The sequence below is a fragment of the Bacteroidota bacterium genome (genome assembly GCA_016699695.1).
GTDB lineage: Bacteria > Bacteroidota > Bacteroidia > Bacteroidales > UBA10428 > UBA10428.
This window is the reverse complement of the sequence record CP065006.1, coordinates 230686-461371: the sequence shown is the minus strand read 5'-3', so window position 1 is coordinate 461371 and position 230686 is coordinate 230686. Positions and strand designations below refer to the sequence as shown.

Here is a 230686-nt window from a genome sequence, read left to right as displayed (position 1 = left end):
ATATTACGAGCTTATAATTACAGGAAAGATCTCGCTTTTTTCAGTCATCTTTCAACCCCACGGTTTATCGACTTTTATTGATATGCCTGTTCAGGAATTGTACAATCAAAATGTTCCACTGCGGTTGATTTTTAAAAATGAAGTGGACGAGATAGAAACCAAAATCGCTGAAGCCAAAAGCTTTAAAGAAAGAATAGCGCTTGTGGAAGGTTACTTTTATAGAATTCTGAAAAAGAAAGAACTAAAATATTCCTTCGAAAGAATTAATAAATGCGTTTATAAGATTAATCAATCGAAAGGGCAGATAGGAATTAGTGAATTAGCTTATGAAGCCTGCTACAGCCGTAAACAGTTCGAAAGAAATTTTCTAAATAGCATTGGAACATCTCCCAAGCAATTCTTAAGAATTATTCGGTTTCAACATGCAATTGATTTAAAATCGAAAAATAAAGGCATTAGTTTAACCGATTTAACCTACCAATGTGGTTATTATGACCAGGCGCACATGATCAATGATTTTCAGAAACTATCAGGCCTGACCCCTCAGCAATATTTTAACGATTGCGAGCCATTTTCTGATTATTTTAATTAAGCCCGGCAGAACGCATACTATTCATTCAGAGGCAAGCATATAAATTTGGGTTTCTGCAACTGGAGTGATTGTAAACTATGAGGCTTATTTTGCTAAATCTATTTTTATTGGATCAATAAAATTGACACGAACATAAGTCTTAGACCGTTTTTCATATCTTTATGCGGCAATGGCATGCATAGAATTGGCGATTGTTCTCAATTAAAAAATTGAAGCAAAAAAAATGAAAAGCAAAAAAGCAGTTAACTCCGTTTACGATACTACCATTAGATTGTTCATTGTCCTTTTAATTATTAGTTGGTGTTTACTCCTCATGTTTCCGTTTGTGAGTATAATACTTTGGAGCCTTATACTTTCTATGGCATTGTTTCCAATGCACAATAAACTCTCCATTAAAATGGGAGGCAGGCCCAAACTAGCATCGGCTATAATCATTACATCCATTTTAGCCATTGTAGTTATTCCCAGCTACTTTTTAACCAGTGCACTCATCGATGAAATTAAAATACTAAAGGAAAGCTTTGACAGTGGCAGTTTAACCATTCCACCACCTACCGAAAAAGTGAAGGAATGGCCTATAATCGGAGAAAAACTTTATGAGAGATGGCTATCAGCTTCGGAGAACATTGAACAAACATTAATAAAATACCAGGATCAGTTATTGAAATTCGGAAGCCATTTGGCAAAGGGAATTTTGAGTACAACCAGTGGGGCACTGCAAATCATAATCTCATTAATCATTGCAGGATTTTTATTGGTCTACAATGGTGCTGGCGAAGAAATCAAAAAACTCTTCAGAAAAGTTGCCGGTGACAGAGGCGATGAATTTGCCGATTTAATTTTAAAAACCGTAGGCAATGTTGTGAAGGGGATTATCGGCGTGGCTCTTATTTTGGCTATTTTAGATGGAATATTGCTAGTGGCTGCCGATATTCCTTATGCCGGAATATTGACCTTGTTCATATTTGTACTGGCTATCCTTCAAATACCTTTGTTTATTATCACCGTACCGATAATCATTTACATTTTTGCCGTAAAAGACACAGGTCCAGCAATTGTTTGGACAATATTATTGTTGATAGTAGGAACTTCGGACAATATTTTAAGGCCTATATTGCTTGGCAAAGGAGCCCCTGTGCCCATGCTGGTAATTTTTATTGGTGTAATTGGCGGCTTTATTATATCCGGTTTTATTGGTTTGTTTACCGGGGCTATTGTAATGTCTTTGGGATATAAGTTATATATTGAATGGGTTAATACCGACAATGAAAAGAGTATTGAAGTTAAAACGGAATAAAGGATAGCAGCAGATAATATAAATTGATGTTTGAATCTGGCTATGAATGGCTATTTCTCATCCTTTTTTAACAGATCGTTGATGAAACCGGATATTTTAGGCATAATAATTTCCTTGCCAATGGCATAAAATGCATTTGAAAGCGAGAAAAAATTACGGATTTTTAAATAGGTAAAATTCAGGTTCATTTCGATAATTTTACTCTGGAGCATCAGGCGCTCTTTTTCAATCCGAAAGTCCTCGAAAGATGTAATATCGGAATAGCGTGGGTCAACTCTTCTTTTCATGGTCGGTAAAAATTGGAAAAAACAATTGAATCATAGCCTTAATGATTGGGCGCTCAATAAAATGTTTCTTTAGAATTATAAATGCAACAAGCACAAACACATAAAAAAGAGCCACACTTAAAAATCCAAGTTCATAAGAATCCAGCCGGGTTGAAATATAAAAACCTGCCGCCATCGATAAAAAAAGGAAAATAAAAAATAATAAATACCCTATAACAGCCAGGCTTGCAGCTGTACTAAATATTTTCGATAAATTTTCGGCCGTGTGAAGCCGTATCAAATCCAATTTGATTTCGACGTACTCCTGAAGATTTTTTTTGAGGCTTTCGATATCTTCGAACATGATGCAATTTATTAGATTAATGGCTGTTGGAAAATGCTTCCAGGTCTCTGCGCAACTCAGCTAGTTTGGCCTCAATATCTTTTCGTATTTGATCCGATTTGCCTGTAGCTTTTTCTTTTAGAGTATTAAATTCTGCTTCAAGGTCAGCTAGCTTTGTTTTAATCTGTTCGCGGGTTTCTTTTCCGCTTTTAGGAGCGTAAAGCAAGGCAATTACCCCACCTATTGCCGCACCGGCCAACAATCCGGTAAGGAATGAATTTCCTGGTTTCATGGACAATTTTTTTAAAGTTTTTTGTAAGTCGAATTTAAAGTTAATCCAAAAAGGATTCAGAAAAAGAAATTATGAAAGGAAATCGAGATTGTAATTAAAAATATTGGATTAAGAGAGTCTTTTACACCTTTTTCTGACATAGCTTAACGAATTACCTTACAAAAAAACACTGCCGGCAGAATTTCGTTCATACCGGCAGTTCAATTCCATTAATCTGTTCCTATTGTTTTTCTTTGCAACACTTTTTCTTTTCAGGACACTTTGTTTTATTGCAATCGCTCAATCCCAGCACTTTCGTGCCTTGTTCGAAAACAATATCAACCGGTATATTTTGTTGGTTAATTTTATCCAGGTCCTGTTGTAATTCAGACGAAACCTGGCCATATTTTTCCACCAGATTTACTGCAGCCGCATAGTCGCCATCGCCTTGAATTTTTAAAATTATTTCTGTGAGGCCATTGATAGCTGCTTCCATTTTTACTGCATCGATGGTATATATTCCTTCGGCTGAGCGGCTCATGGCATTTTGTTCGAGAAAATAGTTGTATCGTATTAGGTTCGAAACTCCATGGGCACTTGATGCACCAAAGCGAATCGACCGAAAAAGTCCGGCAGTGAATGTAACGTAATTGTTCATGATATCAGTTTCCAGTTCACCCATTTCTATGAGTTCTTTTACAAGAAATACCCCCAGAATATCTGCCTTTCCTTCTTCGAGCGCAGTCGATTTATCCTTCATCGCTGTGCGCACCTCTTCGCCTGTAGTAAGGGTATAACTTATGCCTATTCCATGAGCCACTTCGTGCAACATGGTGTTTTCGAAAAAGGCATCAAAGGTCAAATGCTTTTGCTGATCGGGGTTAATGAGTGTTTGAGCTATTGGCACCATTATTTTTTCGTACTTGGCCTGCATGGCATTTTTAAGCTGCAGCCTGCGGCTACCTTTTTCTTTGTGCACAATGGGGTCGTTGGGCAGGTTGATGGCAATGGTTTTGCTTCCTGCATTGCAATCGCCTGCATAATACACCACATCGTAAGCGCCTAGGTCGGAATTGGTGCCGGGAGTTTCGGCTTTGTAGCGGTCTTCCACAGGCAATTTTTTCTGAAGAGCAGGTAGCAGGGCTGCAAAACGATCGAGTTTTTTCGACCATTCCATGTCTTTTATCAGCACATAGGCTTCGAAAGCTGCTTTGTAGTTATACAATTGATCTTCGTAGTTTTCGATTGGACCTACCACAAAATCGAGGCGGTTGGTTTTCATATCCATCCAAGCAAGGTCACTAGCCAGGTAATTGCTTGTAATAAGTGCCTCGCTTCGCAGTTCGAGATAGATTTTCAGACCCGGATCCTCGGCTAGTGCAGCTGCTTTTTTTAGCAATTGAGAAGCTTTGGTTAATTCAACCTTGTAGGCTTTATGATATGGTATGCTTATCAACCTATTAGCAGAATCGCGGCGGATAATGGTATACAACGAGGCCTTATCTTCTGACTGAAATGCCTCAAATTCTTCTTTGGTCATATCGCTGGGGTAGAATTGAGCACCAAGAGGTTTTTCGCCTATTCCTTCAATAAAGGGCATGTTGCCGTTCAGTCGCTCCCAGGGTCCATAATTTATCAGGATGAATTTCTGTGCAACAGAATCGTTTGTAAGTTCCAGTGCTTGCTGCTTTTCGCCAAAAGCCTGCTGCCAGAATAAATTATCCATAATTTCGGCTGCTTCAATTAAAATACGAAGCATCTCTTTTTCGTTTTCCGACAAATCTGAGATATCGGATGTAAGCGTAAAGCCTACAAATTGGTCTACTTTTTTCTGCATTTCCGAAATCTGTTTCGTTTCAGATTGCTTGCACGACATAAGGAAAGCCGCACTGGTTAAGGCCAAAAAGAAAATTCTCATCTTAAATATATTTTATTTTTTAGTACTGGGAAATAATAAAAGGAAATTGAATCTTATACTGATAAAATTCATACATTTAGAAACCTAATAATTAAAATCTAAATTATGAAAATCAGTAAATTAATTTTGACCCTTTCGTTTGCGCTTTTCACCTTGGCTTTTTTTGCCTGCAAACAAGCTCCTGAGCAAACATCTTCGTTGGATAGCGAACTGGTTATTTCAAAAGGAATGCAAACAGATAAATGTGGCGAAGCCAAATGCGGTGAGGCTAAATGTGGCGAAGCTAAATGTGGCGAAGGTGCTGCCGAAAAAGACACCACAGCTAAATGCGAAAAAGCTGCTACAACTGAAGAACCAGCTGCAGAAGCAAAATGCGGCGATGCTTCAAAAGAAGCAGAAAGCACTGACAAGTGTGGTGAATAATTGATATTTTAATTTTTGTTGAGATAAAAAAGCCTCCCCGCAAAGGAGGTTTTTTTTATAGTTGTTCCTTGATTTTATCGGCTACTCTGAAAGAATTGGCATAAATGGTGAATGTATGGGTTACACTGCCTCCGGTGGGCATAAAACTGCCGTCGGTTACAAAAACATTGGGTGCATCGTGTATACGGCAATTGGCATCGAGCACCGATTCTTTGATGTCATTTCCAAAACGACAACCACCTGCCATGAGGTTTGCAGGAGGGAGACCCGAAATATTCGATACGATGTTTCTCCCTCCCATTTCTTTTAATAATATTTTAGCTTTTTCAGCAAGGTACTCCCCAACTTTAATGTCATGTGGGTGATTGGCCAGGCGTATTCGTGCCACCGGGGTTTGCCAGCGATCTGTATAAGTTTCGTCCAGACTCACAAAGCAATTCTCCGTAGGAAGCCAATCGCAAAAAACTTCAAATTCGAGACGGCGGGTATCATGAAAACTATACTCGAGTTTTTCCTTTAAGCTTTCACCCCATAAAAGCTTTCCATTTTCCCGCTTTTGTCTTATGGCCCGGCGAATCGGGTTGGCATGTCCCATGAGAAAATCGATGGTGCCTCCCTTTATGGGATTCATAAACTCAGGATAATCGTGAATTACATACCAATCTTGCAAGGCACGATTTACAAAGCTGTTCAGGTCAAGTATGCTTTCAAATGCATTCTTTTCAAAATCGCTTCGGTGAAATTCTGCACTACCAATACCACCGGCCGAAAAAAGAAGGTTTTTACCAACCTGCTGGTGATTGTTACCCAATCCATTTGGGTGTTTTTTACCTTTCGACAATAAAAGCAGACGACTGGTTTCTACAGCCTGGCAAGCGACTACAACAATTCTTGCTTGCACATTTTGCATCTTTCCTTCCAAATCATAATAGTGCACCTTGTTTACCATTCCATCCGAATCACTTTCGAGGAAATATACTTTCGAGTTAGGGCGTATCTCGCAATTGCCTGTTTTAAGAGCAGGATCGAGAAGTGCAGCACGCGAACTGCCTTTGGCTTTTGAAGTGCATCCATAACTTCCGCAATAACCGCTGTAAATGCAGGCCGAACGCTCATTCAGCGAATTGGTTAAAATAGCCCTTGCCAGAGGAATGGGTTGATAACTTAATTTTGCCCCTGCCTGTTCTACTAGTTTTGCGAAATGGTGTTCGCGACTTGGTGGGAAAGGGTAATCGGGTGTAGATCTGGGTTCGAGAAAGGGATGGTCAACAACCCTGCCCGATACACCCACAATGCGTTCTGTTTTTTCGTAATAGGGCTCCAGGTCTTTGTATTCGATTGGCCAATCAACCACATTAGCTCTTTCAATAGTGCCGAATTCACTCAGCAATCTGAAATCAATAGGTTTCATGCGATGAAAGAACCCACTCATCAGGTTCGACGAACCACCTACCATATTACCATTCCAAAAACTCCACCCACTGCTTGCATTGGAACGGATTTTCCATTCTCCGTTTATTAATTGTTCGATGGCATGAGGTTCATCCTTTAATTCAGGAGTGTAGGTGTTTCTGCGGCAACAGGCTATTTCGTCTTTGGTAAAATCTTTTTCAGTAAGCCAGGGTCCTTTTTCAAGTACCAACACCCTATATCCGGCATGTGCCAGTTCATAAGCGACAGGACCTGCTCCTGCGCCACTTCCGACAATGCATACATCATATTCTTGTTTCACAGGTATTGGTATTTGGTTCTATTGTCGGGCCGCGGATAACCGGTTTGGTGCTTTAACCAACTCCAGCCTATTTCATTCGGGTTACTGCCATAAACAGGGTCGGAGAGGAGCGCCTCTAAAATATAGGTTAGGTTATTGGAAATCCATTGCTCTCCATTTTCGTAACTGACTAAATCGAGAAGAACTTTTTCTTTTTCTTCGCTGGTAAGCGAAAGTAATTCTTTCCCAAACAGAGTTTGCGAAGTCTCGCTGGTCCATTGAATACCGAATAGCAGTAAACGCTTGTCGTAGTCTTTTACCTGAGGGTCGGAAAGCATTTTTTTTACATAAGCTGCCGAATGTATTTCTTTTGCACCCGGTTTATTTGGGCCAGAAGGAAAAAGATGCTCATGAATGCTTTCCAGCAATTGAAACTGATCAGGAGTGAGCCCATAACTTGCCGGAACAGACAAACTTCGCTTGCATGCATTCAGGGCAATGGTCAGCATCATTCCAATAAACCCGAAAATGAATACAAATCTTCTGCGTGAAATCATGGTTCAGACAAGCATTAAAAACGCTTAAAATACATCTTTTTTCATAAACCCCTCATAAAATCAATAAAACAAAACTCCAGGGTTGTCATTATTCAACCCTATTAGCGCAAAAAAAAAACGCCGGATGAGATTTCCGGCGTTTGATTGAAGAAAATATGATTTAATATGCTCGTGCAAAAACTACCCTTCGGGCTGAGGGCTTTCCGGATAATATACATTTACCAGGTCCTTCCTCTGAAGGTTCTAGTGGAATGCACCGAATGGTTGCCTTTGTTTTATCTTTTATAGTTACTTCAGTTTCGGTGGTACCATCCCAATGAGCTAATACAAAGCCACCTTTATTTTCAATGAGGTCTACAAACTCATCCCAGGTGTCTGCTTTGCGTGTATTTTCTGTGCGAAAATCAAAGGCTTTTTTGTAGATATTCTCCTGAATGGCTTCCAACAAATCGGGCACATAATTGACAATATTCTCAAGTGCTACAATTTCTTTTTCCAGGGTGTCGCGGCGGGCTATTTCGGCAGTGCTGTTTTCAAGGTCGCGCGGCCCAATGGCAATTCGAACCGGAAAGCCTTTTAATTCGTATTCGGCAAATTTCCAGCCGGGTTTATGTGTATCGCGGTCGTCGTATTTTACAGTGATACCTTTGGCTTCGAGGTTCTTTTTTAGCTGAAGCGCTTGTTCAGAAATTGCGGCAAGTTGTTCGGGTGTTTTATAAATCGGTACAATAACTACATGGTAAGGAGCCAGTTTTGGTGGCAGCACAAGTCCATTGTCGTCGGAATGCGCCATAATAAGTGCACCCATCAGGCGGGTAGAAACTCCCCAGGAAGTAGCCCATACGTATTCCAGTTTGCTTTCTTTGCTAAGGTATTTTACATCAAATGCTTTAGCAAAATTCTGTCCGAGGAAGTGAGATGTACCCGACTGTAGGGCTTTCCCATCCTGCATCAAAGCTTCGATACAATAAGTGTCCTGTGCACCTGCAAAGCGTTCGTTGGCCGATTTAAGGCCTTTCAAAACAGGCAAAGCCATAAAGTTCTCTGCAAAATGCGCATATACTTCGAGCATTTTTTTTGTTTCTTCCACAGCTTCGTCCTGCGTTGCATGTGCCGTATGGCCTTCTTGCCAAAGAAATTCAGCGGTGCGTAAAAACAAACGGGTACGCATTTCCCAGCGAACCACGTTGGCCCATTGATTACACAAGATAGGAAGGTCGCGGTACGATTGAATCCAGTTTTTATAAGTGTGCCAGATTATGGTTTCGGAAGTGGGCCGTACGATGAGTTCTTCCTCCAGTTTTGCATTTTCATCTACTACAATTCCTTTTCCATCGTCCGAAGTTTTTAAACGGTAATGTGTTACCACGGCACATTCTTTGGCAAAACCTTCAACGTGGGCAGCTTCTTTACTGAAAAAGGATTTGGGAATGAATAGAGGAAAATACGCATTCACGTGCCCAGTATCTTTGAACATTTTATCGAGAGCGGCTTGCATTTTTTCCCAGATGGCATAGCCATAGGGTTTAATCACCATGCAGCCTCTTACGGCTGAGTTTTCGGCCAAATCGGCCTTCATCACAAGGTCGTTGTACCACTGCGAATAATTCTCTTTTCTACTTGTTAATTCTTTTGCCATAACAGCTTTTTGGTATGGTATTTGAAATATTAAAACGAAATTTGTGCAAAGTAAACAAATATTCTTTATAAATACACAACCAAAAGACGGAGGGATGGCCATGAAACGCACCTTAATTTACCTCACTTTTATTATGCTGGTTCTTACTTCCTGTTCCAGTCTGAAACATTCGTCCTACAACGAAAATGATGACCTTTATTATAACCCAAAAAAGGACGAGAAAGCCAAAGCAGAGGCCGAACTAAAAGAGAAAGAAGCTCGTATCCAGGAGCTCGAAGCTCAACTTGCTGCAAAAGAATTGGCAGAACAGGATAACAGCCAGAACGGGGCATTGACTGCTGCCGGAACTACCGAACAGGTTATTCCTGAAGAACAGCAAGAAAACTACGATTATGTTGATAATTATTATGTTGATACCGATTATGAATCAGAAATCAACCGCTTTAACGACGATTGTATCTCATGTGGGTATTACGAGCCGGTTGTCAGCAGTCCTTCTATACGTTACAGCGTGAGCGTATACTCAGGTTATCCTTATTATGGTTGGGGCGTTTCTTACGGATACCCCAGTTATTATTATTCGACCTATTACGATCCCTGGTATTCTCCTTACTATTATTACAGACCTTATCCTTATTATAGTGCCTATTCGGTCAGTTACTACCACCATTCATATCCTTCGTATTATTACCCTGAGACCTATTATAAAACTACTTCGTCGGTAAATGGAAGACGATATTCGGCTTCAAATACCTCCACTACCAATGTAAGGGGTACTTCGGTAAGTGCAAATACTCGCAGGCCGGTAGTATATAGTACTTCGGGTTCAGCTTCTCAATCGAACAACAACGTATCAACCAGGTCTTATGGAGGAAGTGTTAGTTCAGGAGCAGCTTCTACTCAAACAAGGACCTCCGCTGGAACAAGCACTCCTGTGCGGACTACCCCGTCTGGTTCACAACAATCTACCGGTAACTACAAATCAACCGGAGCTGAAGGTGGAAATACTGGTGGCTATACACGTCCTTCAGGAAACAGCAGTTCCGGATACACCCGTCCGACAAATACTTACAACCGGCCAAGCGATAATACCCGTAGTTCAACCTACACTGCTCCTGCAAATACCCGCCCGACACAAAGTTCTGGGGATGGGAACAGCACTTACCAGCGGCCAACTAATTCGGGAAGTTCAAACAATACTCGCACGGCGCCAGCTAACAACAACACTAGTCCGCAACGCACTTATACTGCACCGTCTACCACACGACCTGCGCAAAGTTCTGGTTCCGGAACGGGTAACAGTACCTATCAGCGGCCTACCAACTCTGGTAGTTCCACCAATACACGCACCGCGCCTTCCAACAGCAGCAGTTCCTCACCACAACGCACTTATACTGCACCTTCTAACAATTCTTCCAGAAGCAGCAGCACTCCTTCGAATTCATCTGTTTCAACGCCTTCAAGAAGTTCGTCAGGCAGTTCAGGTTCCAGCTCCGGAAGCAGTTCGGGAGGAGGTACTACAAGACGTAAATAATTAATATCCTTCAATCTACCAGTCATGAAACTATATTTCACACTCTTACTTTTCTTTGCAGGTTTGCTAAACAGCATGGCACAAAGTCATGTCGATGCGCTACGCTATTCGCAACATACAATTGGCGGAACAGCCCGGTCGGTTGCCATGGGTGGTGCTTTTGGTGCACTCGGCGGCGATTTTTCCACCCTGAGCAATAACCCCGCTGGGCTTGGAGTTTACCGGGCTTCTGAATTTACCTTTACACCCGAACTGTACTTCAAGAACACCACCTCACGGTATTTCGGAAGTACCGTGGAAGAAAGTAAAACCAATTTCAACATCAGCAACCTGGGTTATGTGGCGAATATACCGGGGAAAAATGATGTGCTGAAGGCAATCAACCTGGGCATAGGCTTTAACAGGTTGGCCAACTTTCATCGCAATTCGGTAATCGATGGCGATAACCCCAGCACCTCTTTTGGCCATTACCAGGCTGGTATGGCAAATCCTCCAAATGGTTTGGACCCCTTTGGTTCGGAATTATTCAGGGATGCCGGAGTAATTTTATTTGATAGTGTATATGGCTATGTACTGAACGATGACCCTGAGTATGGTTATTATGAGAATGGTAGATTCAGAGAAACAGAACAGCGCATAATAAACAACGAAACTGGTCGTATCAACGAGTGGACTTTTAGTGCGGGATTTAATTTTGGCGATTTTTTCTATGTAGGTGGTACCCTGGGTTGGCACATTGTGCGGTATACCATGGATAGAACATTTAAGGAGTACGATGCCAACGATCGCGACTACAATTATTTTAATTACAACGAGTCGCTCGATGTAACCGGAAATGGTTTTGCCGCCAAATTCGGGTTTATACTGAAACCGGTAAACATACTTCGAATCGGAGCTTCCATCCATGCGCCTGTTTATTACTACCTGAATGAACAATACAGAACTAATATTTCTTCGGTGTTTTTAAATGGTAATACTGAAATATTGTATCCGATCGATGAATATGGTTACAACATTGAATACCTCGAGAATGAATATGAGGTATATACACCTGCCAAGCTCACAGCCAGTGCAGCCGTGGTTCTTGGTAAACTGTTTATTGTAAGTGCCGACATGGATTACATCAATTATGCCTCGATGCGAATGGGTCCCACTGCTGATTTTGATTTAGAGAATGAAAATATTGCGGTGATTTACAAGGATGCCCTTAATATTAAGAGTGGAACTGAATTACGGTTGGGCAAAACATATTTAAGAGGTGGAATAGGTTTTTATGGAAGCCCTTATGCCGAAACCGAAGAAAACTGGGATGCTTACCGGATAAGCTATTCGGGTGGGCTGGGTATTCGCGATGAGGTGTTCTTTTTTGATATTGCCTACCAGTATACCAATTACGACGAACGCGAAATATTGTATCAGGTGAACCTAGACAATGTTGAATATGCACCTGCAGCCAACCTCGATATGAAAGCACATAGGATAATGGCTACCATGGGATGGCGTTTTTAGCAAGAATTGTTTGCAACTTTAATAAAAAAGGCTCCGGAAAATATACGGGAGCCTTTTTATTAATTATGAAAAGTACAGCTATTATTTTTGTTTTATCAAGTCTTCAATTTCGTAAAGGTGCAATTCGAAATGAACCAGGTAGCCCTCCATCATTTCCCGTAACGATACCTGCACACCATCGGCATCAGTCCAGCTATTGGCAAGGCAGTTTTCATCTACATTTAAAAAAAGGTGGCAGAGATGGAGGTTATAGTATTTCCATAGGTTAATCATCAGGCTCCAGTCTTCGGTCTGATAGTGTTGTACTTTTATCCAGATGTCGTTTTGTGGACGGTAATCCGGAAATTCGAGTGTTTCGTTATATTGAAGCCTTACGATACGTTGGTGGTTGTTGCACGCCGAATCAATCATGTGCCCAATTATCTGTTTAATACTCCTGTTTTGCTGATTGAAGCGCTCGGTACGCGCCTCCATGGGAAGTTGAAGTAATCTAACTTCCCAACCTGAAATCAGTTTTTCTATTCTGTCAGCGATGTCGCTAAAGTCCGAACCATTTCGCATATATTTCTTCGATTTATTGGTTTTGCTGCCATCAATGGCGTTAATATGTTTTGGTTTCAACCTAAGAAAAAAAGTAATTTTTTGTTTTTACTCCTTCTAACTGATTGGTTAAATGCTGCAGTAATTTAAAAAAGGCATAAGACCTGAATGCAGATAATTAAAAAAACCATAGCAATAGGATATACTGTAGCGTATGCCACTGAAGGAGCGTTTGTGTCCGTCATCGGATCTACCGCAGCCAGACCAGGAGTACTGGTCATGGCGCCTGTAAGAGCACCAAGCATTGTAAGCACATTCATTTTATAAAATACTCTGGCAGCAATGGCTGCTACAATCATTGGAAAAATAGTTAAAACTACGCCTATAAAAAAGAGCATGATACCATAGGTTGTAAAAGTTTCAACAATGGTTTTTCCGGCATTCGTACCAACCGAGGCAAGAAAGAACATAAGTCCAAGTTGGCGTAGCAATTGATTGGCACTGGCTGACATGGTCCATAATACTTTACCTGTTTTTCCGATGCGACCCAAAAGCAAGGAAATGATTAGAATACCTCCTGTAAGTCCTAAATTGAAGGTGAACGAATCGCCAAACGAAATGGAAAGCTGCCCCAACAAAATGCCAAGTACAATGCCTGCAGCAATAGGAAAGAAATCGGTGTCGGAGAGTTTTTTGTCGTTATTCCCAAAAAGGCTCATAACCTGTTTCATGTTATCGCGGCTGCAGGCTACCATCAGTTTATCGCCCATTAGAAGTCGCAACTGCGGATTGGGTGTAATGTCAATTCCACTGCGTCTTACACGGGTGATGGTGGCATGATAATTACCCCAAAGGTTAAATTCTCCAAGCGATTTATTTACTACTTCCTTATTCGTTACCAATACCGATTGAAGTTCAAAGTTTTTTCCCATAGGGATCTCTTTCTCGGTAGATTGACCAATTAGCAGTTCGATTCGGCGTAAGGCTTCCTCTGAGCCCACCGCCCTGATCAAATCTCCCTTTTGAAGTATAGTATCCGGTGAAGGCGGGAATGCTTCACCGTCTTTTGAAATCCTTGATATCACCGCTTGCGTAATGGTACGGATTCGTAATTCAGCAAGCGATTTTCCGATGACCTTTTCATTTTCCACCGTAAAGTTGCGTGGATAAAGCTCATCAAAATGAGATTGTGTATTTGCCTCATAGGCTTCTTCTTCCTTTGCAATATTCACCTTAAACAAGCGGGGGTAAAGCCTCACAAACAAAATTACACCAATAACACCAAACGGATAAGCGATACCATAACCAATGGATGCCAAAGAAGATTGGGTACTCACAATCGCTGCTGCCAAACCGGGAGTACTAGTAAGTGCCCCGGAAAGCAAACCAATGGCTATATTTTTATCAATATTCAGGAACCAAATACTGGCTAAAGTTAAAATCGAGGCCGAAATTGTAACAATCACAGCCAATACAACAAGCTTTCTCCCATGGGTTTTAAAGGAATCAAAAAAACCCGGTCCGGCTTGCATGCCTATGGTATAAATAAATAATATCAAACCTATAGTGCCTAGTATATCGGGCAATTCAACACCCAGGTGACCAAACAGGAGTGAAACAAAAATAATGGCTGAAACATCGAGCGAAATCCCTTTTATTTTAATGTTCCCGAGTATAAAACCCAGGCAAATGATTAAAAAGAGGGCGAAATAGTCGGAGAAAAACAGTTCCATTCGGTTTTGTATTGCTGAAATATCAAAGATACTTGAAATGGCATTTCCTCCTTACTATTCTTGCATTTATTCGTGAGACTTAAATTTCATGAGTTCACGAAATGAAATTTTATAGTCGAATCCCGATTTACCCTAAAATCCGCATGTGAATGAAAGAACGTCAATTAGAGTGCGTCATTGCGAATGAAAGGAAGCAATCTTTTATTAGAGCAGATTGCCGCACTACCGCTTGCATTGACAGCAGACCTGCGGATTTTAGGTTACATCGGGACTGAAAGCGGGTGCGCGGGTAAATACCCCGCCTCTTGAAGCGAATAAAATAAAGTCCTTTGTTGATACTCCGTCAGATTGCTGCGGGGAGCTTCATTCTTTAGAGGGATAGTTTTCATGTCATCTTTAATAATAACTTTTTAAACTGTGTTTCTTAAGCTGTAAACAAAAAAAGTGGCTGCTTTTTAAAACAACCACTTTCTTGAGATAAAAAACCAGTACTATCCAATATAATGAAAGTGCGGACCAAATCGTTCAAAAGCTGCTTTGTCCAGTGCTTCGCGGTGGTCGGGGTGGGCGATAGAGATAATGAGTTTAGCCCTTTCTTGCAGGGTTTTTCCATACAGGTTCACAGCACCATGTTCGGTTACCAACCAGTGCATATTGGCGCGGGTTGTTACCACTCCCGAGCCTTCGAGAAGGGTAGGGGTAATTTTCGATACACCTTTAGCAGTCACTGATGGTATGGCAATAATGGGTTTTCCTCCTTCGGAATAGCCAGCACCGCGAATAAAGTCAATTTGACCACCAACACCTGAATAGTGTTTTATGCCGATAGAGTCGGCACATACCTGTCCGGTAATATCCACGGAAAGTGCCGAGTTGATAGCGGTTACTTTGTGGTTCAGACGTATACTGGGCACCGAATTGGTATGCTTCACATCCATCATGGCAACCATAGGGTTGTCGTCGACAAATTCATACAATTTTTCGGTTCCCATGATAAAGGAAGCTACAATCTTGCCATTGTCAATTTGTTTACGTTTTCCGTTCACAACTCCCTTTTCAATGAGCGGCAGAAGCCCGTCGGAGAACATTTCGGAATGTACCCCCAGGTCTTTATGGTTTCCTAATTGTGCCAATACTGCATTAGGTATTCCACCAATACCCATCTGAAGGCAGGCTCCATCTTCTACCAAAGCAGCAACATTTCTGCCGATGGCTGCTTCTATTTCCGTAATTGGGGGGTTGTGATGTAAATAAAGTGGTTCGTCGTGTTCTACAAATAAATCGATATCGCGAATATTAATTTGTGCATCGCCCCATGTGCGGGGAACATATTTGTTAACCTGGGCAATTACCACACCAGCGGTTTCGATGGCAGCGAGCGTAGCATCGACCGAAGTGCCAAGCGATACATAACCATGTTTATCGGGAGGTGAAACCTGCACCATGACTACATTGATAGGTAGGTAACCCTGACGAATCAGTTTTTGTGTTTCGCAAAGAAATACCGGAATGTAATCGGCATAACCTGCCTGGGTTGCTTTGCGTACGTTGCCACCAACAAAAAACGATTCGAGTTGAAATACACCTTCAAATTCAGCATCGGCATAAGGAGCAGGGCCTTCCGTATGTATATGATGTATTTTTACATTTTTCAGCTCTTTTTTTCGTCCTCTTTCCACCATGGCCTTAATAAGGGCATGTGGTGTTACTGCCACACTGCTTAAGTGAACACGATCGCCTGATTTGATGCTTTTTACAGCCTCCTCAGCCGAAACTACTTTATAATTCATGCTATTCTAGATTTATTGATTCGCTGTGAAAATAGGACGCGAATTTAACTATTTTCTTCTTTTCCAATGCAGTCGGAAAGAAAATTACAATTTAACAAGTAGCAAGTTAGATTGAGATTAATGGTTGTAAAATAAACAGTGAAGAGAATAAGATTTATTCACCTGAAGGTTTGTTGCTAAAAAATACGACCAGGATATTGCTTAGGCTACGTTAGGTTCTTGCTCGAGTGGAAACACGTTTTTCAGATGCCAGATGCTGTATTGTTTCACCATTTTAATTAAGTCCATCAGGTTAGGTTCCACATCAATCAGACTAAAGGTTGAATTGGATCTCTCTGCTACACTTGATAACAGGTTTAAACAATCGAAACCCTTGCTGTCGATAAACCGGATGTTTCGCACACTGAGGTATAAATTGGTATTGGGTTGCGCAACCATGCTTAGCAGCATGGGTACGAAAGTTTCGGTGTTTTGAATGGTCAAACAGCTTAACCCACTGATCGACACTTCGATAGATTGGGCCTCTTGCCTATCCAGTCTTGTATGAATTTGAAGATGTTTCATAACTTTTGGTTTTGTGGCTATTTGCTCGTTGCAAATTCAATTAAAGGTAGTGATTTTGATTCCCGGCTTCAATTGTTTTTACATGGGCAGCCTTTATCTGGTGATAAGCAACAATCTTGCCATACCTAATCGGATTTGGTATAGATAAAGCTTGTTTTTTTATTGACGAACGGAAATGGAGTTGGGAGTGCCTTTTAGGAGGCATGATCAATTTGGTTGTGAGATAAATGACGGGATTCTTTCAAACTAAATTATTCAATTTGCTGGTAAGAATTTTTACAGATAGCGATAGTTTGTGGGCCTTCATTGAGCATCAGGTCTAGAAAACTCAGGTTAGGCACAAAGCCAAATTTTGCACCAAATACCTGATAATAAGGAATAGGTTTATAGTGTGGGTCGGGTTTTTGTTTACTTTCTTTCGGATGTATAGAGTTTCTGAAGTCAAATATTCCTTTGTCTTTACCGGGGAATTCGGTCGAAAAATTTATACTTACATCAGAATCCAGGGAAGACATTAATTGCAGCAATACTTTCTGGTTAAAATCGATCAAAAATTTTTCTTTCTTCTCGTAAAGATGTGCCAGTTCCTGCTCAAAAATTTCGAAGAAGGGCGATTGGTTGTACGAAGAGAGGATAGCCCTCCAATGCACTAGCATCCAGTTTGTTTCGTATTCAATCAGAATATCCCTGGTAGCAGAGCGGTTGCCAGAGGGCTTTATAACCGGAATACTCAATTCGAGTGTGCCGTTGGACCCAAGTATCTGGCACCTATTCCGAAAAGACTGTTTCTGATAAGTCTCGTGGATATCAATCACTGAACCAGGATGCCAAAGAAGTTTCGAAATGTATTGCACATTTGGCAGGTAGGCTGTTGAAAGATAAGCTGGTTCTTTGAATTGTAGCATGATTTAAACCCGTAGGAAGTTCAGGAGTGCTAAAGCTTGTTAATCATGCTTGCAAGGTAACCTGCGCCAAAACCATTGTCGATATTTACTACTGAAACCCCGCTGGCACATGAAGTGAGCATGCCTAACAAGGCAGCCAAACCATGAAAGGCTGCGCCGTAACCCACAGAAGTTGGAACAGCTATAACGGGTTTATCCACTGCACCGCCAACAATGCTTGGCAGGGCACCTTCCATGCCAGCCACTACAATAATTACCTTTGCTTCCCTGATTTCGTTTATATGACTATAGAACCGGTGGACACCGGCAACACCCACATCGTAATAGCGTTTAATGGTGTTTCCAAAAATCTCGGCAGTTATTGCAGCTTCTTCTGCTACCGCTAAATCGCTGGTGCCTGCAGCAATCAGTGCAATATGAGTTTTTGTTGGTGTTTGGGCAACTTTTTTCAAGGTAATGGTGCGTGCCAGTTTGTGGTATTCGGCCTCATTGCATTGTGCTTTTACCGCATCGAAAATATCCTGGTTTGCCCTTGTGCCCAAAATGTTCTGATCGCCCTGGTTCATATAATGAAAGATTTCTGCAACCTGGGCAGGCGTTTTACCTTCGCAGAATATTACTTCCGGATATCCAGTTCGCAATGGCCGGTGATTATCGATTTTGGCGAAACCAAGGTCTTTATAACCGAAATCCTTTAATTGTGCCATGGCAGAGGCCACATCCAACTCGCCGCAACTTACTGCTTCGAGAATTTTATTTATGGAGGCTTCGTTCATAATTCAATTTTCTGTATTTCTTTCTGAACCTCTTTAATAACAAGGTTTAATGGTACTTTGTGTTGTTGAGCGGCTGCCCGACACTGGTCGAATTCGGGCTTTGTTTTTAAAAGTTTGTTTCCCATCCATCCGAGTTTTACATCGATGTTACCATAAATGGTGCTTACCCTTACCACCTGACGCCGAAGCATACTTTTTTCTACCCGGTAGCTGCGTATTCCAAGTGAACTGCTTTCTGTAAGAAGTATCCGGCCCAGTTCTTCCTGCTCGCCGGCAGCACACAAAACGCTAATTTTTGTTGCAGGCCGCGATTTTTTCATAATCACCGGGGTTAAATAAACATCCTGTGCCCCGGCTGCCATTAATAAATCGATAAGATATTCAAAATGCTCGGCGGGCATGTCGTCGATGTTGGTTTCGATAATTATTGCCGAAGCCATCTGCAGATCATCATTTTCGGTGCTTTCGGCAAGATGAACCCTTAGAACATTAGGGATTTTCATCTTTCGGTGGCCAATACCATAAGCCGTTTTCGATAACCGAAATTCGATTTGGTCGGTATATTCAACTACCAGGCTTGCAAGAATAGCAGCACCGGTAGGTGTAGTGGTTTCAACCTGCACAGTTCCAAGCCGAACAGGTTTTTCAGCAAGAATTTCAGCCGTAGCAGGAGCGGGTACAGGGAATGTTCCGTGGGCACAATTTACCATGCCACCTCCCAGCTCTATGGTGGAACAAAGCACTTTGTCTGGGGCAATAAAATGGTAACAAATGGCTGCCCCAACCACATCGATAATTGAATCGATAGCACCAACTTCATGAAAATGAATGATGTCCACTGGTTTGTTGTGGATTTTAGCTTCCGCAACAGCTATTTTCTCAAAAATTTGTAAGCTTGTTTGTTTTACTTTCCCATCGAGTTCCGATTCGGAGATCAATTTTTTTATATCAGCATAGTTACGATGCTCATGATGTTGCTGTGAAAGTATAGTATGATTTTTTTTAGGTGTGAGGTTAATCACTACCTTGGTTCCGGATATCCCCATCCTTTCATCTTGAGAAGTAAGAATGGTATAGCCATCTAGCTTTATCTTTTTAAGCTCAGTTATTAAATATTCCAGTGGCACACCCAGATCCATCATAGCTGCCAGGTTCATATCTCCGCTAATTCCAGCAAAACAATGATAATATAGAATCCTCATGAAGGTGGAGTGGTTATATCATTACCAAAAGCAAAAAGGGCTGCCCTAAAACAAATTATTTCGAACCGTTATTCTTATTGTTTCTTTTTACTGCTTTGTAAATAAGATAGGCAATAAATCCAGCGCCTAAAATAATAAAACCATAGGTTATTTCTCTGAAATAAACTTCCCATTTATCGATTAGGAAATAGCTCATTAGAGCCAGTGTAGTATTCCAGATAGCGGAACCTGCAAAGGTATACAGAATAAAATTCTTTACATTCATTTTCGAAAGACCTGCCGGAATGGAAATCAGATGCCGTATACCAGGTATTAGTCGACCAATAAAAGTGGAAGTATTACCATTTTTGTTGAAATAGGCTTCGGCATTTTCGAGCTTATGCTGATTAATAAAAAAAACTCGTGCCCACTTTGAATTTGCCAGCGCATAGATCACTTTCCGTCCAACAGTGATAGACAAAATATAATTAAACATTGCACCAATTACACAACCAATGGTCGAAAAAAGTATTATTAACGACATACTTAATTTGCCCTGATGTGCCAGATATGCTGCTGGTGGAATTACCAATTCTGAAGGAAGAGGAACAAATGAACTTTCGACTGCCATGAGCAATGTGATGGTGCCGTAGTTAAGATTTTCTTTGTACCAGTCAATTACGAGGTTAAATAAGTCGTGCATAGTAAAAATTTTGGGCAAAAATAGTATAATGAGTTACATTACCCAGCATTACCTATTAATTAATGATACATATCGATTTTTTAAATACGAACTCAAGCGTTTTACACTTCTACAAGATTTGTGCGACGAACCAGTTGGAACACCAAGAAAGGAGCACACAGCTTATATTTTTAAGTATGTATCCATAGCTTTGGCTGCCTTACGGCCATCGCCCATTGCAAGTATCACCGTGGCGCCACCCCGAACAATATCACCTCCCGCAAAAATACCGGGCAGGTTCGATTTCATGGTGGCATTGTCTACCTCAATGGTTCCCCACTTCGAAACTTTCAGTTCTGGTGTGCTCTGCGCGATTATTGGATTTGGCGATACTCCCACACTTACAATTACCAGGTCCACATCAATGCTGTATTCCGATCCGGCTATGGCGACAGGTTTTCTACGTCCTGAGCTGTCGGGTTCGCCCAGTTCCATTTTTTGTACAATCATCCTGTTAACACGTCCTTGCGAATCGGCCAGATATTCCACAGGATTAGTGAGCGTATGTATTTCAACACCTTCTTCGATGGCATGAGTAATTTCTTCTTTACGGGCGGGCATTTCATCGAGCGAACGACGGTAAATTATCATGGCTCTTTTAGCTCCCATTCTACGGGCGGTACGTACCGAATCCATTGCTGTATTTCCGCCTCCGATAACTGCTACATTGGTGCCTTTTAATACTGGGGTATCATATCCAGGCTGATTGGCTCCCATGAGGTTAACACGGGTTAGGTATTCGTTGGCTGATAGTATACCATTGTAGTTTTCTCCCGGGATATTCATAAAGTTAGGTAAGCCGGCTCCGCTTCCCACAAAGAATCCACGATATCCTTCCTCCTTTAAATCGTCGAAAGAGGCTGTTTTGCCTACAATGAAATTCTTTTCAAATTTCACTCCCATCTGTTTAAGCAGGTTTACTTCTCTGTCGATAATATAGTTGGGCAGTCTGAATTCGGGTATCCCATAACGAAGCACACCACCAAAATCGTGCAGTGCTTCAAATACTGTTACATCGTATCCGTTTTTTGCCAGGTCACTTGCAGCCGCCATTCCGGCTGGCCCTGATCCTACCACCGCAACTTTTATGTTATTGGCTGGTTTTATCCGTGGTAAAAATGTGCTGCAGCTTTCTATCTCGAAATCGGCAATGTAGCGTTCAAGGTAACCTATTGCTACGGGTGGTTTTTTTATTTTAACATAAGTGCATTTTGCCTCGCATTGTACTTCCTGCGGACAAACACGGCCGCATACTGCCGGAAAAGTATTGGTTCTTTTCATAGTGCGAACAGCCTCTTCCATGTTGCCAGCTTCGATGTGTTTGATAAAACCAGGTATGTCAATACCAACAGGGCAACCATCGATACAAGTTGGAGTAGCACAATCGAGGCAGCGCTTGGCCTCTTGCTGAGCCTGTTGGCGCGAAATACCGCTATTCACTTCCACATTGCTTTTTATGCGGGTGAGTGCTTCTGCTTCGGGCATTTTTACTCTTTCGATAGCACTGCGTTCTTTTGCTTTGATATTTTCGCGTAATTCAACTCTCCAGTGTTCATTGCGACCAGAATTCGAGTTTTGGACCACTGTCATATTTTTAATTATTCAGTTTCGAATAAGAATCTAAGGCCTTCATCTCATCTTCCTGGTATCCACCCAAACGCATAAGTAGTTCGTCGAAATCGATCTGGTGTGCATCAAATTCAGGCCCATCGACACATACAAATTTTGTTTTATTACTTACCGACACCCTGCAGGCACCGCACATTCCGGTGCCATCGACCATAATGCTGTTTAAACTAGCCAGGGTTGGAATGATATATTTTTTAGTTAGAAGGCTTGTGAACTTCATCATAATGGCAGGGCCAATGGTAATGGCAAGGTCTATTTTTTGGTTCAATATTACTTCTTCCATACCATTAGTAACCAGACCTTTTTTGCCATAGCTTCCATCGTCGGTCATGATAATTACCTGATCGGAAGAGGCGCGTATTTCTTTTTCAAGTATTACAAGGTCTTTTGATCGGGCTGCGAGCACGGTGATAACTCTGTTGCCTTTTTTCTTCAACTCCTCCACAATGGGCAATAAAGGAGCTACACCCACACCGCCCCCTGCACATAGCACAGTGCCAAAATTCTCTATGTGTGTTGGTTGCCCAAGGGGACCTACTATATCGGTAATGTAATCGTCTATTTCGAGCATAGCCAGCTTATGGCTGGTGACTCCAACTTTTTGAACAATCAGTGTAATGGTGCCCGTATTTAAATTGGCCGACGATATGGTTAGCGGAATCCTTTCACCTTTTTGGCCAATCTTCACAATAACAAAATGACCGGCCATGCGTTTTTTAGCTATTTGTGGTGCTAAGATTTCGAATTTCACTACCTTTTCAGAAAGGTATTCTTTGTGTAAAATCTGGTGCATCTGTTGTGTATTTGTTTTGGCAAAAAGCGCCTGAAAGTAAGTATATTTCGTTTACAGCTTAGATGATAAAAGTTGTTTTTTTTTACTAGGTCATCTATTTTCAACACTCTGTACTATTTACCATTTGCTTCTTAAAAATCATTAAAGCACAAATATTTTATAGTTGTGAAGTATGCGAATGAAAAACCCGGGAGGTACCTCCCCCGGGTATTATTCTTAATTCTTAGTTTGAAACTAATATATTTCGTTTAATTAATGAATTGGTCTAAACATACGCTTAATCTGGATGTTGGCAGGGAAATTCTTCTCTTTGTGCACCGATAACCAAATAAATCGCGGACGGCCAATGATATGGTCCTCCGGCACAAAACCCCAATAGCGCGAATCGAGACTGTTGTTGCGGTTATCTCCCATCATCCAGTAATAGTCCATTTTAAAAGTATAGCTGGTAGCAGGTTGGCCGTTGATATAAATGGTGCTGTCAGTTACAGTCAGATCATTCTTTTCGTATTGCCTGATAACCCAATCGTACAAGGGTAGGTTTTGTAGGTTTAGTTCAACGGTAGAACCTTTGGCTGGTATATAAAGCGGACCAAAGTTGTCGAGTGTCCAGTTATATTGCGGGTTCTGTGGAAAGATGTTGTAATTCGGAAAGAAGTCTTGCGAATTAAAGCGTTCAACAGCTACAACATTACGGTAAGTTTCTACTTCAGCTTTCATTTTATCTGTCAGGGGAACATGATAATACACTTCGTTATTTTGTCGGCTAAGGTCTTCGGAATATACTCCCAATTTATTGAGCGTTCTTTTATTGAGCGGCTTTCCATTGGTGTAAATGTTATAAGCAAATTGTCGGCCTTCGGTATCTGGTTCTTTATCTCCGTTGATATAAACTACTCCGTCGATAATTTGCAGGGTATCGCCTGCGATTGCCACACACCTTTTAATATAGTTATCTTTTTTGTCAACCGGACGCACTACAATGGTAAAGTGTTTCCATACTTCGCTTCGGGCCTGGGCATAATATTGCTGGTCGGTTTTGGCAGGTTGATTGTTTTGAGCATCGCTCGATTTCAACTCAACCATCCGATCACGTACAATGGAATAGTAACTTACGTTTTGTTGCTCGATGCAAACTGTATCTCCGGCAGGAAAATTAAATACTACCGGATCAAAGCGCTTTACCTTCGAAAATCCTTTTAGTCGTTTATAGTCCCACGAGGGCCAATCGATGTAAGATTTTTTCTGGGTACCCGGAATGGTATGCTGCATAAAAGGAAGCGCAATGGGTGTATTAGGAATTCTTGGCCCGTAAGCCACTTTACTTACATAGAGATGATCACCAATCTGCAGCGATTTTTCCATGGAGCCGGTTGGGATCTTATAATTCTGAAACAGGAAAATGTTAATAATCGTTACAGCAATTACTGCAAAAATGAGAGCATCAAGCCATTCTACAAGGGCCGGATTTTTGCCTTCGCGTTTTTTCCAGGGGCTCCAGTTTACTTTTTTCGTGAAATACATGTCAAAAACTACTGCAAGTCCTACAAGGAAAAAGTAGTTACCCAGCCATATTACCCATAGTAAATATACCAGGATAGCAAAACCACCTCTGATTTTTGTTTTTCGATCGAATTGGTTAAAAAAATCTTTCATTCTATCTTGAGTGTATTAAATAATTTGTTGTTTTGAAATGAGCATTCAGTTGCAGGTAATTTTAATTCTTCATGGTGTACTATTCAATCCATTTCAACAATCTGTAGCGCTGAATATTTTTTGGGAAGGGTTTATTTTGATCTACTGACAACCAGATCATGGCAGCCTTTCCAATAATATGATCCTCAGGCACAAATCCCCAAAATCTCGAATCGTTCGAATTATGGCGGTTGTCGCCCATCACAAAATAATAATTGAGCTTAAAGGTATAGGTTTGTTTTACATGACCATTCAGGTAAATTAAATTATTTTGTTCCTGAACGGTATTTTTCTCATATACCTCTATAATTCGCCGGTAGAGAGCAAGATTATCTTCATCCAGAAAAACGGTCATTCCTTTGTAGGGTACGAATAAAGGACCAAAATTATCTTCGGTCCAGCGAAAGCTATTCTGAGACGGAAAAATATGCTTTGCGGTTTCTCCGGGATTAATAGTTTCTCTCCTTGTGATGGCTTTAAAATAGGTCGAATCGATCAGAGTTTGATACATTTTTTGCGTCAAGGGGAATTCATATACTCCATTGTACTCGTTCAGGCTGATATCGTAATTCGAGATGCCCAGCAAACTGAAAATAGCTTCGACATTTGCATTTTTTGGAGGTTTAGCCTGGTAATTAAACTGGTAACTGGGATGCTTTCTTTCCCTTACCTGGTTCACAAACGCATAGCCATGATGAATTCGTAAAGTATCACCCGGAAGGGCGATTACCCGTTTGATATAGTTCTTGCGTTTATCTATTGGAATAGATTCTGTTACCGATTCAGTCTGGGTGGCTTTTTTTCTAAAAATTCTTTTGGGGTTTGTGCTTAAAGCAGAATCAGCAATAGGGTAATTAAAAACAATAATATCCTCATGTTGAATTTTCGAAAAGCCCTTTAATCGCTTATAGGGGAGTTGAATTTTTTTGCAATAAATGCTGTGGTCTTCTTTCGAGGAGATTCTATTGATAAAACCTGGCAAAGCTATTGGGGTTATAGGCATTCGTGGTCCATAGCTTAATTTGTTCACTAAAATATAATCGCCCACCTGCAAGGTTTTTTCCATCGATGAAGTTGGAATGGAATAGATTTCAATAAAAAACAACTTAAAAAGAAGCGTTACAAAAAGTGCCAGCACAATCACATCAATTAACTCACCTAAAGTTTTGTATCGTCCGTTCTCTTGCTTTTTTCGCCAAAATCGCCAATGCACAAAATGTGTGATATGAATATCTACTAAAATGATTATTCCGAAGAGTAACCATAAGTTTTCAATCCAAAGTACCCAAAGAGTATATATAATAGAACTTACAAGCAGTTTCAGGAATGCTTTTAATGTAAATTTTTTTTTCTCTAAGCTTAGGAGTCGGGGCATTCGGATTTTTCAGTTATGTGAAGAATCAGTAACCTAAACGAAGAAGGTTATCCATGGTGTGGTAACCAGTTTTGCCTATTATATATTCTGCTGCCATCACAGCTCCCATGGCAAAGCCTTCTCTGCTGTGGGCAACGTGCTGAATTTGAATAAAATCTACCTCTGAATGGTAGTTTACACTATGAGTACCTGGAACTTCACCTTTGCGTATGGCCTTTATGCCTACAGTTTTTTTTGAAGAGGGTTCATTTAACACCCATTTTTCTTTGTATTCGATTTGGTCAATGATATCTTCGGCCAGGCTTAAGGCTGTACCGCTGGGAGCATCGAGTTTGTGTATATGATGAATTTCTTCCATGCTTACTTCATAGCCTTGCACCTTATTCATCAGCGAAGCCAGATACTTGTTTAACTGAAAGAAGACATTAACGCCGATACTATAATTTGAAGCGTAGAAAAATGTTTTTCTTTCTTTATTCGCTTGCTCAATAACCTCTTGTTTCTTTTCGAGCCATCCGGTAGTACCGCACACTACGGGTACATCAGCAGAAAAACAGGTGAGTATATTGTTGTAGGCACTGGATGGTAATGAAAAGTCGATAGCTACATCAGCCTTTTTGAGATTTTCTGAGTTTAAATCCGAAGCATTGTTTTCGTCGATAATTAAAACAATTTTATGCTTTCTTTCCAGAGCAATACGTTCGATGGTTTTCCCCATCTTGCCATATCCAATAAGCGCAATATTCATGAGTAGTTTATTTATTTGCTAATTGCAGATCCGATTTAATTTTTTGTAAAAATAAAAAAGGGAAGCAAGTAATTGCTTCCCTTTATGATATATTAACAGGTTTACTATTTCACTGCTTTCACCACAGCCTCGAAAGCTGCTGGATGATTCATCGCCAAATCGGCTAACACTTTGCGGTTTAGCTCAATTCCGGCGTTATTGAGTTTTCCGATGAATACAGAATAAGACATATCGTATTGTCTTACGCCAGCATTGATACGCTGAATCCATAAACCACGGAAAAGACGTTTTTTACTTCTTCTGTCTCTGTAGGCATATTGTTGACCTTTCTCCCAGGAGTTTTTGGCAACCGTCCATACATTTTTTCTTCTTCCAAACTGACCTCTGGTGCGGCTTAAGATTTTCTTTCTTCTGGCTCTTGAGGCTACTGCATTTACTGACCTTGGCATTTTTCTACTTTTTTGGAATGTCTAGCGTTTCGTTCGTTTTACCGAAGAACTCTTTGGAGCTAAAACACTCAGTTAATACTAATTATTGCTTACTTAAGCGCTAACAAAAGTTTCACGTTTTTCTCATCGGCTTTGTGCACCTGACCATCGTAGGTAAGGTTACGCTTGCGCTTTGTCGATTTCTTGGTTAAAATGTGACTTTTGAAAGCATGCTTTCTTTTAATTTTTCCAGAACCGGTAAGCGAAAAACGCTTTTTAGCCCCGGAATTTGTTTTCATTTTCGGCATAGCTACTATTTAAAAAAATTAATTCTTCTTTTTTACTTGTTTGGCCGAGAGCATAATGGTCATCCTTTTTCCTTCGAGTTTTGGGAGTTGCTCTACTTTGCCATATTCTTCGAGGTCTTGCGCGAACCTCAATAACAATATTTCACCATCTTCTTTGTACACTATCGTGCGGCCTTTAAAAAACACATAGGCCTTTACTTTTGCACCTTCTTGTAAAAATTTGATGGCATGTTTTACTTTAAAGTTGTAATCGTGTTCATCAGTATGAGGGCCGAAGCGAATCTCTTTTACAACAATTTTTACAGCATTTGACTTCATTTCCTTCTGTTTCTTTTTCTGCTGATAAAGAAACTTCTGGTAGTCAACTACCTTGCACACGGGGGGATCTGCATTGGGCGATATTTCCACCAAATCAAGTTCATAAGTATCGGCCAGTTTTAATGCTTCCTCAATGGAATAAACGCCTGGCTCTTTAAGGTTGTCGCCTACTACCCTTACTGTTTTCGCCCTGATTTTATCGTTGATCTTGTGTAGTGGCTCTTGTTTTTGGCGTAATGGGGGTCTCTGTGGCCCTCTGTTGTATGGTCCCGCTATGGTCAATTCCTCCTAATGTTATGTTTAAACTATTCTATTTCTGCTGTTTGCTGTTTGATTTCACCCGAAACCAATTCGATAAAATCAGAAAGTGTCATCGATCCTTTGTCGCCTTCACCCTGTCTGCGCACCGAAATTGTGTTGTTTTCAGCTTCCTTTTCACCAACAATGATAAGGTATGGAATGCGCTTTAGCTCTGCATCGCGTATTTTTCTACCTATCTTTTCAGCCCTTTCGTCAATCAGGGTGCGAATATCGGAATTATTTAGAAATTTTAAAACATTTTCTGCATAATCCTGATATTTTTCGCTGATGGGTAAAACAATGGCCTGATCGGGTGTAAGCCACAAGGGAAATTTACCTGCAGTATGCTCAATGAGTACGGCTACAAATCGTTCCATGGATCCAAATGGAGCGCGGTGAATCATCACCGGTCTGTGTCGTTGGTCGTCGCTTCCAATGTATTCAAGTTCAAAACGTTCTGGCAGATTATAATCTACCTGTATGGTGCCAAGCTGCCAGGTACGTCCGATGGCATCTTTTACCATAAAATCGAGTTTAGGTCCATAGAAAGCGGCTTCGCCATATTCTACTACTGTTTTTAATCCCTTTTCATTGGCGGCCTCAATGATGGCCTTTTCGGCTTTGTCCCAATTCTCATCCGATCCGATATATTTTTCGCGATTCACCTTATCACGTAACGATACTTGAGTAACAAAGTCAGCAAAATCAAGTGTTTTGAATATATACAGAATGATGTCGATTACTTTTTTAAACTCGTCTTTGAGTTGATCAGGCCGGCAGAAAATATGTGCATCGTCCTGAGTAAAGCCACGAACCCGGGTAAGACCATGTAATTCGCCACTTTGTTCGTATCTGTATACTGTACCGAATTCGGCATATCGAATGGGCAGGTCTTTGTATGAGTGAGGTTTGCTTCTGTAAATTTCGCAGTGATGGGGACAGTTCATGGGTTTGAGTAAAAACTCTTCTCCTTCCTGTGGTGTTGTAATAGGTTTGAAAGAGTCTTTTCCATATTTCTCATAATGGCCCGATATCACATACAATTCTTTTTGACCTATATGCGGGGTCATCACAAGATCGTATCCATGTTTCTTTTGTACTCTTTTTAAAAACTCCTGTAGACGTTCTCTCAGGGCTGCACCTTTTGGCAACCATAATGGCAATCCCTGTCCTACACGTGCTGAAAAAGTGAATAATTCGAGTTCTTTTCCTAGTTTTCTATGATCTCTGGCTTTGGCTTGTTCCAGTTTTTCGAGGTATTCGTCGAGCATGGCTTGTTTCGGGAAGGTAATGCCATAAATCCGGGTCAATTGGGGACGTTTTTCATCGCCACGCCAATAAGCACCTGCTACACTTAATAGTTTTATAGCTTTAATAAAACCAGTGTCGGGCAGGTGAGGGCCACGACATAAATCGGTGAAACTACCTTGCGAATACAGTGTGATGGTTCCATCTTCCAGTTCTTCAATTAATTCGCACTTGTAGTAATCGCCCTTTTTCTTGAACAAATCCAATACTTCTGCTTTTCCTATTTCGCGCCTGTTGTAAACATTTTTTTGAGAGGCTAATTCTTTCATTTTTGCCTCAATCTCTGTCAGATCAGCCTCAGTAATTACTTTTCCATTCGCGGGTTCGATGTCGTAATAAAAGCCATTTTCAATGGCTGGGCCAATACCAAATTTTGTGCCTGGATAGAGGATTTCAATTGCCTCGGCCATCAGGTGGGCCGATGAATGCCAGAAAGCATGTTTACCCTCAGGGGTATCAAATTTATGTAATTTTATATGTGCATTTTTATTGATAGGGCGGGTGGTATCCCAAATTTCTTCGTCTACACTTACCGCCACTACTTCTTTTGCAAGGCTGTTACTTAGGCTTTTGGCAATATCGAGGCCATTCACCCCTTCAGAGAATTCTCGGATACTGCTATCTGGAAATGTAATTTGTATCATTGTAATTGAGTTCATTTTTTCGGAAGGCAAAGATAGAAATATTACTGTATTTCTGGTTTCAAAAAGTTTGATCTTCTGTTTGCTTTTTAAGGTAATGTATTAGCAACAAAAGGTAAATGATAATCGTAAGAGCAGGTATTGTATTTAACTTCATGTAACTATTTTGTAGGAATAATACATTTTATATCGATTTAAAAACCAACGATTTGACCTTCTTTATTAGAAGAATAATCAATACAATATTATTTTTGGCACATGTTTTGAAAAAAAACCATACATAACGATTAAATCATAAAGCCATGAAAAGAATATTACTCATAATAGCCGCCGCAGTACTCCTTCTAAATAGCTGCGTAATCGATTCAAGTATAGAAAATCCCTATGCTGCATTTCAGGTTAACTACGATTTAGTAATACCCGGTGAGTCGGTATACTTTTCGAATTATTCAACAAATGCCAGCAGGTATGAATGGGACTTTGGTGATGGAACTTTTTCCTCACTGCCTTCTCCTTCGCACTATTATTTAAACGAAGGACTTTACGAGGTAAGACTCGCTGCCTATTATGGTAATCGTGTCGATTATGCCTATATGACCATTGAAGTTTACGAAACAACGCTTGAAGTTGAGGTTGTTGAGTACTATTCAGGAAATCTGATTCCCAATGCCAATGTTGTGGTTTATGCCAGTGAATTCGATTATAATAATTTTTACCAACCTGTTGCAAGAGGTTATTCCGATTCTTACGGTGCGGTGATTTTTAAAGGTATGCGCTCAGAGATTTTTTACATCGATGTTGTCAATAATTATTACAACAACTACACATTAGCTGCTGAAGATATAAACTTCATAAAAACTTTGCCCCTGGAACATGCTAAACATAACATTTTCACCGCGTATGTCGATTACGATCCACAATACTTTAAATCGGCTAATGAGAAAATAACAGTTCGCGAGGTGAAGCAAACAAGTCAAAAGAGAACACTAAAAGAAAAACAAGAAGCTGTAAAGAAATAGGTTTTAGGTTTGCATAGATTAATTGCCATAGGGCAGTCTTTATAGGCTGCCCTTTTCTTTATTAAAAAAAATCGTGTGCCAGATATATTTTTAAAGAATATTTATAAATTTGCACCCCCACTGAACAGGCAACTGAGACGTGCAAGCCAAGAAGGCGAAACCGAGAACACTTTTTGTTCGAGCTCTCGCCAACCGTGATAGGCTCAAAAAGAGTTGGAATATTTGAAAACCACTTTGTTTGAGAAATGAAATAAGCCCAGATGGCGAAACCGAGAACACTTTTTGTTCGAGCTCTCGCCAACCGTGATAGGCTCAAAAAGAGTTGGAATATTTGAAAACCACTTTGTTTGAGAAATGAAATAAGCCCAGATGGCGAAATTGGTAGACGCGCTAGTTTCAGGGACTAGTGATCGCAAGATTGTGCAGGTTCGAGTCCTGTTCTGGGCACGCGATTATGTTCAAGTTCAAGTTCAAGGTTCAAAGTTTAAAGTTTTCGGGTTGAATAAAAACATTTAACTTTGAACTTTGAACTAATTAAAAAGCCCAGGTGGCGAAATTGGTAGACGCACCAGCTTGAGGGGCTGGCGACCGCAAGGTTGTGCAGGTTCAAATCCTGTCCTGGGCACAAAGCTGAATCCATATTGGGTTCAGCTTTTTTTATGAATTGTTGTTCGAAAGTTTTTCTTTAAGAAAACAACCCAATTCTCAATTCTAATTCTTTATTAAATAAATTAGCCTATTACCCAAGGTATTACTCAAAGAAGCCATATACTATGAATAGTGTAGTGCAGTTTCCAGATCCCCGAAAGGCAGATGATGAAGGTTTAATTGCGGTGGGGGGAGAGTTGTCAGCCGATTTTTTGATATCGGCTTATTCGCAGGGAGTATTTCCGTGGTTTAACGAAAATGATCCTATTCTTTGGTGGAGTCCAAATCCACGGATGGTATTGGTTCCAGATGAATTACGACTCACTAAAAGTTTAAAGCAAATTGTAGTGGGCGAAAAATTCGAAATAAGAATCGATACTTGCTTTAGAGATGTCATAGAACATTGCAGAATAAAGGACAGGCCTGGACAAGGTGGAACCTGGATTACCATTGAAATGAGAAACGCCTATGTCGAATTACACCGGATGGGGCTGGCACATTCTTTCGAAGCCTTTTATAATGGAGAACTGGCGGGTGGCCTGTATGGCGTTTCGCTCGGTAAGGCATTTTTTGGCGAATCGATGTTTTTCCTCGAACCCAACAGTAGCAAGTTTGCTTTTTACCATTTGGTAAGCTGGTGCAGGTATTTTGGTTATCATTTTATCGATGCCCAGCAACCAACCAGTCATTTGCGCAGTTTGGGTGCAAAAGAAATGCCTCGAAACGAATTTTTAGACAAGCTTTCGGAGGCAATAAAATGCCCGACAATGAAGGGAAAATGGAAAGTGGAAGAAATGAAATTGTAACAAGAATTAATATCCAACTACCCAGAGGATTCTTTCCTCATCGGCACATTTTTCGGTAATGGTAATAAGCTCGATATTAAGTTTAACTAAAGAATCGCGATAAGCGCTCCAGTTTTTTGTATAATCAGGCAAGTTTTTTTGAAGCTCCTCAAGAAACTCCCTTCCAAGAAAATGTTCAGATACCATGGCATCAAATTCCTTCACCGAGGCGAGAGCTTTTAGTTTGTCGCGAAAAGTAATAAGTTCGTTACGGAGAGGAATTATTTTGCGGGCATTGTATTTAGTAGGCCCATAGTACTCATAGAGTTTATTGGCATTTTCAAAGCAAGGAGTAAACACATTAAAAACCACACTGTCTATAAATTTCGATTCCTTGTCGCAACGAATAAGTGTATCATTGCCACCTGTAATATTTAATTCTACAAAATTCAGATCCTTGGAATCATAGATTTCTAATCTCATGGTTGAAATGGATTTGCATTAAATTTATTAATTAAAGTTGTTACTGCAATGCTTTGTTAAGAATTTCATTTCCAACTTCGATGTAATAGTAATAATTTTTGTTCGAAAATAGCAATAAACTCATGAACAAGCTCGATGATTTTACCAAAGCAGGACATTCAATGATAGAATGGTTGCAACGTTACTTTACTGATATTGAGCAATTCCCGGTTAAGCCGAATATTAGTCCAGGTTCCATTGAGGCTCTTCTGCCTAAAAGTGCTCCAAAAGCCGGAGAAACATTTGAGAGCATCGTTAGCGATTTTGAGCGTATAATCATGCCAGGAATTACACATTGGCAGCACCCTGGTTTTCATGCCTATTTTCCGGCTAACAACAGTTATCCATCGGTACTGGCCGAACTGCTCACGGCAGGATTGGGAGTGCAGGGGATGAAATGGATAACTTCTCCGGCTGCCACCGAACTCGAGCGGATCATGATGGTGTGGTTACGCGAATTAATTGGCTTGCCCAATGAATACAAAGGTGTAATAATGGATACAGCCTCCGTTTCTACACTTTGTGCCCTATTAGCTGCAAGAGAAAAGGTAACAGGTTATTCGGTAAATGAAAACGGACACGACGGGCGTAAGTATCGGGTTTATTGTTCTTCCGAAGCTCACTCTTCGATAGAAAAGGCTGTTCGCATTGCGGGTTTAGGAAGTAAGAACCTGGTTAGGATAGAGGTTGACAATGATTTTAGAATGATAACCCAAAAACTGGAAGAGGCAATTCAATCCGACCTGCGCATGGGTTATGTACCCACCTGTATAGTAGGCGCACTTGGTACCACAGGCAGCGGTTCCATAGACAAGCTGGACGAAATTGGTCGCATCGCCCAAGTTTACAATATCTGGTATCATATCGATGCGGCCTATTCGGGGAATGCACTGATTTTGCCCGAATTCAGAGAAAGCATTATAGGATTGGAAATGGCGGATAGTCTTGTTTTTAATCCGCATAAATGGCTGTTTACGAATTTCGATTGCTCGGCATTTTTTGTAAAAAACCACGAAGATCTTACCCGAACATTTAGCCTTGTACCTGCTTATTTGCAAACTGCTGAGAGCAGCGACTTGGATTACAGCAATTGGGGGATTCAGTTAGGGCGACGATTCCGGTCGTTGAAACTATGGTTCGTGATCCGCTCGTTTGGTGTGGAGGGATTACAGTCAATGCTACGGAACCATATTGAACTGGGTAAAATGTTTGAGACTCTGGTGAAGAGCGCTCCAGACTTTGAATTGTTGTTGCCTCGTAACCTGAATGTAGTTTGTTTCCGTTATTGCAAAGGGAAAGCCTCGGAACTAAATTCAATCAACCATGCATTGTTGGAAAAAATTAATGCATCGGGAAAAATATTTCTTTCGCATACGCTTATCAATGATACCTTTGCGCTGCGATTTGTATGTGGACAAACCAGGGTTACTGAATGGCATATTCAAGAAGCCTGGAAAATAATCAGTATATCGGCAGAAGGATTAAACCAGAATTGATGAATATTCAGGAATTGAACGAGCTTTTTTTTGGTGCTTACGAAAGTGTGAAAAAGGTAAAAGCCTCTTCGGTTACCCGCTTACCATTGTCGGGTTCGAACCGGATGTATTTTCGAATTGAGGGACCGGCAGGAAAAGTGATAGGTACATACAACGACGATAAGCCTGAAAACTACGCTTTTCATTATTTGGCTTCCCACCTCAGAAATCATGGCGTGAATGTACCCGAAGTTTATTTTAAGGATACTGAGAAAGGAATCTATCTGCAACAGGATTTAGGCAATATGTCACTTTTCGAATTCGTGAGCAACTCCAACACGAATGAGGCACAATTGCTTGCGAAGTATAAAAAAGTGGTGGATCAGATGCCTGTACTTCAGTATAAGTCGGCCGCCAATCTTGATTTTTCTGTTTGCTACCCGCGCGAGTCTTTTGGCCGCCAGTCGATGCAATGGGATTTGAATTACTTCAAGTATTTTTTTCTTAAGACTACTTATGTTTCTTTTCATGAGCAACAACTTGAAGATGAATTTCAAAAATTAATTGAATTCTTACTCCAGGCACCTTCAGATTATTTTCTTTTTCGCGATTTTCAGTCGCGCAATATTATGTGGTATGATGATGAGCCCTGGTTTATCGATTTTCAAGGAGGACGTCGGGGAGCATTGCAATACGACCTCGCTTCGCTTTTGTTTGAATCGAAAACAAATCTTTCAAATTCTTTCCGCAACGAAATTCTCGATTATTATCTGGAAGTGTTTGGTCAACACAGCTTTTTTAAGCGCGAAGAATTTTTGTTTTATTACCCTGCCTTTGTTCTGATTCGCTTGCTGCAGGCTTTTGGGGCTTATGGTTACAGAGGCATTTTCGAAAAGAAAGCCTTTTTTGTGCAAAGCATTAATCCGGCCATCGACAACTTGCAATGGGTTGCAGCACAGGAAATCATTCAGGATCGTTTCCCCTATATCTGCTCAATAATTGAATCCATTGCTTCCATTCGCGATAGGTTTCACCATCCAAAGGAAGTTGAGAAGCTTACCATAAGCATTACCAGTTTCTCCTACCGGAAGGGGATTCCCGACGATTGGTCTGGAAATGGCGGTGGATATGTGTTCGATTGCCGGAATTTGAATAATCCCGGAATGCATGAGGAGTATAAACTTCTTACTGGAAGGGATCATGAAGTAAAGAGATTTCTTGAAGAAGAGCGTGAAACAAGCGAATTTCTCAGCTCTGTTTCTTCGATAATTGACGCTACCATCAGAAAGTACCAACAAAGGAATTTTAATCATTTGGCAGTTAATTTCGGATGTACAGGAGGCAGGCATCGTTCGGTTTATTGTGCAGAGAGATTGTTTTTGCATTTAAAAATGAACTTTGATGTGCACCTGCGGTTATTTCATCGCGAATTAAATATCCGGGAGCAGTATGACCAAGACCATGTGTAAAAAAGAGCCTGAGAAGAAAAGGGCTATGCTGAAAAAAGAAGGTAAATATGAGTGCAAGAAATGCAAATCGACCGCTACGGATAAAAAGCATCTTTGCAAACCAGAAAAAATTTAGTTTTAACATGGCCTAATTTCAAATTTCATCTACTCACCCCAATACAAAAAGAACTCAATGAAAGGCATGATATTGGCTGCAGGAATCGGCACCAGGCTTAGGCCTTTAACCGATCATATGCCAAAAGCCCTGGTAAGTCTGGGTGATTATTCGATGATGGACCTTGCCATTGCTTTTTTACTCAAACATGGCATTGACGAGATTGTGATCAATGCGCATCATTTTGCGCAGCAGCTAATAGATTATGCCAATTTAAAAAACAGCCAGGGTTATAAGATTTCCATTTCCGACGAAAGTAATCTACTGCTCGATACCGGAGGAGGACTCAAAAATGCAGCACCTTTTTTTCAAGGGGAGCATGATTTTGTGCTCATGGCAGTGGATATTCTTTCTGACCTGGATCTGACCGCTATGATTGCCCAACACAACAGGAATAAATCCCTGGCTACCCTGGCAGTGCGGACGCGCGAAACCAGCCGTAGCCTATTGTTCGATCAACAAGGAAATCTGGCCGGGTGGAGAAACAACCAAAGCGGGCAACAGAAAAACGTTCAAGGCCGCACCCCGGAACAAGCTTATGGATTTAGTGGAATACATCTGCTTAACACCAGAATTTTTTCACTAATGAAAGAGACAGGCGCCTTTTCTATTATCGATCTTTATTTGCGTTTGGCAGAAATGGAGAACATTAAGATGTTTGATCATACTGATGGTTTGTGGCTTGAGTTTGGCCGTGCTGAGAAACTACCCTCAATTCTTGCATCGGATGAATATAAATCGATATTAAAAGGTATTTTTACATAGAAAAAAATAAGGACAACCAACAGTTACAAGCTTCCTGTTCATTTGTAGTGATTATAACCAAAACCTAATTTCATGAATAAAATATTTACTATTATCTTCTCATTCTTATTAAGCCTTCCCATTTTTGCTGTTTATCCCGATTCATTTGAAGCTGTTGCAGCTGATAATTATACCATAGACGGTATGAGCGATGAAGCCTATTGGGATGAGGCAATCTGGTACGATTTGCAATATGTCTGGCTTCCTTATGGGACTACAGTATCGACTTCTGATTTCTCAGGCAGGGTAAAGCTTGCATGGACTTCTGACAGGTTATTGGTTTTTGCTGAAATTAACGACAATATTTTTTCCGATGATCACACAAATGCTACCGACCAATATTGGGAAGATGATTGCCTGGAGGTTTTTGTTGATGAAGATAAATCAGGTGGTGATCATCAGAATAACTACAATGCTTTTGCTTACCATGTAAGCATGTTTTACGATGTTGTTGATTTAAACCTGTCGGGAAGTCCGATGCTTTATAACGGCCATGTAGAAACTTTTATACGCTCCAGTGGCAATACCCATTACTGGGAAATGGCAATAAAAATTTTTGACGATAGTTACAACCAGTCTGGCAGCAATACCCCTATAAGTCTTGAAGGGGATAAGGAAATGGGTTTTTCCATGGCCTATTGCGATAACGACGAGACAAACGGAAGAGAGAATTTTATCGGACTAGTCAATCTCTCATCAGCCGATCAGAACCGTGCTTGGCAAAATGCCGATGTATTTGGAACTTTAACACTTAAAAGTGCCGGCGGGACATCTTTTAATTCTCCTATCTCTGATAATTTAATCAGCGTTTTTCCGAGTGTAGCAAAAGATATTATTACTATAAGATTTACAGAGAAGTATGATCACCCTGTTCAGATTCAACTGTTCGATATCAATGGGCGAAAAGTATATTCTCAGGTTCAAAACAATGCGGTAGGGGAAACTCAACTCGATATTGCTCATTTGGCGCCTGGAGCTTATATTTTGCATATATCAGGCAATAGCATCAATTTTGTTCAGAAAGTGTATAAGCAATAGCACTTAGTTCGAACTCAAATTAGAAAAGGCTGATTCAGGAGTACTGATTCAGCCTTTTTTATATTGCTTCTTTGGTATTATAATGTTTTTCGTTTCACGCTGCAGCCAATGGCTTTGGTAAATTCGGGGTTTGGATTTTCATTTTTTAACAAGGCATCTATTGCATTACTTAGGTAGGGTTGGTTCACTGCCGATTCATCCTGGTAATTGTCGTCGATGGCACCAATGTAGCGCACTATTAGTTTATCTTTTTCTTTTTTCAGCAGATACACATGAGGTGTGCGCTGCGCTCCATAGGCGTTAGCAATTTCCTGTGTTTCATCTCTCAGATATGGAAAGGTGAATGCCTTTTCTTTTGCCCTCACAACCATGCCTTCGAATGAATCTCCTGGCACAATGCTGGTATCGTTCGGATTAATAGCAATTACCGGATAGCCTAACTGTTTGTATTTTTTATCAAGTTCAATTATTCGATCCTGGTATGCAATTGAATAGGGGCAATGGTTGCAAGTAAAGATTACAACAAAACCCTGTGCATTGGGGTAATCTTTAAGACTTACCATTTTACCGTCTACATTCTTTAAGCTAAAATCGATAGCTTGATCGCCAACTTTGTATCCTTCCTGCGCGTTCAAAAAGTTAAAAAAGAGCAATGCTAAAATTGTGGTGGTTGCTTTCATAATTCTTTAATATTAGTGGATATAATCTGATTTAGTTCTTCATACTCAAAACTTTGTTCGTAGAAGTTGCGGTGCTTTTGTGAATAAAAGAGCGTGGCCGGAATTCCACCTCCCCAATCGGTACTTACCTTATCAATCCAACTATTGAAATCAGGATCATTCAACAACACTACGTTGGATTTAATCTGGTATTTGTCGATAAAGGGTATAAGTCTTGTTTCCAATTGGTTGGGCATGTCAAGGCTAACCAATAGGATACTTAATTTCAAGTGGGCGTGTTCATTTGCCACCTTTTGTATGACAGGCATTTCCTTCACACAAGGTACACACCAGGTAGCCCAAAAGTGAATCATGAAAAGCGAATCAGATTGCCTGTGCAGGTAGGGTTCCAGTTCATCGAAACTCATGGTAGTTATTTTCTGGCTTTTGAGAGGAGTTAGAAGCGAGATGCAAAGGAAAAGGAGAAATATAAACTGTTTCATACCAAATGGTTTTACTGGTTAACAAACCCGTCGAACAGAAGTTTTCGAGACAGGTGTTAATGATTTCATAAACATAAACCAGGAAAAAGTGTTAATTTGTTTCATAATCGAAGAGAAAATGAGCTACAAAGAAATTGAAAGCACACTCGATATCAATTCGGAACAGTATAAAAGTAATTACTTCCATTTTAATCAGGTGCTTGATGATTACAGGGCCAGACTGCAAGCTGCTGTGAATCATTCGAATACTGATTCCATTGAAAAGCACGTTCAACGTGGTAAGCTATTGGCCCGCGAACGAATTAGTCTTTTAATCGATCCACAAACTCCATTTTTTGAATTGTCCGCGCTGGCAGCGATTGATCAATACGACAATAGTTTTCCTTCGGCAGGTATTGTTACGGGAATAGGCGTGATTGCTGGCAAGCCCGCAGTAATTGTAGCCAATGATGCCACAGTGAAGGGAGGAACATACATTCGTGAAACCATTAAAAAACACATACGCGCCCAGGAAATAGCCTGGCAGAATCAATTGCCCTGTGTGTATTTGGTAGATTCTGGAGGTATCTTTTTGCCCCAGCAGGCCGAAGTATTTCCCGACCGCTTTGATTTTGGACGCATTTTTTTTAACCAGGCCCGTTTATCTGCTGCAGGGGTTCCGCAGATATCGGTGGTAATGGGTTCTTGCACAGCTGGGGGAGCCTACATACCAGCCATGAGCGATGAAACTATTATTGTGCGTAACCAGGGTACCATTTTTATTGGTGGTCCGCCACTAGTAAAAGCCGCTACCGGCGAGGAGGTTACTGCTGAGGAGCTTGGCGGTGGTGAAGTTCATACCAAGGTGTCAGGGGTAGCAGATTACCTGGCAGAAAGCGATACGGATGCCTTACGTATATGCCGTAATATTTTTGAAACACTGCATATCCGAAAGCTTGAAGAATTGCAAGTTGTTTCAGAAGAACCTGTGTACCCCCTTCATGAGCTTTATGGCCTGATTACTTCCGATTTAAAAAAATCCATCAATCCTTATGAGCTAATTGCCCGGGTGGTCGATGGAAGTCGCTTTCATGAGTTTAAGAGTGAATACGGTAAGACCCTGGTGACTGGTTTTGCACATTTGTATGGGAAGAATGTGGGTATTATTGCTAACAATGGCTTTCTAAATTCTGAGAGTGCTCTGAAAGGTGCTCATTTTATCGAACTATGCGAGTTTAGAAACATTCCCCTTTTGTTTCTTCAAAATATCACAGGTTTTATAGTCGGAAAATCGCATGAACACAAAGGAATTGCCCGTGATGGAGCAAAGCTGATTCATGCTGTGGCCAATGCCAGGGTACCAAAGATTACACTGGTATTCGGTGGATCCTACGGTGCCGGAAATTATGCCATGGCAGGCAGAGCATTCGATCCCGATTTTTTGCTGATGTGGCCCAATTCTAAAATCTCAGTGATGGGAGGTATTCAGGCGCAGCAAGTGCTTGAATCCATAGGTGCAAAAGGCAACGACCTTGTAAAGCAATTCGAAAAAGAGAGTACTGTTTATTATAGCACATCAAGGCTTTGGGACGATGGCATTGTCGACCCCAAGGATACCCGTAAGGTGCTTGGCTTATTGTTTTCGGTGGTTTACAGAAAGGAAGAACAGAAAAATAATTTCGGTATCTTTAGAATGTAAGCAGTTTTAGTAGACCATTAAAAACATAATATTTTCCAATGAAAACAAATTTCCAGACCCTTGAGATATTTAACAACGGACCGCTTGTTATACTGAAGCTCAACAGACCAGAAAAGCGAAATGCACTCAATCCACTTATGATTGCCGAATTGCAGGAGGCATTTGCTGAGTTAGCCTTGAATTCCGAAGTAGTAATTTTAAATATTGTGGGCAAAGGACAAAGCTTTTGCGCAGGGGCCGATTTAAACTGGATTCAAAGCATGAGCCTTTTGTCAGAAGAAAAAATAAGTGATGAATTTTCTGAGTTGGGCAAAATGCTAAGTATGCTTTACCATTTACCCCAAATTACTATTGCCATGGTGCATGGAACTGTTTATGGGGGAGGAATAGGCCTTTTTTCGGCTTGCGATTATGTAATGAGTGCTCCCGGAACTACCTTTTCCTTCAGTGAAATTAAGCTTGGCTTGGTGCCAGCTACAATAGCACCCTATGCAATACAGCGCATTGGACCCTCGAAAGCGAAGAAGCTTTTTCTAACCGGTGAGCGCTTTGATGAAAATTATGCTGCCTCCATTTCGCTGGTCGATGAGGTAGTAAAAGCTGACACACAAGCCCTGAATTACCAAACTCTTACAGAATTGTTGCTTACCCAGCCAAGGCCTGCAATACGGAGTATAAAAAACCTGTTTCGCATGGTGGAGCAAGGCACCATATCGTCGGAAAAGTTCAGCGAAGCAAGCAAGCTTATAGCTTCGCTCATTAAGAGTAAGGAGTCGCAGAACCTGCTTTCGAGGTTTTTTGGAAAAGATTAAACAAAACCACAGCTAATAGTTGAACAAAGTAGTGATTACGCCTGTTAAATGTGCTATATTTCTAAACATGAAGGCACTTTCAAATCGTATATGAAAAGAGTATTAGTTGCAAACCGGGGAACCATAGCAAGGCGAATCATAAAAACACTTTCGAGCTTAGGCATTGAAAGTGTTGCGGTTTACCATGCTGATGAAAAAGATGTTTCTTATGTGCGCGAAGCTAATTTCTCGTTTGATTTAGGTTCTGGGCCACTTTCCGACAATTTTTTAAACATTCAAAAACTTGTACAGGTGGCTCTCGATTTGCGTTGCGATGCCATTCATCCGGGATACGGGTTTTTATCCGAAAACCATTTGTTTGCTCTAGCCTGTGAAGAAAACAAGATTAAGTTCATTGGTCCGTCGAGTGCCGTTATTCGTCTGATGGGGTTGAAATCGAAAGCCAAACAAGTAGCCCGCGAAGCCCTTGTGCCAGTGTTGGAAGGTGAAAGCCTCAATAATTTAGCCCTGCCAAACCCCGAATCGATTTCTTTTCCTGTGTTAATTAAAGCTGTGGCAGGTGGTGGGGGAAAGGGTTTAAAAATTGCACGCGATGCCCAATCTTTTCATTTACTCATCGAATCGGCCAGGCGCGAAGCTTTGCAATATTTTGGCAACGATGAGCTGATGCTTGAACCTTACCTCGAGAATGCCCGCCACATCGAAGTACAAATTCTCGGAAATGAGCATGGCGAAATCGTTCATCTCTTCGAGCGTGAATGCAGCCTGCAACGTAATCACCAGAAAGTAATTGAAGAGGCACCTGCGCCAGGGATATCTTCTGAATTAAGAGAAAAATTACATGCAGCAGCAGTTCGTTTTGCTGCCCAACTGAATTATACAGGAGCTGGTACCGTTGAATTTCTGGTGAGTGGCGAAAATTTCTGGTTTCTCGAGATGAATACGCGTATACAGGTAGAACATGCCGTAACCGAAATGATTACAGGTGTAGATATTGTGGAGGAGCAGATCAACATAGCCAATGGAAAAGCATTTTCGAAAGCTATTAAACAACTATCCGTCAAAGGTCACTCCATCGAAGCACGCATTTATGCCGAAGATCCCTGGAATAATTTCAGACCTTCGGCAGGGAAGATTAGTTTCTTAAAGGTGCCCACAAATGTGCGCTTTGATACTTACATCGAACAGAATACACCTGTTACTCCCCACTTCGATTCCTTACTCGGAAAACTGGTGGTGCATGGAGCCAACCGCTACGAAGCGATTGATTTGTTGAGCCAGAAACTTTCGGAATTGGTTATGCTAGGGATTACTTCAAATATCAGTTACTTGCAGCAAATAGTTCAGGATAAGCATTATCGGAAGAATAATGTTTCTACAGTATTTCTTGAAAATCAACATCCTGTTTTTCAAGGTCAGGATGAAAAAAGACTAGAAGAAATAGAGATTTATCCAATTGTTGCTGCTTTTATGTACAGGCATTTCACAAAAAACTCAGAGAAAGGCAATTTATGGGAAAGGTTAGGTCCTGATAATTTGCTGCGAAAGCTTAAAATAAAAATAGACGAAGAAGAATATACCCTTTCACTCTTAAGTTCTAAGGGATACAATTTTAAATTTGAATGCCATAATCGTAGATTTGAGGTAAACATAGTTAAGCTTGCTGAGAACACATTGGTGTTGATTTTAAACGGCGCTCTATACACAGTTTTTCATGCAAAGTCCAATAAAGATGATTTTGAATGGTATTTTTACAATGGGCATGTTTGGAAATTACAGACAGAGAGTGTGCTGAGCATGGCACATACAAATAGATTGCTCGATGGAAAAACTGAAATTATTCCTGCGAACCAGGTTTTATCCCCCTTATTTGGTAAAATACTTTCGATAAAAGTGCAACCGGAGGATGAAGTGCGTAAGGGCGATTTGCTCATGACTATCGAATCGATGAAAACTGAAAACAATATTCTGGCACCCACCGAGGGCAGAATTGAACAGATATTTGTAGAAGAAGGCCATCAGGTTGCAGAAAACATGCGCCTTATACTTATTAATACAACCGTATAATTATATGAACATTCTGATTAACGACGAGCATCTTAAATTAAAGAATTTAGTTCGTGAATTTGCCGAGCAGGAAGTAAAACCTGTAATTTCAAAGTACGACGAAGCCGAAGAATTCCCGGTTGATATCATCAGGAAGCTTGGAGAGCTAAAGGTATTTGGTATGCAGGTGCCTAAGCAATATGGTGGACAGGGAAAAGATACCCTTTCGTATATTATGGTGGTAGAAGAGCTTGCCAAAGTCGACAGTTCGGTGGCAGCCTGCCTTACTGCGCACAATTCTTTGGGTGTTGGCCCCATACTTGAATTTGGCAATGAAAAACAAAAAGCCAGCCGGTTGCCCGATTTATGCACAGGACAAAATCTGTGGGCTTTTGGTTTAACAGAGCGCAATGCAGGTTCAGATGCCCTTGGAGTGGAGACAATTGCTGATAATAAGGATGGAAAATATACGGTTAACGGGCACAAAATTTTTATTACCAATGGATATTCCGAAATAACCAATGGAATTACCATACTGGCAATTACAGATACTTTCAACGATAAAAAAGAACTTTCGGCAATATTGGTCGATCGTAATACCTCTGGTTTTACTGGAGACACTATGCATGGCAAGCTCTTATGGCGAGCGGTAAATAATGCAGAACTTAAATTTAAAAATTGCGAGGTGCCCGAAGAAAATCTTTTGGGAGTTCGTGGGCAGGGAAGCAAGATTATGCTCAAGACCCTCGATTCAGGCCGCCTTTCGGTGGCTGCCATGGGACTTGGTTTGGCCGAAGGTGCTTATGCTATGGCTAAAGCCTATTCGAAAAAAAGAGTACAGTTTGGTAAACCTATTAGTCATTTTCAAACTATTTCCTTCAAACTGGCCGATATGGCTATGAAAATTGAGCATGCCCGCAATTCGCTCTATAACGCATGCTGGCTAAAAGACACAGGAAAGGAGTATGGCAAGCAGGCTGCCATGTCCAAGCTTTATTGTTCTGAAATTGCTCGTGACGTGGTGAATGAGGCTATGCAGATTTTTGGTGGTTATGGATTTTTAAAAGAAAACCATATCGAACGCTTTTACCGCGACCAGAAATTATTGGAAATTGGAGAAGGTACATCAGAAATTCTTCGTCTTGTGATTTCCCGTAAGATCATGAAAGACAGCGAGTGATAGTGTGAACACAATCAATTTTTAGTTGATTGCCTTATACTTAATATTATAATCAACTTCGTGCTATAAACCAAAGCTATTCATGGAAGATCGCAAAAAGGACCATATCGAACTGGCATTTAAATCGCAAACCAACGAGCTTGAGCACGACAGGCGTTTTTTTTATGAGCCTTTACTTTCTCCACATCCTTCTAAAGAGAAAGAGATCTTTTCATTTCTTGGAAAGAGTTTAAATACTCCAATATGGGTTTCTTCTATGACGGGAGGTACTTCTCTTGCTCGCACCATTAACGAGAACATTGCCCGCGTGTGTAAGGATTTTGGCATGGGCATGGGGCTGGGTTCATGCAGAGTTCTATTGGACGACGATACTTTCCTGAAAGATTTTAATGTACGTGCTTTTATAGGAGACCATTTGCCTTTTTACGCCAATCTGGGTATTGCCCAGGTCGATTTTTTGCTCCAAAGAAATGAAAGTGAAAAGATAGATCGACTCATCGATAAGCTTAAAGCCGATGGACTTATAGTGCATGTAAATCCTCTTCAGGAGTGGTTTCAGCCCGAAGGCAACAAAATTGAACGTGCACCCATTGATATAATCGAACAATTGCTCAAGGTAGCGAAATACCCTATTATAGTAAAAGAAGTAGGCCAGGGCATGGGCCCCAAAAGTCTGGAGCGTTTGTTGCAATTGCCATTGCAGGCTCTTGAATTCGGAGCTTATGGAGGCACCAATTTTTCATTACTGGAACTTTTCCGTGCCGATGCACAAGTGTTGGATACTTTCAAACCCATGGCATACATCGGACAGTCGGCTTTACAAATGGTAGACTCGATTAATCAGTTGGCCTTAAAAGGTGATTTACGCTGCAATGAAATTATTCTTTCCGGAGGCATTAAAACTTTTCTGGATGGTTACTACCTCATGGAAAAAAGTAAGTTGCCAGCTATCTATGGCATGGCCTCTTCAGTTTTAAAACATGCCAAAGAAAGCTACGAACAGCTCTATCATTTTATTGAGCTACAGCAAAGGGGTCTGCAACTTGCCAAGGCCTATTTGCGATTAAACCCCGATTATCATGATTAAAGGTTTTTCGCGCTTGTCGAAAGAAGAAAAGCAAGCCCTAATTCTTAATCAAATTAAAAAACAGGGTGCATTTAACTTATTTCAGCAAAGCAATCTGGCTGACAAAGATATGCATCAGCTTATTGAGCAGTTCAGCGAAAACGTCATCAGCATCTTTCCATTTCCCTATAGCATCGTACCCAATTTCCTGATCGATAACAAAGATTATCTGGTTCCTTTTGTAACCGAAGAAAGTTCGGTGGTGGCAGCCGCTGCAAAAAGTGCCGGATTTTGGTACACTCATGGAGGATTTCGTTGCGAGATAATTGGTAACCAAAAAAAAGGACATGTGCATTTTAAAACATCTGTTCCTGCTAAGTTGCTTTTTAGAAAAATTGAAAGCTGGACTCCACAAATTCTTACCTCGGTAGAGGCAATTAACCAGAAGATGGCGAGTCGGGGAGGTGGAATTCAGGCTATAAATCTGGTCGATAAAACCAGCCAGATTGAAAATTATTTTCAGATAGAAGTTGGCTTCAACACTTGCAATGCCATGGGAGCCAACTACATGAATTCTTGTTTGGAAAATATTGCCCATGAGCTCACCCTGCAAATGGCCGATGATAAGGATTTACGAGGATTTACCTTTGAGGTGATTATGTCTATTCTATCGAACTATTCTCCAGACAATGCGGTAAAGGTTTGGGTTGAATGTCCTGTGGAGGCTTTGAGCGAAGACAAATTAGAACAAAGCGCCAAAGCTTTTGCCAATCGTTTTGTCGAGGCGGTTGAGATTGCACAGGCTGATGTAAGCCGTGCGGTGACCCACAACAAAGGTATTTTTAATGGCATCGATTCGGTAGCGCTGGCCACCGGAAACGACTGGAGGGCTATCGAAGCCAACGGACATGCCTATGCCTCGCGTTCTGGTCAATACCGAAGCCTTTCGCAGGCCTGGATTTCGGATAGTATGTTTCGTTTCGAGGCTGTTTTTCCCATGCAGGTTGGAACGGTGGGAGGCATTACTTCCCTACATCCGCTGGCAAAACTTTCTCTTGAGATTTTGGATAATCCAACAGCAGAAGAATTAATGAAAGTGATGGCGGCAGCCGGTTTGGCATCGAATTATGCCGCTGTGAGGGCATTGGTTACTTCCGGCATTCAGAAAGGACACATGAAAATGCACCTTTCGAACTTGTTGGCTTCGCTGCAGGCCAGCAATGAAGAACGACAGAAAGCAGAAGAATTTTTTAAGGAGAAAACAATAAGTTACTCAGTCGTAAATGATTTCATCTTTGAATTGCGTAAAGGAGTTAATTCAAATTAAGAGCTATTGTTCTGAAAGTAAGGGTATGCCATGAATTATTCTTAAATCGTTTATATTTGAATATTAATTGATTTTATGCTTGATGCAAATACCATATTGAACTATTTAGAGGATAATAAGAAAAGATTATTAAAGGAATATCATATTACCACAATAGGATTATTTGGCTCAATGTCTCGCGGAGAGCAAGACAACACAAGCGATATAGATCTAGTGATTGAATTCGAACCCAATACTGAAGATTTGTTTTCGCTCAAGTTAAAACTTAAGAATGAGATTCAATCGAAATTCAACAGGCCTGTCGACATCTGTCGATTAAAGTACATTAAGCCAATTTTCAAAAATCAAATTCAGTCGGAGATTAGGTATGTCTAAAGCTTCACATAAAGATTTCGCCTGTGTACTTAATATTATTGATTCGATTGGGAAAATCAAACAATATTCAAGTGCCTTCAGAAACGCAGATGAACTATACCATGACAATAAATCATTTGATGCTGTAATGATGAACTTTATTGTTATTGGGGAGATGGCAGACAAGTTAAGCGATGATTTTAAATCCACAGAATCTCACATAGATTGGTTTAAAATTCGTGGATTTCGGAATATTATTGCCCATAATTACTTTGGTATAGATGCTGAAGAAGTTTGGCAGATAATTGAAAACAACCTTTATGAGCTTGAAATAAAACTTAAAAGGATTATTGTAAGTTAAAAATATACCTTCAGCAGATGGTATTTTGCAGGCTTGTATTTGGTTTTGCCCAGCTGCAAGAAGTAGAGTTTTTTTTCGGAAGTATTTGGTTGTAAACTTTCAAATTGAAACCAGAAAAAACTTTACTATGCTATCAGATGTTTAAGGAAAGTTTAAAACAAAGTATTGAAAAATATTTTTTGTTTTTGATAAAAAGCAAATTCAGTAAAGTGACCCCTTTTTACCATCGTTCTAACGGAAAAATTCTCTTTACAGGCGAATACCTGGTGATGCATGGTGCACAGGCACTTGCTTTGCCTGTTCGATATGGACAGACACTGGAAGCAAAGCAAGGAAGCAAACCGGGTATACTTATCTGGAAAGCTTCCGATTCCGAAGGCCTTTGGTTTGAAGCAGAGTTGAACTGCTCCGATTGGAGTATTCTGGAAACCTCCTCCATGGAAAAGGCACAATTTTTAATTCGCATATTGCAAGCGGCTCGGATACTGAACCCTTTGTTTCTGAAGAATAGTAGAGGGATTGAAGTTTCTACTATGGCCGATTTTCCAGTTAGCTGGGGACTTGGAACCAGTTCAACATTAATTCATAACATTGCCACATGGGCTGGTATCGATTCTTTTTCGTTGCATCAGAAAGTGTCAAAAGGTTCGGGTTACGACATTGCCTGCGCACAGGAGCCGTGCCCCTTGCTTTACAAAAAAATATCTGCAACCGACCGCCTGATTATCCCTGTAAGGTTTAAGAAAGATTTTTTGGATAAGCTGTATTTTGTGTATTCTGGAGAAAAAATAAGCACAGAAATGCACCTGTCTGATTTTGTTTCTGTTGGGGAAGATATTCAGCACGAAGTGGAAGCAATGGATAAGCTCACACAAAAAATACTTTGTTCCACATCGCTCGACGAATTTATGCTACATCTTTCAGCACACGAAAAACTTGTTTCGAGATTTCTGAAAACACCACCTATCGCCGAAAGCAGGTTTACCGGCTTCGATGGAACAATAAAGTCCCTTGGGGCCTGGGGAGGAGATTTTTTGCTGGCCGCAACACAGCAAGACAGGCAATATGTGGAGAGGTATTTTGAACAATTTTCGCTTTCAGTGATTATCCCTTTTAGCAAAATGATACTTTAAAAAATTTACAGTGAAAGAAATTGCACAAGTTTCCTGGAAGAGTCCGGCGAACATTGCCTTTATAAAATACTGGGGAAAGCATGGGAACCAGCTTCCTCAAAATCCTTCACTTAGCATGGCACTCGATAAGTGTTTTACAGAAACAAAAGTTGTGCTCTATGAAAAAGTGACAGGTGCAGCCGTAGATTTCGACTTTTTTTTCGAGGGAAAGAAAAATGAAAAATTCTCTCTTCGAATAGCTGATTTCTTAAATAAACTCACCGATAGATTGAGTGTTCTGGATAGGTACAAGCTACATATCGAGAGCCACAACAGTTTTCCGCACTCAGCAGGAATTGCCTCTTCAGCCAGTGCTCTGAGTGCCCTGGCCCTTTGTATGGGAAGTATCGAAATAAGATTGGGTACCAAAGGTGAAGAGAATTTTTACCAATGGATATCGGAATTAGCGCGCATAGGTTCTGGTAGTGCCAGCAGGTCGGTATATGGAGGTTTTTCGGTGTGGGGGCAATACGATAGTTTAAAAGGTACTTCTGACCTATATGCTACCGAATTTACATCACCCGTGCACAAGCATTTTCAATGTCTGCGTGATGTGATTTTGATAGTCGATAAACGGCAAAAGGAAGTATCGAGTAGTTTAGGCCATAGCCTGATGAATGGACACCCGTATGCTGCAGCACGCTTTGAGAGTGCCCGAAAGAATCTTACAGAATTGGTAAATGCTATGCAAAGGGGCGATTTCGATCAATTTGCCTTCATCCTAGAACACGAAGCCCTCAGCCTGCATGCAATGATGATGACAGCCAACCCCTGGTTTACGCTTTTGGCTCCCGATTCGCTGCTTATTATTCAAAAAATCAGGGAATTTAGAAGAAACACCGAGGCAAAAATTACCTTTACTATCGATGCAGGCCCCAATATTCATGTAATCTTTCCTGCCGAAGAGGACGAAATCGTCAGGCCTTTTATTGAGAATGAATTGGCCGCACATTGCATTAATAATCAATTTATTGTCGATAACATTGGTAATGGTCCGGAGCTGCTGCTGGATGAATTTAATTAATACTGCTTAATGGCAATAACACGGCGAAAATATCCTTCTAAAATCTTGCTTTTTGGCGAGTACGGAGTGCTTATGGGGCTCGATGCCCTGGCTGTTCCTTATTTTCCATTTTACGGAAAATTGAGTCTGAAACCAGCAGGAGACAGCTCGGTATGGAATGGTTTTTTAGCTCATCTTCAATCGCTCGAAGGTGTTTTACCCTTTGTGTTTAAATTTTCGCAACTCGAGAAAGACATTAAAAGAGGTTTGTGGTTTAACAGCAATATCCCATACAATTATGGTTTGGGCAGTTCGGGAGCTCTTGTGGCGGCTGTTTTCGATTCCTACTTCACGGTGAAAGGCCGGAATACCAAAGTAGATTTGCGGGCGCTTAAAACGAGCCTTGCCCTTATGGAGTCTTATTTTCACGGACGCAGCTCTGGTATTGATCCCTTGGTGTCGCTCATTCAAAATCCGGTGCTTGTGCAGAAAAGCGGGCGCGTGGTTTTGCCGGAAGAACGTATTCTGCCATCGCGCCGGAAATTGCAATTATTTCTGGTCGATAGTCAGGTGCCGGGTAAAACAGGCGATCTTGTCACTCAGTTTATGGACAAGATTAACGACCTTGAGTTTGCCTCTACTTTTCGCCAGGCCTATCAGAAGCACTCCAACGGGGCAATACAGCACTTGCTTCACAAGCGCATTGAGGCATTTATGGAGTCGTTCCGAAATCTATCCACCTTTCAGTACGAGAATATGAAAGAATTGATACCTCCCACGGTATCGCCGTTATTCGAAAGAGGCCTGTCGTCTGGATTGTATGCACTTAAAATTTGCGGCTCGGGGGGAGGAGGCTATTTTCTGGGGGTAACCAAATACAAAGAATCGGTTGAGGACCAGCTTGGTTTGCCGGTTCATTTTATATAGTATTTATGAAGTTCAACCTTCGATGTCATTATAATAAAATGGGTTGAACCAAAATTACAGACATTTACAGAATGAAAAAAATACTGGTTTTTGCTGGCAGCAACAGCAAGCAATCGATCAACAAAGAACTTGCTACATATGCAGCTGGCTTTTTAGCTGATGTTCAGATTCAACTTCTTGACCTGAACGATTTCCCGCTTCCCCTGTATTCTGTTGATCTGGAGCGTGAGCAGGGATTTCCCATGCCTGCATTAGATTTTTTACGAATAATTAAAGAAAGCGATGGTATTCTGCTTTCACTGGCAGAACATAACAGCAGTTATACTGCCGTATTTAAAAACCTGTTCGATTGGCTATCGCGAATAGAATCCGAATGTTTTCAGAACAAGCCTATGTTATTGCTAGCAACTTCTCCGGGTGAAAGAGGAGCATTGGGGGTGTTAACATCAGCCATCGAACGTTTCCCGCGGCATGGAGCACAGATTATCGAAACCTTTACCCTGCCTAATTTTCGCCATAATTTTATTAGCGGAAAAATTGTAAACGACAGCATGCAACAACAACTTCTTCTTGTGCTGAGGCGTTTTGAGAGCAGCCTCCACAAACCAGAGTAAGCGTAAAATCCGGTTCTTGACCTTCTAGCTTAAACTCACAGCAGCTTTTGAAAATACATCTTCGAAAGCTTTATCGACATGTTCACTTATGCCATAGTGATTCACCGGAAAGGGTACCTCGTGCGAGTATTCAAAATCGAAATCGATAAAATCTATAGATTTCTTCGGGAAAGTATTCTTAAGCGACAGAGGACTTACAATCTCGTCTTTTTGAAGAGCCAACAAAACAATATTTTTATCCATACGGTTTTTTTCTTCCACAGTAAGCTTACTAAATTGTTCGAGCGAACAAATGTGCCGGAACGCATAACCAAAAGCAGTGTCATTTAAAAGCTTCGATAGCAACGTACTTCGACGGAGTTCAATGTCGAGTTCTTCTACATAAAAGTAGCGTATACGCTCAAACGCCCTTTGGTCGAGAATGTATTTCGAAGTGCCGTTGAACTCTGAAAATACGCAACCGCCGCAGAAGAAGAAAAACTTCGAATTGGTGAAATATCCTTCCGGGTTGGCAATGGCTAAAATTTCTTCCAGAAAAGCTCCAAAGGAATAACCGAAAAAGTCGATGGTAGCAGTGGAATTAAAGAGTTTATGATTGCCCTGCTTAATCTCTTTAGCCAGAAAATAAATGTCTTTGGCCGACTGGTATCCCGAGAGGAAAAATTGTTCAGGGGCATAAGTAAGGCGCTCGCTGATGGCAATGTTGGCAAAACTCAGGTTCTCGTTGTTTGAGTTACTTTTCTTTCTGGCTTCTACAAAGCGGCTCATTTGGCGCGCATCATGCCAGGCTTCGGGCGATCGGTTCATGTGGAAGGCAATAGGAAAAAGTATAACCGATTTGCCTGTTTTACTGGCCAGGGCATAAGCCCAGGAAAGGTACTTTTCCCATGAACGCTCGTTTAGCCCGTGGAGAAGTATAATGGCTGCATCTTTTTCTTTTCCTGAATCAGGCTGAAAGATGTAATAATTGAAATTAAGGTTTCTATAGGCTAGTGAGTTATAACCTATAAAAGTATCAAGCCCTTTCAGACCACCAAACTCGGGGATATCGTCCTCGATTGAGGGCGACTGAAACTTGTATTTATGTATGGTAAGGTTTAGCTCCTTAAGCTCTGTTAATTCGTTTTCGGGTTTAAAAGCCCGTGCAAGTTTTTGTTGTATTTCTGTATATTTCATAGGATTCAGATTTTTTCTCAAAGCAATAATAAAAATAACTATCCAACAAAAAAAAGGGGTAGAGGTTGAAATAGCAGGTAAGTTTGGTTTGGCAATGTGGTGAGCTTCGTTATTCAGGGGTGAAATTTTTGTTTTTTCTGATAGAATTGCATTTGGGTGCTTGGTTGGCCCCTCATGTTTTGTTAATTTCTCTGGTGTAGCGATACACCAGGGAGTGTCAGTTTAGGCAATGAAAAATGGTAATCTTCTTCAAAATAATGTTCCTAAGTATACTATTTGTTTTTTTCTTAACCCTTTCTGCCCCTAAAGTTTTTTTAAGCAATGGTTTCTAAACAATTTAAGATAGAATATTGTTATGTCTACTAATAAGGTTTAAAAGAATCGATTTTTCCAATAGTTATGTTCAATATAAAAGACTATGATGAGTGCGAATAAAAACAATATTGCCGATGAATTTCTTAATCCTTTTCAGCGCTTTTTTAAGATTGAAGCATCAGGAGGGATAGTTCTTCTTTTCTTTACATTAATAGCCCTATTCTGGGCTAATTCGCCCTGGGGCGAGAGTTACTTCAGGTTTTGGGAGTATAAATTTACTATTGGGGTTGTAGGTCAGTTCAGCCTAACGAAAGAAATTATTCTTTGGATTAACGATGGGCTAATGGCGATATTCTTTTTTGTAGTAGGCCTTGAAATCAAACGCGAACTTATTGCAGGCGAATTGTCTTCGTTGAAAAAAGCATCGCTCCCTTTTGCGGCAGCATTGGGTGGAATGATATTGCCGGCAATCTTCTATCTTACAGTCAACAATAATCCGGAGGCAAATAGTGGTTGGGGAATCCCTATGGCAACTGATATTGCCTTTTCACTTGGTATATTGAGCTTGCTTGGAAAAAGAGTGCCCATCTCTTTAAAAATATTTCTTATGGCGTTTGCCATTATCGACGATTTAGGGGCCATTGTAATTATAGCCTTGTTTTACAGCGAACAGGTATATTGGAATTATCTGCTTATAGGCATTGCGCTCTTTGCTTTATTGGTTGTTTTTAACAGACTCAAAATAAAAAGTATACACCCTTACATGGCAGTTGGTTGGGTAATCTGGTATATGTTTTTAAAATCGGGTATACACCCAACTATAGCCGGCGTAATGATTGCCTTCACAATACCCGTTAAACGCACCATCAGGTTGAAAGATTTTAGCGATAACATGCAACGCTACCTAAACAATTTCTGCCAACCCCATGATCAAAATAGCCGTATCACCCTTAACCACGAACAACTAGAAGCCATAGACAGCATGGAAAACGATATTTTCGATGTACAAAGTCCTGTTCAGCGCCTCGAACATGCTTTGCACCGCTTTGTGACCTATGTGGTGATGCCGGTTTTTGCTCTTGCAAATGCAGGCGTGGTTTTACATGGTGCAAGCATTCAAAACATATTTACTGGCCTGAGTGGTGTCATTGAAATAAGCATGGTTTTAGGTAAAGTATTGGGTATTTTTATTTTCTCCTGGCTGGCTGTCAAACTGGGCTTGGCAGTGCTGCCTGAAAAGGTTAAATGGAATAATATTATAGGTATTGGATTTTTAGGTGGCATGGGCTTTACCATGTCTTTGTTTATTTCCAATCTGGCATTTAATAGTGAGGTTTTGCTAAATCCGGCAAAGATTGGTATTTTGGTCGGCTCATTGATAGCCGGGACTATTGGTTATTTTCTGCTTAAACATACACTACGCACAAACGAAAACGAATGATAGAGTTAGCACAAAAACTGAACGAAGAATTAAAAGATAAGTCCGCAGAAGAGATTCTCACTTTTTTTATTAAACAGTACGATGGCAGGGTGGGTTTAGCAACAAGCCTTGGTGCCGAAGATCAGGTATTGACCGATATGATTGCAGCGATTGATCCGGCTACTAAGATATTCACACTCGACACAGGCCGTGTATTCCCCGAAACCTATCAGACGCTCGAAGAAACCAACAAACGTTATGGCATACACATTGAGGTTTATTTCCCTAAAAGTGATAGGGTAGAAGAGATGGTGAATGCCAAGGGGATAAACCTATTTTACGAGAGTATCGAAAACCGCAAACTTTGTTGCCAGATACGTAAGATTGAGCCTTTAAAGAGGGCTCTTGCCGATATCGATGTATGGGTCACAGGGCTGCGCAAAGACCAATCGGTTACCCGGTTTTTTACCCCTCTGGTAGAATATGACGAAGGCAACCAGGTTTTAAAGGTAAATCCATTACTGGCATGGAGCGAAAAAGATGTGTGGCGCTACATTAAAGAAAAGAATGTGCCTTACAATGTTTTACACGACAAAGGATTTCCGAGCATAGGTTGCCAGCCATGCACCCGGGCTATTGAAAAAGGAGAAGATGTGCGAGCCGGGCGCTGGTGGTGGGAGTTGCCCGAGCATAAGGAGTGTGGGTTGCATGTGAAGGAATAACTTCTAAACCCTGTCAATTAGCATACCCTCAATTATTACAAGCAACGAAATTTTTACACTTAGCTTTCACAGCCAGCTGTTTGAAAGTCGAGAATGTGAATAGATTGAACCTGATCGCGGTAAAAATCCAATTCTTTCAGTATTTGTGCAGGGTTCGTTAAAAGTTGACCGGCAGAACCTGAGAACAATTCAATATAGTAGTCTATACCCAGGTTCAAATTCTCCTGAAATCCCTGGTAATATTTTACTTGCGATTTTGAAGCTTGTTCTGTTAACTCTTCCACTTTTACTTTCAAATAGTCCACATACATTTTCAGTTCCTGTATAAACATATTCGGGCGATCGGTTCTGCGAACAATGTTTGTTCTGCCATAAATATGATCGACCATAGTCTGAAGTGATACCTGCTTCTCGAAATAGGCCATATTCGGCCCTGGGCAAATCGAAACGCCTTTTATACCAGCCGGCATGTGAATATCGTTATCAATCAGAGTTGAATTTCCAAGACTAAGGCACAAACACACCTTATCGGTTATAATATCAAGTTCTTTCTTGTGGTTTGCTGTGTCGAGTTTTTTTTCGTCCAGTTCTGCAATTTTTAACTTTTGGTATTGTGTTGATGCAGTGCATATGGGTCTTTTGGTAAATTCGGTATTAAAGGTTAACAGTCTTTTACCACAAGGTGCCCCTGATTTTCCGTTATTGGTTCGTTTTTGTTTTTCAATTTCCCCTGTAGTTCCTCTCACCGTATTAAATGGAATACCCAATGGGGATATGGCACTCAGATAAAAACCAGTCTCGTCACTCCTGGCAATTAGTTCCAAACTATCGGCATCGATGTTAACCGCCTCAGGAACCAATAGAAAAGGAGAACCCCAGCCAACGGAATTAATTTCAAAATGGTCAAGTAAAAACTTGTGTTCTTCATAAGTTCCTACTCCTCCCTGGGCGGTAATTCCAATTGTTGGAGGAACAGGCGGAACTTCTTTTTCGAGCTGGTTCAAGGCTTTTGCATAGAGTTCAAACAGCTCGTCGATAAGTTTCGATTTGTTTACCTTGAATTCATTCAAGATAGGCCCTAGTAAATAGCCTTCGGTAGCAAAAGCATGCCCTCCGCAGTTAAGTCCCGATTCTATTCTGAATTCCGAAACCCACAATCCTTTTTTAACCAGCATTTTACCCTGAACCAGGGCCGAACGGTAATCGCTTACCTTTAGTATTATTTTCTTATGCAGCTGACCAGCTTTATCCGGAAAGAAGCAATCGAAATTGGCCATATACGAATAGAGTCGTGGATTTAATCCGGCAGATAATACCAGGGACGAATCGAAATTGCAATTGGCAAAACCTCTTAAAGCTGAATGTGCATCGTTGTATTCGACAGGGAGAGGTTCGTTGTATTTCGAATAGGTTACACTATCCACTTTAGTCATGATGTTGACATGTATCTCGCCGGGCATCATTTTATCCTTTAGTTGCTCCTGACTGGCTTTTCTGTTTTCAGGTTCGCAATGAAGCATTTGTCTGTATTCTTCCTTCAGGTCAGAATCTTCCGGTAATAGTTCGAAATATTTTGTCAGTTCACTATCGGGTTCAAATACACCTTTTTTGAGTCGGTTAAAATTACCATCGACCAGTTTTTTCATCAGGTTCAGGTAGGAACTTATCCTCTTTGCCCTACAATCCTGTTCTTCTTCCGGAATCGGAATAAAAGGCAGTTCGTTTTGCTTGCAATGGTATTCGCGCATCTGTTCAATAATCTGGTGGTCGATAATTGACACAACCGAGTCGATGCCAAAATGTGCAACTTTAACGGGCGAATCTATGGTATATCCTGTACCCATCACCGGGATGTGAAAAGTATGTGGAGCGATACGATTATTCATAATTCCTTTCTGAATCTTTAATACGAAGTTAATATCGTTTACGGTGATATAGCATTTGTGTCGATAAAAGCCTTGATTTTAGTGGTTAAAAGGACAATCTTGGGCTTAGTGAGAAAAATGCGGGGCAGACGTCATTCGCCCCGAATGGAGCAGAAAGACTTGTTTACAAGCAAATTGTGTGATGCGAAATCCTTCTTTTAACTTGCGCGCTTTTAGCTTCGCAGAGGTACCTTCGGTCGGTTGTAGCTCGTAAAAAAAAGTAGGTGGTAAACTGATAGGAAACCAGCCTCGTAATCCCGCACGAAACTCTATCATCAAATGTCACAACCCATTCCGATGTGCATCGTAAGAGTATAGCAAATCTAAAGCAGTGGAGTTTGTTCTTTTACAACGGAGGTTCGAGCTGCAAGCTCGAACAAGCCTGCTACAAGCCTGGACTACAGGGGGAATATTAGAGGCTAATCATTAATCAAAACAACAAGATTCGTTTACGATTCTACGAAATTAAAGGATCTAAATAAAAAAGAGAATAAAGCCAATTTAATGGAGGGCTAGCTTATTGGGTTAATCAATTACCCCGGAACCGATCATTTCTTCGTCCATATACCAGGCAGCAAACTGACCGGGAGTCATGCCTCTCTGGGCCTGTTCGAATAGAATGTAAAGGCCGCTTTCGGTAGAGTAGAGGCAGGCCTTCTGAAGTGCCTGTCGGTAGCGGATTCGAACAAGCATTTCGCATTTTTGGTTTGGTGCTAGTGCCAAATCGGGTCGAATCCAATGCAAGTCGGTTGCAGGAATAAAAAGTCCATACCTATTTAAACCCGGATGGTCGTGTCCTTGGCCTACATAAATGGTATTGGTTTTTGTATCTGTAGCTAAAACAAACAAAGGCTCTTTCCGGCCACCAATGTTAAGCCCTTTTCTCTGGCCGATGGTATAGAAATGTGCGCCATTATGCGTGCCAGCTTCAAAGCCCATGTCTGGTTTGTAGCTAACCTCCTTAGCAAATTCTTTCAGTTCTGATTCGGTATAAATTTTACCCAGAACAGGTTTATTAAATACAGGGTTGTATTCAGAGTTTTTTGAAATTTCGATTGTAATCCCCTTTTTAGCTTCGAGCTTTTGCTGCAGAAAGGTTGGCAAATCGACTTTACCAACAAAGCAAATGCCTTGGCTATCTTTTTTTTCGGCGGTAGGCAATTCTAACCTTGTGGCAATCCGGCGGATTTCTGATTTATACAAGTGCCCGATAGGGAAAAGGGCTTTAGCCAGTTGTTGTTGGCTTACCTGACATAAAAAGTAGCTTTGTTCCTTCGAGGGATCAGTACCTGCAAGTAAGCGATGAATGATCTTTCCATCCATTTCGATGGTTTCTTTACGGCAATAATGGCCGGTAGCAATGAAGTCGGCGCCCAGTTCACTGGCTGCATCGGCAAACAGGTCGAATTTCACCTCACGGTTGCACAATACATCTGGATTTGGTGTGCGCCCACGTTGGTATTCATCAAACATATAATCTACCACTCTCTGCCTGTATTGTTCACTAAAGTCGATAGTATGAAAGGGAATTTCCAGTTTGCGGGCTACCAGTTCGGCAAAGATCAGGTCGTCGTTCCAGGGGCAGTCTCCCGAAAGTGTACCTGCCGTATCGTGCCAGTTAATCATAAACATGCCAATTACCTCATGCCCTTGTTCCTTCAGCAGGTAAGCGGCTACGCTTGAATCGACACCGCCTGAAAGGCCAACCACTACCTTCGCCATGGCAGGTTATTGTACACGTTTTATTAAATCCACCATTTTAATGGCGGTATAGGCGGCTTCATCTCCTTTGTTGCCGTGCTTTCCTCCAGCGCGGTCAATGGCCTGCTGCTGATTGTCAGTAGTTAGCACACCAAAAATAAAAGGCATATCAAAGTTTAGGTTCAGTTGAGTGATGCCTTGAGTAACACCCTGGCAGATAAAATCGAAATGTCGTGTCTCGCCCTGGATCACACAGCCAAGAACAATAACTGCATCGAACCTGCCGGTTTGGGCAAGCGCTTTGGCTCCTGCGGTGAGTTCGAATGTTCCGGGTACATGTTCAACTGCAATATCGTCTGGTTTAACACCGTGCTTAAGGAGTGTATTCACTGCTCCATCGCGGAGCGCAAAAGTAATGGCTTCGTTCCATTCTGCTACCACTATGGCTATTTTCATGCCTGATGCATCTGGCATCAGCTGGGGATTGAAGTCGGAAAGATTTTTTAAAGCTGTAGCCATATTCGTAATATTTTACTTTAGATAATGTCAGCGACGGTTTTATTGCTACTTCAAAAATAACTGATTTACAGCTAAATTCTCTAATAAAATATGGGCATTGCCCTTTCTTGATTGATGATGGGTTCGGTGGAAAAAAAAAGTACCAGCACAATAAATTGCTGATACTTTGTTTATGTGGGATTTTTATTTTACAGTTTCAGCTTTACAGCAGCAATGTATTTATCAATTTCGCGGGCTTCTTCCGATGCAGGAAATTCTTTTTTTATGGTTTCGTAAGCAGCAAGGGCTTTTTTTGCCTGCCCCATTTCTTCGTATACTATTCCGGCTTTTTTCAGATAAATGGCCGAAGTCAGTTCGTTGGGTACTTTAGCTGCTGCTTTTTCGTAATACGAAACACCTTTTTTAAGGTCTTCAAGTTCCACATAAGCATCGCCGATGGCTCCAAGAGCAATGGTAGAAACCAAGCGGTCGTTGGCATCGAACTTATTAAGATTTTCAATAGCCTCTTCGTATTGCTCCATTTGCAAATAGGAAATTCCGGCATAATATCTGGCCAGGTTAGCCGATTTTGTACCTCTGTATTCGTCGATAATTTCCAAAAAGCCATAATAGGTACCATCACCTTCGAGGGCTATCTGAAACGAATCTAACTCGAAATAGCGCTCGGCAACAAACATTTGCCCCTGGGCTTCTACTTCTTTAGGTGCGATATAAAAACGCTGATAACTCAGGTATCCACCAACTACAATGGCTATTGCAACAATAATGATAGTAAGGCTTTTGCGGTTATCTTCAATGTATTGTTCGGTTTTCGAAAGTACATTTTCAACCGTTTCGAAACCATCTGGTTCGTGCTTGATATCTTTACTCATTGGGTTTTATTTAATCCGTTTTAAACGGTTGCAAATGTATATTATTTACAAGCAATCGCAAAAATAATTGTGTTATTCTGTCTATTTTTAAGCCGATATTTAAGGCTGCATGTACATCGAGAAACTTTCGCTCATTAATTTTAAAAATTACGAAGAAGCCAGCATCCAGTTGCATGCCCGTGTAAATTGCTTTGTGGGGAACAATGGTGTTGGCAAAACAAACCTACTCGATGCCGTGTATTACCTGTGTATGTGTAAGAGTTATTTCAGCACAAGCGACCAATATACCATCCGACAGGGACAGGATTTTATGGTTCTTCAGGGAAATTTCTGTCACAACCAACAATCCGACGAGTTGTATTGTGGATTAAAAGAAACCAAAGCAAAGCAGTTCAGAAAAAACAAAAAAGAATATCAGCGTTTGACTGATCATATTGGAAATTACCCTGTGGTGATGGTTTCGCCAGCCGATTCGGCGCTTATTACAGAAGGAAGTGAAGAGCGTCGGCGCTATATGAATGCGGTAATTGCACAATACAACCGCGAGTACCTCGAACAAACCATTCGGTACAATAAGATACTGGCCCAGCGTAATCGGTTACTCAAAGAGATGAAGGGGTATGGTGGGTCTGATGAACTATTGGAAGTTTACGATATGCAATTGGTGCCTCTCGGCCGGAGTATTGCGCAAGTGCGAATGCGTTTTGTTCAGGAACTTTCGCTAGTGTTTAAGCGCTATTATGAACTAATTTCCGGTGGTCTTGAAACAGTTGAAATAGCCTACCAGTCGCAATTGCTGCAAGATGATTTTGAAGAATTGTTGAAAAGCAATCTTTTGAGAGACCGTAGTGCGCAGTTTAGTACCGTGGGTATTCATAAAGACGATTTGGAATTAACCATGAATGGTAACTCTATTCGTAAAGTCGGTTCGCAGGGGCAGCAGAAAACATTTCTGGTAGCCCTCAAATTGGCCCAATTCGAGTTTTTAAAACAGATTAAAGGCATAAAACCCATATTACTCCTCGACGATATTTTTGATAAGTTTGATGTAGAAAGAGTTTCGCACATTTTAAGTCTGGTAACAGACGAATCTTTTGGTCAGATTTTGATTACCCACACCAACGAAACGCGGATGCGCGATTTGCTGAAGGCTTACCATGGTTCGTATGCCCTTTTTAAGGTCGAAGATGGAAAACCAACACAGGTAAATGTATGAGAAAGAGCAGCACGCAGCCCCTGAAGGGCATTATACGCGAGTACATTGCCGCATTGGGCCATCAGCAAAAGTTAAAGGAAGTAAACCTGATAGTGAGTTGGGAGGCTATTGCCGGAAGAATGGTGGCCAGGCATACTCAGAAAATCTATGTAAAGAACAAGGTACTTTACGTGTACTTAAATTCGGCAGTTTTGCGCAACGAACTTTTAATGATGCGCGATGATTTTATTCATAAAATAAATGAGCATGCAGGTTCGGAGACTATTCAAAAAATTGTGTTCCGTTAATTCCATTCCAGCATCTTTGCCTTGTTTTCTGGGTTCAGTTTTTGTCACGGTTTTTGCAAAAAAGCAAAAACACGCGCCAAAAACCGTTTAAGAAAGCAATTTTTTACATTAGAATTAAAAATGCATTTTATCATAAATCGAATAGCGTTCGCTGAGCGAGAAAAAGAAATCGCTTTCGAGGCTGGCATTTGCATCGCTATCGGAGCCATGTACCGCATTGCGCTCTACCGATTCAGCAAACATGCGGCGAATGGTTCCGGGTTCAGCTTTATGTGGATCGGTGTGACCGATAAGTTTGCGATAGTCAGTCACGGCATTTTCTTTTTCCAGAATGGCAACAACCACCGGGCCAGAAATCATAAAATCAATCAGGCTATTGTAAAATGATTTCTCCATATGCACTGCATAAAAATTTTCTGCCTGCTTACGGGTTAATCTTAACATGCGCATGGCTGAAATATGAAATCCCGATTCGTTGATAATGGCCAGGATAGGCCCGATAAATTCGTGACTAACCGCACCTGGTTTAATAATGGTAAATGTTTTTGTTCCGGCCATGGCAAATCAGTTAAAAGGTTAATAGGTTGAATATATAAAATATTTCGCTTGTTCTGAATTTGATTATATAATTATATTTGACAATTAATCAGCAATAGAATCTTTGAAACTCTCAAAACGTTTTGATACCAGTGCGCTAAGTGCGCTGCTTAGCAGGCAAAAACAGCATATAGTAATTGTTTCGCACCGCAATCCAGATGGAGATGCCATGGGGTCTTCGCTGGCTTTATACAACACCTTTATTAAATTGGGACACCAGGTGAATGTGGTGGTACCCAATATGTTTGCCGGATTTCTGCGATGGATGCCCGGAGCCTCGCAGGCTATGGTGTACGAATATACTCCCGTAAAATGCGACGAAATTTTTAAGCAATGCACAATATTGATAGCGGTCGATTTTAACGATTTGTCGCGTATCAGAGAATTTTCCAAAAGCCTTATGCCTGGCAATTCATTTAAAGTGCTCATAGACCATCATCCTGATCCGGCCGATTTTGCCAACCTGTCGATATCCGATACATCGGTAAGTTCTACCTGCGAGTTGGTTTTTTTGTTTTTGCGAAGCCTGGGTTTAGACCATCTCATCGACAAGCAAGTGGCAGAATGCATCTATACAGGCATAATGACCGATACGGGATGCTTCAGTTTTAACTCATCGAACAGGCAAACCTTTGATGTCGCTGGCCGGCTTCTTGAACTGGGAATTGAAAAAGATAAGATTTACGACCGCATTTACGATAATTTTTCTTTCGACCGTATGAAGCTTTTTGGTTATTCACTTCACGAAAAGATGATTTATCTGCCGGAGTTTCGTACGGCGTATATTAGTCTCAGCCAGGAAGAGATCAAGAAATATAACTTTAAAGTGGGCGATTCTGAAGGTTTTGTAAATGTGCCCCTGTCAATCAAAGATGTTATTTTTTCTGTGCTTTTTACCGAACGCGACGATGTGGTGAAGCTATCACTGCGCTCCAAGGGAGATTTTGCTGTGAATGCAATTGCCCAGCAATTTTTCGAAGGAGGTGGACACATAAATGCAGCCGGTGGCGAATCGAAGAAAAACCTGGCCGATACGATAAAAGCATTTATCGATTTATTACCAGCCTATAAGGAGGCATTGCATGCCTGTTAAAAACAAATATATGCGAAGCTATTTTGCTTTTCTTCTTCTTCTTTTAGCCTGTGGAAGAGAACAGAAATTGCCCGACCAACAAAAAAATTCTTTCGGTCAGGAAGAGCTGGTTGAAGTGAATCGTATTTTGCTTAAAAAAGACCAACAGCGCATTGCGGCGCATATAAAACGCATGAATTGGAACATGCAGGAAACAGAAACAGGCCTTTGGTACGAAATCCTTCAAAAAGGAAGCGGTAGCCTTGTGGCTTCAGGCGATGAGATTACACTAAAATATTCACTTTCGATGCTCGATGGTACAATGCTTTATTCATCTGCTGAAAAGGGAGCGAAAACTTTAATTGCCGGAAAGGGTGGAGTGGAAAGTGGATTGGAACAGGGAGTTTTGTTATGCAACCTGGGTACAAAGGCTCGTTTTATTCTTCCTCCGCACCTGGCTCATGGTCTTACTGGCGATGGAGAAAGAATACCGGCAAGGGCCATATTGGTATATGAAATTGAAATTATAGAATTGAGAAAAAACTTCAACCCATGAAGAATAAATTGTTTTTGATTTTAGCGATTATAATGCTAACAGCATGCAGCCAGTCACCATTCGAAGGTTATAAAAAATCGCCGAAAGGTTTTTATTATCAATTAAAAGGACTGGGGGAGTCGCAGGATGAGGTTGTGGTAGGCGATTTTATTACCATTGACATTTCCTATTCAACTATTTCCGATTCGGTATTTTTCTCGGGTCGCCGAAAGTTAAGAATTGAAGAGCCTGCCTACAAAGGTGCTATCGAAGATTGTTTTATGAGTTTGCATCCGGGCGAGAGCGCCTCGTTTATTTTGCTGGCCGAACCCTTTTTTAAGCAAACTCTTGAAACTGATCTTCCTGGTTTTTTTGCTCCCGAAGCATTTATGAAAGTGTTGGTTACTATAATTGAAGTACAAAAAATATCGGATTACGAAAATGAAAAGCAGGCATTTCTGAACTGGACCGAAGATTTTGGAGAATACGAAAGGGTGATTCTACAGCAATACATGGCTGAGGAAAAGTTAAACACACAACCAACTGCTTCCGGACTGGTATATGTTCCCATTGTGCAGGGTGCAGGTAAGAAAATTGAAATTGGCGATACCATTACCATCGATTATGAAGGGATATTTCTTAATGGTAAATATTTCGATTCCACCAAACGCAGGCGTCAGCCTTTTCAATTTGTTTATGGTACCGAATGGCAGGTTATAAAAGGCTTGGAAGAGGGACTTTCTTTTATGCGCGAAGGCGACCGGGCGATGTTTATTGTACCCTCGGAACTTGCATTTGGTGCTACGGGCAGTTCTACAGGCATTGTGCCTCCCTTTACTTCTTTGATTTTTGAGGTGGAGGTTAGGTCGGTAAAGGAGGGTGCCAAAGAGAAAATTTAAAAATCCCGACATGCCAAAGCAACCTTTATTGAGTTTTAACATCCTATAGTAATTAAACAGTAATTCAGATATACATTCACTTATTATTTAATCTTATGCGTGTAATAGTCTATAGCCTTTTATCAGCCTTGCTTTTAAGCTCTTGTTTGAACGATCTTACCGATCAGGAAGCAGAAGAAGCACAAGCCAAATACGAATCTTATCTTCAAAGAAATAATTATACAGCCGATGAGCAGATAGGTTATGGTGTATATGTGCGTCTGGCCGCAGGTGCTGATGCCACTAACCCTAAACCCAAAACAGGTCAAACCGTTCTGCTTCAGTACGACGGGTATTATACCAATAACACTTTGTTCGAAACTACCGATTCGGCCAAATCAATTGCTATTTCATACAGAGATGTAGTTATTTTTGGCCCTAAGAGGCACAAAGTAGGTACCCTTATCTGGGGTTTTGATACTGCTATTCGTACGGTGCCTGAGGGTGCTGCAGCCCAGATAGTGATCCCATACCAATATGCCTTTGGAAATTACGAGCCTGTGGTTTACGATGTGGAATTACTGGAAATTATTGAAAATGACTCAGCATGGGAATCTGAGACCTTTCTCGAATTTGCACAAGCCAATGGCTTTGATACTTCGAGGTATATCTCTACAGCAAAGGGCTTGCTTTATAAAACATTTGGTGACGATAGTCTTCGTACCGACCCTGTTCTAAAACTGAACGATGCTGTGTACATCAAGCTAACTGCCCGTTATGCAGAAACATATTACGACAACAATTTGGGCCGTGTGTTTTACCCACGTAAAATTGAAGCCGATACAATTACTTACCTGTATGGTTCCACTACCAAATATCCTATAACCGATGCAATTGATTCTGCAGTAAAATACATGAGAAAAGGCCAGGTTCTCGAAATAGCATTCCTTTCAGGGGCAGAAGCTCCTACGGGTTATCAATGGGGATATGGGGCAAATGGGGTAATTGACAATAATTATAACATTACTATTATCTCGCCTTATACATCGCTCCATTACCGGATTGAACTGGATTCTACTGCACGAGAGAAATAAGCGAAACAACATCGAAATGTTTTAATTTTGCAAATGATCAGACCCGCTGTATTAAAAATATAGCGGGTTTTTTATGCAGTTCTGGCTTGTGTTTTTTCCATCCGGCAGGAGTAAGTGTTTTGATAAATTCACTGGAAGTGGTAAGATTACAGGCCACACAAATGAGTGTAGTAGGGGTGCAGTTGGCGATCAGGTCGTCGAGCATTTGGTTGTTGCGGTAGGGTGCTTCGATAAATATTTGTGTCTGTTTCTGGCTGAACGACAGGCTTTCCAGATTTTTTATAGCTTTAATCCTTTCAGGACCTTTCACCGGCAGATAGCCCTGAAATGCAAAGCATTGTCCGTTTAGTCCCGAAGCCATTAATGCCAGTAATATAGAAGAAGGGCCTACCAGCGGAACCACCTTAATATTTTTGCTGTGTGCCAGCGCTACAATCTCGCTGCCCGGGTCAGCCACGGCAGGCACACCTGCCTCGGAGAGTAGTCCAATATCGAATTCTTCGCAGGGTTTAAGGAAATCATCCAAACGCGTTTTGTCGGTATGTTCGTCGAGTACAAAAAACTCAAGCTGATTAATCAAAGTCTTAATTCCCATTTTAATTAGCTGCCTTCGGGCTGTGCGCTCGTTCTCAACAATATAATACTTTATGTTATTAATAATCTCAACCACCTGCTGAGGGATTACATTCTGTACGGGCGTTTCGCCGATGGTAGAGGGTATGAGATAGAGTTTTCCTTTCATTGTATTTACATTTAAAGCGCAAAGATAATTTATATGCAGCACCAAGCTGCCTTTTAGTTAACTTAGCAAAGCTTAAAAAGTTTTTTATTTCATGTTTCAGTCGTTAAAAGTTACATTTCTGGGCACCGGTACTTCGCAGGGTGTGCCGGTAATTGGATGTCATTGTAAAGTTTGCACTTCGGATGATGCACGAGACAAGCGCCTTCGCTCTTCAGTGTTGATCGAAAGCGGTGATAAGAAGATAGTGATTGATACAGGGCCCGATTTCAGGCAGCAAATGCTTACTCAAAAAGTCGATAATATTACAGCAGTGCTATTTACGCACGAGCATAAAGACCATGTGGCAGGATTGGATGATATACGACCCTACAACTACATTCATAAAAAAGCCATCGATGTGTATGCCGAAGAACGGGTGCAGGAAGCATTGCGACGGGAGTATGCGTATATCTTCAGCCAGAACCCTTATCCGGGTATACCCAAAATACACATGCATTTAATTGGTGCTGATCCCTTTCAGGCTGCCGGTTTAGAAATTATTCCAATCAGAGGTTTTCATCATCGTTTGCCTGTGTTGGGTTTCAGAGTTGGAAAATTTGCCTACTTAACCGACATAAAAACTTTACCGGAAAGTGAAATTGTTAAACTAAGTGGTTTGGAGTTATTTGTCATTAATGCACTGCAAAAAGAGGGACATTCTACACACCTTAACCTTAGCGAAGCTTTGGCTATAATTCAGCAAGTGAAACCTCAAAAAACCTTCCTGACCCATCTAAGTCATCGTTTCGGGCTTCATGCCGAAGAGGAAATTCTTTTACCTTCCAATATTTTTATTGCCTACGACAACCTGAGTGTTCAATTAGTTTAATTTCTGATGCTGTTTTTAATCAGAAAAAAGAAAAGTGCAGAAGGTATTGTTACCGTAATTCCGCATAATAGAATAGCCATTTGAAGGCTAATATTTTCTGATACCACACCAAGCAAAGGACCCATCATCAAAAACAGGAGTCTTATAAAAAGACTGCGCACCGATAGCACGGTAGCTCGCTGTTCGGAAGTGGTAAGTTGGTTGATCAAGTTTTTTAACACCGGGTGGGCAGTACCTCTTATAAAAAAGAAAATAGCAAGTGGAATCATTACTGCAATTTTCGTGTTTAAAATAATAGCGAAAAATAACAACGAAAGTGGGATTCCTGTAAATAGAATACTTTGGATAATTTTCATGCGCTTCACCAACCAGAATGCCGATAAACTGCCCAAAGCGACTAATGTATTAAATGCTGCCCACCAATATCCAAAGTGGTTTTTTTCAATCTCAATATGCTCCAAAATGGGCTGGGCAATCCAGGCCATTGTAAGGCTCGAAAACCCGATAATGGACGAAAACAGGATCAGGTTGCGCAAAACTTTATTGCCATGCAAAACGGCTTTTACTATTGCAATTACCTCTTTAAAATTACCAAGCAATTTAATTTGATGCGATTTTGGTTCGACTAAAAAGAATGCAGCAATCAAACCTACAAGAGTAACCAATGTCTGAAGATAATAATATTGCCTGTAAGTGCTCAGGATGAACACCGAGACAAACAGAGCTGCCGAGACCTCGGCCACATTGCCAAGGGCACTGATATAGCCTTCATGCAGGAGGTATTTTTTTTCTTGTTTTCTCTCGAGCAGAGTATCATAGAGCAAGGCTGAATCTGCTCCTGAGATTAAACTCTGGCCGATACCAAGGAGAATTTCTGCTATTAAAAAATAGGCGAATTCGCCAGAAATACTGTAAACCGCGAATCCTATAACCCCCATCAGGCAGCCCCAAACAAGGGCTTTTTTTCTTCCCCATACATCGGCTACATAGCCCGATGGTACTTCGAATAGCGCAATTACTCCAGAATAGATGGCATGCAGTGTGAGGTATTCGAACTGAGAAAAATCGTTCTCGAGGAAGTACAAATAGCCAATAGGCATGTAAAGCATAAACCATTTCGAGAGCTTAATGATATAAAGCAGGGAGAGGTTTCGAAATGGCATTTCAATTTTATTGTGTTGCAAATATACTACATCTTTTTTAGCCAGAATTATTGCTAAATTGCCGGCAGCAAACCCATAGGATGAATAAGTTTTATTTATTTGAATGATTTTTTTTGCTAAATTGACAAAAATTGAGGAGCCACTTTAGTAAGGATAGAAAATAGCACAGCGATGGTAATAGATTACAAGTCTCTGTTTAAAAAACTAAGCATATATAACTGGAAACTCGGCATTAAGCTTAACGTGCTTGTGTATGTCTTGTTAATAGTTTGTTTCACAGTTATTACTGCGGTTGGGATTAATTTTTTCAGGAAACAGGTAGAAAAAAGCACTTTCCAGAAACTTGAACAATTGGCGTATCATAAAAAAGTCACGTTCGAAAAGGATTATTCAGCATTCTTGCAAGACGCCGAGAGAGTATTTTCCATCGATCTGCTGGGTACAATTGTGCAATTGAAACAATCGTATATCGATTATTTCAACGAAGATTACGATGCCTTTAGTCCAGACACGCTTGCTCAGAGTTCAATGCTTCTTAGAGATTATTACGAATCGGAGATTCTGGGTAAAATAAACTGGAATCGTCCTCCAACTGAACAGATACTTCCGGTAAGGGATATAGAAATAGTTTTGCAGCGCACCTACCTGATCGACAATAAATGGCCTTCAGGAGAAAAAGATAAGCTCTTTACCGCAAAAACAGGCACCAGCTACGATTTCAATCATCAGAGTATACAAGCAGTTTTTCGATCTTTTGCCCGCAACTATGCGGTAAATAACATATATCTGGTCGACGAGAAAACGGGCGATGTGTATTACAACCTTAACAAGAACATTGCCTTGGGTACAAATCTGTTTACAGGACCTTATAAGAATTCAACCATGGCTCAGCTTTATCAGCAGGCCATTGCGTCCACCAACGAAGCTGGCGAAATCATTTTCTCTGATTTTACACATTTCGTACCCGAGTTAAATCAAGCCGCAGCTTATATAGTAAAACCGCTGTTTCTTTATGGCGATAAAGTTTCTGTGGCTATCATTGAATTGCAATCGGATTTTTTTGAAAGTATGGTTTACGATAAATGGATGTTGCAAAATGCCTCTACGATAAAGCTCAATATTTTAGGTGCAGATCAGCTTTTCCGTTTGCACGATCTTGAACAAATCAATGGTAATTCAGAATACCTTGCTCGTCTTGAAAAACTGGGACTTCGTAACGAAGAATTGCTGAAAGCTTCTCAGCTAGGAGGAGGGGCTTTGGTTTTGGGTTTAACAGAATCAGTTGATCATGGTACCTTGGGTATGAAAAAGGTTAGTGACTTTTTTGGCGATCAGTACTACACTATTTCTTTGCCCCTCGAAATAGAAGGATTCGAATGGTATGTAGTTACTCAAATGTCGCTTGTCTACCAGAAGAAAATGATTAAGGCAGCGCAATCCAAGGTGATACTTGTTTATCTTTTATTATTGCTTATGTCTACTCTGGCATTGCAAGGAGTTATTAAGTCCATCATTAGCAGGCTTAATATTTTAAGCAATGCTTTTATCAATTTGTCAAAAGGGCAAAACAACAAAGCTCTCTCCAGTCGATGGCACGACGAACTGGGCAATACTATGGAGGTGTTCAATAAGCTCAACGACCGTATAAAAACTGCCGGAGAATTTGCAGTGAGTCTGGGTGAAAATAAATTGGAAACTCCCTTTGCATCCGATTCAGATAACGACTCATTAGCACTTGCACTTAATACCTTACGCGAAAAACTCATCACTAACAAATCAGAACTTGAACAACGTATTCGTGAAGATGCAAAGCATAACTGGATGAATCAGGGAATTGCAAAATTCAACGATCTGTTGCGTCAGAGCAATAACGATATCAATAACCTGGCCTATATTGTTATTGAAAACCTGGTGGAATATCTGGGGGCCAATCAGGGAGGCGTATTTCTTGTGGAGGGCGATTCAGAATCATCGCGTTATATTGCACAAATTGCAGCCTATGCTTACGACCGGCGTAAATATTTAGATCAACGCATAGAGGTTGGAGAGGGATTGATCGGTAATTGCTACCTCGAAAAAAAATCTATTCATTTAAAGCAACTGCCAGATGATTATATCGAAGTTAGGTCTGGCTTAGGAGGTGCAGTTCCCCGAACACTTTATATTGCTCCCTTGATGAAAGATAAGGACGTATTAGGTTTTGTCGAAATAGCCTCATTTTCCGATTTTGAAGATTATCAGGTGGAGTTTATCGAGAAACTATGCGAGAGTATTGCTGCTACTTTCTCTACAGTAAAGCTGAACACACGCACTGCTGAGCTTTTAGAAGAATCGAAACGACGGGCACATGAAATTGCTCAACAGGAAGAAGAAATGAGGCAAAATCTGGAGGAGATGCAGGCAACCCAGGAAGAACTTGCCCGTTTGCGCGAAGAAGACGAGCGTAAGCAACAAAAGCTTCTAAGTCAGGTTGATATGGCGAACGAAATGGTTCAATCGCTTGTGGATTCGATAGCAGGTGAAGTAATTCTTAAAGACAGTCATGGCGTTGTAGTTCTTGCCAACGCAGAAGCATGCAAGAGATACAACACAAGCGTTGATAGGGTAAAAGGAATCAGCGATTCGGAACTTATCGATATCAGCCTGCAGGATAGTGAACATGAACTTGATAGAATTGCACTTCTCGAAGGTGTTTACATTGGTTACCGGTCGGAGAATGTGAACGGACAGCTTGTTGAATACATTATTGAGAAGAAACCATTTCTACTGAAACAAAAGACAGAGACGGGCATTCTTACTATCTGGAAAAAAGCTGAACGCGATTCGGAATAGGCACAGTTAGGAGTCTTCATTAATTTTTTATTTCGTTAGGTATTCGCCTAAAAAATTTTAACTTTGCACGCGATTTGAATAAGTGCTGTTGCTTTACTTATTTTTGTGCAGATCACTTATAATCAGCGGTTTAATAAATATTAGCAACGCCATCGTAAAGAATTTCAGATTCGGTCTCGTAGCTCAGTTGGATAGAGCAACAGCCTTCTAAGCTGTGGGTCGCGCGTTCGAATCGCGCCGAGATCACAAGGAATGAGAAAGATTAAGATTTTCGGTTGCAACATGGTTGCAGCTGATTTTTTTTAATTCCGGCATATAACGTGTTTTTTAATGACTACACGTGCATAACACCAATAGGGCGGTGCGAGGTCTTCTCACTGTTTTTCTTTCTGTTTTTTACTAAATCAAATATTAAACACTTGATTATCAATACAAATGGTTTATAATTTTTATTTTCAAGTGAATTTTAAAGTATATATTGCCTACACAAGCCTTTAGGTTAAAGGTGCAATGCATATAGAAGAAATAAAAAAAGGCACGCCTAAGCATACCTTTATTAATATTCTTAAATAAATTGTATTTAAAATTTTACTGAAGTCAATGCCTTTATGCATTCATTAATATTTTCGGGATTTGCTCTGCAAAATGCATTTGCAGATTCTAAATCCGAATAATTGTTGACAGGTTTATTTAGTACATCTGAATTATAGATACTATCTATAATTGAACTATTAAGCTGGTTTGTTCTTTTATTATAATTAGCTTCTACAAACTCAACCAGATCATCAAAATAATTGTGTCCGGTTACATCAATTATTTTTTCACCAGGGTTTGAATTGATTTCAATTGCATAAATCTTTGCTTTGCCCTCGCTGTCGAGTATTTTCATTACATCGCACCCTGCAAAATTTAAACCCGGAATAGATTGAGCCATTTTTACACAAATGTCTTTTGTTTCGTTGTCGGCATCGATTTTTTTACCAATACCGCTTAAACTTACATTTGCCCTGATATCTGATTTAGGTGCCTGTCTTTCCATACTGCAAACAACTTTATCACCGACAACAATATGACGTTCATCTTTTCCACCATTGCTAATGAACTCTTGAAGTATTATTTTAACACCTTTTCGATAATAACTTTCAAGGGTCATATTAGTTTGCAAAGGGCTTTCCAGTATTATTATTCCTGCACCTTTTGAGCCTGTAATTTCTTTTAGAATGACGGGTAATTTACCAAGCTTTTCAATCATAAACTTTATGTTTCCGGGACTGAAGGCATACCATTGCTTCGGGACTTTAATCCCATTTTGTGAAAACTTTTGTGCTGCCTTAAATTTATCAGCACAATTGTTTATAGCTGTACCACTTTGAACGCAAAAAATACCGAGGTTCATTTGCAGGTGTTCAATTATGTTTGTTGCATATTCACGATTACTTCCAATTCTTGTAATACAGGCATCGATATCTTTTATTTTTACCCGATTCCCTTCAACGTCATCGTATATAGCATCAAAGCCGTTTACACTATCAGAAATGTATAGATTAAAATCAGTAGGATTTTTAAGTATTGGATTGTGCCCTCTTTTACGGCAAGTTTCAATTAGTTTCTCCTGGTTGGTTCCGGATAAGATAAGAATGTTTAAACTTTGTTTCATAATTTTATGGCTTTAATTATTTATAATTAATTTTCACTAATAGTTCCTTTGATAACTCTCTAAAAAATTGACTTTTAGAAATATTCCTTTCCAAACAATAATGATTTAATTGTTTTTTATCCTTTTCATCAAGTCGAAAAGATATTGTTTTATTTAGGGCTTGCAGATTCATCTTGTTTTTCCTGTAAACATAATTTTTCAATGAAGAAAACCAAAGGACAAGATTGTATACATCAGAATATCAATTATTTATTTGTTTAATTGAATTTATTTTGTATATTTGAATCAGAAATAAGATGCCCTCGATATCGTGCGAACGGTTCGGGGGTATTTCTTTTAAAAGGTCGAAATAAGATGACCGCTTTTTTTAATGGTGTAGAGTTTTTCTTTAGTTTTCTGATCATAAATATTCATAAAAACCCAGTCTGGAAATTTCTTTGATATAAAATCTCTGAATCGGTCTATTCTTTGCACCTTCCTATATTTAATGAATCCACAATTTCCGATGGTCTTATTGCCTGTAAATACGATTATATTATAAATTCTTTGGGTCATCTTATTTCGACTTTTTAATATTTAATTTTTGATTTTAAAAAATAAGTTACCTTCCTACCGAAACCCTTTAAATCACTTACTATATAAGCCTTATAAGTAGGAAAGTAAATTGCTTATGTTTTCTTACCCTTTTAAAATATTATTTAATTTAATTATCAACGGTAGCTAAATGGAAACTTAAATATTATTTATCTTACCGATTTATATAACAGTATATCAATTAATTATATGTTTCCGGTAACTTAGGTAAGTACTAACTGGTCAATTATAAAATATCCATACCTATCATTTTTATCTTTTCCTTTGGGATATTTTAACATGCTTAACGCTTTTCCTATCTGAACATTATTTAGTTTATTTTTAAACTCACCTTCAGTGAGGGTATTAATGCGCATAATAATTTCGGTTGCAGTCTTAAAATTTGCGGGATGTCTTTTCTCGTCGGGTTTAAAGTGCATTTCAATAAGTTCCCGCTCCATGGTTATTGCTTGATATTTTTTATTTCTTCTCTCGTTTTCAATAATTTCTTCAGGACTAAGTTGACAATCAAATTCTTCCGGGTTTGATTTGTATGTTTTATATAGCGCCATTGATTGAGAATACAAACTATCAATTGATATTTTCTTACTGTAATCCTTATTAATTTTTTTAATCTCGAAACAAACCCATCTTACACTCCCAGATTCATCAGTCAAAAAATCGGTTTTATTTGTTGAACCTATAAAGGAACATCTACGGGGTAGAATACTGTTCTTTCTATCATAAGGCAAGCGTTCATTAATTTGTTGTTTTGAAAATAAAGCTTTTAAACTGTCAATATCCTTTTTACTCATTACTGCTAATTCATCAATATTAATAAGCAGATTTTTTGTCAATAATATGCGGCTGTCCTTATCTGTACTAATATCTTCGGCTATATAATCAGAAAGTTTCGGGGGACAAGTCCAACGACAAAAGTATGTTTTGCCTGTATTTTGTTCAAAGCTTATAATTATAAACGCTTGTTTATTAACAAATTTGGAGTCTTTTGCGCAGGCGATAACTCGCACAAAATGTTTTTTAAGATGCTTTTTGAATATTGGCTTTTCATTTTCATTTTCCAATTCAAAATAATCTGCTAATTCAGAAATATAATCTCGGCCATCCCAATTTGGCAGCTTATCAAAATATTCATCAATAGGATCATAGTTTTTTATAAAACTTGACTTTAAAAGAGAAATGAGTTTGTCCTTCGTGATATTTACCCCGTTCTTTATAAGAAAAACAAAGAGATCGTCAATATTTAATGTACTATAATTATCATCGCTGTTTATAATCCTACTTTCAAAATCAAGTGATACTTTGTTATATCGTATCTCATAACAGGATTCAATTACAATTTCAGTCTTTGACATTATATCAATTCCAGTATTTTTTTGAGCTTTTAAGCTAATTACTGGAGTATCAGAAATAAGATTTTCTTTTGGTGTCATTTCTTATTCAATTGTCTCATAAATACTCGGAATACTACCCTTATTTAGATAGGTATATAAATCGCTTTTCTTAAAATATACCCTTCGCCCTCGTTTACTTTTTGGAATTAAGTTTTTGCTTGACAAGGCGTAAAGGGTGCCCCTGGGCATATCTCTAAGAATTTTTTGTGCCTCTTTAAAGTTTACCCATTCATTTTCTGTTTCATCGGGTCTTTTGAAATTAGCCTTTAAAGCTTTATCAATACTCTCGCTTATGATAGGTGTCATAACCTCTTTAAGCAAGTCTTTTAATTCTGACTTGTTTATCATAATAGTTGTTTATTAAAAATTGGGAGTAATGACTTTAGCGAATATCTTACTAAGTCGGTCTGATTGATTTTATGCTTTAAGCAAAACTTTTTTAATTCTGCCTGTTCAGTTTTAGAAATCTTAATTGCCAAAATCTTATCCTTGTTTTCTGATGCTGGTAGTTTAATCGTTGTTTTCATGTTTGTATAAATATTTGTTTAACGCACCAAATCTAAAGCCTTCAAAAGGCAAATTAAAAGACATATAAATAAATGTATATAATATTGATATTCAGTAACATGATAATTTTAAGAGATAAAAAAAACGATACATATAATTGAATATGTATCGTTATCATTAATTTAAATTATTGTTTTACAGGTATTTATATATTCGTATTACAAATATTACAACAAATTACAAAAAGGACAAAACACTGTTTTTTTTCAGATGTTATATTCGTCCTATTTATAAAATATTTTTATTTGCTTCGTCCAAAACTTCATTTTCAAACGAATCCAAATATACCTGAGTGGTTCTTTCGCTGTCGTGCCCTAAGTCGGCGCTGATAATTGAAGTAGAAACGCCGCTTTTTTTCATTATGGTTGCCCATGAATGGCGGGCAACATAGGTTGTTAAATTCAGGTTTGGTTCATTCAATCCAGGCAGTTCTTTAAGGTTTTTATTTACTTGCCCTATAATTTTGTGAATCCGGTTTCTTATACTCGTTTCAGTTTTATGATCCTCGCTAAGTATTGGAAAAATATATCCGTTATTACCCTGGTAATACTTTTCTTTATAGTAATCTAATACCTTTAAAGCTGGCTCTAAAATCTTTATTCCGTATATTTTAGCAGTTTTAGCCCTCTGGTATTGCAGTCTGCCATCAACTATATTGGACCATTTTAGCCGGGCAAGGTCCGTAAAGTTTAACCCCATATTATAATAACTAAACAAAAAGTAATTACGGGCATGTATATATTTTTCTTCAGTAAGCTTTAATGCTGCAATTTTTTGAATAATATCTTTACTTAATGCTCTCTTAGCCGTTTTAGTATTTAAGTCCGAAATTTTATATTCAATAAAAGGGTAATTTTCTTTTTTGCAATATCCTTCTTTTAATGCCGTATTATAAACAGCTCTAAGGGTGCGCATATAATATGAGATAGCTGTTTCCTTAGCTTCGTGTTCCCTAAAATATCTTTCGTATCGCTTAAGAAATGAATAAGTAATATCAGAAAAATAGAAATCTTTATCGTTATTGAATTTTTTTAATGAACGTTTTGAATCATTATATACCCTGGCGTTTCCCAGCTTGTTAGTTTTATTAAAGCGTTCTATTAATTCATCGTGAAATTTTAAGACTGTGATTGTCGTTTTCCGGTTGGTTAGTATTCTTGCAATTTCTTCAAGTGTGTAATCCCTTTTTTCTTCTTCATATTGTAGTATTAACCTTTCAGCATCGTTTATTTTGCTTCTGATTAATAGATTTATTCTTTTAGAATTTGGATGTTCCTTTTTGACTTTATTATCCTTGTTGTTATCGTCCCAAAGTTCTTCTGAACACGAATGCCCTATTGATATTAATTTGCGCTTTCTGTCCTTTATTATCCTTAAAGCTATTGGATTTTCTCCATTATTTAATTTTTTCCAGGAAAGCAGCATGACTTTAACGCTTGCCATTGCCTAAGACTTTAAATAATTATTATTCCGTAATTTCTCTAAACCACCTAATAAAAAAGATTTTTCTGGCAATTCTATATTACTGCTTTGAATAAGACGTTTTGCCCTATCAATGAAGTTCATTAACTCCATATTAGTATTGAATATTAAAAGCTGTTGAACCTGGTTGCCAATATTCTCAAATTGGTTATTGTTCCCACAAACATTAATATTAATTTGAATTATTTTTTCCATTTGTTATTTCATTAATGTTGCAATCGGGTGCAACATGGTTGCAACAAATTTAATAAATTATCACAAATTTCAATAAACATTCACAAACTAAATGCCATTAAAATATTGATATATAACACATTCAAAATTGTTCGGAAATACCCATAAAATGTAAAAAACAGCCTTCTAAGCTGTGGGTCGCGCGTTCGAATCGCGCCGAGATCACATCGAAACCCCTTCGTATGAGGGGTTTTTTTATTCGTGAGACTTTAATTTCATGAGTTCACGAAATGAATTTTTATAGTCGAATCCCGTTTACAATGGGACAGAAAGCGGGTGCGCGGGTAAATACCCCGCCTCTTGAGGCGAATAAAATAAAATCCTTTGCAGATACCCCGCCAGCTTGCTGCGGGGAGCTTCATTAAAGGGGTAAGCTAAAGTAGAAGGTATTTCCTTTGTTGTTCTGGTTGTTTCTAATCCCTACCTCTCCGCCGGATTTGGCCACAATTCGCTTTACAATGGGCAATCCCAATCCGTGCCCTTTTATGGTATCTTTTTGAGGGTGCACTCTGCTGAACTCGTTGAAAATTTCTTTTTGCTCGTTAAGGTTTAAAGCCAGTCCATTGTCTGTCACACTCCAAACAGCCATGTTGTTTTCGATTGTGCCATCAATTTGTATCGAAGGTGGGCTTCCTCCGTATTTAATGGCATTGCTAAGAAGATTAAACCATACTTCTTCAATCCATAAACTATTGCCTTTTGAACTTATCCAATGAGTAGGCTGATTAATTACCACCTCGAACTTGTTGATTTTGTCAGTAAGCCTCACAATGGCCGACTGTACAATCTTTTCCATATTTAAGGACGATACTTCCATGCTTTCGATATTTCGCAACTTAGCAAGCATAAGCAGTCCATCGATAATATCTTTTGCTTTTTCTCCAGTACCTAAAAGATTGGAAAGGTAATCGTCTTTTTCGGAGTCCGGTATAAGTCCTTCTTTCAGCAGTTTTGCAATACCTATCATTTGTCCAAGTGGACTTTTTAAATCGTGAGCAACAGTGCGTGCGTAGGCATCAAGTTCGGACAAAGCTTGTTTCTGTTCGGTTATGTCCCATAACACAATTACCAGTCCATAGGGATTATTCGATTTATCTCGGAATGGGGTAATCTTAACCTCATAGGTTCGGTTGTCATCGCCTAATCCAATTTCTGCATTTACTTCTGGAGTATTAAACGCAGGGTCAATCATTTTTTTGAGAAAAGGTAGAATAGAAAACAGGTGAGCACCCAGCAATTCTTTGTCTTGTTTATTCAGGATTATTTTTACGGCCGGATTTGTTTCGATTACCGACAGGCGGGAGTCGGTGATGATAACCCCGCTTTTCATATTTTTAAAAACCAATTCGTGCGCTACAGGGGCTACATCGAGAAATTTGTGATAAAAAATGGATGTCAGAAATAGTATTCCGACAACCACCAGCGCAAGGGGGGTAGGGTCGAAAGGTTCGATGGGGTTGTTATCGACAATAAAAAAGATATTCGGAAAAATGATGATAAGTATAGCCGATACCAGAAAATACAACTGACGGTGCATAGCTTTCGGCATTCTAACAATGCGTAAAACCAGAAATAAAATTCCGGTAAGCATCATCAGGTAGGAATGTGCTGTCCATAGATAAAACCCACCGGTGAAGTTTTTTTTAAAAGTGAGTATTCCTTTTACTTCTTCAATAATGTATGCTTCGTGAATTAAAGTATCGTTTGGTGCCTGAAGAATATTATAAATAGTGAACAACGGAATAATGCCAATACTGATCAGTACCCAGGGTTTAAGAAGAAAATCGTACTGAGTATAGATGGCTACAAATACCAGCCAGAGGTAAACGGCTCCTGCCATGCCAAGGTATTCGAGCTTCAACATAAGAATTTTAAACTCGAAATTTGTAGAAAATGTGCCCAGGGAGTAGGACAATACCCAGATAGTCACTAGCATCATCATAACACTGAACAAACGGGCTCCCCGCACAGGATGCATGCGCCAGGCGGCGATGCTTACAAAGATCGAAATTCCTGATGCCAGAAAGTAAACGATTGCTACCGGTGTGAAGTACCAAAAATCCATGGGACATGTTTTTGAAAGGGTGAAGATAATAAATTTAAAACGTAGTCGGATATTTGGTATAGTCTGCAAAAATTCTGGCAAAGTTCTTTTTTTTTCGCTGTGGTTCTGCAATGCATAAAGAAATGCATAAAGATTCTGTAAAAATATTCCTATATTCAAACATGATTATTGCGAAGCATATTTAGTATGAGTACAAAGAAAAACAATATCGATATCAACAGCGATTTGCATGAAAAACTCTCGATGCTTAGTAAAATGCTCATTAAGTCTTTTGGTTATGCAGATGCCGATCCTGATACCTTTTTGTTAAACGCCAGAAAAACTACTGAAACCATTTGCAAGTTTATATACAACAAAGAAATTGGCGAAGAAGACGGGCGAAAAATGATGTTGAACGACTTTGGCAGGGCCTTGGTTTCGAAACGCATCATTCCTGAAAGAATCGGGATACTTATTGGGACCATTCAAACCTACGGTAATTATGGTGCTCATGCCCAGGATGACTTAACCGAAACTCCGCGCGAATGGATTGCTCCCTGCCAAACTGCCTTGGCTAACCTTTCGAACTGGTTTTTTCTTGAATACCTCAAAGGAGAAATTCCAGGTGAATTGACCAATTCGTTAAGGAATATTACCGATAAAAAAACAGAAGTGCTTCGCAGCAAGAAGGGAAAAATAAAAAAACTTTTGTTGGCAGGTCTTGTGCTGATGTTCCTTATTGCAATTGTTTTCGTAATAAAGACTGTTCAATATCCGGCACAGGAAAATACCGAAGCACAAAATAGTACGAACGAAATGATGAATGAGCAATTGCCCGTTCTGACTCAGGCCGGTTTGGAATCTGAAGAAAAATTACTTACCAAATCTCCGGATGCCATCAGGTTAATGGTGTTGTATTTCCAAAACAGTTCGAACGACGTCTCTTTATCAGGATTGTCGAAAGGACTTGCAGATATGTTGATTACAGACCTTTCGAAGTTTTATATGCTGCAGGTTGTAGAGCGCGATCGATTGGAGAGTATTTTAAATGAACAGGATATATCGAATACAAGCAGATTTGATGCAGCTACTGCAGTAAAAATCGGAAAAATATTAGGTGCTGAGGTTTTACTAACAGGTTCTTATTTTGAGATGGCCGGTAACCTTAGAATCGATGCCCGCATCATAGATGTGGAAACCAGTGCTGTTGTTAAATCGGAGGGAGTTACCGGAAAATCGGAAACATTTTTCGAACTTGAAAAAGCATTGGCAAAAAAGATTCTTTCAGGTTTATCGGTAGAATTAAAAGAAGGTGAAGATCAATATCTTCGCACAACTCCTGCTAATGAATACGGACTTCAGACAGGTCTTCGCTATTCACAAGCACTCGATATGCTAGATAAGGGTAATGTCAATGAGGCTCGTTCACTTTTAAAATTAATCGTAGAGGAAGCTCCTCAGTTTGAAGCTGCACAAACTGCCCTGAAACAAATTGAGATATGAGCCCCAAGCGGATTTTTTTAAGCATCATAATTGGTATTGCAGCAATTACCAGCCAGGCAAAAACTATTGCTGTATCCTATTTTGACAATACCAGCAACGATGTCCGCTACCAGGCACTTTCGAAAGGTATAGCAGACATGCTAATTACCGATTTGTGGAGGGTTAAAGGTATTACTATTGTCGAAAGGGAAAGGCTTGAAGCCCTTCTTGCAGAGATCAAGCTTGGAGAAACCAAGTATATAAATCCGCAAACTGCCCAGCAATTAGGGAAGGGGCTGGGTGCAGATGCTGTGCTTACTGGTGCATTTATGGTTTTAGGCAACCAGTTGCGTATCGATGCCAGGCTGGTGGATGTTGAATCGTCTGAAATTCTTGTGGCTGAACAAGTAACAGGTTCTGTTTCAAATTTCTTCGAGGTGCATCGTGGTCTTGTATTGCTTTTAAGTGAATCGCTTAAACTTAGTAAGGAACAAATAAACCAGGCAGACATCAGATATCAGCCCGTAAGTTTATCTGCCGTCGTTCAATATTCCAATGCAATAGACTATTCTGACCAAGGTCTGGATACAGAGGCAGCCAATTCTTTGGAATATGCATTAAAAGAAAATCCCGGGTTTTTGCAGGCATCGGATAAACTTGGCATTGTCCGGCAAAACCTGATAGTAATCGATAAACAACGCGAAGCAATACTGAACCAGCAAATCGAAAGCATTCTTGCCAACATCGATGTTACAGTGCCAAATTATGGAACAACTGTTAATAATAGCTGGTCTGCACTGGTAGCATCCTTTTCATACCAAGCTTTGCTGGAATTTAATAAACGCTTAATTCAAAAAGGTGTCGATAGAAATGCTCTTCTGTTCGGCGAAACCATACCTCTCACTCTTGGCGAAATGATGGATATGTATACTATATTAGCTTATACCATGCTGAAAGAGCATCGCCAGGTAATTGACCGGTCGCAGGTTTTTATGCAAGAGTATCCTACCAGCAATTATTTTATCAGCATACGTTCTTATTTAAACATGTCGCTTTCGGAGTTGGAAGAGAGGGAGCGGGGAGCTCAGCAAATAGAGATGGCACTGGCTCAGAACAGAATGCTTCAGCATGTGGAATATCTCGATCGGTTTGAATGGGACACGAAATTTTTAAGTAATGCAGATAAGGATCAGTTTAGTGACATCATTGCATCGCAGGTTATTGCCTATTTTAATTCTTACCACCAGTATTTCGCTGATTTTGAAGCCGATGATTTGGAAGATTTATTCGAGATTTGTTTGGAACTTAAAATGCCTGATCAGGCAGAGGCATTGATTTCATTAGCCAATGAATTGAATCAATCAATCGAAAACGATGAACTCATCTTCGAAATGCAGGAAAGTCTTGACGAATTCTATGAAGAAGAGGATGATAAACGTGCTACTCAGGAAAGCTTTCAGGCTGAATATTCCGCGTCCAATCCGAACGAATTATACAGTTTTGTTACGAAAGCCTATGCTATGCTCAGATGCGAAGCATATGCGTTAGTGGAAGAGATCTCGCTCCGATACTTATCTGCTAATGATCAGCGCAGTTCTGAGCAGGTAGCAATAACCAAGGCAAAGGCAATGGATAACCTATTCTCGGTTTATGAGGAAACTGGTGAAGTTGGCAGATACGAAAAACTCCTTGACGATTTTGAGAAGCAAGGACCAAAGCTTTTCGATAATTCTACCGAGTTCGAGGAGATAAAGAAAGATTATCAGAAAAACCTTCGATCCTTAAAATCTGCTCAACGATTGTATATTGAACGCTTACTGAATTACCCTTTGCAACAAAAAATAGTGGCAAGCGAGGCCGATATTTGTCGCGATAATAAGCAATATCTTCTTGAGATTAAGCTGCGCAACCAGCTTTTGCGCCAATTTGAATTATCTCCCCAGGAAATTGTTTTACAGCGATACGGCATATTTAATTCAAGCACTGCCTTGGGCCATTTCGACGAGGCCCGAAAACAGGCCGGTTACATCATTCAGTTGGATACTGAAGGCATATACAGCCAGGCAGTTAACGCTACTCTTGGTGTTTTACCCCGATAAAAATGAACCAGGAAAAAGAAAAACAATATCAACAAATTGACAGACGCAACAAGGCGATTTGGGAAAGACGCTACAGCCATGGACGTGAAGCTTTGGTTGAGGGGCAGGAAGTGTTGCGGCAAGCCGAAGCACTGGGCTATATTGAAGGCAAAGCCGAAGCCCTCGTCTATACCGGGTTGTTACGATACTGGTTTGATGAAGACGCCAATTACCTTTCCGATCTGTTGTTTGCCAACGATCTTTTGAATAATTCCTCAAATAAAGTGCTATTATCGCGCTTAAATTCGATTTTGGCCGGAGTTTATGACCAATTTGGCGACTATGAAAAGGCCTTGGATTTAGCCAATAAGGCTATTTGTTTTGCGCGCGAAATGGATGCAAAAAGTGAATTGTCGGATGCAATCACTATGCAGGGTCAGGTTTTTTTACGCCTTGAGGATCATGTTCAGGCTACCTTATCTTTTCAGCAAGCACTGGATTTGCGCCGTGAGTTAAACGATCGCAAAGCACAAGCCTCATCCCTAAACCTTTTGGCCAGATGCCAGGCTCTTAGAAAGGATTTTTTATCTGCGCTGGAATATTATCATCAAGCCCTGGAAGTGCGTGAAAAAGATGGAGACAGATTTGGATTGCCATGGACATATCTTGGACTTGCCGATGTAGCCTTTCAGCAAGGTGATTTTGAACTTGCTAAAAATTATTATTTAAAGGGACTTGAACTAAACTTATCCATCTCTGACCTGCGCTACGAAGTGTTGTGCCGGAAAGGTCTGGGCGAGATTTACCAACAAACAAAGGAAACAGAAAAGTCAGAAGCGGAATTGCTTTCGGCATTGGAAAAAGCAGAACAAATAAAGATAAAGCCATTACAAGCCGATTTAAATAAATTACTTGCCGGCTTATACGAGATAAGAGGAAATTTTTCGAAAGCCTATCCGCACCTGAAACTATACAGCCAACTTAAGGAAGAAATATTGAACAACGAGTCGGCAAACCGAATCCGCAATCAGCAAATTGCTTTTTCGGTGGAAGAGACACGACAAAAGGCTGAAATTTATCAACTTCGCAACGTAGAGCTTAAGAACGCCATTGATATAGTCGAAGAAAAGAACAGACAAATTACCGATAGCATTAACTATGCCCGGCGCATTCAGGCTGCAGTTTTTCCACCGGATAGTCTAATTAAATCGGCATTACCCAAAAGCTTTATTGTATTTCTGCCAAAAGATATTGTAAGTGGCGATTTTTATTGGATTAACAGCAAATCTGATAAATTATTTTTTGCCAACGCCGATTGCACTGGGCATGGTGTGCCAGGTGCCTTTATGAGTTTAATAAGTAAGATAAGCCTCGACAGGGCTCTGCATGAATTTAATCTTGATACGCCTTCTGATATTCTTACGAAATTGGGTTATTTGTTGGCCGATGCATTTAAACAGTCCGAAACCGATGTGAAGGACGGAATGGATATTGCTCTTTGTTCGTTCGATAAAAAAAGCTCGTTGCTTAGTTTTGCCGGAGCCAGGCATCCATTGTACCTTTTACGTGGTGAAGAATTAATTATGTTTAAAGGAGATAGAAATAGCATAGAGGGTAACTGGCAGGAAATATCTTATACCAACCACCAAATTCAATTACGACCCGGTGATCGCTTGTACATTTTTTCTGATGGTTACATTGATCAGTTTGGGGGCGAGGAGAATCGAAAATTCCTGCAAAAGAATTTCCGCGAGCTATTGCTCGAAACCCGCCAAATGGGTATAGAGGAACAAGGGTTAATTGTACTCGATCGTTTCAACAAATGGAAGGGTAGCTACGAGCAAATTGATGATGTAAGTGTAATAGGAATCGAAATTTAGTTTTTTTCTAGCTTTAAAACTAAAGTTTGTCATATTCTTATCGCAGAAGAATACTCATTTTTAAGTCAATATTGACAGGTTTAAAGAGTTTGTTGGTTCATCAGAGTTAAATCTATATACATAATGAAACGAAGCGATTATTTTGCTCTTCTTTTTGTAGCAGCTGTGCTGATAATTTTTATTATACCATCGAGCCGTTTGGCATATAACCAGGCTTATGCAGCAATGCCTGTGATATTGTCCTTTGTAAAATTTGCTGTTTTAGCAACCTTTGGCGAGATGTTAATTTTGCGTCTTTTTAGGGGCAGATACAATCAACCAGGGTTCGGTTTGTTTCCAAAAGCCATGGTATGGGGTGTGTTAGGCATTTCGCTTTACTTGGCATTTACAATATTCTATGGTGGAGTAAGCTGGTTGTTGTTTAAAGGGGGTGAGCCAGGGAGCAATTTCATGAAGCTTGTGCATTCCTTCTCAATTTCATTCTTCATGAACATTTTCTATGCACCAGTTTTAATGACTGCCCATCATATCAGCGACCGTTTTATTGCAAATAATGGTGGAAAATTCCCTCTTTCTAAATTCAGACTTTTGCCGCTTCTTCAGCAAATCGACTGGGAAAAATTATGGGGTTTTGTAATAAAGAAAACCATTCCTTTATTCTGGATTCCAATCCATACAATCACTTTTTTATTGCCCGAGCAATATCGAATACTCATTGCAGCCTTGCTGTCCATTGTGCTGGGCTTGTTTCTGGCCACTACAAAAAAAGCATCAAAGTCCTAATTTAAATTTAATTTGAACGACAGCTAATTCCAGAAATGCCGGATTACTTTTTCAGGTATTGTTTAAATTTATCACTCATTTTAAAATAGGTATACCTGTCGGCATGCTCGCCCATGGCTGTTACCGAATCCCCATCGACCAGGTAGGTGCTTTGCTCCCCATGAATCCGCGAGAAGTAAATATCAAAAGTTTTTTCGTTTTCGAGGAGAATCAGGTGAGAAAGTCGATTATCGAAATCGGAGGCTAAGCTGGCATGACACAGAGGGCAGAAAAAATCTACCTCTTCGTCAATCGCAAGCGCAAACGAAGGATGTTTAATGCTGGTGTAATTACCCACTTCGGGATGCAGCAATATCAGGCCACGTTGTTTGTGTTGATTACTCCCTAAAAGCACGATATTATCACCCACCTTCACATGGCCTGAGCAATGCGGACAACGATATTGTTTTTCCATGGTTGCAGAGTATTGAATGTATAGGTAAGTTACCAAATTCTAAGAGCAAAGTAAAGAGTAGCTCATTGAACATACTTGCTTTAATGCCATTTAATAAAACTTTAATCCAAAGAATATCCGCATCGGTCAAAGGCTTGAAACTTTCACCCTACCAAGGCATGTATACGTTTAAGATTATACAACTACCTACACTAAATGACCCAAGTAACCCCGTTTTTCAAAAATCAGCTTTTTCCTGTCTGTATATTTACTTTATGTTACGAAAAGAATTGTTTATTAACAGTTAATAAATTATTAGTTCACAGATTATTAATATTGTTTATATTCACGCTCTATATTGCAGAGATACTGTATGATGCAATAGTTGGCCTGAAAGCCACAAACCCTAACCAATTGATGAGAATTAACTTTGGCCAGTCAAACAGCCAGTTTTGCAAAGCAAAATGGTATTATTATAATGACTCTTGCCTCAGCAAGAAGTTCTCTTTGTATACAATTGCATTGAGTATTCTTTCAATTCAACCCATTCCGCTTGTTATTCGGAAACCGGTCTCCTATTTTTCCTTCTAACTCTATGAACGCAAATCAAATTAACCCCAACTTTTATATGAAAGCTTTTACCCATCTAATTACTTCATCTATAGCCAGCAAGGGTATGTTGAAGAAAATTGTATTCGTAACGGGTATTTTATTTCTATCATCGAATTTATTCTCGCAGGTATTTTATTCCTATCAGTCCGGAAACTGGGATCAGGTAGGAACCTGGACTCATGACCCGGGCGGTTCAACTCATACGGCAACAGGTATACCGGCCGATAACGATACGGTTGTAATTCTCACTTCGCGTACGGTAACACTACCGGCTGATGTGACGAATGTAAATCTTCGGATTATCATACGCAATGGTGCATTTCTGGATATGGCTACTTTCCGGTTTACGAATGCACTCGATTATCTCGATGGACAAGGAACACTTAGGCTGGCAACGGTTAATTTTCCTGTAGCTACTACCAATTATTTTGTGAATGCCGACAGAGGTACTACTGAATACTACAATGGAAGTGATTTTACTTTACCAGCTACTCAGGCTGTGTATAATAATTTGAGAATTAATGCTGCGGGTTTTGTTGCTACACAACTTAGTAATCTTACAATTAATGGAAACCTGAGCATCGTAAATGGTACTTTTCGTATAAACGATAATGTAAGTCCAACCCGATTAATTCTTACTATCAACGGCAATGTGAGTGTTTCTGCCACGGGCTCCATTCGTGTAGGTGAAGGCTCTACAAACACAACAACTACCGATCCTTTACACTGGAGTAACAATGGTGGCACGGCTCCCTATTTGAACTATTATCTGAAATTCCATACAGTAAATGTCCATGGTAATTTTGTGAACGACGGCAACGTGAGGTTTACGAATTTAACTTACCCATTGTACAACTCTTTCCCACCTTCCGCATCAGGAGCAACCTCAGGAGCAGCCTCGGTTTATTTTTTAGGTGCTTCAGACAATAATCTTACCTGTAATGGTATCACTGATTTTTACAACCTTATAATCGACAAAGGAATTGATCAGTCTTTCAAGTTTACGATCTATTCTTCAGCATATCAAAATTTCAGACTCTTTGGTGCGAACAATCATTATTTCGAAAACCCCGGGAGCAATCCCGATATCCGTAAAGCATTGTGGATTCGTACCGGTACCCTGGTATTGGATGGATTAACCGTAATCCCTTCACTTGCCGAAGCCGGACCTGTACCTGCCAATGAAACCTCAAATTTTGTAATTCCGTCTAATGCCGCCTTGCAAATCGACGGACCCAATGTGGCTGTTTTTGGATCTGCCGACGATTATCGTGAGATTAATGCCGCTTATGGTTTGGCTGCTCCTAATAATGCTACTATCGGAATTACTGGTGGACTTTACAGTGCTGTATCGGTTTATGGTAAAGTTATCATGAACGATGGATACTTTTCTACCAAAGAATCATCAGGTATTGTCGTGTTCGATTTTGTTTCAGGCGAGTTTGAACTGAACGGTGGTATTGTGGATGCGAAACAATACCGTGCCTCAACAGGTGCTACCGGATTGGCATCCTACATTCAAACCGGTGGTTTGTTTGTACTTCGTGGTCGTTTTCAACGCACTCCTTCGACCTACACCAGCGTAAATGATTTGATTAATGCTCCTATAAACGTTAACAGAGCAGAAAATGGTATTAACCCAGGAATTGCTCCTTTCAATATCAATAGTGCCGACAATGTTTTTAATATGTCTGGTGGTGAAGTGCGTATCTATGATGTTGCAGGTGGAGCAAGTGGAGAGGTAATTCGGATTAATTCCTCCCAGGCTAATTATAATGTTACAGGAGGGATGTTTATTCTGATCCCCACTACCGGAAATATTTTACCCGATGCTGCATTCCATGCTGTTACTTCAACAGCTCCACTTGGGAACCTCATAATTAACCGAGCAAGCAGCGCCACTGAGGTAAGGCTTACCAGGGCATTGTATGTGTATAACGATTTGCTTCTGAACAGCGGCGTGCTGAATGCTAATAATTTCGACCTTAGTATAGGAGGAAATTATACCATCAATACTGGAACTACTTATACAACCGGAACCAATAGAACCATTTTCATGGGCGATGGCGATCAGCTGTTTAATGTAAACCTGGCTGCTCCCTTATCCATTCACAAATTGCGTATTGATAAAAATGCCGAAGACGATGTGGTGCAAATGGGAGGTACACAAACAACCCTCAATGTAGCTGACTCTTTAATTATACTTGAAGGTATTTTCAACGATGGCGGACAAACCATTAACCTGGCAGGCAATGTATATACAACTGGCACCCACGAAGGTACCGGTCGTTTGGTTTTTAACGGAGATGGAAATCATGCCTTAGGTGGTGCCGATACGCTCTTGTTTGGCAACATTGAATTAACCCGCACTACGAATGGAACTTCTACTGTAACTGCTGGAAGCCATGTCAGGTTAATTGGAAATCTGATTTTTTCTGGTCCGGCCACAGGTTACAAGTTACTAAACATTCAGCGCTTTAATCTTTCGCTTGCTGCGAATTCCACAGTGGTTGGCACCGATGCCAACCGGTATGTGGTAACCAATGGACAAGCTGGTGGTGGCAGCATAACCAAGACCTATTCTGCAGCTTTTCCCGCGTTTACCTTTCCTTTGGGTGTGAGTGCCTATACTCCTGCAAGCATTAGTTTAACCAATACCCCTGCAACATATGGCAACATCACGGTTGCTATCGGGGCATTCGAACATCCTGCGGTAAGCACCACCGGACAGAGCTTAACTTATTTCTGGAGGGTGAAGGAATCTGGTTTTACCGGCCTCCCTGCCAACTCTGTAACGCATGTTTACAATTACAATGAGGCCAATGTAATGGGCACAGAAGCCAACTACATTCCTGCCCGATACGATTGGACCAATTATACATGGACATCGGGTACTGCTGCCAGTGTTGACGAAACAAACAATACCATTGGCGATCCGTGGCTAACCAACACCAGCAACATTTTTGGCGATTATACAGTAGGCGATGCAGCTTTTGGAGCTGTTACAACCTATTATAGTAGGGGGAGCGGTCTTTGGAGCGATGTAAATAATTGGTCGACAGTAGGTCATGCAGGCCCTGTAGCCGGAACAATACCGGGAGTGCGCGATGCTGTAGTTATTGGAGGCAATGATTCAATTTATTTAGCAAATACAAATCCGGTGGTTGCTAATGAAGATCCACGAAGTTGTGCCAGTCTTCAGATTGAAGTGGGTGCAGCTTTAGATATAACCTACAACCCAGCCTCCAATTTTGGGATGGTAATAAGCCACCCGAATGGAAATGGAAATTTTCGATTTACCTGTGATCGGGGTCCTCTTGCTGGATCTACAGTTAGAACATTTGTGTTTCCATCAGGCGACTTCTCTGATTTTAATTTTAACCTTGGTACTACAGAATTATATACAACCAACCCGGTGGCGGGAACAACATTTTATCTTCCAAACGGGGTTTTTGAATATGGACATCTGATTCTTTCGCCACTTGGCGGCTCCAACATTATTTTTGGAAATAACGACCTGACCATCTATGGAAACCTCGAAACCCGCGGACAAAATGCCGATTCATGGTTCTGTCCAACATGGGTAAACCTTACTCCTTATCCTACTGCTCCAACTGTACCGGTAGCAAAAACAATTACTATTCTTGGAAACATGAATATTAAGGGCGGTGGATTGATTTGGATTGGTAATGGCAATCTTCGCCAGGATATTGTGGTACATGGTGATGTAATTGTAGCTCCATGGGCTGCTATTTCTGGGTGGACTGGTTGGGGCGGAGCTACTAACCAGAGCCTGGCTATTGGAGGCAGCCTGATAAATAATACTAACAATGCCATTGGAGGTGGAGCTACTCAGACACCTGCTAGAGTGAATTTTAACAATGGAACAAGCATTATACCGGTTACTTTCTTCGGGCCAAACGATGCATTTGTAACCAACACCGCCGGTACTCCGGGCACTTATTTTAACCGGGTTACCATTGACAAAGGAAACTCTCAGGTTACAACTCTTACTGTGAATATTGGAGGTACTTTAACAACTCCCGCAGATAATTGGCTCACCTTAAAGAATGGCATGCTAAATTATGCCCGCACAGGAAACCTGAATATTTCCACGGTAACTCCATTGACCATACCCGCCTCTTCCAGCCTAACTATCAACACCCCTTCTACCGTTTACATTGCCAACGGTGGTGTGAATAGTAACGATTTGTATTTGCAGGGTAATTTTACACTTATCAACGGAACCGTGTATGTGGGTCCTGCAGCTGGAACAGCCTTCAATAACGATATTGAATATTCAGGAAGTGGTTCCTCTGAACTCGATATCTGGGCTGGAAACCTGATTGTCAATGGACAAATTCGTCGCAATGTTTCTACTACCACAGGTATTTTGAACTATAGCCAAAGCGGAGGTACAGTAACGATCAACGGTAATGCAGCAGTTAGCTCACGTGCCAAACTCGAGGTTTTAAATGCCGGAAGCGATTTTACCATGTCTGGTGGTACACTTACAATAGTACGCGGCGGAGGCGGAAATGCCTATGGCGACTTGTATTTGCGCCCGGCCACCTCCAACGTAACCGGTGGAGAAATAGTTTTTTCACAAGGTACTTTGTCTGCTGTTCAGAATTACCTGCTTGATGCTGATATTATGTTAAATAACATCACTGTCAATGCCACAAACACTCAGAATGCAACAGTTCAATTGCTCATTAGCCCCCTTCAATTAAACGGTAACCTCACGCTTTCGAATGCCAATAGTATTTTCGATGCCAATGCAACTTACAACATCGATGTAACGCTTGAAGGTAATCTTGTGAATAATGGAACATACAATGCCCGCAACAACCTAACTACCTTTAACGGAGGTACTCAAACTATTTCCGGAACATCTGTCACTACTTTTTATGATCTTACAATAAACCCATCGGCCAGTTTAAGTCTTAATAATTCGGCTTTAGTGAGCAACGATTTGCGCATTCAGAGTGGAAATTTATTTTGCAACACCAACACCTTGAATCTATCTGGCGATTTGATTAACAATTCTGCTTACCTGGCCAACGGAACGGGTGGAGTAATTCTGTCAGGTTCAAATCAACAATTTATTTCGGGTACCGGAACATATGGAAGACTTGAATTAAACAATGGACAAGGTGCCAGGTTGTTGAACAATGCAAGCATGCTACAGGATCTTGCGCTCACACAAGGTATATTCGATGCCAACCGCTATATTATTACACTCAGCGATACCAGTGATATTCTTGGTGCACCCTTCAGCAGTACCAAAATGATTACTACCGATGGTGTGTATAGTAACGTAGGGTTGCAGAAACAATTTGCACCCGGAGCTACAACATTTACATATCCTATTGGAACAGAAGGTAAGTATACTCCTGCCATACTTACAATTACAGCCAATAGCAACAGTGGCTATATTCGGGTTAACAACATTAACAGTACGCACCCCACATCGATCGATCCTGCCAATGCACTTAATTATTATTGGGAGGTGACTAGCGGAGGTATTGCAAGCTTTGATGGTAACCTTGTTTTTAGTTACCTCGAAGAAGATGTTACTGGGCCCGATGAAATAAATTATGTAGCAGCAAGGCTTTTGATACCTGGCTCAAGCTGGAGCGAATCCTTAACTGTGAATCCTGCAGCCAATACCGCCACATTCAATTATGCGGGTGTAAACAATGTCAGTGGCGAATACACAGCAGGTGTTTCCGGAGCTTTTCCACCTAATATACCTGAGTTTACTACAATATCCAGTGGAAACTGGACAGATTGCAGCATCTGGACACAAACAGGTGGTACACCTATTACCTGTCCTGCCGGTGGCCCCAATGGATTTATTCTTACCATCAACGATACTGTTGCCACCAGTGCAAATTACAACACAGCCTATCGCACCATTATCAATGGCAGGTTAGAAAATACAGGTGGTTTCTATGGTCATAATTTGGGCACTGTTTCAGGTACCGGAACTCTTTACCTCGAAAGTGCCTTGATTCCTGCCGGTCGCTATTCGGAGTTTTTAAGTTGCGGAAGCAATGGAACCCTTGAATATGGTGGCACAGGAAGCTATACCCTGATAGCCGATTTATACGATACTATCTCTGGTTTGTCATTCACTGGTACTGGAACCCGTATCTTGCCCGACAAAGATCTTACCATCTGTAATCAACTGGTTATCGATGGACCCAACCTCGATAACAGTGTGAACAATCGTGGTTTGAATATTATGGGAAGCATGGAACGGTATAATGCCGGTACCTTTACTGCAGGAACAGGCAGCAATGCGACGGTTCGCTTTACCGGATATGCCCCTCAAAGTCTTGGTGGTGCATGGGGAGATTTTACCGGTGCTAATGCTTTTAATAACCTTGAGATCAATAATGGATCACGACTCACATTAAATACAGGTGCAGCAATAGAGGTAGAAGGAAATCTTTTACTTACCGATGGTATTATCGAAACTGCAGCAACGGATGTGCTCACCATTACCAACACTGCAGTGAATGCTGTAATACCCGATGGTGGAAGTTCAGCAAGCTACATAAGCGGACCGCTTGTGAAACGCATTAATCAGGGAGACCAGTTTATTTTTCCGATAGGAATTGACAATTATCTTGGTAACAACCTGAGCGTTCGTTCTACTCAAACCGGCACATTGCTTTGGACAGCTGAATACTTCAGGCCAAATCCTGATGTTTCATTTCAACCTGACCTCACACTGGTAAACCCTGATGAGTATTGGACTGTAGCATCCACTCCAGGAAGCGAAGCGGTAGTGCGGATTAGCTGGACCCCCACAAGCGGATTAACCCCTGCTATCACTACCAACGGACCATCGGATATGCGAGTGGCAGTTTACGATGGAGCTGACTGGAACGAAATTTTTTCAATTTCTGCCGGCACAAACGATAATGGCAGAGTACAAACATTTGGCCGACATACATTTGCTACCGGAACCGACGATTTTACAACTTCTTGTATTAACACTACTGTGCCATTGGCACGTTTTGCTCCTACTGGTCCTGTTTGTGGCAATGCTGGCATACCGGTATTATTTACAAGCTCATTTGCCATCAACTTTGATTACGAATTGGAATACACAATCAATGGTGTTCCACAACCTGCGGTTACTGTATCGGCCCTACCTTATGTATTGCCAACTCCTGTAGCAGGTACCTACCAACTCACTGGGTTTACATACAACAATGGTGGAGGAACAGGAATTGTTTCGTCGGTTACAGTGAATGTATTTGCTGAACCTACCCCTTCGATTGCAGGACCTGACCAGGTTTTGTGTGGGGCTAATCAGACTACCATGGCAGCCAATGCTCCTGCAATTGGTACAGGTCGTTGGTATTTTGTAAGTGGAACAGGTGCAAGTCTAACTAATCCACTTTCCAATACAAGCACACTCAATGGAACAAGTAGTTTTAGCTATCAATTACAATGGGTAATTACCAACGGAACTTGCGTTTCGCGTGATACAGTGGCCATTAGCTTTCCACGATACCCGGATTTGAGTACCCTTACTTCTCCAGAAATTTGCAGTGGTACCTCTTATAATCTTACCAATGTAATCATTGCCGATGCCAACAATACTGCATCGACTTATACCTATCATTCTGCCTCACCAGCAATACCTGCCAATCAACTGGCCGGTACCGTTGTTTCGCCTATGGCTACAACCAATTATTATATTTTGGCGACCAGTCCGTTTGGATGCACCGATGAATTGGAGGTACAGGTTATTGTTAACGCTACTCCTGACATCGATGATCTGGCTGATACCAGCGGTTGTGATAGTTTTATACTTCCGGCCATTACAGGTACAAACCTTACGGGCAATGAAGCTTACTATAACGCAACGGGTGGATTAGGAACGCAATACAATGCAGGTGATGTAATTAATGCCAGTGATACAATTTACATCTACGATATAACCTCCACGACACCCGCCTGTATTAGCGAAGAATTCTTTGCATTGACAATAAATCTTACACCCCAAATAAATGATCTGGCTGATACCAGCGGATGCGAAAGTTTTGTGCTTCCAGCCATTACAGGTACAAACCTCACTGGAAATGAAGGATTTTACATCTTAAGTGGAGGGAAAGGTACACGCTATAATGCTGCCGATGTGCTGAGTGCCAGTAGTACAATTTACATTTACGATTCGACAACGACCGCACCAGCCTGTATCAGCGAAGAAAGCTTTGTGCTGACAATCAATACAACACCCCAGGTTAACGACCTTGCTGATACCAGTGGATGCGAGAGCTTTGTACTTCCTGCCATTACAGGTACAAACCTCACCGGCAATGAAGGATACTACACCTTAAGTGGAGGGAAAGGTACACGCTATAATGCTGCCGATGTGCTGAGTGCCGGTGGTACAATTTACATTTACGATTCGACAACGACCGCACCAGCCTGTATCAGCGAAGAAAGCTTTGTGCTGACAATCAATACAACACCCCAGGTAAACGACCTTGCTGATACCAGCGGATGCGAAAGTTTTGTACTTCCAGCCATTACAGGTACAAACCTCACCGGCAATGAAGGATACTACACCTTAAGTGGAGGGAAAGGTACACGCTATAATGCTGCCGATGTGCTGAGTGCCAGTGGTACAATTTACATTTACGATTCGACAACGACCGCACCAGCCTGTATCAGCGAAGAAAGCTTTGTTCTGACAATCAACACCACACCGCAGGTAAACGACCTTGCTGATACCAGCGGATGCGAGAACTTTGTACTTCCAGCCATTACAGGTACAAACCTCACCGGCAATGAAGGATACTACACATTAAGTGGAGGGAAAGGTACACGCTATAATGCTGCCGATGTGCTGAGTGCCAGTGGTACAATTTACATTTACGATTCGACAACGACTGCACCAGCCTGTATCAGCGAAGAAAGCTTTGTTCTGACAATCAACACCACACCGCAGGTAAACGATTTAGCCGATACCAATGCCTGCGATTCATACACACTTCCTGCAATTACCGGACTAAATCTCACCGGAGATGAAGCATATTATACTCTTTCCGGTGGAAATGGCACACGGTTTAATCCAGGTGATGTAATTACAGTGGCAACTAATTTATATATTTTTGATTCAACCGCAACAATACCAAGTTGTTCGAGTGAAGAAAGCTTTGCGATTGGAATAGTAATTTCACCGGTAGTAAGCGACATTGCCAACCAGACAGCATGCGTACAATACACCTTGCCAGCCATTACAGGCAGCAGCCTTACCGGCAGCGAAGCTTACTTCACCCTTTCTGGTGCCTTAGGCACAGAGTACAATACTGGTGATGTCATCAGCGCCACAACTACGCTGTACATTTATGACAACAATGGCAGCTGTAGTTCGGAAGAGCAGTTTACGATCACCATCGTAGGCAGTGGCCCGGTAGTGAACGACATTGCCAACCAGACAGCTTGCGTACAATATACCTTGCCAGCCATTACAGGCAGCAGCCTTACCGGCAACGAAGCCTACTTCACCCTTTCGGGTGGCTTAGGTACCCAGTACAATGCCGGTGATGTCATCAGCGCCACAACTACGCTGTACATTTATGACAACAATGGCAGCTGTAGTTCGGAAGAGCAGTTTACGATCACCATCGTAGGCAGTGGCCCGGTAGTGAACGACATTGCCAACCAGACAGCCTGCGTACAATATACCTTGCCAGCCATTACAGGCAGCAGCCTTACCGGCAACGAAGCCTACTTCACCCTTTCGGGTGGCTTAGGTACCCAGTACAATGCCGGTGATGTCATCAGCGCTACAACTACGCTGTACATTTATGACAACAATGGCAGCTGTAGTTCGGAAGAGCAGTTTACGATCACCATCCTAGGCAGTGGCCCGGTAGTGAACGACATTGCCAACCAGACAGCTTGCGTACAATATACCTTGCCAGCCATTACAGGCAGCAGCCTTACCGGCAGCGAAGCCTACTTCACCCTTTCGGGTGGCTTAGGTACCCAGTACAATGCCGGTGATGTCATCAGCGCCACAACTACGCTGTACATTTATGACAACAATGGCAGCTGTAGTTCGGAAGAGCAGTTTACGATCACCATCGTAGGCAGTGGCCCGGTAGTGAACGACATTGCCAACCAGACAGCCTGCGTACAATATACCTTGCCAGCCATTACAGGCAGCAGCCTTACCGGCAACGAAGCCTACTTCACCCTTTCGGGTGGCTTAGGCACAGAGTACAATGCCGGTGATGTCATCAGCGCTACAACTACGCTGTACATTTATGACAACAATGGCAGCTGTAGTTCGGAAGAGCAGTTTACGATCACCATCCTAGGCAGTGGCCCGGTAGTGAACGACATTGCCAACCAGACAGCTTGCGTACAATATACCTTGCCAGCCATTACAGGCAGCAGCCTTACCGGCAGCGAAGCCTACTTCACCCTTTCGGGTGGCTTAGGTACCAGTACAATGCCGGTGATGTCATCAGCGCCACAACTACGCTGTACATTTATGACAACAACGGCAGCTGTAGTTCGGAAGAGCAGTTTACGATCACCATCGTAGGCAGTGGCCCGGTTGTAAGCGACATTGCCAACCAGACAGCTTGCGTACAATACACCTTGCCAGCCATTACAGGCAGCAGCCTTACCGGCAACGAAGCCTACTTCACCCTTTCGGGTGGCTTAGGTACCCAGTACAATGCCGGTGATGTCATCAGTGCCAGCACTACGCTGTACATATATGATAACAACGGAAGTTGTAGTTCTGAAGAGCAGTTTACGATTACCATTATAGGCAGTGGCCCGGTAGTGAACGACATAGCCGACCAGACAGCATGCGTACAATACACCTTGCCAGCCATTACAGGCAGCAGCCTTACCGGCAGCGAAGCTTACTTCACCCTTTCGGGTGGCTTAGGTACCCAGTACAATGCTGGTGATGTCATCAGCGCCACAACTACGCTGTACATTTATGACAACAACGGCAGCTGTAGTTCGGAAGAGCAGTTTACGATCACCATCGTAGGCAGTGGCCCGGTTGTAAGCGACATTGCCAACCAGACAGCTTGCGTACAATACACCTTGCCAGCCATTACAGGCAGCAGCCTTACCGGCAGCGAAGCTTACTTCACCCTTTCGGGTGGCTTAGGTACCCAGTACAATGCCGGTGATATCATCAGCGCTACAACTACGCTGTACATTTATGACAACAACGGCAGCTGTAGTTCGGAAGAGCAGTTTACGATCACCATCGTAGGCAGTGGCCCGGTAGTGAACGACATCGCTGACCAGACAGCTTGCGTACAATACACCTTGCCAGCCATTACAGGCAGCAGCCTTACCGGCAACGAAGCCTACTTTACCCTTTCGGGTGGCTTAGGTACCCAGTACAATGCTGGTGATGTCATCAGCGCCACAACTACGCTGTACATATATGATAACAACGGAAGCTGTAGTTCGGAAGAGCAGTTTACCATCACCATCGTGGGCAGTGGTCCGGTAGTAAGCGACATTGCCAACCAGACAGCCTGCGTACAATACACCTTGCCAGCCATTACAGGCAGCAGCCTTACCGGCAACGAAGCTTACTTCACTTTATCCGGTGGCTTAGGAACGCAATACAATGCAGGTGATGTCATCAGCGCCACAACTACGCTGTACATATATGATAACAACGGAAGTTGTAGTTCTGAAGAGCAGTTTACGATTACCATTATAGGCAGTGGCCCGGTAGTGAACGACATAGCCGACCAGACAGCTTGCGTACAATATACCTTGCCAGCCATTACAGGCAGCAGCCTTACTGGCAACGAAGCTTACTTCACTTTATCCGGTGGCTTAGGAACGCAATACAATGCAGGTGATGTCATCAGCGCCACAACTACGCTGTACATTTATGACAACAACGGAAGCTGTAGTTCGGAAGAGCAGTTTACGATTACCATTATAGGCAGTGGCCCGGTAGTGAACGACATAGCCGACCAGACAGCCTGTGTACAATACGTTTTACCTGCTATTACAGGAACTAACCTTACCGGCAGCGAAGCGTACTTCACCCTTTCTGGTGGCTTAGGTACCCAGTACAATGCCGGTGATGTCATCAGCGCTACAACTGCGCTGTACATTTATGACAACAACGGCAGCTGTAGTTCGGAAGAGCAGTTTACGATCACCATCGTAGGCAGTGGCCCGGTAGTAAGCGACATTGCCAACCAGACAGCCTGCGTACAATACACCTTGCCAGCCATTACAGGCAGCAGCCTTACCGGCAGCGAAGCTTACTTCACCCTTTCGGGTGGCTTAGGTACCCAGTACAATGCCGGTGATATCATCAGCGCTACAACTACGCTGTACATTTATGACAACAACGGCAGCTGTAGTTCGGAAGAGCAGTTTACGATCACCATCGTAGGCAGTGGTCCGGTAGTGAACGACATTGCTGATCAAGTAGTTTGTTCTGGTTTTACATTACCTGTGATAACAGGAACCAATTTAACCGGCAACGAAGCCTACTTCACCCTTTCGGGTGGCTTAGGTACCCAGTACAATGCCGGTGATGTCATCAGCGCTACAACTACGCTGTACATTTATGACAACAATGGCAGCTGTAGTTCGGAAGAGCAGTTTACGATCACCATCGTGGGCAGTGGTCCGGTAGTGAACGACATTGCCAACCAGACAGCCTGTGTACAATACGTTTTACCTGCTATTACAGGAACTAACCTTACCGGCAGCGAAGCTTACTTCACCCTTTCGGGTGGCTTAGGTACCCAGTACAATGCCGGTGATATCATCAGCGCTACAACTACGCTGTACATTTATGACAACAACGGCAGCTGTAGTTCGGAAGAGCAGTTTACGATCACCATCGTAGGCAGTGGTCCGGTAGTGAACGACATTGCTGATCAAGTAGTTTGTTCTGGTTTTACATTACCTGTGATAACAGGAACCAATTTAACCGGCAACGAAGCCTATTACAGTGCTACCGGAGGAACTGGTACGCAATATGCTGCAGGAGATTTTATTAGTTCGAACAGTTTATTGTATATATACGACTACAACGGAAGTTGCAGTTCAGAAGAAAGCTTTACTGTAAGTTTATCTGGTGTTACGCCGGAAGCTGCAGGAACCATTAGCGGGGATACACTCGTGTGTTTGTCTACTAATGGAGTGGTTTATAGCGTAATTCCAATCAATGGAGCAAACACGTATACTTGGAACTATACCGGAACCGGGGCCATTATCCAGGGAACTGGAAATACAATCAGTATTGATTTTGCTTCCAATGCTACTTCAGGCATTCTAACCGTATTTGGTACCAACGATTGTGGTAATGGAACACCTTCTGCAGGTTTTAGTATTAGTGTTGATAACGTTCCAGCTGCTTCTGGACTAATTAGCGGCGACACTTTGGTTTGTGCCGGAAGTTCAAATAATATCTATTCCATTCCGGCAGTAGCAGGTGCAACTTCATACATTTGGAACTATGATGGAGATGGAGAAACTATTCAAGGCACATCAAATTCTGTTACCCTTGATTTTGCTGCCGGGGCAACCTCCGGAAGTCTTATCGCTTGGGCAGTAAACCATTGTGGCGACGGCATTCCTTCTGCACCTCATGCAATTACCGTATCTGATTTGCCAGCAGATGTCACATTAATAGTAGGCCCTGAAGAAGTATGCCAGGGCGAAGTAGGAGTCCTTTACCTTACAGCGCCAGTAGAAGGTGCCGACACCTATGTATGGGAATACAGCAGAACTGGTGCTACTTTTGAGAGTGATTCCGCATCTGTTCTTATCGATTTTGACCTGAATGCACAGAGTGGTGCTCTTACGGTATACGCTGTAAATTCATGCGGAAATGGCACCATTTCTCCTGATTTAGATATCACAATGCGTTTGCCAGAGGAGTGTGCCGAAGAGTACATTGGAATGATTACCAATGTGTTCACACCCAACAACGATGGCCAGAACGAAACATGGGAAATCAATAACATTGAACTTTTCCCCAATGCGCAGATCCAAGTGTTTGACAGATGGGGTAGAAGAGTTTTCCATAAACAAGGTGGCTATTCGAATGCAGATGGTTGGGATGGAACCTTCAATGGAAAGAAACTGCCCTATGATAACTATTTCTATGTAATTGACCTTTATAACGATGGAAAAGTTGTACTCAAAGGCAACTTAACCATTGTAAAATAGCCTAAACGAAAACCGGAAATCTAAGAATGACGATGAAAAGAATAACCCTGCCTACAATGATCCTGCTTACTGTTCTTCAGTTTGCAGGTGCTCAGCAGTATCCATATTTCACGCAGTATACCCTCAATAAGTTTGTTTCGAATCCGGCAGCTGCGGGTATTGATGGCTATACTACTTTAAATTTTATAGCCCGCGAACAATGGGTGGGCCATGGTGGCACACCCAAAACCCACGCCCTTATTATGGATTCCCGAATTTTAGGCGATAGTTATATTTTGCGTAAAATACCCATTCGCAAAAATGAAAAGCCGAAAACTCGTTCAGGTAACACTGCATGGGGTGCTTTTCTGATTAATGATATCAATGGCCCTATCAGTAAGACATACATTAACGGAACCTATGCCTATCACCTCGATTTAGGAGAGAAACAGTTATCCTTTGGTTTATCAATGTTGCTCTTTCAGAATCGCTTAAAGGCTGAACAATTTGTGTTGTCTGACAATGCAAGTGCAAACGATCCATTGCTTGTCGCCCAGTCGTATTGGATTGTGGATGCAAATTTTGGAGCCTACCTTACAGGTCGCGACTACTATGCAGGGTATTCTACGGTTCAATTATTCAATTCAAGTGTAAGGTTTGGAATCGATGGAGCAGGAGAATATAGACTGAACCGTCAGCACAACCTGATTGGTGGATACAGGTTTTTTCTGAATAACCGCATGGATGTGGAGCCTTCCATGCTCGTTAAGTTGCAGGAAAACATGACTGCCCAAATGGATTTATCTGCCAAGTTTATTTTCGATAAAACCTACTGGGGAGGTATTAATCTAAGAACAGGAAAGGCTTTTGCATTATTTGGTGGTATGAACTACCTGAATTATTATTTTGGTTATGCCTTTGAATACAATTTTAATGCCTTTGCCAAATTAACCTTTGCTACGCACGAATTAACAGTAATTGCAAGGTTTGGCGATGCTGCCCGCCGTTATAAATGGCTGAATTCTTACTAAAAGCATAAAGTTTTGAGCATAAAAGCCTCCAATTTCAGGAGGCTTTTTTTGTGTTCTTGAAAAAGTAAAGACTACTTATTTTATATTTGCCCAACAAACGAACCTATGAAGAAACCACGAAATATTACACGTCGGAATTGGAGTTTTCTTATCCCGCAGATTTCAGTTATTTTACTTATTACCTTCGTATTTAGGTGGCTCAGAGTCGACAATAGTTTTTTATTGGGCCTGTCGATTTATTTATTGCTTGCAGGGTATTTAAAAATTACTATTCCCCGATGGCATCGCAAAGCACTTTATTATTTAAGAAAAGGTGAAATGGAAGGGGCAGCATTTGCCTTTGAAAAGAGCTACCAATATTTTAAGAAGCATGAATGGCTCGATAAATACAGAGCCTTCTTATTATTAAGTATGTCTGGCTATTCCTATTGCGAAATGGCTACAATGAATTCGATCTATTGCTACCAGCAACTGGGCAACAAATCAAAAATGAATGAATTGCATAAGCGCTTGTCAAAAGAGTTTCCTTACAATCCTTATTCTAACCCTTCAAGGTAGTACTTTCCTTAAAGTATAAGGGTTATAATGAAGGAAAGAACCAGCATACTTTACTCAAATAATTCGGCATGGATATTTTATTGATTGCAATTGTAAGCTTTATTGGTGCAGGATTGACCTTGTTTTCTGGTTTTGGTTTGGGTACCCTTCTGATGCCTGTTTTTGGTCTGTTTTTTCCAATCGATCTGGCCATCGCTTTAACCGCCATAGTGCACCTTGCCAATAACCTGATTAAATTTGGTTTTTTTCATAAAACCATCAACTGGGCCATTGTTCTTCGATTTGGTATTCCCTCTATTGCTGCAGCTTTCTTAGGCGCATTTCTCCTTGGTTTTATCAGTAACCAGGAAGCTTTTTTTGCTTATTCGATGTTTGATCATACTTTTTCTATAAGCCCTGTTAACATTACCATTGCCTTACTTTTATTGGTGTTTTCATTGTTGGAGCTTATTCCCAGGTTTACCCGATTGGAGTTTGATAAAAAGTACATGCCACTCGGCGGATTGCTCAGCGGTTTTTTTGGAGGAATTTCAGGTAACCAGGGAGCTTTGCGTGCAGCATTTCTGATACGGGCAGGAATGAATAAAGAATTCTTCATTGGCACCAGTGTAGTGATAGCCTGTTTGGTAGATTTTGCACGTTTATCGATATATTCAAAGAACATTTTAAGCCACATTGATCAATCGAAAATACTTTTGTTGGCTGTGGCTGTGCTGGCAGCCTTTTCAGGTGTGTTTATTGGAACGCGTTTGCTTAAAAAGATCACTATTGCCAGCCTTCAAATGATTGTGGCTATTATGCTGTTAGTTTTTGCCCTGTTTCTTGGAGCGGGAATAGTTTAAAGCGATCATTTGATCAAAATTTAGCAGTTTCCTAATTTTTTGTCAGCCAATTTTGGATGTTGATTACAATTCCATCGACCAGTTCATTTCTCGATTCTTCGCTTATCCAGGCAATGTGAGGAGCAATAAAAATCTTTTCCGGATTATTCAGGTGTAATAGGGGATTATTGGCTTTGATAGGTTCGAACTCCAGCACATCGAGACCAGCACCGGCAATCAGGTTTTCGTTAAGTGCCCTGGCCAGATCGGCTTCGTGTACGATTTTACCACGGCCGGCATTTAATAGTATTGCGTTCGGCTTCATTTTCTGAAACTGGGCATACCCAAATAAGTTAAGGGTATTTTCGTTCAAGGGGCAATGAATAGAAATGATATCAGAGCTTTTCAATATATCTTCGAATGCAAGCTGAGGGTAGGGGCTATTGGTATTTTTTCCACTGGTGCTGAAGTAGACTACCCTGGCACCAAAGGCAGAGGCTATTTCTGCCACTCGTTTCCCAATGTTACCCATACCAATAATTCCAAATTGTTTTCCTTTCAGCTCCCAGAAAGAGCGGCCATGGTGGGTAAAAATAGGGCTTTTTGAATAACTGCCCGATTTTACATAAGTATCGAAATAGGCTGGTTTTGTGAGCAGGTAAAACAACATGGAAAAGGTCATTTGAGCTACACTTTCTGTCGAATAGCCAGCTACATTTCTTACTTCAATTCCCTTTAACCGTGCATATTCCAAATCTACATTATTCATACCGGTGGCCGAAATGCAAACAAGTTTTAGTTCCGGACAGGCATCCATTACTTCTTTGTCGATGATTACCTTGTTTGTAATCGCAATTTGATGGCCTTTTATGCGCTCAATTCTTTCGTGTGGTGCCGTGAGTTCGTATGAAGTATAAAGCCCTAATTTGGCTATTTTTTCAATCGATTTAACATACCCTAGTGTGGAGGCATCGAGAAAAACAATATTGAGCGGTGTATTCATTGGCGTATGATTAAACAAGATTCACGAAATTCAGTATTAAAAATTACTGTTGTGCTGTAAAAATTTCGACAGTTGGGCTAAAGCCCTTAATCAGGGCGACATCAATTACCCCTGGCTTAACTTAGCGCAGCGTCTTCACGAACGGAGTGAGTAACCCAGGGGCATTAGAATAAAACAAAAAAAAATTATTTTTATCTTAATTATAACTTATTTATCTTCAGTCAGTAAGATTCAACATCATAAAACATTTCATCATTTTTGACAATTTACCTTACAATAGTGATTAAAAATTGATTTCCACCTGGTTATGTAAAAGATCCTCTATGGTTTCGCGCTTGCGAATTAGGTAATCTTTTCCTTCGTGTATCATCACTTCGGCCGGTCTGTAGCGCGAGTTGTAATTCGAAGCCATGGCAAAGCAATAGGCTCCTGCATTGGCAAAAGCGAGTATATCCCCTTCACGTATTTCGTTTATTTTTCGGTTCCATCCAAAAGTATCGGTTTCGCAGATATAGCCCACTACAGTATAAATCCGTTGTTTGGCCCCTGGGTTGGAAACATTGACAATGTGGTGGTACGAATCATAAAACATAGGCCTGATCAGGTGATTCAACCCGCTGTCTACACCAGCAAATACTGTGGCCAGGGTTTGTTTGAGTACATTCACACGTACAAAGAAATTTCCGGCTTCGCTCACCAGGTATTTCCCCGGCTCAAACATAATGGTAACCTTCCTTCCGTATTCGGTATAAAAATCGTGAATGCGACTGCTCAATTGTTTTCCAAAATCGCTGATATTGGTCGATATGTCGTCGTGCTTATAGGGTACTTTAAAACCACTACCAAAATCAATGTAGCGCAGGTCTTTAAAATTTTTGGCAGTATCGAGCAAAATGTTCGCTGCGCGAAGGAATACTTCGACATCCAGAATGTCGCTTCCGGTGTGCATGTGAATTCCATCGATAACCATGTTGTTGGTCTGAATTACCCTCAGCAGGTGGGGCATTTGGTAAATCGAGATCCCAAATTTCGAATCAATATGTCCGGTCGATATTTTGGCGTTGCCACCACCCATGATGTGTGGGTTAATTCGAATTCCTACCGGTACTTTGTCGCCGTATTTATCGCCGAATTGTTCCAAGATACTCAGGTTGTCGATGTTAATGTGCACCCCTAATTTAACGCCTTGTTCAAGCTCTTCGAGCGAAACACAATTTGGGGTAAAAATGATGTCCTTTGGATTGAACCCCGCTTTTAATCCCAGCATTACTTCCTGAATTGAAACAGCATCGAGTCCTGAACCCTGGTTCTTAAAGAACTTCAGCACTGAAATGTTGGTAAGGGCTTTGCACGCGAAATTAATGCGCATATCGATACCCTTGAAAGCCTGGGCCAGTTTTTTATATTGGGCTTTCATTTTGGCTGTGTTGTACACATAAAGTGGCGAATCGTATTTGCGAATCAATTCGTCTACCGAAATGCCATCGATTTGATACTGGTTGTTTACGAGTTCCATTTTTACAGGATAGGCTTAGTTTCTGTTTGTATTAATTTGAACTTTTGTTTATGTTCTTTGCTTTTTTACTTCAGAAGCATGCAAAGTGATTGGCTGCAAATATAAAGAAAAATCCCCGGTGGATGCTTTTAACAGTTACCAACAGGGGATTTCGGAATATCGATAAGCATTTCTGCTTCTATTTACGTTTTTTTGCCTGCTGTTGCTGCATTTTTTGCATCTCTTCGAGTTTTAACTGCCACCTCGATTTCTTTCGTGGATTGGCCTTCTTGGCTTGCAATTTCTTAAGCACTTCTTCTTCGTTCACAAAGGCTTTGAAAAGGAAATTCTGCCCGAAAGTAATGACATTGGCCAGAAAATAGTAATAAGTTAAACCCGACGAAAAATCGTTTAGGAAGAACAGAAATGTTACGGGCATAATGTACATCATGGTTTTCATGCCGGGCATAGACGATTCCTGCATTTGCGCACCACTCGTTTTCATGGTCATAATGGTGGTAATGGTCATGAGCACAGTAAAAATGCTCAGGTGATTTCCCAAAAGGGGAATAGAGGTTCCCCACCGGATTAAATCATCGTAAGTCGATAGGTCAGTGGCCCATAAAAAGGCCTCCTGGCGTAGTTCAATCGAACCTGGGAAAAAGCGGAACATGGCAAACAGAATAGGCATTTGAAGAACCATAGGCAGACAGCCTCCAAATGGGCTCACGCCTACTTTACGGTAGATTGCCATGGTAGCTTGCTGCCTTTCCATAGCCTTTTCTTTCGGAATTTTACTGGTAGCCTCATCGACCATGGGTTTTACAACCCGCATCTTCGCTGTCGAAATGTAAGAACGGAAAGTAAGAGGCAACAACAACAATTTAATGATAATGGTTAACAATAAAATGATAATGCCATAATTTCCAATGCTCTTTTCCAGAAAGTTAAATATGTTGATGATTACTCCCTGGTTAATCCATTTGATGATACCGCGGCCAACCGAAACAAGGTCATGTAGTCGCTTGTCGGCATAATTCTTTTTTAGGTATTTATACTTGTTGGGGCCAAAATAAAACGAAAAAGGAATGCTTTCGTTGTTGGCATTGGCAATGCTAATTCCAGCCACGGATTTAAATTGTTTGATATACCCACTGTTTTCATCCATGGGTATTGATTGCATGGTGGCACTCGAAAAAGCTTTTCCGGGCATCAGTACCGAACTAAAGAACTGATCTTTGTATGCTATCCAATCGACCTGAGTAAGGATCGATTCCTCCTGCACACCTTTCTTCTGACGCATAGGCATAAAATCCACATCATCGCTCAAAGGTTTGTAGTATACAGTGGAATAAAGCACTTCATTCTTAAAGCTTCTTTCTTGTTTGGGCGAATAAATCTCCCAGCGTAAATCGATTTCGCTACCGTTTACTGGCGAAAGGTTTTGCAGACCTGTCATTTTTATTTCCATGTCCAGCTGGTAGCTGTTTGGAGCGAGTGTATAAATAAAATCGAGGTATTCACCTGCACCATAAGTGTAGCGCAATGTAAGTGAACGGGGAGTTTCTGAAGCAGTCAGAAGCTTCGCACTGTCCATGGCGGTGAAATTCAATAAGCTGGTTTTCTCTGAACGGCCGTTGTAATAATAATTAAGTTCAAATACAGTGGAGTCGCCATTAAATAGAATGAGTGGAAGCGAATCCCAAGTTTGATATTCCTTTAATTGCACACTGTAAGGGCGGCCCCCCAGACTGGCTATTTTGGCCGAAATGAGTTCGTTTTCGAGTGTGTAAAATTCTTTTTTTGTATTTACTGCACTGTCACCAACCTGAGTGTTACTGGTTGTGTCAATTTGAGCTTTTATTTCAGCCTGTTTTTGTTCCAGCGCCAGTTGTTGCACCAGGGCAATCGAATCGTTGTAGCGACGGGTTCTTTCAAGCTGTTCCTGATCGGGTTTGTTGAGTACCCCCCAAAGTATGAAAATGGCTACAATAAGGAGTATTCCAATAATCGAATTTCTATCCATTAGTAAAAGTTTCTCTGTTTATGAAATGGTTGCTTTAATAAAATCGACAAAAAGCGGATGGGGAGAAACCACGGTGCTTCTGTACTCGGGGTGAAATTGCACACCGACAAACCATTTATGGTCTGGAATTTCCATAATTTCTACCAGGTTATTGTCGGGATTTATTCCAACGGGTATCATACCGGCTTTTGTAAAACTGTCGAGGTATTGGTTGTTGAATTCGTATCGATGCCGATGGCGCTCCATCAATTCAACGGATTTATAGGCTTTGAATGCATTGGTACCTTTTTTTACACGACAGGCATAAGATCCCAGTCGCATGGTGCCACCTTTTTCGGTAATTCCTTTTTGTTCTTCCATTAAGTCAATTACCGGATGCGGTGTTTTCATGAACATCTCGGTGGAATGGGCCTTTTCGAGATTCAGCACGTTGCGGGCAAATTCAATTACTGCGCACTGCAAGCCCAGGCATATGCCAAAAAAAGGAATATTATTTTCGCGTGTATACTTCGATGCCAGTATTTTACCTTCTATTCCCCTATCGCCAAAACCAGGAGCTATTAAGATACCTTTTAAGTCTTTTAAAAGTTCATTTACGTTATCAGCCTCAATAGTTTCGGAGTGAATGTATTTGACATCGACACGGCATTCGTTTACAGCACCTGCATGAATAAATGCTTCGTTGATGGACTTATAGGCGTCGGGCAATTCTACATACTTACCAACAAGACCAATGGTAACGGTATGTTTGGGATTTTTATGCTTGTTCAGAAAATCGATCCAGGTTCCGAGTTCAGGTTCTGTTTTTTTCTCCAGACGTAGCTTGCGAAGCACTGTTTCATCGAGGTTTTCTTCTTGCATGCGCATGGGCACTTCATAGATTGTAGAAACGTCAATGGATTGCACTACTGCATCGCGGTCGACGTTGCAAAACAGAGCTACCTTTTTACGAAGTTCATCGGAGAGTTCGCGTTCGGTGCGCAGTACAAGTATATCGGGCTGAATACCATTTTCAAGTAGTTCTTTTACCGAGTGCTGTGTGGGTTTGGTTTTTAACTCACCAGAAGCTGATAAATAGGGCACCAATGTTAAATGAATTACCAGGGTATTATTCGGCCCTAATTCCCATTTAAGCTGGCGAACCGCTTCAATATAAGGAAGAGATTCTATATCGCCTACGGTGCCTCCTATCTCAGTAATCACTACATCAAACTTGTGCTTATTGCCAAGCAGAAGAACACATCGCTTAATTTCGTCGGTTATGTGAGGTATAACCTGTACTGTTTTTCCCAGGTAATCGCCACGACGTTCTTTGTTGATAACCGATTGATAAATACGACCGGTAGTTACATTGTTCGCTTGCGATGTGGGAACATTTAAGAAACGCTCGTAGTGCCCCAGATCAAGGTCCGTTTCTGCTCCATCTTCAGTAACATAACATTCGCCATGTTCATAGGGGTTTAAAGTGCCCGGGTCGACATTGATGTAAGGGTCGAGTTTCTGAATAGTCACAGAGTAGCCTCTGGCTTGAAGGAGTTTGGCTAACGATGCCGAAATAATTCCTTTACCAAGTGAAGAGGTTACACCTCCTGTTACAAATATGTATTTGGTTAATGGCACTAAGAATCAATTTTTAACAGGTTAAAAAATAAACACCTGCCGGTTTATAAACAATAAACCTAAAGCAGGCTAAAGCGCAAAAGTATAATAATAAATTGAAAAGCATGAAAGATTTGTTCTCAAAATAGTTCAGCTATTATAGTATAAAGGTATTTATCATCAGAGCGCAACTTATCTAAAATGAGGGGGTTGGTTTAAAAGATTAAAACAGAAAAGCATTTAATTCTGGCACTACTCTGCTGGCAACTATTTTATACCTCTTTGGTTTTTAATCGATTCGTAGGCATCGTTTATTTTTTTGAATTTTTCCTCGGCAGACTTTTTAATATCATCGCCCAGATAGCTTACCTTGTCGGGGTGATATTCTTTAGCCAGTGTGCGATAGGCTTTTTTCACTTCTTCATCACTTGCTTTTGGATCGAGGCCTAATATTTTGTAGGCACTTTCAGAACTTTTTACAAACATGCTCTTAATCGACTGCTGATCGGCAGATGTAATGCCAAGGTACCACGATATTTCATCGATAACTCTTCGTTCGGCTTCACTGATTAAGGCATCGGCGCTGGCAAGTCCGTATAACAAATGCACCAGTTCTAACCTCGAAGGGTAATCGAGTTGAGATTTAATCTGGTAGCATATATCTTTGAGAGGGATGTTTTGTTTCAGAAGGTGACGTAACATTCTGAGGGCTTCGTTGGCGGAAGCCGTTCCAAATTTCTGGTTTAGAAAAGACTTAACATAGTTCAATTCAGATTGCATCACTTTGCCATCTGCTTTCATTACTGCGGCAAGCAATACCAGCAGGCTTACTGCAAAATCGCCGGTAGTAGTGCTAGTATATCCACGATCCACATCCTGTTGACTGGCACTGTCAAACATCCATCCTAAGCCAAGACCAATAATACCACCAATTGGACCACCAAAAGCCCAGCCAAGGCCGGCACCTATCCATTTACCAAATTTTGCCATAAGGCCTGTATTGTTTTATCTATTTTAATAATTTGAGGCAAAAGTAATTTTTTGTTGTCGTTCACGATAATAAAATCGGCCAATGTTTCAATTTTTTCGGCAGGCCATTGGAATTGCATTCGTCGTTCAATTTCTTCTCTTGAAAAACCATTCCGGTTCATTGTCCTTTCTATGCGGAGTTCAATAGGCGCTGAGACTACAATCGTTTTATCGAGCATTTTGTATGCTCCCGATTCAAATAAAATGGCCGCTTCGTTGATTACATATTGATGTTGATTCTGTTGAAGGCACCAATGTTGAAAGTCTTTTTCCACAGCCGGGTGGATTATTGAGTTTATTTCTTGAAGCAGCGCGGAATTTTGAAACACCATCGATGCAACGTAAGGACGGTTGAGGTAGCCGTTTTGATAGGCCTCTGCACCCAGAATTTTTTCAATTGCTTTTTTTACATCAGCTTGCTTGTCGGTAATTTGCCTGGCAGCAATATCCGATTCATACACAGGCACGCCAATTTTCCGGAAAATTTCGCAGATATAGCTTTTACCGCTACCGATTCCCCCCGTTATTCCAATTCGTAACATGTTTCCTTTCATTGATGTATTCAACCCGGGTAGGGTATATTCTGGTTGCACTGGCGTATTCAGGTAGGGAATCTATTTTTACGGTAAGGTAGGAAGTCGTTTTAAGATTATCTTTTAGCTCACTGTAATCGACAAATGGTTTAAAATCGCTCTCCGAAGTAAAGGGTATCTGGCTGTGGGTAACATTAAAATAGAGTGTAGCTTCTCTGGGAAACAGCTTGATCGATAAGCTATCCGGAACGTTTCTGGGTCTTATTACCACTCTGTAGCTCAATTCCGTATACCGGTCAACTGGAATCACAACGTTTACCTTTTCCTTTTCAATTGCAATATTGTTCCAGCCTAAAATGTTTGCCTTTTGCCTGAAAGTATCATCCAGTTCTGTTGGGTTTATGCTTTGCGTATAGAGTTGATTAATTGTATCGATAAGGTTAGCTGGACCAGTAATCTCAAGACTGTCGGGTATAGTATATACTTTACCGTTTAGTTTATGTTGTCTGGAATAAATATTTTTCTGATTGCCCAGAACAGCAACTACTGGCACTTTTTTTACAAGAGTGCGCGTAAAGCTAAAGAAGATGGTGTCAGGCGAAATACTTACAATTTCAAGATTGGTTCTTTTTCTGGTTAATTCTTGCGAGAGTGCCTCCTGGGCATATCGTGTTAGTATATAAACACTCATCGAATCTTTCGATTGCGAATAGAGCGAAAAGTTATTGATACTGAAATTGAGAGGAGTTTTATACCGTAGTTTGTTGCTCAATAAGCTGTAGCCGCTGCCCCGAACCGATAATTTGAGTTTGTTAGGGGTATCTCCGGAAAGTATTTTGTTGGCTGGAAAATCGAGGTAACGTACGGGGTAGTTGATGGTTGAAACATAGCTATCTTCGAGCACTCGAAACAACCAAAGAATGGACGAAAGCAGGACGAAAACAGAAAATACCAAAACCCTTTTCTGAACAGTCTTGTAATACCTGGCAGTAGTCTTAAAGAAACTAAGTATAACCAAATCAAATCGCTGGTTGTACTTGTTGGGGGATGTCATTTAGAAAATATTTACAGTTTAGGGTAATGCAAATATACCCTAAACTGTAAATTATGCAATTACTTTTGTTGGTTCTGTAAATCCGCAGGATCTTTCAGAACGGCATTTTTGTCAATTTTAATTATCACATTGTCACTGATTTCAAGGCTGATGGTATCTTCGTTCATGGCAGTGATTTTACCATAGATGCCTCCGGTAGTAATTACCTTGTCGCCTTTGGCCAGCGAATTGCGAAAGTTTCTGAGTTCTTTCTGACGCTTTACCTGTGGACGGATCATAAAAAAGTAAAATACTACAATGATTAACACTAAAGGTAGAAATGTTGATAATGGATTGGCACTTTCGCCCTGGGGCTGCATCATGCCTACAAAACTGATTAATTGATTCATCTTATTTTTCTGTTTTAATAATTTTTAAAATTCGAGTTGGCAAAGTAATTACAAATTCTTGTCGAAACCAAGAATAAAAATAAAGAAGCGCATATTTTTACAACGATTTCCATTGCCAATACGCGCTTCTATTTCTTACAGAATAATCACTAAACCTCTAAATCATCCAGCATGTTAAGGCGTTCGCGTAGGCCTTGCATGCGTTCTTTTGCCTGTTGAATTTTATTTTCGATATCGGCAATCATCGATGCGGCATTTTTGCTTTGCGAAAAGAACCCTATGTTATTTTCCCAAAGAGCAATGTCGCTTTCCATTTGTTTGAGGCGGGTATAGCATTTTTCCCTTTCCATATCCAAACGCTTGTCGGAGTTGGGTTTGTTGGCAATACTATCTATTTTACTGCGGAATTTGAGAATAGCTTTACTTTCGTCGTCGAGTTTCAGGTCGTCGAATTTGGCATTAATGGCAGCCCGGTATTTTTCCTGTATGTTGTCTTTTTCTTTTATAGGAACAAAGCCTATTTCCGACCATCGGCGTTGGAATTCTTTCAGTTTTTCAAGGTTCTGGTTCACCTCCTTGGTAGGTTGAAAGCTTTCAATTTCCTTTAATAGTTCTTCTTTTTGTTTAAGGTTTTCGAGGTAAATACTATCGATATTCGAAAAGTATTCATTCTTTCTGTTAAAGAAAGTATCGCAGGCTGTGCGGAATCTCTTCCAAATTTTATCGGAATGCTTCACAGGAACACTGCCGATGGTTTTCCATCGTTTCTGAAGCCTGATCAGATCGTCGGAAGTTTTTTTCCAATCGGTGCTTTGGGTCATTGCCTCTGCCTGCATGCAGAGTTCGGTTTTCAGTTGCAGGTTATTCTCCTGTTCTTCACGATTTCCGGCGAAGAAATCACGTTTTTTCGTAAAAAATGAATCGCAAGCCTTTCGGAACCGCTCATAGACATCTGCGTTATACTTTTTTGGTGCAAAGCCTATGGTTTTCCATATTTTTTGCAACTCTATCAGTGCCTTCGATTTTTCTTCCCATTCTTTGGCGTCCTGCGGTGTAGCGTTAGCAATTTCTTCAGCCTTTTCGCATAAGTGGGTTTTTTCCTGCAAGTTTTTCTTTTGGTCGTCTTTCAGCGAAACAAAATATTCCTGGTGTTTGTGGTTGATTTTAGAAGTTGCCTCCTTAAAGCGTTCCCATAACTCGTTTCGTTTTTCAGCGGGCACCGGGCCAACCTCGCGCCACTGGTCGTGTAAAAACTGAAGTTGTTTAAAGGCTTCTACAACGGATGGTTCGAGCAGTAATTCTTCTGCTTTTTCGCAGAGTATGAGTTTTGCATCGAGATTTTTCTTAAAATCGAGGTCGCGAAGTTCTTTGTTTATTTTAATATAATCGTAAAAGGCCTCTACATGATAATGGTATTGCTCCCAAAGGTCTTTGACATTGGCTTGGGGCACAGGGCCTGTTTCTCGCCATCTATCCTGCAACACTCTAAACTCATGAAAGGTTTTATTGAGCGACTCCTGACTGTTTACAAGCTCTTTAATGGCTTCAATTATGTCGTATTTGGTTTTTAGGTTTCCTACTTTTTCATCTTCCGCCTTCTTCGATAAATCCATTCGCTTCTTGCGATAATCGTCCAGAAGTTCCTTTAGGGTGATTTCTATTGGCGATTCTTCGGTTTTAATATCTTCAAGAGTTCCACCGTCTGCAACGAATTTTGTTCTTAGTTCTTCTATTTCGGCATTGTGGAGCCTGTAAAAGTTTGATTTTATGGCTTCTACCTGCTTCCTGATTTGCTCCACAGGATGGTTGTTTAAATACCCTTTCAGCAGGTCTAATAGTTGCTCTTTGGTTTTTTGTGTGAAATCTTCCTCGTCTTTTAAGATCACCTCATTTTCTGCTGAAGGTTTCTGCTCTTCAACAATGGAAACATCAGCTATGCTTGACTCTGAGGTTGATTCACGATTTTCTGCTTGGGTTTCCATTGCAGCAGCAGGTTCCTTTTCGGGTGGCTCTTCTATCGGTACTTTTTCTTTTTTTACCTTCTTTACGGCTTGTTTTTTCGGTTCCTTCTCCGATGACTCGGTGGGAGCGGGGTCTTCGGTAGTATTCATATTCTCGGGTTCGGCTGGTATGGCCGTACTTTCTGAAGTGTTCATTTTCAGATCGTTGATTGCTGATTCTGCTGATTCGGTATTACCGGATTTTTCGGTTTGTTCGTCCTGAACAGAGTTTTTTAAATCATTTTCAGTCATAATGTACTGATTTAAGTGGTAGCCTGCTTTGAAAGGTACGAAAATAACTATTAACTGATAACCTAACAATGTTTTGAGATCAAAATTCGAAAAGCTATGCCAATTGATTAAGATGTCTTAGAAATTATGTCAGTACTTTTAACCATAGCATTGCTTCTCATAAGCTTTCTTATTCTTTCTATATTTGCACAAAAAAAGGAAAAATGCGTATAGATATTCTCACCGTGTTGCCGGAGTTGCTGGAAAGTCCATTTAGTCATTCAATTTTAAAAAGGGCTGTTTCTAAAGGACTTGTAGAGATTGTTGTACACAATATCCGAGAATTTGCCAGCGGAAAACACCGACAGGTTGATGATTACGCTTTTGGTGGCGGGGCTGGCATGGTAATGATGATTGAACCTATTGAAAAAGCTATGTTGTCTCTGAAGGCAGAACGTGAATACAGCGAAATTATTTATATGTCACCCGATGGAAAACGATTTGATCAGCGCGAAGCGAACCGATTATCGATGCAGGAAAATCTGCTCATTCTTTGCGGACATTACAAAGGAGTCGATCAGCGCATTCGCGACCATTACATTACATCGGAGATATCGGTAGGCGATTATGTGCTCACGGGCGGTGAATTGGCGGCAGCTATTGTAACCGATGCGGTGGTGCGTTTGTTGCCGGGCGTTTTGTCGGATGAAACCTCTGCACTCACCGATTCATTTCAGGATAACCTGTTGGCTCCCCCGGTGTATACCCGACCCGCAGACTACAAAGGTTGGAAAGTACCGGAAATATTGTTGTCTGGAAATGAAGCTTTGATTGAAAATTGGCGACACGAACAGTCAGTTGACCGAACACAACGTTTGCGCCCTGATTTACTGGAAAACATTAAAAAGTAGACTTAATTCTTATGTTTTCGGATGCTTTGTAACAGCGAAATGGAGTTAATTAAAATAACGATGCCCAGAAACATTGCAAAAATACCAATCACTGCTGTTTTTGCATGAGTGCCGGGTAGCAGGCTTAGAGAAATAATTATGGTATATACAATGGCCAGCAATCCGCTGAGCAACATAGCAAACCACCCCAGGCTAAAAATAATAAACCGGAAAGAAGTAATTATTTGAATAATACCAAAAACCAAAGCCCAAATCGCAATAATTTCAGTAAACATGGCAATGGCAGCAAGGCGGTGCCATACAATGATGTAAAAAATAAGTGCTCCGATAATAAAATCAAACAAACCTTCGAAAAGCCACCATATCCATGGATCTTTGCGTTTCCTATTGTAAAAGGAACCGTAAATTAACAAGGCACCCGACACCAGAATAATGATGCAGAAGAATTTAATTATTTTTATCTGATTGATATCTTTTAAAGTAAGTGCTAAAAGCCCAAACGCTAGTGTTAACAGGCCTTTTATGGCAAGAAGCCACCAATTTTTAAAGAGTTTTACTTCCAGATTATTCATTTTTAAAGCTGGGTTTCAGCAGCTGTTAACTTAAAGTTAGGAAAATCAATCAGTATCAGCTGAATATTTTTTCAAAAATAACGAAATGAATGAGATATGAATGAAGTTTTTTTTATTTAATTACTTTTAAAGCCTAAATAATTACAGGATTTTAAACTGAATTAATTGAACTGCCGGTGTGCAATGAAATGTAAAGAATGGTATGTTAATCTATTATAAATTAGCAGTTTATTGTTTAAAATAACGAGGTTCGAAGTTATTGTTCGCTATTTGTATTCAGTTAAGTAATTTGTGCAAAACTCAAATCAATAAAAAGATAAATGAAATCAAATCTTCTCTTAATATTTGCCCTATTATGGCTGGGTTTAACTTTTCAATCGTGCAGAAAGGGAAATTCTTCTGATAAAACCGAGGTTGAAACTGATATTTCCGATCAGGTTACAGTAAGTGAAAATATTTCCAACGAACGTGAAATTGAACTTAGTTCCATCTATTTGATGCAAAAAGGGCAGGGTGTTTTTTTGATTGAACTTAACCCTATGGAGTTAATAATTAATGTTTTTCCCGACAATGACCTGAATAAGTCAATCCAATCCATTGGACCTCTTCAGTCGGATGTGGTGTACAACGAGAACTATTACCTGGATGACCCAACACGCATTTTTAACCCAGCTGACTTGAATTTCGATGGCCATACAGACCTCAGAATTCCTATTGCTACGGGCACTGGTGGCACCTGGTATGCGGTGTATTTGTTTAATGCTTCGAAAAGGCAATTTGAGGAGCACCCTGAGCTTAGTGCCCTGGTATCGCTCGAAGCCGATAGCGTCAGCCAGATAATTACCTCACATCAGGCTGGTGGAATGGGAGGAGCATTTTATACGCACGAAACCTATCAATGGAAGCAAGGCAAATTAGTACTTGTTCGCCGCGAAAATCAGGATGTTTTTTATTCCAATAACCCCGAGGTGCTTTTGCGTTCGGTTGTTGAACGAAACACCCAGCAAAGACTCGACACTACAGCTTTGGTAAAAATCTGGAGCGAAAATAGCCATGAAAATTGGTGCCTGCTGAAAGGCGAATGGGCTGCCCTTGAGGGTTCACCTTTTCTTTCGGAGGAAGCTGTGAAAACAGATGGGCGAAAGAATGGATGCGACTAATCAACTTTAATATTAAGCTTTATCTGTGACAGATGTTTTTGTACATGCAATACGTGCAGAATTTTATGTCGTCTGTTTGATAAAAGCTACTCTTTTCGCTAAAAATCTCATCGAGAGTTTGCTTTAAGCGTGTTTTAAACTCTTCCTCCACACTCGAGAAGGAATCTATTGTTTGCTTCTTCCTTTGTTCGCCATGTGCAAGCCTTCCATCATAGTTTTTTTGGTTAAGGCCTTTCAGGTAATAGAGAAAAGGCACCACAGGATAGTCCTTGTTGTTTGACTTAAATGCCATTGAGTATAAAAGGGTTTGAAAGGCATTCGCATTTCGTGTGGATGGTTTTTCTGTGAACAGACTTTCGATGGTTTGGAAACTGTTTTTTATTTTTCCGGTTTTATAATCGATTATCCTGATATTTCCTTCGCAAAGGTCAACCCGGTCAATGGTGCCACCTATGCTGAGTTCAAACCCCGATGAAGTGCGAAAAGGCATCTGAACTTTGTATTCCAATTCTCTGAGGGTGAAAGGAACCTGTTGCTGATCGTAACGAAGAATCGATATAGCCAGTCGCTGAATTATTTCCTTATAAAGAATATTTTTACCCTGCAATGCCATCTCATTCGTGATCTCTGAAAGGTTCTCTTCCCCTAGGTATTCATTTGTAAACGCCTGGATTACCGCCTTGCTGATTTTTTCTTTATCGGCACAGATTGCCTTATGCAATTCGCTTGTAACAAGTGTGTTTATATATGGCTCGTAGAGCAGCTGCATACTTTTATGCAGAATGAGCCCAATGGTGCTTGATTCAATTTTTTCCTGAATGGATTCGGACTCTTTTAAACCAGAAACATAGCGTAGGTAAAACTGGGTTTTGCAGTTTAAATACGCATTGATAGCACTAGGTGATAAAGTTTGTTTCTCATCGCCAGTATATTTCTTTTTCAGCAATTCAAGTGTATTGTTATCGGACTGAAAGCTAACCTTATGGATAGTATTTGGGACCAGTTTGTAATTCAGGTTTTGGCTCGAAACTGAAAAGGCATTCTCGTAAAGAAGTTGGTGAATAAATCTGCTGGGTTCGGCACCTTTACTTCCTGTTTCAGACGAAGAATATACCAGGGTAATGTTTTCTGCCCGCTGAATGAGTCTGTAGAAATAATAGGCAAAGATGGCATCCTGGTGTTCGAGGGTAGGCAATCCATAAGCTTTTCGAAGCGAATAGGGTATGTAGGAAGGCGCATGGCCTGTTTTGGGAAATACGCCTTCGTTGAGCGAGAGAATTATCAGGTTTTCGAAATCGAGGTTACGTGTTTCCAGTACCCCCATTATTTGCAGGCCCTCAATGGGTTCGCCCGAAAAGGGGATGCTGGCTTTCTCGAAAATTTTTGTGAGCAAACGGTTTAAACTCGAAAAGTTAAAAATCACTGGAGTGTGTGTCAACAAATCGCCCAGCCTGTTTAGTTGAATAAGTAAACGAACACAAGCTTCTCGTTCGATTCGGGCCGGATTGGTATCTTCATCGTAAAAAAACTCCGCAATTTTATTGAGCATTGTTTTTAGGTATACTATAAACTCACGGGAATCAATTTCTTTTTGAAAAAGAAGGGCGAAAAATTCGTTGGTGTTTTCCAAAGGGTTGGTATCGATATACACCTGATTTTGCTTTATGACCTTTTGTATAAAACCCTCCGTTTGTTGGTTAAATCTGTCTAAAAGTTCATTTTGAAGCAATTGTATTACATCGGCATGGTAGAATATTCTGCCAGGATTATCCCGTTTGTCATTTTTATTCTTGTGCAAATCAATCAGGCTTGCCACAAAGCTGAAAACTTTTGTTTCCTTCACCGGATATCCCATTGAAATATTGACATTTGGTATGTCGGCAGGCAATGAACTCAGTGCAGGCAAAAGCATGCTTTCGTCTGCCAGAACCAATGCTGTTTCAACGGGATTTTCTTTCCATCCAAGTGGCAATTGTGCCAATGCCAGGGGAATTGTTTTGGCCTGCCCGACAAGGGTTGGAATATTCAATACTTTAAAGCTTTTTTTCGGCAGTGTCAGCCCACTTTCAAATACAAAATCCTGGGGTGCCGGAAAGGTTTCAATTAAATCGCGCAGGTAAAATCCGGCTTCGTGGTTTTTTAAGTCCAGGTAATATTTATCGTAATCCCAGAAGAACAATGCTTTGTTTTGTTTTTGCGCATGCCTGAAAAGTTCTTTTTCGCAATTGTTGAGTGCATTAAAGCCCAGAAACACAATTTTTTCTTCGGCAAACGAATAAGTGTTATTTTCAATCCTTTCAATAGCTTGCCTGCACGCCATTCCTTCATAACTAAGTCCTACGGCACTCAATTTCTGAGTAAAAGCCACATAAATCCCATTTAATTGATTCCATATTTGCGAAAAAATTTGTTTCTGTTCTGATAGCTCTCCTGCTTTGAAGTTCTCCCAAAACTTGCGAATGGCTTCTATTTGCGCTTCATCCAGAAAATCGGCAAAGGAATCAATCTCTTTGAACTGCGAGATGTTTTTAAAAAGTGCGTTAGCATCGATGCGGTATTTGTCGATGTCGTCGAAATCGGCCAGCATCATTTCGCCATAAAACAGAAAGTCATCAAAGCTTTCTTTGGAGCCTGTTTTTTGGATATATACTTCATATATCAGAAAGAGCAGGGTTATTGGGTCTGCAAGGGTAGTACCACTCACCTGGTGCATGTATTCGTTAATGGTAAAGTATTTCGGAGCCAGAAGTGGCTGTTCCGTATGGCTGGCAAGATATTGGTTGAAGAACAATCGGGCCCTCTTGTTGGGGAATACAACCGACATATTCTCCAGATTATTGCGGTAATGCTCAAAAAGATAGCTGGTAACGCTTTCTAAAAATGGAATCATGGTACAGCTTATAAACTATATAATTAATGCGATACGATTGGGTTATGTATTGATAAAAAACTTACCCTGCCAACTATCAGTTTCTTCCAGACGCTTTTCGATAAGGCTAAGTACTTTGTCGTAGCGGAGGTTCCATCGATTGGTAAGGTTATAATCGGGATTGGCTTCTCCGGCAAGTCTTTCGATCACCAGTGTGGGTCTTAACCGGCCAAGGTATTCGCAAATAAAATCGACATATTCGTCCAATGTAAACAGCGTAAACGCTTCCGGATTCTCTTCGAAATCCTGTGCCATACGGGTACCTTTTACAATCTGCAATTGATGAAATTTTACTGTATTCAAAGGTAGTTTGGAGATAATTTCGGCCGAATCGAGCATCATGCTGCGCGATTCGCCTGGCAAGCCAAAAATGAGGTGACCACCGGTTTGAATGCCTCTCCTGGCTGCTTCGTGCACAGCCCACACCGATTTTTCGAAACTATGCCCCCGGTTAATTTTTTCGAGACTCTGGTTGTATACCGATTCGATGCCAAACTCCACCATCAGGTAATAATTTTCTTTGATCTCAGCCAGCAAATCGAAAATATCTTCGTCTACACAATCGGGGCGGGTTCCAATTACCAGGCCCATTACATCGGGGTAGGCAAGCGCCTCCATATATTTTTTCCTTAGCACATCCACCGGTGCATAGGTGTTGCTGTAAGCCTGAAAATAGGCCAGAAACAGGCTGGCTTTCCGGTAGCGCTTCCGATGAAACCTGATGCCACGCTCCAGTTGCAGGCTTATCGACTCCTGATCGCGGCAATACGAGGGGTTAAAGGCATTGTTGTTGCAAAAGCTGCAACCGCCCACCGACACTTTACCATCGCGGTTTGGACAAGTAAAACCTGCATCGAGGGTGAGCTTCTGCAGGCGGCTGCCAAAATTCATGCGGGTATGGTTCGATGCCAGGTTGATACGCCTGCTATGCCCCCATGAAAAAACAGGTAATCCTTCTTGTTGCGCTTTGGTTTCTTTCTTCCCCATTTATTAATTGCTATTGCTTACTTCTATTATTTCGTGTTGGGTCAGGTACCAGATATAGCCTTTCACACCTGGTTTTCCGGCAGCAGTAAGCAGCTGCATATATTCTTTCACCTGTTTCTGGTGACTTTGTCTGTCAGCCTTTGTACCCGTTTTATAATCTACCACCAGGGTTTCATCGTCTTTCAGCATTATGCGGTCGGGTCTTTTCAGACTTCCATTTGGCACCACAATGTCGGCTTCGGTTAGTATTTTGTATTTTCCGCTGAACCATTCATGTTTTTCGGTTTCACGAATGGCATCCGAAAGTAGCTGATGCAATTGCCGGCCCTCTGTTTCAGAGAGAATACCTGATTGCACTTTCTCTTTCACTGCTTTTTCCAGGTCGTTGGTTGTTTGAACCTTTTCCATCACCGAATGAATAATTCGCCCTTGCACCAGTTGATGAAAACGGCCTTCTGCAGAAAAGGTCAACAATTGTTCTGAAAGTTGCTTGCTTTTTATGCAAGGCATTACGAGGGTTTGTTGAATGGCGGGCATAGCGATACCCTTGATTGGATTTGCCTGCAAGTTTTGCTTTGCGAGTTTACCATAGCTTATTCTTCCTGCCTGGAGGTCGTAATTGAGCTCAAATTCCTTATTGGAATTCAATTTTAGCTTGTCAAGAGTGAGATGTATAAGTGAATTTATATCTTCTATGGCTTGGATGCCACCTTCAGATGCTTCGGTCTCCTTTTTTTCTTTCACTTTCTTGGGCTCTTTTATAAAAACATACAATGCATTTACCGCCCTTGTGTAAGCTACATAAAGTAAGTTAAGGTTATCGATGGTATTCAGGTCTTTTTCAAGGAAAAAATCGTCTTTGAAAAAGCTGTTTTGGACGAGGTTAGTGGGTTTTATGGGTAACAATGGCAATTGACTATAGGGTTCCCATTTTGGCTCTACCCAAAGAAGATCATCATGGTTTGGCTTAAAGCTACTGAGCATATCGGGTATAATCACCACCGGAAATTCAAGACCTTTCGCTTTGTGTATGGTAAGAATCCTTATTGCTCCCTCGCTTTCGCTGGCAGAAATGGTGGTGTTATCTCCTTCTTCTTCCCAAAATTTAAGAAATGACCCCATGTCGGAATGCTGTTTGTTGGCAAATTCAAAAACTACATCCAGGAAGGAATGAATGTAAACCAACTCGCTTTCTAATTCGAAAAAGCCAAACAGATTGCAAATCTTTTCTGAGGCGAGGTAAAGCGAATCTTGTCTTATTTCGCTACAGAATGCTGCAAAGTTGGTATTGAAAATTGAATCACATACATAGGAATCAAATCGGCCTTCAGGGAAAGGAATTTTATCGGCATCGCTGTCAGACTTGAGGAATAAAAAATTGGCCAGCATGGTGGCAGCTGCCAATAGGTTGGACGAGTTGTGTGCATAAGCCAGGGCATTCACAACCGCCAGCACTGCCGGAGAACTATGCAAAAAGAGTGATTCGTTTGAAATCACACCCACAGGTTTTGCAAACAATTGTTTTTGGTTGGCCTCTACAATGATTTCGGCTATTTGTTTACCGTTCTTTTTATGCCTTACCAGAATTGCTATGTCCGATGGTTCGAAACCACTTTCAAGCAATTCGTTAATGCTACCAATGAGGTGTCCGCGAATTGCTGGAAAATCGATTGAGTCTTCCTCCGTTTCATCACCAACATTTTGCTGCGATTCAGCATTTCCGGAAATAATCTGAAAAGAAACAAATCCACGCTGTTGATCTTTCCCGGCAGGAGACTTTTGCGCTACATCGGCATAAAGCTTACTTTTTTGAATTGAATTTTCTGTCAGGTCTTGGTTCTGGCTATCGAGCAATTCCGTGGCCAGCCGAAAGAAATGGTTGTTAAACCTCACTATGTTGGCATCGCTTCTCCAGTTGGTATCCAGGTTAACTGTTGTGGTGTTTCCAGAACCAAGGTCGTTTAGTACCTGCGATTCAAGAATTTTCCAGTTGCTGTTTCGAAAACGATAAATTGATTGTTTAACATCCCCTACAACCAAACAGGAATGCCCCACAGACAGGCTGTTCTCTAATAGTGGTCTGAAATTAGACCATTGCATCAACGAGGTATCCTGAAATTCGTCGATTAGTAGGTGATTAAATTGGTTGCCAGCTTTTTCGTAAATAAAAGGTACATTGTTATGGTTGATAAGCTTCTGAATAAAAGGTGCAGCATCGCTGATCAGAAAAGCATCCCTTTCTTTACGTACAAGTTCCACTTCTTCCTGCAATTCGGTAAGTAGGCCAAGTACAGCTAAATTTTTAAGCACTATCAGGCTTGTGGAATAGTTTTCGGCTTTTTCGGCTATAAGATTTTTTAGGTTTACCAGGGCTGGGGCAGCTATTTCGGTGCCAAACCTTATTGCTTCCTGTGGTTGTTTGGTTTTGCCTGAAGGCCATTTGTCCGGATTATTCAGAATTGTTTCGACGTAATTTTTTTTAAAGTCAAAATTCTGATTTAAGACCTTTCTAAACACATTTATTGGGCCTTTTGTTGTTTGAAAGAAATCTTCGATAGTCAACCCCTGCAAAGTCATATTTTCCATAACCCTTTGGGCGATGCCGGCGGTATCGTTTTCAAACGCTTTTTTAATTTCTTTTAATGCGTTTGCGTACAATTCAAGTGTTGCTTTGTTTTTGATGGTTTGTTTTATCTCTGGTAGCTTTTCTTGCAGATTTTCGCGAAAAAGGCTTCTTCCCAGCCGTTGCAATTCTCTGGTGAAATCCCAACTTCCATCTTTCTCTAATTTTTCTTCGACATAAGCAATAATCCATGAGAGTAATTCTGGTTCATTGCCTAGCCTGTCGAGCAGACCCTCAACAGCCAGGTTCAATATTTTATCCTGGTTCAGTTCGATGTTGTAATAGCCCGAAAGGTTTAATTCGCGCACAAAAGAACGAATGACAGTTTGAAAAAAGGAGTCGATTGTTTCGACCCTCAGCCACGAGTAGCCATGCAAAATAGAGCTAAGAATTTGCCCGGCTTTTTTTCGCACAGCAGGTTCGTCAAGTTTGCTGGTTTTACAAATTACTTCGAGGTGATTCGAGGGTTTTCCGGTGGCCAGTGTGTTCAATTCTTTCAGAATGCGCTCCTTCATTTCGGCAGTGGCCTTGTTGGTAAAAGTAACAGCCAAAATACGGCGGTAGTAGTCGTTACCCGGATGGCTTAGCAGAAGATTTAAAATGTCGCTGGTAAGTGTGTAAGTTTTTCCTGATCCAGCAGAGGCTCTGATAATTTTTAATTTCGCCATAGGCCTAAAAGTAATAAAATTCGAGTTTAGTTATCGGTTTTATTTCGTGGAAGTTTTTAAGATCCGGGTTGCCGAACAATTGAGGTTAGAGACTGTTTACTTCACAACATCAATATCAACAACACATGAAAGCACAGTTTTTTTCTTCTATCGCTCTTTCACTGTTTATGAGCCTAACAGCATTCTCACAAAGTTCTTTTTACGATTTTAAGGTAAATGCCATCGATGGTAGTCCTTTTGATTTGTCGACCCTGAAAGGAAAAAAAGTACTGGTGGTCAACACCGCTTCGAAATGTGGTTTAACACCGCAATATGCCGATCTGGAAAAGCTTTACAAGGAATATGCTGAAAAAGGATTGGTAGTAATTGGTTTTCCTGCCAATGATTTTTTGAGCCAGGAACCCGGAACCAACGAAGAGATTCAAACCTTTTGTTCGGTGAATTATGGAGTTACTTTTCCGATGATGGAGAAAATTAGCGTAAAAGGTAAAGAGATTCATCCACTTTATGCATGGCTTACCTCCAAGGATAAAAACGGGGTGATGGACAGCGAAGTGAAATGGAACTTTCAAAAATATATGATCGACGAAAACGGAGTTCTTGTGGATGTAGCTTTTCCGAAGGACGAACCTTATGGCGCCAAGATTATCAATTGGCTGGAAGGAATAAAATAACATATATAGATAAATAGATATAAAATTATTATCTTCGCGGCAAAAAGAGGAAAATGGTACAAAATATCTATAACTATTATCAATACAGCGATACTTTAGCTGCCGGGGGACAACCCACACCTGAGCAGTTGGAAGCATTGAAAAAAGAAGGTTTTCAGGTGGTGTTTAGCATTTCACCTGCTTCAACCCGCAATTACCTTCAAACAGAAGCAACTATTGCCGAAAGCTTAGGGATGGAATTTGTGCATTATCCGGTAGATTGTTCGAACCTTATAGACTCTCACTATAAAGTATTTAGCAAAATACTCGAAGGTATTGCCGACAAAAAAGTATTTGTGCATTGTGGCGGAAACATTAAATCGTCGAGCCTGATACACATGTACAAAGTGCTGGAGATGGGTGTGAATGAGGAAGACTCGCTGCAGGAACTGAAAACAATCCACAAACCAGAACAAAAATGGTTCGAATACTTTAAGAGACAAGGAATGCAGGGACTTTCATAGAACCCTTCTATACATTTTAAGTCCTTAAAAACTCATTCATTTATTCGAACAGATTTTCGTCGCGAATAATCATTAATATGGCCGAATGAGGCACAATGATATAGGCTTCTTTTTTGAATTCGAATTCATATCCGCTGTTTTGCAAAAAGATGGCCATGTCGCCTACCTTTAGTTGCAAAGGCAAATATTTCACCTCGTTGTGTTTTTCTTTCCAGGGTTCATCGGAATCGTTAATGGCAGGAATCGGATAGCCCGGACCTACCTTAAGCACATAGCCAGCTTGAATTTTTTCTTTAGCTTGTATGCCTGGAGGCAGGAATAGCCCTGACTGGGTTTTATCGAGAGGCGATTTGGGCTTAATTAACACCCTGTCACCAACCATAATAAACTTATCGAGGTTCTGTTCGCCTAATTCGAGGTTCATGGTATAAAAAGCTTTTCAGGTAAACGCTTACACTATTCAACAGTTGAACAAAGGTCTTGCTTGAGTGCCAGCGATCACTATTTATTCGTTCTTTTTGTTTCCACCAAAAAGCGAAAAATGAACATACCTTTTGGGGTGTTCTTTTAAATCGGTAAGCAATGCATCGAGGCTGGCCGTCGAAGCTGCCAGATTCTGATAGAGGCTGCTGTCGTTTATTAATAATCCGGCTGTACCTTCGCTGTTGTTTATTTTCGTCATAATGGCATTGGTCGCTGCCAGTGTGCTATCGAGGTGCAGAAGTGTTTGCTGCAGGTTGGCACTGTCGATTGCCGAAGTAATATTGGCAATGTTGTCGAGGGCAGCACCCATCGATTCGTTTTTTTTTGCCAGATTACCCATAACCGACTCTACATGTGCCAGGGATTTACCCAGGTCTCCATTGGGAGAGATTTGATTCGAGAAGCTTTCGAGCGATTTGCTTAAAGCAGCAATGGAAGCCTGAAGGTCTTTCTGCATTTGTTCGTTGAGCGTATTGTTAAAACTTTCGAGGGTAATGTTCAGGTTTGCCATAGCCGATTCGAGGCTGTTCTGCAAAGGTTCCAACATTCCCATCAGACCAGGGTCATATGCAGGACTAAGGGTATCGCCTGGATGGTGAAATGCAGTGGTATCGGTAAAAACCAAGTGCAAGTCTTTTGCTGAAGCAATCATACTCGACGATTTGGCCATCACCGTGCTCCCTATTGGAATACGCAGTGTTTTCTCCATCACAAGCCGAAGCGTAAACATATTGGGTTTATTGGCATCGAAGTAAATGTTGGTAATATTTCCTACTCTGTAGCCACGATAATACACATAGCCCGATTCGATAATCCCATCAACATTTTCGTACGAGACATAGTAAGCATTGGTAGGATTGAGCAGATTTTTTCCTTTTAAATAGTTATATCCCCATATTGCCAGAGCAATAATGGCCAGGGCTATGGTTCCTGTTTTTATTTCGCGTGATATTTTCATATTGAACTTATTTGCTGGTTGACCTATTGGCCGACCTTTTAATTTGTTTTGACCATTTCGAGTGCTTGCGACAAAGGTATAATCTTTCCGTTGCTCACCGCAACAATAAATGCATCAGGATATTTCTTTTTTATCTCTTTGCTGTAATCCATGGCTTCTTCATAGGTTGAACTTCCTCCAGCCAGGTATTTGTACTTTTTTTCCATTTGAATTTCCTGGACCGATGCAAGACCTTCGAATGTTTTATCGTTTGTGGCTATTTGTTTTTCAGACACAAGTACCTGCACCTTGAAAATTACCTCCGTCGATGTGCTTTCAGGTGTTCCAAGGGTACTTTTAGGTCGGTATAAATATTGGTTGGTGTCAGGCAATGCCCTTAAAGAATCTGGGGTCTTTTTGGCTTCTACCGGGGATGTTTGCGCAGTAATGAGAGGTTCCGGTGTAAAGCTGGTCCCTTCAATATATTCTTTATAGTCTCGAAAAGCCCTGAATATGGCCGATGCCAAATAATCCTGCCCCGATTCGCTTGCTAAATATTTTTCTTCTTCTATGTTACTCAAAAATCCAACTTCAACCAGCACGCTTGGCATGGTAGTTTCCCATAGAACAAGAAAACCAGCTTGCTTCACACCCCTGTCTTTTCGGTTTGCCCGATCCCTGAACTGGGTCTGTATCAGTGAGGCTGCATTGAGGCTCTGATCGAGGTAGGTGTTTTGCATAAGGGAAAGTATAATGTACGATTCAACGTTATTCGGGTCGAATCCTTCATATCGGGTTTTATAATTGTCTTCCAGTACGATGGCCGAGTTTTCTTTTTTAGCTACTTCCAGGTTTTCTTGCGATTTGTGCAAGCCCATTACATAAGTTTCAGCACCAAGGGCGGCGGTGTTCGGGTTTGAGTTGGCATGAATTGAAATAAACAGATCGGCATTGGCCTTGTTGGCAATCTGGGTTCGTTCGTGTAAACCGATAAAAACATCGCTGTCGCGGGTATAGATTACTTTTACATCTGGAAACTTTTCCTCGATATATTTACCTGTTTTTAAGGCTATGGCTAGTACCACGTCTTTTTCTTTGGCATAACTGCCTAGTGCTCCGGGGTCCTTACCACCGTGACCTGCATCAATTACTACGGTACGAATTTTGTTATGCTGCTCGTCGATCTGTGCATAAATCGAAAAATAAGGGAAGGAGAGGGGCACTGTCAGTAAAAAATAAAAAATAATCTTATGTCTCGCGCGACCACTCAAAAATATCTGCATAAGAAAAAGTTTATTTTATTAGTTTTGTTGCCGTTGTTTGTAATCAATCGTCCTGCAAAAATAGTACTAAAATTGTTATCACGTCCAGCTACCCTTGTTTCGATATTAACACTGCTTGTCATAAGCTTTCATAGCAGCTATGCACAAGTTGGCGCAGGGCGTTTCGATCGTACCAATCCAAAATCCTCACAATACGACACCATTTCACAATCCGATAGCATCGCTCCAGTTCAAAAAAAAGCAAAAAAGCAGGTTATCGAAGAACCTGTTTTTTATTCAGCCAACGACTCCATGAGTATTCTGGTTAAGCGACAGAATGTGCTTTTATGGGGAGAGGGAGAGATAAAATACCAGGATATTGAGCTTACTTCTGAATTTATTGTTTCTGACCTTTCGAGCCAGGAAATCAATGCAGTGGGAGGCATCGATACGGCCGGTGTGTATTTTGGTAAGCCTAAATTTAAGAAGGGCAAGGAAGAGTTCGATGCCGATTCGATTTATTACAACATTAAAACAGGCAAAGGCATTATCTACAATGTAAAATCGAAGCAGGACGAGGGTTATTTGCATAGCGACCTTACTAAACGCGACAACCAGGGACATATTCATATGAAAGGCGGCAAGTACACTACCTGCGACCTGGACCACCCCCATTTTTATATGGAACTTACCAAAGCCATTGCCATTCCCAACGATAAAATTATCAGCGGGCCAGCTTACCTGGTGCTCGAAGATGTTCCCATTCCTTTGCTAGGATTACCCTTTGGCTTTTTTCCGAGCAGCAGCAAACGTGCTGCTGGTATCATTATTCCCCGCTATGGCGAGGAGCAAAACCGCGGGTTCTATTTGCAAAATGGTGGTTGGTACCAGCCTATGGGGCAATACCTCGACATGCAGCTCCTGGGCGACATTTATTCGAAAGGTTCCTATGCCCTGAAATGGGGTTCGAGCTACAAGGTCAGATACCGCTTTAATGGCACCATGAAAATCGATTACAATGTAAACAAGGATAATAGTAACAATAGTTTTGAAGAATCACAGGATTTCAGATGGGTTTGGAACCACCGGCAGGATCCCAAAGCGAATCCCACTCAATCGTTTTCGGCCAATGTGAACTTTTCCAGTTCCGGTTTTGATAAAAACAACTCATACAACTACAACGATGTGGTGACTACCCAGAAGTCTTCGAGTATTAGTTACACCAAAAGCTTTCCGGGCACCCCGCTTAATCTTTCCGTTTCGGCCAATGCCAGGCAGAATACAGCCGATAGCACCCTGGTAATGGATTTGCCAATTGCTTCGTTCAATGCCACAACCATTTATCTCTTCCGGCAAAAATCAGGAACTGGTAAGTTAAAGTGGTACGAAAATGTGGGGTTTAGTTATCGTTCGGAGTTCAAGAATATAATTGATATTCGCGACACCATGCTTTTTGAGTCGCAAACCTGGGATGAGCTGAATTATGGTTTTAAACACGATATTCCCTTTGTTTTAAACCTTAAAACAGATAAGGTTAAAATGCTCACCGTATCGCCAGGCTTAAGCTATTCGGGTGCCATGAATAGCTGGTACACAAAAAAGCGGACCGAAATGGTAGGGGATGAACAAGTGGTAGTAACAGATACCATTCGCGAGGTTACCTACGCCCATGCCGTTAATCCATCCATCTCTGTGGGCTTAACACCCAAGATTACTGGTATGTTTACGAATACCCGCTCTGATTCACGGCTTGTTGCCGTGAGGCATGTCATGCAACCCCGGGCAAGTTTCTCTTATGTACCCGACATGTCGTCTATCAACCCGAATTATTTCGATACAGTCTATTATACCAGCAATGGAGAGCTCCAATACGAAACATACTCCTATTATGAGGATAATCTCTACAAATCGCCCAGTTTTGCCAAGGAAAGCGGGTCGTTAAGCTTAGGTTTAAGCAACAACCTCGAGATGAAACTTAAACCAAAAAACGATACCGCACAAACCAAAGAAATGGAAAAGGTGACACTTTTACGTAACCTGAATCTTACCACTTCCTATAATCCCTTTGCCGATGAGTTTAAGTGGAGTGCCATTAGCCTTAATGGAGGTACATCGCTGTTCAAAGATATTTTAAGTTTGAACCTTACTGCCCGTTTCGATCCATATGACTATATACTCGATACTGCTAAAGGAAATAATAGTTACAAACGGGTTGACGAGTTTTATTACAACAATGGCAAGGGGTTGGCTCGTTTTGTTAGTATGAATTTAACTACATCCTTTCGATTACGCTCGAAGCAAGGGAAGAGCGCGCAGGCTTCGGAACCAGGCGAGGAATCAGCTGATCTGAATCCTTATCAGGATCCGTTTAGTAACGACTATGATAATATACCGGGGTCCATTGCAGGTTCTTATGTCGATTTTAACATCCCGTGGTCGCTCAATGTCAACCACACCTATTCCATTGCGCGAACCTATACAAAGCAGGACCAGAAGATAACCAACACGGTGAACCTTTCGGGAGATTTTAGTCTTACCCAAAAATGGAAGATAGGCTTTAATACTGGCTACGATTTCGAAGAGAAGGAGATGACGCTCACGAATTTCAATATCAACCGTGACTTGCATTGCTGGATGATGCAATTCTCCATGGTTCCTTTTGGCACCAGACGAAACTATAACTTTACAATCAATGCCAAGGCCAGCATTCTGCGCGACCTGAAATGGGATAAACGACAAAATTGGTACGACAATTTTTAACTACCTTCTTTTACTTATTGAAAAGCCATTTTAAACCAATCATAGTTCTAAAATATACCCACATGAAGAAAATTGTATCTACTACCGAAGCTCCTTCTGCCATTGGTCCTTATAGCCAGGCTGTGGAGATAAATGGAATGGTGTTTCTCAGTGGCCAAATTCCGATTGACCCCAAAACAGGTGAAATTGTACCGGGAGGTATTCAGCCGCAAACCGAACAGGTGCTTAAAAACATTGGTGCCGTACTTAAGGCTGCAGGTCTTGATTATTCAGATGTGGTGAAGACAACTTGTTTTCTGAAGGATATGAATGATTTTGCAGCCATGAACCAGGTATATGCCAGGTTTTTTGTCGAAAACCAGCCAGCGAGGGCTGCGGTGGAAGTGGCCCGTCTGCCAAAGGATGTACAAATCGAAATTGAGCTAATTGGAGTAAAAGGGGCAGGGAATTAAGAAATTGAAGCAAATAAAAAGCCCCCGGGTTTCCGGAGGCTTTATAATTTTATGCTTTGTGTGTTATTCAGCAACAATTTCGAAAGCAATTTCCACCTTCACTTCTTTGTGCAAGCGAATGGTAGCGGTATAGCTTCCAACTTCTTTTATAAGCTCTTCTTTGATACTGATGTGTCTGCGATCGATGTCGAATCCTTTTTCGCTGAGCGATTCAGCAATTTGAATGGTATTGACCGAGCCAAAAATTTTACCTTTTGAGCTGGTTTTTGCACCAAGTGTAAGGCTTACTCCTTCAAGTTTTTTCGCCAGCTCAAGTGCTTCTTCACGCACTTTTTGTTCTTTGTGCGAGCGTTGCTTTAAAATTTCGGTGTGCTGTTTCTTTGCTGATTCAGTAGCATTCACTGCAAAACCTTTTGGAATCAGGTAATTGCGGGCATAACCATCTTTCACTGTTACAATATCGTCTTTGTAACCCAGGTTGCCCATATCTTGTTTTAATATAATTTCCATTTCGTGAAGATTGAATTATTTCATTAAATCGGTTACATAGGGCAATAAGGCCAGGTGACGGGCACGTTTTACGGCAGTAGCCACTTTGCGTTGAAATTTAAGCGAAGTACCGGTAATACGACGGGGAAGAATTTTCCCCTGCTCGTTCAGAAAGCGTTTAAGGAATTCTGCATCCTTGTAATCGACATATTTGATGCGGTTTTTCTTAAAACGGCAAAACTTTTTCTTTTTATTTTCGATGGTGGGAGGAGTAAGATACCTGATCTCTCCTTGTCCGTTATTTGTTGCACTCATAATTAAGCCTCTACTTTTTGTTGGTTTTTAGCACGTTTTTTCTCAGCATATTGAACAGAATATTTTTCCATTTTGAATGTCAGAAATCTGATGATTCTTTCGTCGCGACGGTATTCTGTTTCGAGGGTAGCAATAAATTCGCCCGGAGCAGCAAACTCTAAGAGGTAGTAGAAGCCAGTTGATTTTTTTTGAATGGGGTAGGCAAGCTTACGCAGTCCCCAATTCTCTTCGTGAACTATTTCACCGCTATGGTCGGTGATCAGTTTCTTGAACTTGTCAACCGCTTCCTTCATCTGTGCCTCAGACAAAACGGGAGTTGCAATGAAAACGGTTTCGTATCGGTTCGTCATTACTAAAAAAATTTAATTAATAAATAAGTTTATTTTTTCGAGCCGCAAAGATAATTTAAATCCGCTTTATACCAAACAAACAGATCATTATATTTCGTTTTTGCCAAGCTTAATGTTGCAAATAAAATGCTATTTGAATAAAAATATTTCATTCAAATAGTCCTTAATCAGGATCAGGCTGGCTAATTTATCTGTAAAAACTTAAAGGCTTCGTATACCAGAAAGGCTGGCCAGACAAGTGCTTTCAAAAAGCCTAAAACGCCCAACCAAAATGTGGTGGCATTGGAAATATACCAAATAGCAGCGCCAATCAGGCCTATTCCATACACTGCGTTTGCCGGAGCTGATTCGTGAATTTTTGATCCCATAGTAAATGATTTAGAAAAAAATGTTACTAAAAGTAATAATTAGTAAGCAGAATCTATCGTTATTTTTCAGATCAACTGAAGGTTAAACTTCAGCCCAGTTTGCTCCTTTCTTAATGCGGCTTATCTGCATCTCCGAAACTCCGAAATTCTTAGCCAGCAATACTCCTGATATGCCCAGTCCCAGTTGATGTTTAATGATGCGTACATCACTTTCGCTGAGTTTCGAATAAACCTGTCTCTTGGGCAGGCTGTATTGTTGCCCTAAAAATTCCTGCCAGCCTATCCACTCAGTTCTATAATATTGATCGGGGCGGGCGGGTAATTTTTCAGGCCTGTTTTTCCATGTTCGGTAATCGATAGAGTTTCGAATTCCGCTCAACTTGCAAAATTCTGAAGCTTTCTGGTAGCTCAAGTAATAATTGTTTGAATACTGGCCGGTTTTTCCAAAAAAATCGTTCCAGCCTTTCCATACCCCGGTCTTTTTAAAGAACTCGTCGGGTTTACGCGGAAAGTTTTTAGGAAGGTATTTGCCAGCCCTTTTGTAGGCATCGAACTTACGGGAAGAGTTTATGCCTTGTGGAACCAAATGGTCTTTTGCCCATATTGCAGCAAGTTTATATGACCATTTGATTACCTTTTCATAGCAATCAATGTTCATCATGTTGGTTTGGTTGGTTTGGTTGTTTATGGTTTGTATCTATCCCATCTAACGGTGGTGGTATATACAAAGAACAAAATTAAGGAAATCTGATTCAATAATAAAAATTGTAATTCATTTTAGCCTTGTTGATAATGCATGATAAAATATTTACTCTCTGTAAATCAGTCAGATATCTGTCAAATATTGGACTTCATTTTTCTTAAGGCTTTGACTCAAAATAAGAATAAGTATATTTGCGATTGAATAAAACAAGCCGATGTCCGATTTTATTGTTTCCGCGCGTAAATACCGTCCTACTACCTTTGCATCGGTGGTAGGTCAGCGGAGCATTACTTCTACCCTGAAGAATGCTATTAGCAAGGGACACCTGGCTCAGGCTTATTTATTTTGCGGTCCGCGTGGAGTAGGAAAGACTACCTGCGCCCGCATTCTTGCAAAAACCATCAATTGTCAGAATCTTACGCCAGAAGCCGAACCTTGTAACCAGTGCGAATCGTGCCTTAGTTTTAACGAAAACCGTTCTTACAATATCCATGAGCTCGATGCCGCTTCGAATAACTCAGTCGACGATATAAGGAGCCTGATCGAGAAAGTTAGAATACCGCCGCAGATAAGCCGTTATAGTGTTTACATCATCGACGAGGTTCATATGTTGTCGCAGTCGGCATTCAATGCTTTTCTGAAAACACTCGAAGAGCCTCCTAAGCATGCGATATTTATTTTAGCTACTACCGAAAAACATAAAATTCTTCCTACAATTCTGTCGCGATGCCAGATTTACGATTTCAATCGAATTCAGATAAAGGATACGGTCGATTTTTTGTCGGCTATTGCACAAAAAGAAAAGATCGAATACGAGCTGGAAGCGTTTAATATTATTGCGCAAAAATCGGATGGCGCCATGCGCGATGCCTTATCGGTGTTCGACCAGGTAGTCAGTTTTTCAAACGGTAAAGTAACCTACCAGGGCGTTATTGATAACCTGAATATTCTCGATTATGAGTATTATTTTACGTTAACCGATGCTTTTTTAGCAGGTGATGTATCAAAAAGTCTCGTAGTATTTGACGAGATTTTGCGTAATGGTTTCGATTCACATAATTTCATTAATGGATTGAGTAGTCATTTGCGCGATCTTCTGGTTTGCAAAGCCGAAACTACGGTGCAACTGCTCGAGGTAGGCGATTCGATAAGGGAAAAATACCTTGCCCAGGCAGCCCGATGCGATCAGGCCTTCTTGTTTGATGTGCTGGAATATTGTTCCGATGCCGACATCAATTACAAGGCCAGTAAAAATCAACGGCTTCACATTGAACTTTGCCTGGTTCGGATCTGCAACCGGGGCAGCGAAAAAAAAAAATAAGCTAAGTGGTAAAACACTTTTTCTTACCGGCAACGAAGGCCTGAGTATTTCAAAGAATATTGCAGCGCCGGTTCATTCTGAGGTTGTACCAAAAGCAAAAACGCCAGAATCCTTTGTAAAGTCCATTACAACGCGCACACCGTCTCTTAAAGATACTCTTTCGAAAATTAGCCAGATCGGTAAAGAGGAATCACAAGCTAATTCTAAAGTTGACTTGCATAATTCGGATACCGGGTTGCCCCGCAATGCAATTAGTAAAGAGAATATCGATGAGCGCTGGGGTTTATTTGTCGATTCAATCCGAAATAAGGATCAAAGGATGCACGCGGCCCTAAAATCCATTGTTCCCGAGTGGGAGGAGCCAGAAAGAATCGTCCTTAAATTTCAGAACAACGCCCTACTTTCTGAGTTTCAGACAAGACTCAAGCCCGCTCTTCTGCGCTATTTCAAAGAAAACTTGCAAAACGAGTTCATTACCATTGGTGAATTTGTGGTGGAAGCTGAAAAGATGGAAAAACCCAATTTCCTGAGCGAAGGGGAGAAACTGCTGAAAATGATTGAAAAAAATCCAGCACTTCAAGAGCTAAAAACCAAATTCAAACTCGATTTCGATTAAACATAAGCCCGAAAACAGTGTTTTATAAATTGATCGATTCAAAATAAAATCAAAAAAATACTTAAATAACTACAAAAATGCCCACTATCCGTCCAGTAATCCATTACACAAAAACAGACGAAGCGCCGGCTCTGGCTACTTATTCACTTTTACCTATTGTGAAAACCTTTGCAACTCAAGCTGAGATCGAAGTAGTGTTAAGCGATATTTCATTAGCCGGTCGCATTTTAGCTGCATTTCCTGAATACCTAAAAGAAAACCAGCGCGTTGAAGATGCACTTTCTTTCCTCGGAGATTTAACCAGGCAAGCCGGAGCTAACATTATTAAACTGCCCAATATAAGTGCTTCGATGCCGCAGCTGAAATCAGCTATCAGGGAGTTGCAAGAACATGGTTTTATGGTTCCGGAATATCCCGATAAGTCTTCCGGCGAAGTTGAAAAAAGCATCAAAGAGCGTTACGATGCCATTAAGGGAAGTGCAGTGAATCCGGTATTACGCGAAGGAAATTCCGACCGAAGGGCGCCGCGCTCGGTAAAGGAATTTGCACGAAAACATCCGCATTCAATGGGTGCATGGAGCAAAGATTCGCATACCCATGTGGCCAGCATGGATAAAGGAGATTTTTATGGCAGTGAAAAATCATTTATTGCCGAAAAAGAAGGAAACATGCGTGTTAACTTTGTGGTGGCCGATGGTTCAATTAAAGTACTGAAAGAAAATTTGACTTTGCAGGAAGGAGAGGTAATTGATGCTTCTGTCATGTCGGTACGTGAATTGATAAGTTTTTTTGAAAAGCAAATTACTGATGCCAAAGAAAAGAATGTACTCTTTTCAGTTCATCTAAAAGCTACCATGATGAAGGTTTCTGATCCTATCATTTTTGGACATGTGGTAAAGGTATTTTATAAAGAGATTTTTGATAAACACAGTACTACATTTTCTCAGTTGGGAATAGATGCAAAAAATGGTCTGGCAGAGGTTTACCAAAAAATTCAAACACTCGATCAGCCAGTGAGGAGTGCGATTGAGTCTGATATTATGGCTTTGTACGAGCTAAAACCAGCCTTGGCCATGGTGAATTCCGACAAGGGCATTACCAACCTGCATGTGCCCAGCGATGTTATTATCGATGCGTCTATGCCTGCTGCCATTCGCACTTCCGGACAAATGTGGGGTCCTGATGGAAAACCCCAGGATATGAAGGCAGTGATACCGGATCGTTGCTATTCGGGAGTTTACAAAGAGGTAATCGAATTTTGTAAAAACAATGGTGCCTTCGATCCTCGCACCATGGGCAGTGTTTCCAATGTAGGCCTTATGGCTCAGAAAGCGGAGGAATATGGTTCGCATGACAAAACATTTGAAATGTCCGGAGCCGGGAAAGTGCAGGTAATAGACGAAGATGGAACCATACTTATTGAACACGAAGTGGAAAAAGGCGATATCTGGCGCATGTGCAGCACAAAAGATGCTGCCGTAAAGGACTGGGTAAAACTTGCGGTGGCGCGTGCACGCGATACAGGCCTGCCAACCATCTTTTGGCTGGACAACAAAAGGGCGCACGATGCCAATATCATCCGGAAAGTAAACCAATACTTGAGCGATTTTAACACCCAGGGATTGGACATACACATAATGTCGCCTGAAGAAGCTACACGCTATACGCTCAAAGCCATTCTGGAAGGGAAAGATGTAATTTCGGTAACCGGAAATGTACTGCGCGATTACCTCACTGATCTTTTCCCCATACTCGAACTCGGAACCAGTGCGAAAATGTTATCCATTGTACCCTTAATGAATGGAGGTGGATTGTTTGAAACAGGGGCTGGTGGTTCGGCTCCCAAACATGTGCAACAATTCTTGCAGGAGGGCCATTTGCGTTGGGATTCTCTGGGAGAGTTTCTGGCGCTGGCTGTTTCCTTTGAACATCTAGGCAAAACAACAGGAAATAAAAAGGCGCTCATTCTTTCCGAAACCCTCGACAGGGCAACTGCTTCTTTACTTAACGCAGGCAAAAGTCCTTCGAGAAAAGTGCATGAAATAGACAACAGGGGTAGTCACTTCTACCTTGCCCTTTATTGGGCCACCGAATTGGCTGCCCAGGATTCGGATTTACATTTAAAAAGTGCCTTTGCACCTCTTGCCCAGAAATTGGCTGCTGATGAGGCTAAAATTATTAACGAATTAAATACTGCCCAAGGCAAATCAGTGGATATAGGAGGATATTATCAACCCGATGAAACTCTTGCGAACCAACATATGCGGCCCAGCGAAACCTTCAACCGGATTTTAAACCCGATGATTTAAGAAATGCTGCTTTAATCGGCACTATTGAACCAGAGGCCATATATTTTTGTTACTTTTATACACTGAAAAAAAACTATATACTATGCTGAAACCTAAAATTGAATCTATACTTAATTCGCAAATTGGAAAAGAGTTGTACTCTTCACTTCTTTATTTGTCAATGGCCTCATGGGCTGAGCATACGGGTTATGCCGGAATTGCTAAATGGCTCTATGCACAGGCCGAGGAAGAAAAATTACACATGCTCAAATTTGTCAATTACATCAACGATCGTGGAGGGCATGCCATTATTCCTGCGGTGGAGCAGCCACCCGTAAAACACGGTACGGTTAAAGAAATGTTCGAGTCTGTGTTGGAGCATGAGAACAAAGTCACAGAGTGGATTAACGACATTGTTGCAGCAACTATCGAACAGAAAGATTTTACTACTCAAAACTGGGTGCAATGGTTTGTAACCGAACAAATCGAGGAAGAAGCCAGTGTAAAGGAAATACTTGACAAACTGCATATGCTCAACGGCGAGAATATGTATATGTTCGACCGCGATATTCTTAGTATGCGCACTCAAAGTGCCACTCCGGCTAAATAATTTGGCATTCTCAGTAACAGAAATATACCGCTCTGAAGAAATTCGGAGCGGTATTTTATTTTTCTTTTTTTCAATCCTGAAAAAAGCACAGTGCCTACACGTAAATCTTTTGTATTAAGCCTTAACGCAAACTCAAATTATTTTTAGACAAGCATATTGTCAATTATTCATTGCTCCAAAATAAGACTGACTTTGCAAAGGAGATTTATGGCACATAATTCGGCTTTTCAGGATAAAAAAATTAAATTTGCTGCCCCTATTACAAAATTAAAAAACCCATAATGAGCTTTATCAATAACATACTAAGTGTATTTTTTGGCAATAAATCCCTGCGCGACTTAAAAGAGATTTCTCCCATTGTCGACACAATCAAAGCGGCATATGCACCTCTTGCAACAATATCCAATGATGAGCTACGCGAAAAAACAGGTCAGATTCGCAAGACTATTTCTGATTTTATTGCCAGCGAAAACCAACAAGTACAAGAACTTAGGGCCCAGGCTGAAAAGGAAGAAGACATTCTGACCAAACAAAGCATTTACGATCAGGTTGATAAACTTGAAAAGGATATAAACCAAAAATTAGAAGAGGTATTAAACCAGGTACTTCCTGAGGCTTATGCTGTTATGCGCGAAACGGCCAGAAGATTCAAAGAAAACGAATATGTCGAGGTTACCGCCAACGAAAACGACCGTAATCTGGCAGCCCGACATCCACATGTAGAAATTGTTAGTAACAAGGCGCGTTACAAAAACCGGTGGATTGCTGGAGGTAATGAAATAACCTGGGATATGGTGCACTACGATGTGCAGCTCATTGGAGGGGTTGTGCTGCATCAGGGTAAGATTTCTGAAATGGCTACCGGTGAAGGTAAAACCCTGGTGGCCACTTTGCCTGTATTTTTAAATGCTCTTGCAGGCCGCGGCGTGCACATTGTAACCGTCAACGACTACCTGGCTAAGCGTGACTCGGAATGGATGGGGCCTCTCTATGAATTTCATGGCCTTTCGGTTGATTGTATCGACAAACACCAGCCAAACTCAGCTGCTCGCAGGGCTGCTTACCAGGCCGATATAACCTTTGGTACCAACAACGAGTTTGGTTTCGACTATTTACGCGACAATATGGCCACCAGTCCGTCCGATTTGGTTCAGCGCAAGCACCATTATGCCATTGTCGATGAGGTCGACTCTGTATTGATAGATGACGCCCGTACTCCCTTAATCATTTCAGGTCCTATCCCCAGAGGCGATAACCAGGAATTTGAGGATTATAAGCCTCGTGTAGAAAAGCTTATCAATGCACAACGTAAGTTGGTAACCGAATTTCTGGCAGAAGCTAAGCAACTTTTAAAAGATGGCAACAAGGAAAAAGGCGGTTTCAAACTTCTTCAGGCATTTAAAGGTCTGCCTAAGAACAAGGCACTTATAAAGTTTTTAAGTGAAGAAGGAAACAAAGCCCTTCTGCTTAAAACCGAAAACTTCTACATGCAGGATTCGAACAAGAATATGCATAAGGTAACAGATGAACTGTATTTTGTAATCGACGAAAAACTTAACTCGGTAGACTTGACCGATAAAGGTGTTGATACCATTACAAATAGTACCGAAGACTCTAATTTTTTTATATTACCTGATATCGGAACCGAAATTGCCGAGTTGGAGCGCTCAGGTCTTTCTGAAATTCAGATGCTTTCAGCCAAAGATAAACTGGTGCAGGACTATTCTATTAAATCGGAGCGAATACACACTGTAAACCAATTGCTGAAGGCCTATGCCATGTTTGAGAAGGATGTGGAATATGTGGTAATAGACAATAAAGTAAAAATTGTCGACGAGCAAACTGGTCGTATTATGGAAGGTCGCCGATACAGCGACGGACTCCACCAGGCTATCGAAGCGAAGGAGAATGTGAAGGTCGAAGCAGCTACCCAGACTTATGCTACCATTACGCTTCAGAACTATTTCAGGATGTACCACAAACTCTCTGGAATGACTGGTACTGCAGAGACAGAGGCAGGTGAATTCTGGGATATTTATAAGCTCGACGTAGTGGTAATTCCTACCAACAGGCCCATTTCGCGCGACGACAGGCAGGACTTTATTTACAAAACTACACGCGAAAAATACAATGCAGTAATAGATGATTGCGTAGGTCTTGTAAAAGATGGCCGACCTGTATTGGTCGGTACAACCTCCGTGGAGATATCGGAACTCCTGAGTCGCATGCTTAAAATGCGTGGCATTAAGCACCAGGTACTGAATGCCAAACTTCACCAGCGCGAAGCAGATGTAGTGGCCGAAGCAGGCAAGCCGGGTTCGGTAACCATTGCTACCAACATGGCTGGTAGGGGTACTGACATCAAACTTCCCGAAGAAGTGAAGAAGGCTGGAGGTTTGGCCATTATTGGTACCGAACGACATGAGTCTCGGCGTGTTGATAGACAGTTGCGAGGCCGTTCGGGACGTCAGGGCGACCCGGGTTCATCGCAGTTTTATGTATCGCTCGAAGATAACCTGATGCGTCTGTTTGGGTCTGATCGTATAGCTGGCCTGATGGATCGTATGGGGCTTAAAGAAGGAGAGGTGATTCAGCACAGTATGATAACCAAATCCATCGAAAGAGCACAGAAAAAAGTTGAAGAGAATAACTTCGGAATTCGTAAACGCTTGCTGGAATACGACGACGTAATGAATAGCCAGCGCGAAGTGATTTATACCAAAAGGCGCCATTCGCTACACGGTGAGCGCATTCAGGTGGACATAGCCAATATGATGTACGACGTTTCGGAGAGCATTGTAGAGGAATATCATGGCAATGTAGATTACGATGATTTCACCCTCGAGGTATTACGGTTTCTTACTATATCCTGTCCGATCAATCATGACGAATACCTAAAACTTTCGAAACAGGAAATTGCAGAAAAACTATACCACTCGGCACGAGCGGCTTATAACCGCCGGTTGGAAACAATGCGCAGCCAGGCAATGCCCATTATTAAAAATGTGTATGAGCAGCAGGGAAAAACTTATGAAAACATTCTTGTCCCTGTTACCGATGGTTTTAAAACCTATAATGTAATTACACACCTCGAGCGTAACGTAAACAACCAATGCGAAGAACTTTTGCGCAGCTATGAAAAAACGGTAAGCCTTGCAACCATCGACGACAACTGGAAGGAACACCTTCGTGAACTGGACGACTTGAAACAATCGGTTCAGAACGCCACCTATGAGCAGAAAGATCCTCTGCTGATCTACAAATTCGAGTCGTTTCAGCTCTTTAAAACCATGATTGACAAGGTGAACAAGGAAGTTGTAGGCGTGCTAATGAAAGGACATATTCCCATCGAAAATCCAAATCAGATTCAAAGGGGCGAAGTTCCACGCCGAACCAACCTGAATAATTTAAGGGCCAGCAAGAGCGAATTTGGGTCTTCGTTCGAAGGAGGCAGCGGATCGGATGAACGCAAACCCTCTAATGCACCAGAATCAAGGGTTCAGCCTGTAAGAGTTGAAAAAAAGGTAGGCCGAAATGAAGCCTGTCCTTGCGGAAGTGGCAAAAAATACAAGCAATGCCACGGAAAGAATGAATTGTAATTCTTTCGTTTGTAAAATTTAATAGTGTGCGTGGTTTAAATGCTGCTGATAAGACTTTGAAGACGCAGGTAATGCTCGTCAGAAACCGCTACCAGGGGCAGGCGAACATGCTTCTTACAAACGCCTAATATTTCCAGCGAAGCTTTAATACCTGCCGGACTACCTTCGGTAAAAAGGGCGTTTATATAGTCTACTAAACGGTATTGATATTCCCTTGCTTTTTGGTAATCATTTGCCAATGCAGCCTTTACGAGACTGCTAAATTCATAGGGATGTGAATTTGCTACAACAGAAATTACACCTTTCGCTCCTAAACTAATCATAGGCAGGGTAAGGGCATCATCGCCCGAAATGACATGAAAACTCTTAGGTTTATACTTAATAAGGTGCATGAGTTGCGAAAAATCGCCTGATGCTTCTTTGAGGGCTACAATATTGGAATGTTTTTCGGCGAGACTAATAACCGTTTCGGGCATTATGTTGCTGCCCGTGCGAGCAGGAACATTATACAAGATTATTGGATGTTTGGTCGATAGTGCAATGGCATTAAAGTGCTCAAAAATTCCCCGCTGATTAGGTTTATTGTAATAGGGAGACACCGACAACCATCCTGAAACTCCATGGCCTGAAAATGCCTCAATGTCTTTTATAACAGATGCAGTATCGTTTCCTCCTGCACCTACTGCCAGTGGCACACGACCATCTATTTTATCTATACAAAAGCGAATTAATTCCTTCTTTTCTTCTTTGCTCAGTGTGGCTGGTTCGCCAGTTGTACCAAGCACCACTAAAAAGTCTACACCCCCGGCAATGGTATGGTTGATAATCTTCTCGAGAGAAGAAAAATCGATGCTTAAATCGGACTGAAATGGTGTAACAAGGGCAACGCCGGTGCCTTCAAAAATTGTGTTCATAAAAGGTCAGTTATTTTAACTTCGATAAGTAGTGCAGAAGCTGGTTAATTAAAAAATTTGTTTGCAGTTCTACGGAAGTTTTAATGTCGGCAATACTATCGAAGCTGGTCAAATGGGGTTTGGTTTTTTCGTTTTCTGATTGTAACTCCTTTTGCAGGTCGTTCATGGCCTGAATTTCCTTGTCGATATCAATCATTAAATCCAAAGAGTCGTGTGCTGAAGTAAGCCGACCTACCTTAAACTTTGCTTTCGACAATGAAAGAATGTATTTAAGAGGGTAGTTTTCCTGAAGACTCAGACTGATAAGTAGATCGAAATCCTTTTTCATGAATTCTGTTACCGCTTCGCTTTCTGGTTTTTCGTACCAGTTTAATTCTTTGCGTGTGAAGAACTCAAAACCTTTGCGGTAAAGGTAATGGTCAATTAGTTGTTTGCTATCCACAAAACCCAGTACCATTATAGTTCTTTTTTTCTCCGAAAGATCTTTTACCAGGTTTTTGATAATCTCAAAACTAACAGAATGAGTAGCATTAAAAAGAATACCAATGGATTGGGCATTATCGATGTTACATGATTGTATGGTACGTTTCTGCTGCTTTATTTTCTTGATTAAAACATTTTCGCCATACCTGGTTCTCAATCTGCCTGCAAATTTCACCCTTGTTATTCTGTTTAGTCTATTATTATAGTACCTGTCCTTTGCACAGGTTGCTTTTATTGCTATCTATATTCACATCAAATATACTTCAATACCTTATAAGGATATAGTTTTCAGCATTGAATGTGCAATTTTAGCAAAATTCAACCGAAAAGCCTACTATATTTTTAAGCTGTTGAAATTTTAAATTGTTTTAGCGGCGAAGAATTATTCCATTATTAAGGATAAGAACTCTTCTTCCGAAATAATTTGAATTCCTAGTTTCTGAGCTTTTTCAAGTTTGCTGGGACCAATTTTGTCCCCAGCAACCAGGTAATCGGTTTTTGCCGAAATACTGCTAACGTTTTTACCTCCATGCTGCTCAATCAGTATTTTCAATTCATCGCGGCTGTATTTTTCGAAAATTCCTGAAATGATAAGGCTTTTACCATCGAGCTGCTTACCCAGGGAGGGTAGCGATTCGGTGATGGAAAACTGCAGGCCACTAGCTTTTAGCCGCTCAATTACACTTATTTCGTATGGATCAGCTAAATGCCGCTTAAGTTCAAGGGCTATTTTATCTCCTATTTCTTCAATTTCAAGCAATTCATCATAAGATGCTTCTATAAGGTTATCCATTGATTTGAGCTGCCTGGCCAGAGTTTTGGCCACGGTTTCTCCCACATAGCGTATGCCTAGTGCAAACAATACTCTTTCGAAGGGTACTTTTTTAGAAGCCTCTATGCTTTCTAAAAGCTTTTCGGCTGATTTTTGTGCAAATCGATCGAGCCCAAGCAATTGTTCGCGGGTGAGGGTATAAAAATCGGCTATGCTCTTAAGATAACCGGCTTTAAATAGCTGGTCGATTGTGGCTTCGGCTGTTCCGATATCCATGGCTTTGCGGGAAACAAAATGTTCCAGCTTACCTTTTATTTGCGGCGGGCACCCTCTTTCGTTGGGGCAATAATGTTTGGCTTCGCCCTCTTTGCGCACCAACTGACTCTGGCATTCGGGACAATGGCTAATGTATTGAAGCGAGGGGGAGCCCTCTAGGCGCCTGTTTTTATTTACGCCTACTACTTTAGGTATTATTTCTCCTCCTTTTTCGACATACACATAATCATTCAGCCGTATGTCTAATAATTCAATCTGATCAGCATTGTGCAGAGAAGCCCTTTTCACAGTAGTGCCTGCCAGTAATACGGGCGAAAGGTTAGCTACCGGTGTAATGGCACCTGTTCGGCCCACTTGATAATCAATGCTTATAAGCTTTGTCTCGGCTTGCTCGGCTTTAAATTTATAGGCAGTGGCCCATCGGGGCGACTTGGCAGTCATACCCAAGGCTTTTTGCTGTTGCAGGTCGTTAATTTTGATAACAATGCCGTCGATATCATAGGGCAACTGCTTTCGGGCCTCATCCCAATATTGAATAAATTCTAATACCTCAGCCATGTTGTGGCAAAGCTTCATTTCCATAGGCACCTTAAAGCCCCATTCGTGAGCCAGTTGCATATTCTGGAAGTGACTGTTTGTGGGGAGTTGGCTTCCCATCAGGTAATACAAAAAGCAATCGAGTGGGCGGGTGGCAACAATAGCCGGATTCTGTATTTTTAAACTTCCGGCGGCTGTGTTACGCGGGTTGGCATATTCTGCTTCTCCGGCAGCACGCTTTTCCTCGTTCATGCGAATAAACCCTGCATGTGGAATAAAAACTTCGCCTCTTATTTCAAAACTGTTCGGATAATTTTTCGTTTTAAGTCGGAGCGGTATACTTTTAATAGTTTTAATGTTGGCAGTAACATCGTCGCCTTTTTCACCATCGCCCCGGGTAAGGGCCCGCATAAGCAATCCGTTTTCGTAGCGAAGACTAATGGAGGCCCCGTCGTATTTTAGTTCGCAACAATAGATGAAGTCCTCGTCAAGTAAACGCTTGTTTCGTTGTTCAAATTCACTTATTTCCTCGATTGAATAGGTGTTATCGAGCGAAAGCATAGGAAAACCATGCTGGGCTTGTTCAAATTCCTGGTTACTGTCATTGCCAACCCGCTGGCTGGGCGATGCCGGATCGAAAAACTCCGGGTTGTCTTTTTCCAGTAATATAAGTTCGTGTAACAAACTATCGTATTCAAAATCACTCACTTCTGGCTGAGCCAATACATAGTAGCGGTAATTGTGCTCGTTGATGGTATGGCGCAAATGGGCAATGCGTCCGGCAATTTCAATTTTGTTCATTCAACAGATTTTTCGGCCCGATAAAGATAATTGAAAAAGCTTTTTAATGTAGATTCCGTCTTGTTGGGAATCTACTTAAAAAATAAGGGAGCGCCTTTGTTGTATTCATGACTTTTCTCAGGCAATGATTAGTTGTCGATTTTTTTAGTATTTTAAGGCTTGGGAGGAATAAGGGATGAGTTTTTATCGAATGTTCTTGTTAGCGGCAGTGGATATTGCTCTGAGCCTAAATCTTTGGGCACAAACTGAAGGTGCAGACATTGCATTCAGGTCTTATTCCATCGACGATGGGCTGTCGAATTATGTAATTGTAGATTTCGAGCAAGATACGAATGGTTTTTTGTGGATTGCCACCAGCGATGGACTCAATCGTTTCGATGGCTATAGTTTTAAAGTTTTTAAAAACAACGCATCTTCTTCATCGCTACCAAATAATTATATCAACGATTTGTTTGTCGACAATACAGGCCGGTTATGGGTAGCGACTAATGAGAACGGCTTGGCTTATTATGATCAGTATTCCGAATCTTTTGTGCGGTTAATGGATAAAACATCCGATACTCTTATTGGCAATCTAAAGCGTATTTTTCGGATGGCACAGGATGCTGAAAATAATCTTTGGCTTGTCTGCGAAGAAAAAGGTATTCTTTGCATCGATCCTTATAATTTTAAGGTTATTCAGCATTGTCATGCCAATAGCTCCAAAGGCAGACTAGTGAGCAACAATGTTACTGAATTGACTTTCGATAATCAAAATCAAATATGGATTGGCACAACCGATCGAGGAATCCAGGTAATTGATCCTAAGAGCAGCAATGTCTTATACTTTTCTGGTACCGATGACGATCAATCTGGTTTGGAGGGGGTTTATGTTGAGAGTTTGGAAGCTGATATCGATGGAAAAATGTGGGTGAGTACAGACAAAGGAGTTTTTCTATACAATCCACTTCAACAAAAGTTTTTAAAAATATTAACCTATCAGGCTTTTGCAATCAAAACGCTTGAGAATGGAAAAAGCTATTTTGCCACTCGTGAAGGATTGTTTGAATGGGTTGCAAATAATACATTAAAGGTATACCGTAGAAACAGCAAAATTCCAACTTCTTTGTCGAGTAGCGATATAAGATGCATTTTTCAGGATAATTCGGGTAGTGTTTGGTTGGGTACCAGCAATGGCGGCGTGAATACTTTTTTTCCCTATTCCAAAGCATTTAACACTTATAAAAGTGAAGAAGACGAGGAAGCTAAGCGACAAGATGGAATTGTACGTTCTTTCACCATTGATAAAGACGGAAATACCTGGGTTGCTACTTTAAGCAATGGAATAGAAATTATTGATAAGCAAACTGGAGTAATACATAACCTTAGTACCGGTAACTACAAAGGTCTGAGTTTCTCAAGCCGCTCTATTACCACCCTTTTTATGGATTCGAAAAACAATATATGGATTGGAACCTGGGGTACAGGGGCTTTTTTACTTAAGGATGGGAGTACTAAATTTCAGAATCTGGTTGAACTGGAGAAAAACCATAAAGCCCTGGTGGATAACATAGTAATGTGTTTTTACGAAGATCACAGGGGCAATATATGGATTGGTACCGAAAAGGGTCTTGATGTGTATCTACCCCATCAGAACGAGTTAAAGCGTTTTCATGAAAACAAAAACAAACAAAGCTACGATCCTAATTACTCAGTGCAAAGCAATTGCATTGTAGAAGATGCATACCACAACTTGTGGCTGGGAACTTATGGGGGGCTTCATCGTTTTGTCTTCAACTCTTCGGATAGTTCAAATTTTTATCAATCCTTTCGCCACAGTTTTTTTACCAGTCACAGCGGAAAGCAAGATAGCCTGCAGGATCCCCGGGTGATTTCACTTTATTACGATAAGGCACTATTTCCTGATTTTTTGTTTGTAGGCACTTACAGCCAGGGCTTGCATATCGCTCATCTTTCCGATAAAAATTTGTCCCTAAACAGTTTTGAACAAGTGTCGTTAAACGAAGGGCTTTCAAACGATGTGGTGTATACCATTCTGGGCGATAGCCTGCAGAATCTATGGATGGGCACCAACATGGGCCTCTGTAAATACAATGTGCCGGACAAAAAAATTGAAAATTATTTTGAACACGATGGATTACAGGGGAATCAGTTTTTCTGGGGAAGTGCTTACCAGGCACCTTCTGGCGAGTTATATTTTGGCGGACTAAAGGGATATACAAGCTTTTACCCTGACAGTATCCGGAAAGGGTCGGAGATACCCCCTGTGGTCTTTACCAGCCTTATGGTAAACAACATTCTCGTTCCGGTAGCAATTGATTCTGACAAAAAAGGAGTTTTACAGAAGTCTATTTTATATACAGATAAAATTATACTCAATCATAGTGAGGATGTAATTGCAATCGAATTTTCCTCACTCAGTTTTGCATTTCCGGAGTACAATCTATTTAAATATAAACTTATTGGTGTAGATCAAGATTTTATTCTAACAGATGCAATGCACCGATTGGTAACATATACCCATTTACGTCCAGGTAAGTATACATTTATGGTGATGGGATCCAATCACGAAGGTGTCTGGAATCCGCAAGCTATTTCGCTCGAAATAGTCATTAATCCACCCTATTGGCAAACCTGGTGGTTTAGAGGCATCATGGTTTTTTTATTGTTTGTAGGCATACTGCTCTTTATCCGTTACCGCATTTCGAACATCAAAATGCAAAAGATTATACTTGAACGCAAGGTTGCTGCCAAAACTACAGAGTTGAAATCAAATTATGAATTGCTCGAAAAGCAGAAACAACAACTTGATGAATCAAATCACCAGTTACTAAAATTTACAAACGATTTGACGAATATAAATATCGAGTTGAATCAGCGGAGCCTTAAAATTGAGGATCAAGCCCACGAATTGCAGGTTCAGGCAGATTCTCTTGCACAGAAGAATGAAGAGCTGAAACAGATAAATGCCACTAAAGATAAGTTTTTCAATATAATTGCCCACGATCTGATGAACCCATTAAACAGTATATTGGGTCTTGCAGAGTTGCTACTCGATCGGTTTGATGATTTTGAAAGGGAGAAACAATTAAAATTTCTGCATGGAATTTTCGATGCAGCGAGCAGTCTGCACGAATTGCTTGCCAACTTACTTCAATGGGCACGTACCCAATCGAAACGAATAACAATAGATCCAGGTTACCATTTATTGCATTCAGTTATAGACGAAAATCTGCTGCTTCATCGCGAGGCAATGGAAAAAAAACAGATTCAAGTTCAGAATTTACTCGATACTCAGGTAAGGGTCTATTTTGATATGCCTACAATCAATACGGTAATTCGCAACCTTATTTCAAATGCAATAAAGTTTACCTCAATCGAGGGTATAATTCAAATACATGGCAAGCCTGCCGGCGATGCTTTTGAATTAATGATCACTGATTCTGGAATTGGTATGAGCGAAGCCAGGTTAAAATCACTTTTTCAAATTGATAAAGCCGAAACAACCAAAGGTACCCATGGTGAAGTTGGTACAGGCTTGGGACTTATTCTTTGTCGCGAATTTATGTTGCTCTGAAAGCTTCCCCCAAAACAGTAGCGATTAAAAATATAGTTTAATCGTTAACTTTGGTAGAATGAAAACAACAAAATTTACAGAGAGTCAAATCATCAAGATTCTGAAAGAGCAGGACCAAGGCAAGAGTGTTTCGGATATCTGCCGGGAGCATGGTATAAGCCAACCAACTTTTTATCAGTGGAAATCAAAGTATTCAGGGATGGAGGTAACCCAGTTGAAAAGACTTAAGGAACTGGAACGAGAACTTTCGCAATACAAGAAGATTGTAGCTGAACAGGCGTTGCATATCACGGTTTTAAAAGATGTAATTGAAAAAAAAGCTCTAAGGCCTGCAGAGAAACGGGAATTGGTAACCTATGCTCAACAAAGGCACACGTTGAGCATTCGGCAGGCCTGTGTGCTATTTAATATATACCAGAGTGTATATTATTATCAACCCATTGCGGGGAATGATCAGGAAATTAAGGACAAGCTGGCAGAACTAGCAGAGGTTCATCGCCGGTGGGGATTTTGGATGATGCACTATCACCTGCGGCAATTAAATCATTTCTGGAACCATAAAAGAGTTTATCGGGTTTATACCGAGATGAAGCTTAACTTGAGAAGAAAATGTAAAAGAAGGCTGCCATTGCGCCCGCAGGAGTCCTTGTTACAGCCGCTATTACCTAACTTAACCTGGAGCATGGATTTTATGCATGATGTGCTTAATAACGGAGTTAAATTCAGGACATTTAATGTAATCGATGATTTTAACCGGGAAGCTTTGACTATCACCTTAGGTACAAGTATTACAAGTCTGCGGGTAATCAGGGAACTGGAACGATTAATCGACTGGAGAGGCAAACCCGAACACATAAGGGTTGATAATGGGCCGGAATTTATCGCCCAGGCTATGGAAGACTGGGCAAACGATAAGAATATAAAACTCAAGTTTATTCCCAAAGGAAAACCGCATAGAAATGGTTATGTAGAGCGATTCAACAGAAGCTATCGTGAAGAAGTTCTGGATAGTTACCTATTTGAAAACATCCGACAGGCACAACTAATCTCAAATGCATGGCTATGGTCTTACAATAATGAGCGACCCCATAGTTCGCTGATGTACCACACTCCGGTATCATTCCTATTGAAATATGGAAAACTTCACCGCCCACAAGGCCCAACAAAGTTTCCCACATTTCAACAGGACATAAACATTAATTTAAAAAGTTTAATTTTAAATGCTACTAATTAGGGGAAGCTTTCAGCTCAACCATGGAGAAATAAAGGTCGCCAGTGAAATGCAAAATGGTACCACAGTAACACTTACTATTCCATTTAAAGAGGGTCAATAATTCCTTTTGGGTAGTTTTATGGATATTTAAGGTATTTCGTCGATTTTGCCATCGAATGCAGAATTTTATTTTTTTTGTATTAAACCTTTTTTATTGGATGTTGTCAAAGCATTTGTAAATGAAAATGTACTGACTTATTTTTATCCTCATGAAACCATTCACAATTCTTCTGTTTTTTCTTGCGTTGTCAGCCCTTGGGTTTTGCCAAGAACCGCAGGTAACGAAGTCTCCGGCGTTGAAGGATGCTCGATCGGACATAACATTACGTGGTACTACCCGCGACCAGGTTCTGGTATTGCGCGATAACAATTATCAGTCGGTCAAACAAAAACGAAGCCAGCTAGCGATCAATAAACAACGCACACTTATTCTGAAGAGGACAAGACAGTTTCAGCAACATAAAGTCATGCACAACCGTGCCCTTCAAAAACAGCACCTAAGGCAACAAGCAGCTCGAAGGCAACAAATGCAGAGGAGGTAGCCACATATGTACAGAAAACCTCTTTATACAATCATTATTACATTATTTAGTCTTGTTGCTATTTATGCTCAGGACTCATCAACCAAGAAAGGTCTCGATTTTTACGAGAAGAAGAATTATGCAGAAGCTTTAAAAGAATTTAATAACGCCATTAAAAGTAATCCTTCTGACATTGAAATTTATTATTACCGTGCGAATACCTTTCTGGCCATGGAGGAATATAAAAAAGCCATTGCCGATTATAGCACCGTAATTAATTCTACTTTAACAGATTTACAATTTTGAATATGAGTAATTTATATCACGCTGTCGTTTTAAATGCCGGTCATAAATTCTATCAATCATTTGTTCTTCGGTCATCTGTTTATAAAGTTTAAAAGTGATAAATTCTTTAATATCACGAGCCGATAGTAAAGGTAAATCATCAAAGCAATGCAATTTTTCTTTTAAAATAAATGACGAGACCAAAAAGTTTAATGCAACCTGGTGTTGCCATGCAAGCCATTTTCGTGTCTGAAACTGGTCTAGCCCGAGTATCTGTTTTGATTCTTTTATGCAATGTTCTACAAAGTACCGTTGTGCTTGCATATAGGCTATAGCTTTCTTAGTGTATTGTTCAAGATTAGCATTGGTAAAAGAATATTTTATTTCGTCCTTGCCTTCTTTGGTTTTCGTTTTACGGATAACCAGTAACCTTTGCTCTACTTGCATTTTACTGTTATTGATTATCCAAAGCTTTATAAAATGATAGTCAGCTACAAGAACTCCTTTGGCTGTATTACGAACACTAATACGCTGCCAATTTTCGTCATTTAAAGTCTGTAAATATTTTGATACACTTAATTCGTCTGTAGTTGCTTTTAATTTCTTGGGTTCACGACCCTTATTGCTTTTTCGCTCGGGAATAGCCAAGTCAGGACGTTCCAAATATATTTTTTGGTCTTTATGGATATCCAGCATGTACAGATAACCAAGCAAATCTATGCTGCTGGCAAAATCCACATCGTTACCATAATAACCATCGCCTCCAATAAAATCGAAGATGATGCCATTGGTTACTTGCTGGCGAATAATTTCTAATGCCAGTTCGAGCTTAGTTTTAAATGTTCGGTGCTTTACAGGAACGCCTGCTTTTTCGCATCTTGTCTTGTCGTCACACCAAGCCTTGGGAAGGTATAGTCGGGCATCAACCATTGATGCAAAATCCCCATTACTTAAACAAGCAAATACCGCAACCTGACTATTTGATAGTTTCCCTACATTCCCACAATATTGATGTCCAACGCCTACGCTATGGTCGCCTTTTTTTACCCAACCACTTTCATCAATAATCAATCCTGTAAGTTTTCTTTTGGGTAAAACCTGGCTTACTTCCTGGGCTACTTGATTTATCAAAACTCGATGATCCCAGTTAGACTCAGTTATAAAGTGCTGCATTTGATGGTAGTTAGCTCCCAAATCTTCGCTTATTCTTTCAATATTGCGCATCTGACTTTGTATTATTCCTAATGAATATTGCTGTGCTTTGTCAAAGAACTTCTTTGTTGAATTACAAAATACATGCTGATAATCATTAAGGTGAACACTAACTCGCTCTATTACAGAGGTCAGTGTTTTTCCATATCGATTATTATTTTTACGTTGTATTAAACATTTTTCGGAACGATAAGCCTGTTTTTCTGTGCATTGAAGATACTGAATTTCCTTGAAATATCAATGTTTACAAGGGTTTTGTTTAATCTGTTAAAGTAGAATTAAGTATACTTAATTGATTTTGGCTATATAATTCAGGAGGCAATACGTTAAACAAAAAACTAATGTTTAATTTCTGGGAATCATGCAAAGACGCATAGTAAGATTTAAATTCGGATGGCCAAATACCGTTGGTCATGAAAAACAGCTTATACCCTCCATTTAACAAAGAATCCATAGTTTCTTTAATCTCTGGATTTAGGGTAGGTTCACCACCACAGAACCGAAAGTTTTTACTATTAATAAAGGTACTGATACTCCATGCTTTTGAAATATTGAATTTATCATTCGACTGTTTATTTGCCTCATTATTCTCAGTAGCAAAACAAAAAGGACAACTTATATTACACTTATTCGTGAAAATTATATTTGCCATATTTTTAACTTTGTATATAACTTTAATTATTTATTTTTAATTCCTTGACTTTAGTACCAACTGTCAATAAAACGTGCAATTTTAAATGTAATTACTACAATACTTTCTTAGAATTCCACGTTTTATAACTAGTAATATCTATGTCGCACTCTCTGAAAAATTATAAAACAAATATAAGTTTTATAATGAAGGTTCAATACTATTGGCCATATTGAAATTAATAACCGACAAATTGATTAGAGTCTACATCTTCATATTATTAATGATTCTTAAGAAAGAACATTTCAAAGTTCGTGTTAGAAGTATTATTATATTTACGGCATTAGAAAACAATTTTGTCACATAATAATTTACAAATCTGACATTTAGACTGAATTTATTAATTATTGGTCAACTAGTATTTATCTACAGCTTAAAATGACACGAAGAATATATTATCTATTTATTGCACTGTTTGTAGCAAAGATAAGTTTCGCACAAAATCTCATACTAAATGGTAATTTTGAAGATGTTAACATCTGTACCGAAATGAATGCTCCTTGCTCTCCAGAAGCATGGAGACAAACCTGTTCAATTTTAGCAACGAATGTTGCCCGTTATAGTTTTAACTATTCTGGGTTTGTTGTATATAATTTATCCGTAAATAATGTTAGATCATATCTACAATCAAGATTAGGAGATAATTTACAATATGGAAAAAAATATAGAATCACACTTGAAATTTTACCTGAAAATCTTTTTATTAATAGTCTTGGAATTTTATTCTCAGACACTTTAGTTTTGAGCCAGCCATATAATATTCTGGATATCACACCGCAAATTGAGATTAAGAATAATAAATCCCTCTTACAATATAAGAAGGGTAAAGAATGGTTAAAAGTAAGCTATGAATTTATTGCGAAATCTGAAGCAAATTATATTATTATAGGAAACTTCATAAACGATCAAGATATGCGTATGCAACCTAAAAAGGGCGAAATTCAAGAATATCATGATTATTATTACTTTGTTGATAATATTGAACTAATACCTCTAAACACAACACATGACACTTCAATAATATTAAAAACAAAAAGTGAAATATATCATCAAAACAACAGACATCCTGTAAATTGTTCATTATTTAACATCTATGACAATTGTAGTATTGATAAAAATAAAAATGCTAATACTCTTCCGGCATATCCCACAGATACCATATTATTGTTTAATGATCTATTGTTTGCCTTTGATAGCTACGAACCAACTTTAATGCTTTACCAGAAAATTGATTCGGTTTTAGATCAAATAAATACTCCTATTGATTCTATCACTGTTATTGGTCATACTGATGACATAGGTACCGATTTATATAATGATGTACTCTCCAAAAAAAGAGCACAGTCAGTATCAGAATATATTTCTTCTCTTAATGTAGTAACTGGTAGTAAAATACAATTTTATGGTAAAGGAAGTAAATACCCAATTGATAATAATTCATCTGATTATGGCAGGAGCAGAAATAGGAGAGTAGAGATTATTATTAAATATATAAATCCATGAATAAATAATTAATGTTTATTGAATTTTTAATGCATGTAAATTGTTTTATATAGTGTAATCTGTTTTTATAAAACTATATTACAAAACGGGAAGCCATATGTTTTTTGTATTGACCTTAACTCTTCCACTATAACTTCTCCATTCAATATCTTTCAAAACAAATAGGTTAAAATGGTTTCCTACAATAACAAGGTCTAATTATGTCTTCATTGCTAGGATTTTATATGTGTCCAAAGTTCACATATTATAATTGCAATATATATAGACATAAATTCAAAAATAATTTACATATTTAACTATCGTTTACAAGATATTTTTGAGTGCAGTTATGATTAAGATTGTTCAAAGTTTTTGGTCAAAACCATTTTATAAAAAACATAACCTCAACCTAAATGATAGAGCAAAGGGTGGTTGGTTAACTGAAATGAATTATTTTTTAAGTGCTGCATATAGTTGTTTAAAGCTTAAAGAATTTTATGCGGATGTGGTTTTAGTTACAGATTCTATTGGTAAAAAACTTCTTATAGATGAATTTGAAATTCCTTTTACTGAAACAATTGTTGAGCTTGATAGATTAAATCATTATAGTGACGAATTGTGGGCACTAGGGAAGATTTATGCCTATAGTTTGCAAAATGAGCCTTTTCTTCATGTAGATAGTGATGTCTACATATGGGAACCTTTTAAAAAATCTTTACTCAAAAAGGATTTAATTGTGCAAAATTTTGAAGCGACGAAATACCCCTATCAAGAATTAAGCAAACAAGCAATTGAATATTTGAGCTATTTCCCGGATGAAATGAAAGAATATGTTCATAATTACGGTCGTATTGGAGAATATAGTGCAATAAATGCAGGTATTCTTGGTGGAAATAATATTCAGTTTTTTAAAGACTTCACGGGAAAAGCTTTTAAAATTATTGATCAAAATTATAAAGATTTAAGAAAAATAGACCTAGGGTGGTTCAATTTATTCTATGAGCAAAGCCTTTTTTATTGCCTCGCATTAAAATCTAAACAAAAAATAGGACGACTATATCAAAATGTTAGTGATGATTATATTGAAATTAAAGGATTATCGATGGTTCCATATAAAAGCTATGTACATGCAATAGCAACGATGAAGAATCATGTAGGTATTAATGAAAACATTTATCTCCGATTAATGAATGAATATCCAACTGTTTTTAAAAGAATTTATAATCACTTTAAAAAATAAATTACAATATCCCATATGATAAAAATCGTTAAAGGTTTCTGGTAAAAATCATTTTATAAACGTCATAAACTTACTACAAGTGATCGAACTAGTGGTGGCCGGCTTAAAGAAAAGCATTTTTTTATGAGTGCTGCTTATAGCTTAGAGAATTTTACGGTGATGTATTTTAGTTATTGATTCTATTATAAGAAGTATTTAATTAATGAATTTGAAATTCCTTTTGCTGAAACAATTGTTGAACTAGATAGATTATTTCATTATAGTGAATAATTTTGGGCCTTAGGTAAAATGTATGCCAATAGTTTGCAAAATGAACCTTTTCTTCAAGTAGATAGTGATGTCTATATGTAGGAATTTTTTGAAAAATATCTACTTGAAATGGATTTATTTGTATAAACAATTGAGGGAGCAGACTAACCCTATGAAGAACTAAGCAAACAAGTTCTAGAAAATCTTCATTACATTCCAGATTACTAGAAGGAGTATCTTATGAATTTTAAGCGAGTTGGTGATCATAGTTGCGTAATTGCTTGAATTATTTGAGGAAATAGTATTAATTTATTTGAGAAATTTGCAGAAGATGCCTTTAAACTAATAGAACTAAACTAAAAGGATTTAGTGAAAATTGACCTAGAGTGGTTCAATCATTTCTAGTATAAAGCCTTTTTTATTGCATTACATTAAAATCTTAACTAAAAATAGGATGACTATATGAAAGTATTAGTAATGACTTTTTTAACGTTAAAGGGCTACCGATGGCCTCATTTAAAAGCTATGTATACCATTAGCAAATATAAGCTTAATGTTGGTGCTAATAAAAACGTTTATCTCCGATTTATGAATGAATAGCAAGCCATTTAAAAGATTAATAACTATTATAAATAGCATTTATAAAGAATGGTAAATTATTATAAAATCCCTAGCAGATCAAATCTATTCTTAGATATGCACTTTAAAAATATCAATTATCAAAACATCTTAATTAATTACAATAATTGTTTAAATGAGGGTGATGAACAAAAAGTGGAGATGTTAAAAGATATTTTGTTTTTAGAAGGTCAAACGCAATTCTTTTGTAAGAATTTACCTGAATTATCTACAATAATTGAAAGAAAGAAAAATAAACTTTATAAAACCCAGAGTTTATTAGAAAAAGGAATAGATTCTTTTCTAAATCAGAATTTCGTTTTCTGCAATGATGTAATAATAGTTAAGACTTCCTATAATTGGAACCTACTTCCCTATTACCTTACATACAAGAAAGAGATTTTCACAACTCAAGGTGAGCATTATTATTTAATATCACCATCAATTTTTGATGGAATTGTAGATGAGATATATCTTGAGGGATGGTCAAAAATTTTTATTGACTTATATCATCATAATGATGACTTTACTGGTTATGATTTGGTTGAGCAGCTTTTATCGAATAATAAAGATTTAAACGTAGATGAAGAAAAGAAGTTTATTGATAAAGTAGTCTATCTCCTTTCATCTTCAGTTGTTTATAATAATTCTTTAGATATTGTATCAGACTAATAATTTTCTGTTTTAATATATTGGATTTTTTGTTCGTTCTTAGTATTTAATTCTTAACTTATTTTTTATAAGATATATAATTTTCGTATTTGATTTTCTTTCAGGATCCTTACGGGGTCAATTTCGGGTCAACAATTTCATAATTAAATAAATATAAACAAGATATAAAGTCCCACTGGGGACCATACGAAGGGAAGGAGTAAATTTTCCCACCATTTTTTATCATTTCTGCTAGTTTCTGGCCATACATTTTACACTTTCCCCTGAATTAATTAGCAATATATCAGACAAATATAACTTTCATTTGGTATTTATAGGCATATCAGGCTAATTGGCTCTGAACGCTTCCCCTAATTAGTATTTTTAGATGTTTGTTAGGAAGAAACTCAATCCTTCTGGGAGCAACTCAGTTCATGTGTTTCCAAAGATTCAAGAAAGAAATATGTTACATTAAAATTTAGGTTCTGCCACTACATAGCATGAAATAGAAAAACTTGTTCATCTTGCCAAACAAGAGATTGATAAATTTACTGCACAACCCAAATTATTTCATAGCGAACATGACTCTACTTTTGAACAGGCTTTGGCAATATTAAGGATGTCAGTACAAGTACTCTTGGTCCCGAAAATATATTTGGGAAGATTAAATTTTATATTGTTTTTTGAGCTTCTGGAGAGAACCTTTTCGGTCATCTGGTAATCGCTCGTTTAGCTTTTCCGTTAAGCAAACTAAATACTACTGGGAAACCGAGTATTTCTTTCCCTTTTCCAAGCAAGGAGCTGAGAAACAGACAACCAATTATTAAAGTGAAAAAATTTGAGGTTTTATGGACCAATTCTAAAAAGTATTTTTTTGCTGAAAACCTTCGGGAAGCTCAAAAGATGTTTTCAAGAAATTATCCTGGTGCTTCAGCTGTTATACAGGAAGCATCCTAATAAAAGTATCTAATTAATTTCTTTTATATTTTTTCCCCTTAGTCTAAATGTCCTTTTTCTTTTAGGAAATTGTAAACTAAAAGCGAGAGTTGGGCATTAGCCCTAATCTTATTTTTACGGCAATAAATATTAAACTCCTCGTTGAGAGCATGTAGAATAGAAGCCCTGGTCTCACCTTCATCAAGATACTTTTCGGGTATCTGGGTTTCCTCAATGGTGGTGAGTGTTTTGCGACTTTGATAGCGCTTTTGTCGTTTTTCCTTAAGCTCGCCGCTTATCGCCTTGCGCTGAAGTTCTTGCTGCAGTGCCTGAATTTGTTTTTCCTGGTCAGCAACTTTACTTTCCTCTTTTTTCTGGTTTTTGACAAGGATATTAGTTTCATTTAGAAATTGTTCCTTGTCAGGGGGAGTTCCCGCAGGGTCAGGGGAACCAGAAATGAAGCTGCGCTTTTTCTTTTTCTGAACATTGGTATTTGTTGCCATGGCGTTATTCGTAAGATGATGTGATTGAATGCATTTCTTTTACAAGTTGTTGAAATTGCTTTTTATGGTCCTTATTGACAAAGGGTGATTCCATAACAGACTCCGGAGTGTGTTCGAATGTTCTTTGGTATCCGGCAATTTCAGAAAGATGCGTCTTAAGCATATTTTTAAAGCCCCTGTTTTTAAGTAAGGCAAAATCGTCCGCGGAACACTCAATATTCTCTGAATTGTTTTTATAAAGGTTCAGATAGGCCCACACATCCATATCAAAGCCCATTTTTTTCTTATCCTCAATGAGTTCATCAATTGTATGGTATAACTCCGCACTACTTTTAAGAACAGCTTCACTGGCCTTTAAAGGCATAAATATGACATCACATATTCTTAAAAGGTCAATAAGATAGTTTTTCTCACCATCGGGAGTATGCATAAAGCCAGGAATATCCACCAGTATATAATTATACTTTTCATTGTTTTCCTTGGCGATTTTTTCAATCTGCTTTAAGCTTGCAGCTTTGCAGTCATAGCGAAAGGGTAGTTCAGGAAAATTTCTGGCGTGGTCCTTACGAAGTTCAGTAATTGTCCATTGAGGGTCGCAATCAATTACAAGAACCTTTTTTTTGTAAGAGTGGTTTAGTGCTTTGGCAAAAAGCTCAGTCATAAAACTTTTTCCAGCACCACCTTTTTGATTAGCGAAAGAAATAATTACGGCCATTTTGGAATTAGTATTAGTTTGAAAATTAGTATCGGAGAACTCAACATATTTACCCCTTAGTCTAAGGTTAACATTTTAATGTTTTAATAAATTAATTCGTTAATAATATAAAACATTATTTTATTAAATTATTACATTATCAAAAATACAATAAATTAAAATATTACATAAACAATTTATTAACTAATTAAGAAAGTAATAAAGTAATATATTGTAAAAACAAATAATTGTGATGTAGTAAAATTAATTTAACAACATTACAACATAACAATAATACAACATCACAACTACACAACATCACTATTTATTAATACTACAATACCACTATTTATTAATTCTTTAATTTTTTGACTTTTATTTATGGTTCTGGTCCCTTTGCGCGAAGCGTGTACTGAATATTATGAAGATTACTCGTGAGAGATGTTTGACTAAGAGAAAAGGTTTAATGTTTTATTTAGCAAGAGGATAAACATACATATCAATACGTTAGTATTGATATATAATGTTTAATAATTACAAACAAAGTTTGTAATGGGGGCAAAGTTGCAAATTAAAAATAATTAACTATCTTTAAATGAAATTAATAAATAGTATAAAGATGGGGGCAAATGATGGATTTGTAAAGATACGTGTTTCCAAGGAAGCCCTGGAGCAATTCAATGAATTGGTTGATTTTAAAAAGGCGCAAGGACAAAAAACTACCTATCGGGAGAACTACGATGAGGCACTAAATTTCTTCACCAAAGTCAAAATGTTACCCGCAGAATATGGTCCAATTGGTGAACAAATGCAAAAACAAACCAGTAGGTACATCGCATTTTTTCGCAATGCAGAGAAAAATATCTATTCAAAAATCGATTCCTCGATGAACACATTGGGCAGTCAAAGGACATTTTCGGGGGGTGGTAATGCAGATGTTAACCGCGAATTGAATAATATTTCAGAGGTATTAAAGCAATTATATGGGTTAATCAGGCTTGGATTTAAATTGGATTTGCAATCAATACAGTTTATTTTAGGGGAGGAACAGGAGGATGTTTTTGACAAAGTGATGGAGGATTTTACCCACACATTAGGCGAAATAGAAAAATAAAGAAGGGATGTATATAAAAATTATAAACCCCAAAAACAGTAATACCAACTATCAAAATGTAGGTTCGGTATCACGATGCTCCAATTACCTTACCAGCGAAAAGCACTTTCCGGAGAAAGACTACCACTATTTCAACGATGATGGAGTCTTTACAAGGGAAGAAGTTACAATGGCCATTGACAACAATGTAAAAGGACTTAGAAGCTTCGAGGATTATATTGAGAAATTAGAAAATGGGGAAAACCCTTCTTTAAGAGAATATCAAAAGTTTACCTCTTTAAATATATCACCCAGCGCAGAGGAAATACAGCTTTTTAAAGATAATCCAGAAATGGAACTGGAATATGTAAGCCAGGTGATGGATGATTACGCTAAAAATTATAACATGAAAAGGCGCAGTGGTGAAGCCCTTGAATTTACTAAAGATAGCCTAGTATGGTTTGCAATACGGCACAATGAAAGGGTGTATAAATCCGATGATAAAGATGTAATTGAAGGTAGGGTAAAGGAAGGGGATATAAAGAAAGGTGAGAATATGCATTGGCATATTATTGTCAGTAACCGGGATAGGGAAATGAAATACACCCTTAATCCAATTGGTTGTAAGATTACCACCTTTAATCGAAACGAGTTTTGTTATAATGGGGTTAAGGATTTTTCCCAGATGTATGTTCAACCCCAAAGTCTAAAAATGTTCCTGGATAAGGTAAATTTTAGTCAGTTTTCAAAATATGACGAAGCGCTTAAACTGGATATGACAAATAATTATCTTGATGTACTCAATAAGTGCTTTGAATCAAGTCAAAGGATTGATATGAATATGGTTGAGAGTTTGGGGGGATTTGAAAAGGATAATATCAATACACTGTTTACCGGACTGCAAACTGTAAGTAAGTTTCAAAGGAACAATTTCAGCGTAAAGAACTTCAATAATTACCTTGAAAATCATCTGTTGGGGTTAAACTTTGGAGGAAAGATAAAGCACTCTATAGGTGGTTCTGAGTTTGATAGGGCCCTTGAATATATCCAAGAGAAGTACAATATTACTGAGAAAGTAAAATGTGAATATAAGAACTCCACTAAGTACGATGCTTTCCAGGGGTTGATAAACTTAAAGAAAAAATTGGATGATGGGCACACAATTAAAAATGTTGGTTCGTTTTTAACTGAGGAATCTAAGAAATACCTAAATGATCAATTTCTTTTAAATACGCCCACTGAGATTGTCAATATGAAATCGGATGATTATTATGATCAATTCAGGGGTTTTATAACTAAATACAATGAATTCTATGACCATAAAATAGATGAAGAAAAGGTTGCCGCCTTTGTAAGCTACAGCAAGGAAAACGATAAAGAGAAGCTGGCTTTATTAAATGACAACGAAAAGGAATATTTCAAAACAATTCAGCAGAGGTTGCATAAAGCAACAAGGTTCTTGATGGCAGATATCTACAGTGGTTTTAATCCTAAAGATTCCACCACACGATTAATTGATTATACAATAGGTTTTTCAAAATATGGATTTTCAGAGTTTAAAGAATTGGATGAATTGCAGAAAGCCGATAAGCTTAAGGAATTGACCCAATACATCAACTTGAATTATGAAAAGTGCTTATTGAATAATACGGTTGAAGGTTTATATAGAAACGAGCTTATTGGTGATCAAATCTACAATGCATTGATATGTTATAAGAACAGCCTGGATGAAGATGGAAAATTTGTTGTAGGGGAAAACCATCCATTGGAGTTTATTGATACCACCCAGGATGCAAACGAAAGAGTATGTTTTATTGCTGAAAACATAAAAGAGTACCATAATATAGATTTTTCAAAGTATTATGATTCAATAAAGCAGTACGCCCGTATTAATGCAGATGAGAGTGCCCTCAAAGACTTTATCAAAAATATACCTACCCAGGATTTTAAGATACTTAATGGCGAAAATAAGGATAGGGTCTTACACGATATGTTCATGTTTTTAAATGCCGGCAGGGAAGAAAAAATAGATTACAATCAGATTCGAAATATTCAACTGGAATATGGTATCTCAGATGAAAGGCTTTTTGCAATCCTTAAAAATTATCCAGAGGAACACCTTACAAAAGATAGGTTAGTAAATAGCCTCTTGCAATTTGGTGTAAACGGAAAGGAGAAATTATATTCCCATGATGATCCTGGCGCATTAAAAAATCTTATTAATTCTACTTTAACAGATTTACAATTTTGAATATGAGTAATTTATATCACGCTGTCGTTTTAAATGCCGGTCATAAATTCTATCAATCATTTGTTCTTCGGTCATCTGTTTATAAAGTTTAAAAGTGATAAATTCTTTAATATCACGAGCCGATAGTAAAGGTAAATCATCAAAGCAATGCAATTTTTCTTTTAAAATAAATGACGAGACCAAAAAGTTTAATGCAACCTGGTGTTGCCATGCAAGCCATTTTCGTGTCTGAAACTGGTCTAGCCCGAGTATCTGTTTTGATTCTTTTATGCAATGTTCTACAAAGTACCGTTGTGCTTGCATATAGGCTATAGCTTTCTTAGTGTATTGTTCAAGATTAGCATTGGTAAAAGAATATTTTATTTCGTCCTTGCCTTCTTTGGTTTTCGTTTTACGGATAACCAGTAACCTTTGCTCTACTTGCATTTTACTGTTATTGATTATCCAAAGCTTTATAAAATGATAGTCAGCTACAAGAACTCCTTTGGCTGTATTACGAACACTAATACGCTGCCAATTTTCGTCATTTAAAGTCTGTAAATATTTTGATACACTTAATTCGTCTGTAGTTGCTTTTAATTTCTTGGGTTCACGACCCTTATTGCTTTTTCGCTCGGGAATAGCCAAGTCAGGACGTTCCAAATATATTTTTTGGTCTTTATGGATATCCAGCATGTACAGATAACCAAGCAAATCTATGCTGCTGGCAAAATCCACATCGTTACCATAATAACCATCGCCTCCAATAAAATCGAAGATGATGCCATTGGTTACTTGCTGGCGAATAATTTCTAATGCCAGTTCGAGCTTAGTTTTAAATGTTCGGTGCTTTACAGGAACGCCTGCTTTTTCGCATCTTGTCTTGTCGTCACACCAAGCCTTGGGAAGGTATAGTCGGGCATCAACCATTGATGCAAAATCCCCATTACTTAAACAAGCAAATACCGCAACCTGACTATTTGATAGTTTCCCTACATTCCCACAATATTGATGTCCAACGCCTACGCTATGGTCGCCTTTTTTTACCCAACCACTTTCATCAATAATCAATCCTGTAAGTTTTCTTTTGGGTAAAACCTGGCTTACTTCCTGGGCTACTTGATTTATCAAAACTCGATGATCCCAGTTAGACTCAGTTATAAAGTGCTGCATTTGATGGTAGTTAGCTCCCAAATCTTCGCTTATTCTTTCAATATTGCGCATCTGACTTTGTATTATTCCTAATGAATATTGCTGTGCTTTGTCAAAGAACTTCTTTGTTGAATTACAAAATACATGCTGATAATCATTAAGGTGAACACTAACTCGCTCTATTACAGAGGTCAGTGTTTTTCCATATCGATTATTATTTTTACGTTGTATTAAACATTTTTCGGAACGATAAGCCTGTTTTTCTGTGCATTGAAGATACTGAATTTCCTTGAAATATCAATGTTTACAAGGGTTTTGTTTAATCTGTTAAAGTAGAATTAAAAGTAAATCGAACCATTTCGATGCTTTGTTTAATAGGGCAAATGCATATTACGAAACAGGCGAGTACGAAAAAGCTATAGTCGATTTTACCAAAGTTATTAGTCTTGATCGTAGCTTTACAGAAGCTTTCCAAGCTAGGGGAAGTGCTTATTTTAATCTGGCCAATTACGAGAGCGCCATCAACGATTACAACGAGGCATTAAAAATTGATAACAACAATCCCGGGCTGCTTTATGATTTAGGCAATGCCTATTTCATGCTTACCGATTTTGTTTCGGCCATTAAGTATTTTTCGCTTGCAATTGAACAGGAAAAGAGCAATGCGAATTATTATTTCAACAGGGCTTTGTCCCATTTCTACATCGATCTTTACCAGGAAGGTTGCCAGGATTTGCAAAAGGCCAGCCAGCTAGGAGATAACGAAGCGAAAGCTTATTTCGATGAATTTTGCCGCGATCAGTACTAAAAACAAATTGGTGAAATCTCGCTAGAGAAAGCTGTTTATTACCAATATAATCAAGGCAATCATAAGATAGGAATTGATCAGGATAAAGGCACTGCGCAAGGCATGCTGTTCATCTTTGGCATACACAAGTTTGAAAAACCGGAATATAAAATAAATGTTGAGCAGAATAAGTAAGATAGCCAGGAAATAGGGGAGTTGAATTCCAAATAAAGGAAAGAAAAACAAAAACATGCTTGTAACACCCGCCCAGAAAAATACAATATGTCTGATCTGTCTGTTAGTGAAAAAAACGGAAATACTTGAAAATCCGGCCTTTTCATATTCTTTACCGAATTTAATGAGCAACAGCCAAAAATGGGGCAATTGCCAGAAAAACATAAACAAAGCAATAAAAAGCAAGCCAGGGTTTGAAAGAGCTGCGCCAGCCGATACCCAGCCTATCATTGGAGGAATAGCTCCTACCAATGCTCCCGGAAAAATAGAAAAGAGGGTTTTTACTTTTAGGGGTGTATAGATAAAATTGTAAATTACCACATTCAAAAGGCCAAGCATGCTGGCAAGTGGCGAGTTAAATCCTAAAAGAGTTGCCCCTAAAACCATCAGAACAAGGGCAATAAAAAGCGCTTTGTTTGCCGATAATTCACCCGAAGGAATTGGACGTGTTCGGGTACGTTCCATTCGGGCATCGTAATTGCGCTCCTGGTATTGGTTGAGTGCCGAGGCTCCTGCCGAAAGAAAATAAACTCCCCAGAATAGACAGAACAATTCCCCAATCGATCGGCCCGGTGCTACCAGGTAACCCACCATGGCAGAAAAACTTACGAGTAGCGACAAACGATGCTTTGCAAGTTTTTTATAGATACTAAAAATGGAATTTATTTTCGTATTCAAGGTTTTAATCCTGTTTTCTTCTTCTTAGTAAGTGCAGGCAATGCAATGTAAATAAAGACCTAATTTTGCTTAATCGTTTCGAGGTATTCTACAATTTGTTGCACTTGTTCTTCCGAAATAGTTTGATCATAAGCCTGCATCAGTCCTTTGGCATAACCATCGACAACTTCGGTATTAGGTTCATAAATCGATCGTTTTATATAAGCCGCATCAATCAGCAGATTTCTTGTTTTACCTTGTGCATCGGTTACTGTTCTTATGGTTCCAAATGTGCCATTAAAGGCTGGCCCAACCAGCTTGGCTCCTTCGATAGAATGGCAGGCGAGACAGGCATTGGCTTTTAAAACAGCGAGCCCCGGATGATCGGGTTTATCGCCAGTGGCTTCGAGATTGGCCAGCCAGGTATCGAATTCTTCTTTCGATACTACTTCGGTGGTCGATATCATGGCAGAGTGTAGCAACCCGCAATATTCGGTGCAGAAAACGTCATAGGTTCCCATGTAGGTGGGGGTAAACCAAAGAAAATTGTTGTACCCGGGCACCACATCTTCTTTTACCCGAAAAGCAGGAATAAACAAGCTATGGTTAACATCTTTCGATACCAAATCGAGCCTGATAGGCTGGTTAACGGGTATCACCAGTTTTTTCGAGATTTTTCCATCGCCGTAATCGAATTCCCATTCCCACATGCGGCCGATGGCAGTTATTTTCAATGCATCTTTGGGTACCCTGCGCATCTCCCTAAATCCCATCCAGCCATACCAGAACATGATGAGCACCAGAATAGATGGAACAACAGTCCAGATAATCTCAAGCTTCACGCTGCCTGTAAATTGAGCAGCTTCTTTACCTTTCGACCGGCGATATTTAATCACTGTCCAAATCATAAAGGCGGTAATGCCAACAATAAATACAAAGGCAGTAGCAAAAATAAATACAAAGGCCTTATCGACTCCTTCTGCTAAGTTTGATGCTCCGTTAAACATAAGTTTGTATCGGTTTTAATTTTTCAGATTGAAATATTTTATTTACCAAAGTTTGGTGTCAAAATAAGGCTTTATCGCAGCAAATAATCAATAAAGGTAATTATAACAACCAATGCAAAGAGGATAAAAACCCCTCCAACCATCCATTTAGTAAATTTGCTTTCGAATTTGAGGTGCATAAACCAGGTTAAAACAGTTGTGGCCTTCACACTGGCCACCAATAAAGCTACTCCTACCGAAAAGACACCAAAATGAAATTTGGAAATATACACGGTAATGAATGTTAAAACCAACAATGCTATTAAAACTAGTGCATGTGAAGTATAGCTCGAAATATGATGTTTTTCGTTGTTTTCCATAGTTATCTTAGGTTATCAGGTACAATAAAGGGAACAGGAAAATCCAGATTAAATCCACAAGGTGCCAGTACAAAGCACTGTTCTCGAGCAGCACATAATGTCCCGCATGTTGCACACCGGCTTTAATTCTGAATACTGTAACAATTAGCAAAATGGCACCAATAAACACGTGCAAGGCATGTAAACCTGTCATCATATAATAAAGCCCATAAAAGGTTATTTCTGTACGGTCGAGATTTAGGTAAACTTCTGAGCCTGGCCACAGGTGATGTTCGAATTTATGCGACCATTCGAAGTACTTATTTACCATAAACACACCTGCCAGCAAAACAGTAATTAGAATAAGTCCAATGGACAAATTCTTATTTCCTTTTTGCAATGCAGTAATCGACATGGCTACAGTCATACTGCTTACAAGAAGCACTACCGTGTTGAGGGTTCCAATAAAAATATCCAGTTCTTGCGCTGCACGATGAAAACCTTCGGCATGCTGAATACGCAAAACAGCATAGGCCAGAAATAAGCCACCAAATAGAAACAACTCTGTAAAAAGGAATAACCACATTCCCATTTTACCGGTTTCGCTGTCGATTTGGTGAGGGTGTCCAGAATGATTTGTCATACCCAACGGGGATTAATTAGTATCGTTTTTTTTGAACAGATAAGGCGGGTGTTTGATCACCGGAATTTCGTCGAAGTTTTCGTGGGTGGGTGGCGATTCGATCTGCCATTCCAATGTTACTCCGTTCCATGGATTGGAAGGGGCTACAGCTCCGCGGCGACGATGATAAATCAGGTTTCCTATCATAAGTATCAGACCAGTAAACAGAATATAGGCGCCAATGCTCGAAATCATTTGTCCGGTGTGAAATTCGGGCAGATAATCGAAATACCTGCGCGGCATACCTTGAATGCCAATGATAAACAAGGGGAAATAAAGTAGGTTGAATCCAACGAATAAAATTCCCCAGGCAATATAGGCCAGTTTATCGCTATACATGCGTCCATATATTTTAGGGTACCAATAGTGCATGGCAGCAAAAAAGGCAAATCCCATTCCGCCAAAAATAATATAATGAAAGTGAGCTACCACAAAATCTGTATCGTGCAGGTGCACGTTGGTAGCCAACGCTCCGAGTGTAAGTCCTGTAAAACCTCCGATAAGGAAAAGGAAAATAAATGAGATAGCATACAAGAGAGGAGGTTTTAAATCGATTGATCCGCCATACATAGTCGAAATCCAATTGAATACTTTTATGGCACTGGGCACGGCCACAATAAAGGTTAAGAAAGAAAAGAACCATCGCGACCAGTAGCTGATTCCAGTGGTAAACATATGATGTCCCCAAACGAAATATCCCACAAAGGCAATGGCCAGACTTGAAATGGCAATGGCTCCATATCCAAAAACAGGCTTTTGGCTGAAAGTTGGAAATATCTCAGTGACAACTCCCATGGCAGGTAAAATCATTACATATACCGCCGGGTGCGAATAAATCCAGAACAAATGCTGAAACAACAAAGGGTCGCCACCCAATGCCGGGTCGAAAAAACCAATGTGCAATACCCTTTCGGCAATGACCATTAACAAAGTAATGCCTACAATGGGTGTTGCCAAAAGTTGAATCCAGGCCGTAGCATAGAGCGACCATGGAAAAAGAGGCATCTTGAACCAGCTCATGCCGGGTGCCCTGAGCCGGTGAATGGTGACAATAAAGTTAAGTCCGGTTAATATCGACGAAAACCCAAGCACAAATGCCGCGGTGAGCGCAAATATCACATTGGTGTTCGAATCGGCACTGTAGGGAACATAAAAGGTCCAGCCGGTATCGGGAGGTCCATCTCCTGCAAATTGCGATAACACACCTAAAATGGCACCTGTAATGTAGACATACCATGAAAATAGATTTAGTTTCGGAAAAGCCACGTCTTTGGCCCCAATCATTATGGGCAGGAAAAAATTACCAAACACGGCCGCTATTCCCGGTATTACCACAATAAATATCATAATCACCCCGTGCAGGGTAAAAATTCCATTGTAGGTTTGAGCATCCATAATGTCCGCACCCGGGTTCATTTTTTCGATGCGCATGAGTAATCCTAATACAGCAGCTGCCAGAAAAAATACCACAATGGCATAAAGGTACATCAGGCCAATTTTTTTATGGTCGGTGGAGGTAAGCCACGACATAATACCCTTAAAACGTCCCTGATGTTCGAGGTAGCTTACATGTGTATATTTGTTTTCATTCCCCATGTTTATTCAGTTTTTATAGTTTTTCTTCTTCCTTTAATTAACAAAGTAGTAATCAGAATGAGGGCTATGGCGATAGAAAGTATGCCCACAATTCTGGTTACCTGCAAGGTATAGGTACGGCCTTGTGGGTCGTAAGCAAAGCAAACTTCTAAAAATTTATTGATAGAAGCCTGTGGTAAGCCTTTCTGAGCCTCAATTGTGGCCATTTTAACATCGAAAGGCAGGTAGTTCAATCCATAAAGGTACCTTGTAATTTTCCCCTGGGGGCTCACCATAATTATAGCCGAAGGATGCGAAAAGTCTAACCCTTGTGGTTTAAATTTATATCCAACAGCCTTGGTGATGGCTTGTATATTCTCATCGGAACCGGTAAGATAGTGCCAATGAAGCTGGTTTTCGGCACCTATTTTCTGTACAAAGTTTTTCTTTTTAATCTGTGCTTTTTCCGGATTGTCTTTGGTGTTGAAGCTGATGGTAATAATTTCATAATCTTTTCCCAGCACCAGGTCGAGGTGAGTAACCAGTTCGGATACACCGTTTAACAAAGGGCTGCATAATCCGGGACAGTCGAAATAAACAAACGAAAGTATGGTAGGTTTATCGATCAGTTGCCTTAAACTTACGGTGTCATTTTGCTCATTGACAAAGGTTAAATCCAAGGGCAAAGTATCTCCCAATTTTTCGTCAATACCTATTGTTTCATCCTGGTTAGGCATTGTCTGCGTAAAGCAATGCGTGGTAAAAGTGAATAAAAATAGAAGTAACAAGAGCTTTTGTCGATTCATACCAGTAAGAAGTGTTTTCATGTTTTTTTGTTCAAATTACTTACCCAAAAAGAATATCTTTTTAAGTTGAAGCAGGATGTAAAAAATGGTTCCCCAGGCAGCGAGCACTCCAATGGCATAGGTGAACAGGAGCCAAAGCGGGGCCATGGCCATGGTATTCCACATGGCTCTTTCGGCCCTGAGGCTTGGTGCTGTGGTTGGTTTTCCGGTTTGAATAGCAATCTTGCTTTCTATTTGACCAAAGGCTTCCTGGTCGCTCAAGCGGGCTATCAGATTCAAATTACCCTGTGTATCAGCAGGCATTTTTTCAGGCACTTTAAAATATGCCAGTCCCATTTCGTTGGTTATTTTTTCTTCTTCGAGCGGAAGGTTGCCAAACATCCGAACTGCAATCATTTGAATAGCCGCGCCTCCAATGGATTCGCGAATGCTATCTTTAATTCCAACCAGACGGGCTTCAATAAGGCCTTTTTCTGCCAGGTGGGAAAGCGTCAGTTCGATATCGCCCTCGTAAGCACCCCTTTGAATTTCTTTTGCAACCTGTTGCACATAGCTTTTATTATAGGTGCGCAGGTACGAAATCACATTCCAGATCTGGTCTGGAGTGAGTGTGTTTTTGAATGATGGCATAGCGCCTCTGCCTTCGCGTATTTTGTAGTACATCGCTCCATCGGTGTTAGCCTGAAATTTCTTTGCAGCAGGATCGCCGGGAGGGGGGACGAGAGCTACTGCATTTGCCTTACCCGGTATACCATGGCAGGATGCACAATTGATGGTATAAATTTCTGAACCTGCTTTTTGCGATTCGGCACTAAACTCAAAAGGACTTAGTTTGGTAGCCTGATCGGCAGGAACTTCCCAGATTTCCTGTGCATTTAGTTGGCAGAAAGCCAATGCTGCGAATGAAAAGATTATAGTATACTTTATTTGCATTTTTGTAAGGTTTTATTCGTCACTTTTCTTGTGTTTCTCCTCTGCCAGCTCCCAAATTGAAACTACCGGAAAAACTTTGGCCAACACAGTAATTATCATCACCACCAACACGATGGCACCAACCGTTACGGCCGTTTCTATCAGGGTTGGTTTGTAAACCATCCATTCCTGCGGAACATATTGCTTTGGAAGGTAAGGATGGGCCATGGTGGGCACTACAATCAGAAAACGTTTAAACCAGGCAGCTAGTAACACAATCACAGCAATAATTGTAATCGGGAATGGTTTACGAAATTTTTTGAACAGCAACAAGATAATGGGGATAATTAAGCCACCCAGCTGAACCATCCAAAATAGAAAAGCATAATGGCCTGAAAACAGTTCATGAAGGTGTATGCTATCTGCAGCTTTCATTTTGTAGGCAGGCACGAGAAATTCGTTGATATTAAAATAGAGATATACAATTGAGGTTAGCACCAGAAGTTTACCCATTTTATCAAAATGAATCTCTTCGATGTATTGATGAAGCTTGTAATTGTTACGGAAGAAAAACATGGCAATAACCAGGGCTGCAGATCCTGCAACAAAGGCACCTGTAAGGAAGTAGGGTCCAAAGATGGTGCTGTCCCAGCCACTTCGGGGTGTTACTGCAAATAGCCAGGAAGTGACGGTGTGAATGGCAAATGCAGTCGGAATTACCAGAATCATTAATATTCGCAAGGATTTAAAAAGAATCTTGTATTGTTCCGGATGATGCGTCCAGTTAAAGGACAATATCTCGTACAATTTTACCATCCATTTGGGTTGGTTGCCCAAACGACCTTTGCTGATAGCCAGATCGGGAATCATGGGCAGAAGGTACAGAAGAAAGCTGATTACCAGATAAGTTGTTACCACAGTAACATCCCACAGAATGGGCGACTGAACCCTTGCATGAATAAAGACATAGGCCAATCTTTCGGGGCGTCCCATATCGCTTACAATAACCAGTCCGGCTACGGCAGCAAAGGCTACAGCAATAATCTCAGCAATGCGGGCAATAGGTTTTTGCCATTCATAACCCATAAGTCCAAGCACTGCGGTAATCAACATTCCTACCAAGCTGGTAGCTACAAAAAATACAAAGTTCGAGATGTACATGCCCCAGCTGACATAATCGCGCAGGCCGGTAACAATTAAACCTTTGTCGATCTGAATGATGTAGGCATAAATACAGGCAATGAGTATAATGCTTAAAAAACCCATCCAGGCATGAAATTTCGAGTTTAGTCCCACAGGTTTGAGTACATCATTGGCAATCTGGTCGATACGTGGGTTCCTGGGATCGAAAGCAGGATTATGTTTCGTCATAGGTGTTTATCTTTAAGCGTGAGGATCTGGTATAATTGCATTTACGTCTTCTTCGGGCACGTCAAACAACCTGTTTTTTGGAGGCAGGTAATATATTCTGGGTTTGGTGCCCAGTTCTTCCATCAGGCGATATCCGGCATTGTCTTTCAGTAGGCTGCTAAGTACAAAAGTTTCTTTGGTGGTACCATTGGTTACAGCATCTTCGTTCTCGTCGCCAAAGTAAAATACTCCATTGGGGCAGGCCGATACGCAATAGGGTAATTTATTTTCGCGCAACCTGTCGGCACTAAAGAGACATTTGGATATGGTTCCCTTTTTCTGAGGGGTATTAAGCTCTACATCATAAGTAATTTCTTTTTTCAGAAGTTGCGCCAGGTCGGTGTTACCCGCTCCTTTCTTTACCAATTCTTCGTATTCGAGCGATTTTTTGTTGACCTCTTCGGTAAACAGGGGTTCTTCCCAATGGAACATCCGGGCCGAGTAGGGGCAGGCAGCCATGCAGAAACGACAACCAATGCAACGTTGGTTATCTATTAACACAATTCCATCCTGGCGTTTAAAGGTGGCGTCTACCGGGCACACCGATACGCATGGCGGATTGTCGCAATGTTGGCAGGGTTTGGGCATAAAATAGGGCGCCGTAGTTGGCGAGTCCTGCATTTTGAGTGTATTGATATGGTATTCATGTGGCCGCAGGTGATGAGCCTCCTGGCACGATTCAATACATTTCCGGGCATTACGGCATTTTGCAAGGTCTATCACCATTACAAAGCGTCGGCCTTCTAAACCAACTCTTCCGCGCGATTGCAATGAAGCTTTGTCGATGGTTACTTCTTCGATCTGTGCTTTGGGAACTTTTACCAGCTTATTGTCGGCTGTAAGCACGGTAATGTATTCGTCTTTGCCTTTTTTCTTTTCAAAGACATAGCCTGTGTAAATTGCCGCCGTGCCAGCTGCTGCAGCTGCACCCACTAGTCCAAAACGTTTCAGAAATTCCCTTCTCGAATCGATCGGTTCGTTCGATTGGGCCGGATTAGTTTCTTCCGGAATATGTTTTTCTTGCATTGCTGATTATTTGGCGTAATTGTAAAATTTCTATTCGATGTTTTGAATAGCCACAACATCGTAACCTGCTTCTGTAATTAAATGCCTGAAAGCAGAAGTATCGGTTTTTTCAGGCTCGAATGCAACCTTGGCTATTCCTTTTGAATGCGACGATTCTACTGAAGAAACTCCCGGAATACTTTTAAGGCTGGCATTAATGGTGTTTTCACATCCTGTACAGGTCATTCCCTCGATGCTTATTTCAACTTGTGCAGTTTTAGCCTCCACTTCGGAAGTTTTTGCTTCAGGGCTGGGGTTTTTGCAAGCAAATGCTGCAAGAATGCTTATATAAAAGATTTTTTTCATAAAAAATAGTGTTTATTAAATGTATAAAACTTTGTAATCTTTTTCCAGAATAAGAATTAGCCTTCTTGTATTTATAAATTGCTTATCCAGGCTAACATTTTTTTTGCTAAAAATAGCACATAACTATGTATCTACGCAGTCTTAAAATGTTAAACTTATTAGATTGTGCTTTTTTCCTTCGATAAAAAATAAGCATTGCGAATGATTTTTAAGAACCGACAGGATGGCGAAGTGGAATTTCAAAAATTACTGTACTGCCTGCCTCATTATTGTTTTCGATCCAAATCCTGCCATTATGTTTTTCGATGTATTTTTTACTGATGGCAAATCCTAGCCCAAGCCCTGTTTCGTTCGTGGTTCCAAGAGTTGGCAGAGGTTGTTCGTCCTTTAAAAGTTGGTCGATCATGGCGGGCGACAAGCTAGATCCAGTATCACTGATGCGAATATGGGCTAGTTCTTCGGTGCATTCGCAGCTAACGATAACCTGACTGTTTTTAGGTGAATATTTAATGGCATTGTGCAATAAATGGTGCAGGGCTGTGTCAATCAGGTTTCTGTCAATTTCAATCTGAATTTGGCATAATTCGGTATGGCTGATTATGCTCACACCCTTCTTCTTAGCTGCTTTTTGCACCTGGTGGATACTTTCGGCCAACACCTGGTTGAGCATATGCGGATGAGGTTCGAAAATAATTCTGCCATATTCAGTACCCGACCAGTTTAAAAGGGTAATCAGCAAATTATAGATCGATTCGATTGAATTTCCCAAACTTGCCAGGAGGTTCTTCTTCTTTTCATCGTTATAATGGTCGTAGCGATAAATGAGTAAATCGGCATAACCTTTTGCATTGTTAATCGGATCTTTTAAATCGTGTGCAATAATCGAAAAAAGCTTGTCTTTCGTTTGATTTGCTTTTGTCAGCGCTTCTTTTTGCTCGGCAAGCTGTTTGGCCTGGTCTAACAGTTGTTGCTGTTTCGATTTCAAATCATCGTTGGTAGTCTTTATTTCGTGGGCTTGTTCGGTAAGTTGGTAGTTTTTCTCCGACAATTCGCTCGTGCGTTCCAAAACTTTTTTCTCCAGTATTTTATTTAATTCGAGAATGCGTATCGTGCGAAGTCTTACTATGAAAAATATTGCACTTAGAACCAGTGCAATTAAAACAACACGAAACCAGGTTCGAATCCAGAAGGGTGGTACTATTTGTATAATAAGGCTTTTAGGTTGCTCAGACCAGGCTCCATCGAAATTAGATGCCCTTACACTAAATACATATTTGCCTGGTGCAAGATTGGTATAGGTGGCCGTTCTCTGGTTGCCGTTTGTCGATACCCACCCGGTATCAAAACCTGCCAGTTTGTATTGGTATCTGTTGTCATCGGGGTGAACAAAGTGTAATCCGGCGAATTCAATACTAATCACTTTTTCGCTGTGCTTCAGAATAATTTTGCTTGTTTGGTTTAAATTGGTTGGTAGTACAATACGGTTGTTTAAGACCTCACCAATTTCGATTGGTTTGTTGAATATTTTAAGCTTTGTAAATACGATTCGTGGTAAGGTGGAGTCGCTAATAATTTCAGCAGGCTGAAACACATTGAATCCGTTGACTCCTCCGAATAATAATTCATTGTTGTTGCCAGTGCATGAAGCACCCCAGTAGAATTGATCGGATTGGAGACCATCGTTTTCGTAAAAATTATTGATTTGTCCTGTTTGGAGGTTTATGCGCGAGAGACCCCGGTTGGTTCCCAGCCAGGCATTCACTTCAGCATCGTATTCGATGGTGTAAATCACACTGTTTGCAAGGCCTTCGTTTCTGCCATAGATTTCAACGTTTATTTTATCAGGCAATTCCGGATTGAAACTTACTCGGTTCAGTCCTGCCCCGTAAGTACCAGCCAGTATTTCGTTTGGGTTGTTTTGGGCATGATAGGCCATTGAAATAATGCGGTTATCGCCTATAGTATTTTTCATTCCTGATTGGCGTGTATACCTTGAAATAGTATATTCCGCATTGAAACTATTTTCTTTCGCGTTCCCGGGAGTTAAGCGGTTCAAACCTCCCCAGGTGCCAACCCATACATTGTTGTATGCATCGACAATTATGCAATTCGACTGAACCCCATATGGCGTAATGGACTTATTATCTTGTGGGTTATGAACAAATTTTCGAACTTCATTCAACTCAGGATTGTAAAGTATGAGTCCGGTTTCGGTTCCTATCCAAATGTTACCAAAACTATCTTCGGTAAGCTGATGGATGATTCTATCCAGGTCACCTTGCCCATTATCTAACAGTTGGTCGTCGAATTTTTTCAGCAACGAACCCTGAAGATTGTAAATGGAAATTCCCTGGCCCCAGGTTGCAACCCAGATTTCTCCATTGCTACGCTCCATAAAACAATTGCTAAAACCAACGACACCTTCGGATTTATCTCCTGCCGGACCTTTAATTTGTTTGATTTGCTGTGTATTGCGATTAATTACATCAATAGTTCCTGATACCCCTCCAACCCAGATTTTGTTTTGGTTGTCGACCAGAAGGGAACGTATCAGGTTGTCCGAAATAGATTGGGAATTACCAGGAATCTGCTGATAGAGCGTAAATTGTTTCGAATTGATGTTGAGTTTGTTCAATCCTGCACTACCGGTACCCGCCCAAAGCGATCCGGTTTTATCGAGGTAGAGAGAGATTACCACATCTTGCGAGAGGGTTTTTTCTTTGAGCGGAACATGGCAGAAGTTCAATAAACTGCCTGTATTTTTATGATAAAGGTATATTCCGGAATAGGTTCCTAACCAAAGATATTCGGAGTTTTGTTCAATGATTTCAATAATCTCTATCGATTTCCCCCTGTCGTTTTCAATAGGAATTATCTCGAATTGATTAGTCTTTGTATTAAACTTCACAAGCCCTTTTTCGCAAGAGGTCCAGAGCAGGCCATTCTCATCGCTTATCATCGACCCTGTGAAATCGGCATTGATGAGTTCACCCGGAAGATCGAAAATTTTAAACGAATTGTTTTTCGAATCATATCCACACAAATGCTTGTCGGTGCGTATCCAAAGATTTTCGAAAGGATCGTAGCTAAGAGCAAAGATGGTATTTGAGGGAAGAGAACCAATACTGCCTGGCTCGTGTCTGAATACTATCAATTTGCTAGTTACCATATCGTATCGATACAAACCATGATTGTAGGTGCCAATCCATAATTTTTTGTCGGGTGTTTCGAGCAAGGCATAAATTCTGGATTGAAACAGAAATGAATCAGGCGCCTCTTTCGGTTGAATTGTACTGAAGGTATTGGAGGAAGTATTGTATTTTGCAACTCCTCTGGTATTGGTGCCAATCCACAAACCACCATCGGAGGATGCCACCAGCGAATAAATAAAATTGTCGGGTAATGAATTGGGGTTGTCTATGTCGTTGTAGTAATTTACAAATTCATAGCCATCAAAACGGTTAAGGCCATCTTCGGTGGCTATCCATAAAAAACCTGTTGCATCCTGGCTTATCGACCGGATAATCTGTTGCGAAAGCCCCTGGTTAATGGTGTAATGGTAAAAAATAGGTTTGGGTGGTTGAAAATCAGATTGGGCAAAAGTGATTTGTTCATTCTGAAATAAGAAACAGAAAATGAACATCCAGAAAACAAAAATCGATTGTCGCACTTTAGTTTGCATATCATGTATAATCGGCAATAAACATCATTTCCAGACATTATTATCCTAAATATAAACTTTTTATTCAGAATTTCGATAGAATTGTAAACAGCTTTCGAGGTTCACCAGAATGGGTTTACTGGATTATATAACCAATACCCGCCATAAACATAAGCGAGGTATATTGTTCATAGAGGGCATTCTCGCTAATTGGCATATGTAAATACACTGTAAATGAAAAACTTATATCGTTGAGATAATAATATGCAGGAAGCATGAAATCGAGGGTTGTAAAAGTATAATCAGGAGTAAACAGCGATTCGTTTTGTGTATATATATAATTTTTTATAATATCAAAACCCTCTATGCCAATACGTTCTATTAATATCTCGGCTCTTCTCGGATAATTTTGCCTGATCCAGCTGGTAAAATCCTCATAGCCCCAATTGTCGTAAAGCACCTTATTATAATAGTTGTTATCGCTGTAATTGATCCCCATGCCAAGCTGAAGATTAAGCATGGCTTTGGGGTGTAAAAACTTTTCGAAGGTAATTTCCGCAGCATTGTACCACGAGCCATAAAACATGTTGTTCTGGCCCCATAAATAGCTCAATGTTAATGCAGAGGAGTAATAGTTTGTGTTGTAAAAAAGGTCGGTTTGAGCAATGTCGTTAAAAATAGATTTGAGCGCATAGGAGTTTTTACTATGAATTAAGTGGGTGTAGCTCGGATAAATACTTATTCGCTCCGTAAGCTGAAGGTTGTATCCTAATCCCAGGTTATGTTCTTCAGCTGGTTTGGAGTAGTTTGAGTCTGCATTGTCGGTAAGAAAATAGGAATAATTCAAATCGAAATTGTATTTCGATAAATAACTACCTGAGAAAAGAAAGCTGGGTTGCTTTACTTCATTCACCGTTACCCCAAAGGTATTGGTATTCGATGCGTAATCGAAGCCAAGGTAACCAATGCTTTTATTATCAAGTTCAGTTTGCTGCGCAAGGACTTGAAATAAGCACATTGTTGCCAGAATTAATGCATAGCAGTACTTCATTTACAAACTTTATATTTTATACCAAGCGAATATAATACCTAAATCATTACTAATTTAGTCGCCACTTCAATTATCGAATTCTGTTCATGAAACATTTCGCAGTTATTATCAGCTTTTTAAGTATTTTGTGCATCACTACCCAGAACCAACTTCTGGGTCAGGTAAGTCATGGAGGTCACCCGTTCTACAAACCGATTGCCGATACCTTGTTTGTTCCGGTTCTTGAGATTTCTGTGCAAGCCCTTCCTATTTCCGAAAAGAAAAAGGCACTTGAAGTCGATTTTAAGACCGACCAATTTGCTGCAACCGTGGATGTATCGGTGAATACAGAGGATTTCGGTGTGTGGATTGATTTTGCAGAACAGAATAAAAGAGTTTGGTTATTGAAGATAAAGGCCGAAAATGCACGCTCCTATAACTTTCTATTCAGTCAGTACGAGTTAATACCCGGGTGCAGACTTTTTATTTACAATGCATCGCAATCGAAAATACTGGGCGCGTTTACACACCTGAACAATAAACCATGGAAGAGCCTCTCTACCACGCTTATCGAAGCTTCTGAAGTTTACCTCGAATTGCAGGTTCCTCTCTATGCAAACAAATTTGGCTTGTTTGAACTAGGCAGAATAGGAGTTGAACCACAAACTGACATTGTGCCCAAGAGTACTTCCGATCAGTGGTTTGGCCGGTCGGCCGATTGTCACCTTAATGTTAATTGCGAAACTGGGTTTGCTATTCAATTGCAGAAAAGAGCGGTTTGCCGCATTATTTACCAGGGATCGCGCCGCTGCACAGGCACCTTGCTGAATAATCTCGACCGCGACGAAACACCCTATGTGCTTACTGCTGCCCATTGCTTCAGTAGTGAATATACAGCCAACAATGCGGTATTCGATTTCAATTACGAAAGTCCTACCTGCGAAAACGAAGATGTGCCCTTGCAATCGGTTTCTGGTGCAAGTATTGTAAGTGCAGGTTTTTATGGTGTATTTCCCGATAGCCTCGATTTTTTGTTACTGCGCTTAAGTGAAAAGCTTCCGCCTGATTACAAGGTTTATTATTCGGGTTGGGATGCAAGGGGTGTGGCTTCAACCGGCAATTTTGTCCTGCATCATCCACAGGGTGACATTAAGAAGGTTTCAATAGACGAGGATGCCATCGTCACATCAACTTTTACCGGGTTTAACCCGGCCGCACACTGGCTGGTGAATGATTACGAAAAAGGAAGTTCGGAAAATGGGAGTTCAGGTGCAGGCCTTATTTCGTCCGAACTTTTACTGATTGGAACCTTAACGGGCGGAGGCGAAACCTGTTCAGATCCGATTACGGATTATTACCAGAAATTCTCCAGGGCATATAACGATTACGCCCCGGCCCATGCGCAGCTAAAGGCCTGGCTCGACCCAAAGAATTTGAATGTGTTAACCTGTGTTGGATACGATCCATCGTCGAAATTTAGAGAAACAGCAGAAATAATTACGAATATTTTGCCGCACGATTCAACTGAGCTGGTGCTTCAGGAACTGGGCTGGGGTTATGTTTCCGGACATAATTATTTGCTAGACTCAATTTTTGCAGAACGTTTTGCAATTAATGGCAGTAAATACCTTTACGGGGCAAATATTCAGCTTGCTAAGGTGTATTCTTCGGATACAACTCAGAAAGTAATGTTTACTCTGTGGCAAGACAATTTAAACCCTGGCAGTATCTTGTATGAAAAAGCAATTCTTATTGCTGATCTGGAGGCTTTAGATACCCTATTCCTCGATTTTGATTCCACTATTTTAGTGAAGAACACCTTTTATTTTGGTTACCGTATAGCTTATGAGGCAGACACTTTTGCGGTAAAAGTAGTACCTGCCCTCAACGAAAATAATTCTGCATTTACATATTTCGATGGTAATTGGCAAATGCTTCAACGCGATGGTCAAGCTTATCCGGCCAAACTAGCCATTGAAATGTTGGCATTCGATTTTTTACCTGTGAAAGGTGTATTGCCTGATACCTCCTTTACGAGTCCCATTCTCTTGTACCCCAATCCATCCTCACAGCAATTACAAATTCTTTTTAAAACCGAAGTAAGCGGTAAAGTGAGCGTGAGAATTCATGACATCGGTGGCAGACCAGTTTACCACCAGGATTGGTATAATCCGGAACCCAATATACCTGTCGAACACAATCTGCCGGCAGGAGTGTATGTATTGTCTGTAATACAAGACAATAAGCAGCTGGCTGTGCAGAAATTATTAGTTCAATAAAAATGTAACAACATATTTTTTACTTTTTCGTAACTTATCGCATAAATCGACAAGCTTTTGCAATGAATAAGATATTTTTACCCCTTCTATTTTTGATTTTTTACTCTATCCATAGTTTTGCCCAGACAAATTCTCTCGAAGTCGTCTGTTTTGTTGAAAGCGCCACAGGCAGTCCGATCGATGCGGCAAGGGCCGAATTGTTTGAGAATGGAACCAAAGTAAAAACAGCCACTTCCGATGCTAAAGGTATAATCAGTTTTAACCTCGATTTCGGCAAGGACTATAAAATTGTGGTGACCAAACAGGGAATGATTCAGAAGCGAATCGATTTTAAAACAGAGGTATCGCCGGAGTTTCAAAGAAACCTTCGCAAGGAATTTGCCATGTCGCTGGTTGAAAATTGTGATGGAGCCGATGTATCGGTTTTTTCTGAGCCGGTCGATTTTATTCAATACGATGCCGGTTTTGGGAATTTTGTTTCCGACAAGGCCTATGCCGATAAAATGCAATCGCGCTTTGCATCGGCTTATCAGGGTATAGAAAAGTGTAAGCAAGATAAATTTCAGGAAGAAAAACTTGCTGCCGACAAAGCGTTTAACGAGGGTAATTTCGAAGAATCCATTAAACTCTACCAGGAAGCCTTAAAAGTTTATCCGAACGATGCGGGTGTGAAGCGCCAGATAGCTCAGGCACAGAAAAATATCACCACCCAGCAATCGACAAGTGCACGGTACGATCAGCTTATTAAAGAAGGCGATCAGTTTTTGGCACAAAATAATCCTGTTGCAGCCAAACAGCGTTATGTCGAGGCTCAAAAAATTAACCCTGCCGCAGGCTATCCTCAGCAGAAAATCAACGAAATTAACAATCAGGCCGCTCAACAGCAGGCTGAGCTTCAGAAGCAGCAAGCTACAAATGAAGCCTACAACGATTTTATGAAGCAGGGCAATGCTGCGTTGGCGGCGAAGAATTACCCGCTTGCACAGCAAATGTTTGAGAAGGCCTCTGCTGCCAAACCGGGTGACCTGCTGGCCAGTCAGAAAGTTGCCGAATCGCAGCAGGCACTTAAAAAGCAGCAGCAAGATCTGGCAGAGCAGGAGCGTATTAATAAGGCCTATGACGATGCTCTAGCCAACGCCAATGCCTCGATGGCACAAACCGATTACCTTAAAGCCCAGGAGCATTATAAGGCCGCGATGGCCTTAAAGCCAAACGAAACCTTACCACGTCAAAAACTTGCCGAAGCCCAGAAACTCGAAGTTCAGAAACAACAAAAAATTCAGGCAGATCAGAAAGCTGAAATTGAGCGTAAATACAACGAAGCTATTGCCAGCGGCAATGCATTGTTCGCTCAATCGAAATACAACGAAGCAAGCGCAGCTTATGAGCAGGCGCTTTCCTTCAAACCTGCCGATCCCTATGCCCAGCAGCAGATTGGCAAAATAAAAAACCTGATTGTTGAGGCACAACAGGCACAAAAAGCTGCTGTCGAGAAGCAATACACCCAGGATATGGCTTTGGGCGAGTCGAAGAAATTGCAGAAAGATTATCCCGGAGCCATTACAGCATTTCAGCAAGCCTTGCTTTCGAAGCCAAACGATACTCAGGCCTTAAGTAAGCTGGCTGAAAGTGAAAAGCTTTTAGCGGAACAAAAGAAACGTGAAAAAGAAGACCAGGAAGTACGTGCCCGCTATAATCAACTTGTACAAGAAGGTGACGGAATGTTTCAAGCTAAAAATTACGAAAGCAGCAAAGTAAAATACCAGGAGGCATCGCAGCTCTATCCTGCAGAGACTTACCCACGCAACCAGCTTGCAACCATTGAGAATCTTCTCGCCGGACTTTCCAAAGAGGCAGAGTATATTAAAATAGTCACAGAAGGCGATCAGCTTTTCGGCCAGCAAAACTGGGAAGGAGCCAGATCGAAATACTCCCAGGCACAAACGGTGATGCCAGAGAAAACTTATCCAGCTCAAAAACTAAACGAAATAAATCAGAAAATCAACGAGCAGGCTAAGCTTTCCCAGCAGGCGAAATACAGCGAACTGGCGCAACAAGCCGAGCAACAGGTTGATCAAAAAAACTACGAACAGGCAAAAACACTTTATAACCAAGCCATGCTGGTTATGCCAGAAAATCCTTATCCGCAAAAGCGCATCAACGAGATCAATCAAATGATTTCGAATGAATCGAAAAATGCAATAGAAACCCGTTACAACGAGTTGGTAGCCCAAGCTGAGAAAGAAACCACCAATAAAAATTATGATCTGGCCAAAAACCTTTTTGGACAAGCCCAGCAAGTAATGCCAGAAAAAACATACCCTCAGCAAAGGATTAACGAAATCAATAAAATGATTTCAGATGCTTCGCGCGAGCAATTAGTCGAGAACTACAATAAATTGGTAGCAGAGGCAGACCAGCAATTTGCCAGTCAGAACTACGAAATGGCTGTGCAAAACTACAACAGGGCATTGGCTTTAATGCCGGAGCAAACCTATCCGCAGCAAAAGCTGAACGAGATTAGTGCATTGCAAACCGAACGTTCGCGCCAGAAAACAGAGCAGCAGGAAATCGAAAACCAATACAACATGACTATCAGCCTGGCCGACAGGTATTTTAACGAAAAATCGTATTCTTTTGCTACTACCGAATACAACAAAGCACGACAAATAAAACCTTCAGAAGTATATCCTGCGCAGCAAATAGAAAAAATAAATCAGCTTGTTGCAGAGCAGCAGTTGGCAGATGCCCGCATGCGCGAGGCAGAAACAAAGTACAAAGAAAGCATGTCAAAAGCCGACTCCTACTTTAAAGCACGCGATTATGCCAACGCTAAAATTGGTTACCAGGATGCACTCAATTACAAACCAGGTGATGCTATAGCCCTTTCGCAAATACAAAGAATCGACCAGATTGCCAATCAGGAAGCAGAGGAAGGCAATAAACAAAAATCCAAGCAAGAACAGTACAATGCCCTGATAGGTAGCGGTGACAAATTTTATTCGGCCGGAGAACTGAGCAAAGCCAGACAAAGCTATTACAGTGCTTTAGAACTTATTCCCGGACAGGAATATCCCCGCAATCAAATACGTAAAATTGATGAAGCTGTGCGTGCATCCATGGCAAAGTCGGAGGGAAGCAAAACAAATGTGGCACCAGTAGCGGTGGCTCCAGTTGCTAGTGCGAATGCACAATCAAATTCTTCTACCTCTTCTTCAGGCGATAAAGCTCAAACTAAATTCAGTAGCGACAGCGAACGCGATAAGTACCTCGAGCAACTCAAACAAAAGTATAGCGAAGGCGTAACAAAAGAAACCTATTCCGATAACACCAGCAGCACTACCCGATATGTTATTATTCGATCAGGCGAAGTGAAAGAGTTTGTCGAGGTGCGCTTTAAATGGGGAGGGGCAGAGTATACCTTCAATGGAAAAGCCATTAACGACATGTATTTTAACTCGCAGGTTAAACCACGTGAAGGAGAGAGTTTTACAGAAATTAAAAAATAGGCCTTTTGGGGTTTATGGTTTTTCTTCTTTTCGGATCGATTGAGTTCTGTAACTTTTTTTACTGCTTATTCGTCCTAACTAATTAAATAATTGAATATGCATTATTATACCAGAAAGATAGATAAAGCTTGTATTAATATTAATGTTCAAGCATTTGTTCCTTTTTGCTAACAGACTCTTTTTACTTCCCTAGTGGAAACAGCGCGGGGTCAGCCCCTTTAGGGGAAAGAGGGGTAAGCGTGGGCATAATATTAAATAAGCTTGTAACTGGCATAATAGAGGCTAATCAATTTAAATAATATTCGCATGAATAATGTTCGCAAAATTACAGGAATAGTGCTGGTAGCACTGATTCTTATTTTTACCAGTGTAGCTATACTCGGAATTTGGGAAATTATTGACCTGCAGGAAGTGCTTTCGAAAGTGTTATCTTCAATGCTGATTGTTTTTGTAGCTGCCGCTGTGATTTTATTTATTACCACGGTGCTTATTAAGGAAGACCTGAAAACGAAAGAGCAGTAGCTTCAAATAACTACCTTTCCGATTCTTCGAGAATATCTTCCAATTGTTGTACCGTGATGTTTTTCGCTCTTATTTTCTTTTCGCTATCGAGCAGGTACAGGCATGGCGTATAACGAAGATTGTAGCTATTGGCAATAAGGTGAATTTGATTTTCGTCCATCAGGTTAACCCAATTTGTTAATCCATTTTTTTGAATATAGTTTTTGCAGCTTTCGTTGTTGGTTCCCATGCAAACAGAAACCACAGTGAGGGAGTCATTTTTATTCAACCACGAGAGTTTCTTCATCTGAGGAGTTGTTTGCTGGCAAAGTTCACAATCAGTCTGGTAAAAGTAGAGTAGCAGGTATTTTGATTGGATTGAGTCGGTGTCTATAACTTTTCCATTTTCGTCCGAAAGTTTCAGTGTGGGAGCAGGCTGACCAATTAGCAGAGGTTTTCTGCTGTTGTGTTCTTTTGTGAGTAAAAGCACATCGTTGTTGGTTGCAGAAGGATGTGTCTTCTGCAAAAAATATTGTTCAATCAAATAGAGGTAAACAGATTCGTAGGGTTCGGTATTCTTTAATAGGCTATATTTTTTTAGCAGATATTGGGAAAGAAAGGCATAGGTATTTTCAGACCTACTGGCAGATTCAATCATTCTGTTTACAGTTTGTGTCAATATTTCTATTTGTTGTGGCAAAACTTTATCGAGGTATTCATTTACCATGGAGGTGTAGGCGGGAGTATGCAGCAAACGGTAATCGGCAAGGTCAAGTCGATCCAGAAAATGTTTGGTATAATATTCTCTTTGCATGACCCACAATAGCGAATCTTTATCGCCTTTGTAATCATGCAAATCAAAATCAGGGATTTCCACTACGAGTTTTGTTTTAAAAAAGGCGCGCAGAAACTCACTGGAGCCCTCTTTAGCCATTTCTTTTAATAAGACATCGATCCAATCATAAATCCTATCGCGCTCTTCCAGCAAGTTTTGTTGTTCCCTGCTTTTCAAATCAACTTGTTTTAGTAGTATTCTTATTGAATCGAGTCTTATTGACAATACGACCATCTGTGTATTATACTGATGGTATTCCATCACCGGAGATGGACTAGTGATTAATTGAATTCCTTGTTCTTTGGAGTTTTTAAAATGAATTTTTTCTTCAAAAGTTTGGTCAAATAAAAATTCAATACTCGACGAGTCGGGATAGATCAGGTAATATATACCGGAAACAAGGCTATCGGTAATAAATACTACCCGGCCACTCTCGTCGGCGCTAAGGTTTTTATAATGGATAAGGTCATCGGCAAAAGTTCCGGCCAGACTAACTTGTTTAAATTGCAAGCTAGAGTCCGTCAACACTATGGTGCCAGCATTGTTTTTACCGATGGCGGCAAACAAAAATATCAGTATAAAAACAAATCGAAAAAACCTTTTCATGGCCAAACAGGTATAAGATGCTAAAATACTTTTTTATTCCTCAATAATAATAGTCAGTATCAAACGTTAATTGAAAAACACATAATACTCTATGCTTTCTGTATTGATTCCGGTATACAATTACGATGTCCGTAGGTTAACTAAAAGCCTGCAACAGCAGCTGTTAAAAGCTGGGGTGTCTTATGAGATTATTTTGGTTGACGATGCCTCGGAATTGAGTTTTAAAGAAATTAACCGCGAGCTGGCCCTATTAAATGGAGTTTTCTATTCCGAAGAAGAAAGTAATTTGGGGCGCTCGAAAATACGAAACAAACTAGCCCGATTGGCGAAATTTGATTATTTGCTTTTTATCGATTGCGATTCGCAGATACCTGGCACCAACTATATTCATTTTTACCTCGAGCAGATACCTTACCATAAAATGGTTCATGGAGGAACAGAATATCAACCCAGATTATCACCGTCAGAGAATTTTATATTGCATTGGAAATATGGGCATAAAAGAGAACAATGCCCTGCAAAGTATCGGAACATCGAACCCAACAAATCTTTCCATTCCAACAACTTCCTCATTAACAAGGAACTATTTCTCAGCATTGGCTTTAATGAAGATATTACAGGATATGGGCATGAAGATACTCTGTTTGGTTACGAGCTTCAGAAACACAATATAAGAATATTGCACATCGACAACCCGGTTGTACACGAGGGTCTCGAATCGAACGAAATATTTCTTATGAAAACCAGAGAAGGTATAAAGAACCTGATTCGCATTCTTAGTATGAATGGCAGCGAAAAGAAGCTCATAAAAGATGTTGCCATTTTGTCTTTTTACAGCACCATTGACCGTATTGGGTTATCTGGACTGATTGAGTATGTCTATAACCGCTATGAGCATAAACTTAGGAAAAATCTTCTTGGTAGTAATCCCAACTTGCTGGTGCTCGATTTCTATAAGCTTGGTTACCTGTGTTCTATAAGGGCACACCACCATAAGTAGGTCAAAGGGTTTAAGTTCAGCATACAATAATTCCATTTTTAATTGCACAGATTCCTGCCTGCGAATTGCAATTCGAGACCGTTTTCTCATCGGAACTATTATCTTTGTAGCCATTTTTCGCCTTAAATTTGCAATAGATTAGTTTTCATGAACTTAACCGAAAAAATTCAGCAATCCGTTTCACTTGCCCTGGCTCAAATTTATGATGCACAAGTCAGCAATCAGCTTATTCAGATTCAAAAAACACGAAAAGAGTTCACTGGCGATTTAACTCTGGTTGTGTTTCCTTTATTAAAACTCTCCAAAAAATCACCGGAAGAAACTTGCCGGCAAATAGGCGAATACCTTCAGCAACATTCAGGATTAATAAGCGGATTTAATACAGTTAAAGGATTTTTAAACCTGGTTGTAAACGATTCGTTTTACCTAAGCTATCTCGATAGCATAAAAAACAATCCTGAGTTTGGAATTGCACAGCCCACAGACACTTCCGAAACGGTGATGGTGGAGTATTCATCACCCAATACAAATAAGCCACTTCATTTGGGTCATGTCCGGAATAACCTCTTAGGTAATTCTGTATGTCGCATTCTGGCTGCCAGCGGAAAGAAAGTCATAAGCACCAACATCGTGAACGACCGGGGTATTCATATTTGTAAATCCATGCTTGCCTGGCAAAAGTGGGGTAATGGCGAGCAACCATCGGCCAGTATTAAGGGCGATAAGCTGGTTGGAAATTATTATGTAAAATTTGATCAAGAGTATAAAAAGCAGATAAAAGACCTTGTAGGTGCCGGTATGTCGGAAGAAGAAGCCGCTAAAGAAGCACCACTGATGAAGGAGGCGCAGGAAATGCTACGAGCATGGGAAGCCCGTAAACCCGATGTGCTAGAACTTTGGTCGACCATGAACGGATGGGTTTATGATGGTTTCGACGTGACCTATAAACGCTTGGGAATCAGTTTCGATAAAATCTATTACGAGTCAGACACCTACCTGGTAGGTCGCGATACAGTGCTCGAAGGCTTGAAAAAAGGTGTTTTGGTGCAGGAGGCCGATAACTCGGTTTGGGCTGACTTAACTGACGATGGTCTGGATAAAAAAGTCTTGCTTCGGAGCGATGGTACTTCGGTATACATGACCCAGGATATTGGCACCGCACAATTGCGCCAAAACGACTATAAGCCCGACAAAATGGTGTATGTGGTGGGCAACGAGCAAAACTACCATTTTAAAGTGTTAGCACTCATACTCGATAAACTCGGATTTAATTGGGCTCGCGGTCTGTTTCATCTTTCTTATGGCATGGTGGAATTGCCCGAAGGAAAAATGAAATCGCGCGAAGGTACTGTAGTCGACGCCGACGATCTGATGGATGAGATGATTGAAACCGCCACCGAAATGTCCAGAGAGCTTGGCAAACTCGATGGTCTGTCTGAGGTTGATAAAAATGAAGTATGCCGTATTGTGGGCTTAGGGGCACTAAAATATTATATTCTCAAGGTCGATCCCACCAAGAACATGACCTTTAATCCAAAAGAATCGATTGACTTTAATGGGCACACAGGGCCTTTTATTCAATATACCTATGCCCGTATTCAATCGGTATTGCGCAAAGCAGAGGCCGATGGATTATTTCCCTTTTCACCAATAAACACCGGCATAGTGCTCAGCGACAAGGAAAAAACGGTAATCAAATCTTTGCACGATTTTCCTGTAATCCTCTCTGAAGCTGCCTACAGCTATAGTCCGGCAATCATTGCCAATTATGTGTACGAGCTTGTAAAAGAGTATAACCAGTTTTATCACGATCACCCCATATTAAAAGAAACTTCGGAAGAAATCAGAAACCTGCGCCTGGTTCTTTCCAATATGGTGGCCCATACCGTGCACAATGCAATGGAATTACTAGGTATCGAGGTGCCGGAGCGTATGTAGTGAAACCAGCCATGAGAAATATTGTTATTTTTGCATCGAAAAGAAAAAAGATATGTTTGATAGTTTATCGGAAAAATTAGAACGTTCGTTTAAAATACTAAAAGGTCAGGGTCGTATTACTGAGATTAATGTGGCTGAAACTCTGAAAGAAGTTCGCAAGGCTCTGCTTGATGCCGATGTGAACTTTAAAGTAGCCAAAAACTTTACCGACACCGTAAAAGAAAAGGCGTTGGGAGCTAAGATATTAACAGCCGTGAAACCGGGCCAAATGATGGTGAAGGTGGTACACGACGAGTTAGCTGTGCTCATGGGTGGTAGTCATGTCGATGTGAATATCAAAGGAAACCCGGCAGTAATATTGCTCTCCGGTTTACAAGGTTCGGGAAAAACAACCTTTGCAGGAAAGCTCTCGAAATATTTAAAGGAAAAGAGAGGAAAGTCGCCATTGTTGGTCGCTTGCGATGTGTATCGTCCTGCTGCGATTAATCAGCTGCAGGTTCTTGGGCAACAGATTGGTGTGCCGGTCTATACAGAACTTGGTAACCAGAATCCTGTCGAAATTGCTAAAGCTGGTATCAAAGAGGCTAAAAAGATGGGTCTCGATCTGGTGGTAATTGATACCGCTGGTCGTTTGGCTATCGATGAGGCTATGATGAAAGAAATTGCAGCCATTAAAAAAGCAGTTACACCCAACGAAATATTGTTTGTGGTCGACTCCATGACCGGCCAGGATGCAGTGAATACAGCCAAGGAGTTTAACGATACCCTCGATTTCGATGGAGTAGTATTAACCAAGCTCGATGGCGATACCCGCGGTGGTGCTGCCTTGTCGATACGCACGGTGGTGGAGAAACCCATTAAGTTTATCAGTACAGGCGAAAAGATGGAGGCCATTGAACTCTTCCATCCCGAACGAATGGCCGACCGCATACTCGGCATGGGCGATATTGTATCGTTGGTAGAAAGGGCACAGGAACAATTTGATGCAGACGAAGCCCGCAAGCTTCAGAAGAAAATAGCCAAGAACCAGTTTAACTTCAATGATTTTATAGCCCAGATTCAGCAGATTAAAAAAATGGGTAACATGAAAGAACTGGCTTCTATGATACCAGGGGTTGGCAAAGCACTCAAAAACCTCGACATAGACGACGATGCATTCAAGGGCATTGAAGCCATTATTTCTTCCATGACCCCATTAGAAAGAGAAGAACCTGCAGTTATGAATGGTGGACGGCGCAAACGTATTGCCGAAGGCAGCGGAACCTCAATACAGGATGTGAACCGCTTGTTAAAGCAATTTGACGAAACCCGTAAACTCATGAAAATGATGCAGGGAAATAAAAATATGGGACGTATGATGGGTGCCATGGGTAAAATGGGCCGATAGTATTTTCTGAATACACACGAATACATATTTTATGCAAATAATTGACGGTAAAAAGGTTGCTCAGGAAATAAAAGAAGAAATTGCACAATCGGTAGAAAACCTGAGGGCCACAGGCGGGAAAACACCTCATTTGGCAGCCATCCTGGTGGGGCACGATGGAGGTAGTGAAACTTATGTGGCACATAAGGTAAAAGCCTGCGAACAGGTTGGTTTTCGGTCTACCCTGGTTCGTTTCGAAGACACAGTTAGTGAAAAGGAATTGCTTGATAAGGTGAATGAATTGAATGAAACTCCAGATATCGATGGTTTTATCGTTCAGCTGCCTCTTCCCAAACACATCTCAGAACAAAAGGTCATCGAAGCAATTGATCCTTCGAAAGATGTCGATGGCTTTCATCCTGTGAATGTTGGCAAAATGTCGATCGGCTTACCTTCATTCGTTTCAGCTACACCGGCAGGAATTATGGAGTTATTAAAACGCTACCAGATTGCTACCTCCGGAAAACATTGCGTGGTGATTGGCAGAAGCAACATTGTGGGGCGCCCGGTAAGTATATTGTTGTCGCAAAAGGCCGAATTGGGCGATGCGACTGTGACAGTAGTGCACAGTCGCACAAATAACATTAAAGAAATATGCCTTCAGGCTGATATTATAATAGCAGCCTTGGGCAGTCCGGGTTTTTTAACCGCTGAAATGGTGAAAGAAGGTGCTGTGGTGATTGATGTAGGCACTACCCGTGTGGCTGCACCCGAAACAAAAAGTGGTTGGAAACTGAAAGGCGACGTTGATTTTGATACAGTGGCTCCACGATGTAGTTACATTACTCCAGTGCCGGGTGGGGTAGGCCCCATGACCATTGTGTCTCTATTGCTTAACACACTAAAAGCTGCTCGCAACAAGATAGCAAATAATTAAAGGACAAACATTTAGGCAATCATTATAAAATAGTATTTTTCTTCTAAATAATTATTAACCATTAGAACCATTTATGGATCAGGTATTTTGCTCAAACATCATTCGCTTTGTTGAAAACACCTACTTGCTCCAATCATTAGTTTGATTAATTTAGTTTTCGTTATATAGTGCACATGCAAGAAAGTCAGGAACATTATTTCGAAGAAGATAGCATCTACCAGGCTATAAGCCGATACGAAGACATGGTGCGCGCCAATGCCACTACGTATTTTGATGTGTATGAGTTTGAAGTAATTGTCGATTATTACCTCGATCAGAATCATTTTAGCATGGCCGAAGATGCATTGGGAATTGCGCTAAGTCAGCATCCCGAGGCAGTTGAATTGAAGTTTCGTTTGTCGCAGTTGCTCATTAACAGTGGAAAACCTGCCAAGGGCATCAGAATTATAAGGGATATTGAGCATCTCGAAGCCAACAACCCGGAATTTTTTATAGTGAAAGGTACAGCACTCAATCTTTTAGGTAAAAAGCAGGAAGCTGATCAGGCCTTCAAAGAAGCAATTACCCTTTCCAGCGATTCGCGCGATGAGGTGCTGCATAATATTTCTCTTTCTTACATTCACAACCGGCATTACAAACAAGCGATACGGTATTTGTTGTTGGCTTATGAAATCAATCCGGCTAACCTCGATGTGCTTCAAGAGCTGGCTTTGGTTTATGAACGAATCGATGAATTGCATAAGTGCGTATTGTATTATAAGAAATACCTCGACATCGATCCGTTTAACGATACCATCTGGTTAAACCTTGGTCTAATTTATTCCAGTTTAGAGAATCACGAAAAGGCGCTCGAAGCTTTTGATTATTCAATCTGCGTAAGTCCTTCGAATCTGGCAGCACTTTTATCCAGGGCCAACTTATGCATCAACACTGGCGATTACAGTGAGGCTATCCAATCTTACCTCGAAATTCTTGAACTCGATCCTGTCAATGTGCAAGCCCTAACCTACATAGGAGAATGTTACGAGAAACAAGAGTTTTACAAGCGCTCAGTCTATTACTTTAAAAAAGCCATCAGTCTCGACGAGCAATTTTCCGATGCCTGGTATGGCCTGGGAGTAGCCACATACCAACAGGATCAAATTTTAGAGAGTGTTCCCTACTTCAACCGGGCATTGCAAATTGACCCTGAAAACTCTGATTATTGGTTTATGATGGGCGAGGTGTATCGTAAACTCCAGGAACTAGAAAAATCTGCCGAGGCCTTTAACAGAGCTGTGGAACTCGATCCGAACGACTACGAAGCCTGGATTTGCAGGGCTGAACTTAGTTACAAGGATAACAATGACTTAAAAGGAGCCATTAGCATTTTAAACAAAGCTATTCTTTATAATCGCGATAATTCGACCATTAATTATCAGTTGGCTACCTATTATTTTCAAAACAATCAATCGAAATTAGGCTTTTCTTTCTTCGAAAAAGGCCTTGAGATTAACTTTTCAGAACATACAGAATTTCTGGACAACATTGCAGGTAAATATGCTTCAAAGCTTGCTTCAGAACTGATTATCAAGTACAAAAATTAATTTTATGACAAATATTTCTTTGCCTTATATGCCCCAAAGGCCTGCAAAGCCGCGGAGCGAAGGTTTGACTATGATGATGGATAAGGGCTTGAGTTTAAGGCAGGCAGAAGACTTTATCGAATCGTCGGGCGAGTTTACCGATTATGTTAAGCTGGGGTTTGGCACTTCGGTCATTACAACAAAATTAGCAGAGAAGGTTAGTCTTTACCAGAAGGCTGGTTTACAAGTATATTTTGGAGGTACTTTGTTCGAGGCCTTCATTATCCGTGGAATGTTCGACGAATACCGAAAATACATCGATAAATTCAATGTAAAGATGGTGGAAGTTTCCGATGGTTCGATGCACATCGATCACGATAAGAAACTTGAGTATATTCAAAAACTGGCAACCTCCTATACCGTGGTCTCCGAAGTAGGTTCGAAAGTAAAAGGAGTGAACATTGAGCCAGCCGATTGGGTAAGTATGATGAAGAGTGAATTACAGGCAGGCTCTGTAAAAGTGATAGCCGAATCGCGCGAGAGTGGTACTATTGGCATATACAATGCCGACGGGTCGGTAAACGAATCTCTTATTAATGCTATCACTACCGGTCTTAAGAGTAGCGATATAATCTGGGAAGCACCTAACGGGAAACAACAAATCTGGTTTATTAAAATATTTGGGCCCAATGTAAATCTCGGAAACATCGCACCGGAAATAGTTGTTCCGCTGGAATGTTTGCGGGTGGGACTTCGAGGCGACACCTTTTTTGATTCCCTTCCGAAAGAGCTGCATCAATTTATGCAGCTTTAATAAAAGTAAAAAATCATAATCGTTTTCGGTTGGTTCTAAATCAGGCAACCTGGTGGTTTATACCTTGTTTTCAGCTTTTACATTGATAGATATCAATTATTTATTGTTTATTGAATCCTGCAAAGGAAGTTGTATTTTTGGACGACTTTAATTTCAATTATTATGTTTAAACATTATCTTTCTTTAGTTTTAAAAGGAACCGGAATGGGTGCTGCCAATGTAATACCCGGAGTTTCAGGTGGTACTGTGGCGCTTATTACAGGCATTTTCGAGGAACTTATAGATTCCTTAAAATCTCTCGACCTGGCGGCAGTAAAGCTACTTTTTACAGGAAAGTTTAAGGCTTTTGCCAACCATATCAACCTTGCTTTTCTGGCAGCTGTTTTTTTTGGTGTGTCAATCAGTATACTTAGTTTAGCACGGATTTTTGAATACCTTTTTACTTTTTACCCAGTATATATTTGGGCTTATTTCTTTGGACTGATATTGGCCTCGATCTATTTTGTTGGAAGAACAATCAGTCATTGGAACCTTAAAGTAATAATTGCCTTTCTTTTAGGGGCAGGCATAGCACTAAGTATATCCTTTTTAAACCCTGCAACCGAAAACGACAATTTTATTTATTTGATTGTTTGTGGCGCAGTGGCAGTTTGCAGTATGATTCTCCCCGGAATTTCAGGTTCTTTTGTGCTGATATTGATGGGAAACTACCAGCTGATTGTCATTGAATCGATTAATAATATGCGTTTAGATATTTTGTTTCCGGTTGCAATTGGGGCTGTTTTTGGACTTATTGCATTCTCTCACTTGTTGTCCTGGGTTTTTAAAAAATACCGCGATGCCACCATTAGTTCCCTTACGGGCTTCATTTTTGGTTCATTGGCAATCATCTGGCCCTGGAAAAATTCCTACGACAGTGCTTCTGCTTTGATGCCTGTAAACAAGGTAGGGGCATTTATCGACCATGCAGGAAACGTAGTTCTGGATACAAAAGTATATAGTTATCAATTATCGTCTCCCGGCGAGATTAATGCTACTTTTTTGGTAGCCCTTCTGTTAATAATAGCAGGTATCATTACCATTTGGTTCATGGAAAAGTTTGCCGGTAACACAGAAGCTAATAAGTAATCATATCTTCGTTTAAAAAAGCGCTACTCCAGTTTCGATACATCGAACTTACTAATTAATCGTAGCAAGTTAAGTAACTGATATGAAAGAATATGGACTAATAGGTTACCCGTTGGGTCATTCTTTTTCGCAGAAATATTTTACGGATAAATTCTCGAAAGAAGGAATACACGATTGTGTCTATCGGATTTTTCCTATCGAGTCCATTGATATTTTACCTGAGCTGATTCATTCACATCCTGATTTGCAAGGCTTTAATGTTACTATACCTTACAAAGAGCAAGTAATAAAGTTTCTTGATTCGATCGATTCCGAAGCAAAAGAAATTGGTGCAGTAAATACAGTTTTAATAAAACGCGAAGAGGGTAAAATATTTCTGAAGGGATTTAATACCGATGCATATGGTTTCAGATTGCCTCTGGAAAGATGTATAAAACCAGAGCACTCACATGCCCTGATTTTGGGAACCGGGGGAGCATCCAAAGCTGTGGCCTGGGTGTTAAAACAAATGAGTATAGAGTTTTCATTTGTGTCGCGTAATCCGCAATCTGCCTCCGATTTTTGCTATGGTAGTATTCCTGCCGATATTGTAAAAAGTCACAAACTTATTATAAATACCTCACCTGTAGGGATGCATCCGCACGAGAAAGAAGCACCTGACCTCCCATATTGTTCCATCACAGCAGAACATATATTGTATGATTTAATTTACAATCCCGAACAAACCAGGTTTTTGAAAAAAGGGAAAGAAAAAAAGGCAACCCTGATAAACGGATTGCCTATGCTTTACCTACAAGCTGAGAAAGCCTGGGAGATCTGGAACCAAAAACCTATTTAGTAAACCTTGTGTGCCATTTCATTAAGTTTCGAGCTAAGATTAATACCTTTTGCTGATGCCGTAGAAGGTTTTATTTCAAATTTGAGTTTATCTCCTACGATTAAAAAGTTTATTGCTGCACCTTCGTTAATGGCGCCACTTTTTTCGGAAATTAACAGAGTGCTTTTGCTGCCTAATGTGGTCACAATTTCCGGTAACGATTTTGCTTTGGCAAAAGGAACAAAAAGTATATGGCAATTGGCAATTTCAGCAGGGGTATTAAACTTTTTCACCATAATAGCCTGTGCACCTACAGTTTTGTTGAGCGTATAGGCTTCAAGTTCGGTAAGGGCAGGTGAGGCACCCATCACACCGATTACAAAAGGTCCTGTTTTATAGCTTGCAGGCCATTCGATAAGCCTGGAAAAATTATAAATAAACATTGCCTGTGCGCGCGGTATCTCACTTTGCGAATTCATCGATGTAAGCAAAAACCACACCGAAATAATACTGATAATCTTTTTCATAATCCCCATTTTGCTCTTTAGAACGGTTAAGATAAATAAATGTTTCTTTTTTTTTACGAAAACATATAAACAATAGCTTGATGCTTATTGGATTAGGTAGGGATAAAGGATCTGTTCAAGAAAAAGGCCTTTTGCCGGAACTGAAGGGCCTGCTAAATTTCTGTCTTTTTTCTCTATGAGAGTTTTAAACTCGTGAATACTTCTTTTGCCGTTGCCAACTTCAATAAGTGTGCCAACTACAGATCGCACCATGTTACGTAAAAATCGATTCGCAGTTATAGTAAATACATAAAACTCAGAATCAATACTCCATTCAGCCACCTTTACATGGCAAAGGTTCGTTTTTACCTGGGTATGTAGTTTGCTAAAACTAGTAAAGTCAGAATAATGAAGAAGTAGGGCGGCAGCCTGATTCATTGCCGCTAAATCGAGCTTTCGGTAATATTGCCAGCAGGTCTCAGCTGCAAATAGTTCCTTATGCGGTGAGAGGTAGAATTTATAGGTTCTTTCGGTTGCATCGAAGCGGGCATGGGCATCGGCGTGCACCCAGTAAATGTTGTAGATTACAATATCTGCCGGGATATATCCATTTAGTTTATAGATCAATTCTTTGTTATGTGCCAAGGCTTGCTTTTCGCTGTCGAAATGAGCATAAAAATTACGTGCGTGCACCCCTGTGTCGGTGCGCCCGGCACCTGTCAAATTCACTTCGTGCCCAAGTATAAGACTAAATGCCTTATTCAGCACTTCTTGCACACTTATAGAATTGGGTTGAAATTGCCAACCATGATAATGGGTTCCTTTATATCCCAGATGCACAAAATACCTGCTCATTCTTTCGAAAATTGACAATCATCGAGGCGTTGAAGTTACTATTAAAACACTTAACATTTTTTAACTGTCAAAAACTATTTGAAAAACAACACCTTGGCACAATTGGTGTTTAAAGTTGTGTTAACGATAAACTAAAATTATTACTTTCGGATTCAAATTTCAAAAAAATAAACAGCAGTATGATTCAGGACAGTGTGAATATCAAAGAAATTAACGAAAAAATTCAGCAGGAGAGCTCCTTTGTCGATCTGATTAACATTGAAATGCGCAAGGTTATTGTTGGGCAGCAACACCTTGTTGACGGATTACTAATTGGTCTGTTATCCGATGGCCACATATTACTGGAAGGAGTACCCGGTTTGGCCAAAACACTTGCGATTAACACTTTGGCTGGTATCATAGATGCCCGTTACAACCGAATTCAGTTTACACCTGACTTATTGCCCGCCGACCTTATTGGTACCATGATTTACAGTCAGAAGAAAGAAGAATTTGTAGTGAAACAAGGACCTGTATTCACAAATTTCGTGCTGGCCGATGAAATTAACCGTTCGCCAGCCAAAGTACAAAGTGCCTTGCTTGAGGCCATGCAGGAAAAGCAGGTTACTATCGGAAGTGAGTCGTTTAAACTTCCCGACCCCTTTCTGGTAATGGCCACACAAAACCCGATTGAACAGGAAGGAACCTATCCTTTGCCTGAGGCCCAAACCGATAGGTTTATGCTCAAGCTTGTTATCGATTATCCGAAAAAGAAGAGGAATTGTTGATTGTGCGTGAGAACCTGTCGAAAAAATTTCCATCCGCAAACTCCATTCTTAAAACTTCTGATATCGAAAAAGCCCGCAATGTGGTAAAGGAAGTATACATGGACGAAAAAATTGAAAATTACATTCTTGATATAGTTTTTGCCACACGTTATCCGGCAAAATACAAATTGGCAAAGTTCGAAAACCTCATTCAATATGGCGGATCGCCCCGTGCAAGTATCAACCTTGCCAAGGCTGCTAAGGCATATGCATTTATTAAAAGAAGAGGATATGTGATACCCGAGGATGTACGGGCTGTATGTTACGATGTGCTTCGCCATAGAATTGGTCTTACATACGAAGCCGAAGCAGAAAATATCAATTCGGTAGATATTATTACTGGTATACTCGACACTGTTGAGGTACCATAAAACCTCGAGTTATGAAAATTATGCTTATTTTCCTGTGGGTTTATTTGGCTGCTGATACGGGCAGTAAGTCGTTGTTCTCTGAACAGTTTATTGGACAATCGAAAACCAATATCTCAGAGTCAGTTTCTGCAAATTTTAAATCGCTGAAACTAAATACAGGCTTTATTAACAATACCTACAATTACCTTAAATACGAGGATAAAATAAGCGAGATTACAGTGTTGTTTTTTCTAAATGAACAGGATGTGTGCAGTTTGGTGCGAATCATGGCAGATTACAGTAATCTTAACGATTTTAAAGCAGAATTAAATACCCACTACAGCAAGCAAACTGCAAATAGCTGGAAGTATGTGCAAAACGAAAAGGAGTATATCGTAACCATGGAGGAGGGCGACTGGTATTTTACAGTCACTATTAAATAAAAGAATTAAGTGCTAATATGGATACCGCAGAATTACTCAAACGGGTTAGAAGAATTGAAATTAAAACCCGCGGTTTGTCTCAACAAATTTTTGCAGGAGAGTACCACAGTGCCTTTAAAGGAAAAGGAATGGCCTTTAGCGAAGTGCGTGAGTACCAATACGGCGACGATATACGAACCATTGACTGGAACGTCACCGCACGTTTTAATCATCCATATGTAAAAATTTTCGAAGAAGAACGCGAGCTTACAGTGATGTTGCTTATTGATGTAAGTGCTTCCGGTATTTTTGGTTCAGGTACCATGTTAAAAAGGCAACTTATTACAGAATTGGCCGCTGTAATTGCCTTTTCGGCAATACAAAACAACGATAAAATCGGGGTACTTTTTTTTAGCGATAGGATAGAGAAATTTATTCCACCAAAAAAGGGACGACAGCACATATTACGCATTATTCGCGAGCTGATTGACTATGAACCACAAAGAAGCGGCACCAATATATCTCAAGCCCTTCGCTATTTTACCAACGTAATTAAGAAGCGTTCCACGGCATTTCTGATATCCGATTTTATTGACAATAATTATGAAGATGCTGTGAAGATAAGTGCTAAAAAACACGACTTGATTGCCTTGAATGTGTTTGATATCCGCGAGTCGGAAATTCCTCGTGTGGGTTTAGTTCAACTGAAAGATGCCGAAACAGGGCAGATGCTTTGGGTGGATACTTCTGACAAGCATATCCGCGAATTATATAAAAAGCAATTCGTGACTAGGCAGTCCGATGCAAATGACATTTTTAAACGATACGGCGTCGATAGCGCCAATCTAATTACAGGAAAGGATTACATTAAACCCCTCATGAACCTTTTTAAAAGCAGGATTTAATCTTATGAAGCTTATTGTCCGCACTATACTTTTTTTTCTTTTATGGCCAACAAACTTGTTGATAATTCATGCGCAGGAAATAACCATAAAGGCTACCCTCGATACCAACCTTATTGAACTGGGTGGTCGTGTTAATCTTTTATATGAGGTAGAAAATCCTGAAAATTACCAGGTTGGTTTCCCCGAGTTTCAGGATACTCTTGTAGTGGCTGTAGAAGTTCTTCATAAAACTGGGGTCGATACAGTAGAGCTCAAGAATAACCGGATCAGACAGTATCAGAAACTTGAACTTACATCATTCGAAATAGGGAAACATTTTATTGCTCCCCAGGCATTTTCCTTTCGCTCCGGGGCAATTGTCGATACCATTTATTCCAAAGCACTGTATTTTGAAGTAGTAGGTGTAGCCCTTGACACCACCGGAACAATTCGTGATATAGCCGCTTTGGAGCGCGCTCCTTTGAGCTTTCGCGATTTTCTACCCTTGTTTGTAATACTCTTTCTGGTATTGCTTGCCCTTGCTATTGTTTATTTTATAAAGAAATTCAAGAAAAAAGAAGGGCTATGGTTTATGCCAGAGAAGCCCAAAGAGGCTGCTCATGTTATTGCATTGCGCGAATTAGACAAGCTGAAAGCGCAAAATTTATGGCAGCAAAAACAGGTAAAGGAATACTATTCAAGACTTACCAACATTATCCGAAGTTATATTGAGGCAAGGTTCGGTATACTTGCTATGGAAAAGCCCTCCTCTGAAGTGCTCCAGGAAGTGCGCAAGGCAGGGGTTGATCGGTTATTGGATATGAAAGCATTTGAAGCATTACTGAATTTAGCAGACCTGATAAAGTTTGCCCGTGGCGATGCGAAAGCCGAGGAAAACATGGAACATCTGGAAAATGCTTATAAGCTGGTAAAGCAAACAATAGAGGTTGTTGGAGATCATGAAGCGTCGAACAAAATTGATGGTACAGTGTGATGGGAAACATTGAATTCGCAAGACCCTGGTTATTGTATTTACTTTTAGTGAATGTGCCGGTTTTAATATGGTATATTCGATACCATAAGAAACAGCAGGCAAGTATTCAGGTAAGCAGTCTGGCCTCTTTGTCCAGTTTGCCCATGAGCCTGAAGATTTACCTTCGTCACCTCCTTTTTGCCTTAAGACTGGTAGTGATTTCGTTATTGATTTTTGCATTAGCCAGGCCTCAAGCTTCCGATAGCTGGGAGAATGTCGATACAATGGGTATTGATATTATGCTGGCTCTAGATGTGTCGGGAAGTATGTTGGCACGCGATTTTAAACCCGACAGACTCGAAGCAGCCAAACAGGTAGCAGTGGAGTTTATTGCCGGAAGAAAAAATGACCGGATAGGCCTGGTTATTTTCAGCGGCGAAAGTTTTACGCAATGTCCCCTTACCGCAGACCATGCTGTGTTGATCAATTTGTTTCAGAATGTTCAAAGCGGCATGATCGAAGATGGCACGGCCATTGGAGTTGGCCTGGCGAATGCCGTGCAGCGAATAAAAGATTCTGATGCCATAAGTAAGGTGATTATTCTGTTAACCGATGGGGTAAATAATACTGGGGTAATTGACCCGCTCACCTCCGCAGAGTTGGCAAAGGCATTTGGAATAAGGGTTTATACCGTTGGAGTGGGCACACATGGAATGGCACCCTATCCGGCAGTCGATTTCTGGGGCCGTACGGTTTACCAGAACATGCCGGTAGAAATTGATGAACCCACGCTTCAAAAAATTGCTGATTATACAGGGGGTAAATATTTCAGAGCTACCAATAACGAAAAACTCCGTGAGATTTATGCCGAAATAGATATGCTCGAAAAGTCAAAAATTAATGTAAAAGAATTTAAACGCAAACAGGAACGCTTTATGCCACTTGTATGGATATCCTTACTTTTATTACTTACTGAGATAATACTGCGGAGAACCTATTTAAGGTCTATCCCATAAAATGTTATTTTTATGTTTCAATTTGCAAATAAATCTGTCTTGCTTTTACTTGCCATTATCCCGGTCTTGCTGTTAGGGTATTATTGGTACATGCGCAATTTTCGTAAGCGTTTTATCAGCTTTATGAATCCCGATCTGATGGTTTATCTGGCTCCCTGGTATTCTGCTAAACGGCCTGCCATCAAATTCATATTACTTCTTTTTGTGCTTTCGCTTTTAATAGTCTCATTGGCCAGGCCACAGTTTGGGTCGAAGCTAAAAGAAGTGAAGCGCGAAGGGATTGAAATTATTATAGCCCTGGATGTTTCGAAGAGCATGATGGCCAACGATATGGAGCCCAATCGGCTCGAACAAGCCAAGCAAGCTATCCATAGCCTGGTGGCTAAGATGAAGAATGACAAAATAGGGCTCATTATTTTTGCTGGCGATGCCTACACCCAGCTGCCGGTTACCGCGGATTATGCATCGGCCCGCATGTTTCTTTCTACCATTGGTCCTGACATTGTTACGCGACAGGGAACGGCCATTGGCAAAGCTATTGACCTGGGGATGCGCTCCTTCACCCAAAGCGAAGAGTCGTCGAAAGTCATAATTGTAGTTTCGGATGGTGAAAACCACGAAGGCGATGCCATTGAAACTGCCAAAGCTGCGCGCGAAAAAGGCATTCTGGTTTATACAATTGGCATGGGATCACCCCGTGGATCGCTTATTCCACTTAGTAATGCTTCGGGTTTTGTAAAAGATAACAATGGCAATCCAGTTACCAGTCGCATGAATCCAGAGATGCTGGCTAGCATTGCTCAGGCTGGTGGTGGAAAATTCTTTACTTCAGGTTCTAGTTCCCTTGAACTCCTGAATTTATACAAAGAGCTGGATAAACTTAATAAGACGGAAATAGAAAGCCAGGTTTATTCTGAATACGACGATCAGTACACTTACTTTGTAGCTTTGGCTCTTTTAATCCTTTTAGTGGAGATGTTAATTCGTGAACGGAAAAATAAATGGTTAAGTAATTTGAAACTTTTTGCCGAAAAATGAGAACATTGATTACAATTTTGGTTGTTTTTTGTATAGTCTCCGGTTTTTCTGTGAGTGGCCAGTCGTCGAGCAACAGTGTTAGATTGGGAAATTATAATTACAAAAAAGAAAATTATCAGAACTCGGAGATGCTTTATCGCAAAGCCTTGAGTAAAAAGCCTGGAATGCGTCAGGCTACTTACAATCTGGGGAATACACTCTATAAACAAGAACAATATCAGGCTGCCGAAACGAAATACGACGATGCCATTAAGGCTACTGATGATAGGCTTAAGCGTTCGAATTATTATTACAACAAAGGAAACAGTTTGTTTCAATTACAACACTACCAGCAGAGCGTTGAGGCCTATAAACAGGCACTCCGAGAGAATCCTCAACACAGCGATGCCCGGCATAACCTTCAGCTTGCACAGCAGCAATTACAACAACAACAGCAGCAACAACAGCAACAGCAAGATCAGAATTCCCAGAATAAAGAAGACCAGCAAAATAAAGATCAACAAGATCAGCAACAAGACAAACAAGAAGATCAAAACAAGCAGGACAACCCCTCGGAAAGTGAGCCCAAAGAAGGAGAAATCAGTCGTGAAGATGCTGAGCGGCTTCTAAAAGCTATGGAGGAGGAGGAGAAAAAAGTACAAGAGAAACTGCAAAAGCAAAAGGCGCAGAGCCAGAAAGTTAAAGTAGAAAAAGAATGGTGAGCATGATACGAGCGTTTAGAATTATTCTGATAACCGGTTTTATGCTGTTTCTGTGCTGGCAAGGCAGGGCACAGGATATTAGTTTTACTGCCAAAGCACCGGAGAAGGTTCAGGCAGGTGAGCAATTTCAAGTAGTATACGAAATAAACGACCGCGTTAAGGAGTTTACACCCCCCACTTTCGATGCATTTATTTTTTTAAGTAGCAGACAGGGCATAAGCACTATTAACTGGAATACCACGCAACAATTTGTGTATATTTTTAAAGCCACGGAACCTGGTATTTATCAGATTGCTCCTGCGCAGGCTAAATATAAAAACACAACCATCGAATCAAACAGTTTGACTATCGAGGTTACTTCCGAACAGAAAAGTACTCAAGCAACTGTTGCTAATGATGAATCAGCCACACCTCCTCCTTCAGACCCCGGAAGTGATGTATTTGTGCGCCTGATAGTGGATAAAACATCATCGTTTGTAGGTGAGCAGATTATAGCCACCATAAAAGTATATACAAAATTGCAACTTTCGGGCATTGACAATAATTTCAAAGGCCCCGATTTTACTGGTTTTTACGTACAGAACCTTCAGATCCCTCCCTTACGCTCCCTGGATCCGGAAAAAGTCGGAAATGAAACATATTACAGCGGAGTAATCCGAAAGGCCATACTAATTCCGCAGCGTTCTGGCGAAATTGTGATCGATCCTTTTGAATTAATGGTGCAATACGACAAAAAAGTGCGTGTGGGTTATTTCACTACCTATCAGCCTCAAAATGTTACTGTCAATTCAAAGCCTGTAAAGCTGAATATAAAAGCACTTCCTGCAAATAAACCTGCAGGTTTTAATGGTGCCATAGGTGATTTTACCATCAAAGCAGATATGAGCACTACGCATGTGAAGGCCAACGAGGCTGTGGTTTTCAGCATAGAGGTTACCGGAAAGGGCAACATCAAATTGCTCGATAACATTGACTATACGTTGCCCGCCACACTCGAAGTTTTTGAACCTGTGGTGAAAACCAGGCTAGAAGAAAACGGTCTTGCAGGCAGCAAAACTTTTGAAATCACTGCCATTCCGCGACATGCAGGCGATTTTGTCATTAATCCCTTTGAGTTGGTATATTTTAACCCGCAGTCGGGTACCTATATCAGTAAAAAAACAAATTCATTTATTCTTAAGGTTGACAAAGCAGAAGGTGATAGTAGTACAATGCTTGCTTCGAATCTATCGCGCAAGGAAGTAGAATTGCTCGAAAGCGATATCCGGTTTATTAATATCCAAACTAACCTGGTATTGAAGAGTAAGGCTTATTGGATTGCTTCTACCCGTTTTTACCTGATTATTATTTCCGGTTTCGTGTTATTTGCCCTTGTTTTGCTTTGGCGGCGCGAACAAATTAAAAGAAATTTAAACACCGCACATACTAAGCATAAGAATGCCAGTAGATTAGCTACCCGCCGATTAAGAATAGCACGTAAAATACTGCTTCAACACAATAACGAAGCATTTTACTCCGAACTATCGAAGGCTTTATGGGATTACATTGGCGATAAGTTAAGTTTGCCTCGCTCAGAATTGTCAACCAAAATTGCTTCCGAAAAATTGAAGAGCCTTCATGTCGACTCGGCTTTAGTTGAAGAGTTAATGGCTCTTATAGAAATTTGCGAATATGCCCGATATGCACCAGGAGCGCAAGGCAACCAACCTGAAGAACTTATCAATAAGGCAGGTTCGATTTTATCGCGTATCGAGCAGTTTATTTAAATATAGATTTTATTACTTGCCGGAATTATCAAAAAAACAGGTGTAAATGCGATTTGTTTTAATTTTGAAATTAATGAAAAGAATAGTTTTAATTGCTAGTTTATTCCTAATCGGAATTCTACCATTGAATAGTCAGGAATCTCTTGCCAATTCATTATTCGATCAAGCAAACCGGCTTTACTCGCAAAATGATTTTCGAACTGCGCTCAATTTATACTTAGAAATTGCTGATAGCGGTTATACTTCGCCCGAACTGCTTATGAATATTGGCAATAGCTACTTTAAAACGAACGATTATGCCCGGGCAATTTTGTATTACGAAAAAGCTTTACTGCTGGACCCTTCCAATCAGGATATAATTTTTAATTTATCAAAAGCTCAGGCCTATACCATCGACCGTATCGAAATCATCCCTGAATTCTTTCTAATGAGTCAGGCAAGGAGAGTCATCTCGTCCTTTACCTCTAATCAATGGGCACTAGCTTCTGTGGTTCTATTGTTCCTCACGCTTATTGTTTTATACTTCTACCTGATATCTAAGGTGCAAAATCGAAAAGTCACATTCTTCTCAATCGGCGTAGTATTTTTAATTCTTAGCATTAGTGCTTACAGCTTTTCGCACAAAACCAGGTCTTATGTCGAAAAATCGGACAGGGCTATTGTGATGGAGCCAACAGTAACCGTGAAAGGATCGCCGGATTTGAATGGAGTAACGGTGTTTATTATACACGAAGGCACTAAAATAAGCCTTGTGCGCTCAATCGACGAGTGGGTTGAGATAAAGTTATCCGATGGTAAACAAGGATGGGTTCGGCAATCGAGTTTTGAAACAATATAATCCAGACAAATATACCTTCAGGCCCCAGCTTAATTAAAACCTTCGTATTTGTGTAATTCAGTGCGCGGATTAAGCACCATTACGGGGATATTGTATTTGTTTGTAATGATTTTTTGCGCACTTAATCCAAATAAAGAACTGAAAAGCCCAATATTCTTATTAAGCATAATCATAATCAGTTGGGCATCGACTTCGTGCGCAAATTCAATAGTTTCATTGGCATTGGAGTAACTCCTTTTACCAGTTACTATTTCATAAGAAAGTTTTTTACCTTCCAGAAAGCGCTTGGCAAATTCTAGGTTATTTCGCACCCTGTAATCGTTGGCAGAGGGTTTCAGTAAATGTATTTTCGAAGTGTAATATTTCGACAAGGTGCTTATCCATACCAATTTTTCCTTATTCTCCCGGCGGAAATCTATTGGGAATACAATGTCGCGAATGGCAAGCCGCTTTGGAGCATCCTGAATTATAATAAAGGGTATTTTTGAACCCATCATCACACCAATTGACCGGCTACGAATAAATTTCTCTCTCCCGCGTAAGGGGTGAGTTTTCATAACCACCATAAATGCTTCAATCGATTCTGCTACCGCTTTTATAACTTTATAAATAACTCCGGGTCTGATTTTGCATTCGATATGCACGGCATATTTTTCAATGAATTCGGTGGCTACTTTTTCGAGTCGGTGTAATTCCTGGGCTTCGTTCTGAATATCGGTAATTACATGAAGGAGAACTATGTCTGCTTCAATAATCTTTGCGAACTGCACGGCATGCTTAATCGCAAAATCTGAACGTTCAGTATAATCGTAGGGAACTAGTATTTTGCGTTTTGGGTTTGTCATCTCAATTCGGTTTAATAAGGTATAGCTTTTTGAGGTTTCTATTGCGAATCAGATAATATTCAATCAATAAGCCTAATATAATCTTATTTTTTGATTTTATGCAATGCCTTCTTCAACTATTTATCATTGGACCAGCTTTTCGGGTTAGATGAAATGTTTTAGGATTTAATTTCGAAATGCTTAAAATTTTTCACCGATCCATTGTCTATGCTTACTTCGGTAACTCGCGCGTTTAAGGGCCCTTGCCAGCACCATTTTACCATGTTGTTTAGCTGGGCTTCATCTCCTTCGACCTCGATATATACATCGCCATTGTACATATTCTTCACAAAACCTTTTACCCCTAAACTTCTGGCAATCTTTTGACAACTATACCGGAACCCTACACCCTGAACTATCCCTGATACCACAATATTCACGTGCTTGATTTCCATATTTTCTTTCGAAAAGGAAATTAATGCTAATACTATATGTTTAGGTTTTCCGATACCATTTGCATAAGCTCTAACACTTCAATGGGTTTTAAAATTACATTGTTACAACCTGCCGAGAGACATTCGTTTTTATCTTCTTCACTTGCAAGTGCAGTTTGGGCAATTATAGGCACAGTTTTATTGAATTTTCTGATCTCTTTTGTTGCAGCGATGCCATTCATTAAGGGCATTTTCAGATCCATTAACACCAAATCGATTTTGTTAATGGATTTCAAGAGGTCAACTGCCTGAATTCCATTTTTAGCAAAGATGGTTTGTGCTCCGGTCTCCTGAAAAACAGCTTCAAGAAACATGGCATTGACGTCTTCGTCGTCTACGATTAGAATAACTTTATTGGCAAAATTAAAAGGTTTTGTTAGGAGAAGTTCTTCCGGCATGCCATCGTGGTGGGTTTCATCGGCCACTTCAAAAGGTATCTGAAAAAAGAAGGATGTGCCTTTTTCTTTTTCCGATTCAACCCAAATGCGTCCGCCAAGTGCTTTCACAATTTCGCGGGCAATGGTAAGCCCCAATCCAGGATCTTCAAGTTTACCAGCTTCGGATTTGTCGATTACCATAAAGCGGTCAAACACTGTTTTTTGCTCTTCTTTGGTAAGTCCATCGCTGGTATCGTGTAAAAAGAACTCCAATTTTTGGCTGATTTCGTCTATCTGGTAGCCAAATTGAATCTTGCCTTGTTGAGTATAGCGCAGGGAATAATAGACAAGGTTCAGTAGAACTTGTTGAAGCCGGCCTGTATCGCATAATACTTCCGGACTCTTTTTCTCCGGCAGCAACAACTCCAGACTCACAGCCTCCTTGCGTGTTTCGGTGCGTTGCTGGTTCAATCCCAGAAGCAATTCATTCAACATCAGGTCTAAATTGCATACGGTTTTCGAGATATTTATTTTTCCCGATTCCAGTTTGCTGACCTCCGAAATGTTGTCAATCAGATTTAAAATTCGTTTACTCTGCCTTTTAATAATTTCGATGTATTCTTTACGTTTAATTATATCTGGTTCTTCGGTGGCAAGTAACTCTGAAAAACCGGTAATTGAGTTAAGGGGAGTACGTATCTGGTGGGAAATATTAGATAAAAGAATGGTTTTTAACTTGTCCGACTCTTCCATTTTCTCCCTGGTTTTTGATAACTCTTTCTGCTGTTTCGTGAGTTCTGTAATATCTTTAATAGCGAGTAAAATGCTGCCTTGTTGCAGGGGCGAGAAAACAAATTCAATAGGTTTTGTTTCTTTAAAATCGTTTCTTTGGACGTTTAGTTTCGAGCGAAACTTTAAAGTACCTTTCGATTCAGATCGTTTTATTGTTTGTAAAAATGATTCCTGATCTTCATCGGGCAAAAGGTTTTTAAGGTCCAGAATCGAATTAGGAAACAAAAGCAAAACATTCATATTTTGACCCTGAAACAGTAATTTCGTGGTCAGGTTTTCAGTATTTACAATCAATAAGTCAACATTTTCAGTTTGCAAGTATTTGAAGAAGTATTCAATTGAGTAATGATTGGAATTGTCCAATAAGCTTTTTCTGAGTTGTTCGTTTTCCGCTTCAAGAATTTTGAAATTCTTTTCAAGATTTTTACTCGAATTAGCTTTTCTGGTAAACATATTTAAGGTGAATTACGATTTGTTTAGCCTTTAAAAAAGCTCTATTTCAATATTTTGAATAAATGCTGTATAGGTTGTTTCCTTATCAACCTGAGCTTTGGACAATAAGATTAAAACAGAGATTTCTTCATTGTCTTTTTTCTTCATTTTTATTTCGGTTCGAACACCTACTATTTTTTCCTCGTTTCCTGTGTATTTCACAATAAAGTCATTTTCAGCCACACTGTTTTCAGCAAACAACATACTTATTTGCTGCCCAATAGTTTCTTCTTTGCTGAACCCAAGTAAAGACTCAGCGGCCTTGTTATAAAAAATAATTTTATTGTCATGTGTTGTTTGTATGATAGCATCCAAAGCACCTTCGAGTGTGCGCTCGTTTCTGATTTTTATGTTTTCAGTTTCTTTAAATTGCTCCTGCATTTCTAAACGTGCTTCACGAAGCTTACGGTTAAGTTCTTTTTCCGATTCGCGAAGTAATTTTTCCTGCTTTTTCAGAATATCATTTTGATTGATAAACTCAATCTCCATTTTTTTCTGTTTTGTAATATCGTGTCCAATGAAGATAATTTTGTCTACTTCGTTGTACATGTTGATGGCGGCACTGAATGCACCTTGAATCCAGTTCACTTCGTGGGTTTTGGTTTGAACTTTAAACTGGCCTTCGAAGTTGATGCCATTGACAATGTTTTCCCATTTTTTGTTGAAACCTTCCAATTCGAGCGGGTCTATCAGGTCGGATATATTTAGGCTGGTTGCTTCTTTTTCTTTGTATTGAAATTGGTATAGAAAGTTTTCGCTAAACGATTTTATGTTTCCGCTGATATCGAATTCAATTTTAATACTCGACTGGTTTACTGCTTGCATCACTCCTTCGAGACTTAGCATCATCTTTTTCTGTTCGGTAGTGTCGAGTGCCAGGAAAAGGATTTTTTCGGCTTCGCCCTCTTCGTTTCTTATGCAAGTATAGGTAGCCATGGTCCATAAATCTTTGCCGGTTCGGGTTACGTGTTTCATATATCCTTCGAAGTGTCGTCCGCCTTTGGCGAGGTTTTTCCAAAGATTATCGAACCATTCCTTGTCCTTGCTACTAATAAACATTGAAATATGTTTACCCTCGACTTGTGAGTTGGATGTATATTCGAGTTTACGAAGAAAATTGGTGTTGGCATAGATGAGAGTCCCGCGAATGTTGTATTCTGCCCGGATCATTGTGTGGTTCACCGTGTTCTCGAGCTTCATAAACTGTTCGGCCTGACGGGCAGCTTCTTCTTGGGTAGCAGTGAGCTCTTCCATGTTTTGGCGCATTTCTTCTTCCTGCGAAGACAGTGCTTGAGCTTGTTCTTTCGATTCTTCGAGCAACTTGGCTGTTTGCATGTTCATCCTTACCGTTGATAAGGTTGAAGCCGTACTTTCACATACCTTCTCAATAAATTCAATATGATCTTTTGAAAAAGTGCCTAGAGTGGCTATTTCCAGCACGCCAAAGGCCTTACCTTCGGAAATTAGCGGGGTTACAATTAATTCTTTCGGATTAGCCTGTCCCAACCCACTTGTAACCCTGATATATCCTTCCGGAATCATTTTTAGATGAATGGTTTTGCCTTCTACTACAGCGGTTGAGATAAGCCCTTTTCCAAAAGGAATTCGGTTGTCGGCATATTTCTTACGGCCATAGGCATAAAATGCCGAAAGCTCAAAGTATTTCTGAAGACTACTTTCTTCGAGGTGATAGAAACCTCCCTGAATTGCTCCTACATAGTTGGTTAATTCAGAAATTACGTTGAAAGACAGGGTCTCAAAATCGTTATTATTTCGAAGAATTTCACCAAATTTCGCATGGCCTTCGGCATGCCAGTTACGGTTCTCATCTTCTTTGCGTTGCCTATCGACCAGGTCTTTATTTCGTTTCAGGGTTTCGCGAAGGTTGTTCAGACTTTGCGTAACTGCATCTTTGCTGCTAAGCTCTTCCAGTTCCATTTCGTACCTGTCGTGTGTCAGGTGATCGATATATCCTGTAACAAGTTTTTCTTTGGTGCTTAATTGTTCGAAGTTATGCTTCAATTCGAACATTTTTTTACTGGTATGCTGCGTGAAAAAATAAACAGCAAGGGGAAATACAACAAGTTGTAAAGCAAGAATCCACAGGATGTTATCAGAAAAAATAAGTTTTACAATGGAGTTGAAGCTAATGACAAGGTCTTTGTTACCAATCACGGAGATAATAATCCCTACCAAAAAAAGTATACTCGAAACTATAATTGAAAATATTACAGGCCAATATACATCTCTTTTATATTCAAAATCCATTTGCAAAATTGTTTATTGACAATATAAATTAAATATAATCAATAATTCGCAAACACGGCTAAAAATATTTTGAACATATAGGAGCCGAAAGAATTAGTGCCAGTGGATTTTAGGCTTGCCGGAAAAGCTTTATAAGACCTCTTGTTGTAATATTATTCAACAATGGCAGTCTATTATTCTTCATCGGAAAATTGAATCATCAATGAGAATAATTCTCAAGCATTCTCCATTTTCCGGGGTGAAAGAGTATCACTTGAGAGGTAGAATTTTGGACTAATAAAAAAGAAATTGGTTGAATAGCTTAGTGATTATAGCTGGTTACCGCATTGGCAATTTTTTCCAGGGGAAGTATCTTGTTTGCTGCATCGAGGGCAATGGCTTCTTTGGGCATGCCAAAAACCACACAGCTTTGTTCGTCCTGGGCAATAGTTAAGGCTCCTGCCTCTTTCATTTCCAAAAGGCCTCTGGCTCCATCAGCGCCCATCCCAGTCATGATTATACCAATAGCATTTTTGCCAGCATACAGCGCAGTCGAACGGAACAATACATCCACACTCGGTCTGTGGCGGTTTACAAGTGCTCCATCCTGAATTTCTACATAATACCTTGCCCCCGAGCGCTTTAACAGCATGTGGTGATTGCCTGGAGCAATCAATGCCCTGCCACGTAAAACCTGGTCTCCGTTTTGGGCTTCTTTTACCTCAATTTGGCAAATACCGTTAAGCCTTTCGGCAAATGAACGTGTAAAATGCTCGGGCATGTGCTGCACGATCACAATACCGTGCGAATCAACAGGCAAGGATTCGAGAAAAACCTTTAAGGCCTCAGTACCGCCAGTAGAAGCTCCAACTGCTACAACCAGTTCGGTGGTTTTTAGCATACTGTAATTTTGCCTGGATGAAAGGATGGCATCGGCGGTATATTTGGGTTGCACCGGCATTGCAGGTGTGGGAGATGTTTTTTTTCTATTCACCTTAGCTTGCGCTGCAGCTTTTATTGCATCGCAAATCCGCATTTTCGACTCCTCGATAAATTCACGAGTATTCATCTGCGGTTTTGTAATAATATCCACTGCCCCATATTCCAGGGCTTTCATGCCTGTTTCGGTTCCTTGCGCAGTAAGGCTTGATATAATTACCACCGGAATAGGATGCTGGCTCATGATTTTGCGCAAAAAGGTTAGTCCATCCATTCGTGGCATTTCCACATCGAGAGTAATCACATCCGGTACTTCCTGCAGTATTTTCTTGGCGGCAAAAATAGGATCGGATGCAGTTCCGATCACTTCAATTTTCGGATCACTGCTTAGAATAGTAGAAAGGGTTTGTCTTACTACTGCCGAATCGTCAACTATTAGTACCTTTATTTTATTCATGACCTAAACCTTCTGTAAAGTTGTGGATGATGCTTGCACGTAACGCTGTGTTACCGCACCCGTAGCAGAATTAAAAATTATCTTACGTCCCTGTTTTCCTCCTGTGCTTTGGGCTTTTATAGGTATTCTCATTTCGGCGAGCATTTGTTCAGCTATTAGTATATTTCTTTCACCAATGTTAAATGTCAGCGATGCGGTTTGTATTACTTCTCCACCTCCAAAAACTTTTGCAACTATAAATGAAGGTTGAGCACCATGATGTATTAATTTTTCATAGAGTTTCTCAATGGCTATATTTCCATATTTTGGGGAGGGTAATCCTTCTCCATTCCACAATGGCAACATGTAGTGGTTAATGCCGCCAATTTTATTTTTTTCATCAAACAGGCAAACGGCTACACAGGAACCTAAAATGGTATGCACTTCAGCCTGGGGCATTGGAACCACCAGGTTGGCAGGATATAAATATATGGTTTCCGGTTGAGTATGCACTCTATGTATTAAAATGATTCGTCTTTGAAAAACAATTCTCCGGCATCGGAGGATATTCCTTGGGTAACTTCTTTAGATTCAGGTATATGCATTATAAAAGTAGCTCCTTCATTGGGTTTACTGGTGAAAGCAATGGTACCTTCGAGTATATCGAGCATGGCTTTGTTTACCGATAAGCCAAGGCCATGACCCCGGTTAACTGAGTTGATACCACTGTCAAGGCGTTTAAAACGGTCGAAAATTATGTTTTCATTTTCGCGCGAGATACCTTGTCCGTAGTCCTGAATTTCTATGATTAGCTTACCGAAAGATTTTGATACTCTGATGCAAACCTTGCTGTTGTCGAAACTGAATTTAATAGCATTGCTTATAAGGTTGGATACAATCAGATGCAGTTTTTCCGAGTCGGTGTTAAAGTATTTGTTGTGCTCATCGTTACCAATTTCCGATTCAAATACTATTTGCAGGTGTTTATGTCTTGCATCGAATTTGAAAACTTCAATCACATTTTTTAGGAGGCTGTTTATGTCCACTTTCGATATTTCAGGGCTTACTTCTCCTGCCTCTAGTTTTGCGGCAGCAAATATATTTTTCAGTTGAAAATCAAGGTGAAAAACTTCGCTATGTATCAGTGCTACCATCGAAATCACATTTTTCCAGCTTTCTTTGTCCACCTTTAAAATATTCTCCGAAAGTGCTATTACCGAGGTAAACGGGTTAATAATTTCGTTGCAAATGTTCGAAATGAAATGACTCTTAATGGCTTCAGATTCCTGAAGTTTTTTATTCACGTGTACCAATTCCCCTTCGAGCTGAAGGAGTTCTTGTTTGCAAATGTCGTGTGCAGTTTTTATATCGTTCAGATGAGCAATAAGTTCTTCTTTGCTTGCATTCTGGTAGTTCATAATTCTTTTTTTTGAAATACTGTTGGAATGATGGTGTTGACGGGTAATTCCAGCCCGGCAATCGATTCGGAATGTCCCAGGAACAGAAAACCACCCTGAACCAAATGGCTGCAAAGTGCGGTGAGTATTTGGTATTGAGTAGGGCGGTCGAAATAGATTAAAACATTTCGGCAAAAGATAATATGATAGGAAGGCTCGCGCACTGGATATAGTTCCAATAGGTTTAGTCGGGAGAAACTCACTTTTTGACGAAGGTTCTGCATTACACGTACCTTATCTTCTTCGCGGTTTTTGCTTCGTAAAAAGTATTTCTTTTTAAGTGTAAAAGGCAGATTATTAATGCGTTCTGCTTTATAAATTCCCGAAACCCCATTCTCCAGCATTTTTGTAGAAATGTCGGTGGCTAAAATTTCATAATCAAAACCAGGGTGCGTTTCGATAAATTCACTCATGGTAATGGCAATGGTGTAAGGCTCTTCGCCCGATGAGCATCCTGCACTCCAAATTTTCAGTTTGCGTGCTGTTTTTTTTTCAGCCAATTCAGGCAGGGCATTCGACAACATAAAGTCGAAATGAGCCGATTCTCGGAAGAAATCTGTTTTATTGGTGCTCACTACATCCATCATGTGAATTACCTCTTCGCTCATGCCGTGTGGTGAAAACAGGTAGGAAATGTAGTCGCTGAAATTATTGATTTGAAGCAATTTGAGTCTTTTCTGCAGGCGACTCTGGAGCATTATTTTTTTCTCAGGCGGCATTTTTATGCCGTATTCTGTCATGATGTACTGGCTGAGCTTTATAAATTCCTGCTCGGTTAACTCGGTGTTGTAAATGTTATTCAGATTTGCAGCTTGGTTATTCTTGCGTTCCATCGCACAATGGCTATATTTTTTCAGCTTCGGCTTCGGTATATCTCCTCTCAATCATCGACTCATCAGCAAACAGCTTAAGCACATCTAACATGAGAATAAAATGTTCGTTTTTAAAAACTATTCCTGTAATGATGTCGGCCATATATTCATTGCCCACTGCAGGCGCAGGTTTTATTTCTTCGGGGTCAATTTCAATTACTTCCTTTACTGAATCGACAATAACACCAAGTCTGAAGGATTCGTTACGGGCCGATACTTCTAAAACCAGAATACAGGTATTGGAGGTATCGAGTATGTTTTTATTGCCAAATTTGATACGGGCATCGAGCACCGGAAGCACACTGCCACGTAGATTAAGCACACCTCTCATGTACTCAGGAGCTTTTGGTACTTTTGTAATCCTTGTCATCTCTGAGATGTGTATTACATGGTTTACATGGGCGCCATAGATTTCGTTCCCAATAGAAAAACTGAGGTATGAATTTGTTTTATGTGACATGTCAATATCCAATCATCTGGTGATTTTATCGAATTACCTTGTTAATTGCAGCTAAAAGTTTTGCTGGTACAAAAGGTTTAATAATCCAACCTGTAGCTCCGGCATCCTTGGCTTCCATTTTTTTTTCTGTTTGCGATTCGGTGGTAAGAAAAAGAATAGGGGTGCGCTGGTAAGCTTCCATTTTGCGAATCTCGCGAATCAATTCAATGCCATTCATCTCGGGCATATGCAAATCGGTAATAATTAAACTGATTTCTTGTCCGTTCAGATGGTCCAATGCATTTTTTCCATTGTCGCTTATCAGTACATTGTAACCTTCGTTCTGAAGGGTAAAGCTTACTATTTCCCTAATACTTTCTGAGTCGTCAACGAAAAGTATTTTTTTACTCATGGTTTGAGGTGTTTATATTAAAAAAATTCGACTTCATCATTGTTCTTTTCATCGACAACATCTGAGGCTTGAGTCATTTGATTGTGTATTTCTCGTTCACTCTGCATGGTATACATCATTTTTAAATGCTCCAGATTGCTGCTGTCTATATCTTTGTTGTTTAATTTTACTTTTTCAATCAATTGGTTCAACAAAGCTATAATTGCTTTTACTTCATTTTCAAATGTTTGAAAATAGGCAACCTTTTCAATGCCATATTCTACCGGCATGGGTTTAAATTCGATTAAAGTCAGTTTTTCGTTGCTTAAGCGTCGAATTTCCTGCATTAAATTAATGATTTTATCGGTAAAATCACTAACCATTTGCAACTTAACCTGACTATTTTGCTGCACCTCGCGAATGTTTTTTACCTGGTCGATCAGCAAATGGCGTAGATTTTTAATAAGCTTCTGATGTCCGGTGTGGAATTTCTCAGATTCCTTTTTTATTTGCTTAAGTGGGTTTAAAGGGTCTTTGCCTTTGTTTAATTTTTCATAGTTAGCAATCAATTGATCGAATTCCTGCAAGGTTTCACATAAACAAGGAGTATTTTGCATCAGGTTTTCCAGGTCTTTTAGTGGGAGTGATAATTCATTCAAAAGATTGTTATAGCTTATCGAAAGTTGATTGAGAGAGAAAATCTGGGTTTGCAACAAAGTAGTATCTTCTTCAAGATTAGAAAGTAGATTTAATATTCGCGCTTTTTCGCTTCGGCAATAGTTTTGCCAAATGTTGTTGTAACTGTTTGTGAGTGATTTAAGCGTATTAATCCGATTAAGAATGCTTTCAATGGCTGTCTGGTATTCCTTGTTGGCATGCACCAGTTGGGCCGATTGCAGGGAGCTGATATCGCGAAGTTGATATAACTCTGTAACATTAAGAGTTTGCCCCGAAGTGTGATTGGCATACAGGTTTTGGGTAATGCGAGAATGTGCTTCCTGTATATGCTCTACTTTTTGCCTTAATATATCCTGAAATTGCAAATTGGTAATAATCTCAGAAGTACTGGTTTTTCGTTGCTTTTCTATTTCTTCCAATTGAATGAAATAGCCTTTGGCGCTTTGCTTCAAATCGCCAAAATACACATTTTGCTTACTTCTTTTACCGATCATATCGAGGAAAAGATCGATCCCTTTGCTATACCCTTGTTCCGAATGGTGAATCGTAGATTCAAGCTTTCCGGTAATTTCTTTTATGCTTGTTTCGAATAAATTAAAACACGAATTTACCTTTTCGATGCAATAGTTTATGGATAGTTTTTCGCCAGTAAATTCAGGGTCAAAACGTAAATTTGTATACAACAACAACAGTGTGCTCAGATCTTGTCTGAGATTGTTAATTTGCAGAATAACAACCTGGAAGTTGCTTTTTAATTCCTTGAATGCGACCAGCTGTTGCTTGTTAATTATTTGAATATTATTGGTTTCATCGATGGCCTGGCAGGTAATTTCCACCGGACTAAGTTCGGAAGTCATCTGATGGATGAAACTAAAGAAACTGTTGGTCGAGGAAGATGCATTCTCAAGTAAACTATAGTACTGCTTAAAATCGGTATTTAAAAGCACAAAATCCTTTACTGAGCATGAAATAAGTCCATCAATTTTATCATTAACCTTGGTAAAGGTTTGCTGAATCAATTGAATTATATCAACATCCTGATCATTACTGCTGTTCACACTTATTCTAATTTAGATTGCATTTTATAAATTTAGAATGAAGTAAGCGAATGCGAAAATATAATTAATGAGAATGAGCACCAGAAATTGGTGATATGGATCATTTTTAATAACGGCTAAACAACCACATTTTTCTCGGCCTGGGTAAATAAGGATTCAATTCGTTCGATGAAGCTGTTGATGTCGAGTGGTTTAGTAAACACGGAGTGGATTCCCAGCTTTTTTACGATATATAAATAATAAGGATTATTTCCTGAAATGGCAATAATTTTGGTATTTGGGCTAATGGATTGAATATGATTGATAAGTTCAATGCCTTCGATTTTGGGCATGACAATATCGGTTATTACCAAGTCGAATGATTCACATTTTATTCGGTTTAAAGCCTCAAGGCCATCCTTCGCTGTTTCTGCAACAATATTCAGATGGCTTTGTAAAGTGTACTTCACTAACCTTCTGTCGATAATATTGTCATCTACCACTAAAACCCTCATAACGTATTGCATTTAATGTGAATACGATTGGGAGTGTGTGTAGTTAAATTAATTCGACAAAGGCTCCTTTTATTGTGATAAACGACAGTGAATGATGAATTAAGTATCTTATTCTTTTGTGAATTGAGTTTCTTGCAAAACAGACTCTACTTTATCGACAAGATATTGTAAATCGATGGGCTTTTTTACAAAATCGACAGCACCCATGCTCATTATCTTCTCAATGTTATCTTCGTCAGTAAGGGCTGAAACAACAATAACCGGGGTGTTTAATGTTTTTTTATTGCGTCGTATTTCTTCGAGAAACTCAAATCCGCTGATTTTCGGCATCAGCAAATCGAGTAAAATAAGGTCAGGTGTCTGCTTTTCGATAATCGAATAAGCTTCTTTTGCGTTTAAGGCAGTTTCGATCTGGTATCCTTTTTCATCGAGAATTGCCTCAAGCAACACAACATTGGTTGTCGAATCGTCAACTACAAGTATAGTAAAATCTTTATTATCAGTCATCTTTGGCAAAAATTAACGATCAGGGTTTAATAATGGGCTAATTTAGGTTCGCCGGCTTAAGGCTTTATCGTAAATATAGCGAAAATAGTCGGACTTTTACAAACCTTCGTTTAGGTTCAATCTGATTTATGTTACTTTAACCATGTGATTTAAATCATCAGTTTTTCCATCAATGCTTTTGTGTCTTGATTTTTTTCTTAACTTTAGTAATGAATAATTCTTCAACCTAAATTCTGATGGAAGCAAACGAAACCGAGGTGTTGGTGCCATTTGAGTATTGTCTTTCTTCCTTGCAACGCGAAGCTGTTTTGCAAAATAGTAACGTGGTGAAATACAACAAGAAGGAGATAATATTTCGTCAGAACACCCGCACTTCGCACATAATGTTTGTTCGCTCCGGAATGGTGAAGGTTTTTAAAGAAGGGCGCAACAACAAGTTCATTGTATTAAAGGTAGCTGTAAAAAACGATTTTTTAGGGCTGTTATCAATCTATGGCCGCGATACCCATCAATACTCTGCTGCATCTATTCAGGAAACTGAAATTGGGTTTATCGACATTAATACCTTTAATACCATTCTTTATTCCAATGGCGAGTTTGCCAGCAAATTCATTCACAAAATCTCCAACGACGGGCTTTATATTTTCGAACGATTGATGAGTCAATCGCACAAGCAATTGCCTGGCCGTATTGCCGATGTGATTCTTTATTTTTCAGAACAAATTTTTAAAAGCGATTGCTTTGAATTTCCCTTTACCCGCCGAGAATTAGCCGAATTGGCTGGTACTACGAAAGAAAGCTTTATTCGCACCCTGGCAGAGTTTAAAAACGATAAGATCATTGATTTGGATGGTTCGAAAGTAAAAATTAACAGCTTAAAAATTATTAAAACCCTGAGTCAGTTAGGATAAAAAACCTGATATGTCGAAAATGCGGATTTTAGTGGTGGACGATATCTTTACGAACAGATTGTTGTTGTCGGAGATACTCGAAGATATTGGTTGCGAATACTTTCTGGCCAGAAATGGTAGGGAGGCTGTCGATGAATTGGCCCAGAGTCATTTCGACCTGGTTTTAATGGATATTGAAATGCCTGTAATGAATGGGGTTGAGGCTACACGGTATGTGCGCGATCAAATGCCTGAACGAAAAAGACATATTCCGATAATTGCCCTTACAGCCCATAATCCCAGTTTGTTTTTCGATAATTTCAGCGATGCAGGATTTTCGAATCTGTTGACTAAGCCCTATTCGGTAGCAAAAATAAAGCAACTTTTAGAAGGATACAGAAAAGAAAGTGCCTGAGAATTTTACTTTTCCAGGCAATCAACCCAACTAAGGTTTAACAAGGACACAATTTTTTCCAGACCTACCCGGTCAATATCGTCGAAATTGGCCTTTTTATCGCTGTCGATGTCTAACACTCCTACCGGAAGGCCTTTCGAATTAAAAACAGGTATAACTATTTCCGATTTCGAGCGTGCATCGCATGCAATATGATCCGGAAATTCTTCAACATCTTCCACTACGATACTCTTCGCTGATTGGATGCTAGCCCAGCATACACCTTTAGAATAGGCTAGCTCCTGGCAAGCAACAGGGCCCTGATAGGGGCCAACAACAAGCCGGGTGCTTTTTAACAGGTAAAAACCCACCCAAAAAAAATTTTGGTTTTTATGGTATAAAATGGCATTGATTGTAGCCATCTGGGCAATTAAATCAGGACTCTTATCGAGTAAGCCTTTTAACTGATCGTAGAGTCGTATGTATTTTTTACTTTTTGAATTCATCGCACAAGTGCAAAAAAAAATAATCCTGAAGATAGGATTATTTTTTGTGTTATCGGTATGAATTTATTAATGGCTTCAGGCAGGTAGAAAAGTGTATTCGCGAATTATTTTAAACAGATTGTGGGGCAGAGGTTTTAGGATAATTCTTTTATCTCCTTTTTCGTAGAGTACATAGTGGTAATACGAGAAACATTGTAAGTTTGTAGGGGTAATACCTTGGTTGCTAAGTTGTTCTCTCGACATGCACATACCTTGGCTTAGCTGCTGGCTGGATGCTTTTACTAATGTTTCCATTTTTCTGAGATTTGGTTCTGCTGCTAAACTACTAAGAATGAACCTATCTAGTCAAGAAGGGAGTGGTGATATGAATTATTGAATAAAAATGATTTGCATCACCATGTCTGTGTCGATTAAAAAAACCGGTTAGAATTTCTAACCGGTTTTTAGTGTGATTCAGCTGGGATTCGAACCCAGGACCCCATCCTTAAAAGGGATGTGCTCTACCAGCTGAGCTACTGAATCTTGATTTTTAAGGGCTTCAGCTTATTTTTAAAGCGATGCAAATATAGTATCTTAATTTTTACCTGCAAAAATATCCGATATTTAATTTCTTCTTTTTTTTATGCTGCTAAAAGCTTCGAATTTTAAAAGTTTTTTTTCAAAATAAAACTTACTAATATTACTATACGTATGAAGTGTAGATGATAAAAAACCTAATAAAAAACTCTATTATGAAACGAGCATGTCTTGACCTAAACACAAACACGTATGAACATAGTCATGCGAGTTACATCCGGCCTCTAAAAATTAGTTTTGTTCGGATGAAAAGACTAACTCTGGGTATCGCCCTTATATGTTTTGCACTCACTGGCTCGAATAGCCAGGTAATTGATATTGGAAAATTTTTGGCAGCCGGTCAGGAAGATGCCGAAGTGCTGATGCAAGGCTACCTTGGGCCATATTTTAATGCATTTGGCGCCAGTATGACTGGTGGATGGTATAATACAGCCGGTTCGCATAGCTTGGGTGGTTTCGATATTACTGCCACTTTTAATACTTCCTTTGTACCTGACGAAGACCTGAAAATGGATTTGAGCCAGCTTACATTAAACAGTTTGCAACTGGCCCCTGGCACATCGGAAGAAACGCCAACCATTGCCGGAAAAAACGAAACAGGAAGTCAATTAAACTACAATATTGCAGGCCTACCAGATACAAAAGCCTTCGATATGCCAAAGGGAACCGGAGTAGCCTATGTGCCTTCTCCCATGCTGCAATTGAGTGTAGGTCTTATTAAAGAAACCGATATCATTGGCCGCTATATGCCACCTATTCGAACAGGCGAAACTGAAATTGGCATGTGGGGTATTGGCTTTAAACATGGTATCAAGCAATGGATACCTGTGCTTGAACGCATTCCTGTTTTGCAATTGTCGGTGCACTATGGTTACACAAAAATGAATGCCAACGTGGGTTTGGATGTGACGCCTGATATGGTTGGACTAACCGATAACACCACCGCTGACATAAGCTGGGACGACCAGAAAATGACCTTTGTAACACAAAGCCATACTGGTAACTTATTGGTATCGGCCAACCTGCCGGTGGTTTGTTTTTATGGAGGAGTTGGTTTTGCCACTACCAAAACCAACCTCGACTTAAAAGGTTATTACCCTTCGATAGAAATCAGTCAGGCTCCCTCTGCGGTTGTTACTGATAACAGCGCTTTGTTGGATCCGATAAATATGGAGATTAAAAATACCGATGGAAGTATAACCAAGCCTCGTTTTAATGCAGGTATGCGTCTTAAATTCGCGGTATTCACGCTCCATTTCGATTATACTTATGCCAATTATAGCATGGCTACAGTGGGTATGGGCCTCTCTTTCAGATAGAAATTATTCGATTTCTTTTTTTTGTTTACATAAGAAAAGCGCAGTGAAAACTGCGCTTTTTGATTTTTATGGGTCACAAATTTGTATTTAGCTCCTCTGATCTTAGAAATAGAATCCAAAGCGGATTACCGGATTTGTATAAGGGCTAAAATCGCTTTCGATTAAATTATACAATAGCATTATGGATAGTCCACCACGTTGCCCAATGGGTTGAAAAATACCGCCACCTACAAGCAGTGAATTAATTAAGGCACGTCCGTCTTTTATCACTGTATTGTTGGGATCCAGATACAACTTTTCAACGCTAAGTAATTCATATTCGCTATGCAGAATGATATCGCCGATATTGATGTTTATTACTTCTCCAAAGTCCTTAAATAATGAATAAGAGGCAATGGCTCTAGGTCCATAATATGAGGTTTGATAGTTGTAATAGTTGCTTTTTCTGAAAATATAGGTGAATCCGGGGCCTATAAGAAAGCGGGGAGAGGCTCTGTACATAGCCACGGGAGATAATTCAATATAGGTTTCGCTGCCTGCCGATAACCAGAAATTGCCACCAAAAGACCAGCGTTGTAATTTCTCCTGGCGCTTTTGCTTTTGCTGTTCTTTTGTTTCGGTTTCGTTAGGTCCATAAAAACCATCGTCCTGGGCATTGAGTGAAACGAAAAGAAAACAAAGGCTTATGGCAATTGCAAATCGTAAAAGTTTTATGCACTTAGTTGGAAGCTGATTTCTCATAAATAAAATAATAAAGATTTTTTTTAAAAACATCTTTGCTGTCTGGCTTGTTTCATACTTTTATTGATGGTAAAGCAAAGATAGATATTTAACCCAATTTATTATGAATGCACTTATTACAGGGGCTAGTAAAGGTATTGGATTTGAAGTGGCGCTGGCGCTTGCAAAATCAAACCCGGAAAATATGGTGCTGATCTCGCGCAGCAAAGATGGACTTGAAAAGCTCAGGGAGCATATCCACAAGATATCACCACTTACCAATGTAATTGTGATTGCATCTGATTTGAAGCTATTGATACAAAATACAGAATGGCTTGCAAACCTTACCTTTCGACACTTAGATATCTTAGTCAATAACGCCGGAACTCTTGTAAACAGTCCATTCGAGGAAACTGATCTGAATACAGCCAAAGAGATTTTTGAGGTGAATTTTCACGCACCTGCTCAATTGGTTCGGCTTATGTTACCATTGTTGAAATCCAGTCTTCGTGCGCATGTGGTCAATATCGGTAGCATGGGAGGTTTTCAGGGCAGCAGCAAATACCCCGGGTTGAGCTATTATAGCGCTTCGAAAGCTGCGCTTGCAGCACTTACCGAATGCCTTGCAGTGGAGTTTGCCGATAACTCAATAAAAACGAATTGTTTGGCATTAGGGGCGGTTCAAACCGAAATGCTTACTAAAGCTTTTCCTGGTTTCCATGCTCCTTTGGATTCGAAAAAAATGGGTGAGTTTATTGCACAATTTGCGCAGCAGGGCCATGAGGTATATAATGGTCAGGTTTTGCCTGTAAGGTTGTCTAATCCATAGCTACACTTGTAAGTTACCTAATACTTTTTAGTGATAATAAAAATAGATAGGTGTTTTGTCTGTCGACTTTTACAAAATATTTTTTTTGTGCGATTAGTGTGCGGATAAAATGCTAATCGCTTCTAACCATGTTACTTTCGTCGTATTCTTTTGCTTGAATTTGCCCCTTAATAACCAGTAAACCGTTCCATGCCAGGGCATGCATTTCATCCTCGCCCGGGTAGATAATTACCGGTGCAATAAAAGTTACCATGGATTTAATGTATTCTACTATCATGGTGTTATGCGAAACTCCTCCGGTAAGAATTATTGCATCGATATGGCCTTTTAATACTGCCGAGAGCGAACCTATTTCTTTACCAATCTGGTAGGCCATTGCATCCTGTATCTTTCTTGCATTCTCGTTTCCGTCCTGAGCCATGAGTTCTACTTCGTAAGCGCTGTTTGTACCCAGGTAAGCCATAAGGCCGCCTTTGCCGGTAATCATTTTTTTAATTTCGTCGAGAGTAATACCTTCTTTGAAACATAATTTGGCCAGAGCTCCCGCTGGCAGGGTACCGGAACGCTCCGGTGAAAATGGACCTTCACCATCGAGTGCCTGATTGACATCGATTACACGACCTAAATGGTGTGCTCCAACCGAAATGCCACCTCCTATGTGTGCTATAATCAAATTAAGTTCTTCGTATTTGCGGTTGATAAGTCTGGCATAGGCACGACCTACAGCTTTTTGATTAAGGGCATGAAAGATAGAATAGCGTTTAAACTCTGGATGACCAGTATAGCGGGCAACATCTTCCAATTCGTCCACTACCACAGGGTCGGCAATATAGGCAACGCATCCGGGAATTTGTTTGGCCAGGTCATCGGCAATTAATCCGCCCAGGTTACTGGCATGTTCGCCTAATACTCCGTCTACCAGGTCTTTTTTCATCTGTTCGTTGATGCGGTAAACTCCCGATTTGATAGGACGGATTAAACCACCACGGGCCACAATGGCTACTATTTTACTAATATCGATGTGAGAGTCCTTTAATTCACTCAAAATATGATCTTTCCGAAATTCATACTGGTCGGCAATTTTATTGAATTTTGCCAATTCTTCTGCCGGGTGCGAAATCGACTTCAGAAAAGCAGGACGCGAATTATGAAAAACAGCTATTTTGGTGGAGGTAGAGCCTGGGTTAATGGCGAGTATTTTTATGTCCATTTGATGTTCTATTTTGAAGTGAGTACTGCCAATGCAATGGATAAGAACTTGGTTTCTTCGGTGTCTGCCCTCGAAGTTAATACAATAGGCGATTTACTGCCAACTATTATTGCTGCACAACGAGCATTGCCTAAAAACGATAGAGCCTTATAGAGAATGTTGCCACTGTTTAAGTCTGGTGCCAGTAACAAGTCAGCATCACCTGCTACGGGGCTAAAAATTTCTTTATGCTCTGCAGCTTCTTTCGAAATGGCATTGTCTAATGCCATGGGTCCATCGGCCTGGCAACTGCCCAACTGGTTTCGCTCGGCCATTGTTTTAAGGATAGCAGCCTCGGTGGTTGCAGGCATCTTTGGATTTACTTTTTCGACGGCAGCAAGAATAGCTACTTTTGGCTGTTCATAACCAAGTGCATGAAAAGCAGAAATGGCGTTTTCGAGTATGGCAGCTTTTTCTTCGAGAGTAGGTGCTATGTTCATGGCTGCATCTGTAAGCCCCAATATTTTATGGTAGTAAGGCGATTCGAAAAGTGCCAGATGACTTAATAATTTCCCCGACAACAATCCGTATTCTTTCGAAACAACATGTTTTAAAAGAGTACCTGTGGGAACCAATCCTTTCATTAATAAATCGGCTTTGCCTTCGGCAATCATCTTCACAGCCCGCATACATGCTTCACTTTCGCTGTTTGCATGTATAATATCCTGGTCTGAAATGCCCACCCCAGTTTCCAGAGCGATTTCTTTAATTTTTTCCTTATCTCCAATAAAAATGGGGTGTATCAGACCAGCCTCACGGGCTTTTGCAATGGCATTGAGTACATATTTATCTTCAGCAGCAGCAACAACCAGGGTTTTTGTTTTGCCTTTGATGGCAGCTTCCACCAGCTGATCGAGGTTTTTGATTAATGTTTGCATAGTTTCATGTTATTCCAAATCAGATTTGCTTTCATGTTAAAAAGACTCTTTAGTACTTAAAAATACAATCTTTCAGAAGATAGTAGGATGATTTGCATCATTATGAAGAGAAAAGCTCAGTAAATTCAAATGCAAAAAGAAAAACCCGCAATTCCAAGCGATAAGATATTACTCTGATCCATGGAATTGCGGGCAATAATAGCAAACTAATGCTAAAGGTCTATTTCATACTTTCGATAATATGCAAGGTGTCCTGAGCAATTACCAGTTCCTCGTTGGTTGGTACAACCATAACTTTGATTTTTGAATCGGCAGGCGAAATCACTTTTTCTTTACCTCTCAGTTTGTCATTAAGGGCGTGATCAATTTGTACACCCATAAATTCAAGGTCTGAACATACTTCCATGCGGGTTTCCGGACCATTCTCACCAATACCACCAGCGAAAATCAGAATGTCGAGACCGCCCAATGCGGCAGCATAAGCACCGATGTATTTTTTAATCCGGTAATGGTACATTTTTAATGCTAGTTGGGCTCTTTTATTGTCTTGTTTCCATGCAGCATCTTCGATATCGCGCATGTCGGAAGACACTCCCGAAACCCCAAGCATACCGCTTTGCTTGTTAAATACGGTATTGAGGGCGCTGAGAGCAAGTTCTTCCTTGTCCATAATGTAACTCACTACTCCAATGTCGAGGTCGCCAGAACGGGTACCCATAATTAAACCTTCGATGGGTGTAAAGCCCATACTTGTATCGAGCGATTTTCCGCCATCGATGGCGCACATCGAAGCCCCGTTACCCAAGTGACAGGTAATTATCTTTTGAGTATTGATGTCAACACCGAGTATTTCGCAGGCTCTTTTTGCAATGTAGGAATGGCTGGTTCCATGGAAACCATAACGGCGGATTTTGTATTTATTGTAAAGCGAATATGGAATCGCATACATGTAGCTATGCTCCGGCATAGTCTGATGAAAAGCAGTATCGAAAACAGCTACTTGCTTAATATTGGGTATTAGGCTCATCATGGCCATAATACCTTTCAGGTTAGCAGGGTTATGCAAAGGAGCCAGTTCGCAGCATTTTTCTATCTGTTCCAGTGCATAATCGTCGATAAAAGCACTGCCTTTGAAATTCTCACCACCATGGGCCACCCGATGGCCAACAGCATCAATTTCGTCCAGCGATTTGAGCATACCATGTTTTTCACTTGTCAATATGCCCAGTATGTATTCAATACCAGTCTGGTGATCGAGGATTTCTCCTTCGAAGCGCACTTTTTCGCCTTTTTCTTTTTCAAGTTTCACAAAAGAGCCTTTCAATCCAACCTTTTCGGCTACACCACTGGCAAGGCATTTTACGCTGCTCATATCGAACAGCTGATATTTTATTGATGAACTTCCACAGTTCAGAACCAGAATCTTCATTATACTTTTACTTTAAATGTTAGGACCAATTTTTTTTCCGTTTTCGTCGTATTTGTAAAACCCTTGTCCCGAAACGCGTCCGAGCTGATGCGCTCTTACAAGCTTTTTAATGATGGGAGAGGCCATGTATTTTTTGTCACCAAACTCGTTATATAGATTTTCCATCCAGCGAATCACCTTGTCGAGTCCATTTTTATCGGCCAATTCGAATGGTCCCAGGCTTTGCCCCAGGCCAATGCGCATGGTTTTATCGATATCCTCCATTGATCCAACACCTTCCATGAGCACTTCGCAGGCCTCGTTGAGTTGTGCTACAAATATCCGCACACTAATCAAGCCTGGAGATTCTTCGCATAGAATAGGTTCTTTGCCTAACATTTTAGCAAATTTCACCACCTTTTCGAATACGATGTCTGAAGTATAAAGGCCTCTTACTACTTCTATCATTTTTGCTTTTGGAGCAGTGGTAAGAAAATGCAGGCTTACGCAGCGGTCCTTATAATCGAGGTCGGATGATAATTCGGTAATGACTATGGTGGTGGAGTTGGTAGCAATAATACACTCGGGAGAAACATATTTTTCTATGTTTTTAAAAACTTCTTTGCGGCTTGAAACTCTTCTCTCACGTGTTTTAGATCGTATAGATTCGATAACCAGGTCGCAACCTTTCAGGTTTTCGAACCCGACATATCCATTAATGCGCGAAAGGATGGCTCTTTTCTCGCTTGCGGTCATCCCCCAATGGTCAATCATGACATCGAGTTCGAGTTCAATCTTACACTTGGCATAATTGATTTTTTCTTCCGAGAGCTCAATAAAAACCACTTCCAATTCCTTTTGGCTGATCATCAGGGCGATGTTTTGCCCAACTGTGCCGCATCCTACAATACCTACTTTCGAAAAAAGTTGTTTGGTTCTGTTTTTCGAACTTAATCCATATTCCTCTATGGCCTCAATAATTACTTCTGACATTTTTTATCGAATCTTTTTGTTGTTTTTTCTTATTTATTCCCTGCAGCCTGATTGGCAGTAATGGCAACAAGGTTCACAATATCACTCACAGAGCAGCCTCTCGATAAATCGTTAATCGGAGCAGCCATTCCTTGTAAAACAGGGCCTACAGCCTCTGCATTGGCAAGTCGTTGCACGAGTTTATACGCAATATTTCCAGCTTCGAGAGTTGGAAATACCAACACATTGGCTTTACCTGCTATTTCGCTACCCGGTGCTTTTTTCTGTCCGATAGCCTCTACGATAGCTGCATCTGCCTGCAATTCGCCATCAATTTTCATGCTTGGGTCGAGTTTACGGGCTATTTCTGTGGCTTCACGCACTTTATCCACCATCTCATGGCTTGCACTTCCCTTGGTCGAGAAGCTCAGCATGGCAATGCGTGGTTCAAATCCGGCAATGGCTCTGGTTGTTTTGCCAGTACTAATGGCAATTTCTGCCAGTTCCTTGGCAGTTGGGTTCGGATGTACCGCACAATCGGCAAATACCATCAGGCCATTTTCGCCATATTCTTTGTTCTTTAAAAACATCAAAAAAGCACCTGATACTACGCTGATGCCCGGCAAGGTTTTTACATACTGAAAAGCAGGCCTGAGTACATCGCCGGTAGCATTGTCGGCACCTGCTACTTCACCATCGGCATCTTTGCTTTTTATCATAATGGTAGCTAGGTACAATGGATCTTTTAAAAGAGCATATGCCTGCTCTTTGGTAAGACCTTTACTCTTTCTGAGCTCTACCATTAAATTGGCATATTCTTCTTTTTTTGGGTTGTTGGCCGGATCGACAATTTTGGCTTTTGCAATATTCTTTAATCCAAGTGAACTTGCTTTTTTTAATAACTCTGATTCGCTGCCTATTAAGATAATAGAAGCAATTCCTTCCTCAATAACCTGGTCGGCTGCGCGAAGTGTACGCTCTTCGAAACTCTCCGGAAGCACAATTCGTTGAAGATTTTTTCTTGCATTCAGTTTAATTTGATCTAGTAAATTCATTGTATTTCAGATTTTTAGCTTTTTTCGACAGAGGTTTGTAAAAATAGTCAAAAAAGGTTTCTGTACTGCCCCAGAATTTAATGATAATGATCATTTTTATCAAGCCAATTGTGGGGTAAATTGTTTTAAATCAAATAATTAGATCGTATTTACACATGTTCCTCATTATCAATACAATTTGCTATTTATATTGAGTTTAAATAATAAATATTTTCAGGTATGGAGTATCAAACAATTTTTCAACAGCTTTGGCAGGATTACCGTGCTGTGAACCCTAGTGTGGACAGAATTCATCAACTTCTTGAATTGCAGGGAAATCAGGTACTAAACGACCATATCGCATTTCGTACATGTAATCTATCCGGAATCGACATTGAAGTATTAGCAAAACCTTTTCTTGCTTTAGGTTATAAAGCCAAGGGTAATTACTTTTTCGAAGAAAAGAGACTTAAAGCCACACATTATGAGCACGAAAGTGATGAAAAGGCACCTAAGGTATTTATAAGTGAATTGATTACCGAAGACTTTAGTCCACTTGTGCGCGAAACGGCTCTATGGATAGCCAAACAGGTGCGCAAACAGCAACTGGAGGCCAACGATTTGCTGTTTTCTAAACGCTGCTGGAACCCCATCAATTATGCCAGTTATGAGGCTCTAAGAAAAGAATCGGAGTATGCAGCCTGGTTTTATGTATATGGTTTCAGGGCCAATCATTTTACTGTGTCGGTTAATCATCTTCAATCAATTTCTTCACTCGAAGAAATGAATGAGTTTTTAAAAAATAATGGATTCAACCTTAATGTTTCCGGTGGGGAGATTAAAGGTACTCGTGAGGAATTATTGAAGCAATCGAGCACACTTGCCGATAAGCTGAGAATTGATTTCGAAGATGGCAGCTATGAGATACCTTGTTGTTATTACGAATTTGCAGAAAGGTTTAAAGATGCCAACGGTAAAATATTCAATGGCTTTATTGCAAAGTCTGCCGATAAAATATTCGAAAGCACCAATAAAAAATAGATTGTGCACAAAACAAAACAAAAATTAACTTTTAGTTTTCTTTTATTAAATTTGAATTAGTAACGTCATGACAAATAGACATATTTAG

192 protein-coding genes, 4 tRNA genes and 2 pseudogenes (1 of these 198 cut by a window edge) are annotated in these 230686 nt (G+C 40.2%); 89 read left to right on the top strand and 109 right to left on the bottom strand.

The annotated features are described in order from the left end of the window. A protein-coding gene (locus tag IPM71_01975) for an AraC family transcriptional regulator (GenBank protein ID QQS51515.1) crosses the window boundary here: on the top strand, positions 1–592 show its 3' portion. The gene continues 218 nt to the left of window position 1, outside the view; the window shows 592 of its 810 coding nt (coding positions 219–810); the start codon falls outside the window, past its left edge; it ends in the stop codon at positions 590–592. A gap of 223 nt (positions 593–815) precedes the next feature. Next, positions 816–1889, top strand: coding sequence for an AI-2E family transporter (locus tag IPM71_01970; GenBank protein QQS51514.1), 1074 nt, complete (start codon positions 816–818; stop codon positions 1887–1889). 50 nt (positions 1890–1939) lie between these two features. Here the strand turns inward: IPM71_01970 and IPM71_01965 are convergent, their stop codons facing one another. The 4 genes from IPM71_01965 to IPM71_01950 form a co-directional block, all read right to left on the bottom strand. Continuing rightward, positions 1940–2176 carry a hypothetical protein gene (locus tag IPM71_01965; protein QQS51513.1) on the bottom strand — a complete coding sequence of 79 codons (237 nt, stop codon included), beginning with the start codon at positions 2174–2176 and terminating at the stop codon, positions 1940–1942. After that, a complete protein-coding gene (locus IPM71_01960) occupies positions 2160–2519 on the bottom strand; it encodes a phage holin family protein (GenBank protein ID QQS51512.1) in 360 nt (119 codons plus the stop codon). The genes IPM71_01965 and IPM71_01960 overlap by 17 nt, the downstream gene beginning before the upstream one ends. 16 nt (positions 2520–2535) lie before the next feature. Next, entirely contained in the window at positions 2536–2790 is a 255-nt protein-coding gene (locus tag IPM71_01955) for a YtxH domain-containing protein (protein QQS51511.1), read from the bottom strand. Positions 2791–3010: 220 nt separating this feature from the next. Beyond that, positions 3011–4687, bottom strand: a complete 1677-nt coding sequence (locus tag IPM71_01950) for a Zn-dependent hydrolase (GenBank protein ID QQS51510.1) — start codon at positions 4685–4687, stop codon at positions 3011–3013. Positions 4688–4792: 105 nt separating this feature from the next. Between IPM71_01950 and IPM71_01945 the strand changes: the two genes are divergently transcribed. Further along, a complete protein-coding gene (locus IPM71_01945; protein QQS51509.1) occupies positions 4793–5110 on the top strand; it encodes a hypothetical protein in 318 nt (105 codons plus the stop codon). 55 nt (positions 5111–5165) lie between these two features. Here the strand turns inward: IPM71_01945 and IPM71_01940 are convergent, their stop codons facing one another. From IPM71_01940 to IPM71_01930, 3 genes are all read right to left on the bottom strand, one after another. Beyond that, the gene (locus IPM71_01940) at positions 5166–6842 is read right to left on the bottom strand and encodes a GMC family oxidoreductase (GenBank protein ID QQS51508.1); all 1677 of its coding nucleotides are present in this window, start codon (positions 6840–6842) and stop codon (positions 5166–5168) included. Next, the gene (locus IPM71_01935; GenBank protein ID QQS51507.1) at positions 6839–7378 is read right to left on the bottom strand and encodes a gluconate 2-dehydrogenase subunit 3 family protein; all 540 of its coding nucleotides are present in this window, start codon (positions 7376–7378) and stop codon (positions 6839–6841) included. The genes IPM71_01940 and IPM71_01935 overlap by 4 nt, the downstream gene beginning before the upstream one ends. A 160-nt stretch (positions 7379–7538) precedes the next feature. After that, positions 7539–9017 carry a proline--tRNA ligase gene (locus tag IPM71_01930; GenBank protein QQS51506.1) on the bottom strand — a complete coding sequence of 493 codons (1479 nt, stop codon included), beginning with the start codon at positions 9015–9017 and terminating at the stop codon, positions 7539–7541. Positions 9018–9060: 43 nt separating this feature from the next. Here IPM71_01930 and IPM71_01925 point away from each other — a divergent pair, with 43 nt between their 5' ends. Both IPM71_01925 and IPM71_01920 read left to right on the top strand, forming a co-directional pair. Further along, positions 9061–10551 carry a hypothetical protein gene (locus tag IPM71_01925; protein ID QQS51505.1) on the top strand — a complete coding sequence of 497 codons (1491 nt, stop codon included), beginning with the start codon at positions 9061–9063 and terminating at the stop codon, positions 10549–10551. Positions 10552–10575: 24 nt separating this feature from the next. Next, the gene (locus IPM71_01920) at positions 10576–12060 is read left to right on the top strand and encodes a hypothetical protein (GenBank protein QQS51504.1); all 1485 of its coding nucleotides are present in this window, start codon (positions 10576–10578) and stop codon (positions 12058–12060) included. Positions 12061–12141: 81 nt separating this feature from the next. Here the strand turns inward: IPM71_01920 and IPM71_01915 are convergent, their stop codons facing one another. The 17 genes from IPM71_01915 to thrS form a co-directional block, all read right to left on the bottom strand. Next, positions 12142–12621 carry a DinB family protein gene (locus tag IPM71_01915; GenBank protein ID QQS52761.1) on the bottom strand — a complete coding sequence of 160 codons (480 nt, stop codon included), beginning with the start codon at positions 12619–12621 and terminating at the stop codon, positions 12142–12144. Positions 12622–12746: 125 nt separating this feature from the next. Next, a complete protein-coding gene (locus IPM71_01910) occupies positions 12747–14333 on the bottom strand; it encodes a transporter (GenBank protein QQS51503.1) in 1587 nt (528 codons plus the stop codon). Between the two features lie 491 nt (positions 14334–14824). Further along, positions 14825–16123 (bottom strand): acetyl-CoA hydrolase/transferase family protein, encoded by a 1299-nt coding sequence (locus IPM71_01905; GenBank protein QQS51502.1) that lies wholly within the window; start codon positions 16121–16123, stop codon positions 14825–14827. Positions 16124–16324: 201 nt separating this feature from the next. Then, positions 16325–16687, bottom strand: coding sequence for a hypothetical protein (locus IPM71_01900; GenBank protein ID QQS51501.1), 363 nt, complete (start codon positions 16685–16687; stop codon positions 16325–16327). Between the two features lie 251 nt (positions 16688–16938). Then, complete coding sequence (locus tag IPM71_01895) at positions 16939–17592, bottom strand: WbqC family protein (GenBank protein ID QQS51500.1); 654 nt, start codon at positions 17590–17592, stop codon at positions 16939–16941. Positions 17593–17621: 29 nt separating this feature from the next. Continuing rightward, a complete protein-coding gene (larB, locus tag IPM71_01890) occupies positions 17622–18368 on the bottom strand; it encodes a nickel pincer cofactor biosynthesis protein LarB (GenBank protein QQS51499.1) in 747 nt (248 codons plus the stop codon). Further along, on the bottom strand, positions 18365–19570 hold the full coding sequence (larC, locus tag IPM71_01885) for a nickel pincer cofactor biosynthesis protein LarC (GenBank protein QQS51498.1): 1206 nt from the start codon (positions 19568–19570) through the stop codon (positions 18365–18367). Before larC ends, larB begins: the two co-directional genes overlap by 4 nt. A 55-nt stretch (positions 19571–19625) precedes the next feature. After that, complete coding sequence (locus IPM71_01880; protein QQS51497.1) at positions 19626–20252, bottom strand: DedA family protein; 627 nt, start codon at positions 20250–20252, stop codon at positions 19626–19628. A gap of 162 nt (positions 20253–20414) precedes the next feature. Continuing rightward, positions 20415–21881, bottom strand: a complete 1467-nt coding sequence (gene gltA / locus IPM71_01875; GenBank protein QQS51496.1) for an NADPH-dependent glutamate synthase — start codon at positions 21879–21881, stop codon at positions 20415–20417. Positions 21882–21885: 4 nt separating this feature from the next. Then, positions 21886–22713 carry a sulfide/dihydroorotate dehydrogenase-like FAD/NAD-binding protein gene (locus IPM71_01870; protein QQS51495.1) on the bottom strand — a complete coding sequence of 276 codons (828 nt, stop codon included), beginning with the start codon at positions 22711–22713 and terminating at the stop codon, positions 21886–21888. Between the two features lie 252 nt (positions 22714–22965). After that, complete coding sequence (locus IPM71_01865) at positions 22966–24369, bottom strand: S26 family signal peptidase (GenBank protein ID QQS51494.1); 1404 nt, start codon at positions 24367–24369, stop codon at positions 22966–22968. A gap of 79 nt (positions 24370–24448) precedes the next feature. Then, the gene (gene lepB, locus IPM71_01860) at positions 24449–25783 is read right to left on the bottom strand and encodes a signal peptidase I (protein QQS51493.1); all 1335 of its coding nucleotides are present in this window, start codon (positions 25781–25783) and stop codon (positions 24449–24451) included. 25 nt (positions 25784–25808) lie between these two features. Further along, entirely contained in the window at positions 25809–26531 is a 723-nt protein-coding gene (gene dapB / locus IPM71_01855) for a 4-hydroxy-tetrahydrodipicolinate reductase (protein QQS51492.1), read from the bottom strand. Positions 26532–26635: 104 nt separating this feature from the next. Continuing rightward, positions 26636–26980: a 50S ribosomal protein L20 gene (rplT, locus tag IPM71_01850; GenBank protein ID QQS51491.1), complete on the bottom strand. Its 345-nt coding sequence runs from the start codon at positions 26978–26980 to the stop codon at positions 26636–26638. An 89-nt stretch (positions 26981–27069) separates the two neighbouring features. Next, the gene (gene rpmI / locus IPM71_01845; GenBank protein ID QQS51490.1) at positions 27070–27267 is read right to left on the bottom strand and encodes a 50S ribosomal protein L35; all 198 of its coding nucleotides are present in this window, start codon (positions 27265–27267) and stop codon (positions 27070–27072) included. An 18-nt stretch (positions 27268–27285) separates the two neighbouring features. Next, positions 27286–27867 (bottom strand): translation initiation factor IF-3, encoded by a 582-nt coding sequence (locus IPM71_01840; GenBank protein ID QQS51489.1) that lies wholly within the window; start codon positions 27865–27867, stop codon positions 27286–27288. Between the two features lie 23 nt (positions 27868–27890). Beyond that, positions 27891–29837: a threonine--tRNA ligase gene (gene thrS, locus IPM71_01835; GenBank protein ID QQS51488.1), complete on the bottom strand. Its 1947-nt coding sequence runs from the start codon at positions 29835–29837 to the stop codon at positions 27891–27893. A gap of 299 nt (positions 29838–30136) precedes the next feature. Here thrS and IPM71_01830 point away from each other — a divergent pair, with 299 nt between their 5' ends. The 4 genes from IPM71_01830 to IPM71_01815 all read left to right on the top strand — a co-directional run bounded on the left by IPM71_01830 (position 30137) and on the right by IPM71_01815 (position 32307). Continuing rightward, positions 30137–30853, top strand: coding sequence for a PKD domain-containing protein (locus IPM71_01830; protein ID QQS51487.1), 717 nt, complete (start codon positions 30137–30139; stop codon positions 30851–30853). A 363-nt stretch (positions 30854–31216) separates the two neighbouring features. Then, positions 31217–31300, top strand: a tRNA-Leu gene (locus tag IPM71_01825). Positions 31301–31394: 94 nt separating this feature from the next. Next, positions 31395–31478: transfer RNA gene (locus tag IPM71_01820), tRNA-Leu, on the top strand. A gap of 148 nt (positions 31479–31626) precedes the next feature. Beyond that, positions 31627–32307 (top strand): leucyl/phenylalanyl-tRNA--protein transferase, encoded by a 681-nt coding sequence (locus IPM71_01815; protein ID QQS51486.1) that lies wholly within the window; start codon positions 31627–31629, stop codon positions 32305–32307. 6 nt (positions 32308–32313) lie between these two features. On the opposite strand, the gene IPM71_01810 is transcribed toward IPM71_01815, so the two are convergent. Beyond that, positions 32314–32769: a hypothetical protein gene (locus IPM71_01810; GenBank protein QQS51485.1), complete on the bottom strand. Its 456-nt coding sequence runs from the start codon at positions 32767–32769 to the stop codon at positions 32314–32316. 122 nt (positions 32770–32891) lie between these two features. Between IPM71_01810 and IPM71_01805 the strand changes: the two genes are divergently transcribed. From IPM71_01805 to IPM71_01790, 4 genes are all read left to right on the top strand, one after another. Beyond that, positions 32892–34304, top strand: coding sequence for an aspartate aminotransferase family protein (locus tag IPM71_01805; protein ID QQS51484.1), 1413 nt, complete (start codon positions 32892–32894; stop codon positions 34302–34304). Next, on the top strand, positions 34241–35752 hold the full coding sequence (locus IPM71_01800; protein QQS51483.1) for a phosphotransferase: 1512 nt from the start codon (positions 34241–34243) through the stop codon (positions 35750–35752). Before IPM71_01805 ends, IPM71_01800 begins: the two co-directional genes overlap by 64 nt. 172 nt (positions 35753–35924) lie before the next feature. Further along, positions 35925–36671 (top strand): NTP transferase domain-containing protein, encoded by a 747-nt coding sequence (locus tag IPM71_01795; GenBank protein ID QQS51482.1) that lies wholly within the window; start codon positions 35925–35927, stop codon positions 36669–36671. A 72-nt stretch (positions 36672–36743) separates the two neighbouring features. Continuing rightward, positions 36744–37748 (top strand): T9SS type A sorting domain-containing protein, encoded by a 1005-nt coding sequence (locus IPM71_01790; protein QQS51481.1) that lies wholly within the window; start codon positions 36744–36746, stop codon positions 37746–37748. Positions 37749–37825: 77 nt separating this feature from the next. Here the strand turns inward: IPM71_01790 and IPM71_01785 are convergent, their stop codons facing one another. Together IPM71_01785 and IPM71_01780 are read right to left on the bottom strand one after the other, a co-directional pair. Next, positions 37826–38428 (bottom strand): thioredoxin family protein, encoded by a 603-nt coding sequence (locus IPM71_01785; protein ID QQS51480.1) that lies wholly within the window; start codon positions 38426–38428, stop codon positions 37826–37828. Next, positions 38425–38910 carry a redoxin domain-containing protein gene (locus IPM71_01780; protein ID QQS51479.1) on the bottom strand — a complete coding sequence of 162 codons (486 nt, stop codon included), beginning with the start codon at positions 38908–38910 and terminating at the stop codon, positions 38425–38427. The genes IPM71_01785 and IPM71_01780 overlap by 4 nt, the downstream gene beginning before the upstream one ends. Before the next feature lie 118 nt (positions 38911–39028). Between IPM71_01780 and IPM71_01775 the strand changes: the two genes are divergently transcribed. The 12 genes from IPM71_01775 to IPM71_01720 all read left to right on the top strand — a co-directional run bounded on the left by IPM71_01775 (position 39029) and on the right by IPM71_01720 (position 51450). After that, the gene (locus IPM71_01775) at positions 39029–40588 is read left to right on the top strand and encodes a methylcrotonoyl-CoA carboxylase (protein QQS51478.1); all 1560 of its coding nucleotides are present in this window, start codon (positions 39029–39031) and stop codon (positions 40586–40588) included. A 38-nt stretch (positions 40589–40626) separates the two neighbouring features. Next, positions 40627–41400: an enoyl-CoA hydratase/isomerase family protein gene (locus IPM71_01770; GenBank protein QQS51477.1), complete on the top strand. Its 774-nt coding sequence runs from the start codon at positions 40627–40629 to the stop codon at positions 41398–41400. Between the two features lie 90 nt (positions 41401–41490). Further along, positions 41491–43467, top strand: a complete 1977-nt coding sequence (locus IPM71_01765) for an ATP-grasp domain-containing protein (GenBank protein QQS51476.1) — start codon at positions 41491–41493, stop codon at positions 43465–43467. Positions 43468–43471: 4 nt separating this feature from the next. Continuing rightward, positions 43472–44626, top strand: coding sequence for an acyl-CoA dehydrogenase family protein (locus tag IPM71_01760; protein ID QQS51475.1), 1155 nt, complete (start codon positions 43472–43474; stop codon positions 44624–44626). An 82-nt stretch (positions 44627–44708) separates the two neighbouring features. Next, on the top strand, positions 44709–45713 hold the full coding sequence (locus IPM71_01755) for a type 2 isopentenyl-diphosphate Delta-isomerase (protein ID QQS51474.1): 1005 nt from the start codon (positions 44709–44711) through the stop codon (positions 45711–45713). Then, a complete protein-coding gene (locus IPM71_01750) occupies positions 45706–47019 on the top strand; it encodes a hydroxymethylglutaryl-CoA reductase (protein QQS51473.1) in 1314 nt (437 codons plus the stop codon). Before IPM71_01755 ends, IPM71_01750 begins: the two co-directional genes overlap by 8 nt. 75 nt (positions 47020–47094) lie before the next feature. Further along, positions 47095–47394: a nucleotidyltransferase domain-containing protein gene (locus tag IPM71_01745; protein ID QQS51472.1), complete on the top strand. Its 300-nt coding sequence runs from the start codon at positions 47095–47097 to the stop codon at positions 47392–47394. Further along, positions 47387–47734: a DUF86 domain-containing protein gene (locus tag IPM71_01740; protein ID QQS51471.1), complete on the top strand. Its 348-nt coding sequence runs from the start codon at positions 47387–47389 to the stop codon at positions 47732–47734. The genes IPM71_01745 and IPM71_01740 overlap by 8 nt, the downstream gene beginning before the upstream one ends. A 185-nt stretch (positions 47735–47919) precedes the next feature. Continuing rightward, positions 47920–48867 carry a GHMP kinase gene (locus IPM71_01735; GenBank protein ID QQS51470.1) on the top strand — a complete coding sequence of 316 codons (948 nt, stop codon included), beginning with the start codon at positions 47920–47922 and terminating at the stop codon, positions 48865–48867. A gap of 10 nt (positions 48868–48877) precedes the next feature. After that, entirely contained in the window at positions 48878–49930 is a 1053-nt protein-coding gene (gene mvaD / locus IPM71_01730; protein QQS51469.1) for a diphosphomevalonate decarboxylase, read from the top strand. 9 nt (positions 49931–49939) lie between these two features. Then, positions 49940–50836 (top strand): hypothetical protein, encoded by an 897-nt coding sequence (locus tag IPM71_01725; protein QQS51468.1) that lies wholly within the window; start codon positions 49940–49942, stop codon positions 50834–50836. A gap of 71 nt (positions 50837–50907) precedes the next feature. Next, positions 50908–51450 (top strand): NAD(P)H-dependent oxidoreductase, encoded by a 543-nt coding sequence (locus tag IPM71_01720; protein ID QQS51467.1) that lies wholly within the window; start codon positions 50908–50910, stop codon positions 51448–51450. A 24-nt stretch (positions 51451–51474) separates the two neighbouring features. Here the strand turns inward: IPM71_01720 and IPM71_01715 are convergent, their stop codons facing one another. Continuing rightward, a complete protein-coding gene (locus IPM71_01715) occupies positions 51475–52626 on the bottom strand; it encodes a hypothetical protein (GenBank protein ID QQS51466.1) in 1152 nt (383 codons plus the stop codon). A gap of 418 nt (positions 52627–53044) precedes the next feature. Between IPM71_01715 and nhaA the strand changes: the two genes are divergently transcribed. Both nhaA and IPM71_01705 read left to right on the top strand, forming a co-directional pair. Further along, entirely contained in the window at positions 53045–54382 is a 1338-nt protein-coding gene (gene nhaA, locus IPM71_01710) for a Na+/H+ antiporter NhaA (GenBank protein QQS51465.1), read from the top strand. Continuing rightward, positions 54379–55083, top strand: a complete 705-nt coding sequence (locus tag IPM71_01705; protein QQS51464.1) for a phosphoadenylyl-sulfate reductase — start codon at positions 54379–54381, stop codon at positions 55081–55083. Before nhaA ends, IPM71_01705 begins: the two co-directional genes overlap by 4 nt. A gap of 59 nt (positions 55084–55142) precedes the next feature. Here IPM71_01705 and IPM71_01700 read toward each other — a convergent pair whose 3' ends face one another. The 4 genes from IPM71_01700 to IPM71_01685 form a co-directional block, all read right to left on the bottom strand. Continuing rightward, on the bottom strand, positions 55143–56969 hold the full coding sequence (locus IPM71_01700) for a hypothetical protein (GenBank protein ID QQS51463.1): 1827 nt from the start codon (positions 56967–56969) through the stop codon (positions 55143–55145). Positions 56970–57533: 564 nt separating this feature from the next. Then, positions 57534–58730, bottom strand: a complete 1197-nt coding sequence (mnmA, locus tag IPM71_01695; protein QQS51462.1) for a tRNA 2-thiouridine(34) synthase MnmA — start codon at positions 58728–58730, stop codon at positions 57534–57536. Positions 58731–58736: 6 nt separating this feature from the next. Continuing rightward, positions 58737–59228, bottom strand: a complete 492-nt coding sequence (locus tag IPM71_01690) for a 6,7-dimethyl-8-ribityllumazine synthase (GenBank protein QQS51461.1) — start codon at positions 59226–59228, stop codon at positions 58737–58739. Positions 59229–59416: 188 nt separating this feature from the next. After that, positions 59417–60100 (bottom strand): tetratricopeptide repeat protein, encoded by a 684-nt coding sequence (locus IPM71_01685; GenBank protein ID QQS51460.1) that lies wholly within the window; start codon positions 60098–60100, stop codon positions 59417–59419. 109 nt (positions 60101–60209) lie between these two features. Between IPM71_01685 and recF the strand changes: the two genes are divergently transcribed. Next, entirely contained in the window at positions 60210–61316 is a 1107-nt protein-coding gene (gene recF, locus IPM71_01680; GenBank protein QQS51459.1) for a DNA replication and repair protein RecF, read from the top strand. Then, complete coding sequence (locus tag IPM71_01675) at positions 61313–61603, top strand: DUF721 domain-containing protein (GenBank protein ID QQS51458.1); 291 nt, start codon at positions 61313–61315, stop codon at positions 61601–61603. Before recF ends, IPM71_01675 begins: the two co-directional genes overlap by 4 nt. A gap of 114 nt (positions 61604–61717) precedes the next feature. On the opposite strand, the gene ndk is transcribed toward IPM71_01675, so the two are convergent. After that, the gene (gene ndk / locus IPM71_01670; protein QQS51457.1) at positions 61718–62161 is read right to left on the bottom strand and encodes a nucleoside-diphosphate kinase; all 444 of its coding nucleotides are present in this window, start codon (positions 62159–62161) and stop codon (positions 61718–61720) included. A 103-nt stretch (positions 62162–62264) separates the two neighbouring features. Here ndk and IPM71_01665 point away from each other — a divergent pair, with 103 nt between their 5' ends. The 4 genes from IPM71_01665 (at position 62265) to IPM71_01650 (ending at position 65779) form a co-directional block, all read left to right on the top strand. Next, on the top strand, positions 62265–63293 hold the full coding sequence (locus tag IPM71_01665) for a bifunctional oligoribonuclease/PAP phosphatase NrnA (protein ID QQS51456.1): 1029 nt from the start codon (positions 62265–62267) through the stop codon (positions 63291–63293). A 10-nt stretch (positions 63294–63303) separates the two neighbouring features. Continuing rightward, complete coding sequence (locus IPM71_01660) at positions 63304–63828, top strand: FKBP-type peptidyl-prolyl cis-trans isomerase (GenBank protein QQS51455.1); 525 nt, start codon at positions 63304–63306, stop codon at positions 63826–63828. Continuing rightward, positions 63825–64706: an FKBP-type peptidyl-prolyl cis-trans isomerase gene (locus IPM71_01655; protein ID QQS51454.1), complete on the top strand. Its 882-nt coding sequence runs from the start codon at positions 63825–63827 to the stop codon at positions 64704–64706. Before IPM71_01660 ends, IPM71_01655 begins: the two co-directional genes overlap by 4 nt. 95 nt (positions 64707–64801) lie before the next feature. Further along, on the top strand, positions 64802–65779 hold the full coding sequence (locus IPM71_01650; protein ID QQS51453.1) for an FKBP-type peptidyl-prolyl cis-trans isomerase: 978 nt from the start codon (positions 64802–64804) through the stop codon (positions 65777–65779). Positions 65780–65816: 37 nt separating this feature from the next. On the opposite strand, the gene IPM71_01645 is transcribed toward IPM71_01650, so the two are convergent. Continuing rightward, complete coding sequence (locus tag IPM71_01645) at positions 65817–66521, bottom strand: SAM-dependent methyltransferase (GenBank protein QQS51452.1); 705 nt, start codon at positions 66519–66521, stop codon at positions 65817–65819. Positions 66522–66612: 91 nt separating this feature from the next. Between IPM71_01645 and IPM71_01640 the strand changes: the two genes are divergently transcribed. Continuing rightward, entirely contained in the window at positions 66613–67389 is a 777-nt protein-coding gene (locus IPM71_01640; GenBank protein QQS51451.1) for an MBL fold metallo-hydrolase, read from the top strand. On the opposite strand, the gene IPM71_01635 is transcribed toward IPM71_01640, so the two are convergent. Next, a complete protein-coding gene (locus IPM71_01635) occupies positions 67386–68552 on the bottom strand; it encodes an MFS transporter (GenBank protein QQS51450.1) in 1167 nt (388 codons plus the stop codon). The two genes, IPM71_01640 and IPM71_01635, sit on opposite strands and share 4 nt — an antisense overlap. A gap of 171 nt (positions 68553–68723) precedes the next feature. Here IPM71_01635 and IPM71_01630 point away from each other — a divergent pair, with 171 nt between their 5' ends. Both IPM71_01630 and IPM71_01625 read left to right on the top strand, forming a co-directional pair. Then, positions 68724–71384, top strand: coding sequence for a GAF domain-containing protein (locus IPM71_01630; protein ID QQS51449.1), 2661 nt, complete (start codon positions 68724–68726; stop codon positions 71382–71384). A 172-nt stretch (positions 71385–71556) separates the two neighbouring features. Continuing rightward, positions 71557–71630 (top strand) — tRNA-Arg (locus IPM71_01625). Positions 71631–71964: 334 nt separating this feature from the next. Here IPM71_01625 and IPM71_01620 read toward each other — a convergent pair. The 7 genes from IPM71_01620 to IPM71_01590 form a co-directional block, all read right to left on the bottom strand. After that, positions 71965–73041: an ATP-grasp domain-containing protein gene (locus IPM71_01620; GenBank protein ID QQS51448.1), complete on the bottom strand. Its 1077-nt coding sequence runs from the start codon at positions 73039–73041 to the stop codon at positions 71965–71967. A gap of 16 nt (positions 73042–73057) precedes the next feature. After that, positions 73058–73213: a CopG family transcriptional regulator gene (locus IPM71_01615; GenBank protein QQS51447.1), complete on the bottom strand. Its 156-nt coding sequence runs from the start codon at positions 73211–73213 to the stop codon at positions 73058–73060. 625 nt (positions 73214–73838) lie between these two features. Next, on the bottom strand, positions 73839–75068 hold the full coding sequence (locus tag IPM71_01610; protein QQS51446.1) for a virulence-associated E family protein: 1230 nt from the start codon (positions 75066–75068) through the stop codon (positions 73839–73841). Between the two features lie 3 nt (positions 75069–75071). Then, a complete protein-coding gene (locus tag IPM71_01605; protein QQS51445.1) occupies positions 75072–75377 on the bottom strand; it encodes a helix-turn-helix domain-containing protein in 306 nt (101 codons plus the stop codon). A gap of 447 nt (positions 75378–75824) precedes the next feature. After that, positions 75825–77039, bottom strand: a complete 1215-nt coding sequence (locus tag IPM71_01600) for a site-specific integrase (protein ID QQS51444.1) — start codon at positions 77037–77039, stop codon at positions 75825–75827. 3 nt (positions 77040–77042) lie between these two features. Next, positions 77043–77273 carry a hypothetical protein gene (locus IPM71_01595; GenBank protein QQS51443.1) on the bottom strand — a complete coding sequence of 77 codons (231 nt, stop codon included), beginning with the start codon at positions 77271–77273 and terminating at the stop codon, positions 77043–77045. Positions 77274–77673: 400 nt separating this feature from the next. Next, positions 77674–79377: a PAS domain-containing protein gene (locus IPM71_01590; protein ID QQS51442.1), complete on the bottom strand. Its 1704-nt coding sequence runs from the start codon at positions 79375–79377 to the stop codon at positions 77674–77676. A gap of 186 nt (positions 79378–79563) precedes the next feature. Here IPM71_01590 and IPM71_01585 point away from each other — a divergent pair, with 186 nt between their 5' ends. The 4 genes from IPM71_01585 to IPM71_01570 all read left to right on the top strand — a co-directional run bounded on the left by IPM71_01585 (position 79564) and on the right by IPM71_01570 (position 85579). Next, positions 79564–80859, top strand: a complete 1296-nt coding sequence (locus IPM71_01585; GenBank protein ID QQS51441.1) for a DUF4145 domain-containing protein — start codon at positions 79564–79566, stop codon at positions 80857–80859. Further along, positions 80856–82937, top strand: coding sequence for a hypothetical protein (locus tag IPM71_01580; protein ID QQS51440.1), 2082 nt, complete (start codon positions 80856–80858; stop codon positions 82935–82937). Before IPM71_01585 ends, IPM71_01580 begins: the two co-directional genes overlap by 4 nt. Positions 82938–82939: 2 nt before the next feature. Beyond that, positions 82940–84796, top strand: coding sequence for a tetratricopeptide repeat protein (locus IPM71_01575; GenBank protein ID QQS51439.1), 1857 nt, complete (start codon positions 82940–82942; stop codon positions 84794–84796). A 123-nt stretch (positions 84797–84919) separates the two neighbouring features. After that, positions 84920–85579, top strand: coding sequence for a hypothetical protein (locus IPM71_01570; protein QQS51438.1), 660 nt, complete (start codon positions 84920–84922; stop codon positions 85577–85579). A 43-nt stretch (positions 85580–85622) separates the two neighbouring features. On the opposite strand, the gene IPM71_01565 is transcribed toward IPM71_01570, so the two are convergent. Continuing rightward, positions 85623–86033 carry a hypothetical protein gene (locus tag IPM71_01565; protein QQS51437.1) on the bottom strand — a complete coding sequence of 137 codons (411 nt, stop codon included), beginning with the start codon at positions 86031–86033 and terminating at the stop codon, positions 85623–85625. A gap of 607 nt (positions 86034–86640) precedes the next feature. Here IPM71_01565 and IPM71_01560 point away from each other — a divergent pair. The 4 genes from IPM71_01560 (at position 86641) to IPM71_01545 (ending at position 103257) form a co-directional block, all read left to right on the top strand. Then, positions 86641–97209 (top strand): hypothetical protein, encoded by a 10569-nt coding sequence (locus IPM71_01560; GenBank protein QQS51436.1) that lies wholly within the window; start codon positions 86641–86643, stop codon positions 97207–97209. Positions 97210–100879: 3670 nt separating this feature from the next. Continuing rightward, the gene (locus tag IPM71_01555; protein QQS51435.1) at positions 100880–101857 is read left to right on the top strand and encodes a type IX secretion system membrane protein PorP/SprF; all 978 of its coding nucleotides are present in this window, start codon (positions 100880–100882) and stop codon (positions 101855–101857) included. A gap of 105 nt (positions 101858–101962) precedes the next feature. Beyond that, on the top strand, positions 101963–102415 hold the full coding sequence (locus IPM71_01550; protein QQS51434.1) for a hypothetical protein: 453 nt from the start codon (positions 101963–101965) through the stop codon (positions 102413–102415). Between the two features lie 68 nt (positions 102416–102483). After that, complete coding sequence (locus IPM71_01545; protein ID QQS51433.1) at positions 102484–103257, top strand: sulfite exporter TauE/SafE family protein; 774 nt, start codon at positions 102484–102486, stop codon at positions 103255–103257. A gap of 31 nt (positions 103258–103288) precedes the next feature. Here the strand turns inward: IPM71_01545 and IPM71_01540 are convergent, their stop codons facing one another. From IPM71_01540 to IPM71_01500, 9 genes are all read right to left on the bottom strand, one after another. Continuing rightward, positions 103289–104239, bottom strand: a complete 951-nt coding sequence (locus tag IPM71_01540; GenBank protein QQS51432.1) for a D-2-hydroxyacid dehydrogenase — start codon at positions 104237–104239, stop codon at positions 103289–103291. A 283-nt stretch (positions 104240–104522) separates the two neighbouring features. Further along, a complete protein-coding gene (gene lysA, locus IPM71_01535) occupies positions 104523–105755 on the bottom strand; it encodes a diaminopimelate decarboxylase (protein QQS51431.1) in 1233 nt (410 codons plus the stop codon). A 178-nt stretch (positions 105756–105933) separates the two neighbouring features. Continuing rightward, on the bottom strand, positions 105934–107760 hold the full coding sequence (gene yidC, locus IPM71_01530) for a membrane protein insertase YidC (GenBank protein ID QQS51430.1): 1827 nt from the start codon (positions 107758–107760) through the stop codon (positions 105934–105936). An 18-nt stretch (positions 107761–107778) separates the two neighbouring features. After that, positions 107779–109380, bottom strand: coding sequence for a CTP synthase (locus tag IPM71_01525; GenBank protein QQS51429.1), 1602 nt, complete (start codon positions 109378–109380; stop codon positions 107779–107781). A 246-nt stretch (positions 109381–109626) separates the two neighbouring features. Continuing rightward, entirely contained in the window at positions 109627–110349 is a 723-nt protein-coding gene (locus IPM71_01520; GenBank protein ID QQS51428.1) for a TerB family tellurite resistance protein, read from the bottom strand. After that, the gene (locus IPM71_01515) at positions 110325–110930 is read right to left on the bottom strand and encodes a dephospho-CoA kinase (GenBank protein QQS51427.1); all 606 of its coding nucleotides are present in this window, start codon (positions 110928–110930) and stop codon (positions 110325–110327) included. Before IPM71_01515 ends, IPM71_01520 begins: the two co-directional genes overlap by 25 nt. Beyond that, the gene (locus IPM71_01510; GenBank protein ID QQS51426.1) at positions 110896–111975 is read right to left on the bottom strand and encodes a YbbR-like domain-containing protein; all 1080 of its coding nucleotides are present in this window, start codon (positions 111973–111975) and stop codon (positions 110896–110898) included. The genes IPM71_01515 and IPM71_01510 overlap by 35 nt, the downstream gene beginning before the upstream one ends. 59 nt (positions 111976–112034) lie before the next feature. Continuing rightward, positions 112035–112364 (bottom strand): preprotein translocase subunit YajC, encoded by a 330-nt coding sequence (yajC, locus tag IPM71_01505; protein ID QQS51425.1) that lies wholly within the window; start codon positions 112362–112364, stop codon positions 112035–112037. A gap of 149 nt (positions 112365–112513) precedes the next feature. After that, complete coding sequence (locus IPM71_01500; GenBank protein QQS51424.1) at positions 112514–114616, bottom strand: DUF349 domain-containing protein; 2103 nt, start codon at positions 114614–114616, stop codon at positions 112514–112516. A gap of 203 nt (positions 114617–114819) precedes the next feature. On the opposite strand from IPM71_01500, the gene trmD reads away from it, so the two are divergent. Continuing rightward, positions 114820–115506: a tRNA (guanosine(37)-N1)-methyltransferase TrmD gene (gene trmD, locus IPM71_01495; protein ID QQS51423.1), complete on the top strand. Its 687-nt coding sequence runs from the start codon at positions 114820–114822 to the stop codon at positions 115504–115506. Between the two features lie 2 nt (positions 115507–115508). On the opposite strand, the gene IPM71_01490 is transcribed toward trmD, so the two are convergent. Then, positions 115509–116078 (bottom strand): DUF308 domain-containing protein, encoded by a 570-nt coding sequence (locus IPM71_01490; GenBank protein ID QQS51422.1) that lies wholly within the window; start codon positions 116076–116078, stop codon positions 115509–115511. 320 nt (positions 116079–116398) lie between these two features. Between IPM71_01490 and IPM71_01485 the strand changes: the two genes are divergently transcribed. After that, complete coding sequence (locus IPM71_01485) at positions 116399–117238, top strand: hypothetical protein (protein ID QQS51421.1); 840 nt, start codon at positions 116399–116401, stop codon at positions 117236–117238. 19 nt (positions 117239–117257) lie between these two features. Here IPM71_01485 and IPM71_01480 read toward each other — a convergent pair whose 3' ends face one another. Genes IPM71_01480 through IPM71_01470 form a run of 3 tightly spaced genes read right to left on the bottom strand, consistent with a single transcriptional unit; the run spans position 117258 to position 124445 of the window. Beyond that, entirely contained in the window at positions 117258–120128 is a 2871-nt protein-coding gene (locus IPM71_01480) for a PD-(D/E)XK nuclease family protein (GenBank protein QQS51420.1), read from the bottom strand. A 42-nt stretch (positions 120129–120170) separates the two neighbouring features. After that, entirely contained in the window at positions 120171–121154 is a 984-nt protein-coding gene (locus IPM71_01475; GenBank protein ID QQS51419.1) for a TIGR01212 family radical SAM protein, read from the bottom strand. Positions 121155–121157: 3 nt separating this feature from the next. After that, entirely contained in the window at positions 121158–124445 is a 3288-nt protein-coding gene (locus tag IPM71_01470; GenBank protein ID QQS51418.1) for a UvrD-helicase domain-containing protein, read from the bottom strand. Between the two features lie 125 nt (positions 124446–124570). Here IPM71_01470 and IPM71_01465 point away from each other — a divergent pair, with 125 nt between their 5' ends. Together IPM71_01465 and IPM71_01460 are read left to right on the top strand one after the other, a co-directional pair. Further along, positions 124571–125119 (top strand): glutathione peroxidase, encoded by a 549-nt coding sequence (locus IPM71_01465; protein ID QQS51417.1) that lies wholly within the window; start codon positions 124571–124573, stop codon positions 125117–125119. Between the two features lie 53 nt (positions 125120–125172). Then, positions 125173–125622 (top strand): protein tyrosine phosphatase family protein, encoded by a 450-nt coding sequence (locus IPM71_01460; GenBank protein QQS51416.1) that lies wholly within the window; start codon positions 125173–125175, stop codon positions 125620–125622. Between the two features lie 40 nt (positions 125623–125662). Here the strand turns inward: IPM71_01460 and IPM71_01455 are convergent, their stop codons facing one another. The 3 genes from IPM71_01455 to IPM71_01445 all read right to left on the bottom strand — a co-directional run bounded on the left by IPM71_01455 (position 125663) and on the right by IPM71_01445 (position 128325). Next, positions 125663–126046, bottom strand: a complete 384-nt coding sequence (locus IPM71_01455; GenBank protein ID QQS51415.1) for a co-chaperone GroES — start codon at positions 126044–126046, stop codon at positions 125663–125665. Between the two features lie 81 nt (positions 126047–126127). Then, entirely contained in the window at positions 126128–127063 is a 936-nt protein-coding gene (locus tag IPM71_01450; GenBank protein ID QQS51414.1) for an MCE family protein, read from the bottom strand. Positions 127064–127101: 38 nt separating this feature from the next. After that, positions 127102–128325, bottom strand: coding sequence for an N-acetylmuramoyl-L-alanine amidase (locus IPM71_01445; protein ID QQS51413.1), 1224 nt, complete (start codon positions 128323–128325; stop codon positions 127102–127104). Between IPM71_01445 and IPM71_01440 the strand changes: the two genes are divergently transcribed. Then, positions 128293–131064, top strand: coding sequence for an LPS-assembly protein LptD (locus IPM71_01440; protein QQS51412.1), 2772 nt, complete (start codon positions 128293–128295; stop codon positions 131062–131064). The genes IPM71_01445 and IPM71_01440 overlap by 33 nt on opposite strands. A gap of 62 nt (positions 131065–131126) precedes the next feature. Continuing rightward, the gene (locus IPM71_01435) at positions 131127–131516 is read left to right on the top strand and encodes a RidA family protein (GenBank protein QQS51411.1); all 390 of its coding nucleotides are present in this window, start codon (positions 131127–131129) and stop codon (positions 131514–131516) included. A gap of 63 nt (positions 131517–131579) precedes the next feature. Here IPM71_01435 and IPM71_01430 read toward each other — a convergent pair whose 3' ends face one another. The 5 genes from IPM71_01430 to IPM71_01410 form a co-directional block, all read right to left on the bottom strand. Then, a complete protein-coding gene (locus IPM71_01430; GenBank protein QQS51410.1) occupies positions 131580–132026 on the bottom strand; it encodes a 50S ribosomal protein L9 in 447 nt (148 codons plus the stop codon). 15 nt (positions 132027–132041) lie between these two features. Then, positions 132042–132320 (bottom strand): 30S ribosomal protein S18, encoded by a 279-nt coding sequence (locus tag IPM71_01425; protein ID QQS51409.1) that lies wholly within the window; start codon positions 132318–132320, stop codon positions 132042–132044. 2 nt (positions 132321–132322) lie between these two features. After that, the gene (locus IPM71_01420) at positions 132323–132670 is read right to left on the bottom strand and encodes a 30S ribosomal protein S6 (GenBank protein QQS51408.1); all 348 of its coding nucleotides are present in this window, start codon (positions 132668–132670) and stop codon (positions 132323–132325) included. 182 nt (positions 132671–132852) lie between these two features. Further along, positions 132853–133038, bottom strand: a complete 186-nt coding sequence (locus IPM71_01415; protein ID QQS51407.1) for a hypothetical protein — start codon at positions 133036–133038, stop codon at positions 132853–132855. 82 nt (positions 133039–133120) lie between these two features. Further along, a complete protein-coding gene (locus IPM71_01410) occupies positions 133121–133699 on the bottom strand; it encodes a hypothetical protein (protein QQS51406.1) in 579 nt (192 codons plus the stop codon). A gap of 256 nt (positions 133700–133955) precedes the next feature. Between IPM71_01410 and IPM71_01405 the strand changes: the two genes are divergently transcribed. The 5 genes from IPM71_01405 (at position 133956) to secA (ending at position 142175) form a co-directional block, all read left to right on the top strand. Then, on the top strand, positions 133956–135062 hold the full coding sequence (locus IPM71_01405) for a DNA polymerase III subunit gamma/tau (protein ID QQS51405.1): 1107 nt from the start codon (positions 133956–133958) through the stop codon (positions 135060–135062). Next, positions 135010–135678: a hypothetical protein gene (locus tag IPM71_01400; GenBank protein ID QQS51404.1), complete on the top strand. Its 669-nt coding sequence runs from the start codon at positions 135010–135012 to the stop codon at positions 135676–135678. The genes IPM71_01405 and IPM71_01400 overlap by 53 nt, the downstream gene beginning before the upstream one ends. A gap of 77 nt (positions 135679–135755) precedes the next feature. Beyond that, entirely contained in the window at positions 135756–137987 is a 2232-nt protein-coding gene (locus IPM71_01395; protein ID QQS51403.1) for an NADP-dependent isocitrate dehydrogenase, read from the top strand. 82 nt (positions 137988–138069) lie between these two features. Next, complete coding sequence (locus IPM71_01390; GenBank protein ID QQS51402.1) at positions 138070–138576, top strand: ferritin; 507 nt, start codon at positions 138070–138072, stop codon at positions 138574–138576. 281 nt (positions 138577–138857) lie between these two features. Then, positions 138858–142175 (top strand): preprotein translocase subunit SecA, encoded by a 3318-nt coding sequence (gene secA, locus IPM71_01385; GenBank protein QQS51401.1) that lies wholly within the window; start codon positions 138858–138860, stop codon positions 142173–142175. Positions 142176–142210: 35 nt separating this feature from the next. Here the strand turns inward: secA and IPM71_01380 are convergent, their stop codons facing one another. The 3 genes from IPM71_01380 to ligA all read right to left on the bottom strand — a co-directional run bounded on the left by IPM71_01380 (position 142211) and on the right by ligA (position 145958). Beyond that, on the bottom strand, positions 142211–143089 hold the full coding sequence (locus IPM71_01380) for a 4-hydroxy-tetrahydrodipicolinate synthase (GenBank protein QQS51400.1): 879 nt from the start codon (positions 143087–143089) through the stop codon (positions 142211–142213). Positions 143090–143099: 10 nt separating this feature from the next. Next, positions 143100–143729, bottom strand: coding sequence for a hypothetical protein (locus IPM71_01375; protein QQS51399.1), 630 nt, complete (start codon positions 143727–143729; stop codon positions 143100–143102). Between the two features lie 225 nt (positions 143730–143954). Then, complete coding sequence (ligA, locus tag IPM71_01370; GenBank protein QQS51398.1) at positions 143955–145958, bottom strand: NAD-dependent DNA ligase LigA; 2004 nt, start codon at positions 145956–145958, stop codon at positions 143955–143957. A gap of 175 nt (positions 145959–146133) precedes the next feature. Here ligA and IPM71_01365 point away from each other — a divergent pair, with 175 nt between their 5' ends. The 3 genes and pseudogenes from IPM71_01365 to IPM71_01355 all read left to right on the top strand — a co-directional run bounded on the left by IPM71_01365 (position 146134) and on the right by IPM71_01355 (position 151635). Beyond that, positions 146134–149535: a hypothetical protein gene (locus IPM71_01365; protein ID QQS51397.1), complete on the top strand. Its 3402-nt coding sequence runs from the start codon at positions 146134–146136 to the stop codon at positions 149533–149535. A 58-nt stretch (positions 149536–149593) separates the two neighbouring features. After that, positions 149594–150667 (top strand): annotated as a pseudogene (locus IPM71_01360) (IS3 family transposase). 689 nt (positions 150668–151356) lie between these two features. Next, entirely contained in the window at positions 151357–151635 is a 279-nt protein-coding gene (locus IPM71_01355; GenBank protein QQS51396.1) for a tetratricopeptide repeat protein, read from the top strand. On the opposite strand, the gene IPM71_01350 is transcribed toward IPM71_01355, so the two are convergent. Both IPM71_01350 and IPM71_01345 read right to left on the bottom strand, forming a co-directional pair. After that, positions 151624–152838, bottom strand: coding sequence for an IS701 family transposase (locus tag IPM71_01350; protein ID QQS52760.1), 1215 nt, complete (start codon positions 152836–152838; stop codon positions 151624–151626). The genes IPM71_01355 and IPM71_01350 overlap by 12 nt on opposite strands. Before the next feature lie 247 nt (positions 152839–153085). Further along, on the bottom strand, positions 153086–153478 hold the full coding sequence (locus IPM71_01345) for a radical SAM protein (GenBank protein QQS51395.1): 393 nt from the start codon (positions 153476–153478) through the stop codon (positions 153086–153088). Positions 153479–153895: 417 nt separating this feature from the next. Between IPM71_01345 and IPM71_01340 the strand changes: the two genes are divergently transcribed. From IPM71_01340 to IPM71_01330, 3 genes are all read left to right on the top strand, one after another. Then, positions 153896–155020 carry an OmpA family protein gene (locus IPM71_01340; protein QQS51394.1) on the top strand — a complete coding sequence of 375 codons (1125 nt, stop codon included), beginning with the start codon at positions 153896–153898 and terminating at the stop codon, positions 155018–155020. 328 nt (positions 155021–155348) lie between these two features. Next, positions 155349–156239, top strand: coding sequence for a hypothetical protein (locus IPM71_01335; protein QQS51393.1), 891 nt, complete (start codon positions 155349–155351; stop codon positions 156237–156239). A gap of 945 nt (positions 156240–157184) precedes the next feature. Continuing rightward, the gene (locus IPM71_01330; GenBank protein ID QQS51392.1) at positions 157185–157778 is read left to right on the top strand and encodes a hypothetical protein; all 594 of its coding nucleotides are present in this window, start codon (positions 157185–157187) and stop codon (positions 157776–157778) included. 974 nt (positions 157779–158752) lie between these two features. On the opposite strand, the gene IPM71_01325 is transcribed toward IPM71_01330, so the two are convergent. Further along, a complete protein-coding gene (locus tag IPM71_01325; protein QQS51391.1) occupies positions 158753–159196 on the bottom strand; it encodes a hypothetical protein in 444 nt (147 codons plus the stop codon). 4 nt (positions 159197–159200) lie between these two features. Next, positions 159201–159911: a ParA family protein gene (locus IPM71_01320; GenBank protein ID QQS51390.1), complete on the bottom strand. Its 711-nt coding sequence runs from the start codon at positions 159909–159911 to the stop codon at positions 159201–159203. Positions 159912–160485: 574 nt separating this feature from the next. Here IPM71_01320 and IPM71_01315 point away from each other — a divergent pair. Further along, a complete protein-coding gene (locus tag IPM71_01315) occupies positions 160486–161004 on the top strand; it encodes a hypothetical protein (protein ID QQS51389.1) in 519 nt (172 codons plus the stop codon). Between the two features lie 7 nt (positions 161005–161011). After that, on the top strand, positions 161012–163234 hold the full coding sequence (locus tag IPM71_01310) for a hypothetical protein (protein ID QQS51388.1): 2223 nt from the start codon (positions 161012–161014) through the stop codon (positions 163232–163234). Here the strand turns inward: IPM71_01310 and IPM71_01305 are convergent. Further along, on the bottom strand, positions 163223–164437 hold the full coding sequence (locus IPM71_01305; GenBank protein ID QQS52759.1) for an IS701 family transposase: 1215 nt from the start codon (positions 164435–164437) through the stop codon (positions 163223–163225). The genes IPM71_01310 and IPM71_01305 overlap by 12 nt on opposite strands. Positions 164438–164732: 295 nt before the next feature. Between IPM71_01305 and IPM71_01300 the strand changes: the two genes are divergently transcribed. Beyond that, entirely contained in the window at positions 164733–165173 is a 441-nt protein-coding gene (locus tag IPM71_01300; protein QQS51387.1) for a tetratricopeptide repeat protein, read from the top strand. Between the two features lie 21 nt (positions 165174–165194). On the opposite strand, the gene cyoE is transcribed toward IPM71_01300, so the two are convergent. The 12 genes from cyoE to IPM71_01240 all read right to left on the bottom strand — a co-directional run bounded on the left by cyoE (position 165195) and on the right by IPM71_01240 (position 178823). After that, positions 165195–166064 carry a protoheme IX farnesyltransferase gene (cyoE, locus tag IPM71_01295; protein ID QQS51386.1) on the bottom strand — a complete coding sequence of 290 codons (870 nt, stop codon included), beginning with the start codon at positions 166062–166064 and terminating at the stop codon, positions 165195–165197. Positions 166065–166123: 59 nt separating this feature from the next. After that, on the bottom strand, positions 166124–167050 hold the full coding sequence (gene coxB, locus IPM71_01290) for a cytochrome c oxidase subunit II (protein ID QQS51385.1): 927 nt from the start codon (positions 167048–167050) through the stop codon (positions 166124–166126). A 71-nt stretch (positions 167051–167121) separates the two neighbouring features. After that, complete coding sequence (locus tag IPM71_01285) at positions 167122–167409, bottom strand: cytochrome C oxidase subunit IV family protein (protein QQS51384.1); 288 nt, start codon at positions 167407–167409, stop codon at positions 167122–167124. Between the two features lie 7 nt (positions 167410–167416). Continuing rightward, positions 167417–168031 (bottom strand): cytochrome c oxidase subunit 3, encoded by a 615-nt coding sequence (locus IPM71_01280; GenBank protein ID QQS51383.1) that lies wholly within the window; start codon positions 168029–168031, stop codon positions 167417–167419. A gap of 12 nt (positions 168032–168043) precedes the next feature. Beyond that, positions 168044–169666 carry a cbb3-type cytochrome c oxidase subunit I gene (locus tag IPM71_01275; GenBank protein ID QQS51382.1) on the bottom strand — a complete coding sequence of 541 codons (1623 nt, stop codon included), beginning with the start codon at positions 169664–169666 and terminating at the stop codon, positions 168044–168046. Between the two features lie 2 nt (positions 169667–169668). Then, positions 169669–170472, bottom strand: coding sequence for an SCO family protein (locus tag IPM71_01270; protein QQS51381.1), 804 nt, complete (start codon positions 170470–170472; stop codon positions 169669–169671). Positions 170473–170487: 15 nt separating this feature from the next. Next, a complete protein-coding gene (locus IPM71_01265) occupies positions 170488–171384 on the bottom strand; it encodes a cytochrome c (GenBank protein QQS51380.1) in 897 nt (298 codons plus the stop codon). A 12-nt stretch (positions 171385–171396) separates the two neighbouring features. After that, positions 171397–172734, bottom strand: a complete 1338-nt coding sequence (gene nrfD, locus IPM71_01260; GenBank protein ID QQS51379.1) for a polysulfide reductase NrfD — start codon at positions 172732–172734, stop codon at positions 171397–171399. 12 nt (positions 172735–172746) lie between these two features. Next, positions 172747–173799: a 4Fe-4S dicluster domain-containing protein gene (locus IPM71_01255; protein ID QQS51378.1), complete on the bottom strand. Its 1053-nt coding sequence runs from the start codon at positions 173797–173799 to the stop codon at positions 172747–172749. 30 nt (positions 173800–173829) lie between these two features. Further along, on the bottom strand, positions 173830–174144 hold the full coding sequence (locus IPM71_01250; GenBank protein QQS51377.1) for a heavy-metal-associated domain-containing protein: 315 nt from the start codon (positions 174142–174144) through the stop codon (positions 173830–173832). Positions 174145–174352: 208 nt separating this feature from the next. Beyond that, positions 174353–177826 (bottom strand): hypothetical protein, encoded by a 3474-nt coding sequence (locus tag IPM71_01245; GenBank protein QQS51376.1) that lies wholly within the window; start codon positions 177824–177826, stop codon positions 174353–174355. A 115-nt stretch (positions 177827–177941) separates the two neighbouring features. After that, positions 177942–178823, bottom strand: a complete 882-nt coding sequence (locus IPM71_01240) for a hypothetical protein (GenBank protein ID QQS51375.1) — start codon at positions 178821–178823, stop codon at positions 177942–177944. Positions 178824–178942: 119 nt separating this feature from the next. Here IPM71_01240 and IPM71_01235 point away from each other — a divergent pair, with 119 nt between their 5' ends. The 3 genes from IPM71_01235 to IPM71_01225 all read left to right on the top strand — a co-directional run bounded on the left by IPM71_01235 (position 178943) and on the right by IPM71_01225 (position 185145). After that, positions 178943–181114, top strand: coding sequence for a T9SS type A sorting domain-containing protein (locus IPM71_01235; GenBank protein ID QQS51374.1), 2172 nt, complete (start codon positions 178943–178945; stop codon positions 181112–181114). A gap of 62 nt (positions 181115–181176) precedes the next feature. Then, positions 181177–184623, top strand: a complete 3447-nt coding sequence (locus tag IPM71_01230; protein ID QQS51373.1) for a tetratricopeptide repeat protein — start codon at positions 181177–181179, stop codon at positions 184621–184623. A 306-nt stretch (positions 184624–184929) separates the two neighbouring features. Then, on the top strand, positions 184930–185145 hold the full coding sequence (locus IPM71_01225; protein ID QQS51372.1) for a hypothetical protein: 216 nt from the start codon (positions 184930–184932) through the stop codon (positions 185143–185145). Positions 185146–185155: 10 nt separating this feature from the next. Here the strand turns inward: IPM71_01225 and IPM71_01220 are convergent, their stop codons facing one another. After that, positions 185156–186565 (bottom strand): redoxin domain-containing protein, encoded by a 1410-nt coding sequence (locus tag IPM71_01220; GenBank protein QQS51371.1) that lies wholly within the window; start codon positions 186563–186565, stop codon positions 185156–185158. 91 nt (positions 186566–186656) lie between these two features. Here IPM71_01220 and IPM71_01215 point away from each other — a divergent pair, with 91 nt between their 5' ends. The 8 genes from IPM71_01215 to IPM71_01180 all read left to right on the top strand — a co-directional run bounded on the left by IPM71_01215 (position 186657) and on the right by IPM71_01180 (position 196151). After that, positions 186657–187565, top strand: coding sequence for a glycosyltransferase family 2 protein (locus IPM71_01215; protein ID QQS51370.1), 909 nt, complete (start codon positions 186657–186659; stop codon positions 187563–187565). A 147-nt stretch (positions 187566–187712) separates the two neighbouring features. Then, complete coding sequence (locus tag IPM71_01210) at positions 187713–189503, top strand: arginine--tRNA ligase (GenBank protein ID QQS51369.1); 1791 nt, start codon at positions 187713–187715, stop codon at positions 189501–189503. Positions 189504–189555: 52 nt separating this feature from the next. Then, positions 189556–190890: a signal recognition particle protein gene (ffh, locus tag IPM71_01205; GenBank protein QQS51368.1), complete on the top strand. Its 1335-nt coding sequence runs from the start codon at positions 189556–189558 to the stop codon at positions 190888–190890. Between the two features lie 31 nt (positions 190891–190921). Next, positions 190922–191806 carry a bifunctional methylenetetrahydrofolate dehydrogenase/methenyltetrahydrofolate cyclohydrolase FolD gene (folD, locus tag IPM71_01200; GenBank protein QQS51367.1) on the top strand — a complete coding sequence of 295 codons (885 nt, stop codon included), beginning with the start codon at positions 190922–190924 and terminating at the stop codon, positions 191804–191806. 173 nt (positions 191807–191979) lie between these two features. Continuing rightward, positions 191980–193392 (top strand): tetratricopeptide repeat protein, encoded by a 1413-nt coding sequence (locus IPM71_01195; protein ID QQS51366.1) that lies wholly within the window; start codon positions 191980–191982, stop codon positions 193390–193392. A gap of 4 nt (positions 193393–193396) precedes the next feature. Then, on the top strand, positions 193397–194185 hold the full coding sequence (locus tag IPM71_01190) for a phosphosulfolactate synthase (protein QQS51365.1): 789 nt from the start codon (positions 193397–193399) through the stop codon (positions 194183–194185). Positions 194186–194347: 162 nt separating this feature from the next. After that, on the top strand, positions 194348–195313 hold the full coding sequence (locus tag IPM71_01185) for a DUF368 domain-containing protein (protein QQS51364.1): 966 nt from the start codon (positions 194348–194350) through the stop codon (positions 195311–195313). 82 nt (positions 195314–195395) lie between these two features. After that, on the top strand, positions 195396–196151 hold the full coding sequence (locus tag IPM71_01180; GenBank protein QQS51363.1) for a shikimate dehydrogenase: 756 nt from the start codon (positions 195396–195398) through the stop codon (positions 196149–196151). Here the strand turns inward: IPM71_01180 and IPM71_01175 are convergent. Beyond that, on the bottom strand, positions 196148–196657 hold the full coding sequence (locus tag IPM71_01175; protein QQS51362.1) for a YfiR family protein: 510 nt from the start codon (positions 196655–196657) through the stop codon (positions 196148–196150). The two genes, IPM71_01180 and IPM71_01175, sit on opposite strands and share 4 nt — an antisense overlap. A gap of 84 nt (positions 196658–196741) precedes the next feature. Then, positions 196742–197491: a tRNA pseudouridine(38-40) synthase TruA gene (gene truA / locus IPM71_01170; protein QQS51361.1), complete on the bottom strand. Its 750-nt coding sequence runs from the start codon at positions 197489–197491 to the stop codon at positions 196742–196744. Positions 197492–197673: 182 nt separating this feature from the next. Between truA and IPM71_01165 the strand changes: the two are divergent. The 9 genes and pseudogenes from IPM71_01165 to IPM71_01125 all read left to right on the top strand — a co-directional run bounded on the left by IPM71_01165 (position 197674) and on the right by IPM71_01125 (position 206285). After that, positions 197674–198668 (top strand): annotated as a pseudogene (locus IPM71_01165) (AAA family ATPase). A gap of 11 nt (positions 198669–198679) precedes the next feature. Next, positions 198680–199090: a hypothetical protein gene (locus IPM71_01160; protein QQS51360.1), complete on the top strand. Its 411-nt coding sequence runs from the start codon at positions 198680–198682 to the stop codon at positions 199088–199090. A gap of 17 nt (positions 199091–199107) precedes the next feature. Then, positions 199108–199974, top strand: a complete 867-nt coding sequence (locus IPM71_01155; GenBank protein ID QQS51359.1) for a DUF58 domain-containing protein — start codon at positions 199108–199110, stop codon at positions 199972–199974. Positions 199975–199978: 4 nt separating this feature from the next. Continuing rightward, entirely contained in the window at positions 199979–200947 is a 969-nt protein-coding gene (locus IPM71_01150; protein QQS51358.1) for a hypothetical protein, read from the top strand. 8 nt (positions 200948–200955) lie between these two features. Then, the gene (locus IPM71_01145; protein ID QQS52758.1) at positions 200956–201942 is read left to right on the top strand and encodes a VWA domain-containing protein; all 987 of its coding nucleotides are present in this window, start codon (positions 200956–200958) and stop codon (positions 201940–201942) included. Between the two features lie 12 nt (positions 201943–201954). After that, positions 201955–202980, top strand: a complete 1026-nt coding sequence (locus IPM71_01140) for a VWA domain-containing protein (GenBank protein QQS51357.1) — start codon at positions 201955–201957, stop codon at positions 202978–202980. Continuing rightward, positions 202977–203681: a tetratricopeptide repeat protein gene (locus tag IPM71_01135; GenBank protein ID QQS51356.1), complete on the top strand. Its 705-nt coding sequence runs from the start codon at positions 202977–202979 to the stop codon at positions 203679–203681. The genes IPM71_01140 and IPM71_01135 overlap by 4 nt, the downstream gene beginning before the upstream one ends. A gap of 2 nt (positions 203682–203683) precedes the next feature. Beyond that, positions 203684–205447: a protein BatD gene (locus IPM71_01130; protein ID QQS51355.1), complete on the top strand. Its 1764-nt coding sequence runs from the start codon at positions 203684–203686 to the stop codon at positions 205445–205447. Between the two features lie 73 nt (positions 205448–205520). After that, positions 205521–206285: a tetratricopeptide repeat protein gene (locus IPM71_01125; GenBank protein ID QQS51354.1), complete on the top strand. Its 765-nt coding sequence runs from the start codon at positions 205521–205523 to the stop codon at positions 206283–206285. A gap of 29 nt (positions 206286–206314) precedes the next feature. Here the strand turns inward: IPM71_01125 and IPM71_01120 are convergent, their stop codons facing one another. The 13 genes from IPM71_01120 to IPM71_01060 form a co-directional block, all read right to left on the bottom strand. Then, entirely contained in the window at positions 206315–207130 is an 816-nt protein-coding gene (locus IPM71_01120) for a universal stress protein (protein QQS51353.1), read from the bottom strand. 158 nt (positions 207131–207288) lie between these two features. Continuing rightward, entirely contained in the window at positions 207289–207558 is a 270-nt protein-coding gene (locus tag IPM71_01115) for an acylphosphatase (GenBank protein ID QQS52757.1), read from the bottom strand. A gap of 38 nt (positions 207559–207596) precedes the next feature. Next, positions 207597–209225, bottom strand: coding sequence for a response regulator (locus IPM71_01110; GenBank protein ID QQS51352.1), 1629 nt, complete (start codon positions 209223–209225; stop codon positions 207597–207599). Positions 209226–209255: 30 nt separating this feature from the next. Continuing rightward, entirely contained in the window at positions 209256–211532 is a 2277-nt protein-coding gene (locus IPM71_01105; protein QQS51351.1) for a PAS domain S-box protein, read from the bottom strand. Positions 211533–211833: 301 nt separating this feature from the next. Beyond that, a complete protein-coding gene (locus IPM71_01100) occupies positions 211834–212907 on the bottom strand; it encodes a chemotaxis response regulator protein-glutamate methylesterase (protein ID QQS51350.1) in 1074 nt (357 codons plus the stop codon). Positions 212908–212910: 3 nt separating this feature from the next. Further along, positions 212911–213345, bottom strand: coding sequence for a chemotaxis protein CheD (locus IPM71_01095; protein QQS52756.1), 435 nt, complete (start codon positions 213343–213345; stop codon positions 212911–212913). A 62-nt stretch (positions 213346–213407) separates the two neighbouring features. After that, on the bottom strand, positions 213408–214304 hold the full coding sequence (locus tag IPM71_01090) for a HAMP domain-containing histidine kinase (protein QQS51349.1): 897 nt from the start codon (positions 214302–214304) through the stop codon (positions 213408–213410). After that, complete coding sequence (locus IPM71_01085) at positions 214301–215176, bottom strand: chemotaxis protein CheR (GenBank protein QQS51348.1); 876 nt, start codon at positions 215174–215176, stop codon at positions 214301–214303. Before IPM71_01085 ends, IPM71_01090 begins: the two co-directional genes overlap by 4 nt. A gap of 10 nt (positions 215177–215186) precedes the next feature. Further along, the gene (locus tag IPM71_01080) at positions 215187–215687 is read right to left on the bottom strand and encodes a chemotaxis protein CheW (protein ID QQS51347.1); all 501 of its coding nucleotides are present in this window, start codon (positions 215685–215687) and stop codon (positions 215187–215189) included. Positions 215688–215700: 13 nt separating this feature from the next. Further along, positions 215701–216066, bottom strand: coding sequence for a response regulator (locus IPM71_01075; protein QQS51346.1), 366 nt, complete (start codon positions 216064–216066; stop codon positions 215701–215703). Positions 216067–216083: 17 nt separating this feature from the next. Next, entirely contained in the window at positions 216084–217781 is a 1698-nt protein-coding gene (locus IPM71_01070) for a hypothetical protein (GenBank protein ID QQS51345.1), read from the bottom strand. Between the two features lie 116 nt (positions 217782–217897). Continuing rightward, on the bottom strand, positions 217898–218275 hold the full coding sequence (locus IPM71_01065; protein ID QQS51344.1) for a response regulator: 378 nt from the start codon (positions 218273–218275) through the stop codon (positions 217898–217900). 108 nt (positions 218276–218383) lie between these two features. Continuing rightward, on the bottom strand, positions 218384–218782 hold the full coding sequence (locus IPM71_01060; GenBank protein ID QQS51343.1) for a response regulator: 399 nt from the start codon (positions 218780–218782) through the stop codon (positions 218384–218386). A 236-nt stretch (positions 218783–219018) separates the two neighbouring features. Here IPM71_01060 and IPM71_01055 point away from each other — a divergent pair, with 236 nt between their 5' ends. Then, complete coding sequence (locus IPM71_01055; GenBank protein ID QQS51342.1) at positions 219019–219693, top strand: Crp/Fnr family transcriptional regulator; 675 nt, start codon at positions 219019–219021, stop codon at positions 219691–219693. Between the two features lie 10 nt (positions 219694–219703). Continuing rightward, positions 219704–220087, top strand: coding sequence for a response regulator (locus IPM71_01050; GenBank protein ID QQS51341.1), 384 nt, complete (start codon positions 219704–219706; stop codon positions 220085–220087). A 5-nt stretch (positions 220088–220092) separates the two neighbouring features. On the opposite strand, the gene IPM71_01045 is transcribed toward IPM71_01050, so the two are convergent. The 3 genes from IPM71_01045 to IPM71_01035 form a co-directional block, all read right to left on the bottom strand. After that, positions 220093–220572, bottom strand: coding sequence for a GAF domain-containing protein (locus IPM71_01045; protein ID QQS51340.1), 480 nt, complete (start codon positions 220570–220572; stop codon positions 220093–220095). A gap of 75 nt (positions 220573–220647) precedes the next feature. Continuing rightward, on the bottom strand, positions 220648–220866 hold the full coding sequence (locus IPM71_01040; protein ID QQS51339.1) for a hypothetical protein: 219 nt from the start codon (positions 220864–220866) through the stop codon (positions 220648–220650). A gap of 155 nt (positions 220867–221021) precedes the next feature. After that, positions 221022–221094 (bottom strand) — tRNA-Lys (locus tag IPM71_01035). A 299-nt stretch (positions 221095–221393) separates the two neighbouring features. Between IPM71_01035 and IPM71_01030 the strand changes: the two genes are divergently transcribed. After that, entirely contained in the window at positions 221394–222467 is a 1074-nt protein-coding gene (locus IPM71_01030; GenBank protein ID QQS51338.1) for a hypothetical protein, read from the top strand. A gap of 102 nt (positions 222468–222569) precedes the next feature. Here IPM71_01030 and IPM71_01025 read toward each other — a convergent pair whose 3' ends face one another. Further along, positions 222570–223208 (bottom strand): hypothetical protein, encoded by a 639-nt coding sequence (locus tag IPM71_01025; protein QQS51337.1) that lies wholly within the window; start codon positions 223206–223208, stop codon positions 222570–222572. 103 nt (positions 223209–223311) lie between these two features. Between IPM71_01025 and IPM71_01020 the strand changes: the two genes are divergently transcribed. Continuing rightward, positions 223312–224016 (top strand): SDR family oxidoreductase, encoded by a 705-nt coding sequence (locus IPM71_01020; protein QQS51336.1) that lies wholly within the window; start codon positions 223312–223314, stop codon positions 224014–224016. A 112-nt stretch (positions 224017–224128) separates the two neighbouring features. Here the strand turns inward: IPM71_01020 and buk are convergent, their stop codons facing one another. The 5 genes from buk to pta form a co-directional block, all read right to left on the bottom strand. Next, a complete protein-coding gene (gene buk, locus IPM71_01015) occupies positions 224129–225226 on the bottom strand; it encodes a butyrate kinase (GenBank protein QQS51335.1) in 1098 nt (365 codons plus the stop codon). An 8-nt stretch (positions 225227–225234) separates the two neighbouring features. Beyond that, positions 225235–226143: a bifunctional enoyl-CoA hydratase/phosphate acetyltransferase gene (locus IPM71_01010; GenBank protein ID QQS51334.1), complete on the bottom strand. Its 909-nt coding sequence runs from the start codon at positions 226141–226143 to the stop codon at positions 225235–225237. A 220-nt stretch (positions 226144–226363) separates the two neighbouring features. Continuing rightward, a complete protein-coding gene (locus IPM71_01005; protein QQS51333.1) occupies positions 226364–227572 on the bottom strand; it encodes an acetate kinase in 1209 nt (402 codons plus the stop codon). A gap of 12 nt (positions 227573–227584) precedes the next feature. Continuing rightward, entirely contained in the window at positions 227585–228544 is a 960-nt protein-coding gene (locus IPM71_01000; protein ID QQS51332.1) for a 3-hydroxyacyl-CoA dehydrogenase family protein, read from the bottom strand. A 29-nt stretch (positions 228545–228573) separates the two neighbouring features. Further along, entirely contained in the window at positions 228574–229578 is a 1005-nt protein-coding gene (gene pta, locus IPM71_00995; protein ID QQS51331.1) for a phosphate acetyltransferase, read from the bottom strand. A gap of 219 nt (positions 229579–229797) precedes the next feature. Between pta and IPM71_00990 the strand changes: the two genes are divergently transcribed. Beyond that, on the top strand, positions 229798–230598 hold the full coding sequence (locus IPM71_00990; protein QQS51330.1) for a DUF1338 domain-containing protein: 801 nt from the start codon (positions 229798–229800) through the stop codon (positions 230596–230598). Positions 230599–230686 lie beyond the last annotated feature (88 nt).

What these genes read in the sequence shown, in the direction of transcription:
- IPM71_01345 (QQS51395.1), bottom strand. Translation starts at nt 153,478, where the DNA reads ATGGCAAATATAATTTTCACGAATAAGTGTAATATAAGTTGTCCTTTT.
- IPM71_01515 (QQS51427.1), bottom strand. Translation starts at nt 110,930, where the DNA reads ATGTTACGAATTGGAATAACGGGGGGAATCGGTAGCGGTAAAAGCTAT.
- larB (QQS51499.1), bottom strand. Translation starts at nt 18,368, where the DNA reads ATGAACGAAGCCTCCATAAATAAAATTCTCGAAGCAGTAAGTTGCGGC.
- IPM71_01520 (QQS51428.1), bottom strand. Translation starts at nt 110,349, where the DNA reads ATGGCAAAATTTGGTAAATGGATAGGTGCCGGCCTTGGCTGGGCTTTT.
- IPM71_01865 (QQS51494.1), bottom strand. Translation starts at nt 24,369, where the DNA reads ATGAAAGATTTTTTTAACCAATTCGATCGAAAAACAAAAATCAGAGGT.
- IPM71_01095 (QQS52756.1), bottom strand. Translation starts at nt 213,345, where the DNA reads ATGCCCCAGGCTGAAGTGCATACCATTTTAGGTTCCTGTGTAGCCGTT.
- IPM71_01435 (QQS51411.1), top strand. Translation starts at nt 131,127, where the DNA reads ATGAAGAAAATTGTATCTACTACCGAAGCTCCTTCTGCCATTGGTCCT.
- IPM71_01570 (QQS51438.1), top strand. Translation starts at nt 84,920, where the DNA reads ATGAAACGAAGCGATTATTTTGCTCTTCTTTTTGTAGCAGCTGTGCTG.
- IPM71_01090 (QQS51349.1), bottom strand. Translation starts at nt 214,304, where the DNA reads ATGAACTACCAGAATGCAAGCAAAGAAGAACTTATTGCTCATCTGAAC.
- IPM71_01660 (QQS51455.1), top strand. Translation starts at nt 63,304, where the DNA reads ATGCGAAGCTATTTTGCTTTTCTTCTTCTTCTTTTAGCCTGTGGAAGA.
- truA (QQS51361.1), bottom strand. Translation starts at nt 197,491, where the DNA reads ATGAGCAGGTATTTTGTGCATCTGGGATATAAAGGAACCCATTATCAT.
- IPM71_01480 (QQS51420.1), bottom strand. Translation starts at nt 120,128, where the DNA reads ATGATTCCATTTTTAGAAAGCGTTACCAGCTATCTTTTTGAGCATTAC.
- IPM71_01320 (QQS51390.1), bottom strand. Translation starts at nt 159,911, where the DNA reads ATGGCCGTAATTATTTCTTTCGCTAATCAAAAAGGTGGTGCTGGAAAA.
- IPM71_01280 (QQS51383.1), bottom strand. Translation starts at nt 168,031, where the DNA reads ATGACAAATCATTCTGGACACCCTCACCAAATCGACAGCGAAACCGGT.
- IPM71_01155 (QQS51359.1), top strand. Translation starts at nt 199,108, where the DNA reads ATGGATACCGCAGAATTACTCAAACGGGTTAGAAGAATTGAAATTAAA.
- buk (QQS51335.1), bottom strand. Translation starts at nt 225,226, where the DNA reads ATGGACATAAAAATACTCGCCATTAACCCAGGCTCTACCTCCACCAAA.
- IPM71_01130 (QQS51355.1), top strand. Translation starts at nt 203,684, where the DNA reads ATGATACGAGCGTTTAGAATTATTCTGATAACCGGTTTTATGCTGTTT.
- IPM71_01595 (QQS51443.1), bottom strand. Translation starts at nt 77,273, where the DNA reads ATGGAAAAAATAATTCAAATTAATATTAATGTTTGTGGGAACAATAAC.
- IPM71_01270 (QQS51381.1), bottom strand. Translation starts at nt 170,472, where the DNA reads ATGAAAACACTTCTTACTGGTATGAATCGACAAAAGCTCTTGTTACTT.
- IPM71_01315 (QQS51389.1), top strand. Translation starts at nt 160,486, where the DNA reads ATGAAATTAATAAATAGTATAAAGATGGGGGCAAATGATGGATTTGTA.
- IPM71_01955 (QQS51511.1), bottom strand. Translation starts at nt 2,790, where the DNA reads ATGAAACCAGGAAATTCATTCCTTACCGGATTGTTGGCCGGTGCGGCA.
- IPM71_01105 (QQS51351.1), bottom strand. Translation starts at nt 211,532, where the DNA reads ATGGATTTTGAATATAAAAGAGATGTATATTGGCCTGTAATATTTTCA.
- IPM71_01150 (QQS51358.1), top strand. Translation starts at nt 199,979, where the DNA reads ATGAAGCTTATTGTCCGCACTATACTTTTTTTTCTTTTATGGCCAACA.
- IPM71_01785 (QQS51480.1), bottom strand. Translation starts at nt 38,428, where the DNA reads ATGAAAGCAACCACCACAATTTTAGCATTGCTCTTTTTTAACTTTTTG.
- IPM71_01545 (QQS51433.1), top strand. Translation starts at nt 102,484, where the DNA reads ATGGATATTTTATTGATTGCAATTGTAAGCTTTATTGGTGCAGGATTG.
- IPM71_01830 (QQS51487.1), top strand. Translation starts at nt 30,137, where the DNA reads ATGAAAAGAATATTACTCATAATAGCCGCCGCAGTACTCCTTCTAAAT.
- IPM71_01760 (QQS51475.1), top strand. Translation starts at nt 43,472, where the DNA reads ATGAACATTCTGATTAACGACGAGCATCTTAAATTAAAGAATTTAGTT.
- IPM71_01120 (QQS51353.1), bottom strand. Translation starts at nt 207,130, where the DNA reads ATGACAAACCCAAAACGCAAAATACTAGTTCCCTACGATTATACTGAA.
- IPM71_01225 (QQS51372.1), top strand. Translation starts at nt 184,930, where the DNA reads ATGAATAATGTTCGCAAAATTACAGGAATAGTGCTGGTAGCACTGATT.
- IPM71_01815 (QQS51486.1), top strand. Translation starts at nt 31,627, where the DNA reads ATGAATAGTGTAGTGCAGTTTCCAGATCCCCGAAAGGCAGATGATGAA.
- IPM71_01305 (QQS52759.1), bottom strand. Translation starts at nt 164,437, where the DNA reads ATGCGCAATATTGAAAGAATAAGCGAAGATTTGGGAGCTAACTACCAT.
- IPM71_01565 (QQS51437.1), bottom strand. Translation starts at nt 86,033, where the DNA reads ATGGAAAAACAATATCGTTGTCCGCATTGCTCAGGCCATGTGAAGGTG.
- IPM71_01745 (QQS51472.1), top strand. Translation starts at nt 47,095, where the DNA reads ATGCTTGATGCAAATACCATATTGAACTATTTAGAGGATAATAAGAAA.
- IPM71_01650 (QQS51453.1), top strand. Translation starts at nt 64,802, where the DNA reads ATGCGTGTAATAGTCTATAGCCTTTTATCAGCCTTGCTTTTAAGCTCT.
- IPM71_01050 (QQS51341.1), top strand. Translation starts at nt 219,704, where the DNA reads ATGTCGAAAATGCGGATTTTAGTGGTGGACGATATCTTTACGAACAGA.
- IPM71_01905 (QQS51502.1), bottom strand. Translation starts at nt 16,123, where the DNA reads ATGAATTATAAAGTAGTTTCGGCTGAGGAGGCTGTAAAAAGCATCAAA.
- IPM71_01395 (QQS51403.1), top strand. Translation starts at nt 135,756, where the DNA reads ATGCCCACTATCCGTCCAGTAATCCATTACACAAAAACAGACGAAGCG.
- IPM71_01025 (QQS51337.1), bottom strand. Translation starts at nt 223,208, where the DNA reads ATGAGAAATCAGCTTCCAACTAAGTGCATAAAACTTTTACGATTTGCA.
- IPM71_01960 (QQS51512.1), bottom strand. Translation starts at nt 2,519, where the DNA reads ATGTTCGAAGATATCGAAAGCCTCAAAAAAAATCTTCAGGAGTACGTC.
- yidC (QQS51430.1), bottom strand. Translation starts at nt 107,760, where the DNA reads ATGGATAGAAATTCGATTATTGGAATACTCCTTATTGTAGCCATTTTC.
- IPM71_01010 (QQS51334.1), bottom strand. Translation starts at nt 226,143, where the DNA reads ATGCAAACATTAATCAAAAACCTCGATCAGCTGGTGGAAGCTGCCATC.
- IPM71_01620 (QQS51448.1), bottom strand. Translation starts at nt 73,041, where the DNA reads ATGAAACAAAGTTTAAACATTCTTATCTTATCCGGAACCAACCAGGAG.
- IPM71_01575 (QQS51439.1), top strand. Translation starts at nt 82,940, where the DNA reads ATGAACCAGGAAAAAGAAAAACAATATCAACAAATTGACAGACGCAAC.
- IPM71_01335 (QQS51393.1), top strand. Translation starts at nt 155,349, where the DNA reads ATGATTAAGATTGTTCAAAGTTTTTGGTCAAAACCATTTTATAAAAAA.
- IPM71_01725 (QQS51468.1), top strand. Translation starts at nt 49,940, where the DNA reads ATGGCAATAACACGGCGAAAATATCCTTCTAAAATCTTGCTTTTTGGC.
- IPM71_01365 (QQS51397.1), top strand. Translation starts at nt 146,134, where the DNA reads ATGAGTTTTTATCGAATGTTCTTGTTAGCGGCAGTGGATATTGCTCTG.
- IPM71_01640 (QQS51451.1), top strand. Translation starts at nt 66,613, where the DNA reads ATGTTTCAGTCGTTAAAAGTTACATTTCTGGGCACCGGTACTTCGCAG.
- IPM71_01915 (QQS52761.1), bottom strand. Translation starts at nt 12,621, where the DNA reads ATGCGAAATGGTTCGGACTTTAGCGACATCGCTGACAGAATAGAAAAA.
- IPM71_01770 (QQS51477.1), top strand. Translation starts at nt 40,627, where the DNA reads ATGAAAACAAATTTCCAGACCCTTGAGATATTTAACAACGGACCGCTT.
- IPM71_01555 (QQS51435.1), top strand. Translation starts at nt 100,880, where the DNA reads ATGAAAAGAATAACCCTGCCTACAATGATCCTGCTTACTGTTCTTCAG.
- coxB (QQS51385.1), bottom strand. Translation starts at nt 167,050, where the DNA reads ATGTTTAACGGAGCATCAAACTTAGCAGAAGGAGTCGATAAGGCCTTT.
- IPM71_01265 (QQS51380.1), bottom strand. Translation starts at nt 171,384, where the DNA reads ATGCAAATAAAGTATACTATAATCTTTTCATTCGCAGCATTGGCTTTC.
- IPM71_01230 (QQS51373.1), top strand. Translation starts at nt 181,177, where the DNA reads ATGAATAAGATATTTTTACCCCTTCTATTTTTGATTTTTTACTCTATC.
- IPM71_01045 (QQS51340.1), bottom strand. Translation starts at nt 220,572, where the DNA reads ATGAATTCAAAAAGTAAAAAATACATACGACTCTACGATCAGTTAAAA.
- IPM71_01110 (QQS51352.1), bottom strand. Translation starts at nt 209,225, where the DNA reads ATGTTTACCAGAAAAGCTAATTCGAGTAAAAATCTTGAAAAGAATTTC.
- IPM71_01465 (QQS51417.1), top strand. Translation starts at nt 124,571, where the DNA reads ATGAAAGCACAGTTTTTTTCTTCTATCGCTCTTTCACTGTTTATGAGC.
- secA (QQS51401.1), top strand. Translation starts at nt 138,858, where the DNA reads ATGAGCTTTATCAATAACATACTAAGTGTATTTTTTGGCAATAAATCC.
- IPM71_01805 (QQS51484.1), top strand. Translation starts at nt 32,892, where the DNA reads ATGAACAAGCTCGATGATTTTACCAAAGCAGGACATTCAATGATAGAA.
- IPM71_01630 (QQS51449.1), top strand. Translation starts at nt 68,724, where the DNA reads ATGGTAATAGATTACAAGTCTCTGTTTAAAAAACTAAGCATATATAAC.
- gltA (QQS51496.1), bottom strand. Translation starts at nt 21,881, where the DNA reads ATGACAGTGGTCCAAAACTCGAATTCTGGTCGCAATGAACACTGGAGA.
- IPM71_01945 (QQS51509.1), top strand. Translation starts at nt 4,793, where the DNA reads ATGAAAATCAGTAAATTAATTTTGACCCTTTCGTTTGCGCTTTTCACC.
- ffh (QQS51368.1), top strand. Translation starts at nt 189,556, where the DNA reads ATGTTTGATAGTTTATCGGAAAAATTAGAACGTTCGTTTAAAATACTA.
- ligA (QQS51398.1), bottom strand. Translation starts at nt 145,958, where the DNA reads ATGAACAAAATTGAAATTGCCGGACGCATTGCCCATTTGCGCCATACC.
- IPM71_01255 (QQS51378.1), bottom strand. Translation starts at nt 173,799, where the DNA reads ATGCAAGAAAAACATATTCCGGAAGAAACTAATCCGGCCCAATCGAAC.
- IPM71_01935 (QQS51507.1), bottom strand. Translation starts at nt 7,378, where the DNA reads ATGATTTCACGCAGAAGATTTGTATTCATTTTCGGGTTTATTGGAATG.
- IPM71_01560 (QQS51436.1), top strand. Translation starts at nt 86,641, where the DNA reads ATGAAAGCTTTTACCCATCTAATTACTTCATCTATAGCCAGCAAGGGT.
- dapB (QQS51492.1), bottom strand. Translation starts at nt 26,531, where the DNA reads ATGAATATTGCGCTTATTGGATATGGCAAGATGGGGAAAACCATCGAA.
- IPM71_01900 (QQS51501.1), bottom strand. Translation starts at nt 16,687, where the DNA reads ATGAAACATCTTCAAATTCATACAAGACTGGATAGGCAAGAGGCCCAA.
- lepB (QQS51493.1), bottom strand. Translation starts at nt 25,783, where the DNA reads ATGCCCCGACTCCTAAGCTTAGAGAAAAAAAAATTTACATTAAAAGCA.
- IPM71_01685 (QQS51460.1), bottom strand. Translation starts at nt 60,100, where the DNA reads ATGAGTAAAGATATCAAGCACGAACCAGATGGTTTCGAAACGGTTGAA.
- IPM71_01100 (QQS51350.1), bottom strand. Translation starts at nt 212,907, where the DNA reads ATGAATAAAATAAAGGTACTAATAGTTGACGATTCGGCAGTAGTAAGA.
- IPM71_01340 (QQS51394.1), top strand. Translation starts at nt 153,896, where the DNA reads ATGACACGAAGAATATATTATCTATTTATTGCACTGTTTGTAGCAAAG.
- IPM71_01605 (QQS51445.1), bottom strand. Translation starts at nt 75,377, where the DNA reads ATGATAAACAAGTCAGAATTAAAAGACTTGCTTAAAGAGGTTATGACA.
- IPM71_01810 (QQS51485.1), bottom strand. Translation starts at nt 32,769, where the DNA reads ATGAGATTAGAAATCTATGATTCCAAGGATCTGAATTTTGTAGAATTA.
- IPM71_01775 (QQS51478.1), top strand. Translation starts at nt 39,029, where the DNA reads ATGAGCTACAAAGAAATTGAAAGCACACTCGATATCAATTCGGAACAG.
- ndk (QQS51457.1), bottom strand. Translation starts at nt 62,161, where the DNA reads ATGGCCGGAACAAAAACATTTACCATTATTAAACCAGGTGCGGTTAGT.
- IPM71_01135 (QQS51356.1), top strand. Translation starts at nt 202,977, where the DNA reads ATGAGAACATTGATTACAATTTTGGTTGTTTTTTGTATAGTCTCCGGT.
- IPM71_01055 (QQS51342.1), top strand. Translation starts at nt 219,019, where the DNA reads ATGGAAGCAAACGAAACCGAGGTGTTGGTGCCATTTGAGTATTGTCTT.
- IPM71_01470 (QQS51418.1), bottom strand. Translation starts at nt 124,445, where the DNA reads ATGGCGAAATTAAAAATTATCAGAGCCTCTGCTGGATCAGGAAAAACT.
- IPM71_01000 (QQS51332.1), bottom strand. Translation starts at nt 228,544, where the DNA reads ATGTCAGAAGTAATTATTGAGGCCATAGAGGAATATGGATTAAGTTCG.
- IPM71_01790 (QQS51481.1), top strand. Translation starts at nt 36,744, where the DNA reads ATGAATAAAATATTTACTATTATCTTCTCATTCTTATTAAGCCTTCCC.
- IPM71_01220 (QQS51371.1), bottom strand. Translation starts at nt 186,565, where the DNA reads ATGAAAAGGTTTTTTCGATTTGTTTTTATACTGATATTTTTGTTTGCC.
- IPM71_01460 (QQS51416.1), top strand. Translation starts at nt 125,173, where the DNA reads ATGGTACAAAATATCTATAACTATTATCAATACAGCGATACTTTAGCT.
- IPM71_01190 (QQS51365.1), top strand. Translation starts at nt 193,397, where the DNA reads ATGACAAATATTTCTTTGCCTTATATGCCCCAAAGGCCTGCAAAGCCG.
- trmD (QQS51423.1), top strand. Translation starts at nt 114,820, where the DNA reads ATGCGTATAGATATTCTCACCGTGTTGCCGGAGTTGCTGGAAAGTCCA.
- IPM71_01065 (QQS51344.1), bottom strand. Translation starts at nt 218,275, where the DNA reads ATGAGGGTTTTAGTGGTAGATGACAATATTATCGACAGAAGGTTAGTG.
- IPM71_01245 (QQS51376.1), bottom strand. Translation starts at nt 177,826, where the DNA reads ATGCAAACTAAAGTGCGACAATCGATTTTTGTTTTCTGGATGTTCATT.
- IPM71_01425 (QQS51409.1), bottom strand. Translation starts at nt 132,320, where the DNA reads ATGAGTGCAACAAATAACGGACAAGGAGAGATCAGGTATCTTACTCCT.
- IPM71_01215 (QQS51370.1), top strand. Translation starts at nt 186,657, where the DNA reads ATGCTTTCTGTATTGATTCCGGTATACAATTACGATGTCCGTAGGTTA.
- IPM71_01125 (QQS51354.1), top strand. Translation starts at nt 205,521, where the DNA reads ATGAAAAGAATAGTTTTAATTGCTAGTTTATTCCTAATCGGAATTCTA.
- IPM71_01950 (QQS51510.1), bottom strand. Translation starts at nt 4,687, where the DNA reads ATGAGAATTTTCTTTTTGGCCTTAACCAGTGCGGCTTTCCTTATGTCG.
- IPM71_01690 (QQS51461.1), bottom strand. Translation starts at nt 59,228, where the DNA reads ATGGCTACAGCTTTAAAAAATCTTTCCGACTTCAATCCCCAGCTGATG.
- IPM71_01585 (QQS51441.1), top strand. Translation starts at nt 79,564, where the DNA reads ATGAGTACAAAGAAAAACAATATCGATATCAACAGCGATTTGCATGAA.
- IPM71_01635 (QQS51450.1), bottom strand. Translation starts at nt 68,552, where the DNA reads ATGCCATTTCGAAACCTCTCCCTGCTTTATATCATTAAGCTCTCGAAA.
- IPM71_01700 (QQS51463.1), bottom strand. Translation starts at nt 56,969, where the DNA reads ATGAATAATCGTATCGCTCCACATACTTTTCACATCCCGGTGATGGGT.
- IPM71_01235 (QQS51374.1), top strand. Translation starts at nt 178,943, where the DNA reads ATGAAACATTTCGCAGTTATTATCAGCTTTTTAAGTATTTTGTGCATC.
- IPM71_01325 (QQS51391.1), bottom strand. Translation starts at nt 159,196, where the DNA reads ATGGCAACAAATACCAATGTTCAGAAAAAGAAAAAGCGCAGCTTCATT.
- IPM71_01965 (QQS51513.1), bottom strand. Translation starts at nt 2,176, where the DNA reads ATGAAAAGAAGAGTTGACCCACGCTATTCCGATATTACATCTTTCGAG.
- IPM71_01445 (QQS51413.1), bottom strand. Translation starts at nt 128,325, where the DNA reads ATGCAGATATTTTTGAGTGGTCGCGCGAGACATAAGATTATTTTTTAT.
- IPM71_01180 (QQS51363.1), top strand. Translation starts at nt 195,396, where the DNA reads ATGAAAGAATATGGACTAATAGGTTACCCGTTGGGTCATTCTTTTTCG.
- IPM71_01600 (QQS51444.1), bottom strand. Translation starts at nt 77,039, where the DNA reads ATGGCAAGCGTTAAAGTCATGCTGCTTTCCTGGAAAAAATTAAATAAT.
- IPM71_01550 (QQS51434.1), top strand. Translation starts at nt 101,963, where the DNA reads ATGAAGAAACCACGAAATATTACACGTCGGAATTGGAGTTTTCTTATC.
- rplT (QQS51491.1), bottom strand. Translation starts at nt 26,980, where the DNA reads ATGCCAAGGTCAGTAAATGCAGTAGCCTCAAGAGCCAGAAGAAAGAAA.
- larC (QQS51498.1), bottom strand. Translation starts at nt 19,570, where the DNA reads ATGAGGATTCTATATTATCATTGTTTTGCTGGAATTAGCGGAGATATG.
- IPM71_01910 (QQS51503.1), bottom strand. Translation starts at nt 14,333, where the DNA reads ATGGAACTGTTTTTCTCCGACTATTTCGCCCTCTTTTTAATCATTTGC.
- IPM71_01415 (QQS51407.1), bottom strand. Translation starts at nt 133,038, where the DNA reads ATGGGATCAAAAATTCACGAATCAGCTCCGGCAAACGCAGTGTATGGA.
- IPM71_01895 (QQS51500.1), bottom strand. Translation starts at nt 17,592, where the DNA reads ATGCTACAATTCAAAGAACCAGCTTATCTTTCAACAGCCTACCTGCCA.
- IPM71_01740 (QQS51471.1), top strand. Translation starts at nt 47,387, where the DNA reads ATGTCTAAAGCTTCACATAAAGATTTCGCCTGTGTACTTAATATTATT.
- IPM71_01485 (QQS51421.1), top strand. Translation starts at nt 116,399, where the DNA reads ATGAAATCAAATCTTCTCTTAATATTTGCCCTATTATGGCTGGGTTTA.
- IPM71_01250 (QQS51377.1), bottom strand. Translation starts at nt 174,144, where the DNA reads ATGAAAAAAATCTTTTATATAAGCATTCTTGCAGCATTTGCTTGCAAA.
- IPM71_01030 (QQS51338.1), top strand. Translation starts at nt 221,394, where the DNA reads ATGAAAAGACTAACTCTGGGTATCGCCCTTATATGTTTTGCACTCACT.
- IPM71_01755 (QQS51474.1), top strand. Translation starts at nt 44,709, where the DNA reads ATGGAAGATCGCAAAAAGGACCATATCGAACTGGCATTTAAATCGCAA.
- IPM71_01430 (QQS51410.1), bottom strand. Translation starts at nt 132,026, where the DNA reads ATGGAAATTATATTAAAACAAGATATGGGCAACCTGGGTTACAAAGAC.
- IPM71_01440 (QQS51412.1), top strand. Translation starts at nt 128,293, where the DNA reads ATGTCTCGCGCGACCACTCAAAAATATCTGCATAAGAAAAAGTTTATT.
- IPM71_01970 (QQS51514.1), top strand. Translation starts at nt 816, where the DNA reads ATGAAAAGCAAAAAAGCAGTTAACTCCGTTTACGATACTACCATTAGA.
- IPM71_01240 (QQS51375.1), bottom strand. Translation starts at nt 178,823, where the DNA reads ATGTGCTTATTTCAAGTCCTTGCGCAGCAAACTGAACTTGATAATAAA.
- IPM71_01765 (QQS51476.1), top strand. Translation starts at nt 41,491, where the DNA reads ATGAAAAGAGTATTAGTTGCAAACCGGGGAACCATAGCAAGGCGAATC.
- nhaA (QQS51465.1), top strand. Translation starts at nt 53,045, where the DNA reads ATGATGAGTGCGAATAAAAACAATATTGCCGATGAATTTCTTAATCCT.
- yajC (QQS51425.1), bottom strand. Translation starts at nt 112,364, where the DNA reads ATGAATCAATTAATCAGTTTTGTAGGCATGATGCAGCCCCAGGGCGAA.
- IPM71_01455 (QQS51415.1), bottom strand. Translation starts at nt 126,046, where the DNA reads ATGAACCTCGAATTAGGCGAACAGAACCTCGATAAGTTTATTATGGTT.
- IPM71_00990 (QQS51330.1), top strand. Translation starts at nt 229,798, where the DNA reads ATGGAGTATCAAACAATTTTTCAACAGCTTTGGCAGGATTACCGTGCT.
- IPM71_01720 (QQS51467.1), top strand. Translation starts at nt 50,908, where the DNA reads ATGAAAAAAATACTGGTTTTTGCTGGCAGCAACAGCAAGCAATCGATC.
- IPM71_01185 (QQS51364.1), top strand. Translation starts at nt 194,348, where the DNA reads ATGTTTAAACATTATCTTTCTTTAGTTTTAAAAGGAACCGGAATGGGT.
- IPM71_01655 (QQS51454.1), top strand. Translation starts at nt 63,825, where the DNA reads ATGAAGAATAAATTGTTTTTGATTTTAGCGATTATAATGCTAACAGCA.
- IPM71_01210 (QQS51369.1), top strand. Translation starts at nt 187,713, where the DNA reads ATGAACTTAACCGAAAAAATTCAGCAATCCGTTTCACTTGCCCTGGCT.
- IPM71_01380 (QQS51400.1), bottom strand. Translation starts at nt 143,089, where the DNA reads ATGAACACAATTTTTGAAGGCACCGGCGTTGCCCTTGTTACACCATTT.
- IPM71_01285 (QQS51384.1), bottom strand. Translation starts at nt 167,409, where the DNA reads ATGGAAAACAACGAAAAACATCATATTTCGAGCTATACTTCACATGCA.
- IPM71_01645 (QQS51452.1), bottom strand. Translation starts at nt 66,521, where the DNA reads ATGAAAGGAAAACTCTATCTCATACCCTCTACCATCGGCGAAACGCCC.
- IPM71_01510 (QQS51426.1), bottom strand. Translation starts at nt 111,975, where the DNA reads ATGACATCCCCCAACAAGTACAACCAGCGATTTGATTTGGTTATACTT.
- rpmI (QQS51490.1), bottom strand. Translation starts at nt 27,267, where the DNA reads ATGCCGAAAATGAAAACAAATTCCGGGGCTAAAAAGCGTTTTTCGCTT.
- IPM71_01800 (QQS51483.1), top strand. Translation starts at nt 34,241, where the DNA reads ATGGCATATTCAAGAAGCCTGGAAAATAATCAGTATATCGGCAGAAGG.
- pta (QQS51331.1), bottom strand. Translation starts at nt 229,578, where the DNA reads ATGAATTTACTAGATCAAATTAAACTGAATGCAAGAAAAAATCTTCAA.
- IPM71_01085 (QQS51348.1), bottom strand. Translation starts at nt 215,176, where the DNA reads ATGGAACGCAAGAATAACCAAGCTGCAAATCTGAATAACATTTACAAC.
- IPM71_01615 (QQS51447.1), bottom strand. Translation starts at nt 73,213, where the DNA reads ATGAATCTGCAAGCCCTAAATAAAACAATATCTTTTCGACTTGATGAA.
- IPM71_01310 (QQS51388.1), top strand. Translation starts at nt 161,012, where the DNA reads ATGTATATAAAAATTATAAACCCCAAAAACAGTAATACCAACTATCAA.
- folD (QQS51367.1), top strand. Translation starts at nt 190,922, where the DNA reads ATGCAAATAATTGACGGTAAAAAGGTTGCTCAGGAAATAAAAGAAGAA.
- IPM71_01490 (QQS51422.1), bottom strand. Translation starts at nt 116,078, where the DNA reads ATGAATAATCTGGAAGTAAAACTCTTTAAAAATTGGTGGCTTCTTGCC.
- IPM71_01580 (QQS51440.1), top strand. Translation starts at nt 80,856, where the DNA reads ATGAGCCCCAAGCGGATTTTTTTAAGCATCATAATTGGTATTGCAGCA.
- IPM71_01195 (QQS51366.1), top strand. Translation starts at nt 191,980, where the DNA reads ATGCAAGAAAGTCAGGAACATTATTTCGAAGAAGATAGCATCTACCAG.
- IPM71_01020 (QQS51336.1), top strand. Translation starts at nt 223,312, where the DNA reads ATGAATGCACTTATTACAGGGGCTAGTAAAGGTATTGGATTTGAAGTG.
- IPM71_01075 (QQS51346.1), bottom strand. Translation starts at nt 216,066, where the DNA reads ATGAGTAAAAAAATACTTTTCGTTGACGACTCAGAAAGTATTAGGGAA.
- IPM71_01500 (QQS51424.1), bottom strand. Translation starts at nt 114,616, where the DNA reads ATGACTGAAAATGATTTAAAAAACTCTGTTCAGGACGAACAAACCGAA.
- IPM71_01410 (QQS51406.1), bottom strand. Translation starts at nt 133,699, where the DNA reads ATGATGAACATTGATTGCTATGAAAAGGTAATCAAATGGTCATATAAA.
- IPM71_01610 (QQS51446.1), bottom strand. Translation starts at nt 75,068, where the DNA reads ATGACACCAAAAGAAAATCTTATTTCTGATACTCCAGTAATTAGCTTA.
- IPM71_01750 (QQS51473.1), top strand. Translation starts at nt 45,706, where the DNA reads ATGATTAAAGGTTTTTCGCGCTTGTCGAAAGAAGAAAAGCAAGCCCTA.
- IPM71_01715 (QQS51466.1), bottom strand. Translation starts at nt 52,626, where the DNA reads ATGAAATATACAGAAATACAACAAAAACTTGCACGGGCTTTTAAACCC.
- IPM71_01060 (QQS51343.1), bottom strand. Translation starts at nt 218,782, where the DNA reads ATGACTGATAATAAAGATTTTACTATACTTGTAGTTGACGATTCGACA.
- IPM71_01140 (QQS51357.1), top strand. Translation starts at nt 201,955, where the DNA reads ATGTTTCAATTTGCAAATAAATCTGTCTTGCTTTTACTTGCCATTATC.
- IPM71_01675 (QQS51458.1), top strand. Translation starts at nt 61,313, where the DNA reads ATGAGAAAGAGCAGCACGCAGCCCCTGAAGGGCATTATACGCGAGTAC.
- IPM71_01040 (QQS51339.1), bottom strand. Translation starts at nt 220,866, where the DNA reads ATGGAAACATTAGTAAAAGCATCCAGCCAGCAGCTAAGCCAAGGTATG.
- nrfD (QQS51379.1), bottom strand. Translation starts at nt 172,734, where the DNA reads ATGACGAAACATAATCCTGCTTTCGATCCCAGGAACCCACGTATCGAC.
- IPM71_01930 (QQS51506.1), bottom strand. Translation starts at nt 9,017, where the DNA reads ATGGCAAAAGAATTAACAAGTAGAAAAGAGAATTATTCGCAGTGGTAC.
- IPM71_01780 (QQS51479.1), bottom strand. Translation starts at nt 38,910, where the DNA reads ATGAAACAGTTTATATTTCTCCTTTTCCTTTGCATCTCGCTTCTAACT.
- IPM71_01450 (QQS51414.1), bottom strand. Translation starts at nt 127,063, where the DNA reads ATGAAAATATCACGCGAAATAAAAACAGGAACCATAGCCCTGGCCATT.
- IPM71_01005 (QQS51333.1), bottom strand. Translation starts at nt 227,572, where the DNA reads ATGAAGATTCTGGTTCTGAACTGTGGAAGTTCATCAATAAAATATCAG.
- thrS (QQS51488.1), bottom strand. Translation starts at nt 29,837, where the DNA reads ATGATACAAATTACATTTCCAGATAGCAGTATCCGAGAATTCTCTGAA.
- IPM71_01175 (QQS51362.1), bottom strand. Translation starts at nt 196,657, where the DNA reads ATGAAAAAGATTATCAGTATTATTTCGGTGTGGTTTTTGCTTACATCG.
- IPM71_01920 (QQS51504.1), top strand. Translation starts at nt 10,576, where the DNA reads ATGAAACTATATTTCACACTCTTACTTTTCTTTGCAGGTTTGCTAAAC.
- IPM71_01390 (QQS51402.1), top strand. Translation starts at nt 138,070, where the DNA reads ATGCTGAAACCTAAAATTGAATCTATACTTAATTCGCAAATTGGAAAA.
- IPM71_01475 (QQS51419.1), bottom strand. Translation starts at nt 121,154, where the DNA reads ATGGGGAAGAAAGAAACCAAAGCGCAACAAGAAGGATTACCTGTTTTT.
- IPM71_01705 (QQS51464.1), top strand. Translation starts at nt 54,379, where the DNA reads ATGATAGAGTTAGCACAAAAACTGAACGAAGAATTAAAAGATAAGTCC.
- recF (QQS51459.1), top strand. Translation starts at nt 60,210, where the DNA reads ATGTACATCGAGAAACTTTCGCTCATTAATTTTAAAAATTACGAAGAA.
- IPM71_01160 (QQS51360.1), top strand. Translation starts at nt 198,680, where the DNA reads ATGAAAATTATGCTTATTTTCCTGTGGGTTTATTTGGCTGCTGATACG.
- IPM71_01420 (QQS51408.1), bottom strand. Translation starts at nt 132,670, where the DNA reads ATGACGAACCGATACGAAACCGTTTTCATTGCAACTCCCGTTTTGTCT.
- IPM71_01405 (QQS51405.1), top strand. Translation starts at nt 133,956, where the DNA reads ATGTCCGATTTTATTGTTTCCGCGCGTAAATACCGTCCTACTACCTTT.
- IPM71_01795 (QQS51482.1), top strand. Translation starts at nt 35,925, where the DNA reads ATGAAAGGCATGATATTGGCTGCAGGAATCGGCACCAGGCTTAGGCCT.
- IPM71_01330 (QQS51392.1), top strand. Translation starts at nt 157,185, where the DNA reads ATGCACTTTAAAAATATCAATTATCAAAACATCTTAATTAATTACAAT.
- IPM71_01350 (QQS52760.1), bottom strand. Translation starts at nt 152,838, where the DNA reads ATGCGCAATATTGAAAGAATAAGCGAAGATTTGGGAGCTAACTACCAT.
- IPM71_01880 (QQS51497.1), bottom strand. Translation starts at nt 20,252, where the DNA reads ATGCACGACTTATTTAACCTCGTAATTGACTGGTACAAAGAAAATCTT.
- IPM71_01870 (QQS51495.1), bottom strand. Translation starts at nt 22,713, where the DNA reads ATGCACCAGATTTTACACAAAGAATACCTTTCTGAAAAGGTAGTGAAA.
- lysA (QQS51431.1), bottom strand. Translation starts at nt 105,755, where the DNA reads ATGGAACTCGTAAACAACCAGTATCAAATCGATGGCATTTCGGTAGAC.
- IPM71_01540 (QQS51432.1), bottom strand. Translation starts at nt 104,239, where the DNA reads ATGAATACACCGCTCAATATTGTTTTTCTCGATGCCTCCACACTAGGG.
- mnmA (QQS51462.1), bottom strand. Translation starts at nt 58,730, where the DNA reads ATGGCGAAGGTAGTGGTTGGCCTTTCAGGCGGTGTCGATTCAAGCGTA.
- IPM71_01275 (QQS51382.1), bottom strand. Translation starts at nt 169,666, where the DNA reads ATGGGGAATGAAAACAAATATACACATGTAAGCTACCTCGAACATCAG.
- IPM71_01355 (QQS51396.1), top strand. Translation starts at nt 151,357, where the DNA reads ATGTACAGAAAACCTCTTTATACAATCATTATTACATTATTTAGTCTT.
- IPM71_01590 (QQS51442.1), bottom strand. Translation starts at nt 79,377, where the DNA reads ATGGATTTTTGGTACTTCACACCGGTAGCAATCGTTTACTTTCTGGCA.